This window comes from Massilia terrae (assembly GCF_024753145.1).
GTDB lineage: Bacteria > Pseudomonadota > Gammaproteobacteria > Burkholderiales > Burkholderiaceae_D > Telluria > Telluria terrae.
This window is the reverse complement of sequence record NZ_JANUGU010000006.1, coordinates 56256-286941: the sequence shown is the minus strand read 5'-3', so window position 1 is coordinate 286941 and position 230686 is coordinate 56256. Positions and strand designations below refer to the sequence as shown.

191 protein-coding genes, 3 tRNA genes and 1 pseudogene (2 of these 195 only partly in view) are annotated in these 230686 nt (G+C 65.5%); 90 read left to right on the top strand and 105 right to left on the bottom strand.

The window, feature by feature from the left end:
• The 5 genes from uvrA to NX778_RS17930 all read left to right on the top strand — a co-directional run.
• Nucleotides 1-587, top strand: partial view of an excinuclease ABC subunit UvrA gene (gene uvrA, locus NX778_RS17950; RefSeq protein WP_258813151.1) — the 3' end only. 2263 nt of this gene lie to the left of the window's left edge; 587 of the gene's 2850 nt are visible here — the last part of the coding sequence; its start codon lies off the left edge, out of view; its stop codon occupies nt 585-587.
• A 280-nt stretch (nt 588-867) separates the two neighbouring features.
• A complete protein-coding gene (locus NX778_RS17945; protein WP_258813150.1) occupies nt 868-1074 on the top strand; it encodes a class I lanthipeptide in 207 nt (68 codons plus the stop codon).
• Between the two features lie 104 nt (nt 1075-1178).
• Nucleotides 1179-2381: a lanthionine synthetase LanC family protein gene (locus NX778_RS17940; protein ID WP_258813149.1), complete on the top strand. Its 1203-nt coding sequence runs from the start codon at nt 1179-1181 to the stop codon at nt 2379-2381.
• Nucleotides 2360-5449, top strand: coding sequence for a lantibiotic dehydratase (locus NX778_RS17935; protein ID WP_258813148.1), 3090 nt, complete (start codon nt 2360-2362; stop codon nt 5447-5449). Before NX778_RS17940 ends, NX778_RS17935 begins: the two co-directional genes overlap by 22 nt.
• Nucleotides 5449-6762 carry an HlyD family secretion protein gene (locus tag NX778_RS17930; protein ID WP_258813147.1) on the top strand — a complete coding sequence of 438 codons (1314 nt, stop codon included), beginning with the start codon at nt 5449-5451 and terminating at the stop codon, nt 6760-6762. The genes NX778_RS17935 and NX778_RS17930 overlap by 1 nt, the downstream gene beginning before the upstream one ends.
• A gap of 143 nt (nt 6763-6905) precedes the next feature.
• Here NX778_RS17930 and NX778_RS17925 read toward each other — a convergent pair whose 3' ends face one another.
• Together NX778_RS17925 and NX778_RS17920 are read right to left on the bottom strand one after the other, a co-directional pair.
• The gene (locus tag NX778_RS17925; RefSeq protein WP_258813146.1) at nt 6906-9011 is read right to left on the bottom strand and encodes a peptidase domain-containing ABC transporter; all 2106 of its coding nucleotides are present in this window, start codon (nt 9009-9011) and stop codon (nt 6906-6908) included.
• A gap of 240 nt (nt 9012-9251) precedes the next feature.
• Nucleotides 9252-11117, bottom strand: a complete 1866-nt coding sequence (locus NX778_RS17920; protein ID WP_258813145.1) for a phosphoenolpyruvate carboxykinase (GTP) — start codon at nt 11115-11117, stop codon at nt 9252-9254.
• A gap of 361 nt (nt 11118-11478) precedes the next feature.
• Between NX778_RS17920 and NX778_RS17915 the strand changes: the two genes are divergently transcribed.
• Entirely contained in the window at nt 11479-12468 is a 990-nt protein-coding gene (locus NX778_RS17915; RefSeq protein WP_258813144.1) for a D-2-hydroxyacid dehydrogenase family protein, read from the top strand.
• 139 nt (nt 12469-12607) lie between these two features.
• Here NX778_RS17915 and NX778_RS17910 read toward each other — a convergent pair whose 3' ends face one another.
• Nucleotides 12608-13363, bottom strand: coding sequence for an L-asparaginase (locus NX778_RS17910; RefSeq protein ID WP_258813143.1), 756 nt, complete (start codon nt 13361-13363; stop codon nt 12608-12610).
• Nucleotides 13364-13501: 138 nt separating this feature from the next.
• Here NX778_RS17910 and NX778_RS17905 point away from each other — a divergent pair, with 138 nt between their 5' ends.
• Both NX778_RS17905 and NX778_RS17900 read left to right on the top strand, forming a co-directional pair.
• The gene (locus NX778_RS17905; protein WP_258813142.1) at nt 13502-13987 is read left to right on the top strand and encodes an asparaginase domain-containing protein; all 486 of its coding nucleotides are present in this window, start codon (nt 13502-13504) and stop codon (nt 13985-13987) included.
• Between the two features lie 80 nt (nt 13988-14067).
• The gene (locus tag NX778_RS17900; protein WP_258813141.1) at nt 14068-15660 is read left to right on the top strand and encodes a catalase; all 1593 of its coding nucleotides are present in this window, start codon (nt 14068-14070) and stop codon (nt 15658-15660) included.
• 187 nt (nt 15661-15847) lie between these two features.
• Here NX778_RS17900 and NX778_RS17895 read toward each other — a convergent pair whose 3' ends face one another.
• From NX778_RS17895 to NX778_RS17885, 3 genes are all read right to left on the bottom strand, one after another.
• The gene (locus NX778_RS17895) at nt 15848-16744 is read right to left on the bottom strand and encodes a recombination-associated protein RdgC (protein WP_258813140.1); all 897 of its coding nucleotides are present in this window, start codon (nt 16742-16744) and stop codon (nt 15848-15850) included.
• A gap of 90 nt (nt 16745-16834) precedes the next feature.
• Nucleotides 16835-17950 (bottom strand): DNA polymerase IV, encoded by a 1116-nt coding sequence (dinB, locus tag NX778_RS17890; RefSeq protein WP_258813139.1) that lies wholly within the window; start codon nt 17948-17950, stop codon nt 16835-16837.
• Nucleotides 17951-18149: 199 nt separating this feature from the next.
• Complete coding sequence (locus NX778_RS17885; RefSeq protein ID WP_258813138.1) at nt 18150-19943, bottom strand: S8 family peptidase; 1794 nt, start codon at nt 19941-19943, stop codon at nt 18150-18152.
• Between the two features lie 377 nt (nt 19944-20320).
• Here NX778_RS17885 and NX778_RS17880 point away from each other — a divergent pair, with 377 nt between their 5' ends.
• From NX778_RS17880 to NX778_RS17870, 3 genes are all read left to right on the top strand, one after another.
• The gene (locus NX778_RS17880) at nt 20321-24169 is read left to right on the top strand and encodes a cadherin-like domain-containing protein (protein WP_258813137.1); all 3849 of its coding nucleotides are present in this window, start codon (nt 20321-20323) and stop codon (nt 24167-24169) included.
• A gap of 197 nt (nt 24170-24366) precedes the next feature.
• Nucleotides 24367-24442: transfer RNA gene (locus NX778_RS17875), tRNA-Val, on the top strand.
• Between the two features lie 41 nt (nt 24443-24483).
• Nucleotides 24484-24560, top strand: a tRNA-Asp gene (locus tag NX778_RS17870).
• Between the two features lie 51 nt (nt 24561-24611).
• On the opposite strand, the gene NX778_RS17865 is transcribed toward NX778_RS17870, so the two are convergent.
• Nucleotides 24612-25766, bottom strand: a complete 1155-nt coding sequence (locus NX778_RS17865; RefSeq protein ID WP_258813136.1) for a GGDEF domain-containing protein — start codon at nt 25764-25766, stop codon at nt 24612-24614.
• 245 nt (nt 25767-26011) lie between these two features.
• Here NX778_RS17865 and NX778_RS17860 point away from each other — a divergent pair, with 245 nt between their 5' ends.
• Both NX778_RS17860 and NX778_RS17855 read left to right on the top strand, forming a co-directional pair.
• The gene (locus NX778_RS17860) at nt 26012-26491 is read left to right on the top strand and encodes a cyclic nucleotide-binding domain-containing protein (RefSeq protein ID WP_258813135.1); all 480 of its coding nucleotides are present in this window, start codon (nt 26012-26014) and stop codon (nt 26489-26491) included.
• Nucleotides 26488-27600, top strand: a complete 1113-nt coding sequence (locus tag NX778_RS17855) for an AI-2E family transporter (protein WP_258813134.1) — start codon at nt 26488-26490, stop codon at nt 27598-27600. The genes NX778_RS17860 and NX778_RS17855 overlap by 4 nt, the downstream gene beginning before the upstream one ends.
• A 65-nt stretch (nt 27601-27665) precedes the next feature.
• Here NX778_RS17855 and NX778_RS17850 read toward each other — a convergent pair whose 3' ends face one another.
• The 4 genes from NX778_RS17850 to NX778_RS17835 all read right to left on the bottom strand — a co-directional run bounded on the left by NX778_RS17850 (nt 27666) and on the right by NX778_RS17835 (nt 34814).
• On the bottom strand, nt 27666-29921 hold the full coding sequence (locus tag NX778_RS17850) for a YgiQ family radical SAM protein (protein WP_258813133.1): 2256 nt from the start codon (nt 29919-29921) through the stop codon (nt 27666-27668).
• 84 nt (nt 29922-30005) lie between these two features.
• On the bottom strand, nt 30006-30287 hold the full coding sequence (locus NX778_RS17845) for a DUF4404 family protein (RefSeq protein ID WP_258813132.1): 282 nt from the start codon (nt 30285-30287) through the stop codon (nt 30006-30008).
• A 193-nt stretch (nt 30288-30480) separates the two neighbouring features.
• Nucleotides 30481-32607, bottom strand: a complete 2127-nt coding sequence (locus NX778_RS17840) for a M3 family metallopeptidase (RefSeq protein WP_258813131.1) — start codon at nt 32605-32607, stop codon at nt 30481-30483.
• A gap of 86 nt (nt 32608-32693) precedes the next feature.
• The gene (locus NX778_RS17835; protein WP_258813130.1) at nt 32694-34814 is read right to left on the bottom strand and encodes a M3 family metallopeptidase; all 2121 of its coding nucleotides are present in this window, start codon (nt 34812-34814) and stop codon (nt 32694-32696) included.
• A 236-nt stretch (nt 34815-35050) separates the two neighbouring features.
• On the opposite strand from NX778_RS17835, the gene NX778_RS17830 reads away from it, so the two are divergent.
• From NX778_RS17830 to NX778_RS17815, 4 genes are all read left to right on the top strand, one after another.
• Nucleotides 35051-35929: an alpha/beta hydrolase gene (locus tag NX778_RS17830; protein ID WP_258813129.1), complete on the top strand. Its 879-nt coding sequence runs from the start codon at nt 35051-35053 to the stop codon at nt 35927-35929.
• Between the two features lie 62 nt (nt 35930-35991).
• On the top strand, nt 35992-37011 hold the full coding sequence (locus tag NX778_RS17825; RefSeq protein WP_258813128.1) for a MerR family transcriptional regulator: 1020 nt from the start codon (nt 35992-35994) through the stop codon (nt 37009-37011).
• 56 nt (nt 37012-37067) lie between these two features.
• On the top strand, nt 37068-38078 hold the full coding sequence (locus NX778_RS17820) for a MerR family transcriptional regulator (RefSeq protein WP_258813127.1): 1011 nt from the start codon (nt 37068-37070) through the stop codon (nt 38076-38078).
• Nucleotides 38079-38114: 36 nt separating this feature from the next.
• Entirely contained in the window at nt 38115-39443 is a 1329-nt protein-coding gene (locus NX778_RS17815) for an FAD-dependent oxidoreductase (protein ID WP_258813126.1), read from the top strand.
• An 88-nt stretch (nt 39444-39531) separates the two neighbouring features.
• Here the strand turns inward: NX778_RS17815 and NX778_RS17810 are convergent, their stop codons facing one another.
• The 5 genes from NX778_RS17810 to NX778_RS17790 form a co-directional block, all read right to left on the bottom strand.
• A complete protein-coding gene (locus NX778_RS17810) occupies nt 39532-39735 on the bottom strand; it encodes a SlyX family protein (protein WP_258813125.1) in 204 nt (67 codons plus the stop codon).
• Between the two features lie 28 nt (nt 39736-39763).
• Nucleotides 39764-40720, bottom strand: a complete 957-nt coding sequence (locus tag NX778_RS17805; protein WP_258813124.1) for a GNAT family N-acetyltransferase — start codon at nt 40718-40720, stop codon at nt 39764-39766.
• 533 nt (nt 40721-41253) lie between these two features.
• Nucleotides 41254-43371, bottom strand: coding sequence for a DUF4214 domain-containing protein (locus NX778_RS17800; protein WP_258813123.1), 2118 nt, complete (start codon nt 43369-43371; stop codon nt 41254-41256).
• Between the two features lie 227 nt (nt 43372-43598).
• Nucleotides 43599-45659, bottom strand: a complete 2061-nt coding sequence (locus tag NX778_RS17795; RefSeq protein ID WP_258813122.1) for a UvrD-helicase domain-containing protein — start codon at nt 45657-45659, stop codon at nt 43599-43601.
• An 85-nt stretch (nt 45660-45744) separates the two neighbouring features.
• Nucleotides 45745-46599, bottom strand: a complete 855-nt coding sequence (locus NX778_RS17790) for a hypothetical protein (RefSeq protein ID WP_258813121.1) — start codon at nt 46597-46599, stop codon at nt 45745-45747.
• Between the two features lie 183 nt (nt 46600-46782).
• Here NX778_RS17790 and NX778_RS17785 point away from each other — a divergent pair, with 183 nt between their 5' ends.
• Complete coding sequence (locus tag NX778_RS17785) at nt 46783-47268, top strand: SRPBCC family protein (protein WP_258813120.1); 486 nt, start codon at nt 46783-46785, stop codon at nt 47266-47268.
• Nucleotides 47269-47299: 31 nt separating this feature from the next.
• Here the strand turns inward: NX778_RS17785 and NX778_RS17780 are convergent, their stop codons facing one another.
• From NX778_RS17780 to hemE, 4 genes are all read right to left on the bottom strand, one after another.
• Nucleotides 47300-48739 carry a dihydrolipoyl dehydrogenase gene (locus NX778_RS17780; RefSeq protein ID WP_258813119.1) on the bottom strand — a complete coding sequence of 480 codons (1440 nt, stop codon included), beginning with the start codon at nt 48737-48739 and terminating at the stop codon, nt 47300-47302.
• 76 nt (nt 48740-48815) lie between these two features.
• A complete protein-coding gene (locus NX778_RS17775) occupies nt 48816-49643 on the bottom strand; it encodes an SEL1-like repeat protein (RefSeq protein WP_258813118.1) in 828 nt (275 codons plus the stop codon).
• Between the two features lie 27 nt (nt 49644-49670).
• Nucleotides 49671-51695, bottom strand: coding sequence for a primosomal protein N' (locus NX778_RS17770; protein WP_258813117.1), 2025 nt, complete (start codon nt 51693-51695; stop codon nt 49671-49673).
• A 515-nt stretch (nt 51696-52210) separates the two neighbouring features.
• Nucleotides 52211-53293 carry a uroporphyrinogen decarboxylase gene (hemE, locus tag NX778_RS17765; protein WP_258813116.1) on the bottom strand — a complete coding sequence of 361 codons (1083 nt, stop codon included), beginning with the start codon at nt 53291-53293 and terminating at the stop codon, nt 52211-52213.
• 94 nt (nt 53294-53387) lie between these two features.
• Between hemE and NX778_RS17760 the strand changes: the two genes are divergently transcribed.
• The 5 genes from NX778_RS17760 to NX778_RS17740 all read left to right on the top strand — a co-directional run bounded on the left by NX778_RS17760 (nt 53388) and on the right by NX778_RS17740 (nt 62744).
• The gene (locus NX778_RS17760) at nt 53388-55325 is read left to right on the top strand and encodes a dipeptidyl-peptidase 5 (protein ID WP_258813115.1); all 1938 of its coding nucleotides are present in this window, start codon (nt 53388-53390) and stop codon (nt 55323-55325) included.
• Entirely contained in the window at nt 55322-59443 is a 4122-nt protein-coding gene (locus NX778_RS17755; protein WP_258813114.1) for a DEAD/DEAH box helicase, read from the top strand. Before NX778_RS17760 ends, NX778_RS17755 begins: the two co-directional genes overlap by 4 nt.
• Nucleotides 59440-59910 carry a hypothetical protein gene (locus NX778_RS17750; protein WP_258813113.1) on the top strand — a complete coding sequence of 157 codons (471 nt, stop codon included), beginning with the start codon at nt 59440-59442 and terminating at the stop codon, nt 59908-59910. Before NX778_RS17755 ends, NX778_RS17750 begins: the two co-directional genes overlap by 4 nt.
• A gap of 64 nt (nt 59911-59974) precedes the next feature.
• A complete protein-coding gene (locus NX778_RS17745; protein ID WP_258813112.1) occupies nt 59975-61852 on the top strand; it encodes a DUF885 domain-containing protein in 1878 nt (625 codons plus the stop codon).
• 94 nt (nt 61853-61946) lie between these two features.
• Entirely contained in the window at nt 61947-62744 is a 798-nt protein-coding gene (locus NX778_RS17740) for a CsgG/HfaB family protein (RefSeq protein WP_258813111.1), read from the top strand.
• Nucleotides 62745-62872: 128 nt separating this feature from the next.
• Here the strand turns inward: NX778_RS17740 and tatC are convergent, their stop codons facing one another.
• The 24 genes from tatC to NX778_RS17620 all read right to left on the bottom strand — a co-directional run bounded on the left by tatC (nt 62873) and on the right by NX778_RS17620 (nt 79996).
• Entirely contained in the window at nt 62873-63637 is a 765-nt protein-coding gene (tatC, locus tag NX778_RS17735) for a twin-arginine translocase subunit TatC (RefSeq protein ID WP_258813110.1), read from the bottom strand.
• A complete protein-coding gene (tatB, locus tag NX778_RS17730; RefSeq protein WP_258813109.1) occupies nt 63638-64126 on the bottom strand; it encodes a Sec-independent protein translocase protein TatB in 489 nt (162 codons plus the stop codon).
• Between the two features lie 16 nt (nt 64127-64142).
• Nucleotides 64143-64394, bottom strand: a complete 252-nt coding sequence (tatA, locus tag NX778_RS17725; protein ID WP_258813108.1) for a Sec-independent protein translocase subunit TatA — start codon at nt 64392-64394, stop codon at nt 64143-64145.
• Nucleotides 64395-64484: 90 nt separating this feature from the next.
• Nucleotides 64485-64862, bottom strand: coding sequence for a histidine triad nucleotide-binding protein (locus NX778_RS17720; protein WP_258813107.1), 378 nt, complete (start codon nt 64860-64862; stop codon nt 64485-64487).
• 140 nt (nt 64863-65002) lie between these two features.
• Nucleotides 65003-65341 (bottom strand): phosphoribosyl-ATP diphosphatase, encoded by a 339-nt coding sequence (locus NX778_RS17715; RefSeq protein ID WP_258813106.1) that lies wholly within the window; start codon nt 65339-65341, stop codon nt 65003-65005.
• On the bottom strand, nt 65338-65751 hold the full coding sequence (gene hisI / locus NX778_RS17710; protein WP_258813105.1) for a phosphoribosyl-AMP cyclohydrolase: 414 nt from the start codon (nt 65749-65751) through the stop codon (nt 65338-65340). The genes NX778_RS17715 and hisI overlap by 4 nt, the downstream gene beginning before the upstream one ends.
• An 11-nt stretch (nt 65752-65762) precedes the next feature.
• On the bottom strand, nt 65763-66524 hold the full coding sequence (gene hisF, locus NX778_RS17705) for an imidazole glycerol phosphate synthase subunit HisF (RefSeq protein WP_258813104.1): 762 nt from the start codon (nt 66522-66524) through the stop codon (nt 65763-65765).
• A 48-nt stretch (nt 66525-66572) separates the two neighbouring features.
• A complete protein-coding gene (gene hisA, locus NX778_RS17700) occupies nt 66573-67349 on the bottom strand; it encodes a 1-(5-phosphoribosyl)-5-[(5-phosphoribosylamino)methylideneamino]imidazole-4-carboxamide isomerase (protein ID WP_258813103.1) in 777 nt (258 codons plus the stop codon).
• 31 nt (nt 67350-67380) lie between these two features.
• The gene (gene hisH, locus NX778_RS17695) at nt 67381-68019 is read right to left on the bottom strand and encodes an imidazole glycerol phosphate synthase subunit HisH (RefSeq protein WP_258813102.1); all 639 of its coding nucleotides are present in this window, start codon (nt 68017-68019) and stop codon (nt 67381-67383) included.
• Nucleotides 68020-68038: 19 nt separating this feature from the next.
• On the bottom strand, nt 68039-68629 hold the full coding sequence (hisB, locus tag NX778_RS17690) for an imidazoleglycerol-phosphate dehydratase HisB (RefSeq protein ID WP_258813101.1): 591 nt from the start codon (nt 68627-68629) through the stop codon (nt 68039-68041).
• Nucleotides 68626-69717: a histidinol-phosphate transaminase gene (hisC, locus tag NX778_RS17685; RefSeq protein ID WP_258813100.1), complete on the bottom strand. Its 1092-nt coding sequence runs from the start codon at nt 69715-69717 to the stop codon at nt 68626-68628. The genes hisB and hisC overlap by 4 nt, the downstream gene beginning before the upstream one ends.
• Nucleotides 69714-70541 (bottom strand): DNA-methyltransferase, encoded by an 828-nt coding sequence (locus tag NX778_RS17680; protein WP_258813099.1) that lies wholly within the window; start codon nt 70539-70541, stop codon nt 69714-69716. Before NX778_RS17680 ends, hisC begins: the two co-directional genes overlap by 4 nt.
• Entirely contained in the window at nt 70538-71854 is a 1317-nt protein-coding gene (hisD, locus tag NX778_RS17675) for a histidinol dehydrogenase (protein WP_258813098.1), read from the bottom strand. Before hisD ends, NX778_RS17680 begins: the two co-directional genes overlap by 4 nt.
• 2 nt (nt 71855-71856) lie before the next feature.
• A complete protein-coding gene (hisG, locus tag NX778_RS17670) occupies nt 71857-72525 on the bottom strand; it encodes an ATP phosphoribosyltransferase (protein WP_258813097.1) in 669 nt (222 codons plus the stop codon).
• A 9-nt stretch (nt 72526-72534) separates the two neighbouring features.
• A complete protein-coding gene (murA, locus tag NX778_RS17665; RefSeq protein ID WP_258813096.1) occupies nt 72535-73785 on the bottom strand; it encodes a UDP-N-acetylglucosamine 1-carboxyvinyltransferase in 1251 nt (416 codons plus the stop codon).
• A 2-nt stretch (nt 73786-73787) separates the two neighbouring features.
• The gene (locus tag NX778_RS17660; RefSeq protein WP_258813095.1) at nt 73788-74024 is read right to left on the bottom strand and encodes a BolA family protein; all 237 of its coding nucleotides are present in this window, start codon (nt 74022-74024) and stop codon (nt 73788-73790) included.
• A gap of 21 nt (nt 74025-74045) precedes the next feature.
• Complete coding sequence (locus NX778_RS17655) at nt 74046-74813, bottom strand: ABC transporter permease (RefSeq protein WP_258813094.1); 768 nt, start codon at nt 74811-74813, stop codon at nt 74046-74048.
• Nucleotides 74810-75721: an ABC transporter ATP-binding protein gene (locus tag NX778_RS17650; RefSeq protein WP_258813093.1), complete on the bottom strand. Its 912-nt coding sequence runs from the start codon at nt 75719-75721 to the stop codon at nt 74810-74812. The genes NX778_RS17655 and NX778_RS17650 overlap by 4 nt, the downstream gene beginning before the upstream one ends.
• A 246-nt stretch (nt 75722-75967) precedes the next feature.
• Nucleotides 75968-76243, bottom strand: coding sequence for an STAS domain-containing protein (locus tag NX778_RS17645; RefSeq protein ID WP_258813092.1), 276 nt, complete (start codon nt 76241-76243; stop codon nt 75968-75970).
• A gap of 5 nt (nt 76244-76248) precedes the next feature.
• Nucleotides 76249-76899: an MlaC/ttg2D family ABC transporter substrate-binding protein gene (locus NX778_RS17640; protein ID WP_258813091.1), complete on the bottom strand. Its 651-nt coding sequence runs from the start codon at nt 76897-76899 to the stop codon at nt 76249-76251.
• Nucleotides 76900-76963: 64 nt separating this feature from the next.
• Nucleotides 76964-77890, bottom strand: a complete 927-nt coding sequence (locus NX778_RS17635; protein ID WP_258813090.1) for an MlaA family lipoprotein — start codon at nt 77888-77890, stop codon at nt 76964-76966.
• The gene (gene mlaD / locus NX778_RS17630; RefSeq protein WP_258813089.1) at nt 77887-78366 is read right to left on the bottom strand and encodes an outer membrane lipid asymmetry maintenance protein MlaD; all 480 of its coding nucleotides are present in this window, start codon (nt 78364-78366) and stop codon (nt 77887-77889) included. Before mlaD ends, NX778_RS17635 begins: the two co-directional genes overlap by 4 nt.
• A gap of 47 nt (nt 78367-78413) precedes the next feature.
• Nucleotides 78414-79196 (bottom strand): lipid asymmetry maintenance ABC transporter permease subunit MlaE, encoded by a 783-nt coding sequence (mlaE, locus tag NX778_RS17625; RefSeq protein WP_258813088.1) that lies wholly within the window; start codon nt 79194-79196, stop codon nt 78414-78416.
• Nucleotides 79193-79996 (bottom strand): ABC transporter ATP-binding protein, encoded by an 804-nt coding sequence (locus tag NX778_RS17620; protein ID WP_258813087.1) that lies wholly within the window; start codon nt 79994-79996, stop codon nt 79193-79195. The genes mlaE and NX778_RS17620 overlap by 4 nt, the downstream gene beginning before the upstream one ends.
• 378 nt (nt 79997-80374) lie before the next feature.
• Between NX778_RS17620 and NX778_RS17615 the strand changes: the two genes are divergently transcribed.
• Nucleotides 80375-80662: a hypothetical protein gene (locus NX778_RS17615; protein ID WP_258813086.1), complete on the top strand. Its 288-nt coding sequence runs from the start codon at nt 80375-80377 to the stop codon at nt 80660-80662.
• The gene (locus NX778_RS17610) at nt 80659-80907 is read left to right on the top strand and encodes a hypothetical protein (RefSeq protein WP_258813085.1); all 249 of its coding nucleotides are present in this window, start codon (nt 80659-80661) and stop codon (nt 80905-80907) included. Before NX778_RS17615 ends, NX778_RS17610 begins: the two co-directional genes overlap by 4 nt.
• 49 nt (nt 80908-80956) lie before the next feature.
• Here the strand turns inward: NX778_RS17610 and NX778_RS17605 are convergent, their stop codons facing one another.
• The 6 genes from NX778_RS17605 to NX778_RS17580 all read right to left on the bottom strand — a co-directional run bounded on the left by NX778_RS17605 (nt 80957) and on the right by NX778_RS17580 (nt 93721).
• Entirely contained in the window at nt 80957-82420 is a 1464-nt protein-coding gene (locus NX778_RS17605; protein ID WP_258813084.1) for a glutamate synthase subunit beta, read from the bottom strand.
• A 123-nt stretch (nt 82421-82543) separates the two neighbouring features.
• A complete protein-coding gene (locus tag NX778_RS17600) occupies nt 82544-87250 on the bottom strand; it encodes a glutamate synthase-related protein (RefSeq protein WP_258813083.1) in 4707 nt (1568 codons plus the stop codon).
• 285 nt (nt 87251-87535) lie between these two features.
• On the bottom strand, nt 87536-88249 hold the full coding sequence (locus tag NX778_RS17595; protein WP_258813082.1) for a transposase: 714 nt from the start codon (nt 88247-88249) through the stop codon (nt 87536-87538).
• A 136-nt stretch (nt 88250-88385) separates the two neighbouring features.
• Complete coding sequence (locus NX778_RS17590; RefSeq protein WP_258813081.1) at nt 88386-89066, bottom strand: response regulator transcription factor; 681 nt, start codon at nt 89064-89066, stop codon at nt 88386-88388.
• Between the two features lie 81 nt (nt 89067-89147).
• Complete coding sequence (locus tag NX778_RS17585; RefSeq protein WP_258813080.1) at nt 89148-90215, bottom strand: PAS domain-containing sensor histidine kinase; 1068 nt, start codon at nt 90213-90215, stop codon at nt 89148-89150.
• 395 nt (nt 90216-90610) lie between these two features.
• Complete coding sequence (locus tag NX778_RS17580; protein WP_258813079.1) at nt 90611-93721, bottom strand: DEAD/DEAH box helicase; 3111 nt, start codon at nt 93719-93721, stop codon at nt 90611-90613.
• A gap of 346 nt (nt 93722-94067) precedes the next feature.
• Here NX778_RS17580 and NX778_RS17575 point away from each other — a divergent pair, with 346 nt between their 5' ends.
• The 3 genes from NX778_RS17575 (at nt 94068) to NX778_RS17565 (ending at nt 97585) form a co-directional block, all read left to right on the top strand.
• Nucleotides 94068-96419, top strand: a complete 2352-nt coding sequence (locus NX778_RS17575) for a Tex family protein (RefSeq protein WP_258813078.1) — start codon at nt 94068-94070, stop codon at nt 96417-96419.
• Nucleotides 96420-96678: 259 nt separating this feature from the next.
• Nucleotides 96679-96996, top strand: coding sequence for a Grx4 family monothiol glutaredoxin (gene grxD / locus NX778_RS17570; protein WP_258813077.1), 318 nt, complete (start codon nt 96679-96681; stop codon nt 96994-96996).
• A complete protein-coding gene (locus NX778_RS17565) occupies nt 96983-97585 on the top strand; it encodes a UbiX family flavin prenyltransferase (RefSeq protein ID WP_258813076.1) in 603 nt (200 codons plus the stop codon). Before grxD ends, NX778_RS17565 begins: the two co-directional genes overlap by 14 nt.
• A gap of 10 nt (nt 97586-97595) precedes the next feature.
• On the opposite strand, the gene NX778_RS17560 is transcribed toward NX778_RS17565, so the two are convergent.
• The 3 genes from NX778_RS17560 to NX778_RS17550 form a co-directional block, all read right to left on the bottom strand.
• Nucleotides 97596-97772: a hypothetical protein gene (locus NX778_RS17560; RefSeq protein ID WP_258813194.1), complete on the bottom strand. Its 177-nt coding sequence runs from the start codon at nt 97770-97772 to the stop codon at nt 97596-97598.
• Between the two features lie 121 nt (nt 97773-97893).
• On the bottom strand, nt 97894-98301 hold the full coding sequence (locus NX778_RS17555; RefSeq protein WP_258813075.1) for a hypothetical protein: 408 nt from the start codon (nt 98299-98301) through the stop codon (nt 97894-97896).
• Between the two features lie 271 nt (nt 98302-98572).
• A complete protein-coding gene (locus NX778_RS17550; RefSeq protein ID WP_258813074.1) occupies nt 98573-99625 on the bottom strand; it encodes an MBL fold metallo-hydrolase in 1053 nt (350 codons plus the stop codon).
• Nucleotides 99626-99751: 126 nt separating this feature from the next.
• Between NX778_RS17550 and NX778_RS17545 the strand changes: the two genes are divergently transcribed.
• The 5 genes from NX778_RS17545 (at nt 99752) to NX778_RS17525 (ending at nt 104910) form a co-directional block, all read left to right on the top strand.
• Nucleotides 99752-100159, top strand: a complete 408-nt coding sequence (locus tag NX778_RS17545; protein ID WP_258813073.1) for a MerR family transcriptional regulator — start codon at nt 99752-99754, stop codon at nt 100157-100159.
• A gap of 158 nt (nt 100160-100317) precedes the next feature.
• Nucleotides 100318-101502 carry an isovaleryl-CoA dehydrogenase gene (locus NX778_RS17540; protein WP_258813072.1) on the top strand — a complete coding sequence of 395 codons (1185 nt, stop codon included), beginning with the start codon at nt 100318-100320 and terminating at the stop codon, nt 101500-101502.
• A gap of 206 nt (nt 101503-101708) precedes the next feature.
• On the top strand, nt 101709-102908 hold the full coding sequence (locus NX778_RS17535; RefSeq protein WP_258813071.1) for an acetyl-CoA C-acetyltransferase: 1200 nt from the start codon (nt 101709-101711) through the stop codon (nt 102906-102908).
• A gap of 142 nt (nt 102909-103050) precedes the next feature.
• Nucleotides 103051-103716 carry an SDR family oxidoreductase gene (locus NX778_RS17530; protein WP_258813070.1) on the top strand — a complete coding sequence of 222 codons (666 nt, stop codon included), beginning with the start codon at nt 103051-103053 and terminating at the stop codon, nt 103714-103716.
• A 66-nt stretch (nt 103717-103782) separates the two neighbouring features.
• Entirely contained in the window at nt 103783-104910 is a 1128-nt protein-coding gene (locus NX778_RS17525; RefSeq protein WP_258813069.1) for an acyl-CoA dehydrogenase family protein, read from the top strand.
• Nucleotides 104911-104961: 51 nt separating this feature from the next.
• On the opposite strand, the gene NX778_RS17520 is transcribed toward NX778_RS17525, so the two are convergent.
• The 4 genes from NX778_RS17520 to NX778_RS17505 all read right to left on the bottom strand — a co-directional run bounded on the left by NX778_RS17520 (nt 104962) and on the right by NX778_RS17505 (nt 113764).
• Nucleotides 104962-107496: a M4 family metallopeptidase gene (locus NX778_RS17520; protein ID WP_258813068.1), complete on the bottom strand. Its 2535-nt coding sequence runs from the start codon at nt 107494-107496 to the stop codon at nt 104962-104964.
• A 265-nt stretch (nt 107497-107761) separates the two neighbouring features.
• The gene (locus tag NX778_RS17515; protein ID WP_258813067.1) at nt 107762-108718 is read right to left on the bottom strand and encodes a S66 peptidase family protein; all 957 of its coding nucleotides are present in this window, start codon (nt 108716-108718) and stop codon (nt 107762-107764) included.
• Nucleotides 108719-108926: 208 nt separating this feature from the next.
• Nucleotides 108927-111788, bottom strand: coding sequence for a TonB-dependent receptor (locus NX778_RS17510; protein WP_258813066.1), 2862 nt, complete (start codon nt 111786-111788; stop codon nt 108927-108929).
• Between the two features lie 179 nt (nt 111789-111967).
• Nucleotides 111968-113764, bottom strand: a complete 1797-nt coding sequence (locus NX778_RS17505; protein WP_258813065.1) for an ABC transporter substrate-binding protein — start codon at nt 113762-113764, stop codon at nt 111968-111970.
• A gap of 300 nt (nt 113765-114064) precedes the next feature.
• Between NX778_RS17505 and NX778_RS17500 the strand changes: the two genes are divergently transcribed.
• Complete coding sequence (locus NX778_RS17500; RefSeq protein WP_258813064.1) at nt 114065-115303, top strand: spore maturation protein; 1239 nt, start codon at nt 114065-114067, stop codon at nt 115301-115303.
• 9 nt (nt 115304-115312) lie between these two features.
• On the top strand, nt 115313-116824 hold the full coding sequence (dacB, locus tag NX778_RS17495; RefSeq protein WP_258813063.1) for a D-alanyl-D-alanine carboxypeptidase/D-alanyl-D-alanine endopeptidase: 1512 nt from the start codon (nt 115313-115315) through the stop codon (nt 116822-116824).
• Nucleotides 116825-116902: 78 nt separating this feature from the next.
• Here dacB and NX778_RS17490 read toward each other — a convergent pair whose 3' ends face one another.
• The 11 genes from NX778_RS17490 to NX778_RS17440 form a co-directional block, all read right to left on the bottom strand.
• Nucleotides 116903-117760: a protein phosphatase 2C domain-containing protein gene (locus NX778_RS17490; protein WP_258813062.1), complete on the bottom strand. Its 858-nt coding sequence runs from the start codon at nt 117758-117760 to the stop codon at nt 116903-116905.
• Nucleotides 117761-117868: 108 nt separating this feature from the next.
• Entirely contained in the window at nt 117869-118801 is a 933-nt protein-coding gene (locus tag NX778_RS17485; protein WP_258813061.1) for a RodZ family helix-turn-helix domain-containing protein, read from the bottom strand.
• A 185-nt stretch (nt 118802-118986) separates the two neighbouring features.
• A complete protein-coding gene (locus NX778_RS17480) occupies nt 118987-119598 on the bottom strand; it encodes a M15 family metallopeptidase (RefSeq protein WP_258813060.1) in 612 nt (203 codons plus the stop codon).
• Nucleotides 119595-120500, bottom strand: coding sequence for a LysR family transcriptional regulator (locus NX778_RS17475; protein WP_258813059.1), 906 nt, complete (start codon nt 120498-120500; stop codon nt 119595-119597). The genes NX778_RS17480 and NX778_RS17475 overlap by 4 nt, the downstream gene beginning before the upstream one ends.
• An 82-nt stretch (nt 120501-120582) precedes the next feature.
• Nucleotides 120583-121566 carry an N-acetylmuramoyl-L-alanine amidase gene (locus NX778_RS17470; protein ID WP_258813058.1) on the bottom strand — a complete coding sequence of 328 codons (984 nt, stop codon included), beginning with the start codon at nt 121564-121566 and terminating at the stop codon, nt 120583-120585.
• Nucleotides 121567-121576: 10 nt separating this feature from the next.
• Nucleotides 121577-122521 carry an N-acetylglucosamine kinase gene (locus NX778_RS17465; RefSeq protein WP_258813057.1) on the bottom strand — a complete coding sequence of 315 codons (945 nt, stop codon included), beginning with the start codon at nt 122519-122521 and terminating at the stop codon, nt 121577-121579.
• A 42-nt stretch (nt 122522-122563) separates the two neighbouring features.
• Nucleotides 122564-124165, bottom strand: a complete 1602-nt coding sequence (locus NX778_RS17460; protein ID WP_370661345.1) for a glycoside hydrolase family 10-like protein — start codon at nt 124163-124165, stop codon at nt 122564-122566.
• Nucleotides 124166-124182: 17 nt separating this feature from the next.
• Complete coding sequence (locus NX778_RS17455) at nt 124183-125325, bottom strand: acyltransferase family protein (RefSeq protein WP_258813055.1); 1143 nt, start codon at nt 125323-125325, stop codon at nt 124183-124185.
• A gap of 49 nt (nt 125326-125374) precedes the next feature.
• A complete protein-coding gene (locus NX778_RS17450; protein WP_258813054.1) occupies nt 125375-126637 on the bottom strand; it encodes an MFS transporter in 1263 nt (420 codons plus the stop codon).
• A gap of 40 nt (nt 126638-126677) precedes the next feature.
• Nucleotides 126678-127559 carry an N-acetylmuramic acid 6-phosphate etherase gene (gene murQ / locus NX778_RS17445; RefSeq protein ID WP_258813053.1) on the bottom strand — a complete coding sequence of 294 codons (882 nt, stop codon included), beginning with the start codon at nt 127557-127559 and terminating at the stop codon, nt 126678-126680.
• Between the two features lie 92 nt (nt 127560-127651).
• Nucleotides 127652-128392 carry a GntR family transcriptional regulator gene (locus NX778_RS17440; protein WP_258813052.1) on the bottom strand — a complete coding sequence of 247 codons (741 nt, stop codon included), beginning with the start codon at nt 128390-128392 and terminating at the stop codon, nt 127652-127654.
• Between the two features lie 157 nt (nt 128393-128549).
• Here NX778_RS17440 and NX778_RS17435 point away from each other — a divergent pair, with 157 nt between their 5' ends.
• The 13 genes and pseudogenes from NX778_RS17435 to NX778_RS24660 form a co-directional block, all read left to right on the top strand.
• The gene (locus NX778_RS17435; protein ID WP_258813051.1) at nt 128550-129905 is read left to right on the top strand and encodes a serine hydrolase domain-containing protein; all 1356 of its coding nucleotides are present in this window, start codon (nt 128550-128552) and stop codon (nt 129903-129905) included.
• A 91-nt stretch (nt 129906-129996) separates the two neighbouring features.
• Entirely contained in the window at nt 129997-131250 is a 1254-nt protein-coding gene (locus NX778_RS17430; protein WP_258813050.1) for a D-amino acid dehydrogenase, read from the top strand.
• A gap of 137 nt (nt 131251-131387) precedes the next feature.
• A complete protein-coding gene (locus tag NX778_RS17425) occupies nt 131388-131840 on the top strand; it encodes a YchJ family protein (protein ID WP_258813049.1) in 453 nt (150 codons plus the stop codon).
• A gap of 10 nt (nt 131841-131850) precedes the next feature.
• Complete coding sequence (locus NX778_RS17420) at nt 131851-133473, top strand: carboxyl transferase domain-containing protein (protein ID WP_258813048.1); 1623 nt, start codon at nt 131851-131853, stop codon at nt 133471-133473.
• Nucleotides 133474-133482: 9 nt separating this feature from the next.
• On the top strand, nt 133483-134268 hold the full coding sequence (locus NX778_RS17415; RefSeq protein ID WP_258813047.1) for an enoyl-CoA hydratase/isomerase family protein: 786 nt from the start codon (nt 133483-133485) through the stop codon (nt 134266-134268).
• Nucleotides 134265-135620, top strand: a complete 1356-nt coding sequence (gene bioA / locus NX778_RS17410) for an adenosylmethionine--8-amino-7-oxononanoate transaminase (RefSeq protein ID WP_258813046.1) — start codon at nt 134265-134267, stop codon at nt 135618-135620. Before NX778_RS17415 ends, bioA begins: the two co-directional genes overlap by 4 nt.
• Nucleotides 135621-135622: 2 nt before the next feature.
• Nucleotides 135623-136804 carry an 8-amino-7-oxononanoate synthase gene (gene bioF / locus NX778_RS17405; protein WP_258813045.1) on the top strand — a complete coding sequence of 394 codons (1182 nt, stop codon included), beginning with the start codon at nt 135623-135625 and terminating at the stop codon, nt 136802-136804.
• Between the two features lies 1 nt (nt 136805).
• Entirely contained in the window at nt 136806-137615 is an 810-nt protein-coding gene (gene bioD / locus NX778_RS17400; RefSeq protein WP_258813044.1) for a dethiobiotin synthase, read from the top strand.
• A gap of 16 nt (nt 137616-137631) precedes the next feature.
• Entirely contained in the window at nt 137632-138663 is a 1032-nt protein-coding gene (gene bioB / locus NX778_RS17395; RefSeq protein ID WP_258813043.1) for a biotin synthase BioB, read from the top strand.
• 41 nt (nt 138664-138704) lie between these two features.
• Nucleotides 138705-140744 carry an acetyl/propionyl/methylcrotonyl-CoA carboxylase subunit alpha gene (locus NX778_RS17390; protein ID WP_258813042.1) on the top strand — a complete coding sequence of 680 codons (2040 nt, stop codon included), beginning with the start codon at nt 138705-138707 and terminating at the stop codon, nt 140742-140744.
• A gap of 6 nt (nt 140745-140750) precedes the next feature.
• Entirely contained in the window at nt 140751-141686 is a 936-nt protein-coding gene (locus tag NX778_RS17385; protein ID WP_307728100.1) for a 2-hydroxyacid dehydrogenase, read from the top strand.
• A 1-nt stretch (nt 141687) separates the two neighbouring features.
• Nucleotides 141688-142608, top strand: coding sequence for a hydroxymethylglutaryl-CoA lyase (locus tag NX778_RS17380; RefSeq protein ID WP_258813041.1), 921 nt, complete (start codon nt 141688-141690; stop codon nt 142606-142608).
• A gap of 234 nt (nt 142609-142842) precedes the next feature.
• Nucleotides 142843-143322 (top strand): annotated as a pseudogene (locus NX778_RS24660) (ArnT family glycosyltransferase); the annotation flags it as partial.
• Nucleotides 143323-143682: 360 nt separating this feature from the next.
• Here NX778_RS24660 and NX778_RS17370 read toward each other — a convergent pair.
• The 3 genes from NX778_RS17370 to rsmI form a co-directional block, all read right to left on the bottom strand.
• Nucleotides 143683-143970 (bottom strand): hypothetical protein, encoded by a 288-nt coding sequence (locus NX778_RS17370; RefSeq protein ID WP_258813039.1) that lies wholly within the window; start codon nt 143968-143970, stop codon nt 143683-143685.
• Nucleotides 143971-144228: 258 nt separating this feature from the next.
• Nucleotides 144229-144305 (bottom strand) — tRNA-Pro (locus NX778_RS17365).
• Between the two features lie 84 nt (nt 144306-144389).
• Nucleotides 144390-145295 carry a 16S rRNA (cytidine(1402)-2'-O)-methyltransferase gene (gene rsmI, locus NX778_RS17360; RefSeq protein WP_258813038.1) on the bottom strand — a complete coding sequence of 302 codons (906 nt, stop codon included), beginning with the start codon at nt 145293-145295 and terminating at the stop codon, nt 144390-144392.
• A 174-nt stretch (nt 145296-145469) separates the two neighbouring features.
• On the opposite strand from rsmI, the gene NX778_RS17355 reads away from it, so the two are divergent.
• The 5 genes from NX778_RS17355 to NX778_RS17335 all read left to right on the top strand — a co-directional run bounded on the left by NX778_RS17355 (nt 145470) and on the right by NX778_RS17335 (nt 148640).
• Entirely contained in the window at nt 145470-145826 is a 357-nt protein-coding gene (locus NX778_RS17355) for a YraN family protein (RefSeq protein WP_258813037.1), read from the top strand.
• Nucleotides 145827-145883: 57 nt separating this feature from the next.
• A complete protein-coding gene (locus NX778_RS17350) occupies nt 145884-146477 on the top strand; it encodes a phosphoheptose isomerase (protein ID WP_258813036.1) in 594 nt (197 codons plus the stop codon).
• Nucleotides 146474-147118: a BON domain-containing protein gene (locus tag NX778_RS17345; protein ID WP_258813035.1), complete on the top strand. Its 645-nt coding sequence runs from the start codon at nt 146474-146476 to the stop codon at nt 147116-147118. The genes NX778_RS17350 and NX778_RS17345 overlap by 4 nt, the downstream gene beginning before the upstream one ends.
• Before the next feature lie 72 nt (nt 147119-147190).
• Nucleotides 147191-147715 carry a peroxiredoxin family protein gene (locus tag NX778_RS17340; RefSeq protein WP_258813034.1) on the top strand — a complete coding sequence of 175 codons (525 nt, stop codon included), beginning with the start codon at nt 147191-147193 and terminating at the stop codon, nt 147713-147715.
• 295 nt (nt 147716-148010) lie between these two features.
• Nucleotides 148011-148640, top strand: a complete 630-nt coding sequence (locus NX778_RS17335) for a hypothetical protein (protein ID WP_258813033.1) — start codon at nt 148011-148013, stop codon at nt 148638-148640.
• Here NX778_RS17335 and NX778_RS17330 read toward each other — a convergent pair whose 3' ends face one another.
• Entirely contained in the window at nt 148641-150614 is a 1974-nt protein-coding gene (locus NX778_RS17330; RefSeq protein WP_258813032.1) for a helicase-related protein, read from the bottom strand. It lies immediately after the preceding gene.
• Nucleotides 150615-150746: 132 nt separating this feature from the next.
• Between NX778_RS17330 and NX778_RS17325 the strand changes: the two genes are divergently transcribed.
• Nucleotides 150747-151487, top strand: coding sequence for an SDR family oxidoreductase (locus NX778_RS17325; RefSeq protein ID WP_258813031.1), 741 nt, complete (start codon nt 150747-150749; stop codon nt 151485-151487).
• A 290-nt stretch (nt 151488-151777) separates the two neighbouring features.
• Here the strand turns inward: NX778_RS17325 and rtcA are convergent, their stop codons facing one another.
• The 3 genes from rtcA to NX778_RS17310 are packed head-to-tail and all read right to left on the bottom strand — an operon-like array spanning nt 151778 to nt 154359.
• On the bottom strand, nt 151778-152842 hold the full coding sequence (rtcA, locus tag NX778_RS17320) for an RNA 3'-terminal phosphate cyclase (protein ID WP_258813030.1): 1065 nt from the start codon (nt 152840-152842) through the stop codon (nt 151778-151780).
• Between the two features lie 48 nt (nt 152843-152890).
• Entirely contained in the window at nt 152891-154126 is a 1236-nt protein-coding gene (locus NX778_RS17315; RefSeq protein WP_258813029.1) for an RtcB family protein, read from the bottom strand.
• Between the two features lie 32 nt (nt 154127-154158).
• Nucleotides 154159-154359 carry a hypothetical protein gene (locus NX778_RS17310; protein ID WP_258813028.1) on the bottom strand — a complete coding sequence of 67 codons (201 nt, stop codon included), beginning with the start codon at nt 154357-154359 and terminating at the stop codon, nt 154159-154161.
• 191 nt (nt 154360-154550) lie between these two features.
• Here NX778_RS17310 and rtcR point away from each other — a divergent pair, with 191 nt between their 5' ends.
• Entirely contained in the window at nt 154551-156152 is a 1602-nt protein-coding gene (rtcR, locus tag NX778_RS17305; RefSeq protein ID WP_258813027.1) for an RNA repair transcriptional activator RtcR, read from the top strand.
• Between the two features lie 118 nt (nt 156153-156270).
• On the top strand, nt 156271-156513 hold the full coding sequence (locus tag NX778_RS17300; protein WP_258813026.1) for a hypothetical protein: 243 nt from the start codon (nt 156271-156273) through the stop codon (nt 156511-156513).
• Here NX778_RS17300 and NX778_RS17295 read toward each other — a convergent pair.
• The 7 genes from NX778_RS17295 to NX778_RS17265 all read right to left on the bottom strand — a co-directional run bounded on the left by NX778_RS17295 (nt 156510) and on the right by NX778_RS17265 (nt 163413).
• Nucleotides 156510-157799 (bottom strand): dicarboxylate/amino acid:cation symporter, encoded by a 1290-nt coding sequence (locus tag NX778_RS17295; RefSeq protein WP_258813025.1) that lies wholly within the window; start codon nt 157797-157799, stop codon nt 156510-156512. The two genes, NX778_RS17300 and NX778_RS17295, sit on opposite strands and share 4 nt — an antisense overlap.
• Nucleotides 157800-158089: 290 nt before the next feature.
• Nucleotides 158090-158593 carry a hypothetical protein gene (locus NX778_RS17290; RefSeq protein ID WP_258813024.1) on the bottom strand — a complete coding sequence of 168 codons (504 nt, stop codon included), beginning with the start codon at nt 158591-158593 and terminating at the stop codon, nt 158090-158092.
• A 988-nt stretch (nt 158594-159581) separates the two neighbouring features.
• On the bottom strand, nt 159582-160109 hold the full coding sequence (locus NX778_RS17285) for a hypothetical protein (RefSeq protein ID WP_258813023.1): 528 nt from the start codon (nt 160107-160109) through the stop codon (nt 159582-159584).
• Nucleotides 160106-160762, bottom strand: coding sequence for a DUF6531 domain-containing protein (locus NX778_RS17280; protein WP_258813022.1), 657 nt, complete (start codon nt 160760-160762; stop codon nt 160106-160108). Before NX778_RS17280 ends, NX778_RS17285 begins: the two co-directional genes overlap by 4 nt.
• A 595-nt stretch (nt 160763-161357) precedes the next feature.
• Nucleotides 161358-162353, bottom strand: a complete 996-nt coding sequence (gene lipA / locus NX778_RS17275; RefSeq protein WP_258813021.1) for a lipoyl synthase — start codon at nt 162351-162353, stop codon at nt 161358-161360.
• A 4-nt stretch (nt 162354-162357) separates the two neighbouring features.
• Entirely contained in the window at nt 162358-163068 is a 711-nt protein-coding gene (lipB, locus tag NX778_RS17270; protein WP_258813020.1) for a lipoyl(octanoyl) transferase LipB, read from the bottom strand.
• A 78-nt stretch (nt 163069-163146) separates the two neighbouring features.
• A complete protein-coding gene (locus NX778_RS17265) occupies nt 163147-163413 on the bottom strand; it encodes a DUF493 family protein (protein ID WP_258813019.1) in 267 nt (88 codons plus the stop codon).
• A 118-nt stretch (nt 163414-163531) separates the two neighbouring features.
• Between NX778_RS17265 and NX778_RS17260 the strand changes: the two genes are divergently transcribed.
• Complete coding sequence (locus NX778_RS17260) at nt 163532-164305, top strand: COG4705 family protein (protein WP_258813018.1); 774 nt, start codon at nt 163532-163534, stop codon at nt 164303-164305.
• A 117-nt stretch (nt 164306-164422) separates the two neighbouring features.
• Nucleotides 164423-164908: a hypothetical protein gene (locus NX778_RS17255; RefSeq protein WP_258813017.1), complete on the top strand. Its 486-nt coding sequence runs from the start codon at nt 164423-164425 to the stop codon at nt 164906-164908.
• Between the two features lie 37 nt (nt 164909-164945).
• Here the strand turns inward: NX778_RS17255 and NX778_RS17250 are convergent, their stop codons facing one another.
• From NX778_RS17250 to NX778_RS17230, 5 genes are all read right to left on the bottom strand, one after another.
• Nucleotides 164946-165968, bottom strand: a complete 1023-nt coding sequence (locus NX778_RS17250) for a cyanophycinase (protein WP_258813016.1) — start codon at nt 165966-165968, stop codon at nt 164946-164948.
• A gap of 373 nt (nt 165969-166341) precedes the next feature.
• Nucleotides 166342-168336 carry a DUF6600 domain-containing protein gene (locus NX778_RS17245; RefSeq protein WP_258813015.1) on the bottom strand — a complete coding sequence of 665 codons (1995 nt, stop codon included), beginning with the start codon at nt 168334-168336 and terminating at the stop codon, nt 166342-166344.
• A 124-nt stretch (nt 168337-168460) separates the two neighbouring features.
• The gene (locus NX778_RS17240) at nt 168461-169099 is read right to left on the bottom strand and encodes a LysE family transporter (RefSeq protein ID WP_258813014.1); all 639 of its coding nucleotides are present in this window, start codon (nt 169097-169099) and stop codon (nt 168461-168463) included.
• A 96-nt stretch (nt 169100-169195) separates the two neighbouring features.
• Nucleotides 169196-169480 (bottom strand): HU family DNA-binding protein, encoded by a 285-nt coding sequence (locus tag NX778_RS17235; protein WP_258813013.1) that lies wholly within the window; start codon nt 169478-169480, stop codon nt 169196-169198.
• A 133-nt stretch (nt 169481-169613) separates the two neighbouring features.
• Nucleotides 169614-169835 carry a BrnA antitoxin family protein gene (locus NX778_RS17230; RefSeq protein ID WP_258813012.1) on the bottom strand — a complete coding sequence of 74 codons (222 nt, stop codon included), beginning with the start codon at nt 169833-169835 and terminating at the stop codon, nt 169614-169616.
• 195 nt (nt 169836-170030) lie between these two features.
• On the opposite strand from NX778_RS17230, the gene NX778_RS17225 reads away from it, so the two are divergent.
• The gene (locus NX778_RS17225; RefSeq protein WP_258813011.1) at nt 170031-170960 is read left to right on the top strand and encodes a DUF808 domain-containing protein; all 930 of its coding nucleotides are present in this window, start codon (nt 170031-170033) and stop codon (nt 170958-170960) included.
• A 137-nt stretch (nt 170961-171097) separates the two neighbouring features.
• A complete protein-coding gene (locus tag NX778_RS17220) occupies nt 171098-173593 on the top strand; it encodes a TonB-dependent receptor plug domain-containing protein (protein WP_258813010.1) in 2496 nt (831 codons plus the stop codon).
• 147 nt (nt 173594-173740) lie between these two features.
• Here NX778_RS17220 and NX778_RS17215 read toward each other — a convergent pair whose 3' ends face one another.
• Nucleotides 173741-174691 (bottom strand): helix-turn-helix transcriptional regulator, encoded by a 951-nt coding sequence (locus NX778_RS17215; protein ID WP_258813009.1) that lies wholly within the window; start codon nt 174689-174691, stop codon nt 173741-173743.
• 63 nt (nt 174692-174754) lie between these two features.
• Between NX778_RS17215 and NX778_RS17210 the strand changes: the two genes are divergently transcribed.
• Nucleotides 174755-175552, top strand: coding sequence for an NIPSNAP family protein (locus NX778_RS17210; RefSeq protein WP_258813008.1), 798 nt, complete (start codon nt 174755-174757; stop codon nt 175550-175552).
• Complete coding sequence (locus tag NX778_RS17205; protein ID WP_258813007.1) at nt 175549-176184, top strand: LysE family translocator; 636 nt, start codon at nt 175549-175551, stop codon at nt 176182-176184. Before NX778_RS17210 ends, NX778_RS17205 begins: the two co-directional genes overlap by 4 nt.
• A gap of 26 nt (nt 176185-176210) precedes the next feature.
• Here the strand turns inward: NX778_RS17205 and NX778_RS17200 are convergent, their stop codons facing one another.
• On the bottom strand, nt 176211-176678 hold the full coding sequence (locus NX778_RS17200; RefSeq protein ID WP_258813006.1) for a hypothetical protein: 468 nt from the start codon (nt 176676-176678) through the stop codon (nt 176211-176213).
• A 37-nt stretch (nt 176679-176715) separates the two neighbouring features.
• On the opposite strand from NX778_RS17200, the gene NX778_RS17195 reads away from it, so the two are divergent.
• Both NX778_RS17195 and NX778_RS17190 read left to right on the top strand, forming a co-directional pair.
• A complete protein-coding gene (locus tag NX778_RS17195) occupies nt 176716-177999 on the top strand; it encodes an SDR family oxidoreductase (RefSeq protein ID WP_258813005.1) in 1284 nt (427 codons plus the stop codon).
• Nucleotide 178000: 1 nt separating this feature from the next.
• Nucleotides 178001-178465: a DUF2269 family protein gene (locus tag NX778_RS17190; RefSeq protein ID WP_258813004.1), complete on the top strand. Its 465-nt coding sequence runs from the start codon at nt 178001-178003 to the stop codon at nt 178463-178465.
• Between the two features lies 1 nt (nt 178466).
• On the opposite strand, the gene NX778_RS17185 is transcribed toward NX778_RS17190, so the two are convergent.
• Nucleotides 178467-178949, bottom strand: a complete 483-nt coding sequence (locus NX778_RS17185; protein WP_258813003.1) for an Lrp/AsnC family transcriptional regulator — start codon at nt 178947-178949, stop codon at nt 178467-178469.
• Nucleotides 178950-179123: 174 nt separating this feature from the next.
• On the opposite strand from NX778_RS17185, the gene NX778_RS17180 reads away from it, so the two are divergent.
• The 3 genes from NX778_RS17180 to NX778_RS17170 all read left to right on the top strand — a co-directional run bounded on the left by NX778_RS17180 (nt 179124) and on the right by NX778_RS17170 (nt 183699).
• On the top strand, nt 179124-181925 hold the full coding sequence (locus NX778_RS17180; RefSeq protein WP_258813002.1) for a TonB-dependent receptor: 2802 nt from the start codon (nt 179124-179126) through the stop codon (nt 181923-181925).
• Nucleotides 181926-181993: 68 nt separating this feature from the next.
• The gene (locus tag NX778_RS17175) at nt 181994-182635 is read left to right on the top strand and encodes a cysteine hydrolase family protein (protein WP_258813001.1); all 642 of its coding nucleotides are present in this window, start codon (nt 181994-181996) and stop codon (nt 182633-182635) included.
• Between the two features lie 50 nt (nt 182636-182685).
• On the top strand, nt 182686-183699 hold the full coding sequence (locus NX778_RS17170; protein ID WP_258813000.1) for a zinc-dependent alcohol dehydrogenase family protein: 1014 nt from the start codon (nt 182686-182688) through the stop codon (nt 183697-183699).
• Between the two features lies 1 nt (nt 183700).
• Here the strand turns inward: NX778_RS17170 and NX778_RS17165 are convergent, their stop codons facing one another.
• Entirely contained in the window at nt 183701-184477 is a 777-nt protein-coding gene (locus NX778_RS17165; protein WP_307728099.1) for a glutaminyl-peptide cyclotransferase, read from the bottom strand.
• 411 nt (nt 184478-184888) lie between these two features.
• Here NX778_RS17165 and NX778_RS17160 point away from each other — a divergent pair, with 411 nt between their 5' ends.
• Nucleotides 184889-185965, top strand: a complete 1077-nt coding sequence (locus NX778_RS17160) for an alpha/beta fold hydrolase (RefSeq protein ID WP_258812999.1) — start codon at nt 184889-184891, stop codon at nt 185963-185965.
• Nucleotides 185966-186142: 177 nt separating this feature from the next.
• Here NX778_RS17160 and NX778_RS17155 read toward each other — a convergent pair whose 3' ends face one another.
• The 6 genes from NX778_RS17155 to NX778_RS17130 form a co-directional block, all read right to left on the bottom strand.
• A complete protein-coding gene (locus NX778_RS17155) occupies nt 186143-186475 on the bottom strand; it encodes a YciI family protein (protein WP_258812998.1) in 333 nt (110 codons plus the stop codon).
• 2 nt (nt 186476-186477) lie between these two features.
• Complete coding sequence (locus NX778_RS17150) at nt 186478-186912, bottom strand: VOC family protein (RefSeq protein ID WP_258812997.1); 435 nt, start codon at nt 186910-186912, stop codon at nt 186478-186480.
• A 276-nt stretch (nt 186913-187188) separates the two neighbouring features.
• Nucleotides 187189-188412: an RNA polymerase sigma factor gene (locus tag NX778_RS17145; RefSeq protein ID WP_258812996.1), complete on the bottom strand. Its 1224-nt coding sequence runs from the start codon at nt 188410-188412 to the stop codon at nt 187189-187191.
• A gap of 47 nt (nt 188413-188459) precedes the next feature.
• Entirely contained in the window at nt 188460-189773 is a 1314-nt protein-coding gene (locus NX778_RS17140; RefSeq protein ID WP_258812995.1) for a phenylacetate--CoA ligase family protein, read from the bottom strand.
• A 10-nt stretch (nt 189774-189783) separates the two neighbouring features.
• Nucleotides 189784-190875, bottom strand: a complete 1092-nt coding sequence (locus NX778_RS17135; protein ID WP_258812994.1) for an NAD/NADP octopine/nopaline dehydrogenase family protein — start codon at nt 190873-190875, stop codon at nt 189784-189786.
• Nucleotides 190876-191028: 153 nt separating this feature from the next.
• Complete coding sequence (locus NX778_RS17130; RefSeq protein WP_258812993.1) at nt 191029-191952, bottom strand: LysR family transcriptional regulator; 924 nt, start codon at nt 191950-191952, stop codon at nt 191029-191031.
• A 135-nt stretch (nt 191953-192087) separates the two neighbouring features.
• On the opposite strand from NX778_RS17130, the gene NX778_RS17125 reads away from it, so the two are divergent.
• From NX778_RS17125 to NX778_RS17095, 7 genes are all read left to right on the top strand, one after another.
• A complete protein-coding gene (locus NX778_RS17125) occupies nt 192088-192300 on the top strand; it encodes a hypothetical protein (protein WP_258812992.1) in 213 nt (70 codons plus the stop codon).
• Nucleotides 192297-193154 (top strand): alpha/beta hydrolase, encoded by an 858-nt coding sequence (locus tag NX778_RS17120; protein WP_258812991.1) that lies wholly within the window; start codon nt 192297-192299, stop codon nt 193152-193154. The genes NX778_RS17125 and NX778_RS17120 overlap by 4 nt, the downstream gene beginning before the upstream one ends.
• Nucleotides 193155-193348: 194 nt before the next feature.
• Entirely contained in the window at nt 193349-194548 is a 1200-nt protein-coding gene (locus NX778_RS17115; protein ID WP_258812990.1) for an efflux RND transporter periplasmic adaptor subunit, read from the top strand.
• Nucleotides 194549-194554: 6 nt separating this feature from the next.
• Nucleotides 194555-197731, top strand: coding sequence for an efflux RND transporter permease subunit (locus tag NX778_RS17110; protein ID WP_258812989.1), 3177 nt, complete (start codon nt 194555-194557; stop codon nt 197729-197731).
• Nucleotide 197732: 1 nt separating this feature from the next.
• On the top strand, nt 197733-199232 hold the full coding sequence (locus tag NX778_RS17105) for an efflux transporter outer membrane subunit (protein WP_258812988.1): 1500 nt from the start codon (nt 197733-197735) through the stop codon (nt 199230-199232).
• A 121-nt stretch (nt 199233-199353) separates the two neighbouring features.
• A complete protein-coding gene (locus NX778_RS17100) occupies nt 199354-199587 on the top strand; it encodes a GDCCVxC domain-containing (seleno)protein (protein WP_258812987.1) in 234 nt (77 codons plus the stop codon).
• Nucleotides 199557-200033: an SRPBCC family protein gene (locus tag NX778_RS17095; RefSeq protein ID WP_258812986.1), complete on the top strand. Its 477-nt coding sequence runs from the start codon at nt 199557-199559 to the stop codon at nt 200031-200033. Before NX778_RS17100 ends, NX778_RS17095 begins: the two co-directional genes overlap by 31 nt.
• A gap of 15 nt (nt 200034-200048) precedes the next feature.
• Here the strand turns inward: NX778_RS17095 and NX778_RS17090 are convergent, their stop codons facing one another.
• Entirely contained in the window at nt 200049-200951 is a 903-nt protein-coding gene (locus NX778_RS17090) for a LysR substrate-binding domain-containing protein (protein WP_258812985.1), read from the bottom strand.
• A 110-nt stretch (nt 200952-201061) separates the two neighbouring features.
• On the opposite strand from NX778_RS17090, the gene NX778_RS17085 reads away from it, so the two are divergent.
• The 8 genes from NX778_RS17085 (at nt 201062) to NX778_RS17050 (ending at nt 208640) form a co-directional block, all read left to right on the top strand.
• On the top strand, nt 201062-202234 hold the full coding sequence (locus NX778_RS17085) for an MFS transporter (protein ID WP_258812984.1): 1173 nt from the start codon (nt 201062-201064) through the stop codon (nt 202232-202234).
• 14 nt (nt 202235-202248) lie between these two features.
• Nucleotides 202249-203055, top strand: a complete 807-nt coding sequence (gene dkgB, locus NX778_RS17080; protein ID WP_258812983.1) for a 2,5-didehydrogluconate reductase DkgB — start codon at nt 202249-202251, stop codon at nt 203053-203055.
• Nucleotides 203056-203068: 13 nt separating this feature from the next.
• On the top strand, nt 203069-204046 hold the full coding sequence (locus tag NX778_RS17075; RefSeq protein WP_258812982.1) for a TIGR03571 family LLM class oxidoreductase: 978 nt from the start codon (nt 203069-203071) through the stop codon (nt 204044-204046).
• The gene (locus NX778_RS17070) at nt 204012-204335 is read left to right on the top strand and encodes a phenolic acid decarboxylase (protein WP_258812981.1); all 324 of its coding nucleotides are present in this window, start codon (nt 204012-204014) and stop codon (nt 204333-204335) included. Before NX778_RS17075 ends, NX778_RS17070 begins: the two co-directional genes overlap by 35 nt.
• 76 nt (nt 204336-204411) lie before the next feature.
• The gene (locus NX778_RS17065; protein ID WP_258812980.1) at nt 204412-205656 is read left to right on the top strand and encodes a glycosyltransferase; all 1245 of its coding nucleotides are present in this window, start codon (nt 204412-204414) and stop codon (nt 205654-205656) included.
• 32 nt (nt 205657-205688) lie between these two features.
• Complete coding sequence (locus NX778_RS17060) at nt 205689-206144, top strand: RrF2 family transcriptional regulator (protein WP_258812979.1); 456 nt, start codon at nt 205689-205691, stop codon at nt 206142-206144.
• The gene (locus tag NX778_RS17055) at nt 206134-207030 is read left to right on the top strand and encodes an NAD(P)/FAD-dependent oxidoreductase (RefSeq protein WP_258812978.1); all 897 of its coding nucleotides are present in this window, start codon (nt 206134-206136) and stop codon (nt 207028-207030) included. The genes NX778_RS17060 and NX778_RS17055 overlap by 11 nt, the downstream gene beginning before the upstream one ends.
• 71 nt (nt 207031-207101) lie before the next feature.
• Nucleotides 207102-208640 (top strand): sulfatase family protein, encoded by a 1539-nt coding sequence (locus NX778_RS17050; RefSeq protein WP_258812977.1) that lies wholly within the window; start codon nt 207102-207104, stop codon nt 208638-208640.
• Between the two features lie 160 nt (nt 208641-208800).
• Here NX778_RS17050 and NX778_RS17045 read toward each other — a convergent pair whose 3' ends face one another.
• From NX778_RS17045 to NX778_RS17035, 3 genes are all read right to left on the bottom strand, one after another.
• A complete protein-coding gene (locus NX778_RS17045) occupies nt 208801-211230 on the bottom strand; it encodes a TonB-dependent receptor (RefSeq protein WP_258812976.1) in 2430 nt (809 codons plus the stop codon).
• A gap of 176 nt (nt 211231-211406) precedes the next feature.
• Nucleotides 211407-213782, bottom strand: a complete 2376-nt coding sequence (locus tag NX778_RS17040; RefSeq protein WP_258812975.1) for a GH92 family glycosyl hydrolase — start codon at nt 213780-213782, stop codon at nt 211407-211409.
• A 133-nt stretch (nt 213783-213915) separates the two neighbouring features.
• On the bottom strand, nt 213916-214665 hold the full coding sequence (locus tag NX778_RS17035; protein ID WP_258812974.1) for an SDR family oxidoreductase: 750 nt from the start codon (nt 214663-214665) through the stop codon (nt 213916-213918).
• A 134-nt stretch (nt 214666-214799) separates the two neighbouring features.
• Between NX778_RS17035 and NX778_RS17030 the strand changes: the two genes are divergently transcribed.
• The gene (locus tag NX778_RS17030) at nt 214800-215714 is read left to right on the top strand and encodes a LysR family transcriptional regulator (protein ID WP_258812973.1); all 915 of its coding nucleotides are present in this window, start codon (nt 214800-214802) and stop codon (nt 215712-215714) included.
• A gap of 943 nt (nt 215715-216657) precedes the next feature.
• Here the strand turns inward: NX778_RS17030 and NX778_RS17025 are convergent.
• From NX778_RS17025 to NX778_RS17015, 3 genes are read right to left on the bottom strand one after another with little or no spacing between them, the layout of a single operon-like run.
• On the bottom strand, nt 216658-217431 hold the full coding sequence (locus NX778_RS17025) for an ImmA/IrrE family metallo-endopeptidase (protein ID WP_258812972.1): 774 nt from the start codon (nt 217429-217431) through the stop codon (nt 216658-216660).
• On the bottom strand, nt 217415-217861 hold the full coding sequence (locus tag NX778_RS17020; RefSeq protein ID WP_258812971.1) for a hypothetical protein: 447 nt from the start codon (nt 217859-217861) through the stop codon (nt 217415-217417). Before NX778_RS17020 ends, NX778_RS17025 begins: the two co-directional genes overlap by 17 nt.
• The gene (locus NX778_RS17015) at nt 217848-218462 is read right to left on the bottom strand and encodes a hypothetical protein (RefSeq protein ID WP_258812970.1); all 615 of its coding nucleotides are present in this window, start codon (nt 218460-218462) and stop codon (nt 217848-217850) included. The genes NX778_RS17020 and NX778_RS17015 overlap by 14 nt, the downstream gene beginning before the upstream one ends.
• A 195-nt stretch (nt 218463-218657) precedes the next feature.
• Here NX778_RS17015 and NX778_RS17010 point away from each other — a divergent pair, with 195 nt between their 5' ends.
• Genes NX778_RS17010 through NX778_RS17000 form a run of 3 tightly spaced genes read left to right on the top strand, consistent with a single transcriptional unit; the run spans nt 218658 to nt 221500 of the window.
• Nucleotides 218658-219761 carry a multiubiquitin domain-containing protein gene (locus NX778_RS17010; protein ID WP_258812969.1) on the top strand — a complete coding sequence of 368 codons (1104 nt, stop codon included), beginning with the start codon at nt 218658-218660 and terminating at the stop codon, nt 219759-219761.
• Nucleotides 219758-221155 carry a ThiF family adenylyltransferase gene (locus NX778_RS17005; RefSeq protein WP_258812968.1) on the top strand — a complete coding sequence of 466 codons (1398 nt, stop codon included), beginning with the start codon at nt 219758-219760 and terminating at the stop codon, nt 221153-221155. The genes NX778_RS17010 and NX778_RS17005 overlap by 4 nt, the downstream gene beginning before the upstream one ends.
• A gap of 9 nt (nt 221156-221164) precedes the next feature.
• Nucleotides 221165-221500: a ubiquitination-like system serine protease family protein gene (locus NX778_RS17000; RefSeq protein ID WP_258812967.1), complete on the top strand. Its 336-nt coding sequence runs from the start codon at nt 221165-221167 to the stop codon at nt 221498-221500.
• Nucleotides 221501-221918: 418 nt separating this feature from the next.
• Here NX778_RS17000 and NX778_RS16995 read toward each other — a convergent pair whose 3' ends face one another.
• A complete protein-coding gene (locus NX778_RS16995) occupies nt 221919-223580 on the bottom strand; it encodes an anti-phage dCTP deaminase (RefSeq protein WP_258812966.1) in 1662 nt (553 codons plus the stop codon).
• Nucleotides 223581-224184: 604 nt separating this feature from the next.
• Here NX778_RS16995 and NX778_RS16990 point away from each other — a divergent pair.
• The 3 genes in view from NX778_RS16990 to NX778_RS16980 are tightly spaced (each overlapping or abutting the next) and all read left to right on the top strand, a layout consistent with a single transcriptional unit that may run on beyond the window.
• Nucleotides 224185-225654: a restriction endonuclease-related protein gene (locus NX778_RS16990; protein WP_258812965.1), complete on the top strand. Its 1470-nt coding sequence runs from the start codon at nt 224185-224187 to the stop codon at nt 225652-225654.
• Nucleotides 225651-229112 carry a hypothetical protein gene (locus NX778_RS16985; RefSeq protein ID WP_258812964.1) on the top strand — a complete coding sequence of 1154 codons (3462 nt, stop codon included), beginning with the start codon at nt 225651-225653 and terminating at the stop codon, nt 229110-229112. Before NX778_RS16990 ends, NX778_RS16985 begins: the two co-directional genes overlap by 4 nt.
• Nucleotides 229113-230686, top strand: partial view of an RNaseH domain-containing protein gene (locus NX778_RS16980; RefSeq protein WP_258812963.1) — the 5' portion only. Its footprint extends 1162 nt past the window's final position; only the first 1574 of its 2736 coding nucleotides appear in the window; the start codon lies at nt 229113-229115; the stop codon falls past the right edge of the window.

The following is a 230686-nucleotide window of genomic DNA, read 5'->3' as shown; positions in this document are numbered from 1 at the left end:
TGATCAAGGTCGAGATGCACTTCCTGCCGGACGTGTACGTGCCCTGCGACGTCTGCCACGGCAAGCGCTACAACCGCGAGACGCTCGAAGTGCACTACAAGGGCAAGAACATCACCGAAGTGCTGGACATGACGGTGGAGGACGCGCACGAGTTCTTCAAGGCGGTCCCGGTCATCGCGCGCAAGCTGCACACCCTGCTCGACGTCGGCCTCGGCTACATCAAGCTGGGCCAGAGCGCGACCACGCTGTCGGGCGGCGAGGCGCAGCGCGTCAAGCTGTCGCTGGAACTGTCCAAGCGCGACACCGGCCGCACCCTGTACATCCTGGACGAGCCGACCACCGGCCTGCACTTCGCCGACATCGACCTGCTGCTGAAGGTGATCCACCGCCTGCGCGACCAGGGCAACACGCTGGTCATCATCGAGCACAACCTCGACGTGATCAAGACCGCCGACTGGATCGTCGACCTCGGCCCGGAAGGCGGCGCCGGCGGCGGCACCATCGTCGCCAGCGGCACGCCGGAACAGGTGGCGGCGAACAAGGCCAGCGTCACCGGCAAGTACCTCAAGCCGCTGCTCAAGCAGTAAGCCGCAGCGTCCACGCGACCAGGGCAGGCCCACCACGGCCTGCCTTTTTTTTGGAACAAAGGTGGTGATTTGTAAACGAAAGCTGCAATTTTGTCAACTATTTGTGCAGTCAGTATTCGAGGTCGAGGCGACTTGGGAGACTGCTTATGCGGCTTGCAAGCGAAGTGACATCGTCCTCTCCAGGGAACACTTCTGCTGGATGTTGCTTCTTCTGAAGCTGGGTAAGGACAGCCAACCGGCTGCCCCAATTTGGGCTCATCCTGAAGGGAAGAAGAACAAAATGGCTAAGAAAATCCAACTGCACAAGCAAACGCTGCGCGTCCTCTCCGCCGACGAAATGGAAGCGGTCTCCGGCGGCGCGCTGCCAGCTACCCAGGGCTGCCTTTCGGTGAACTGCATCACCGACGATCCCTCGTCGACCACCACGACAAGCACGACCGCGACCGCGCTGCCGGCCACCCAGGGCTGCCTGTCGGTGAACTGCTGAGCGGCCAACCGAACGCCTGTTGAAGGCGTACCCGGCGGGAATCCCTTCCTGCCTCTGCATGGCGCGGCCTCAAAAGGGCCGCGCCACCGACTGGAGCTACGCGATTGGCACTCCTGGCCCCCATCCGGACTATCCCCGATCCCGCGCATCCGGCCCGGCCCGCCGCGCTCGATCCCGCGCTTGAACGCCTCGAAGCGCGCCTCGCCGACGCGGCGCTCGGCGATCCCCACGAACTGACACTGGCGCGCGGCATGGCCGGCGTGCTGCTGATGGCCACCCGCATGGCGCAGCTGCTGCCGTCGCCGCAACGCCGCACGCGCGTGACGCGGCTGGCCGGCGCAATCGCCGATGCGCTGGGCGATTGCGCGCTGGACGCCGGGCTGTGGTCGGGCGTGGTCGGCGTACTGTACGCGCTGGAGTACGTGCGCGCGGTCGATCCATCACTGCTGGGCGAGCACGAAGACGCCGTACGCGAGTTCGTCACCGACATGGACGAGGTGCTGGCCGGCGCCGCGCACCCGCGCCAGCATTTCGACCTGATCAGCGGGCAATGCGGCATCGGTGCCTACGCGCTGGTGCGCACGGATACCGGCGCCGCGCGCCGCATCTACGCCGCTGCGGAACTGGGCCTGCGCGACAGCGCCGAACGCGACGCCAGCCACTGCGCCTGGCGCGCGCCGGCCGGCGTTCCGGCGCGCCCCGGCTACGATCTCGGCGTCGCCCACGGCGTGCCCGGCGTGATTGGCCTGCTGGCGCACGCGCTGCGGCTCGGCATCGGCACCGGCGACACGGCGCAGCTGCTGGACCAGAGCCTGTGCTGGCTGCGCGCGCACCAAGACCTGTCGTTGCAGCATTCGCGCTTCGCTTCGGTCACCAGCCGCCCGCACGAATCGTCGCGCCTCGCGTGGTGCTACGGTGACCTGGGCATCGCCGCCGTGCTGTCGGTGGCGGCGGGCACCAACGGCGAAGTCGCGCTGGCGAGCTGGTGGCGCGCGCTGGCCGGGCGGCGCGTCGAACAGCCGGCCGCCAGCTGGCAGCTGGCCGACGACGCGCTCTGCCACGGCAGGGCCGGCGTGCTGCACATCCTGGATGGGCTGCTGGCGCACGGACTGGATTCGCTCGCCGCGCGCGACCTCGCCGCCGAACTCGAAGCCGCGCTCGCGCGCTCGGTCGGGGCCGTGCGCAACGTGCAGAACTACGGCCTGCTGGACGGCTGGTCCGGCGTCGTGCTGGCACTGGCCGAATCCTCGCTCGGCCAGCGCGCGCGCGGCCGCCCGTGGAACCTGTGCATGCTCACCCCGGCCTGATCATGGACGCGCCGCGCCCGCTCCAGCATGCCGGCTTCGCGGTGGTGCGCACCCCGGCGCTGCCGATGCAGGAATGGCTGGCGCACGCGGCATCGGCCAGCGGCGAAGGCGATCCCTGGCAGCGCCGCGCCGACAGCGCGCGCGCACTGTTCCGCCGCCCGCTGGTCGCGGAGGCGGTCTACATCGCCAGCCCCAGCTTCCATGCGCGCCTCAAGCGCTGGGACTGGCGCCTGCGCGGCGCGGTCGACCGCAAGATGCTGGCCGCGTTCGAGCGCTACCTGAACCGGATGTGCTTCCGTGCGACGCCGTTCGGCGTGTTCTCGACGGTGAGCTATGCGCCGCTTGAGCATCGCGCCGGGTGGACGCTGGACGACGCGGCGGCGCGCGCGCCAGTCGAGCGCGCGGTCCGCATCGACGGCGAAGCCATGTGCACATTATGCGAAAAATTGCATAATCCGGCGGCCGATCCGGCCCTGCGCTACGCCGTCAACGCCTCGCTGTATCGCGCCGGGGATGGCTTTCGCTTCGTCGACTGGACCCACAGGGGCCGCGCCGACCGCGCCTACCAGATCGGCGAGATCGACAGCCATCCGCTGGTCGACGCGCTGCTCGAACGGATGGGCGAGCGCCGGCTCGATCCTGCCGCCATCGCCGCGCTGGTCGACGAACTGGCGCGTGAAGAGGACATCGACCTGCCCGGGCTGCTCGATGACATGGTCGCGGCCAGGGTGCTGCTGCCGGCGCTGGCGCCGGATCCGCTGAATGCCGCGCCCTCCGCCGCGCTGGCGGCGGCCCTGTCGCAGCATCCTGCGCACACGGGCGACGGCGCGCGGCTGGCGCACCTCGGCGAAGGCCTGCGCGCGATCCCTGCCGAACACGCGCTCGAACACTATATGCACTTCGACCGCGCGATCCGCGACTTCAGCGGCGCCGATCCGCTTGGCCTGTCGCTGCAGGTGGATGCCTTCCGCCGCGATCCCTCGATGGCGGTCGATGCGGCTTTGGTCGACGCCGCCACGCTGGCGCTCGACTGGCTGATGGACCGCTTCAGCGTGCGCCACGGCCCGCTCGACAGCTTCTGCGACGCCTTCGTCCAGCGCTACGGCAACGGCATGGTTCCGCTGATGGAAGCGCTGGATCCCGAATGCGGCGTCGGCTACGGGCACACGGTCATGTCCGACAAGCTGCTGGCCGGGCTGGGCATCGCGGGCCCGGCGCCGCGCGCGCAGGCGGCGCTGTCGCCGCTGGACCGGCACCTGCTGGCCCTGGTCCAGCACGACCCCGCGCTGCTGACCGCGCCCGAAATCCGGATCACACGCGATGACGCGGCCAGCCTGCCACTCACCCGCGAGGGCCACGGCGGCAGCGGCATGGCGATGGTGCTGCACTTTCCGATGATGGGCGGCGAGCGCGCCATCGCGCTCGACGGCATCGATCCGGATGGCGCCATCAACTGGTTCTCGCGCTTCGGCCACGGCGAGGAACGCATCGTGGAAGCGTCGCGCGCCTTCGTCCGCCAGGTCGAGAACGGCGACGGCGACGACGTGCTGCACGCCGAAATCGGCTTCCTGGCGCAGGCGCGCGCCGTCAACCTGTTGTCGCGCACACCGCTGTGGAGCTGGCGCATTAACATCGCCGATCCCGCCATCGAAGGCGGCGCGTGCGAACTGCCGGTGTCGGACCTGATGATCGCCGTGACCGGCAAGGACATCCAACTGTGGTCGCGGCGCTTGCGCAAGCGCGTGATACCGCACCTCACCTCGGCCCACAACGCGGCCGATCCGTTCAACCCGCCCGTGTACCGCTTCCTGTGCGCGCTGCGCTCGCACGGCATGCGCGTGCCGAAGCTGGCATGGGGCGAACTGTTCAAGCAGTTCGACTACCTGCCGCGGCTCCGCTTCGAATCCATCGTGATCGCACCGGCGCGCTGGCGCATCGCGAAAGCATCGTTCCCGGCCTTGCAAGACGGCGCTCCGGCGCTGCGCGCATTGGTGGCCGAACGGCGCGTGCCGCGCCACGTCGAGCTGGTCGAAGGCGACAACCGCCTCGTGCTCGACCTCGACGACCCGATCGACATCCTGCAGCTGCTGCGCGCGACCAAGAAGGGACAGGACCTGCTGCTGGCCGAAGTGCTCGACGATATGGCGGACGCCGATCCGGCCTGGCGCCACGAGCTGGTGGTGCCCCTGTACCGCCCCTCCCCCGCACCGGTACGCCAGCCCGCGTTCGCGCGCGATCTCGAGCAGGTTCCGTTCGCCGAAGCCTTGTACGTGAAGCTGTACGGCGGCCAGGAGACGCTCGACAAATGCGTGCTGCCGGAGCTGGCCGCGTGGGCCGCGCAGCAGCGAAAGCTTGGCGCGGCCAATGACTGGTTCTTCATCCGCTACGCCGATCCCGGCTGGCACCTGCGGCTGCGCGTGTTCCCGCGCGCCGGCCACGATGGCGCGCTGCTGGCGCAGCTGGTACAGCTGGCCGAGCGGCTGCGCGGACGCGGCCGGATCGCGCGCTTCGAGTTCGCTGCCTACGAACGCGAGACGATTCGCTACGGCGGCCGTGAACACATCGGCGCCAGCGAAGCGCTGTTCTGCATCGACAGCGAACTTGCGGCGGCGATCCTGGCAGGCGAGGAGACGGCGCCGCGCTGGCAGGTGGCGCTACTGGCGATCGATGCGCTGCTGCGCGACTTCGGCATGCACCCGTCGCGGAAGCTCGCGCTGGCGGAGAAGCTGGCGGCCGGCTACCGCGACGAATTCAAGCTGGCCAAGTCGCAGCAAGCCGCGCTGGGAGACCTGTACCGGCGCCATGCGCGCGAGATGCTGGCATGCCTGCGGCGTGACGCGCAGGCGCCCGTCTGGTCCCGCGAACTCTGGAACCTGCTCGATGGCGTGTCGGCGCGTCGCAGCGCGCTGGCGGCGCCGCTGCTGGCCGCGGATGCGCAGCTTTCCATCGTATCAAGCCACGTCCACATGCTCTGCAACCGCCTGTTCATGGCGCAGAACCGCGAGTTCGAAGTGGTGGTCTACGATTTCCTCGCGCGCAGCTATCGCGCGCTGGCGGCGATGGAGTGATGATGGAGCAGCAAGCGCTCTTCCGGTCCGAAGTCGTCCAGGCGCGCAGCGCGCAGGCTATTGGTGCGATCCGGCTCGACCAGCCGATTTCCGGCATGTTGATCGTGGCGACTGCACTGGCGCTCGCAGCCGCGCTGGCGCTGTTCATCGCATTCGGCTCGGTGACCAAGAAGGCGCGCGTCGCCGGCCTGGTGGTGCCGGTGGCCGGCAGCGTGGGCATCACCGCGCCAGGCGCGGGCGTGCTGGTGCGCAGCCGGGTCAGCGAAGGCCAATGGGTGAAGGAAGGCGAAGTGCTGTTCGACCTGTCCACCGAAAGGCAGGGCGTCGGCGGCGAGCTGACCGCGCTGGTGGCGCAGCAGCTCGAAGTGCGGCGCCAGGCGCTGGCCGAGGAGCGCCGCCTGCGCATCCAGCAGACCGATGAAAAGCGCCGCGAGCTGGACGAGAAGCTGCGCAACGCCGACACCGAGCGCCACCAGCTCGAACAGGAGCTCGATATCGCGCAGCGCCGCCAGGATCTCGCGCGCGCAAGCCTGAAGCAGTTCGAAACGCTGCAGTCCGGCGGCTTCGTGTCATCCGCGCAGAGCCGGCAGAAGCAGGAAGAGCTGCTGGACGTCGCCTCGCGCCTCGCGAGCCTGCAGCGGACCAGGCTTCAGCTGGAGGCATCCACGCTCAGCCTGCGCGCCGAACGCGACGCGCTCGCGAACAAACTGGCCAGCGACCTCACGCAGATCGACAATGCGCGCGCCGGCGTGGACCAGGAGATCGCGGAGAACTCGGTGCGCCGCACCACCCTCGTCACCGCGCCCAAGGCCGGGACGGTGACGGCGATCGGCTTCCAGGTCGGGCAGTCGGTGAATGCTGCGCAGACCATCGCCACGCTGATTCCAGCGGCCAGACGCGACGCGGCGGCGCCGGAGCTGGAGGCGCAGCTGTTCGTGCCCAGCAAAATGGCGGGCTTCATCGCGGCGGGGCAGGATGTGCTGATCCGCTACAAAGCCTTTCCCTACCAGATGTACGGGCTGCATCCGGGGCGCGTGGTCGACGTCAGCGCCACGCCGTTCACGCCGGGCGAGCTGCCGCCCAATCTCGCCAGCGTGATCGTCGACGACCTGCAGCAGACGGTGCAGGGCTATACCGGGAAGGAGGGGTTGTTCCGGGTGCGCGTGCGGCTGGCGCGGCAGAGCATCGAAACCGAGGGCAAGGCGCGGCCGCTGACGCCGGGAATGGCGCTGGATGCGGATATCGTGGAGGACCGGCGGCGGATCTGGCAGTGGGTGCTGCAGCCGGCGCTGGCGACGGTTGGGCATCTATGAACCAACGCCCTCACCACCAACTTATGAGCCGTCGTCTCCGCGCAGCGGAGACCCATGCCGAGTGCACCGGCCCGCGGCAACAGCGTCACCTGCAAGCGTTCCATGGGTCCTCTCCTTCGCGAGGACGACGATGGTAGTAAGGCTTACGCCGCCACGGTCACCCGCGGCACCTGCTCCATGTCGCTCACGATGACCCCACCCGCCAGCGTCACCACCCGCCGCGCCGCACGTATCGTATCCGGCCGGTGCGCCACCGAGATCCGCGTCAGCTCCAGTCCCGCCAGCGCATGATTGACCTTGCGCTCGTTGGCCAGGTCCAGGTGGCTGGTCGCTTCGTCCAGCGCCAGCACCATCGGCTGCTTGTACAGCGCGCGCGCCAGCAGCACGCGCTGCTTCTGCCCGCCCGACAGGCTGCTGCCCATCTCGCCCACCAGCGTCTGGTACCCCATCGGCATCGCCGCGATCTCCTCGTGCACCGCGGCCAGCCGCGCACACTGCTCCACACGCTCCAGGTCCGGCGCCACGTCGAAGAAGCAGATGTTCTCAAGGATCGACCCGGCCAGCAGCACATCGTCCTGCATCACCGTGCCGATCATCTGCCGGTAGCTGCGCAGCCCCAGCTGGCGCACAGGAATGCCGCCCACCAGCACCTCGCCTTCGACCGGTTCGAGCAAGCCGACCATGATCTTGCACAGCGTGGTCTTGCCGCATCCGCTGCCTCCCGCCAGCGCGACGTTTTCGCCTGCCGGGATCTCCAGGTCCACGCCGTTCAGCACCCACGGCTCCGCATCGCCATACCGGAACTTCACGCCGCGCAGGCTGATGGCGGGCGCGATGCGGCGCAGGTCAGTCTCCATCGGCGGCTCGGCCTCCGCCGGCGTGCCGACGATATCGCCCAGCCGCTCCGCGTGCAGGCCGAGCATCTTCACGTTGACCAGCACGTCGATCACATTGAACAGGCGCGATGAAAATGTCGACGCATAGCTGATGAAGGCCATCAGCATGCCGACCGTGAGCACATTGCGCGTCACCAGCGCGGCGCCGATGTAGAACACGACCAGCGTCTGCGCGCCCGAGATCGCAGTGTTCAGCATGCGGAACACGATGGTCAGCTTCTGCGTGCGGATGTCGCGGTTGTTGACGTCGACCTTGAGGTTCTGCCAGGTCGCGCGGCGCTCGGCTTCGCGGCCGAACAGCTTCAGGGTGCTCATCGCGCGCACGGTTTCGAGGAAGTGCGTGTTCTCCTTCGCCGCCAGCACCAGCCGCTCCTTCGACGCGTCGCGCAGCGGTCCGTAGAACAGCCAGCGCAGCAGCGCATACGCCACCACCGCGAGCACGACCACCAGCGCCAGCGCCTGGCTGTAGACCAGCATCATGCCGAGCGCCAGCACCGCCATCAGGCCATCGAGAACGGTCTCGACGAACAGGCTGGTAAGCGTGCTCTGGATCGAGCCGATGCTGCCGAAGCGCGACACGACGTCGCCGAGGTGGCGCTTTTCGAAGTAGGACATCGGCAGCCGCGTCAGGTGGCTGAACAGGCGCAGCGACCATTGCAGGCTGACCTGCATCCCCCAGCGCATCAGCACCCAGCTGCGCGCGAGGTCGATCGCGGAGCGCGTGACGAGCACCAGCGCGAAGCCGAGCACCAGCACCAGCATCAGCTCCATGTCGCCGCTGACGATCACGTAGTCGAGCGCGAACTGGTTGAACAGCGGCTGCACCAGCGCGAACACTTCGAGCGCGAACGCCAGCGCCAGCACTTGCGCCACCGCGCCGCGCAGGCCCTTGATCTCGCCGGTGAGCTGGCGGATCGACACGCGCCGCGCTTCTTCGCGCACCTCGAATTCTGGCGTGGGCGCGAGTTCGAGCGCGATGCCGGTGAAGGAGCGCGAGAACTCGTCCAGCGTCATCTTCTGCTCGCCCGAGGCCGGGTCGATGATGGTGACCACGGTGCCGCCGCGCCAGCGCGTGCTCACCTTGCGCAGGACGACGAAGTGGTTGAGGTTCCAGTGGACGATGCAGGGCAGTTGCAGTTCGCCCAGGCTGTCGAGGTCAAGCCGCAGGGGCCGCGCCGACAGGTGCAGGGAAGCAGCGTAGCGGATCAGGTTGGGCAGGGTGACGCCCTTGAGGCTGACCGAGAAACGCTGGCGCAGCTCGGACAGCTCGACGTTGTGGCCGTAGTGGCAGGCGATCATCGCCAGGCAGGCCAAACCGCACTCGCTGGATTCCGACTGGAGAATCGTCTTCATGGGCAGCACGGGTTATCGCGATCAGCCCATCATAATCACGGGTTGCAAACTGTGCAATATTGAGCGCAGCGAGTGGCTCGAAAGCCACGCTCTCAAGCGCGGTGCATGAACCAGCAAACCCCGTCGTTCCCGCGTGCGCGGGAAACGACGGACTATCAGGGGTAAGCATTACAGGCGAAAAAAAGCCGCAGCGGACTGCGGCTCTTCTTTTAAACGCGGCCGTCCAGCGGCCGCACTTCATCACTCAGCCAGCGACTTCTCCAGCTTGGCCTTGGTCGCCACCAGCTCCTGCGGCAGGCGGTATGCCAGTTTGTCGAACAGTTCGCTGTGCAGCTTGAGCTCCTCGCGCCACGCGTCCTTGTCGATCGAGGTGATCTGCTTGAACTGGTCCTCGGTGAAGCTGAGGCCATCCCATTTCAGGTCGCCGTAGCGCGGCGTGATGCCGAACATGTTCTCGACCCCGCCGCCCTGGCCGTGGGTGCGGTCCAGGATCCACTTCAGCACGCGCATATTGTCGCCGTAGCCCGGCCACACGAAGCTGCCCTTGTCGTCGGTGCGGAACCAGTTCACGCAGAAGATCTTCGGCAGCGCGGCCGGGTTCTTCGTGGCCACCTTGCGGCCCAGGTCGAGCCAGTGCTGGAAGTACTCGCTCATGTTGTAGCCGATGAAGGGCAGCATCGCGTACGGGTCACGGCGCACCACGCCCATCTGGCCGGCGGCGGCGGCGGTGGTCTCCGAGCCCATGGTCGCGGCCATGTACACGCCCTCGGTCCAGTCGCGCGCCTCGGTCACCAGCGGCACCGTGGTCGAGCGGCGGCCGCCGAAGATGAAGGCGGAGATCGGCACGCCGGCCGGATCGTCCCAGGCCGGGTCGATCACCGGGTTCTGGGTCGCTGCCACGGTGAAGCGCGCGTTCGGGTGCGCGGCCTTGGTGCCCGAGGCCGGGGTCCAGTCGCGGCCCTGCCAGTCGATCAGGTGCGATGGCAGCTCCTTGGTCATGCCTTCCCACCAGACGTCGCCGTCATCGGTCAGCGCGACGTTGGTGAAGATGGTGTCGCGCTGCAGCGATGCCATGCAGTTGTGGTTGGTCTTGTCGTTGGTGCCCGGCGCCACGCCGAAGTAGCCGGCTTCCGGGTTGATCGCGTACAGGCGGCCGTCGGCGCCCGGCTTGATCCAGGCGATGTCGTCGCCGATGGTGGTGACCTTCCAGCCTTCGAAGCCGGCCGGCGGGATCAGCATCGCGAAGTTGGTCTTGCCGCAGGCCGAGGGGAAGGCGGCGGCGACGTAGTTCTTCTCGCCCTGCGGCGATTCCACGCCCAGGATCAGCATGTGCTCGGCCAGCCAGCCGGTGCCGCCAGCCTGCGCTTCCTGGTAACCCATGTTCGAGGCGATACGCAGCGCGAAGCATTTCTTGCCCAGCAGCGCGTTGCCGCCGTAGCCGGAACCGAACGACCAGATCTCGCGGGTTTCCGGATAGTGCACGATGTACTTGGTCGCATTGCATGGCCAGCGCACATCCTGCTGGCCGGCCGCGAGCGGCATGCCGACCGAGTGCACGCAGGGCACGAACTCGCCGTTTTCGCCCAACACGTCGTACACGGCGCGGCCCATGCGGGTCATGATGCGCATGTTGACCACCACGTAGGGCGAGTCGGACAGCTCGACGCCGATGTGGGCGATCGGCGAGCCCAGCGGGCCCATCGAGAACGGGATCACGTACAGCGTGCGGCCGGCCATGCAGCCGTCGAACAGGCCGTTGAGGGTGCGGCGCATCTCGGCCGGGTCGGTCCAGTTGTTGGTCGGGCCGGCCTGCTCGCGGGTGGCGGAGCAGATGAAGGTGCGGTCTTCGACGCGGGCGACGTCGCTCGGGTCGGAGCAGGCGAGGTAGGAATTCGGGCGCTTCTCGGGGTTCAGCTTCGTCATCGTCCCGGCCGCCACCATCTGCTTGCACAGGCGGTCGGCTTCTTCGGCCGAGCCGTCGCACCAGTAGACGCTGTCCGGCTTGGTCAGGGCGGCGATTTCCGCTACCCAATTGACGAGCTTTTGATGCTTGATGTGATCAGGAACGTTCAGTGCGGCGACGCCGCCCATCACGGGCTGGTTCATAGGTCCTCCAATACCAATTAAGAATTCTGTCGTCCCGGTACCTCAGGATCGTCGTGTGCCCGGTGGGCCGCGCCAGGCGGCGGCTCGCTGGCGCTGGGGAAGCCATCAATGGGATGGGTTCGGCAGGTACGGCGGTCATAGCATAGTCTTGTATTTTTTATATTTTTTCAAGACCGGTCGTGCGGGGGGGAAGTGTGTCAACCCTGTAACTTTCCGGCCGATTGTACACCCCTGATTGACCGATTCAAGCTCGTCACAACAAAAATGTAGGAATAATTGTTGACCAATGTAGTGCACTATTCGGAAAACCGGATATCGTGTTAATCTTTTACGAAATCTTGCCTAATTTCAGTTAAAAGTGATGAAGATTGCCATTCTCGATGATTACCAAGATGCCGTACGGCATCTCGACTGCTTCCGTTTATTGGACGGCCACGAGGTCAAAGTGTTCACCAATTCCGCGCGCGGGATCGGCCAGCTGGCGATCCGGCTGGCGTCCTTCGACGCTTTGGTGCTGATCCGCGAGCGCACCACTTTCCCGCGTGCACTGCTCGCCAAGCTGCCGAACCTGAAGCTGATTTCGCAGACCGGCAAGGTCAGCGGCCACGTGGATGTGGTGGCGGCCACCGAGCATGGCATCGCGATCGCGGAAGGGGTTGGCTCGCCGGTGGCGCCGGCCGAGCTGACCTGGGCGCTGGTCATGGCCGCCAGCCGGCGGATCGTCCCCTATGCCAACAATCTCAAGGACGGGCTGTGGCAGACGGCCTCGGTGAACCCGCAGCTCAACGGGCTGGGGCGCACGCTCAAGGGCCGCACCTTGGCGATCTGGAGCTACGGCAAGATCGGCAAGCTGGTGGCGGGCTACGGCAAGGCCTTCGGGATGCGGGTGCTGGTGTGGGGCGGCGAGAAGAGCCGGCAGGCGGCGGTGGCGGATGGCTTCGAAGCCGCGCCGAGCCGTGAGGCTTTCTTTGAACAGGCGGACGTGCTGAGCCTGCACATCAGGCTGGCCGATGCGACACGCGGGCTGGTGACGGCGGAGGACCTGGCGCGGATGAAGCCGGATGCGCTGTTCGTCAACACCAGCCGTGCGGAACTGGTGCAGGAAGGGGCGCTGGAGGCGGCCTTGCGTGCGGGGCGGCCGGGGTGGGCGGCGCTGGATGTGTTCAACGATGAACCGCTGCCGGCGGGGGCGGAGCTGCTGCGCATCCCGACGGTGCTGGCGACGCCGCACCTGGGGTATGTGGAGAAGGACAGCTACGAGATGTATTTCAGGGCGGCGTTCGAGAACGTGGTGAATTTTGCGAGCGGGAAGCCAAGCAATATTCTTAATCCCGAGGCGTTGGAAGCCTAAGCGGTTTGCTGAAGAAATGGGGTTCCCGCCTGCGCGGGAACGACGACCTTACTTTCCGCTTTAACTAAGCTCATTCGTCGTTCCCGGCACTGCCGGAAACGACTTCCCGCGCAGGCGGGAACCCCATTTTGCAAGCAGATCAGCGCAGCTCGGGCTCGCCCGTGAGATTGATGCGACGGGCCGGCATCACATGCGACCGCGTCCACAATCCGGCCCAGCCCGGCGGCCAGCCGATCGCCGGCCCGCTGTAGTGGGGCAAGCCCGCGCGCACCGGCACGATGGGCACAGCAGGATTGTCCCGCACGCCCCCTGCCGTCGCCCGCTGCATATCCAGGCTATACATATACCCCGGCAACAGCAGCTCGCACACGTCCGCGAACCACGCCGTGTGGTCTTCGTCCTTGCCCAGCGCCTGCGCCAGGCCCTGCGGATCGAACTTCGCCAGAGAGTGGATCAGCTCGTCGGTGCTGGCGCCCGGCGTATCGCCCCAGCCCATCACCGGATTGTTGTTGTACTCGGCGCCCGAGCCATACCAGCCCTCGCGCCACGGACGCTGCATCCAGTCGCGCTTGCCGGTGAACAGGTGCCAGCGCCAGTGCAAGCCGGACGGCTTCGGCCACGAATAGAGGTAGAGTTTCTGGTAGCCCGCCTTGTGCAACTCGCGCACCATCGCCATCAGGCGCGCGTGCGGCATGCGGTCCGGCGGAGCGCGGCGGAACAGGATCGGCTCGCCGTCGGCATGCTGCACTTCGTCACTCGACAGGTTCAGGTCAAGCGTGCGCGCTTCGTTGCCGAAGCGGGCCGAGATCCATCCCGTCAGCAGGTTGACGTGCACAATCACGCCATAGCCTTTGTGACGGTGGAAAATCACGGTTCCTGGAGCAACGGCTTTCATTGAATCGTAGGCTTTATGGGTTCGAAGGGAGTGGAGTGTACTCATCTGACCGCAGCGATTCTAGCGCAGACACATGTGGATACACCTCGTTTGCAGCTATCATTAGCCACCTTTTTTTCGACTAGTTTATAAACGATTATGACTTTGCGCATCATTGCCACCGGCGGCACCTTCGACAAGCATTATGACGAAATCAAGGGCAAGCTCGACTTTGCCGAGAGCCACTTGCCACAGGTCATCGCGCGCTCGCGCATGACGATTCCTGTCGCGCTGGAAACCCTGCCCCTGCTCGACTCGCTCGACATGCAGGACGCCGACCGCCAGCGCGTGCTGGCCTCCTGCCAGGCCTCGGCGGAGCGCGCCATCGTCATCATCCACGGCACCGACACCATGCGCGAGACCGCCGGCGTGCTGGGCGCGGCCGCGCTCGACAAGACCATCATCCTGACCGGCGCCATGATCCCCTACGAGATCGCCAATTCGGACGCGCTGTTCAACCTCGGCTTCGCCTGCGGCGTCGCGCAGGCCCTGCCGTCCGGCGTGTACGTGGCCATGAACGGCAAGGTGTTCTCGTGGGATAACGTGACCAAGAACCGCGCCGCCGGCGTGTTCGAGCCGAAGTAAGCGGCTGCGTCAACGTGGCGCTGCCCTTGGCGGCGTCTTCCTATACTCGGCTCTCCAGACGAACCAAGGGGGAGCCCAACATGGAAGACAAGCGCCCGACGCTGACCACCCGGCAAGGTCATCCTGTCCGCGACAACCAGTCGATGCGCACCGTCGGCGAGCGCGGGCCGGCGACGCTCGAGAACTACCAGTTCATCGAAAAGATCACGCACTTCGACCGCGAGCGCGTGCCGGAGCGCGTGGTGCACGCGCGCGGCACCGGCGCCCACGGCTTTTTTGAAGCTTACGGCAACATTGGAAACGAGCCCGCATCCAAGTACACGCGCGCCAAAGTGCTGAACCAGACCGGCGTGCGCACGCCGATGTTCGTGCGCTTCTCCACCGTTATCGGCGGCAAGGATTCGCCCGAGACCGCACGCGACCCGCGCGGCTTCGCGGTCAAGTTCAAGACCGTCGAGGGCAACTGGGATTTGGTGGGCAACAACCTCAAGATCTTCTTCATCCGCGACGCGATCAAGTTCCCGGACATGATCCACGCATTCAAGCCGGACCCGGTCACCAACCGGCAGGAAGCCTGGCGCTTCTACGACTTCGTCAGCAACAGCCCGGAAGCGCTGCACATGGTTACCTGGGTCAAGAGCCCGTGGGGCATCCCCGCCAGCTACCGCGAAATGGAAGGCTCGGGCGTGAACACCTACAAGCTGGTGAACGACCAGGGCGTGGCGCACCTGGTCAAGTTCCACTGGGTGCCCAAGCAAGGCGTGCGCAACCTGACCGCGCGGCAGGCCGCCGAGATCCAGGCGCACGACGTCAGCCATGCCACGCGCGATCTGTATGAAGCGATCGAGCGCGGCGAGTTCCCGGAGTGGGAATTCTGCGTGCAGCTGATGGCGGACGGCGACCATCCCGAGCTCGATTTCGATCCGCTGGACGACACCAAGCTCTGGCCCGAAGACAAGTTCCCGCTGTTGCCGCTGGGCCGCATGGTGCTCGACAAGAATCCGGACAATGTATTTGCGGAGACGGAGCAGTCGGCCTTCGGGACCGGGGTGCTGGTGGATGGCGTCGACTTCTCGGACGACAAGATGCTGCAAGGGCGCACCTTGTCGTATTCGGACACGCAGCGTTACCGCGTTGGCGCCAACTACCTGCAGCTGCCGGTCAACGCACCGCAGCAAGGCGCGCAGCCGCGCACCAACCAGCGCGACGGGCAGATGGCGTTCTACGTCGACACCGGGGGCGAGGACAAGCACATCAACTACGAGCCCAGCCTGGTGGGCGGGCTGAAGGAAGCGGCGCAGCCGGAGCATGATTACCACCAGCACGTCGAAGGCCATCTCGGCCGCTACCAGACCTCGCGCACGGCGGATGACTACCGCCAGGCGGGCGAGCGTTACCGGAGCTTCGAGGACTGGGAGCGGGAGGAGCTGATCAACAATGTCGGTGGCGACCTGAAGTCATGCCCCGAGCCGATCCAGCTGAGGATGGTGTGGCACCTGTGGCACTGCGACGAGGACTACGGGCGGCGCGTGGCGGAGCGCGCGGGGATCGATCTGGAGAAGGCGAAAGCGCTGCCGCCGATGGAGGGCAAGCCGGCGCCGCATCAGGCGCGGCATATGGGTGGGAAATCGGAGGAGCCGGCGACGAGCGAGGAGGTTACTGGAAACCAGTAAGGTTCCCGCCCGCCTTGCTGCGTTTGCTGCCTTCTTGTTTAGCTTCGAAACCGTCGTCCCCGCGGAGGCGGGGACCCATGCTGAGCTTGCAGGCCTGCGGCGTAAAAGCGCGGCCGCGCATACTGTCTATGGGTTCCCGCCTTCGCGGGAACGACGGTTCATACTTTAAGTTGCGCGCAGCGATCTATCAGGCCTTGGCTTCCCCGCCCAATGCCTCAACGACATCGGCCATCAGTTTGGCCAACTCACCCGTCATCAAGGTGATGTCGTTATCGAAGCGCTCGTCATCGCTGTAGGTGACCGACTCGCCTTCCTTGATCACATCCAGCGGCTTCACGCCCTTGATCGCCAGCTGCTCGGTCAGCACGAAGGAGATGCGGTCGTTCCACGTCATCGCCAGGCGCGTGCACTGCTTGCCCGCGGCGATGTGGCGGCGGATATCGTCCGGCTCCAGCGTGTGCTTCACGTAACGCACCGCGGCCTTGCTCTCGCCCGTGGCGCGCAGTTCGGTATCCTGGTCGATCGTGAAGCCGTACGGCGCCTCGTCCGCTTCCAGCCAGCCGGTCATCACCGCCACCGGCGAACGCTGCACGCGCAGCGATTCCAGCGGCATCCGGTCCACCGCCTTCAGCAGCAGCTTGATCACGTCGTCGGCCTTGGTCGGGCTCGCCGCGTCCACCACCAGCCAGCCGTTGACCGGGTCGATCCACACCCACACATTGCTGCGGATCGAGAACGCGCGCGGCAGCAGCTCGTCGGCCACACGCTCCTTCAGTTCCTTCATCGCCTTCTTGCCCGGCGGGAAGCCCTGCTGCTCTTCCAGCTCGGCAGCCTTGGCCTTGGCGACCTGGTTGATCACCGAACCCGGCAGCAGCTTTTTCTCGGTGCCGAGCACCAGCAGCATTTGCTTGTTGACCACATGGACGAGATTGCCATTGCCGCGCGGCGAATCCCAGCCCTGGCGCAGCAGTTCATTGCTGCTGGCGGGAACAAAACCTTGTGGCTTCAGGGCCTCTTCCATTTGCTCGGGAGTGAACGCCCACGGCGCGGGCAGACGGTAGATCTGGAGATTCTTGAACCACATAAGCTTGGATTTCCGTTGTCTCAGTTTTTCAGGGGAACGACATTCTACACGCTGCCGAGGTGCAAGTTCTCACCCGCGGCAGCCGCTTTTTCACACTGTTGCCTCATCGTCAAACAGCCGCAGCTGCTCGACCTGCTCGGCATCGCCCAGCCGCACACCCACGCCCAGCAGGCGAACGGGACGGCTGGCACGCAGCCAGCCGGTCTCCATCAGCCGCGCGTAGGTCGGGATATGTGGCGCGAAGCCGACGCATTCGACCGTGGTCTGCTGGAAGTCCGCGAACTTGATCTTCACGAACAGCTTGTTGACCATTTTTTCAGCACCCGAGCGCTTGATGCGGCCGATCAGTTGCTCGTACAACTCGGGCAGCAGGTCCAGGCAGGCCGACAGGTCCGGCACGTCCGGCGTGTAGGTTTCCTCGGTGCTGATCGACTTGCGCTCGCGCGAGTTGCTGACTTCGCGGAAGTCGATGCCGCGGCACAAGTCGTGCAGGCGCAGGCCGAAGCTGCCGAAGTGATGCTGCAGGTCCTGCACGGTCCAGCTGCGCAGGTCGGCGCAGGTCTGCACGCCGAGATTGTTCAATTTGGCCGCGGTGACCTTGCCCACGCCGAACAGCTTCTTCACCGGAAGCGCCGCGACGAAGGCGTCCACCTCGCCGGGCCGCACCAGGAACAGGCCGTCCGGCTTGTTCCAGTCGCTGGCGATCTTGGCCACGAACTTGTTCGGCGCCACGCCGGCCGAGGCGGTGATGCCGACCGTCTCGAAGATGCGCTGCCGGATCTCCTGCGCGATCAGGGTGGCGCTGCCCTTGCAGTGCGGCGAATCGGTCACGTCGAGGTAGGCCTCGTCCAGCGACAGCGGCTCGACCAGCTCGGTGTAGCTGCGGTAGATCTCCATGATCTGGCGCGAGGCGATCCGGTATTTCTCCATCGCCGGCGGCAGCACCAGCAGTTGCGGGCACAGCTTGATGGCCTGGGCGGTCGCCATGGCGGAATGGATGCCGAACTTGCGCGCCTCGTAGTTGCAGGTCGCGACCACGCCGCGCTGCTCGGGGCGGCCGCCAACCGCGAGCGGGCGGCCGCGCAGCGATGGATCATCGCGCATCTCGACCGACGCATAGAAGCAGTCGCAATCGCAGTGGATGATTTTGCGGGCGCGGTCGGTCACGGGGATGTTGAAATACTGTGAATTCGTACAGTATTCCATGGAAGCGTGGATGATTGCAAGTTTGGCTAAAGCCCGTCGTTCCGGCGAAGGCCGGAACCCATGCTGAGCAAATAGGCCTGCGGCTTCAACGTTTCGGCAACGCACGCTGTCCATGGGTCCCGGCCTGCGCCGGGACGACGGTTTTGCGGCTAACAAAAAAGCGCGGCTGGCGCCGCGCTTTGTGACGTTACTACCTTACTTACCAGCCCAGCTTCAGCGTGTACTTGCCACCGGTCGCCCCAGTCCCACCCGCGTAGTAGTACACCCGCACATACCGCGCCACCGTCGCGCTGCTGCCGTTCGCCAGCGTCACGGCGTCGATCTGCCCGGCGCCGTTCACGCTCTTGCCCAGCAGGGTCCCGTTGGCGTCGTACACATACAGGTCATAGTCCGAGCTCGCATTCGGCGTCAGCGTCGCGGTCAGCGATTTGCCGGCCGGGAGCTGCACCACGAAGTAATCCGTATCCGTGGACGAGCCCATATTGCCGTTGACCGTGGTGCCGCTGGTGCTCACCGGATTCGCGCTCGCCAGCGTGTTGTTCGACTCGGTCTCGTTGATGGTGGGCGCCGTCGGGGTCGTAGTCGTGCCGATCGCCGCCGTCACCGCTGCCGAGGCATCGACGATGCCGGCGCCGCAGCCCGAGCAGGCCGCCGGGAACGGGCGCGCGGTCGCCTTCAGCCTGGCCGCGACGTCGTCCGGCGTCAGGCTCGGGTTCTTCGACAGCATCAGCGCCACCACGCCGGCCACGTGCGGGGTGGCCATCGAGGTGCCCATGTAGTAGGCGTAGGTGTCGCCGGCCGGCGTCGTGGTGCCCGCGTTCAGGGTCGACAGGATGCCGCCGGTGGAATCGCCGCCCGGCGCCGCCACCGTCACGATCGCGCCGTAGTTCGAGTACGAGGCCTTGCCGCCGGCGCGGTTGGTGGCCGCCACCACGATCACGCCCTGGCAGTTGGCCGGGCTGGCATTGCTGGCGTTGACGTTCGAGTTACCGGCCGCCACCACCACCACGCTGCCGCGCGAGCGCGCGCTGTTGATCGCGTTCTGGGTGGTGCTGTCGCAGGCGCCGCTGCCGCCCAGCGACAGGTTCAGCACGCGTGCGCGGTTGGCGTTGTCGGGTACGCCGCTGATGGTGCCGCCCGAAGCCCAGATCATCGCGTCGGCGATGTCCGAGGTGTAGCCGCCGCAGCGGCCGAGCACGCGCGCCGGCACGATCTTCGCGCCATACGCCACGCCCGCCACGCCGACGCCGTTGTTGGTCAGCGCCGCGATGGTGCCGGCCACGTGGGTGCCGTGCCAGCTGGATGGCTGGTCCGACGACGGCACGCCCGTGCCGCAGGAACCGGCCGGGGCCCAGTCGCCCGGGTCGCTGGCATCGCTGTCGCGGCCATTGCCGTCGTTGGCGATCGTGGCGCTGCTGATGAAGTCATAGCCCGGCAGGATCTGGCCGGACAGGTCGGCGTGCGGGCGGTAACCGGTGTCGATCACCGCCACGTTGATGCCGGCGCCGGTCGACTTGTCCCAGGCCGCGGGCAGGCGCAGGCCGCCGGTGGCGTCGTAGTAATCCCACTGGTTGCTGTACTGCGGATCGTTGGGCGTGAACTGGGCCGTCATGATGCGGTCCGGCTCGGCGTACTCGACCGAGGGATCGCCCGCCATCAGGTCGGCCGCCATTGCCTGCGCCTCGTCCAGCGACATCTTGTGGTCCAGCTGCATCACGTGGGCGCCGGTGCCGATGGTGTGCAGCAGCTTCATGGTCTGGCCGAACTGCTGGCCCGCGCGGTCGATCAGGGCCTTGCGCGCCTGGCTGATCGGGGCGGCATGGGCCGCGCCCTTGCCGTTCGGTTCCGAATCCTTGTACTTGATGATCAGGCGATCGGTCTGCGCCACGAAGGGCACGCCGTGCGCCATCTTGGCTTGTTGGGCCTGTGCCAGGCCGGTGAATGCGCCGGCCGCGATCAGGGCCGCCGCACACAGCTTCCAGATTGACTTCATGTAACTCCTTTGCCGAAAGCAAGTGCTTGAAGAAAAGAGCGTGAAGGCTAACCCCAGAAAGCGTTGCGTGCGGGTAAGTAACGGGCTTTTCGGCATGCCTGCAACAGAAAATTTTCCTGCCGTAGCCGCCTGCTAACACGAGCGCGTCCGCGGTCTGGACACGTCATCAATATGTCATACCTGAATGGCAAGATATTCGGTCGCGTAATGAGTTCCTATGCGGCAATTTATATCGGAAAGGCCGCGCACTTATTAGCGAAATAATATTTACCCGCAGTAGATGAGATGCTGCACAATTAATTTTCCCGCGGACAATTTGAAGGCCGAGGATACGGCAGTCCGCTTGACCACCAGCGCAACAACAACAGGGGAACTGCATGTCGAAGACTTTCTACAAGCTGTCCAACGCGGATTTCTATCAGGACTGGAGCAACACCAGCCTGATCTCCACCAGCAACGACTGGAGCGGCGTCGACTCGATCATGGGCTACGCCGGGGTCGGCCTGACCAGCACCACCGGCAAGGATCCGCGCACCATCACCGCCGACAGCACGACCACCACCGGCCAGGTGCTCGCGAACCAGACCAATCCGAACATCACCAACGGCGGCGTGGCCGAATTCCAGCTGGCCGATTCCACCGTCGCCATGCAGGGCTCGGGCGGCTCGCCGGCGCCGAACCTGGTGCTCTACCTGGACGCGTCCGGACGCCAGGACCTGCACTTCTCGGTCGACCTGCGCGACATCGACGGCAGCGCCGACAACTCGGTCCAGCAAGTGAACGTGCAGTACCGCATCGGCGACAGCGGCCCCTGGATCAACCTCGACGGCGGCTATGTGGCCGACGCCTCCACCGGCCCGTCGCAGGCGACCCAGCTGACCCACCTGGAACTGGACCTGCCGCTCGCCGTCAACAACCAGTCGCAGGTCGAGATCCGCATCATGACCACCGACGCCGTCGGCAGCGACGAGTGGATCGGCGTGGACAACATCAAGGTGAGCAGCAAGGCGCTGGCGGCGGACCTGACGCCGCCCGTGCTGTCGTCCAGCACCCCGGCCGACAACGCGATCGGCATCGGCCAGGACGCCAACCTGGTCCTCAACTTCAACGAGCTGGTCAAACTCGGCAGCGGCGCCATCACCATCAGCGACGGCGCCGGCGACACCCGCGTGATCAACGTGACGGACGCGAGCCAGGTCAGCGTGTCCGGCCAGTCCGTGGTCATCAACCCCACCGATGCGCTGCACACCCAGTCCACCTACCACGTCAGCATCGACGCCGGCGCGGTGCTGGACATGTCGGGCAACGCCTGGGGCGGCACCGGCGCCAACCCGATCGACTTCAAGACCATCGCCGACCTCACCCACACCTACGAGATCCAGGGCGCGGGCCATCGCTCGCCGTACGAGAACACGCTGGTCAACACGATGGGCGTGGTGACCGCGATCGACACCACCGGCACCAAGGGCTTCTGGATCCAGGACCCGAACGGCGACGGCAACGACGCCACCTCCGATGCCGTGTTCGTGTTCGCGCCGAACTACATCGACAAGGTGCACGTGGGCGACATGGTCAAGCTGCAGGGCACCGTGGTCGAGTACCAGGGAAGCGACACCAACAACCTGACCATCACCGAAGTCTCCAACCTGAATTCGCTGTCGGTGGTCAGCAGCGGCAACCTGATCGCGCCGACCATCATCGGCGAGGGCGGCCGCCTGCCGCCGACCGAAGCGATCGACAGCGACCACTTCGCGACCTTCAATCCGGACCACGATGGCATCGACTTCTACGAATCGCTGGAAGGCATGGTGGTCACGGTCAAGAACGCGCAGGTGATCGACGACACCTACAAGAACGTGACCTATGTGGTGGCCGACCAGGGCAAGGGCGCGACCGGCATGAACGACCGCGGCGGCATCACCCACAGCGGCACCGACGCCAACCCCGAGCGCATCGACATCTTCACCGACGGCGGCGTGGCCCCGGGCTCCGAGACCACCAGCTTCGAGACCGGCGACCTGCTGGGCGACATCACAGGCGTGATGCACTACTTCGGCGGCAACTACGAAGTGATCCCGACCTCGATCCCGACCGTGAAGGACCGCATCGCGATCAGCGACGAAACCACCACGCTCAAGGGCGATGCCGCGCACCTGACCGTGGGCGCCTACAACATGGCGAACATGGACCCGTTCGACCCGCAGTCCAAGTTCGACGACCTCGGCTACGACGTCGTGCACAGCCTGGGTTCGCCGAACATCCTCGGCGTCGAGGAAGTCCAGGACAGCAACGGCACCGGCACCGGCGTGCTGTCGGCCGACGTCACCATCAACAAGCTGCTCGACGCCATCGTGGCCGCCGGTGGCCCGCGCTACTCGTGGGTCACGATCGACCCGACCAGCGAGAACAGCAACGGCGGCGAATCCAACGGCAACATTCGCAACGTCATCCTGTACAACCCGGACGTGGTCAGCTACGTGGCCGGCTCGGTCAAGCTGCTGAGCGACGTCACCCCGGCCGACGGCGACTCCTTCAAGAACAGCCGCAAGCCGCTGGTCGCGGACTTCCAGTTCCACGGCGAGACCGTCACCTTCGTCAGCGTCCACAACTACTCGCGCCTGGGCAGCGAAGAGATGTACGGCGTCGACCAGCCGGCCATCGTGTCCGGCGACGCGCGCCGCACCGACCAGACGCTGGCGGTGAAGGACTATGTGCAGAAGCTGATGGCGGCCAACCCGGGCGCCAACGTGGTGGTCGGCGGCGACTTCAACGGCATGTACTGGGAAAAGTCGCTGACCCAGCTGGAAGACGGCGGCCAGATGACCAACCTGACCTGGAAGCTCGATCCGAACGACCGCTACAGCAGCACCTTCGAGGGCAACAACGAGCAGATCGACCACATCCTGGTGTCGTCCAAGCTGTACGACGCGGCGCAGTTCGACATCGTGCACGTGAACTCCAACCTGCCCTACGCCACCGCGCCGACCGACCACGATCCGGTGCTGTCGCGCGTGCTGATCAACAGCGCTCCGGTGGCCGGCGCCGACGCCGGCTACGGCACCGACGAAGACGTCAAGCTGGTGGTCGATGCCGCCCACGGCGTGCTGGCCAACGACGCCGACCCGAACGGCGACGCGCTGAGCGCGGTGCTGGTCAACGGCCCGGCGCACGGCACGCTCAAGCTCAACGCCGACGGCTCCTTCGAGTACCTGGCGGCCGCCAACTACAACGGCGCCGACAGCTTCAGCTACCAGGCCAGCGACGGCTTCGGCGGCCTGTCGGCGGTGACCAAGGTCGACCTGTCGGTGGCGCCGGTCAACGATGCGCCGGTCGCGGTGGCCGATGCCGCCGCGGTGCTGGAAAACGGCACGGTCACGATCGAGGTGCTGGCCAACGACAGCGACGTCGACGGCGACGCGCTGGCGATCGTGCTCGGCAGCCTGAAGTCGGCGCTGGGCGCGACGCTGAAGATCGACCACGGCAAGGTGGTGTACGCCGCCGACGCCGAGGTGTTCGACAAGATGGCCACCGGCCAGTCGCTCGAGGACAGCTTCACCTACCGCGCCGACGACGGCCACGGCGGCCTGAGCGCCCCGGTGACGGTCAAGGTCACGGTGACGGAAGCGGGCGATAACCAGGTGGTCTACGGGACCGTCAAGGCCTCCACCTTCGTCGACACGGCGGGCCACGACACCGTCTACTACGCGGGCAATGGCGGCGACGTCGCGCGCGGCCTGGATGGCAGCGACACCCTCATCGGTGGCAACGGCAAGGACGTCCTGTTCGGCGGCGCCGGCGCGGACACGCTGGACGGAGGCAACGCCAACGACATCCTGGTCGGCGGCGCGGGCTACGACATCCTCACCGGTGGCAATGGCCAGGACACCTTCGTGATCACGGCCGATTCCGGCACCGACCTGATCACCGACTTCCACGGCAACCTGGACACCATCGTGGTCGGCTACGCCGGCGCCGAGACCGCGGCCGACGTCAACGCCTTCATCAAGGGCGCCAAGGCGGCGGACGGCTTCAGCTTCGCCGACATCGACCTGGACGGCAACGGTTCGATCGACGCGGTGGCGATCACGGGCGGCGCGCTGAACGGCAACACGGTGCTGCTGGGCGACTGGACGGTGGCGGCGCTGGTGGGACAGGGCTACCTGACGGCCGATCTGCACGTGAAGGGGGGCTGGCTGCAGGCCGGCGCCAGCGGTTCGGTCCTCTAAGCCGAAAAGAGAACGTCGTTCCCGCCTGCGCGCGAACGACGTTCCCTCGCAAATTGCGGTAGCGTCAAAAACACGACAGTTTGCAGTTCCCGCCGTCACTTCCCCATGCTTTTTTCGAAAAACCCTTGCGCGTCCTTCAAGGGATACGCTATGATTCGGCCTCTTCTTCGGACGTGATGACAAACGTCGATGACATCGGGCGCTTAGCTCAGTTGGTAGAGCGGAGCCCTTACAAGGCTTAGGTCGGGAGTTCGAGCCTCTCAGCGCCCACCAGAACGATGTCGGAAAAGCGAGGTACCGATCAGTTTTAAAACGGAGCGGTAGTTCAGTTGGTTAGAATACCGGCCTGTCACGCCGGGGGTCGCGGGTTCGAGCCCCGTCCGCTCCGCCAACATCCGAAAGGGCCCGGTTGCACACCGGGCCCTTTTTCTTTTCCCCTCGCTCACGCGCGCCTGAGTACCGCCGGACCGGTCTCGACGCGGTCACGGCCGCCGCTCTTGGCCGCGTACAGGCCATGGTCGGCGCGCGCCAGCGCCGCCGTCAGCGGCTCGTTGGGTTCGACCACTACCACGCCGATGCTGACCCTCAGGACGTGCTCGGCGCCGCAGCCAAGCACCACCGGCGCCGCGCTCACCGCCCGCCGCAACCGTTCTGCCGCCAACAGCGCGCCGCCCAGGTCGGTGGCGGGCAGCGCCAGCGCGAATTCCTCGCCGCCCAGGCGGCCCATGATGTCGTGTTCGCGCAAGGTCGCACGCGCGGTCGCCGCGAATGCCGTCAGGGCCTCGTCGCCGGCGGCATGGCCGTAGCGGTCGTTGAGCTGCTTGAAGTGGTCGATGTCGAGCATCAGCAGCGCGATGGGCTTGCGCAGGCGCAGCGCCAGCAGGCGCGCGGCCTCGGCGCGCTCGAAGAAGGCGCGGCGGTTGATCAGGCCGGTGAGGAAATCGGTGGTCGCCAGCAGCGCCATCTGCTCGTCGCCCTTCTGCTTGCACAGCAGGAGGAAGCCGACGCTGTTCACGATCATCAACAGGTAGGCCGCCATGCCGGCCACCGCGTGCGCGGGATTGCTGCCCAGTGCGTGCTCAGGGTGCAGCAGGCCCTCCCAACCGCCCAGCGCCATGCACAGCGCGAACAGCGCGTCGTTCACGCCGATCACGCGCTGCAGGAAGCTGGGGCGGCCGGTACGCGCGCGCAGCAGGATGAAGGCGATCGCCGCCGCGAACACGGCCACGAAGGCGCAGGCCAGCCCCATCAGCTGGACGTAGTTCGCCCCCGCCACGGCGGCGCCCGCCAGCGCCAGCAGCGCCACGCCCGCCGCCGGGAGCAGCACGCGCTGCCAGCGGTGGAAGCCGAAGTAGATGCAATAGGCTGCGGCCTCGGCCGCGATGCAGCCAATGCCGCCGGCCGCCGCCACTTCATCGGCCCAGGTGCCCGGCAGGGCCCAGCCGACGAACTGGGTCAGGCCCAGCACCAGCCGCGACCACATCCACAGCCGCAGTGCGCGGTCGGGCCCGCTGCCGCGGACATAGCCGGCCATCAGCAGCGCAAACCCGAGGTTGCCGATGCTGAGGGCAAGAATGATGGTTGGAATGTCGATCACGGGGCACCTGTTAAATTCCGTCCCAGTTCAACGAGACAATAATACTTGAACACTAACAACAATTTCCTAGAAGGAATATATTACATGGATTCAAAGGTTGATGTTGCACAATATTGCATTTGGTAAACACAAACACCCCCCAGCAATGGCGGGATGTTGAAAATCCGGGCCAGAAAGAGCCGCGTTCGCAGCGAATACCGCATAATTGACACAATTCGATACCGCGCCCCCCGGAGTTTCCCTTGATGTTTGGCTTCCTCAAACCGCCGCCCATGTCGCCGCGCCTGCAGCGGCTCAAGAATTCGCCCCTGTTCGGCTCACTCAAGCCGCTCGAGCTGAAGATCGTGGATGGCCTGATGCACGAGCGCCGCTACCTGCCGGATGAGATCGTGTTCGACGAGGGCGAGGAAGGCCAGGCGCTGTATCTGGTCATGAGCGGCCAGGTCGCGATCGTGCGCGATGGCGGCGAAGGCCGGCAGCAAGTGGCGCTGCTGGAGCCGGGCAGCTTTTTCGGCGACATGGCATTGATCGACGACACCCCGCGCAACGCCCAGGCGCGCGCGGTCGACGCCTGCGAGCTGGCGGTGTTCTTCCGCGCCGACTTCCTGGCGCTGATGGAGACCGACGCCGTGATCGGCTACAAGATCGCGCTCGCGCTCGCGCGCCAGCTCGGCCGCCGGCTGCGCCAATGGATGGGCGCCCAGGCCCAGCTCGAAGCGCTATGAGGGGCCCGCAGCGCGCCGGCCCGGTCGCCTGGGCCGGCATCGTCGCCGCCACCTGCCTGCTGCTGGTGGTGCTGCAGCACATGCTGTGGCTGGTGCTGCCCGCGCTGCTGGGCGGCGTGATGTACTACATGCTGCTCGAACCGATGCAGCGCATGGTGCGCGCCGGCGCCAGCCGCAACCTGTCGGCGCTGGTGGTGTGCGGCGTGTTCTTCACGCTGGCGCTGCTGGTGGTCGCCGGGCTGCTGGCCTGGGCCGGCCCGGCCTCGTGGCCGGCCGCCATCGCGCGCTACGTCAACGGCGGCATCGCGTTCGCCCGCAATACCGCGTCCGAACTGGAATCGCGCTCGCCGATCTTCGCCAGCATGCACCTGCGCGCCATCGTCAACCGTTCGATCCGCGCGCTCACCAACGACTTCGCCCAGCACCATCTGGGCACGCTGGTGCTGGCGGTGGTGTCCTGGCTGCCCTCGCTGCTGCTGGCCCCCTTCCTCACCTTCTTCTTCCTGCGCGACGGCGTGCGCTTCAAGCGCTTCCTGGCGCGCGCCGTGCCCAACGCCTACTTCGAACGCACCCTGTGCCTGCTGCACGACGTCGACGGCACCGCGCGCCGCTACTTCGAGGGCCTGATCCGGCTGACCGTGATCGACACCGCGGTGCTGGGGCTGGGCTTGTGGACCATCGGTGTGTCCTCGCCGCTGGTGCTGGGGCTGATCTCGGCGCTGCTGGCATGGGTGCCGTACGTGGGCTCGATCGCCGGCTGCGTGCTGGTGGTGGTGGTGGCCTCGACCGATGCTCCGAGCCAGCCGGTGATCGCGTACAGCGCGGTGGTGGTGTTCGTGCTGGCGCGGCTGCTGGACGACTTCGTGTTCATGCCGCTGACGGTGGGACGCAGCCTGCGCATCCATCCGCTGGTGACGGTGCTGATGCTGTTCGCCGGCGGCGCGCTGGCCGGGGTGGCGGGACTGATGCTGGTGCTGCCGCTGCTGGGCGTGGTGATGCTGGTCGGCGAAACGCTGGCGCGGCTGCTCACCAACCCGCGGCTGCGGGCACGGCACCGCAATGCGCGCGCGCTGAGGCAGAAGATCGCGAGTGCGGATTTGGCGGTTTAAGGTAAGCCGTGCATAAGAGAGATCGTCGTTCCCGCGAAGGCGGGAACGACGTTCGTGGCTGAAGATTACTTGCGCCCCGCCTTCGGCTTGGTCTTGATGGTGTCGAGGATCGACGGCTTCACCTTCGCCGCAGCCGACGGCACCGGCGCCGAACTCACGCTCACGCGCTCACCCTTGCGCTGGCGCGGCGGCGGCGCGGTGCGCACCTTGTCTTGCACCGGAGCGCGCTTGCGTTCCACGCCGGCCGGCATCGCGCTGCCCTCCTTCGGCTGCGCCGGCGGAATCAGGTGCTTCTCGCCGTAGCCGATCAGGTCACCGCGCCCCATCTTCTGCAGCGCCTCGCGCAGCAGCGGCCAGTTCTCCGGATCGTAGTAGCGCAGGAAGGCCTTGTGGATGCGCCGGATCTTGCCGCTGCGCGCCGTCTCCACCACCTCCGAATCCGCATCGATCTTGTGCAGCGGGTTCTTGCGCGTGTGGTACATCGTGGTCGCCATCGCCATTGGCGTCGGCGTGAAGGTCTGCACCTGGTCCAGCTTGAAGTTGTTCTTCTTCAGCCATAGCGCCAGGTTCAGCATGTCTTCGTCGGTGCAGCCCGGGTGCGCCGCGATGAAGTAAGGGATCAGGTACTGCTTCTTGCCGGCCTCGCGCGAGAAGCGGTCGAACATCTCCTTGAACTCGTCATAGGCGCCGATCCCCGGCTTCATCATCTTCGACAGCGTGTTCTGCTCGGTGTGCTCGGGCGCGATCTTCAGCAGGCCGCCGACGTGGTGCGTGACCAGTTCCTTCACGTACTCGGGCGAGCGCACCGCGAGGTCGTAGCGCAGGCCCGACGAAATCTGGATCCGCTTCACGCCCGGGATCGCGCGCGCCTTGCGGTACAGCGAGATCAGCTTGCTGTGATCGGTGCCGAGGTTGTTGCAGATGGTCGGGAACACGCACGACAGGCGGCGGCAGCTCTCCTCGATCTTCTTGTCCTTGCACGACAGCCGGTACATGTTCGCGGTCGGCCCGCCGAGGTCGGAGATGGTGCCGGTGAAGCCCTTGGTCTTGTCGCGCACGTGCTCGATCTCGCGCAGGATCGACGGCTCCGAGCGGCTCTGGATGATGCGCCCTTCGTGCTCGGTGATCGAGCAGAAGGTGCAGCCGCCGAAGCAGCCGCGCATGATGTTGATCGAGAAGCGGATCATCTCCCACGCCGGGATGCGCGCGTTGCCGTAGCTCGGGTGCGGGCCGCGCGCGTACGACAGGTCGTACACGCCGTCCATCTCGTCCATCGCGAGCGGCAGCGGCGGCGGGTTGATCCAGACGTCGCGCTCGCCGTGCGCCTGCACCAGCGCGCGCGCGTTGCCGGGGTTCGATTCGAGGTGCAGCACGCGCGAGGCGTGCGCATACATGACCGGATCGTCCTTCACCACCTCGTAGGACGGCAGGCGCATCACGGTCTTGTTGTGCTTTGCGCGCGCCGCGGCCTGGCGCTCTTCGCGGCTCAATATCTTGATCGGCTTGACTTCCGGCTCGGCCGCCTTGGCGTCGGTCGCGCAGGAGCGGTCCTGCGGGATCTCCTGGTAGGGATTCGGGATCGCATCCACGCGGCCCGGCACGTCGACGCCGGCGGAGGCCTGCACGGTCCAGTCGTCGGCCGGCAGCCAGCCCAGCGGCACCATGAAGGCGGTGCCGCGCAGGTCGCGGATGTCCTTGATGTCTTCGCCGGCGTCCAGGCGCTGGGTCAGCGCGACCAGCGCGCGCTCGGCGTTACCGTACAGGAGCAGGTCGGCCTTCGAATCCGGCAGCACCGAACGGCGCACCTTGTCCGACCAGTAGTCGAAGTGGGCGATGCGGCGCAGCGAGGCCTCGATCGAGCCGACCACGATCGGCACGTCCGGATAAGCTTCGCGCGCGCGCTGGGCGTACACGGTCAGCGCGCGGTCCGGGCGCTTGTTGGGCTCGCCGTTGGGGGTGTACGCGTCCTCCGAACGGATCTTGCGGTCGGCCGTGTAGCGGTTGATCATCGAGTCCATGTTGCCGGCCGTGATGCCGAAGTACAGGCGCGGCTTGCCGAGCGCGCGGAACGGCTCGGCCGAATGCCAGTCCGGCTGGCTGATGATGCCGACCCGGAAGCCCTGCGCTTCCAGCAGGCGGCCGATCAGGGCCATGCCGAAACTCGGATGGTCGATATAGGCGTCGCCGGTGACGAGGATGACGTCGCACTCGTCCCAGCCCAGCTTGGCCATTTCGGCGCGCGACATCGGCAGGAACGGGGCGGCGGCCGCGCGGCTGGAACGCTTGGGGACGGACGCGAAAAGATTGGTCGGGGAGCTCATTGGCCGGCATTTTACCGGAAAACCGTTTCCCCGGCCCTCCCCCGGCCTGAAAAACGGCTTAACTATCAATAACTTGTCGTTTTCTCAGATACCCATATTGGCCAGGATCCGGCCCAGCTCCTGCAGGGTCGGCGCGAGATGCGGATGGCGCACCGCGAACTTGGCCGTCAGCTCCTGGGCGCGCGAGGCCAGGCCGTAGGTGTTGCGGTCGGGGTCGTTGGCCTTCTTGTCGAGCAGGCGCTGGATGTCGCCGTCGAGCTGGCGCAGCAGCATCTCCAGCTCCGAATCGGCGCTGTCGGTCTCGTTCAGGCTGCGGTGCAGCGTCTTCAGGTGGGCTTTGAGGGTGTCTTCATCAAGGTTCGGCATGGCGTTCTCGCTAGGTTGGTGGGCGGCGCGGCAGGCCTGCCGCCCACTCATGACAATGATTTTAAGACAATTACGCCGCTGTGTTGAACACCGTAGGTCAATAATTTCAAGTTGTTGCTGTCGCCCCGATTCAGAACGCGAAAAACCCGCCCGGCTTTGCCAGCGGGGCGGGCTGCTTGTGTCGGACGGGCGATTATTCGCTGGTCAGGCCGCGCCGCTCCAGCAGCGGCTGGATGACCGGATCGCGGCCGCGGAAGGCGCGGTACATGTCCATCGCATCCATCGTGCCACCCTTCGACAGCAGCATCTTGCGGAAGTAGTCGCCGTTCTTGCGCGACAGGCCGCCGTTCTCCTTGAACCACTCGACGGTGTCGGCGTCCAGCTTCTCGGCCCAAAGGTAGCCGTAGTAGCCGGCCGAATACCCGCCCGAAAACACGTGCGAGAAGTAGGTCGTGCGGTAGCGCGGCGGCACCAGCGGGAAGTCTACGCCCGCCTGGTGCAGCGCGTTCGCCTCGAAGCCCAGCACGTCGGCCGGGATCTGGTCGGCGCCCAGCTGGTGCCAGCTCTGGTCCAGCATCGACGCGGCCAGGTACTCGGTGGTGCGGTAGCCTTCATTGAACTTCTGCGAGGCGAACACCTTGTCCAGCAATTCCTTCGGCATCGGCGCGCCGGTCTGGTAGTGCTTGGCGTAGTGCTGCAGGATCTCCGGCCAGGCCATCCACATCTCGTTGACCTGCGACGGGAACTCGACGAAGTCGCGCGGCACGCGGGTGCCGCCGAAGCGCGGATACTTCACCTGCGAGAACATGCCATGCAGCGCGTGGCCGAACTCGTGGAACATGGTGCGCACTTCGTCGTAGGTCAGCAGGGTCGGCTCGCCGGCGGCGGGCTTGGGGATGTTCAGGTGGTTTGCCACCACCGGCGTGGTGCCGAGCAGCGCGTTCTGGTTGACGTAGGCGTTCATCCACGCGCCGCCACGCTTGTTCGAGCGCGCATACGGGTCGTGCATGAAGATCGCGAGGTGCTTGCCGTCGGCGTCGAACACTTCGAACACGCGCACGTCCTGGTTATACACCGGCAGGTCGTGGCGCTCCTTGAAGGTGATGCCGTACTCCTTCTCGGCGGCGTAGAACACACCGTTGACCAGCACGTTGTTGTACTCGAAGTAGGGGCGCAGCTGGTTCTGGTCGAAGGCGTACTTGGCCTGGCGGACCTTGTCGGTGTAGTACTCCCAGTCGTAGGCGGTGGCCGCGAAGCCGCCATGCTCGGTGTCGACCACCTTCTGGATCTCGGCCGCTTCCTTCTTCGCGTTGCGCACCGCCGGCTTGGCGAATTCGGCCAGCAGCTTGTTGACGGCGCCGGTGGTCTTCGCGGTCTGGTCTTCCAGCATGTAGGCAGCGTGGCTCGGGTAGCCCAGCAGCTTGGCGCGTTCGGCGCGCGCCTTGGCCAGCTTCAGCACCACCTCGCGGTTGTCATACTGTCCGCCGTGGCTGCCGCGCGCCAGCGACAACGCCAGCAGCTTCTCGCGCGTGGCGCGGTTGGTCAGCACCGCTTCCGGCGCCTGCTGGGTGGTGTTCACGACCGGGACCACGAACTTGCCGTCCAGGCCGCGCTTCTTCGCCTCGGCGGCGGCGGCGTCGATGGCCTTGTCCGACATGCCGGCCAGCTCTTCGCGCGAATCGACCACCAGCGCCGAGGCGTTGGCTTCCTTCAGCACGTTCTGCGCGAACTGGGTCTGCAGCGACGCGATCTCGCCGTTGTAGGCCTTCAGCTTGGCCTTGTCGGCATCGGACAGCCGGGCGCCGGCGCGCACGAAGTCGGTGTGGTAGCGCTCGATCAGGTATTTGTCTTCGGCGTTCAGGCCCAGCTTGTCGCGCTTGTCGTACAGCGCCTTGACGCGCGCGTACAGCTTGCTGTTCAGGCGGATCGCGTCGCTGTGCGCGGCCAGCTGCGGCGCCAGCTGCTTGTCCAGCGCGTTCATCTCGTCGTTGGTGTTGGTGCCCTGGAGGTTGGAGAACACGCTCTGCACGCGGCTCAGCAGCGCACCGGAACGCTCCATCGCGATGATGGTGTTCTCGAAGCTCGGCGCGGCCTTGTTGTCGGCGATCGCCTCGATCTCCTGCTCGTGGATGCGCATGCCTTCCTTGAACGCCGGACCGTAGTCTTCGTTCTTGATCTTGTCGAAGGCCGGGAACTGGTACGGCAGGGTGCTCGGCTTGGCGAAGGGGTTCGATGCCGGCAGCATATTGGCCGGTTCGGCGTGGGCGAATTGGGCGGCGGCCATGGCGACGGCGGCGATCAGGAGGTGGTTGCGGTTCATTGTCTCTGCTTCCCGTGTGGTTTTGTTGGTCCGCGTGCGCGCGGGTGGCGCGCACGCGGCGATGCAGCCGGCTTGTGGCCGGTCTTTTAGTTGGCGGTCAGGCCGCGGCGCTCAAGCAGGGGCTTGATGTCCGCATCGCGACCGCGGAAGTTGTGGTAGGTCTGCAGCTCGTCCTGCGACGCGCCGCGCGACAGCACCATCTTGCGGTAGTAGTCGCCGTTCTTGCGCAGCAGTCCGCCGTTCTCCCTGAACCATGCCGAGGTGTCGGCCGCCAGCTTTTCACTCCACAGGTAGGCGTAGTAGCCGGCCGAGTAGCCCAGCGAGAAGCTATGCGAGAAGTAGGTCGTGCGGTAGCGCGGCGGCACCGGCGCATAGTCGGCGCCGGCGTCCTTCAGCGCTTGCGCCTCGAAGCCCAGCACGTCGGCGGGAATCTGGCTCGGCGCCAGCTGGTGCCAGCGCTGGTCGAGGATCGCGGCGGCCGTGTACTCGGTGGTGACGAAACCCATGTTGAAGGTCTTGGTCGCCAGCACCTTGTCCAGCAGTTCCTTCGGCATCGGCGCGCCGGTCTGGTAATGCGTGGCGTAGTGCGCCAGCACTTCGGGCCAGCTGGCCCACATCTCGTTCTGCTGCGACGGGTACTCGACGAAATCGCGCGCGGTGTTGGCGCCGCCGAAGGTCGGGTACTTCACGTTGGAGAACATGCTGTGCAGCGCGTGGCCGAACTCGTGGAAGGCGGTGGTGACTTCGTCGAAGGTCAGCAGCGTCGGCTGGCCGGCCGGCGGTTTGGGGATGTTCAGGTGGTTGGCGACCACCGGGAGGTTACCCAGCAGCCTGGATTGCGTGACGTATTCGTTCTCCCACGCGCCACCCTGCTTGTTCGGGCGCGCGTAGTAGTCCATGATGAAGATCGCCAGCTGCTTGCCGTCGGCATCGAACACGTCGAAGGTGCGCACGTCCGGGTCGTACACCGGCAGGTCGTGGCGCTCCTTGAAGCTGATGCCGAATTCCTTGTTGGCCGCGTAGAACACGCCGTTCAGCACGACGTTGTTCAGTTCAAAGTAGGGCTTGAGCTGGCCCTCGTCGAACGCGAACTTCTGCGCGCGCACTTTATCCGTGTAGTAGGCCCAGTCCTGCGGGCCAAGCTGGAAGCCGCCGTGTTCCGCGTCGATCGCCTTCTGCAGCTCGGCCGCCTCGGCGTGCGCGTTGGCCTCGGCCGGCTTGATCACGTCCGCCAGCAGCTTGTTGATCGCCTCCGGATTTTTCGCGGTTTCGGTTTCGACCGAGTAGGCAGCGAAGTTGGGGTAACCGAGCAGCGCGGCCTTTTCGGCGCGCAGCGTCACCAGGCGCAGCACCAGCTCGCGGTTGTCGAATTCGCCGCCGCGGCTGCCGCGCGCCAGCGATGCCGCCAGCAGGCGCTCGCGCACGCTGCGGTTGCTCAGTTCCGCCAGCGCGGCCTGGCCGGTGGTGTTGGACAGCGCCAGCACGAACTTGCCATCCAGGCCGCGCTTCTTCGCCTGCGCGGCGGCGGCGTCGATCTGGGCATCCGACAGGCCGGCCAGTTCGGCGCGGGTGTCCACCACCAGCGCCGACGCATTCGCTTCCTTCAGCGTGTTCTGCGAGAACTTCGACTGCAGCGCGGCGATCTCGCTGTTGTAGGCCTTCAGCTTTTCCTTGTCAGAGGCGGACAGCTTGGCGCCGGCGCGCACGAAGTCGCGGTGGTAGCGCTCCAGCAGGTAGGCCGATTCGGCGTCCAGGTGCAGGCGCGCGCGCTGCTCATACAGGGTCTTCACGCGCTTGAACAGCTTGTCGTTCAGGTAGATCGTGTCGTGGTGCGCGGCCAGCTTGGGCTGGATCTCGCGGTCGATGTCATCCAGCTTGTCGTTGGTGTTCGCGGTCTGCAGGTTCGAGAACGTGGTCGACACGCGCGCCAGCAGCTGGCCCGAGCGCTCCATCGCGACGATGGTATTGTCGAAGGTCGGCGCCTTGGAGTTGGCGGCGATCGCCGCGATCTCGCGCAACTGCCCGCGCATGCCCGCTTCGAAGGCCGGCATGAAATGCTCGTCCTTGATCTTGTCGAAGGCCGGATAGTGGAACGGCAGGGTGCTAGGCTTGGCGAACGGGTTCGAGGAATCGAAGGCAGGGGCGGCGTGTGCTGCGAACGCGAGCGACAGGGTAGCCGCAACGATGAGCAGGTGTGGACGTTTCATGGGATCTTTCGCGACGATTTGACGGCTGCCAGCTTGTGGCTGGGTGCGCGCAAGATCATAGCAGGCTTATTGCTGGGTCTCTACAGCGGCAAGGTATGCATACCAGGTGTATGGACACCGCCGTGCAACATCATTTCCGGCGACCCGGATCGCATAGCCGCGCTGCCGCGCTTGTCGAAAGATAAACGGGCACTGTTCGTGGGCGATAATGGCTGCTCACTTTGGATGGAGACCGCATGACACGATTCACACTGGCCCTGCTCGCGGGCCTTGCATTGTCCGGCCCTGCCCTCGCCAGCCCGCCGCCCTATGTCCTCGACAACACCGAAGTACGCGATGTCAGCGCGCCCGAGCTGCATCGCGATTACCAGATCTTCGTCAGCCTGCCGCCGTCGTATGCGTCATCGAAGCGCAGCTACCCGGTGGTGTTCGTCACCGATGCAAACTACGCGTTCCCGCTGATCCGCAGCATCGCCCGCCGCGTCGGCGACAAGCCGCCCGGGCTGGAGGAGTTCGTGCTGATCGGCCTGTCCTACGCGAAGGGCGACACGCCGACGTTCAGCCGCAACCGCGACTACACCCCGACCGCGCGGGCCGCCAAGGCGCTCAAGTCCGACATGCCGGGACGCGCGCCGGTGTACGGTGAGGGCGACGGCTACCGCCGCTTCCTGGCGAACGAAGTGCTGCCGCTGGTCGCGAAGAACTACCGCGTCGACATGGGGCGCAAGATCTTCATCGGCCACTCGTACGGGTCGCTGCTCGGCCTGGACATCCTGTTCAAGGATCCCGGCATGTTCGAGTACTACGTGCTGGGCAGCCCCTCCCTGTGGTACGAGAACGGCGTGATGCTGGGCCGCGAGAAGGCCTATGCGGCCAGCCATCGCGACCTGAAGGCCCACGTCTTTTTCGCCGTCGGCGGCCTGGAGCGCCCGAGTCGGGCCGCGCCCGACGATGACGACATGGTCGGCGATCTCCAGCACTTCGAGGCGCTGCTCAAGTCGCGCCGCTTTCCCGGCCTGTCGGTGGATGGCCGGGTGTTCGAGGATGAGGACCACCTGACGGTCGCGCCGCGCATCATCACGGCGGGACTCAAGTGGGCGCTGCCGAAAAAGTAGCTTGACCCTCACGTTACGTCAGGCTCCAGTCTGGCGCCAACGCATGAAGAACGGAGCAAACGATGCTGAAAATTGGTGAACTGGCCCAGCGCACCGGGCTGACGGTGCGCACCCTGCACCACTACGACAGCATCGGGCTGCTGCGCCCTTCTGCGCGTTCCGATGCCGGCTACCGCCTCTACAACCGTGACGACGTGGCGCGCCTGCAGCAGATCCAGGCGCTGCGCAAGTTCGGCATGGCGCTGGCCGACATCGGGGCTTACCTGGACAGTCCGGACAGCTCGCCGCTGGCGATCATCGAGCGCCAGCTCGCCTCGCTCGACCAGCAGATCGCCGAAGCGTCGCAGATGCGCCAGCAGCTGCTGCGCGTGCATGCGCAGCTGGCGCAGGGCGAGCAGCCGGAACTGGCCACCTGGCTGACCACACTGGAGCAGATGACCATGTACGACAAATACTTCACGAAGCAGGAACAGGAGCGGCTGCCGCTGCTGCAGGATCCGGGCGCGCCGGCGCAATGGCGCTCGCTGGTCGAAGAAATCCGGCAGGCCATGGACGACGGCCTGCCGCCGCAGGACGAATGCGCCAAGGCGCTCGCCCAGCGCTGGGTCGCGGCGCTGACGCACAACGCGAACGACGACCACTTCCTCGCGTTCAGGCTCTCGCGCATGCACGAGAACGAACCGGAGATGCAGCGCGCGACCGGCGTCACGCCCGAGCTCAAACAGTACGTCGTCGCCGCGATGGGCGAACTGAAGACCGATATCTACCGCAAGCACCTGCCGCCGGAGGTGATCGAACGCATGCAGCGCTACCACCAGGCCCAGGGACGCGCGCGGCTGCCGATGATCGAACAGCTGAAGGGACTGGTGCAGGACGGCGTGTCGCCCGCGGCGCCGGCGGCGCAGGTGCTGGCGCGGCAGTGGCTCGCGTCCTTCCGCGATATGCTGGGCGACGATCCCGCGATCATCGCGCGCTACAAGGCGCTGAGCATGGAAGAACCACTGCTGCGCATGGGCCGTGGCATGACGGACGAGATGATCGCCTTCATCGACGCCGCCATGGATATCGCAAACAAGGCTTGACACTCACGCGACGTGAGGCTCCAGACTGGGTCCACGCTTGAAGAAGGAGAAGACAGATGCTGAAGGTAGGTGAACTTGCGCAGCGTGCCGGGTTGACGGTGCGCACCCTCCACCATTACGACAGCATCGGCCTGCTCCGGCCTTCGGCGCGTTCCGATGGCGGCTACCGCCTGTACGACCGTGACGACGTGGCGCGCCTGCAGCAGATCCAGGCGCTGCGCAAGTTCGGCATGGCGCTGGCCGACATCGGGGCTTACCTGGACAGCGAACGCGCTTCGCCGCTGGCGATCATCGAGCAGCAGCTTGCGATGCTCGACCGCGAGATCGACGAAGCCACGCGCATGCGCGAGCAGCTGCTGCTGGTGCGCGCGCAGCTGGTGAACGGCGAGGCGCCGGAACTGTCCACATGGCTAACCACTTTGGAGCAGATGACCATGTACGACAAATATTTTTCGAAGCAGGATATGGAGCAGCTGCGCGGCTTCGTGTCGGATGCCACGCAGGCGCAATGGGCCGCGCTGGTCGCGGACGTGCAAGCGCTGATGGACCGCGGCGGCGCGCCCGAATCGCCGGAAGCGATCGCCTTGGGCATACGCTGGAGCGAGCTGCTGGAACGCAGCACAGGCGGCAACCTCGACCTCGTCCACAAGCTGGACAATATGCACCAGAGCGAGCCGTCGGTGCAGAGCGCAAGCGGCATCACGCAGGAGCTGCGCGCCTTCATCCTGCGCGCCATGAACGAACACAAGCTGGCCTTGTACGCGAAGTACCTGCCGCCGGACGCCGTGGCCCAGATGCGGCGCCACCAGCAGGGCCGGGCGCGCGAGTGGCTGCCGCTGATCAGCCGGATCAAGGAGCAGATGGCGGCCGACCCGTCGCCGGCGACGCGACAGGCGCGCCAGCTGGCGCGCGAATGGAGCGCGCTGCTGGTCGATATGCTTGGTCCTGATCCGGCCACCATGCCGCTGTTCCGCGAAGCGATCCAGTCCGAACCGGCGCTGCGCCAGGGCCGCGCCATGACCGACGAGATGATCCCCTACCTCATCGCGGCGCGGCAGCAGGGCTGAGCGCGGGCCGGTGCGGCGTGTTAGCATCGCCGCACCATGTCTTCCCCACTTCACGATCGATGCGATGCCATCGTCGCCGGCAGCGGCCCGGGCGGCGCCAGCGTCGCGCGCGAACTGGCGCGGCGCGGCCTGTCGGTGCTGGTCGTCGAACAAGGCAGCGCGGCGCCAGTGGCGGGAACGCTGGGGCAAATGGCGGGGATGGCGGCGGTGCCCGGGCGCGGGGCCTTCTTCCACAGCGACGCGTCGCTGCTGGTAAGCGGGATCACGGCGGGCGGCAGCTCCACGCTCAACTTCGCCACCGCCGCGCCGCCGCCGCTTGGAAAGTTCGCGGCCCACGGCATCGACCTGCAGCCGGCGCTGGACGAGCTGCGCGCCGAGCTGCCGATGGCGCCGCTGCCGGATGCGCTGATCGGCCCGATGGCGCATCGCATGATGGACGCGGCGCAGGCGCTGTCGCTCGACTGGCGCAAGCTGGACAAGATGATCCGTCCGCAAGCCTGCCGCGCCGGCTGCTGGCGCTGCGTCTACGGCTGTCCCTTCGGCGCCAAGTGGACCGCGCGCGATTTCCTGGACGAGGCCTGTCGCGATGGCGCACGGCTGCTGGAGCGCGCGCGGGTCGAGCGTGTGCTGGTGGAGCATGGCCGCGCCGTCGGGGTCGAAGTCATCGTGGACGGTGCCCGCAAACAGATCAAGGCGCCGCTGGTGGTGCTGGCCGGCGGCGGCGTGGGCAGCCCGCGCATCCTGCACCGCTCGGGGCTGGGTCCGCGCTCGGTGCCCTTCTTCAGCGATCCGGTGGTCACGGTGATGGGCGAAGTGGACGGCGTCGATGGCGGGGCCGAAGTGCCGATGGCGGCCGGCATGGCGCTGCCGGAGGAAGGCATCTCGTTCGCCGACCTGACGCTGCCACGGCCGATGTACCAGGCTTTCGCGGCGCAGGTGGGGCGCGTGGACCGGCTGTTCGCGCATAGTCGCACGCTGACCATGATGGTCAAGATTCGCGACGAGACGGGTGGCGGTGTCGGGCCGAGATGGGTCGACAAGCGGCTGCAGGCATCGGACCGGGCGCGCTTCAAGCGCGGGGTGGCGCTGGCACGCGATATCCTGCGCCAGGCTGGCGCGCGCCATATCTTCAAGAGCTGGCATTTCGCGGCGCATCCGGGCGGCGGCGTGCCGATCGGGGCGGGCGTGGACAGCGGCCTTCGCACGTCGACGCCGGGGCTGTATGTGTGCGATGCGTCGGTGATTCCGGGGCCATGGGGCTTGCCGCCGACGCTTACGCTGCTTTGCCTGGGCAAGCGGCTGGGCACCAATCTGGCGTCATCATCAATCCACCGTCGTCCCGGCGAAGGCCGGGACCCATGCTGAGCTTCCGGGCCTGCGGCGTGAAGGTTCGACTATTCGCAGTGTCTATGGGTCCCGGCCTTCGCCGGGACGACGGAATCGAGGGTAACAATCAATAATGCGGCGGCCGCTCGTTGATCGGCTGCTGCCCGGCGTCGCGCATGGTTTGAATGTGCTCGGCCAGCTTCATCACCATGGCCTCGAGCTGGTCGATGTGCCGCCCCTGCTCGTACACGGTGCGGTTCAGGGTTTCGACCAGGTCTTCCTGGTGCGACAGCTTCATCTCGATATCGACCAAACGTTCTTCGTGGCTCACGGCGTTCCCCTGCGATGCAAAGCCGGCATTATGCCTTGCGGCGCGCGCGCCAGGCGTTCACGCGCTTTTTCAGCCGTTTCACACTGCTCGCCAAGTAATCGTACAACTTCCCGTACAAGACATTGCAGGCCAGCACAGCGGGCGTCAGCCCCGCCCGGCGCCAGACCAGCACATGGCCGCGCGTCCTGAGCTCGTGGCTGGAACGGAAATCGCGGTTCGGCGTCCCGTAGCCAAAGTCGGCTTCCGCCAGCGCGTGCGCCGCCATCATTTCCTTCAGCGCCAGGTGCATGGTACTGGTACCGGCCGACAGGTGCTGGTACTTGCCGTCGCTGACGATGTTATGGATCATCCAGCGGCCAATGCCGTTGCTGCCGACGACGACGCCGACCGGCACGCCCGCGCAGCGGATCATGCAGGAGAACAGCAAGCCGCATGCGGCCAGGCGCTCGAACTTGAATTGCGCCGGGAACGCGGCGAATTCGGTCGCCGGCATCAGCGCGCGCAAGGCATCGAACATCGGCGCCACTTGCTCGGGCCGCTCGATCCGGACCACCTCGATCTCGCCCGCTTCCGCAGCCAGCTGGCGCACCTGGCGCTGGATGTTGTAGCGCTTCTTGGAACTGAGCTTCTGCAGATAGGCATCGAAATTTTCCGGCAGCGGGAGCGTGTGGCACTCGCGCCAGCCGTCGAGCACGCTGACGCCCATTCCATCCAGCTGTCCGAATTGCCCGAACAGCTCGGACGGCACGGCCTGCAGCGACAGGCCACGCGCCTCCGGAAAGTGCGCGAACAGGGCCTGCACCACGGCGTCGAGCAGGCCGCGCTGCTCCTGCAGCAGCGGGACGCTGCCGAGCACTTGCACCACCGGTAGCTTCCAGCCCGGCGAGCCCAGCGGACCCATCCGGAATTCGAGGGAATGGCAACGCGGGCGCACCGGCACGATGCCGATCACCTCGCCATCGCCGCGGCACCGGGCGACCAGCAAGGCGCAGGGGTCCGACGTTTCCTTGAGGTAGCGGAAGAAAGCCGGGGACTGGTAAATCTTTTCCGGACTCCGGCTCGCATCGAGCAGGCGATTCCAATCAGCGGACAGGTTTTCTATTTCGCTGTCGTTTTGTACAAATGAAATATCGAAGTCGTTTCCCGTATGGGAATCCAATTCATTCTGCTCTTGTTTTAGCAGAAGTTTGCGGGTAGCGGAATTTCCGTCATCTCGACGGAATACGCCTACAAAAAAGCGGCCAGCATCAATTGAGCGCATGTTTTTCTTTAAAAATCAATAATTTAAGGAACATCGGCATGCAGCCGGCTCACAGGTATTTACGAAAAAATATTATCAGTTTCTAATTTTCCTTCACGCACAATTGGAATTAACAGTTCTTTTTTAAATGCCACATTTCGTAATGAATTAAAAGAAATTCTATTTGCACGATTTAATTGAAGTAAGGAAATAAAAGCTTTGGGCGATAAAAAACCGCAGGCTTTTCGGCCTGCGGTTTCGGGTACAGCCGGGCAAGGTCAGCTACCGGTCCAGGGCGTGTAATCGATACCGTTCTGGATCGAGCCGATGACCTGTGCCTGGTTCTCCGGGCTTTCGCTGAACATCACCATCACATCGGCGCGCGTGGAACTGTGCACGTTGGCGAGCCAGTAGCTCAGGCCGGCCGCGTCCGGATCGCGGTGCAGCACGTGGTGGTAGAGCTGGGTGAGGAAGTACTGGTCGGACGGGTCCGCCATGTAGATGTCGGTCGCCTCCTTGTTTGCCAGCACCAGCGCCGACATCTGGCTCAGTGTCATGCCCTTGTCCATCGCGTTCAGCCAGTAGGCGTAGCCGCCGGGGTCCGGGAGCCGGTCGAAGGCCGCCTGATAGATGCGGTACACCTGGCCGGCATCGCCGTCGATGTCCAGCGCCACCGCCTTGCCGTCGCCGAACTTGAGGCGCTCGACGTTGACGACGGTGTCGCGCCCGAAGGCGCCGGTGTTGTCGACCACCGAGTAGCCATAGGCCTGCTTGGCAACGGTGAAGTTGGCGCGTGCGCCGCCGTAGACCACGGTGTCCATGCCGCCGGCGCCATCGATGCCGTTGTTGTCGGCGGTCGAGGTGAAGGTATTGTTGCCGGCGTCGCCCGTCATGTTGAGCGGGCTGTTGATCGTGAAGTTCATCTTGGACGAAGAACTGGTGGCGTTGTCCGCCGCGTCGAGCGACACCACGCTGACACTGTAGGTCCCGTTCGGCATCACGGTCGACGAGATGTGCCAGTAGCCGTCCGCGCTGACGGTGGCGCGGCCGACCTCGGTCGCATTGTTGACGTTGACGAGGTCGATCGTGGTGCCGGCCTCGCCGCTGCCGCCGTAGCTGACCTCGTTCTTGCCCGCGATCAGGGTCAGGGTGCCGGTCGGGATCACCGGCGGGGTCGCGTCGACGTTGAAGGTCACGTTCGCGCTGTGCGGCGAGATATTGCCGGACGGGTCGGTGGCGGTCGCGAACAGCATGTAGTTCATGCCGTCCTTGAGCGCCGCGGTGGTGATGCTCCACAGTCCGGTCGAGTCGACCACGGTGGAGCCGACCATGGTCGTGCCGATGTAGAGCTTGACGGTCGAGGCGGCCTCGGCCGAACCGGTGACGACGGGCGTGGCGCCCAGCGCATAGCCATTGGCGTTTTTGGTGACGCTGATGGTCGGGGCGGCGGGCGGTGTGGTGTCGCCCGTGACCTGGGCGCGCTGGAAGGTGCCGTCGCTGAAAGTGAGGTTCTGGATGTTGGCCAAGGTTTCACTCCCTTTGAGATTGCCGCCGGTAACCAACATCGCACCATTGGCAAGGGTGGAAAAGCTGTAGCTGCTGCGGGTACCGCTGAACACCACGGTATTGTTGCCGGCGGCGCCGTCGATGAACTCGTTGCCGGCATTGCCGTCGAAGGTGTCGTCGCCATTGGTGCCGGTGTAGTAGCGCGCGCCGCCCACCGAGTTGACGCCGTAGGTGCCGCCCAGGCCGTCGCCGCCGTACAGCCAGTTCAGGGCCGCGATGTCATACTGGCTGTAGGTCTGGTACGGGCCGCCGACCGAGGCGTAGGACATCAAGGTGTTGGACGTGTTGTCCTGCGCCGTGGGCAAGGTGATGCTGCCCTCGAAGGGGTGCTTCAGCCCCATCGCATGGCCCAGTTCGTGCAGCAGCGTTTCGTAGCCCTGGCCGCCCGGTGTCAGGTTGCTGTTCTGGCCGTACCATTCCTTGTCGTCGAGGTAGACCCAGGCATTGGCCGTGTAGCTGGTCAGCTCGTTGGTCTGGACGTTGTAGCCGTAGTTGCTGTTCCAGCTGCACAGGCCGGTGACGGAGCTGTCCGCGATGTCGACGCCGGCAAAGTGGATCTGGGCCGCAGTGCCGTCGGTGGTCTCGACGAACTTGATGCCGGTGATCGCTTGCAATTGCGCGATGGCGACCCGGGTCCAACTCTGCTGGGCCGGCGAAAACGCGACCTGGCCGGTCTGCCCCGGTTCCGTCCCGGTACTGATCGAGAAGCTGTACAGCAGGGTGTCATTGGCGTTGGTCAGGAAGTTCCAGCTAGGTCCTTTATCGAGCAGGGCGTCGATGTAGTTCAGGTTGGACAGGGGGACGTTATTGAGGTCGGAAACGGTTGCCATGCTTATTCGCGCTTGTTTGATTACCGCTTGAAAATAGTTATCAGAAGAATCTCACTTCTGGGCAAGTATTTCCTGTGGATCAGTTGAAGTCAAATAAGATTTTCAATCGTGCGCAACAGTTAATATTTTCTTTAAAACATTGTTTTTAAAGGGAAATATTATTGTCGCGACGACATGGCAGGCAAGGTGTGCGTGCGCACAGACGAGCTAACAGGTGACGGCCCGGATCAGGCTTTCGGCGTGCTCAGCAAGGCCTTGAGATTGGCCAGCCTTTCCTTCGGCGACAGGATTTCGGTTTCCTTCGGCGCGGCATCGCCGACGTCGAGCGCCATTTCCTTGATGAAGCGCGAGGGCTCGCAATGCACCAGCTCGCCGGCGCGTTTGCGCTTCTTGCACCAGGTGATGTGCAGGGTGCGCTGGGCGCGCGTGATGCCGACGTACATCAGGCGCCGCTCTTCCTGGATGCGCGCGGCGATCGATTCCACCGACGCGTCCGGATCGCCCTTGTGCGGCAGGATGCCTTCCTCGCAGCCGACCAGGTAGACGTGCGGGTACTCCAGCCCCTTCGAGGCGTGCAGGGTCGACATGCGCACCGCGTCCGGCTCCTCGTCCTGGCCTTCCAGCATCGACATCAGCGCGACCATCTGGGTCAGTTCGAGCAGGTTCTTTTCCTCGCCGTCGCGGTCGCGCCCGCCGCGGCCGCGGTCCTTCAGCCAGTTGGTGAATTCGAGCACGTTCTGCCACTTGCCCTGGGCCGCGCGGTCGTCGAAGTTCTCGTACAGGTAGTGCTCGTAGTTGATCTCCTTCATCATGTCGTCGAGCACCTCGGCGGCATTGTCGCCGCTGCCCGAGGGACCCGGCCGGCTGGCGCGGTCTTCCAGCGCGTTGATGAAGTGGCAGAACTCGCGCAGCGGGGTCAGCTGGCGGTCGGCCAGCTTGGCTTCGATGCCGCCCTTCAAGGCCGCCTCGAACAGCGAGCAGTTCCACTGCCCGGAGAACTCGCCCAGTTTCTCCAGCGTCTCCTTGCCGACCCCGCGCTTGGGCGTGGTGATGGCGCGGATGAAGGCCGGGTCGTCATCCTGGTTGGCGATCAGGCGCAGGTAGGCGATGACGTCCTTGATCTCGGCCTTGTCGAAGAAACTCTGGCCGCCGGACATGGTGTAGGGGATGCGTTCCTTGCGCAGCGCCTGCTCGATCACGCGGGCCTGGTGGTTGCCGCGGTACAGCACGGCGTAGGCGGACCAGTCGTTCTTGCGCTGGAAACGCTCGGACGAAATCATGATCGCGACCTGGTCCGCCTCCTGCTCGTCGTTCTGCATGCCCAGCACATGGATCGGCTCGCCCAGGCCGTGCTCCGACCACAGCGATTTCTCGAACAGCTTGGGATTGTTGCCGATCACCGCGTTGGCGGCCTGCAGGATGCGCGTGGTGGAGCGGTAGTTCTGCTCCAGCTTGATCACCTGCAGGTCGGGGAAGTCGGTCTGCAAGGTGCGCAGGTTCTCGACCGAGGCGCCGCGCCAGGCGTAGATGGCCTGGTCGTCGTCGCCGACGGCGGTGAACATCGGCTTCTTGCCCAGGCCCGTCACCAGCAGCTTGACCAGCTCGTACTGGCAGGTGTTGGTGTCCTGGTATTCGTCCATCAGCAGGTAGCGCAGGCGACGCTGCCAGCGGTCACGGATCGGCTCGTTGTTGCGGAACAGCTCCACCGGCAGGCGGATCAGGTCGTCGAAGTCGACCGCCTGGTAGGCCTGCAAGGTGGCGAGGTAGCTGCGGTAGACGCGCGCGGCCATCGCCTCGTCCTCGTCCTTGGCCTCGCGGATCGCATCCTCGGGATCGACCAGGCCGTTCTTCCACAGCGAGATCGCGGTCTGGATGCGGCGGATCTCCTGCTTGTCGGTGGTCACCGCGAGGTCGGACACGACGGTGTAGCAATCGTCGCTGTCCATGATCGAGAACTTGTCCTTGAGGCCCACGCCGGCCGCCTCCTGGCGCAGGATCTTCACGCCCAGCGAGTGGAAGGTCGACACCGTCAGCTGCTTGGCCTGCTTGGGCTGCTTGAGCAGCTTGCCGATGCGCTCCTGCATCTCCAGCGCGGCCTTGTTGGTGAAGGTCAGCGCGGCGATGGTGCGCGGATCGTAGCCGCGGTCCTCGATCATGTACGCGATCTTCTGGGTGATCACGCGGGTCTTGCCCGAGCCGGCGCCGGCCAGCACCAGGCAGGGGCCGTCCAGGTAGAGCACGGCTTCGCTTTGCGGTCCGTTCAGGCCGAACTTCGATACGTTGGACATGGGAGACGATGATGAGGCTAAGCCAGCCATTGTAGCGAAGCTTGCGGCCCAACGCTCATCTGGACAAGATGGAAACCTTGTCCGTTCAGCCGAGGAAGCGCGCCGCGTAGTCGCCGTACAAGGCGTCGATATGCGGGGCGTAGCGGTCCAACTCGGTCTGGGTGCCGGGCGATTGCCAGTCGTCCAGCCAGGTCACCGTTTCATTGGCGGCCGCCTGCAAAGCGCCAAACACAGGGCCGTCGCGGCGGTAGTCGAAGGCGGCGCCCCACGGGAAGTCGCGGCGGTAGCCCTTGCGGATGTTACCCAGGCCAAAGTCGATGACGGCTGTCTCGTTGATCACCACGGCCGCATGGCCATCGATCTGGCCCGGCTTGGCCATGCCGGGTGCGCCCAGCTTGAAGTTCGATCCCGGCGCCGAAATATTGACGTGGCAGGACAGGATGCGCGCATCGTGGCCATGTTCGGCCGCGATGCGCTGCACCAGCGACGACATCAGGAAGCAGGCCGAGCCGAAGTTGTGCAGGTAGACCCAGCCCAGGTCGTAGACGCGGTCGTACAGGACCTGCGCAAAATCGGCCAGCTCGGCATCGCTCACCGCCACCACCAGCTGCTTCTGGCGCAGGTCGGAGCGAACGATGAACAGGCGGTCGAACATCTTGCTGTAGGTGTCGAGCAAGTCGAGGAAGGCGGCGGTCGGCTGCGCCAGGCACTTGCCGCCCTCATGGACCAGCGTGACGAGGCCGGCCGCGGCCATCCGGTTCAGCTGCGCCGCCACGTGCTGCTGCGGATAGGGCAAGCCGGCGGCGATGCTGTCGGTGTCGAGCGGCTGCCGCGCGAGCACATCGTTGCCGAACTTGATGAACAAGTCGTAGCCCAACAGGGAATCGGTCAGCGGGACGTGCCCCACCACCCAGTTGCGCACTTCGGCAACACTCTGCAAAACCGGGACAAGACGTTGAGGCTGCATAGTGAAGAAAAAATTCGGGACGGGCCCAAGTGTCGCTCATTCAGGCGCAAATTTGCACCCGGGAAATGTTTCGCATTGTAAGGAAATGTTTCGCGTTCGAGAAGGGCGCGATCGGTTACCATTTGTCCATGCAGGCCGCATGTTGAGATTATTTTTATGAAATTTGAACACCTGATTGAAATTAACGACCCGCTGAACCCGCTGATCGACACCATCTCGCGCGAGCAGCTGTGGCGCGGCCTGGTGCTGCGTGCGGAGAATCCCAAGATGTTCATGCCGCACCTGGACGAATGCACGATCAGTGCACGCGATGCCGGCAGCTTCTCGCGCCGGCTGCGCTTCGGCGAGCTGGTGATCGACGACAAAGTGTCGCTGTCGCCGATGCGCGAAGTGCGCTTCGACGTGCCGGCGCAAGGCGAGATCGCGCAGTCGGTGATGACCATGGCGATCGAGGCGCCGGCGGAGGGCGTGCTGTACGTGCGCTTCTCCTACGACGACGGCCAGCCCGCATCGCAGGACGACGCCAACAAGATGTACGAGGAGTTCAAGAAATCGGCGTACCAGGAAGCGGACATCGACACCGTCCGCGTGCTGCGCGAGCTGGCGGGCGAGGGGAAGCTGGATTCCAGTTACCTGAACTGAACGGTAAAGCGGACTTCAAAGAGAACGTCGTTCAGGTCCCCGGTTCGGAGTCCGCCGGATCCGTATCCCCCGCCCCTTTCGCAATGCTGGCCGCCAGGTCGCGCAGCGCCGTGCGCACGCCCTCTTCCACCACCGGGTGATAGAAGGGCATTTCCAGCATCTGCTCGACCGTCATGCGGTTCTGGACGGCCCACGCCAGCAGGTGCGCCAGGTGTTCGGCGCGCGGCCCGATCATCTCGGCGCCGAGGAAACGCCCGGTGCCGTATTCGCCGTACACCCGCAGCAGCCCGCGGTTCTGCAGCATCACGCGGCTGCGGCCCTGGTTGTCGAACGAGACCTTCCCGATCCCGAACTTCGGCTTGCCCGGCGCGCACAGCGTCTTGTAGCTGGCGCCCAGCGTGGCGATGTTCGGCTCGGTGAACGCGATGGTCAGCGGCACGCGCCGCAGGCCCGGACGCACGTCCGGATAGCGGCCCGCGTTGTCGCCCGCGATCTTGCCCTGGTCCGCCGCTTCCGGCAGCACCGGGCGTTCGTTGTCGGCGTCGCCGGCGATGAAGATATGGCTGGTCCCGCATTGCATGGTCTGCGGATTGAAGTGCGGGATGCCGTCCTCGCGCAGCGCAAGGCCGGTGTGCTCGATGCCGATGCCGTCGACGTTCGGCCGGCGGCCGGTGGCGGCCAGCACATAATCGTAGGGCGCGCTGACCTCCTTGCCGAGCGCGTCGCGCATGGTCAGCACGGCCTGTCCGTCTTCCTCCGTGGCCGACACCACCGAATACTGGAAGCCGAGGTCGATCTCCTCGGCCAGCACGCGCGCGGCTTCGCGCAGCACCTGCGGGTCGGACAGCTGCGCCACGCTGCCGCCACGCGCGAATACCGACACGCGCACGCCCAGCCGCGCCAGCGCCTGGCCCAGTTCGAGCCCGATCACGCCGGTGCCGAGCACCGCGACCGAGGATGGCAGCTCGTCCCAGTAGAACACGTCGTCGCTGCTGATCAAGCGCGAACCCGCGCCGGCCAGGTTGGGCAGGCGCTGCGGCGTGGAACCTGTGGCGATCACGACGCGGCCTGCTTCGACCACGGTATGGTCGCCCACCTGCAGCGTGTGCGGGCCGGTGAAGCGCGCATGGCCGAGCAGCTTGTCCGAGGCCGGGATGCGGTCGACGCCTTCCAGCACGAAGCCGACGAAGCGGTCGCGCTCGCGCTTGACGCGCTCCATCACGGCGCGGCCGTCGATGCGGGTGTCGCCGGGATGCACGCCGAAGCTGGGCGCGGCTTTCAATGCATGCGCCGCCTCGGCCGCCGCGATCAGCAGCTTGCTCGGCATGCAGCCGACCCGCGCGCAAGTGGTGCCGTATTGCGCGCCCTCGATCAGCACGGTGCGCGCGCCATGATGCGTCGCCGCGCGGTAGGCCGACAAGCCGGCGGTACCGGCGCCGATCACGGCAACGTCAACCTTGAGGTTCTTCATCGTGTTCTCCGCAGTGGACTTATGCGGACACGATACCCGTTTTCTGCGCAAGCCGCAGTGCGGGCGGGAAACCTGCCTAGTCCCTCGTGACCTCGAATCGGAACAGGACATCGAACTGCCAGCGCGGATCGATCCCTTGCGGCCGCGGATAGCGTGCCAACGCGCGTTGCGCCACCTCGCTCAGGTTCTCGGCGAAGCTGTTCTTGACGCTCAGGGATTTGCGCTCCGCGAGCATATTCCCATCGACGATGCCGACCAGCTCGAACTCCCTGGTCTGGCCCGCCTTCATTTCGATCCGGCCCACGCCCGGCATGAAGCGCACGACGTAATCGCCGCCCACGGAATACGACAGCGCCCGCGACGGGTAGTGGACCTCGCCCGCGACCGTGGCCACGAGTCCCGCGGCGTAATTGCAGGCCCGCAGCTTGTCCTGCGGCCAGGTCTTGAGCTCGGCGACGAAGCGATCGGGATGGTCGCGGGTATCGGGCGCGGTTTTGCATCCGTGCACCTGCATCGCCGGTTTGGTCCGGGACAGCCACCACAACGCGGCCGCGACGTCCGGGCCACGGTCGGGAGCGGCGAAGCCCGCGGCCAGGCGAAACGCGGCGGCATGTTCGCCACCCTGGTCCGCCAGGGTGTAGAAGTGCATGGCCCGGTCCCAGTCGGGCTTGACGCAGATGCCGTGGTCGAACATGGCGCCCGCCACCAGCTGGACCGGCGCCAGCTTCTCCTCCAGCCCCGCGTTCAGCGGCTTGAGGACACCCGCGCAGTCGCCTTTTTCCAGCAGGTCGCGCACCTCGCCGAGATAGCCGTTGCTGCGGACGCGGTTTTGCGCCGGCGCGTCGTGGGCTCCGAGCACGCACAGCCCGATTGCGAGAGCCAGCTTCCAGTTTGCCTTGTTCATGTTGTTATCGCTTTCGGGACAATGGGTTCAGATGTCGAGCGGATCGACCTCGAGCGACCAGCGCACGCGCGTCTTCACGGCGCGCAGCGCAGCCAGCCAGACCTTCAGGAAGGCCTGCAGCGCCGGGCGCGAACTGGACTCCACCAGCAGCTGCGCGCGGTCGACATTGTGCACGCGGGTCATCGTCATCGGGATCGGATCGTTGATCGTGATCGCCGCGTCGGTCTCCACCAGCGTACGCGCCATATCGAGGAAGGCGATGGCCTCGGCCAGCTCGCGCGCCTCGGCGCGCAGCAAGGCCTGGTACATGAAGGGCGGCAGGAAGGCTTGCTTGCGCTCGGCCAGCAGCCCGCCGGCGAAGCGGTCGTAGTCGTGGCTGGCGACAGCCGCGTACAGCGGATGGCTGGCGTAGCGCGTCTGCAGCAGCACTTCCGATTCGCTGCCGCCGTCGACGCGGCCGGCGCGGCCCGCGCGCCCCGCCACCTGCATCAGCTGCGCGAACAGGCGCTCGCTGGCGCGGTAATCCTGCGAGAACAGCGCGGTGTCCGGATTGAGCACGCCCACCAGCGTCAGCTTCTTGAAGTCGTGGCCCTTGGCGACCATCTGCGTGCCGACCAGGATGTCGACTTCGCCGCGGTGCACGGTGTCGAAGGCGGCTTGCGCGGCGCCCTTGCGGCGCGTGGAATCGGCGTCGATGCGCAGGATGCGGGCCTGCGGGAACATGGCCTGCAGGCCTTCCTCGACGCGCTGGGTGCCGCGTCCAAGCGGCTGCAGGTCGACGTTGCCGCAGTCCGGGCAGGCGCGCGGAATGCGCAGCTCCAGGCTGCAGTGGTGGCAGCGCAGGCGGTGCTCCGGCTTGTGCAGCACCATGGTGGCGCTGCAGCGGCGGCAGTTGCTGATCCAGCCGCAGGCTTCGCAGGTGAGCACGGGCGCATAGCCGCGCCGGTTCAGGAACAGGAGCGACTGCTCGCCGCGCTCCATGCGCTGGCGCAGCGCGGCCAGCAGCTGGCTGGACAGGCCATCCTTCGGCCGGTCACGCTCGGTGTCGACCACGCGCACGCGCGGCAGCACCGCGTCCTTCACGGCGCGCTCGCGCAGCTCGAGCTTGCGGTAGCGGCCGGTCTGCGCGTGGTGCCAGCTCTCCAGCGACGGCGTGGCCGATCCGAGCACGATCGGGATGCCGAGCTGGCGCGCGCGCCACACCGCCAGGTCGCGCGCCGAATAGCGCAGGCCTTCCTGCTGCTTGTACGAAGGGTCGTGCTCCTCGTCGATGACGATCAGCTTCAGGTTCGGCAGCGAGGCCAGGATCGCCAGCCGCGTGCCCAGCACGATGCGCGCCCGCCCCTCGTGCGCCGCGAGCCAGCTGAACATGCGCTCGCCCTCGGACAGGCCGCTGTGCAGCGTGGCCACCAGCAGGCCCGGAAAGCGCGCGCGGATATTCCCTTCCAGCTGCGGCGTGAGGTTGATCTCGGGGACCATGACCAGGATCTGCGCATCCGGCTCGCGCGCCAGCACCTGGGCGCAGGCCTGCAGGTAGACCTCGGTCTTGCCGCTGCCGGTGACCCCGTACAGCAGCTGCGGCGCGAAGCCCTGCGCGCCGCCGATGGCGTCGGCGGCCTGCTGCTGGGCGGGATTCAGCACCGGCATGCCGGCCGGCGCGGGGTCGCTGGCCACATCCAGCCTGGCCAGCTTCTTGATCGCGCGATCGAGCGGCACGGTGGTCGCCACGCGCAGGTTCTTGGGCAGGCCGGGCAGCGCCACTTCGCCGAGCGGGCGCTGGTAGTAGTCGGCGGCGAAGGAGGCCAGCGCCAGCCAGCGCTCCGGCAACGGCGACAGCTGGCTGCGCACCGCGATCGCATCCTTCAGTTTGCCCGCCGGGACATCGGTCTCGCGCTTGACCGCGACGATCAGGCCGACCGCCTCGCGCCGGCCGAAGTCCACCAGCGCCAGCTGGCCGGGCTGCGGCTCCGCGCCGGGCGCGCACGGCCAGCGGTAGTCGAACACACTGTCGAGCGGCGTATCGAGGGCGATTTGTAGGATGCAGTGCGACAAACTAGGCCTTGCGCGCGGACGTTGTGGAAAACTTTGTGGACAATGGAAGCTTGACCTCGGCCGGCGTTTACGTTAGCTCAAGAATGTCTTTGCAATCAAGCAAATGTTTATGAAAATTTTCCTTCATTTTCAATGACTTGCTCATCGGCGACCCCTTGCCAGAATGCATACATACCTTGTCTTAATCACTGTGCATAACGGTGGGTAAATCTCCCGCGGCGCAGCAAGAAGTTCAAGAACTACATGAGAAATCGATGTAAACCCCGGTTAACCAAGGACTTTTTCCGACTTTCATCGCCGCCCTGTTGATAACTTTGTGAACAATGGAAGCGAAACTTTGGGACCCGCTTGCCGCGTCGATTCGCCTGATTCTTAGAGCAAAACTTCTCACAAAAAAATCATAAGAAAATCAACAATTTAGATACACCGTTGCCCCTGAGCAGATTTCCACAATCAAATCTCTTGCAAATGAGCAACGTGTGAACAAGTGTGATTTTGCTGCTGTGCAAATCTGCTCAGGCAGCACGCTGGGCGCGGCTGAAGGCATGCACCGCTTCCACCATGGCGCTGACCGATTCCGGCGGGGTGAACTGCGAGATGCCGTGGCCGAGGTTGAACACGTGGCCGTGGCCCGCGGAGGGCGCGCCGTAGGCGGTGAGTGAGCGCTCGACCTCGGCGCGGATCTGCTCCGGATTGGCGAACAGGATGGCCGGGTCGAGGTTGCCCTGCAGGGCCACGCGCTCGCCCACCTGCGCGCGCGCGCGGCCCAGGTTGACGGTCCAGTCCAGGCCCAGCGCGTCGGCGCCGATGTCGGCCATCTCGTCGAGCCACAGGCCGCCGCCCTTGGTGAATACGATGGCCGGGATGCGCACGCCGTCCTTCTCGCGCTTCAGCTGGCTCACCACCTGGCGCATGTAGCGCAGCGAGAATTCCTGGTAGGCGCCGTCGGCCAGCGCGCCGCCCCAGGAATCGAAGATCATCACGGCCTGCGCGCCGGCGTCGATCTGCGCGTTCAGGTACTGCGCCACGGCCTGCGCGTTGATGTCGAGGACGCGGTGCATCAGGTCCGGGCGCGAGTACAGCATCTGCTTGATGGTGTGGAACTCGCGCGAGCCGCCGCCTTCGACCATGTAGCAGGCCAGCGTCCACGGGCTGCCCGAGAAGCCGATCAGCGGCACGCGGCCATTCAGCTCGGTGCGGATCTGGGTCACGGCCTTGAACACGTAGTCGAGCGATGCCATGTCGGGCACGCGCAGCGCCGCCACTTCTTCCTCGGTGCGCACCACGCGTTCGAACTTGGGGCCCTCGCCATCGGCGAAGTACAGGCCCAGGCCCATCGCGTCCGGCACCGTCAGGATGTCCGAGAACAGGATGGCCGCGTCCAGCGGGTAGCGGTCGATCGGCTGCAGCGTGACTTCGGTGGCGTAATCCGGATTCTTGGCCAGGCCCATGAACGATCCGGCCTGCTGGCGCGTGGCGCGATATTCCGGCAGGTAGCGGCCGGCCTGGCGCATCAGCCACACCGGCGTGTACTCGGTCGGCTGGCGCAGCAGCGCGCGCAGGAAGGTATCGTTCTTGAGCGGGGCGAATTGTGGCATGGCTGGCAATGGAAGGCGTCGGGAAACGGCTATTATCGCATCCTCCGGCCCCCACTTATAATGCAGTTCCCTCCAACCGATTTCCAGCTCTCCGATGACTGCCCCGATCCGCAAACTGGCCGCGCCGTGCGGCACCTGGACTTCCCCGATCTCCGCGCAGGTGGTGGCGGCCGGGGCCTCGCCGCTGTCGCAGGTGATGCTGGACGGCGCCGACGTGTACTGGCTGGCCGGCCGCGCGAGCGAGGCCGGCCGCACCACCCTGCTGCGCCAGCGCGGCGACCAGACGCGCGAGTTGGCGCCGGCGCCCTTCAATGTACGCAGCCGCGTCCATGAGTACGGCGGCGGCGCCTGCGCGGTCGCGCGCGGCACCGTGTGGTTCTCGCACTTCGCCGACAACCGCATCTACCGCATCGACGGCGATGGCGCGCCGCAGCCGATGAGCGCGGGCGGCGACTTGCGCTACGCCGACTTCGTGCCGGACGCGGCGCGCGCACGCCTGGTGGGCGTGCGCGAGGACCACTCGGCCGGCGCGGCCTACCCGGCCAATACGATCTGCGCGATCGGGTTCGACGGCAGCGAGACCGTGCTCGTGGACGGCAACGACTTCTATGCGGCGCCGCGGCTGTCGCCGGATGGGCGCCGGCTGGCCTGGCTGTGCTGGGACCATCCGCGCATGCCGTGGCAGGGCACCGAGCTGTGGCTGGCCGACGTTGCTGATGACGGCACGCTGGTCAACGGCCGCCTGGTGGCGGGCGGCGCCGACGAATCGATCGTGCAGCCGGAATGGTCGCCCGCCGGCGTGCTGCATTTCGTGTCGGACCGCACCGGCTGGTGGAACCTGTACCGCTTCGACGCTGGCGTGGTCGCGCCGCTGTGCCCGCGCGAAGCCGAATTCGGCGGCCCGCACTGGACCTTCGGCGTGTCGATGTACGGATTCCGCTCCGAGCTTGAAATCGTCTGCACCTGCATCGAGGAAGGCGTCAGCAAGCTGGCGCGCCTGTCCACGGCGGACGGTACGCTGCAGCCGCTCGACACGCCCTACCAGGAGATCCGCGAGCTGCGCGTGGCGGGCGACACGGTGGCCCTGCTGGCCGGCGCGCCGACCATCGCGCTGGAACTGGCGCGCATCGACCTCGGCACCGGCCTGCGCACGGTGCTGGCGCGCTCGATCGAGCAGCTGCCCGATACCGGCTACCTGTCGGTCCCGCAGAGCATCCGCTACCCCAGCGCAAACGGCCGTCACGCGTATGCCTTCTACTACCCGCCCTCCAATGCCGACTATGAGCCGGTGGCGGACGAGAAGCCACCGCTGATGGTGATCGGCCACGGCGGCCCGACCGGCATGGCCACCAGCACGCTCAAGCTGGCGACCCAGTTCTGGACCAGCCGCGGCATCGCTGTGCTGGACGTGAACTACGGCGGCAGCACCGGCTTCGGCCGCGCCTACCGCGATGCGCTGGCCGGCCAGTGGGGCGTGGTCGACGTCGAGGACTGCGTGGCCGGCGCGCGCTGGCTGGCGGACCAGGGCCTGGTGGACCGCGAGCGCCTGCTGATCCGCGGCGGCAGCGCCGGCGGCCTCACCACCCTGTGCGCGCTGGCCTTCCACGATGTGTTCAAGGCCGGCGCCAGCTACTACGGCGTGTCCGACCTGGCGGGGCTGGACGCGGACTCGCACAAGTTCGAATCGCACTACAACGAATACCTGATCGCACCCAAGGCCCAGGCCGACGCCGTCTACCGCCAGCGTTCGCCGATCAACCACACGGACAAGCTGAAGCGCCCGATGATCTTCTTCCAGGGCCTGGACGACAAGGTGGTGCCGCCGCCGCAGTCGGAAGTGATGGTGAATGCGCTGCGCGCGCGCGGCGTGCCGGTGGCGTACATCACGCTCGAAGGCGAAGGCCACGGCTTCCGCAAGGCCGACAGCATCGTGCGTACGCTGGAAGCGGAGCTGTACTTCTACCTGCGCGTGTTCGGCATCCCGATCCCGCAAGCGCTGGCGCCGGTCGAGATCGAGAACCTGCCCGCATGACGCTGCGCGAAGCATTCGATGGCTGCAGCGCGCGACAGAAGGACATACTCGCCATCCTCGCGCTGCTCGGCGAACCGCTAGGGCGCAGCCGCCTGGCCACCTTCTTCGCCATGCTGGACGAAAGCGTGACCGGGGTGGCATTGGCGGATGACCTGGCACACCTGCAGCAACTGGGCCTGGTGACGCAGGTGAGCGGACGCGGCGCCGTCATCGCGGCCGACGCCTCCTGGCCCGCGCTCGAACGCGTGTTGAAGGAGCGGCGGCTCAGCGAGCTCTGGGCAATCTACCTTGAAGAGACGCCGCTGCGCATGGACTGGCAGGGCAATCCGGTGCTGCGCAGCTACCGGCAGGGCACGGCGCTCTTGCGGATCGCCTTGCTCGCCGGTGAGGGACCAAAAACCGTCAACTCCCTGCTGGATGCCTGCCTGCGCTGCCACGAGGCGGCTTACCTGCATCCGCTGGTCGAGATCTGCGCGCGGCCATTCGACCCCGGCATCATCGAGCGTATCAACCCGGTGCTGCGCGACGACGTGCTGGCGGTGATCATGAGCCAAGCGCAGCGCGACCCGGACCGTGCGCCCGCGATCCGCGATTACGCGCTCGACCATATGGCCCAGGGCGCGTCGATGGCGCTGCGCGTCGCGCTGGCCGAGCATCTGGTCCTGTGCGGGCGCCTCGATGAAGCGGAAGCGCTGCTGCACGACCTGGACGACTCGGCCGACCTGTTGTTCCGCGCCGTGCTCCTGCTGCTGCGCGACGAGCTGGCGCCGGCGCTCGACACCTTCGACAAGGCGCTCAAGGCGCTGCGCCGCGAGACCGGCAAGCGCAAGGCGATCTTCGAAGGCATCGGCGGCCACCTGTACGTGACGGGACTCCTGCGCAGCAACGATCCCAGGCACCTGAAGGCGGCGGACGCCTACCTCGACATCGCCACCCGCGCGGTGCAGAACCACGATACGGCGGTGTACCAGCAGCTGTCGATGCTGCGCCACGTGCGCGGCGGCACTGCGGATCCGGAGGTGCTGGCCTCGCGCAACTGGGAGACCGCGCTGCAACCGGTGATGTTCCGCGCCCTGCTCCACTACTGGCTCGGCGTGCCGCTCGCGGCCGACCGCCGCGCGCAGCTCGAACAGCATGTGGACAGCGCGAGCCGCGCCGGCTTCGAGTTCATCGCCTCGCAGATCGGCTCCGTGCTCGGCGCCCTCGGCGCGGTGGGGCGCGACAAGGAGGCGATCGCGCTGCGCCAGCGCCACCGCTTCAGCGATATGGTGCTGTGGTTCGAACGCGAGCAGCCGTGGGAGCGCCAGCTCAATGCCCTGATCGGCCTGCAGGCCGAAAAGCCGGCGGCGGAAGCGGAGAAGGAATCGCGCCTGGTCTGGCTGATCGCCTACGACGCCCACCTCGGCGTGCGCGAACTCGAACCGCGCGAGCAGAAGCGTGACGCTCAGGGCAACTGGACGCGCGGCCGCGCCATCGGCCTGAAGCGCCTTGTGGAGGACGCGGCCACCATCGACTTCCTCACCGCGCAGGACCTGCAGGCCGCCTCCGCGATCGGCGGCTACCGCTACTACGGCAGCGGCACGCGCTACGAATTCGACGTTGACAAGGCGCTGGCCGCGCTGGTCGGCCATCCGCTGCTGTTCTGGATGGATGCGCCGGGCACGCGCGTCGAGCTTCTCCCCGGCGAGCCGGAGCTGCTGGTGAAGGCCGGCCACGGCAAGGTGACGATCTCGCTGCAGCCGCCGCTGCGCGAACAGCGCGGCGACGTGGTGGTCACGCGCGAGACGCCGACCCGCCTGCGCGTGGTGCGCATCAAGGACGAGCACCGCCGCATCGCCGCCATCGTCGGCGACGGCCTGGAGGCGCCGCTGGAGGCCGAGCGCAAGGTGCTGGCCGCGATCGGCGCGGTGTCGTCGGTGGTGACGGTGCAATCGGATATCGGCAGCAGTGCCACCGACATCGAGCAGGTGGAGGCCGACCCGCGCCTGCACGTGCATCTGCTGCCCTACCAGCAGGGCCTGCGCATGCAGGTCATGGTACGGCCGCTGCCGGACGCCGGCCCCTACTACCGTCCGGGCGAAGGCGCGGAGAGCGTGATCGCCGACGTGGCCGGCGTGCGTACCGAGGCGCGACGCGACCTGAACGCGGAGCGCGAGGCCGAACGCCAGCTGGTGGCCGCCTGCACCGCGCTGGAACATGCTGAATTCGAACACGGCGAATGGCTGCTGGCCGCGCCCATCCACTGCCTCGAACTGGTGGCGCAGCTGCAGGAGCTCGACGCCGGCAAGTACCTGATCGCCTGGCCGGACGGGCAGTCGTTCAAGGTCGTCAAGCGCGCGGACGGCAAATCGGTGCGCATCAACATCAAGCGCGACAAGGACTGGTTCGCGGCCGATGGCGAGGTGCGCATCGACGAGGACAAGGTGCTCGACCTGCGTACCCTGCTGGAGCGCATGCGCGAAGGCGACGGCCGCTTCATCGCGCTGGGCGAGAACGAATTCCTGGCGCTGTCGGCCGAACTGCACCGGCGCCTGATGGACCTGGCGGCCTTCGGCGACCTGCACGGCAGCGGCGTGCGCGTGCATGCGCTGGCCAGCTTCTCGCTGGAGGAACTGGCGCGCGAAGCCGGCGCCGTGAAGACCGACAAAGCCTGGCGCGATCACCTCAAACGCATGCATGAAAGCGAAGCCTTCGTGCCGCAGTTGCCGAACACGCTGCAGGCGGAGCTGCGCGACTACCAGCTGGAAGGCTTCAACTGGTTGGCGCGCCTTGCGCACTGGGGCGTGGGCGCCTGCCTGGCGGACGACATGGGCCTGGGCAAAACGCTGCAGGCGCTGGCGCTGATCCTGTCGCGCGCACCAAGTGGCCCGACACTGGTGGTGGCGCCGACATCGGTGTGCACCAACTGGATTGCGGAAGCGACCCGCTTCGCACCGACCCTGAGCGTGAAGCTGTTCGGCCCGGGCGAGCGCGCCGCGATGCTGGAACAGGCCGGTCCCTTCGACGTGATCGTGGCCAGCTACGGCCTGCTGCAGCTGGAGGCGCCGCTGTTCGCCAAGGTGCGCTGGCACAGCATCGTGCTGGACGAAGCGCAGGCGATCAAGAACGCGCAGACGCGCCGCTCGCAGGCCGTGATGGCGCTGCAGGGCGAGTTCCGCATGGTCGCCACCGGCACACCGCTGGAGAACCATCTCGGCGAGCTGTGGAACCTGTTCAGGTTCATCAACCCCGGCCTGCTCGGCAGCGCCGACCAGTTCCAGCTGCGCTTCGCCGGCCCGATCGAAAAGGCGCAGGACAAGCGCGCCGAGAGCGCGGCCCGCGCGCGCCTGCGCCGCCTGACCCAGCCCTTCATCCTGCGCCGCACCAAGGCGCAGGTGCTGGCCGAGCTGCCGCCGCGGACCGAGATCGTGCTGCCGGTGCAGCTGTCCGAGCAGGAGACCGCGCTGTACGAATCGCTGCGCCGCGAAGCGCTCGACAAGCTGGCCGCGCTGGAGGCGCCGCAAAGCCAGAAGGCGATCGCGATCCTGGCCGAGATGATGAAGCTGCGCCGCGCCTGCTGCAATCCCGAGCTGGTCGCGCCCGGCCTGGGCATCGACAGCAGCAAGCTGGCCACCTTCGCCCATCTGCTGGAAGGCCTGCTGGAGAACCGCCACAAGGTGCTGGTGTTCAGCCAGTTCGTCGACCATCTCACGCTGATCCGCAAGCACCTCGACGAGCGCGGCGTCGTCTACCAGTACCTCGACGGCGCCACGCCCATGCAGGAGCGCAAACGGCGCGTGGATGCCTTCCAGTCCGGCGCCGGCGACGTGTTCCTGATCAGCCTGAAGGCGGGCGGCGTCGGCATCAACCTGACCGCGGCCGACTACGTGATCCACATGGACCCGTGGTGGAACCCGGCGGTCGAGGACCAGGCGTCGGACCGCGCGCACCGCATGGGCCAGCAGCGGCCGGTGACCATCTACCGGCTGGTCGCGAAACACACGATCGAGGAAGGCATCGTCGAACTGCACCAGCACAAGCGCGAACTGGCGGACAGCCTGCTGGAAGGCAGCGACGCCGCCGCGCGCATGGCGCCGGAAGCCATGCTGGCCATGCTCAAGCAGGGACTGGCATCATGATGAACACGCACGCCGAAGTGCTGGATTTCGTCAGGACGCATGGCGTGGTGCTGGTCTCCGCAAAGGGACCGGCGCCGACACTGGTGGACGCGATCGCCGGCGAAGCGGTCAAGGGCAGCTGGTGGGGCCACCCGCAGGGAAAGCGCATCTTCGCGCTGCTGCAGGCGCTGGCGGACGATGAAGAGGTCATCACCTGCCGCCTCGTCGAAGGCAAGCTGACGCTGGTGCACCGCCGGCTATGGCCTGCACTGGCGGCCGCGGCGCCGCTGCTGGCGCCCGGCCGGCTGGCGCGCGTCACGCAGGAACACACGCCGTCGGGGCGCCACGTGAATCGCGAGACGCCATTCCCGGACTGGCTGCCGGATGATGCCGCCGCTGCGGCGCGCACGCTCGATCCGCAGGCCGCGCTGGCGGCGCTTCTGCCGGAATTTGTTACAAAGCCGGGAGAGCCAAAGCCCGGCGATTGATGCTACTCTGGCGAGCCGTCGAGCAACGGTTCCCCTCGACCTCGATATTTACAGGGCCGAATCAATGATGAAAACGAAAATAGCGCTGGCCGTCCTGTTGGCCAGCGTGGCGCTGGCTCCCGCAAGCGCCAAGTCCAGACCGTCCAAGGCAAAGAGCAGCAAGGTCGCCAAAGGACACCACGCGGCCGCGGCCAGGTCCGCGCGCACCAAGGCGGCGCCGGTGCAGGCCAAGGCCAAACCCGCCCCGGCGCCGGTCGCCGACCGCTGGCAGGACCGCGTGTTCGACAACCTGTCGATGCAGTTCCTGACCGCGCTGTGGCGCATCGACCCGGACGGCGCGATCAGCGTCGGCAAGTTCGACACCGCCGCGCGCATGAGCATCCCGGACCGCGACACGCGCGCCAAGCGCCTCGCCTTCACCGACGAATGGCTCGGCAAGCTGCGCGCGGTGAACGCCGCGCGCCTGTCGGCCAAGCAGCGCACCGACCTCGCGCTCCTGATCAACAAGCTGGAGAACGACCGCTTCGACCTGGCCACGCTGCGCGAATTCGAGTGGAATCCGGCGCAGTACAACATCGCCGAATCGCTCGACCTGATCCTGTCCACCGACTACGCGGCCAAGCCGCAGCGCCTGCGCACCATCCTCAAGCGCCTGGCGAAAGTGCCGGACTATTACAAGGCCGCGCAAGCGTCGCTGGCCAACCCGACCCACGAGCACACCATGCTGGCGCTGGCGCAGGCGCCGGGCACCCTGGTGGTGCTGGCCGACCTCGGCGAGGCCGCGCAGAATGAGCCGAACCTGACGCCGCAGGAAAAGGCGATCTTCGCGCAGCGCGTGTCGAACGCCGGCAGCGCGGTGCTGGGCTGGGTCCAGTACCTGGCGGACCTCGACAAGTCGCCGGAGCAGGCGCAGCACGCGCGCTCCTTCAGGCTGGGCAAGGCGCTGTACGACCAGAAATTCGCGCTGGAGATCCAGTCGACCAGCAGCGCCGAGCAGACCTACCAGAAGGCGCTGGCGGCGCGCGACCAGCTGCTCGCGCGCATGGACACGCTGTCTGACCAGCTGTGGGACAAGACCATGGGCAGCACGCCCAAGCCCGCGGACCGCTACAAGAAGATCGGCATGGTGATCGACAAGCTGTCGGAGCACCACACCAGCAAGGAGAACTTCTTCCCCGAGATCAAACGCCAGATCCCGATGCTGCAGCAGTGGGTGACTTCGCACAAGCTGCTCGACCTCGATCCGAACAAGCCGCTGGAAGTGCGCGAGACGCCGATCTACAAGCGCGGCGTGGCCGGCGCCAGCATCGATGCGCCGGGACCTTATCGACCGCGCGACAAGACCTGGTTCAACGTGACGCCGATGGACGGGCTCTCGAACGCGCAGGCCGAGAGCAGCCTGCGCGAGTACAACGACTGGATGCTGCAAATCCTGAACATGCACGAGGCGATCCCGGGCCACTACGCGCAGCTGGTGTATGCGAACCGCTCGCCATCGCTGGTCAAGTCGCTGTTCGGGAACGGCGCGATGGTCGAGGGCTGGGCGGTGTACGGCGAGCGCATGATGCTCGATGCCGGCTACGGCGACAACGCGCCCGAGATGTGGCTCATGTGGTGCAAGTGGAACCTGCGCAGCGTCACCAACACCATCCTCGACTACAGCGTGCACGTGCTCGGCATGACGCAGGAGCAGGCGATCGACCTGCTGGTGCGCCAGGCCTTCCAGACGCGCCAGGAAGCGGACGAGAAGTGGCGCCGGGTGCAGCTGTCGTCGGTGCAGCTGACCAGCTACTTCAGCGGCTACAACGACATCATGGAACTGCGCGAGAAGCGCAAGCAGGAACTGGGCGATCGCTTCGACCTGAAGAAATTCAACGAGCAGTTCCTGAGCTATGGCAGCGCGCCGGTCAAGGTGATCGCCGAGCTGATGCAAGAAAAATAAGGACGAGCGCCGCCTTTGAGCGGCGACAAATTCCTATCTGCAAGCATCGCTACGATGAGTTGTTCTCCACAACAACTCATCGAAGGGATGCCACATGAAGCCGACCCGCCTCGCCTGTTTCTTCCTTCCCCTCTTGTTCGCCGGCTGCGCGACGACGCCCACCATCGGCGCGTCCGGCGCGAAGACGGTTGCGACCGGCTCGGCCGGAGGCGCCACCGCAGACAACGCCAACAGCCAGCTGGAACGCTGCGACCGGACCCTGGGCACCTTGAGCATCGTCGAGGACGCCAACCAGCCGTGGGTTCGCCAGATGAGCTCGCAATACCGCACGCACAGCACGGTGCCGCTGCTGCGCCTGATGATCCAGCAATCGAACTGCTTCGCGGTGGTCGAGCGCGGCCAGGCGTTCAACAATATGCAGACCGAGCGGGCGCTGATGCAGGACGGCGAGCTGCGCAGCAACAGCAATCTCCACAGGGGCCAGATGGTGGCGGCGGACTACACGATGACGCCGTCGATTACCTTCGACCAGAAAGGCACGGGCGGGCTGGGCGGCAGCTTCCTCGGCGGGATCGGCGCGGTGGCGTCCTACGTGACCGGGTCGATGAAGTCGAACGAAGCGTCCACCATGCTGCTGCTGACGGACAACCGCTCCGGCATCCAGCTGGCGGCCGCCGAAGGCAGCGCGCGCAACTGGGACTTCGGCCTGATGGGCGATTTCTGGAACCACGGACTGGGCAGCGCGAACGGGTTCTCGAACACGCCGCAGGGCAAGTTGCTGGCGGCCTCGTTCATGGATTCGTACAACCAGATGGTGCGGGCGGTGCGCAATTACAAAGCGCAGAGCGTGGCGGGTGGGTTGGGGAATGGTGGGGTGCTCAAGACGAACTAGCAACGTCCAAATCAGCGTCGTCCCCGCGCAGGCGGGGATCCATGCTGAGTTTGCCGGTTAGGCGGCAACGTTTCGACGACGCAAGGTGTCCATGGGTCGCCGCCTTCGCGGGGACGACGTTGTTTGGCTTAAGAGGCCGTTTCTTCCTCTTCCCGCCGCTGCGTCGCCCGCGCGAAGATCGGCGCGACGAACAGGCCCAGCTCGAACAGCAGGCACATCGGCAGCGCCAGCGACAACTGGCTCACCACGTCCGGCGGCGTGACGACGGCGGCGATCACGAAGGCGCCCACGATCGCATACGGCCTGATCGACCGCAGCTTCTCGATGCTGACGATGCCCATGCGCACCAGGATCACCACGACCACCGGCACCTCGAAGGTCGCCCCGAACGCCAGGCACATCGACATGACGAAGTCGAGATAGTTCTCGATGTCCGGCGTGACCGCGATGGAATTTGGTGCGAACGCGGCGATGAAATGGAACACGCGCCCGAACACGAAGAAATAGCAGAAGGCGACGCCGAGGATGAACAGGACCGACGACGAGATGACCAGCGGCAGCACCAGCCGCTTTTCGTGCGCGTACAGCCCGGGCGCGACGAAGGCCCACATCTGGTAGAACACCCACGGCAGGGACAGGATGAAGGCGATCAGCAGCGTCACTTTCATCGGCACCAGGAACGGCGCGATGACGCCGGTCGCGATCATCTTCGAGCCCACCGGCAGCGCCGCGATCATCGGCGCCGCGAGGAAGTCGTAGATGCGCGACGGCCCCGGCCAGAACATCAGGACGGCGCATGCGATGGCGATACCGATCGACGCCTTGACCAGGCGGTCACGCAGCTCGATCAGGTGGGAAATGAAGGTTTCTTCGCCTGCGGCTTGGTCGGTCATCTAGAAAAACGAAGTGTTGGATTTGACGCCCGGGCGATAGCGCCGCACGCGCGCGGCGCCGGACAGCACATGCCCTTTGACGCCGGCGCGGTTCTTGTACCACGCGGGAACGGCCGAGGTGCGCACCAGCTTCTTGCGGCGGAAGTCGCGCGCCTTGCGTTCGAGGTCGGTGACGGTGGCGGACGGGGGCGGCACCGACGGCGTATCGCCGCGCCAGGCCGATTCGACCTCGCTGATGCCGCTGGCCACGCTCTGCTCGACGTCGCTCTTGAACGACGCCGCGCTTTCCTCGACGGTCTTCTGCAGGTTGCGCAGCTCTTCCAGCTCGATTTCGCGGCTGACTTCGGATTTGACGTCGTTCAGGTAACGCTGCGCGCGGCCGTACAGCGTGCCGGCCATGCGCGCCACCTTGGGCAGCTTTTCAGGGCCGATCACGATCAGCGCCACCACACCGATGATGGCGAGCTTGGATAGACCGAGATCGATCATGGAGTGCGCTCAGGAATTACGAGCGCGTCTTTTCGCGGGCTTCGACGTCGATCGTGGACTTGTCGGCAACCTGCTGCGGCGCTTGCTGTTGTTGCTGCTGCTGCTGAGCTTGCTTGGCCGCTTCTTCCTCGTCGCCGCGCATGCCGTCCTTGAAGCCCTTGACGGCCTTGCCCAGGTCGGAACCCATATTGCCCAGCTTCTTGGTGCCGAAGACCAACATCACGATCACCAGCACGACCAGCCAGTGCCAAATACTCATCGAACCCATCATATTCTCCTTGCAGGGTGGAACCACCCATCGATGCGGAAACTAAGCACCAGTATACGCGAAGCGCTGCTCAAGTGGACGGGTTTTCCATCAGGTTCCTAAACCACGCCAAGGACGCGGGCCGCCATAGACGTGCACGTGCAGGTGGTAGACCTCCTGGCCGCCGTTGGGGCCGCAATTGATCAGGGTCTTGTAGCCGCCGCTGCGTTGCCCGTCGGGGCCGACTTTTGCGGCGATGCCATGCTCTTCCGCCAACTTCGGGGCCAGGGCCAGCATTTTGCCGAGCAAGGGCGCGTGGCTGTCAGTACAGTCTGACAAGGTCGCGATGTGTTGCTTGGGGATGATCAGCATGTGCACCGGCGCGGCCGGGTTGATGTCCTTGAAGGCGAGCAAGTCGTCGTCTTCGTAGACGAAGCTGGAAGGGATTTGCTTTGCGGCGATCTTGCAGAAGATGCAGTTGTGATCCATATCGTCTCCGTGCTCTTTTAGTTACCGTCGCTCCCGCGGAGGCGGGAGCCCATGCCGAGTGTACGGTAACGCGGCGCTTTCATCCGCCGGAAACTCAGCATGGGTCCCCGCCTGCGCGGGGATGACGTTGTTTGAGTTCGCTATTCTGCGCGCGACGCCTTTTCTTCGATGCCGGAGACGCCTTCGCGCCGCGCCAGCTCGTCCACCACCTGCTGCGGGGTCAGGCCGAACTGCGCCAGCAGCACCATCGAGTGGAACCACAGGTCGGCGCACTCGTACAGCACCTTGGACGCATCGCCCGATGCGCGCGCATCCTTGGCCGCCATCACGGTCTCGGTGGCTTCCTCGCCGATCTTCTTCAGGATCGCGTCGTCGCCTTTCGAGAACAGCTTGGCGACGTAGGACTTGGCGGGGTCGCCGCCGTTCTCCAGCTTGCGCGATTCGATCACCTGCGCGATGCGGGCCAGCGTAGTGCTCATGGGGTCTTCTTCGTTTTGGTATAAATCGTTTCCGGATCCTGCAGCACCGGCTCGACGGCATGCCACTCCTCGCCCTCGAACTTCTGGAAGAAGCAGGAATGGCGGCCGGTGTGGCAGGCGATGCCGCCGGCCTGCTCGATCTTGAGCAGCACCACGTCGTCGTCGCAGTCGAGGCGGATCTCCAGCACCTTCTGCGTGTGGCCGGACTCTTCGCCCTTGTGCCACAGCTTCTTGCGCGAGCGGCTCCAGTACACGGCCTCGCCCAGCTCCACCGTCCTGGCCAGCGCCTCGCGGTTCATCCACGCGAACATCAGGATGTCGCCGCTCGCCGCTTCCTGCGCGATCACCGGCACCAGGCCGTGCTCGTCCCACTGGATTTTCTTCAGCCACGCGTTGGCAGTCGCAGTCATCGCCGTCATCCTCAGTCCAGACGCATGGGAATGCCGCGCTCGGCCATGAAGCGCTTGGCTTCGCCGACCGTGTGCTGGCCGTAGTGGAAGATGCTGGCGGCGAGCACCGCGTCGGCATGACCTTCGGTGATGCCGTTGGCCAGGTCCGCCAGGCCGCCGACGCCGCCCGAGGCGATCACCGGGATGCCGACCGCGTCGGACACGGCGCGGGTCAGGCCCAGGTCGAAGCCGGAGCGGGTGCCGTCGCGGTCCATGCTGGTCAGCAGCAGCTCGCCGGCGCCCAGCGCTTCGAGCTGGCGCGCCCAGTCCACGACATCGAGGCCGGTCGCGTTGCGGCCGCCGTGGGTGAACACTTCCCACTTGCCGGGCGCGACCTGCTTGGCGTCGATCGCGACCACGATGCACTGCGAGCCGTGCTTCTGCGAGGCGTCGAACACCAGCTGCGGGTTCTGCACCGCCGAGGTGTTCATGCTGACCTTGTCGGCGCCGGCGTTGAGCAGGCGGCGCACGTCCTCGACCTTGCGCACGCCGCCACCGACGGTGAGCGGGATGAACACGGTCGAGGCCACCGCTTCGATGATCGGCAGGATCAGGTCGCGGCCGTCGGACGAGGCGGTGATGTCGAGGAAGGTGATCTCGTCGGCGCCCTGGCCGTCGTAGCGGCGCGCGATTTCGACCGGGTCGCCGGCGTCGCGCAGCTCGACGAAGTTGACGCCCTTGACCACGCGGCCGCCGGTGACGTCCAGGCAGGGGATGATTCGTTTAGCTAGCATGTCTTCTGTCGCCGCCCCGCATGCGCGGGTGCGGCGCTCGGGTATGGTTTAGGCCTCGGTGCCTTCGGTCAGCTGGTCCGCGCGCACCTGCGCGCTGGCCAGGTCGAGCGTGCCTTCGTAGATCGAGCGGCCGCAGATCACGCCCTCGATGCCTTCGTCCTGCACCGCGCACAGGGCTTCGACGTCGGCCACGGTGTGCACGCCGCCGGAAGCGATGATCGGGATCTTGACGGCCTTGGCCAGCTTGACGGTGGCGTCGATGTTCACGCCGCCCATCATGCCGTCGCGGCCGATGTCGGTGTAGACGATCGACTCGACGCCGTAGCCTTCGAACTTGAGCGCCAGGTCGATGACTTCGTGGCCCGACATCTTGCTCCAGCCGTCGGTGGCGACCTTGCCGTCCTTGGCGTCCAGGCCGACGATGATGTGGCCCGGGAAGGCGCCGCAGGCGTCGTGCAGGAAGCCCGGGCTCTTGACCGCCGCGGTGCCGATGATGATGTAGCTGATGCCGTCGTCGAGATAGCGCTCGATGGTGTCGAGGTCGCGGATGCCGCCGCCCAGCTGGACGGGGATCTCGTCGACCTCGTTCTCTTCGGCGAAGTCCTGCACCGCCTTGAGGATGGATTTGACGGCGGCCTCGTTCTTCGGCTTGCCCGCGAAGGCGCCGTTCAGGTCGACCAGGTGCAGGCGGCGCGCGCCTTTCTTCAGCCAGTGCAGGGCCATCTCGGCCGGATCTTCCGAGAATACGGTGGCAAGGTCCATATCGCCCTGTTTCAGGCGAACGCAGTGACCGTCTTTGAGGTCGATGGCGGGAATCAGCAGCATGGTCGTGGACTTTGGGTTGGACAGGTTGGGATCAAGGATTCCAGTGGACGAAATTGCGATACAGGCGCAGGCCGGCGGCCGCGCTCTTCTCGGGGTGGAATTGGGTGGCGACGACGTTGTCGCGCGCGACCGCACAGCAGAACGGCGCACCGTAGTCGGTTTCGCCGATGGTATCAAATGCCTGCTCCGGCACCGCGAAATAGCTGTGCACGAAGTAGAAATAGCTGTTGTCGTCGATGCCTTCCCACAGCGGGTGCCCGCGCACCTGGTGCACGCGGTTCCAGCCCATCTGCGGGACCTTGAAGCGCGAGCCGTCGGGCTGGGTGCGGCCGTCGAGCTGGAAGCGCACCACGCGGCCCGGCAGCAGGCCCAGGCCCGGGGTATTGGCTTCTTCGGAGACGTCGAACAGCATCTGCTCGCCCACGCACACGCCCATCACCGGGCGGCTTTCGGCGGCGCGGCGCAGGGCGTCCTCGACGCCGGACTCGCGCAGGCTGCTCATGCAGTCGCGCATGGCGCCCTGGCCGGGCAGGACGATGCGGTCGGCACTGTCGATGTCGGCGGCGTCGCCCGAGATCCGGACGTCGGCTTCCGGCGCCACGGCGCGCAGCGCCTGCGCCACGGAGCGCAGGTTACCCATGCCGTAGTCGACCACTACTATCTTGTTCATATCTTGAAACCCGCGCCTGTTACAGGCTGCCTTTGGTGGACGGGATGGTGCCGGCGGCGCGCGGATCGAGCTCGGTCGCCATGCGCAGCGCGCGGCCGAAGGCCTTGAACACGGTCTCGCACTGGTGGTGCGCGTTCACGCCGCGCAGGTTATCGATGTGCAGGGTCACGCCGGCGTGGTTGACGAAGCCGCGGAAGAATTCGCCGGTCAGGTCGACGTCGAAGGTGCCGATCATGGCGCGCGTGAACGGGATGTGCATTTCCAGGCCGGGACGGCCGGAAAAGTCGATCACCACGCGCGACAGCGCCTCGTCCAGCGGCACGTAGGAGTGGCCGTAGCGGACGATGCCCTTCTTGTCGCCGACCGCCTTGGCCACCGCCATGCCCAGCGTGATGCCGGTGTCTTCCACCGTGTGGTGGGCGTCGATGTGCAGGTCGCCGACCGCTTCGATCTCGAGGTCGATCAGGCCGTGGCGCGAGATCTGGTCGAGCATGTGGTCGAGGAAGGGCACGCCGGTATTGAGCTTGTTCTTGCCCGTGCCGTCGAGGTTGATCGCGACGCGGATCTGCGTCTCGTTGGTGTTGCGTGTGATTTCAGCGGTGCGGCTCATGATAGGGATGCCTTCAGGGCATTCAGGAATACGGAATTTTCTTCCGGCGTGCTGACGGTGACACGGATGCAGCCGGACAGCAGTTTATGCATTTTACTCAAATTTTTAATCAGGACCCGTCCGGCGCGCAGTTTGGCCGTGACGGCGTCCGGATCGGCCACCCGCACCAGCAGGAAGTTGGCGGCCGACGGGAACACCTCCACACCCGGCAGCGCGGCCAGATCCGTGGCCAATTTGGCACGCTCGGCATTGAGCGCGGCGGCTTGCCGATCGAGCACATCCAGGTGGTCGAGCGCGAACTCGGCGGCGGCCTGGGTCAGCACGTTGATGTTGTAGGGCGGGCGCACCTTGTCGAACTGCTCCAGCAGGGCCGGGGCGGCCGACAGGTAGCCCAGGCGGATGCCGGCCAGGCCCAGCTTGGACAGGGTGCGCATCACCACCATGTTCGGGTACTGCGGCAGCCTGTCCATGAAGCTGGTGCGGGCGAAAGGCTGGTAGGCCTCGTCCACCACCACGATGCCGTGCTCGCCGGCGGCGTCGATGATGCGCACCACCTCGCTTTCGGCGAACAGGTTGCCGGTCGGGTTGTTCGGGTAGGCCAGGAACACCAGCGCCGGGCGGTGCTGCTCGATCGCGGCCAGCATGGCCGGCATGTCGAGCGCGAAATCGTCCCGCAGCGGCACGCCCACGAAGTCCATGCCGGCGAACTGCGCCGAGCGCTTGAACATCACGAAGCTGGGGTCCGGCGCCAGCACGGTGGCGCGGCGGTCCTGGCGGGCGCAGGCCATGGCCAGGATCGAAATGATCTCGTCCGAGCCGTTACCCAGCAGGACGTCGTAGCCGGCCGGGACGCCCAGCCTGGCGCAGATGCGCTGCTTGAGGGCGGCGTAGGAGGCGACCGGGTAGCGGTTGATCAGCACGTCCGCCAGGCGCTGGCCCAGTTCGGCGCGCAGCGCGTCCGGCAGCAGGTAGGGGTTCTCCATCGCGTCCAGCTTGATGTAGCCGCTGGCGTCGGGGACCATGTAGCTCTTCTCGGCGCGCACGTCGGCGCGGATGGTGTTGGCGATCAGTTGGTCGAGAAAGCTCATGCTGTTCCCTCTTCAATCTTGGGCGCGGCTTTGTTCGCGCCCTTGCGTTTCTTGGCGGCCGGCGCCGGTTCGGGCGCCGCCAGCCGGGATTCGATGATGTCGCAGTAGGCCGGGTTCAGCTCGAAGCCGGTGTAATTGCGGCCGGTGCGTTTGGCGGCGAGCGCGGTGGTGCCGCTGCCCATGAATGGATCGAGCACCACGCCGCCGGGCGGGCAGGAGGCTTTCACCATGCGCTCGATGATCTCGAGCGGCTTCTGGGTCGGATGGTCGGCGCGCTCCGGGTGTTCGCGGTGCAGGCGCGAGACGCTCCACACGTCTTTCGGGTTGTAGCCCACTTCCAGCCACTTGGCGCCGACGAAGATCGAGCGCGACCTGGCCTTCTTGGTCTCGGCATCGTACGGAATCCGCACGGCGTCGAGGTCGAAATAGTAATCCTTGCGCTTCACGAAAAAGCCGATCGTGTCATGCACCGACGAGTAGCTGCGGGTGCTGCCGCCCATCGAGGGCACGCGGCGGTCCCAGATGATCTCGTTCATCATGGTCATGCGCTGTTTCAGCATCACGAAGATCTCCGGCGCGAAACGCCAGGTCAGGAAAATATACAGGCTGCCGTTGTCCTTCAGCTTGGGCAGCGCGGCATCGATCCACTGCTGCGTCCAGGCCAGGTAGTCCTCGACGCTTTGCTGGTCCGAGCCGTTGCCGTAGTCCTTGCCGAGATTGTACGGCGGGTCAGTCAGGATCAGGTCGATGGACCCGTCCGGGATGCGCGCCATGCCGGCCAGCGCATCCTCGCGGAACACCCGGTTGACCCAGCCGGCATTCATGCCGAGGGCTTGAGCCGCAGCTCGGCGCTGCGGGCGTGCGCCTGCAGGCCTTCGCCGTATGCCAGTTCGGCGGCGACGCGTCCCAGCGTCTGCGCGCCCGCTTCGCTCACGTTGATGATCGAGGAACGCTTCTGGAAATCGTAGACGCCCAGCGGCGACGAGAAGCGCGCCGTGCGCGAGGTCGGCAGCACGTGGTTCGGGCCGCAGCAGTAGTCGCCCAGCGACTCGGACGAGAAGCGGCCGAGGAACATGGCGCCGGCGTGGCGGATCTTGTCGGCCCACTGCTGCGGATGTTCGGCCGAAATTTCGAGGTGCTCGGCGGCGATGGCGTTGGCGATGGCGCAGGCTTCATCCATGTCGCGCACCTTGACCAGCGCGCCGCGGCCGCCCAGCGAAGCCTCGATGGTCGCGCGGCGCGGCATGTCCGGCAGCAGCTTGTGGATGCTGGCCTCGACCATGGCGATGTATGCGGCGTCGGGGCACAGCAGGATGGCCTGGGCCAGTTCGTCGTGCTCGGCCTGCGAGAACAGGTCCATCGCGACCCAGTCCGGATCGGTGGTCCCGTCGCACAGCACGAGGATTTCGGAAGGGCCGGCGATCATGTCGATGCCGACGGTGCCGAACACGCGGCGCTTGGCGGCGGCGACGTAGGCGTTGCCGGGGCCGACGATCTTGTCGACCGGCGGAATGGTCCCGGTGCCGTAGGCGAGCGCGCCTACTGCCTGGGCGCCGCCGATGGTGATCACGCGCGTCACGCCGGCGATCGCGGCGGCGGCCAGCACCATCTGGTTCTTCACGCCGTCCGGAGTCGGCACCACCATCACGATTTCCTTGACGCCGGCGACCTGCGCCGGAATCGCGTTCATCAGCACCGACGAGGGATAGGCAGCCTTGCCGCCCGGGACGTAGATGCCGACGCGGTCGAGCGGCGTCACGCGCTGGCCCAGCACCGTGCCATCGGCCTCGGTGTAGGTGAATCCGTTCAGCTCCTGCTTCTGGCGCTCGTGGAACACGCGGATGCGTTCGGCCGCGGTGCGCAGCGCGGCGCGCTGGGCTTCCGGCAGCGCGGCCAGCGCGGCCTGCAGCTCTTCCTGCTTCAGGTCGAAGGCGGCGATGCCGGCGGCGCCGACGCGGTCGAACTTGTTGGTGTATTCGAGCACGGCGGCATCGCCGCGCTGCTTCACGTCCGCGAGGATCTTCGCGACCGCGGATTCGATGGCGTCATCGGTTTCGGCTTCGAAGGCCAGCAGGTTCGACAGGATCTGCTGGAAATCCGGCGCGGTGGAATCGAGTTTGCGAATCTGTACTGCCATGTTCAGCCTTTGCTCGACGCGCGCTGAAACGCGTCGAGGATGGGTTGCAGGCGCTCGCGCTTGAGCTTGAGCGCGGCCTGGTTGACCACCAGGCGCGAGGAGATGTCCATGATCTTTTCGACTTCGACCAGGTTGTTGGCGCGCAGCGTGCCGCCGGTCGAGACCACGTCGACGATGGCGTCCGACAGGCCGACCAGGGGCGCCAGCTCCATCGAGCCGTACAGCTTGATCAGGTCGACGTGCACGCCCTTGCTGGCGAAGTGCTGGCGCGCGGTGTTGACGAACTTGGTCGCCACGCGCAGGCGCGCGCCCTGGCGCACCGCGGTCTCGTAGTCGAAGCCGGCGTTGACCGCGACCGACATGCGGCACTCGGCGATGTGCAAATCGATCGGCTGGTACAGGCCCTCGCCGCCGTGCTCCAGCAGCACGTCCTTGCCGGCCACGCCGAAGTCGGCGGCGCCATGCTGGACGTAGGTCGGCACGTCGGTGGCGCGCACGATCAGCACGCGCACGCCGGGGTCGTTGGTGTTGAGGATCAGCTTGCGCGAGGTCTCCGGGTTCTCGGTGACCGTGATGCCCGCCGCCTCCAGCAGCGGCAGCGTGTCGTCGAAAATCCGGCCCTTCGACAGCGCGAGGATGAGCTGGGAACCGTCCGATTCGGTGGTATTCATGTAAACAGTTTATTTAATTCGCACGATGTCGGCGCCCACGGCCGACAGCTTCACTTCCATCTGGTCGTAGCCGCGGTCGAGGTGGTAGATGCGGTCGATCAGGGTGGCGCCTTCGGCCGCCATGCCGGCGATGACCAGCGAAGCCGAGGCGCGCAGGTCGGTCGCCATCACGGGCGCGCCCACCAGGCGGTCGACGCCATTGATGAAGGCGGTGTTGCCCTCGATCGAGATCTGGGCGCCGAGGCGGTTCATCTCCTGCACGTGCATGAAGCGGTTCTCGAAGATGGTCTCGGTGACGCGGCTCGGGCCTTGGGCGATGGTGTTCACCGCCATGAACTGGGCCTGCATGTCGGTCGGGAAGCCGGGGTATTCGGTGGTGCGGAAGGACACCGCCTGCGGCCGCTTGTCCATGCGGGCGCGGATGCTGTTCGCGCCGATCGCCAGCTCGACGCCCATCTCGCGCAGCTTGTCGAGCGCGACGTCGAAGATGTCGGTGCGGGTGCGGGTCAGCAGCACGTCGCCGCCGGTCGCGGCCACCGCGCACAGGAAGGTGGCGGCCTCGATGCGGTCGCTGATGACTTCGTGCGCGGCGCCATGCAGCTCGTCCACGCCCTGGATCACCAGGCGGTCGGTGCCGATGCCCTCGATCTTCGCGCCCATCTTCACCAGCAGGTGCGCGAGGTCGGTCACTTCCGGCTCGCGCGCTGCGTTTTCCAGCACGGTCTCGCCTTCGGCCAGCACCGCCGCCATCAGCAGGTTCTCGGTGCCGGTCACGGTGATCATGTCGGTGTGGATGCGCGCGCCTTTCAGCTTGCTGCACCTGGCGTGGATATAGCCGCCCTCGATCATGATCTCGGCGCCCATCTGGCGCAGGCCCTTGATGTGCTGGTCCACCGGACGCGAACCGATCGCGCAGCCACCCGGCAGCGAGACCTTGGCTTCGCCGAAGCGCGCCAGCAGCGGGCCGAGCACGAGGATCGAGGCACGCATGGTCTTGACCAGCTCATACGGCGCGACCAGGGTGTCGATATTGGCGCCGTTCAGCGTCACGCGCTCGCCGTCCTGCTCCACTTTCAGGCCGGTCTGGGCCAGCAGCTTGAGCATGGTCTTGACGTCGTGCAGGTGCGGCACATTGGTCAGCGCCAGGTCGCCCGCGGTCAGCAGGCCCGCGCACAGGATCGGCAGGGCTGCGTTCTTGGCGCCCGACACCGGGATCTCGCCGTTGAGGCGCTTGCCGCCCACGATCTGCAGTTTGTCCATGCTTATCCCTGGTATTCGGAAGGAGTGAGCGTCTTCATCGACAGCGCGTGGATCTCCTCGCGCATGCGGTCGCCGAGCGCCGCGTACACCAGCTGGTGGCGCTGGATCGGGCGCTTGCCTTCGAAGGCCGGCGAAACGATCACGGCGGTGAAGTGCTGGCCATCGCCCTCCACTTCGAGGTGGGTGCATTCGAGGCCGTTGCTGATGTAGCTATGGATCAGTTCAGGTGTGGTCGCCACGATAAATCCTTGAAAACGTTCTTAGTGGCGCAGCTTGTAGCCACGCCGGAGCATGTTGATGGCGACGGCCGCCAGCACCGCGAAGAAGATTGCGACGATGGCAAGACTCGTCCACGGCGCGACGTCGGACTGGCCGAAGAAGCCGTAACGGAACCCGTCAATCATATAAAAGAACGGATTGAAATGCGAGACTGCCAGCCAGAACGGCGGCAGCTTCTTGATTGAATAGAATACACCGGCGAGGAAGGTGGCCGGCATGATCAGGAAGTTCTGGAACGCGGCCAGCTGGTCGAATTTCTCGGCCCAGATGCCGGCGATGACGCCCATGGTGCCCAGGATCGCCGCGCCCAGCAGCGCGAACACGATGATCCACAGCGGCGCCGTGAACGACAGGTGGGCGAACCAGGCGGTGATCAGGAACACGCCCGCGCCGACCGCGAGGCCGCGCACCACCGAGGCGGCCACGTAGGCCGAGATGATCTCCCAGTGCGACAGCGGCGGCAGCAGGATGAACACCAGGTTGCCGGTGATCTTGGACTGGATCAGCGAGGAGGACGAGTTGGCGAAGGCGTTCTGCAGCACGCTCATCATCACCAGGCCCGGGATCAGGAAGGCGGTGTAGTTGACGCCTTCGAGCATCTGCACGCGGCCTTCGAGCACGTGGCCGAAGATCAGCAGGTAGAGCATGGAGGTGACGATGGGCGCGGCGATGGTCTGGGTGGCGACCTTCCAGAAGCGCAGCATCTCCTTGTAGAACAGGGTGCGGAAACCCACGGACAGCAGGCTCATTGCGCGCTCCCTTCCATGATCTGGATGAAGATGTCTTCGAGGTCGGCCTGTTGCAGCTGCATCTCGTCGACCACGGCGCCGGCTTCGCGCAGGCGCGCGAGGATGCCTTCCACTTCGGCCGGCGAATTCACGCGCAGGCTGTAGCGGCTGCCGTTGGCGGTTTCGTCGTGCGAGACCAGCGCGCGCAGCGATTCCGGCAGCGCGCCGCTCTTCAGGTGCACGATCAGCTGCGAGCCGGACACGCGGCGCAGCAGCCCCTTCATCGAGTCCAGCGCGACCACCTGGCCCAGCTTGAGCATGGCCACGCGCTGGCACATGGCCTCGGCTTCCTCGAGGTAGTGGGTGGTCAGCACCACGGTGTGGCCCTCGCGGTTCAGGCGGGCGATGAACTTCCACAGGGTCTGGCGCAGTTCGACGTCGACGCCGGCGGTGGGCTCGTCGAGCACGATCACGGGCGGCTTGTGGACCAGGGCCTGGGCCACCAGCACGCGCCGCTTCATGCCGCCGGACAGGGCGCGCATGTTGACGTCGGCCTTGTTGGTCAGGTCGAGGTTTTCCATGACCTCGTCGATCCACTTGTCGTTGTTCTTGATGCCGAAGTAGCCCGACTGCAGGCGCAGGGTTTCGCGCACCGTGAAGAAGGGATCGAACACCAGTTCCTGCGGCACCACGCCGAGCTTCTTGCGGGCTGCGCGGAAGTCGGCGACCACGTCATGGCCGTGGATGCGCACGCTGCCCGCGTCGGGGCGGATCAGGCCGGCGACGGTGGAGATCAGGGTGGTCTTGCCGGCGCCATTCGGGCCGAGCAGGCCGAAGAATTCGCCTTCTTCGACGGTGAGCGAGACGCCCTTCAGGGCCTTGAAGCCTTTGTAGCTTTTCTCGACGTTGTCAATCTGGATCGCTGTCATTCTTCTTCGAGACCGCGCCAGTGGTGGCGGGCCGTGCGGGGAAACGACCCATTATAGGGGAAATCGGAAATTGAAGAGCCGGCGGTGCGTTTACCGCAAGCTCAAACAAGGTCGTCTCCGGCACTGCCGAAGCCGACTCCCCGCGCAGGCGGGGATCCATGCCGAGCTTGGCACGCCTGCGGCTTTGACGTTTCGACAACGTACAGTTTCTATGGGTCCCCGCCTGCGCGGGGACGACGGTGCGGCTCAAGCCCCCGGGAGCAGGCTTTCGACGCCATACAGCTTGGCCAGCGCGCACACATTCTTCGGCACGTTGGTAAAGCGCAGCTGCTGCCCGACGCTGTGGGCCTTGCGCTGCCAGGCCAGCATCAGCGCGACGCCGGTCGAATCGGCGGACTTGACGCCGCCGAGGTCGAATACGGTCTCGCCGGCGCCGATCGCCGCATAGCCGTGCTCCAGCGCGGCGTGGCCGGCGCCGAAGGTCAGCGCCTGCAGCGAGAGCATCGGGTTGGCTTCGGCCATGATGCTTACTTCTTCGGCGCCTGCAGCGGCTTGCTGGCCAGCTGCTGGTTGCGGTCCTTCAGCTTCTGGATCAGGCCGTCGATGCCGCTCTTGCTGATCTCGGAAGAGAAGGTGCTCTTGTAGGTCTCGACCAGCCACGCGCCCAGCACGTTGATGTCGAAGATCTTCCAGCCCTGCGGGGTCTTGGTCAGGCGGTAGTTCAGGGTGATCGGCTCGCCGCGGCTCATGTTGACCTGCGAACGCACCTCGACTTCGGTATCCGCCGGGTCGGCGCGGAAGGGCTTGAACTCGACCGTTTCGTTACGGATCTGCGACAGCGCGCCCGAGTAGGTGTACACCAGCAGCGTGCGGAATTCGTCCGACAGCGCCTTCTGCTGCTCCGGGCTGGCCTGGCGCCAGTAGCGGCCGGCGGCCAGCTGGGTCATCTTCTGGGCGTCGACGTAGGGCAGGATCTTGGCGTTGACCAGGTCCATGATCTTGTTGCGGTTGCCGCCCTGGATGTCCTTGTCGGACTTGACCGAGTCGATGACGTCGGTGGCGATGCGCTTGACCAGCACATCGGGCGCTTCGGCGGCCGCCGGCGCCGGCGCTGCCAGCACGGCGCCCGCGAACATGACTGCGGGAACGGTGACGATCAGTTGTGCGATTGGTTTCATAAGCTCTCTTTCTGTCGTTGGTAAGGCCGCCTGCGCGCTGTTCTGCAGGCGGATGGCCCGTTAACTACTTCTGTGCCTTTTCGGATGACGAGGTCTGCTGCTGAGGCGGCGGCACCGGCGCGGCGGCGGGCGCCGGACCGTTGTCATCATCGCCATAGGCTTTCTTCATGTCGACCTTGCCGCTGGGGACGTCGTCGTCCTCGCCGTAGGCTTTCTTCATATCCACTTTGCCGCTGGGAGTGTCCAGGTCCTGCTCTTCGCCCTGGGCATTGCGCTGCTTCTGCAACTGCTTCTCGTGGCGCTCCTGCGAACGCTCGTCGTCATAGATGCGGCTGTTGCGGCGCTGCAGGTAGCCGTCGCGGATGAACTCGTAGCGGTCGAGCGCGGCGTCTTCCAGCAGGTTGGAAGCGTCCAGGATCGAGGCCCGCTGGTCGATGGCGCGCACGCCGGTGCCGACGTTGCGCCAGCGTACCGGATCCTTGTGCGACCAGGGGTCGCCCCACAGGTCGGCCGGCAGGGCGGCGGCGTCGCGGATGGTCGACGGCCCCAGGATCGGCAGCATCAGGTAGGGACCGCTCGGCACGCCCCAGTAACCCAGGGTCTGGCCCAGGTCTTCGCTGTGCTTGCGCAAGCCGGCCGGGGTGGCGATGTCGAGCACGCCAAAGATGCCGAAGGTCGAGTTCAGGGCGAAGCGGGTCAGGTCGTTCAGGCCGTCCTGGCCTTTGGCCTGGGCCAGGTTGTTGAACCCGCTCCAGGCGTCGGCCAGGTTGCCGAAGAAATTGTTCACGCCGACCTGGACGACGCCCGGCACCACGTTCTTGTACGCGGTCGCGGCCGGCTTGAGGGCGGTGCGGTCGAGCGTGTCGTTGAAAGTGAACACGGCGCGGTTGAATTTTTCCAGCGGGTCCTGCGGGTTCTGCGGCGGCGTTGCGCAGCCGGACAGCAACAGGCCCCCGGCCAGTGCGCCGAGTAAGCTGATGCGGGGCTTCATTGCTTCGGCTCCTCCTGCTTGCCCTCGGCCGCCTTGCTGTAGATGAACTGGTTGATCAGGTCTTCCAGCACGGTCGCGGACTGGGTGTGCGAAATCTTGTCGCCGTCGGCCAGGTTGTTGGTGTCGCCGCCCGGCTCGATGCCGACGTATTGCTCGCCCAGCAGGCCCGAGGTCAGGATCTTCAGCGAGCTGTCTTTCGGGAACTTGTACTGCGGCTGCAGGTCGAGGCGCACCGAGGCCTGGAAGGTGTGGTCGTCGAAATTGATGGCGCCCACGCGGCCGACCACCACGCCGGCGCTCTTCACCGGCGCCTGCGGTTTCAGGCCGCCGATATTGTCGAAGCGGCCGGTCACGGAATAAGTCTTGGAGAACGAGATCGTGCTCATGTTGCCGGCCTTCAGGGCCAGGAACAGCAGGGCCGCCGCCCCCAGCAGGACGAACAGGCCGACCCAGACGTCGATGATTTTGCGATGCATAAGTTTTCCTAATTCATGGTGGCTGGCACCCCGCGCCCGCCCTTGTTTTATTTGTTGAACATCAGGGCGGTCAGGATGAAGTCCAGCCACCAGATCAAGAGCGACGAAATCACGACGGTGCGCGTGGTCGCGCGCGCCACGTCGGCGGGCGTCGGCTCGGCCTCGTAGCCCTGGTACAGGGCGGTGAAGGTCACGATGATGCCGAACACAACAGATTTGAGCACGCCGTTCAAAATGTCAGCGCGCACATCGACGCCGGCCTGCATCTGCGACCAGAAGGCGCCCTCGTCCACGCCGATCAGCTTCACGCCGACGATGTAGCCGCCGAAAATGCCGACCGCCGAGAAGATCGCGGCCAGCACCGGCATCGCGATCACACCGCCCCAGAAGCGCGGCGCCAGCACGCGCTGGACCGGGTTAATCGCCATCATTTCCATCGCGGCCAGCTGCTCGCCCGCCTTCATCAGGCCGATCTGGGCGGTCAGCGAGGTGCCGGCGCGGCCGGCGAACAGCAGCGCGGTCACCACCGGACCCAGCTCGCGGGTCAGCGACAGCGCCACCACCGTGCCCAGCTTCTGCTCGGCGCCATAGGTGGACAGCGTGTAATAGCCCTGCAGGCCCAGCACGGCGCCGACCATCAGGCCCGAGATGGTGATGATCAGCATCGAATAGTTGCCGATGAAGTGGACCTGTTCCGATACCAGCGACGGGCGGCGCAGCGCGCCGGGCGAGACGCCCAGCAGGTAGAAGAAGGAACGGGTCGCGTAGCCGAGGCGCTCGATGGACTCGCGGGCGGCGGCGCCGATGCGCTCAAGCAGGTTCATGATCATGCGCGCCCTCCCAGGCCCAGGTCGTCGGCCAGCGACTTGCCGGGATAGTGGAAGGGCACCGGGCCATCCGGTGCTGCGGTGACGAATTGTTTCACGTACGGGTCTTCGGAAGCGCGCATTTCCGCCGGCGTGCCCTCGGCCACGATCTGGCCGGCGGACAGGAAATAGACATAGTCGGCGATCGCGAAGGTCTCGTGGACGTCGTGCGAGACCAGGATCGAGGTCGAGCCGAGGGTGTCGTTGAGGTTGCGGATCAGGTTGGCGGTGACGCCCATCGAGATCGGGTCGAGGCCGGCGAAGGGCTCGTCGTACATGATCAGCTCGGGGTCGAGCGCGATCGCGCGCGCCAGCGCCACGCGGCGCGCCATGCCGCCCGAGATCTCGCTGGGCTTGAGCTTGTGGGCATTGCGCAGGCCGACCGCGTTCAGCTTCATCAGCACCAGGTCGCGGATCAGTTCTTCCGGCAGGTCGGTGTGCTCGCGCAGCGGGAAGGCGACGTTGTCGAACACGGTCAGGTCGGTGAACAGGGCGCCGAACTGGAACAGCATGCCCATCTTGCGGCGCAGCTTGTACAGGCCGTCCGTGTCGAGTGCCTTGACCTCCTGGCCATCGACCTTGAGCGTGCCCTGCTGCTGGCGGATCTGGCCGCCGATCAGGCGCAGCACGGTGGTCTTGCCCGAGCCGGAACCGCCCATCACGGCGATGAGCTTCCCGCGCGGGAAGTCCATGCGCAGATTCTGCAGGATCGGCCGCGTGCCGTAGGCAAAATGAAGGTCGCGGATTTCGACTAGGTTCGACACTTTGGTATTGATTTTTGAGGAATCTCGTATTGTAGTGCAGAAAGGTCAAGCTCTGCTTGCGACAGCCCCGTTTTGGCCACGGAATCGAGGCGATAATACAACATTAATAACCGTAGAGTCAGATAATTGCCGCACGTAAGTGATTGTTTTTCTTGGGATATGCATACCTGACGGAAATACCCAACATTACGGATAGTAACATACATTCGTGTAGGTTTGCAGGGTGTTGCGGTGCGTCAATGTACTCCGTTTTGCGCGAGCGTTTTCGCAAGATCTGAGCCGAATCAGCGGCATGCGGGGAACTCGCATTCGCGCGATTGGCGGAAGCAGGCTTCGTGCTAAGGTGCCTGGCATTGACAGTGAAGACTCGCGACGATCATGGCCGACCTCACTCAGCACGAAGTTGATACAAGGCTGGCCTGTGCATTCGCCAGAATTGAGGCGCGCCTTGCTGAGACAGATTTGAAAGCGACAAGTAATCGTGCGGTCATGCGGGAGCAGTTCAGCGAGGTCAAAGCCGAGATGCGCGCCGAACTTCGCTCACAGTTGGCTGAGATCCGAATCGAAATATATAAAAGTACCGTCGAACTTATCGCTTGGGGATGTTTCCTTGCTATTGCAGTTCTGTTTCTTATCGCCATCTTTATCGCGCACGCGAACGCATGACCGACCAGACCCGAGAAGAAAATGATGCGAAGCTGGCCGCCGTCGAAGCGAGGGGAGAGGTGCGCTCTGCCAACCTCGACATGACAATGAAGACCGGTTTTGCAGAGTTGCGAATCGAAATGGAGCGCCTGCGATCCGAAATGCACCAGTCAATCGCCAATCTCATCAAATGGGGATGCGCCCTGTCATTGGCCATTGTCGGCACAACGGTCGGCCTATTGCACCTTATTGGAAAGGCATCCTGACAAAACAAACGGCCCGCAAAGGGCCGTCTGCTTGTCCGTCACAGGCTGGTCAGCGCGGCAGCACCGACGAGCCCATCAGGAATTCATCGACCGCGCGGGCGCACTGGCGGCCTTCGCGGATCGCCCACACCACCAGCGACTGGCCACGGCGCATGTCGCCGGCCGCGAACACTTTCGGCGCCGAGGTCTGGTAGGCATGGGCGCCGTCGACCGTTGCGCGGGCGTTGCCGCGGGCATCCTTCTGCACGCTGAACGCATCCAGCACCTGCTGCACCGGCGACACGAAGCCCATGGCCAGGAACACCAGGTCGGCCTTGATCTCGAATTCCGAATCCGGCACTTCGCTCATCTTGCCGTCTTTCCATTCGACGCGGCAGCCGATCAGCTTGTCGACCTTGCCGCCCTTGCCTTCGAAGCGCTTGGTGGCGACCGCGAATTCGCGCTCGCAGCCTTCCTCGTGCGAGGACGAGGTGCGCAGCTTGGTCGGCCAGTACGGCCACACCAGCGGCTTGTTCTCCTGCTCCGGCGGCATCGGCATCAGTTCGAACTGGGTGATCGACGCGGCGCCATGGCGGTTCGAGGTGCCGACGCAGTCCGAACCGGTATCGCCGCCGCCGATCACGACCACGTGCTTGCCGGTGGCCTTGATCTGGTCCTTGACCTTGTCGCCGGCATTCACGCGGTTCTGCTGCGGCAGGAAGTCCATCGCGAAATGCACGCCCTTCAGCTCGCGGCCCGGGACCGGCAGGTCACGCGGCTGCTCGGCGCCGCCGGCCAGGATGACGGCGTCGAATTCCTTGTCCAGGTCTTCCGGGAAGATCGTTTCGCGCGCCATGTTCGACACGCTGGCCGGAAAGTCCTTGCCGATCAGGACGCTGGTGCGGAAGGTCACGCCTTCGGCTTCCATCTGCTCGATGCGGCGGTCGATCAGGCCCTTCTCCATCTTGAAGTCGGGGATACCGTAGCGCAGCAGGCCGCCGATGCGGTCGCTCTTCTCGAACACCGTCACGGCATGGCCGACGCGCGCCAGCTGCTGGGCGGCAGCCAGGCCGGCGGGGCCGGAACCGATCACGGCGACCTTCTTGCCGGTCTTTTCGGCGGCCGGCTGCGGCACGATCCAGCCGTGCTCCCAACCGGTGTCGGCGATCTTGCGCTCGATCGACTTGATGCCGACCGCTTCATTGCTGATGTTCAGCGTGCAGGCCGCTTCGCACGGGGCCGGGCAGATGCGGCCGGTGACCTCGGGGAAGTTGTTGGTCGAATGCAGGTTGTCGACCGCCGCACGGTAGTTGCCGTGATAGACCAGGTCGTTCCAGTCGGGGATCTGGTTGTTGACCGGGCAGCCGGTGTTGCAGAACGGGATGCCGCAATCCATGCAGCGCGCGCCCTGCACTTTCGCCTGGGAGTCGGTCAGCGTCAGCACGAACTCCTTGTAGTTCTTGACGCGCTCGGCCGGGTCGAGGTAGTCCTCGTCCTGGCGTTGAAATTCCATGAAGCCTGTGATTTTGCCCACGATTGTTTTCCTTTTCGCTACCTCAACCGTCGTTCCCGCGCACGCGGGAACCCCATTTGACTTTCGTCTCTACGCTGAGGAATGGGATCCCCGCGTTGGCGGGGATGACGTTCACAATTTTTCTTACGCGACTTCCTGCTCGACCGCGTCGTTCGCCTCTTCCATGCTGCTGTTGTGCATCTCTTCCAGCGCGCGCTTGTACTCGGTCGGGAACACCTTCACGAACTTGCTGCGGCTGTTGGCCCAGTCGTCGAGCAAGTTGCGTGCGCGGGTGCTGCCGGTGTACTTGAAGTGGCGTTCGATCAGGCGGCGCAGGATGACTTCGTCGGCCTCGCGCTCGCCGCCGCGGGTCTGGGCGTGCCAGCCGGCGCGGTCCTTCTGCTCCTTCTCGGGCAGCACCGGGACCAGGTCCACCATCGCGGTATTGCACTTGGTGGCGAACTCGTTCTTCGGGTCGTACACGAAGGCCACGCCGCCGGACATGCCCGCCGCGAAGTTGCGGCCGGTCTCGCCCAGCACCACGACGGTGCCGCCGGTCATGTATTCGCAGCCGTGGTCGCCCGTGCCTTCCACCACCGTGGTGGCGCCCGAGTTACGCACCGCGAAACGCTCGCCGACCACGCCGTTGAAGAAGGCTTCGCCGGAGATCGCGCCGTACAGCACGGTGTTGCCGGAGATGATGTTGTCGACCGCCCAGCCGCGGAACTCGGTGTTCGGACGCACGATGATGCGGCCGCCCGACAGGCCCTTGCCGACGTAGTCGTTGCCTTCGCCGACCAGGTCGAGCGTGATGCCGCCCGCCAGGAAGGCCGCGGCCGACTGGCCCGCCGTGCCTTGCAGCTGGATGTGGATGGTGTCTTCCGGCAGGCCGGCGTGGCCGTAGCGCTTGGCGACTTCGCCCGACAGCATGGTGCCGACCGTGCGGTTCACGTTGCGCACCGGCGAGATGAACGAGACGCGCTCGCCCTTCTCCAGCGCGGCCTTGGCTTGCGCGATCAGCTTGTGATCCAGGGCGCGGTCCAGGCCGTGGTCCTGCGCATCGCTGTGGAAGATCTGGTGGCGGTGCTCGCTCTTCGGCTGATAGAAGATGTTCGAGAAGTCCAGGCCCTGTGCCTTCCAGTGGTTGATCGCCTTCGACTTGTCGAGCAGGTCGGCGCGGCCGATCAGTTCATCGTAGCTGCGGATGCCCAGCTGCGCCATCAGCTGGCGCGCTTCTTCGGCGACGAAGAAGAAGTAGTTGACGACGTGTTCCGGCTTGCCCTGGAACTTGGCGCGCAGGACCGGGTCTTGCGTGGCGACGCCGACCGGGCAGGTGTTGAGGTGGCACTTGCGCATCATGATGCAGCCCTCGACCACCAGCGGCGCGGTGGCGAAGCCGATCTCGTCGGCGCCCAGCATGGCGGCGATGACGACGTCGCGGCCGGTCTTCATCTGGCCGTCGGCCTGCACGCGGATGCGGCTGCGCAGGCCGTTGAGCACCAGCGTCTGCTGGGTCTCGGCCAGGCCCAGCTCCCACGGCGTGCCGGCATGCTTCACCGACGACAGCGGCGAGGCGCCGGTGCCGCCGTCATGGCCGGCCACCACGACGTGGTCGGCCTTGGCTTTCGAGACGCCGGCGGCGACGGTGCCGATGCCGACTTCCGACACCAGCTTCACCGAGATCGATGCGGTCGGGTTGACGTTCTTCAGGTCGTGGATCAGCTGCGCCAGGTCCTCGATCGAGTAGATGTCGTGGTGCGGCGGCGGCGAGATCAGGCCGACGCCCGGCACCGAGAAGCGCAGCGAAGCGATGTACTCCGAGACCTTGTGGCCCGGCAGCTGGCCGCCTTCGCCCGGCTTGGCGCCCTGCGCCATCTTGATCTGGATCTGGTCGGCCGAGTTCAGGTACTCGGCGGTGACGCCGAAGCGGCCCGAGGCCACCTGCTTGATCTTCGAGCGCAGCGAATCGCCCTCTTCCAGCGGCAGGTCGACCACCACGCGGTCCTTGCCCAGCACCGATGCCAGCGACTCGCCCTTGCTGATCTTGATGCCCTTGAACTCGTTCAGGTAGCGCAGCGGGTCCTCGCCGCCTTCGCCGGTGTTCGACTTGCCGCCGATGCGGTTCATCGCGATCGCCAGCGTGGCGTGGGCTTCGGTGCTGATCGAACCGAGCGACATCGCGCCGGTGGCGAAGCGCTTGACGATCTCCTTGGCCGGCTCGACTTCCTCCAGCGGGATCGCCTTGGCCGGATCGATCTTGAACTCGAACAGGCCGCGCAGCGTCAGGTGGCGGCGGCTCTGGTCGTTGATGATCTGCGCGTATTCCTTGTAGGTGTTGAAGTTGTTGGCGCGGGTCGAGTGCTGCAGCTTGGCGATCGCGTCCGGGGTCCACATGTGTTCCTCGCCGCGCACGCGGTAGGCGTATTCGCCGCCCACGTCCAGCTGGTTCGCCAGCAGCGGGTCCTTGCCGAAGGCCAGGGTGTGCAGGCGCAGCGCTTCCTCGGCGACGTCGAACAGGCTGATGCCTTCGACGCCCGACGCGGTGCCGCGGAAGTACTTGTTGACCAGTTCCTTGTTCAGGCCCACGGCTTCGAAGATCTGCGCGCCGCAGTAGGACATATAGGTCGAGATGCCCATCTTGGACATCACTTTCATCAGGCCCTTGCCGATCGCCTTGGTGTAGTTGTAGACCGCCTTCTCGCCCGACATTTCGTGCGGCAGGTGGGCGGCCAGGTCGACCAGGGTCTCCAGCGCCAGGTAGGGGTGCACGGCTTCGGCGCCGTAGCCGGCCAGCAGGGCGAAGTGGTGGGTCTCGCGGGCCGAACCGGTTTCGACCACCAGGCCGGTGGAGGCGCGCAGGCCGCGCTGCACCAGGTGCTGGTGGATGGCCGAGGTGGCCAGCAGCGCCGGGATCGCGACCTGGTCGGCGTTGACCTTGCGGTCCGAGACGATCAGGATGTTGTGGCCCGACTTGACCGCGTCCACGGCTTCCGCGCACAGCGAGGCGATCGAGGCTTCGATGCCTTCCTTGCCCCAGCCGACCGGGTAGCAGATGTTCAGCTCATACGATTTGAACTTGCCGCCGGTGTGGGCGCTGATGCCGCGCAGGCGCGCCATGTCTTCGAACGACAGCACCGGCTGCGCGACTTCGAGGCGCATCGGCGGGTTGACGTTGTTGGTGTCCAGCAGGTTGGGGCGCGGGCCGACGAAGGACACCAGCGACATCACCATCGATTCGCGGATCGGGTCGATCGGCGGGTTGGTCACCTGCGCGAACAGCTGCTTGAAGTAGGAATACAGCGGCTTGAGCTTGTTGGACATGACGGCCAGCGGCGAGTCGTTGCCCATCGAGCCGGTGGCTTCCTCGGCCAGCACGGCCATCGGCGCCATCAGGAACTTGAGGTCTTCCTGCGTGTAGCCGAACAGCTGCTGGCGGTCGAGCAGCGAGGCGGCGGCCTTCTCGCCCTGGGCGTGGCCACGCACGGCGTTGTCCGGCAGCTTGACCTCGCCCAGCTTGATGCGCACCGACTTGATCCAGGCCTTGTAGGGCTTGGCGTTGGCGTAGGTGTCCTTCAGTTCCTTGTCGTCGACGATGCGGCCGGCTTCGAGGTCGATGAGGAACATCTTCCCGGGCTGCAGGCGCCACTTCTTGACGATCTTCGATTCGGGGATCGGCAGCACGCCGGATTCCGACGCCATCACCACCAGGTCGTCCTCGGTGACCACGTAGCGCGCCGGGCGCAGGCCGTTGCGGTCGAGGGTGCCGCCGATGTGGCGGCCGTCGGTGAAGGCCATCGCGGCCGGGCCGTCCCACGGCTCCATCATGGCGGCGTGGTATTCGTAGAAGGCGCGGCGGTTCTCGTCCATCAGCGTGTGGTTTTCCCACGCTTCCGGGATCATCATCATCATCGCCTGGGCGATCGGGTATCCGGCCATGACCAGCAGTTCGAGCGCATTGTCGAAGCAGGCGGTGTCGGACTGGCCTTCGTAAATCAGCGGGAACAGCTTGGGCAGGTCCTCGCCCAGCACGGCCGACTTGAGCATGCCTTCGCGGGCGCGGGTCCAGTTGAAGTTGCCCTTGACCGTGTTGATCTCGCCGTTGTGGGCGATCAGGCGGTAGGGGTGGGCCAGCGGCCATTCCGGGAAGGTGTTGGTCGAGAAGCGCTGGTGCACCAGCGCCAGCGCCGAGATGCAGCGCGGATCCTGCAGGTCCTTGTAGTAAAGGCCGACCTGGTCGGCCAGCAGCAGGCCCTTATAGACGATGGTGCGCGCCGACATCGACGGCACGAAGAATTCCTGGCCGTGCAACAGCTTGAGCGCCTGGATCGCGTGGCCGGACGATTTGCGGATCACGTACAGTTTGCGCTCGAGCGCGTCGGTGACCATGATGTCCGGGCCGCGGCCGATGAAGATCTGGCGGATCACCGGCTCCTTGGCGCGCACGGTCGGCGACATCGGCATGGTCTCGTCGACCGGCACGTTGCGCCAGCCGAGGACAACCTGGCCTTCGATGCGCACGGCGCGCTCGATCTCCTGTTCGCAGGCGATGCGCGAGGCGTGCTCCTTCGGCAGGAACACCATGCCGACGCCGTATTCACCCGGCGGCGGCAGTTCGACACCCTGCCTGGCCATTTCGTCGCGGTAGTACTGGTCCGGGATCTGGATCAGGATGCCGGCACCGTCGCCCATCAGCGCATCCGCGCCGACCGCACCCCGGTGGTCCAGGTTCTTCAGGATCAGCAGACCCTGCTCGATAATCGAATGACTCTTGTTGCCCTTGATATGGGCGACGAAACCGACGCCGCAGGCATCGTGTTCGTTGACGGGATCGTACAAACCTTGGGCAATCATGAGCTTCTCCAACAGCTTTTTTGACGGGATGAAGGCCGACGATACTGCAACGCAGCAGGAAGATCAACAAGAACAATTAGGGTCGGAGTGGAATTAATTGACAAGTATTTTCTTTTCAAAATAAATGGGGACACAGTAAATGCGGAAGCAGGAACGTCGCTCCCGCGCAAGCGGGAACCCCCTTTGCTCGCATCATGGCAAGCACCAGCAAAAGCGATGGGCGTGCAAAATGGGCCCCCGCTTTCGCGGCGACGAGATGGAGTATGTTGTTGTATTAACGAGAAATCAGGCTGATTTCGGCGCCGGCGGCAGCGGCTTCTTGAAGGGCCGGCCGCGCTTGGCCGGCAGGATCTGGCGGCTGGTCTTGCGCTCCAGGTCGGCCTTGAAGGCGTCGGTGGCCAGCGGCCACCCTTTCATGACGGCGTCATTGATGCCCTTGAGCTCCGCGTCCGGGATGCCCTGGGCGACGAATTCCGTGTACGCCGCCTCGCGCTGGAACGGCGTATTGCCCAGCGCCCAGTAGAGCGAGTGATCGCTCACTACCGTGTCTACGCGCAGCCCGGCGTGATGCCGGTAGCTGGACCAAGGGTAATCGCCAGGCTCGGCCGCCAGTTGCGACCGCACGGGGTTGAGCTCGATGAAGCGGCTGCAGGCGAGGAAATACTTGTCCGTTTCGACCAGCGAGGTCCGGAACCGCCCCTGGAACAGGCTGCCGCTGCGCTGGTATTTCTGGTTGAACCAAGGCACGTACAAGCGGCCGAGCTTCTGCATCATCAGGGCCAGCCCGGTGTCGTCGCCGGGCGTGGCCAGCAGGTGCAGGTGGGTCGGCATCAGCGCGTAGGCATGGATCGCCACGCTATAGAAGCGGGAAGCCTCCTTCAGCCAGCCGAGCAAGCGCTCATGGTCCTCGTCGTCGCGGAAGATCAGCTGGTTATCGTTGCCGCGATGAAGGACGTGGTGCGGCTGGTGAGGAAGGATGAGTCGGGACTGGCGGGCCATGGTGCGGCAATTGTACACGGTTACGATTCACCATGTCCCCGATTATTTGGCTGCCCGCCGTCAAGACAGACCACCATGTCCCCAATTACGACCAATGACAGACGAGGCGCTCAGCGACCCTGTCCCGAATGATCGATCAGGAGAGCGTGAACCCGGCCGACAGGCTGTAGCCTTCGCCGTAGGCGCTGCGCAGCGGCAGATCCTGGCCCAGTCCGCTGCGCGCTTTCTTGCGCAGGCGATAGACAAGCATGTCGACGCGGCGGCTCGCTTCGGGATCGTCGCCGCCCATGCCGGCCACGATCACCTGGCGCGGCACCGGCCGGGTGTTGATGGTAAGCAGGTGCAGGAAATTGCACTCTTTCTCGGTCAGGTCGATCACCTTGCCCATCAGCTCAAGCTGGCGGGCGCTGACGCGGAGCACCCACTTGCTCGGTGTCGGCGCCGGCTCCTGCGGGCGCACGCGGCGGTCCAGCGCCTCGATGTGCGCGGCCAGTTCCGGGAACTTGATGGGCTTGGTCAGATAATGGTCGGCGCCCAGGCGCAGGCCGAGGATGCGATTGTCGAACGCGACCCGGCCGGTCAACACCAGCAGCCCGATCTCCGGATACAGCTGGCGCATGCGCGGGATGACATTGAATCCGTCCTCGTCGGGCAGGCCAAGGTCGAGCACCACCACCGCGGTCGGCGTCCTCGTCAATGCCGCCCACATGTCGCTGGCGGTTGTTGCTACTGATACTTCGTGGTCGAGCTCTTTCAAAAACTCGGCCATGTCGCCGGCATACTCGCCGTTGTCTTCAACAATCAGGATCTGCGTCATGGTCTGGCCATTGTTTTCGTTATGGTGTGGGCACGTCGCCTACCCCGGCCTATCGGACTGATTATCACTGCTGGGCTCGGTTCAGGCAACAACTTTCCCGCGGTTAATTTGTGTTGGCAACCAGATTTTGAACATGGCGCCGTCCCCTTGCTGGTCGAGCAACTCCAGGGTGCCGCCGTGGACCTCCAAAACGGCGCGCGCCATGTAAAGACCGAGGCCGCTGCCGGGCAAACCGACGGCATTGCTTCCCCGGAAAGTCTTATCGAAAATTCGCAGCGATTCGCCCGGCGGCACACCGGCGCCATGGTCGCGCACGCGAATGTCGATGCCGTTGGCGACGCCGCGGCCGGTCAGTTCGACCCCGCTGCCAGGCGGCGAAAACGCCAGCGCATTGTCGACCAGCACTTTCAAGGCCAGACGCAGGCCTTGCGGATCGCCGCGCAGGCTCGGCGGCAGGCCGTCCAGGTCCAGCTTGACTGGGCGGCCGGCGGCGCGCGCCTGGTCGGCAGCCTCTTCCAGCAAGATGCGGGGATCGACGCCGTTCGGCGCGCGCGCGCGGCCGAGTTCGGCCATGCGTTCGGGCGACAGATACTCGTCGAGCATGCCGATCAGGCGGTCGACCGCGCTGCCGATCTTGCGGTAGCGCTGGCGGACGGCCTCGTCGGCCATGGCGCTGGTCGCTTCCAGGCGCTGGATCGCGCCATCGATCACGGCCAGCGGGGTGCGGAACTCATGGTTGAGCATGCGCGCGAAACGCTGCTGCTCGGCCTGGATGGCGCGCTCGGCGGAGCGGTCGCGGATGACGCCGGCCAGCGCGACGGCGGTGCCGGCCTGGTCCAACACCAGGGTGGAACTCAGCTGCAGTGGAATGCTGGAGCCATCCGGACGTGTGAGCTCGATGTCGCGGATCACGTGCAGGCGGCTGCGATCCCCATCGGCGAAACGTCGCAGGCGCGCGTCCATGCCGGCGCACAGCGCGGCCAGCGGGCCATCGGCGTCGGGGTTCAACAATTGTTGCGAGAGTTCTTGCTCGCCGTAGCCGAGCAGTTGACCAGCGCCAGCAGAAAGATAGGTGAGCGCGCGGTCGCGGCAATCAATGATGAAGGCGGTGTCGCCGGCCAGCTCGGCGATCGCGCGGAACGCTGCCATGTCATCGGGCCGCGCCGGCGCTGGGCTGGGTCGGTCGATGCTGGCACTACCTGTCATTGGTCGCGTCCGATAGTTTTGGTGAGAAAGGAGCTTTCAGTATATGGGCGGATGGTCACTTTGTATAGACATGCTTGTCTTGCCGGGACCGAAAGGACAGATTTACGGGAAAGTGAAGGCGGAGAGCATGCGCCGCGCATAAAAATGCACTGCATGCGTTAATCGTGAGCGTTGCTCTTTGTTCCCGCGGAGGCGGGAACCCCATTTCTTTCGCCGGCCGCTAGGTTTGGATTTGGCGGAGTGCGGGGGAAATGGGGTTCCCGCCTTCGCGGGAAGTCGTTTCCGGCAGTGCCGGAAACGACGTTCTGTCTGAGGCAGGAAGCTGCCGGAAGGAAGGATCAGTCTTCCAGCGGCGCGAAGATGGCTTGCAGGTCTTCCTGCGTTAGCGCCATTTTCTGCGATTCGCCTTCGGCCAGGATGGACTGGGCCAGTTCGGACTTCTTCTGCTGCAACTGCTGGATCTTCTCTTCCAGCGTGCCCTTGGCGATCAGCTTGTAGACGAACACGGGCTTGTCCTGCCCGATGCGCCAGGCACGGTCGGTGGCCTGGTTCTCGGCGGCCGGGTTCCACCACGGGTCGTAGTGGATGACCGTGTCGGCCGCGGTCAGGTTCAGGCCGACGCCGCCCGCCTTGAGGCTGATCAGGAAGATCGGCACCGCGCCCTGCTGGAAGGCCGCCACCTGCGCCGAACGGTCGCGGGTTTCGCCGGTCAGCAGCGCGTAGGGAATGTTGCGCGCATCGAGCTCTTCCTCAATGAGGCCGAGCATGCTGGTGAATTGCGAGAACACGAGGATCTTGCGGCCTTCTTCCAACAAGTCGTCGATCATCTGCATCAGGTCGGTCAGCTTGGCCGACACCGGCTGCTTCTTGGCCGGCAAGGCCTTGACCAGGCGCGGGTCGCAGCAGACCTGGCGCAGCTTCAGCAGCGCTTCCAGGATGACGATCTGGCTGCGCGCCACGCCCTTGCGGTCGATTTCCTCGCGCACCTTCTTGTCCATCGCCAGGCGCACGGTCTCGTACAGGTCGCGCTGGGCGCCGGTGAGTTCGACCTTGCGCACCATCTCGGTCTTTTCCGGCAGTTCCTTGGCGACATTGTCCTTGGTACGGCGCAGCAGGAAGGGACGGATGCGGCGGTTCAGCAAGCCGCGGCGCACCGGGTCGTCCTGGCGCTCGATCGGATGACGGAACTGGGTGTTGAAGGTCTTCTCGTCGCCCAGCAGCCCCGGCAGCAGGAAGTGGAACTGCGACCACAGCTCGCCCAGGTGGTTCTCGAGCGGCGTGCCGGTCAGGCACAGGCGGTGGCGCGCGTCGAGCGAACCGGCCGTTTGCGCGGCCTTCGAACGGGTGTTCTTGATGTAGTGCGACTCGTCGAGGATCACCAGGTGGTAGTGGTGCTCGCGCAGCTTTTCCTCGTCGCGCGGCAGCAAGGCATAGGTGGTGAGCACCAGGTCGGCCTGCTCGATCTGGTCGAACAGTTCCATCCGCTCCTTGCCCTGCAGCAGCAGCACCTTGAGGCCGGGCGTGAAGCGGCTGGCTTCCTCGACCCAGTTGGTCATCAGGCTGGTCGGCGCGATCACCAGTGCCGGGCTGGTCAGGCGACCCGCTTCCTTCTCGGTCAGGATGTGGGCCAGGGTCTGCACCGTCTTGCCCAGGCCCATGTCGTCGGCGAGGATGCCGCCGAGGTCGTACTCACGCAGGAACTGCATCCACGACAAGCCATCCAGCTGGTAGTCGCGCAGGGTGGCGCGCAGGCCCTCCGGCGCGGCGACTTTCTTCACCGAGCCGAAGCTGGCCAGCTTGCGGCCGGTTTCGCGCAGCTGCTCGCCGCCGAACCAGCGCAGCTCCAGGCCACGGGCCAGGTCTTCCAGGCGTGCCGCGTCCAGCGTGGACAGGCGCACCTTGTCTTTGATCTTTTCGTTGAAATAGAGTTCGCCCAGCGTAGCCAGGATGGGCTTGATGCGGCCCCAGGGCAGCGCCACGCGCAGGCCGTCCTTCAGCGTGGCCAGCATCTGGTCGTCCTCGGCGTGGGCGGCCAGCACTTCCGGATTGAAATCGGTCGGCGCGCTGCGGATCAATTGCACCAGCACAGGCAGCAGCGGGACGCGCTTGCCGTTGACGACAATGCCCAGCTCCAGCTCGAACCAGGCCTTGCCGGCTTCTTCCGGCTCGTCGATCTCCGCGTACCAGTCTTCCACCGGCACCACGTCGTAGCGGTAGCGGGGCGACTTCTGCAAATGCCAGCCGGCGTCGATCAGCGCGTCGAGATCGTCCTCGGCGAAACGCAGCCAGTGGGCCTGGCTTTCCAGCTGTTGCGCGCCCACCACGCCGTTCAGCGGCGCCGTGCCCGGCTTGCGGAAGCCCAGCTCCCCCAGCTTGGCCAGCGCGGCGGCTTCGTCGGCCTGGTCGCGCTCGATGACCTCGGTGATTTCGCCGACCTGGCGCACCACGCGCTGGGCCGGGTCGAAGGACACGCGCTGGCCGTCGTAGTCGTAGGACAGCACGGCGAAGTCGTGCCAGCGCTGGCCGTTGATGTCCGGCAGTTGCACCGAGTCGAGCAGCAGCGCGGGCACCGGCTTGACGTCGTTGCGCACGCGCTGGGTGAGCGGCTGCGGCAGCGGCATCAGCTGTTGCAGGCCGTGCGCCAGCAGCAGTTGCGACACGCGCTTTTTATCGGTGCCGCCCAGCGCCGGCGCCTGCGCCACCAGGGCTTGCAGTTCCGCCAGCGAAATCTCGATGCCGCCGCGGTTCAGGTCCAGCGGGCCGCAGGACAGGTTGTCCACGTACCACGGCGGATCGGTCGGCAGCATGTAGTCGATCTGGTCGGCCCCGGGATGGCTGACGCCCTTGCCCGCCGGTTCCACCGACCAGCCGAGCTTGGCAATGCGCCCTTCGTCGCGCCACGCCAGGTTGGCCTGGCGCTGGGGGCCGGCCTGCAGCGGATAGACGAGGCCATTGGCCATGTCCTGCCAGGAATTAGCCCACAGCAACTTTTCTTGCTCCAGCAACATCTGCAACAGGATGGCGCCGACCTTGCCCTTGGGCTCGGTGGCGCTGGTGCCTTGCGAGGAACCGCTGCGCATGGCGATGAAGAAACGGACCAGGTCTTCGTCAACGCCTTCGAGATAGGCCGGCGGCGCCGACAGCAGGGAGAACACTTCGCTCACCGGGCTGGCCGAGGCCACTTCGCCGTTCGGGCGCAGCTTGGCTTTGCAGAGGCAGATGGCAACGTGGCGGCCGCCGCTGGTGGGCGCCATCACGTACACGAATTTGAACTGGACAGCTTTGGGGTCCGTCACTTCGGCGGTCAGCTTGGGGCGCGGATGCGCCGCCGCCTCGACCCGTTGCAGCCAGCTCGTCACGGGCGCGGGCAGTGCCGGCGAGCGCGCGGGAGCGCGGGCGGGGGCTACTGCGTCGCTGGAGCCGTCGCGTTGAAAATCAACTGTGTGCATGGGTCCCTGGAGTCTGTATCAAAAAGTGCAACGAACGCTATTATCCTTCATACGGACGCTTCTGTTTTGTTCGGAATCGCACGTATCCTAGAAAACTTTTTCGTGTGAAATATCACATGGGGGCGACAGGCCAAATCGGCAAGCCCGGCCCGGTTTCACGGACGATTCGACACGCGGCTGTTCAGCCGGTTCGCATGATTTTCGGTTCTCGCGCCGATGTGATCAAGCACAAGCTTTGGTTTTGCCAAGCGGGCAAGCGTTTGCACGACAGCGGCCGCCTGTCAAGACTGGCGCGTCACGGACGAATGCGTATCATTGGCCGCTTCACCACGTTTCGCTTGCACCAATGCTGCCATCCATCGAACAACGTCTTGCCGTCGAACTGTCGGCCAAACCGGCGCAAGTCGCCGCCGCCGTCGCCCTGCTGGACGAAGGCGCCACCGTCCCCTTCATCGCCCGCTACCGCAAGGAAGCCACCGGCGGCCTCGACGACATCCAGCTGCGCCTGCTCGAAGAACGCCTGCGCTACCTGCGCGAACTGGAAGACCGCCGCGCCGCGATCCTTTCCTCGATCACCGAGCAGGGCAAGATGACGCCGGAGCTGCTCGACGCGGTCACTCACGCCGAGGACAAGACGCGCCTCGAAGACCTGTACCTGCCGTACAAGCAGAAGCGCCGCACCAAGGCCCAGATCGCGATCGAAGCCGGGCTCGCGCCGCTGGCCGAGAGCCTGCTGGCCGATCCCGCGCTGAACCCGGAAACGGAAGCGGCCCAGTATCTGCGCGAAGCCTTCACCACGGCGGACGGCGCCAGCAACCCGGGCGTGGCGGACACCAAGGCCGCGCTGGACGGCGCACGCCAGATCCTGATGGAGCGCTTCGCCGAAGACGCGAGCCTGCTGCAGTCGCTGCGCGAATACGTGCAGGACCACGGCGTGGTCGAGTCCAAGGTCGTCGAAGGCAAGCAGGACGAAGGCGAGAAATTCGCCGACTACTTCGATTACTCCGAGCCCTTGGCAAACCTGCCCTCGCACCGCGCGCTGGCGCTGATGCGCGGCCGCCGCGAAGGCATGCTGGACGTGACGCTGCGGCTTGACAGCGAAGCGGAAAAGCCGAAGTGGGACGCGCCGCACAATCCCTGCGAGAGCCGCATCGCCGCGCACTTCGGCATCAGGGGCGCGGGCCGTCCGGCCGACAAATGGCTGCTCGACACCGTGCGCTGGACCTGGCGCGTAAAGAGCTTCATGCACCTGGAGACCGAGCTGATGGGCGCCCTGCGCGAGCGCGCGGAGCTGGATGCGATCGGCGTCTTCGCGCGCAACCTGAAGGACCTGCTGCTGGCCGCGCCGGCCGGCCCGCGCGCGACCATGGGCCTGGACCCGGGCCTGCGCACCGGCGTGAAAGTCGCGGTGGTCGATGCCACCGGCAAGGTGGTCGACACCGCGACCATCTACCCGCACCAGCCGCGCAACGACTGGGACGGCGCGCTGCACGTGCTGGGCGCGCTGGCCGCGAAGCACAATGTGTCGCTGGTCTCGATCGGCAACGGCACCGCATCGCGCGAGACCGACAAGCTGGCGCAGGACCTGATCAAGCTGCGGCCGGAACTGAAGCTGACCAAGATCGTCGTGTCGGAAGCCGGGGCATCGGTGTACTCGGCGTCGGAGTTCGCATCGCGCGAGCTGCCGGAACTGGACGTGTCGCTGCGCGGCGCGGTGTCGATCGCGCGGCGTTTGCAGGACCCGCTGGCGGAGCTGGTGAAGATCGATCCGAAGTCGATCGGCGTCGGCCAGTACCAGCACGACGTATCGCAGACCCAGCTCGCGCGCTCGCTCGATGCGGTGGTCGAGGACTGCGTGAACGCCGTCGGGGTCGACGTGAACACGGCCTCGGCGCCGCTGCTGGCACGCGTGTCGGGCCTGTCGGCGTCGGTTGCGCAAAGCATCGTGGCCTACCGCGACATGAAGGGCGCGTTTGCCTCGCGCGCGGCGCTCAAGAGCGTGCCGCGGCTGGGCGACAAGACCTTCGAACAGGCCGCCGGTTTTCTCCGCATCATGGGCGGCGAGAACCCGCTGGATGCGTCGGCGGTGCACCCGGAATCATATCCGGTGGTCGAGAAGATCCTGGCCGACATCCAGCGCGACATCAAGGGCGTGATCGGCGAGGGCAAGCTGCTCAAGGCGCTGAATCCGGCCAAGTACGCGGACGAGCGCTTCGGCGTGCCGACCGTGACCGACATCCTGAAAGAGCTGGAGAAACCGGGCCGCGACCCGCGGCCCGAATTCACCACCGCCACTTTCAAGGAAGGCGTGGAGGAGATCAGCGACCTGAAGGCCGACATGATCCTGGAAGGCGTGGTGACCAACGTCGCCGCGTTCGGCGCTTTCGTGGACATCGGCGTGCACCAGGACGGGCTGGTGCACATCTCGGCACTGTCGAACAGCTTCGTGAAGGACCCGCACACGGTGGTCAAGGCCGGCCAGGTGGTGAAGGTGAAGGTGCTGGAAGTGGACGTCAAGCGCAAACGCATCGCGCTGACCATGCGGCTGTCGGACAGCGCGCCGCAGCCGGGTTCGCGCCCGGAGCAGCGCGCGGATCGCAACGACGCCAAGCGGCTGGGGCAGCATCAGCGCCAGCAGGAAAAAGCGGCGCCGGCCGGCGGCGCGATGGCGGCGGCTTTCGCCAAGCTGCGGAAGTAGCTAGCAGAAAGCCGTCGTCCCGGCGCAGGCCGGGACCCATGCTGAGTTAGCTCCGCCTTCGGCGTCGAACGCTCTGCGGCGGCGCGAACGGTCTATGGATCCCGGCCTGCGCCGGGATGACGGTTTTTGGGTTAACGAGTGAAACGAGCTAACGCGTGGCTTACAAACGACCCACCCCACCCACCCGCGCACCCGCCCCGGCGTTTTCTTATAAAATGACGCCATTCAAATACACTTTTTAGCCAAGGCAGATCACAACATGAGCGACGTTCAAACCTGGATCAAAGAGACCGTGACCACCTCCCCGGTCGTGCTGTTCATGAAAGGCAGCGCCCAGTTCCCGCAGTGCGGCTTCTCCGGCCGCGCCATCCAGATCCTGAAAGCCTGCGGCGTCGAGAATATCGCCACCGTCAACGTGCTGGAAGATCCGGAAGTTCGCCAGGGCATCAAGGACTACTCGAACTGGCCGACCATCCCGCAGCTCTACGTCAACGGCGAGTTCATCGGCGGTTCGGACATCATGAACGAGATGTATGAGTCGGGCGAACTGCAAGCCCTGCTCAATGGCGGCAAGTAAGACCCAAGCGCGCCGGCTGGTGGTCGCCATCACCGGCGCCACCGGGGCCATCTATGGCGTGCGCCTGCTCCAGCAGCTGGCCGCCACGCCCGGCGTCGAGAGCCACCTCGTGGTGTCCGACGCCGCTTCCCTCACCCTGCACCAGGAAGTCGGCATGCAGCGCCGCGATGTCGAGGCGCTGGCCCATGTCGTGCATCGCAACCGCGACGTCGGCGCCGCCATCGCCAGCGGGTCGTTCCAGACCGACGGCATGGTGATCGCGCCCTGCTCGATGAAGACCCTGGCGTCAGTGGCCCATGGCCTGTCGGACAACCTGGTCGCGCGCGCGGCCGACGTCACGCTCAAGGAGCGCCGCCGGCTGGTCTTGATGGTCAGGGAGACACCGTTCAATCTCGCGCACCTGCGCAATATGACGGCGGTCACGGAAATGGGCGGGATCGTGTTCCCGCCGCTGCCGAGCTTCTACCACCGCCCGGCCAGCATCGACGAGATGGTCGACCACACGATCGCGCGAGTGCTCGATCTGTTCGGGCTCGAGCACGCGCTCGCGCCACGTTGGTCGGGGATGAAGACGGACACCGGGGCCTGAGGCCCGGCGTTCAGCTTTTCTCGACGAGGACCTCGCCGATCGCGCGCTTGAGGTCGCGCGCTTCTTCCAGCATGCGCCGCTGCGCGATCTTCTTGCGCATCACTTCGGCGTGACGCGCGGCCGTCATCGGCGGCGCAGTCATCAGTTCCTTCAGTTGGGCGGTGTTGCTGTAGTTGCTTTTCATCATACGGCTTGCCCTCGATGCTGAACGGTTACGGGTCGGCAGTGACCGCGTAGATTATGCGGCAGTCTGCGCGGTTTGTGCCGATTTCCCGTAAAGATTTTTTTCGCGAGGGCAATGCCCGTACTTACTGCCTCTGGTGGTTCATGCGCACCAGCATGCGGATGAACTCGCGCGCCATTTCGCGGTGGTGGTCATCCAGGCGCTGCAGGTCGGCGATCAGCTTGACGTCGGCCGATTCGAAGCGGGCGCTGGTGTTGCTGGCTTCGCCGGTGGCGGGATCGGTGTCGCCGCCGAAGCGCAGCCAGTCGGCCGGTACGCCCAGCCACTGGGCCAGCATGCGCAGTTTTTCCTGGGTCGGGATCGCTTCGCCAACCAGCCATTTGCGGGCGGCGTGGACCGTGATCGGCCGGCCTTCGAAGCGAATGTTAAATTCGCGGGCCAGGCGCGTGGGGCTATCCGGAGAGTAATGGGCGGTTTTCAGGGCGTGTTGCAGACGTTCGCTGAAGCCTTCCCGTTCATTAGTGGAATTCATGTGCGGCACTATTTCACGTAGCAACCTGAAAGTCAGTCTCAGGAGTACAGAGACTAAGGTTGTCTTGCGCTGTTTTTAAAAGAAAAGAACTTGTGAGAATTGGCTAGAATTTCCAATTGCTTAGAACAATACCTTAAAACGGGGCGCTTAGCATGACACACCGAAAAAAAGTCGGGCAAGGGAGAAGGCCACTTGAACCCGATTGCCGCCGGCGGTGAGACTGTCACCGCGCAACTCCGGCGGCCGTGCGAGAGAAATTCCGTAAGTTGCCCTATGGTAACACGAAACGGACAATACCATCGTTTCCGGTTAAGCGGCGCAAACGACCATCCCGAAACAATTTTTGCAGGTGGGCAAGCGCCTCGCCGAGCGCGAAACTGAGCTGGTGCGCGTCCAGCTGGCGCTTGAACATGACAGGAACAATGTCAACTGCGCTTTGCGGTGCGCGGCAAGCGGCCAGCACTTCCGCCAGGCGCGCGTCGTGGTGGGCGCGCAGCTGGGCGATGCGGGTGTGCAGGCCGCGGAAGGGGCGGCCGTGCGAGGGCAATACCAGCGTGTCTTCCGGCAAGCCGGCGAACTTGCCGAGGGAGTCCAGGTATTGCTGCAGCGGGTTGCCGTCGGGCTCCACGGCGAACACGGAGACATTGGTCGAGATGCGCGGCAGTACCATGTCGCCGGAAATCAGGATCTTCCGCTCCGCGCAATACAGGGCCGCGTGTTCGGGCGAATGGCCAAAGCCGGTAATCACGCGCCAGCTGTGCTTGCCGATATGTATTTCCTGGCCATCCTGCAGGCGGGTGTAGGCTTCCGGCACGGCCGGCACCAGCGACGGGTAATAATTACGCCGGCTGCGCATCTGCTCCAGCATGGCCGGATCACGCAGGCCGTGGCGCTCGAAGTGCGGGATCGCCGAGGGGCCGTCGACGCCCGGCAGCGCGGCCGCCATCATCCGCGCGAACGCGAATTCGGCCGCCGTGGTCCAGAACGGCGCCTCGAAGCGCTCGCACAGCCAGCCGGACAGGCCGACGTGGTCCGGGTGGCAATGGGTGGCGAACACGCGCAGCAGCGGCTGGCCCTGCATCACGCCGGCGAACAGCTGTTCCCACGCGGCGCGGGTCGGATCGGTGCCGGCGCCGCAGTCGACCGCGGCGAAGCCGGCGCGGCCGTCCTGCGCGTCATTCAGCAGCCACAGGTTGATATGGTCGAGCGCGAACGGCAGCGGCATGCGCAGCCAGCGCAGGCCCGGCACGATGGACTCGGCGGCGCCGGCGGCAGGCAGGGTGTCGCCGAAGGGGTAGGCGAGCTGGGACTCCAGGGGATTCATACGGAAACTTTCGTAATCTGAGGGGACGCGCGCTACAATGTGTTTGACGTTGACGTAAACGGAATACGGAACCATTCTCATTCTAAGCGATCCGGAAAATCGCTACTTTTCATGCGGTAGACCTTCATGGCCACATACACCATCGCCGAACTGGCGCGCGAATTCGACATCACGGCACGGGCGATCCGCTTCTACGAGGACCAGGGCCTGCTCAGCCCCACGCGCGAGGGCCAGGGCGGACGCAACCGCGTGTACACGCCGCGCGACCGCACCCGCCTCAAGCTGACCCTGCGCGGCAAGCGGCTGGGACTGACGCTGTCCGAGATCAAGAGCATCATGGACATGTACGAGTCGCCCAAGGATACCGTGGCGCAAATCAACCGCTTCCTCGGCGTGCTGGCCAAGCAGCGCGAGACGCTGGAGCAGCAGCGGGCCGATATCGAGGTCGCGCTGGCGGAGATCGTCGCGCATGAGGAAGAGTGCAGGCAGTTGCTGGGCGAAAGCGGGCAGCGTGGCGGGGCGAAGGCGGCGTGAGTAATCGCTCACTCTCGCGCTATCGCTAGCCACGCCCCGTTGGATAACAATTAAATCAAACAGCCGCAAAACGCAGGCTACTTGACGTTTACGTTAACGTCACTGCTGCGGTATCATGCACTTCTCTGAAAACCCGCCACCGACCACGTGAGGACGACATGCTGCATCTCCCCGGCTTGACCTTTGACCACGGCGAGGACATCGCCGCGCTGCGCGAGGCAGTGCAACAGTTCGCGGCCAGCGAAATCGCGCCGCGCGCGGCCGAAATCGACCGCAGCGACCAGTTCCCGATGGACCTGTGGAAGAAAATGGGCGAGCTGGGCGTGCTCGGCATCACGGTGAGCGAGGAATACGGCGGCGCCGACATGGGCTACCTGGCCCACATCGTCGCGATGGAAGAGATTTCGCGCGCCTCGGCCTCGGTCGGCCTGTCCTACGGCGCACACTCGAACCTGTGCGTCAACCAGATCAAGCGCAACGGCAGCGAAGAACAGAAGCGCAAATACCTGCCCAAGCTGATCTCGGGCGAGCACGTGGGCGCGCTGGCGATGTCCGAACCGAACGCCGGGTCCGACGTGGTCAGCATGAAGCTGCGCGCCGAGCTCAAGGGCGACCGCTACGTGCTGAACGGCACCAAGATGTGGATCACCAACGGCCCCGACGCCGACACCCTCGTCGTCTACGCCAAGACCGACATCGAGGCCGGCCCGCGCGGCATGACCGCCTTCCTGATCGAAAAAGGCTTCAAGGGCTTCTCGATCGCGCAGAAGCTGGACAAGCTGGGCATGCGCGGCTCGCACACCGGCGAGCTGGTGTTCGAAGATTGCGAAGTGCCGGTCGAGAACGTGCTGGGCGGCGTCGGCAAGGGCGTGAACGTGCTGATGTCGGGTCTGGACTTCGAGCGCACCGTGCTGTCCGGCGGCCCGCTGGGCATCATGAGCGCCTGCATGGACGTGGTGGTGCCCTACATCCACGAGCGCAAGCAGTTCGGCCAGGCGATCGGCGAGTTCCAGCTCATGCAGGGCAAGATCGCCGACATGTACTCGACCATGATGGCCTGCCGCGCCTACGTGTACGCGGTCGGCCAGGCCTGCGACCGCGCCGACAACCCGGCCGCCGTGCGCGCGCTGCGCAAGGACGCCGCTGGCGCCATCTTGTACAGCGCCGAGAAGGCGACCTGGATGGCGGGCGAAGCGATCCAGACGCTGGGCGGCAATGGCTATATCAACGAGTATCCGGTCGGTCGCCTGTGGCGCGATGCGAAGCTCTACGAAATCGGCGCCGGCACCAGCGAAATCCGCCGCATGCTGATCGGGCGCGAGTTGTTTGCCGAAACGGCGTAAGCAGAAACACCACCCGCAAACAACGTCGTCCCGGCGAAGGCCGGGACCCATGCTGAGCTTCCAGTCATGCGACCTGCGCAACTTCGGACGCGGTCTATGGGTCCCGGCCTGCGCCGGGACGACAGTTTCGAGTTGGCCTAAAATATTTGCGTAGCCATCCCGCACGCACCCCTACTCTCTTCCGCCACCTCATTGGAGAACTACAAATGAATGATCCAGTCGTTATCGTCGGCGCCGCCCGTACCCCGATGGGCGCGTTCCAGGGCGATTTTTCCTCGAAGACCGCGAGCGATCTCGGCGCTGTGGCGATCCAGGCCGCGGTGGAGCGCGCCGGCGTCAAGCCGGATGCGGTCGAACACGTCTACTTCGGCAACTGCCTGATGGCCGGCCAGGGCCAGGCCCCGGCGCGCCAGGCGCTGCTGAAAGCCGGCCTGCCGATGTCGACCGGCGCCGTGACGCTGTCGAAAATGTGCGGCTCGGCCATGCAAGCCGCGATCTTCGCCCATGACCAGCTGGTCGCCGGCAGCGCCGACATCGTGGTCGCCGGCGGCATGGAGTCGATGACCAACGCACCCTACCTGATCCCGAAGGCGCGCGGCGGCTACCGCATCGGCCACGGCATGATGTTCGACCACATGATGCTGGACGGCCTGGAAGACGCCTACTCGAAGGACGAGAAAACCGGCGGCGGCCGCTCGATGGGCACCTTCGCCGAAGAGTGCGTGGCCAAGTACCAGTTCACCCGCGAAGAGCAGGACAACTTCGCGATCGCTTCGGTCAAGCGCGCCCAGGAAGCCACCGGCGAAGGCTACTTCAAGTGGGAACTGGCGCCCGTCACCGTGTCCTCGCGCGCCGGCGACGTGGTGATCGACAAGGACGAAGGCCCGCTCAAGGCCAAGGTCGACAAGATCCCCTCGCTCAAGCCCGCATTCAAGAAGGACGGCACCGTGACCGCCGCCTCGTCGTCGTCGATCAACGACGGCGCCGCCGCGCTGGTCATGATGCGCGAATCGAAGGCCAAGGAACTGGGCCTGGCGCCGATCGCCCGCATCGTCGGCCACGCCACCTTCGCGCAGGAGCCGAACCTGTTCACCACCGCGCCGATCGGCTCGATGGAGAAGCTGTTCAAGAAGACCGGCTGGAGCGCGAAGGACGTCGACCTGTTCGAGATCAACGAAGCCTTCGCGGCGGTGCCGATGGCGGCGATGCGCGACCTCGGCATCCCGCACGAGAAGGTCAACGTGCACGGCGGCGCCTGCGCGCTGGGCCACCCGATCGGCGCCTCGGGCGCGCGCATCATCGTCACCCTGCTGGGCGCGCTCAAGCGCACCGGCGGCAAGCGCGGCGTGGCATCGCTGTGCATCGGTGGTGGCGAAGCGACGGCGATGGCGATCGAGATGGTTTAAGCCTAGCCGTCGTCCCCGCGCAGGCGGGGACCCATAGACGATGCGACTGGCCGCACCATAAGCAAAGGCCACGCAAACTCAGCATGGGTTCCCGCCTCCGCGGGAACGACGGTAACTATTCTTCCGACAGCTGGAGGTGGCGATGCCCACAGCACTGATCCTCGGCGCCTCACGTGGCATCGGCCACGAGCTGGCCCGCCAGTACAAGCAGGACGCCTGGCGCGTGATCGCCACCGCGCGCAAGCCTGAGGACGTCAACAAGCTTTCCCGGCTGGGCGCCGAAGCGCACCAGCTCGACGTCACCAGCGCCGAATCGATTGCCGGCCTCGGCTGGAAGCTGGACGACGAGAAGATCGACGCCGCCTGGCTGGTGGCCGGCCTGTACGGCCCGCACGAGCGCTTCCCCTCGCAGGACGAATTCGACGCGGTGATGCACACCAACGTGCTGTCCGCGATGCGCCTGATCCCGGTGGTCGCGCCGCTGGTCGCGAACCGGCGCGGCAAGCTGGCGGTGCTGTCCTCGCGCATGGGTTCGATGAGCGGCCGCAGCAGCGCGGGCGGTTCGCTGTACCGCGCCAGCAAGGCCGCGCTGAACTCGGTGCTGGTCGACGCCGCGCTGACCTGGGGCCCGCAGGGCGTGACCTGCGTGAGCTTTCATCCCGGCTGGGTCCGAACCGACATGGGTGGCAGCAGCGCGCCCCTGCCGGTCGAGCAAAGCGTGCGCGAGCTGCGCGCCACCTTGGCCGCCGCGCAACCGTCGGCGAATGGCAGTTTCCTGAACCACGATGGCACGCCGATACCCTGGTAACGTCAATCATCACCACTACCGTCGTTCCCGCGGAATGACGTTCACTTTACTATTGACTGTCCCCACATGATCCTGACCGAAGAACACCAGATGATCCGCGACGCCCTGCGCACGTTTTCGCAGGAGCGCCTGGCCCCGAACGCAGCGCGCTGGGACCGCGAGGAATATTTCCCGAAGGCCGAGCTGAAGGAGCTGGCCCAGCTCGGCGCGTTCGGCGTGGCAGTGCCCGAGCAGTACGGCGGTGCCGGTCTCGACTACGTGGCGCTGGCGCTGGTGCTGGAAGAGATCGCGGCCGGCGACGGCGGCACCTCGACCATCATCTCGGTCAACAACTGCCCGGTCTGCTCGATCGCGATGATGTACGCGAGCGAGGAACAGAAGCAGCAATGGCTGGTCCCGCTGGCCCAGGGCGAGCTGCTGGGCGCGTTCGCGCTGACCGAGCCGCACACCGGCAGCGACGCCGCCGCGCTGCGCACCACCGCCACCCGCGATGGCGACGAGTATGTGCTGAACGGCACCAAGCAGTTCATCACCAGCGGCAAGAACGGCGACGTGGCAATCGTCATGGCCGTAACAAGCAAGGCCGCCGGCAAGAAAGGCATCAGCGCGTTCTGGGTGCCGGTCAACACGCCGGGCTACATCGTGGCCGGCGTCGAGCACAAGATGGGCCAGCATTCCTCGGACACGGCGCAGATCGTGTTCGACAACTGCCGCATCCCGGCCGCCAACCTGATCGGCGAGGAAGGCATGGGCTACAAGATCGCGCTGTCGGGACTGGAAGGCGGCCGCATCGGGATCGCTTCGCAGTCGGTGGGCATGGCGCGCGCCGCGTTCGAAGCGGCGCTGGCCTACGCCAAGGAGCGCGAGAGCTTCGGCAAGCCGCTGTTCGAGCACCAGGCGGTGCAGTTCCGCCTGTCGGAGATGGCGATGCAGATCGAGGCCGCGCGCCAGCTGATCCTGCACGCGGCCTCGATGAAGGACGCCGGCCTGCCCTGCCTGAAGGAAGCGGCGATGGCCAAGCTGTTCGCGTCCGAAATGGCCGAGCGCGTGGTGTCGGCCGCGATGCAGGTGTTCGGCGGCTACGGCTATGTGGCCGACTTCCCGATCGAGCGCATCTACCGCGACGTGCGCGTGTGCCAGATCTATGAAGGCACCAGCGACATCCAGAAGATCCTGATCGCGCGGGCGCTATAAATCAATTTAGAGAACGTCATCGCCGCGCACGCGGGGACGACGGTCAGCTTGCTAACGGATTGCCACACTAACCTTGTCGATACAAAAACCGGTCTGCAAGGCATAGTCCTCGTTCATCGTGAAGGACAGCACGATGTCCTGGCCGCGGAACGCCGACAGGTCGAAGCTGCGCACCTGGTAGCCGGGCCTGGCGTCCAGGTTGCTGTAGGTGGCCAGCGTCGCCAGCACCGTTCCGGCCGCATTCTTCACCTCGACCGCGAGCGTATCGTAGGCGGTCGCCGGCGCGATTTCCGCCGTGTCCACATGCAGCGCAAAACTGAGGCTGGCTGACGCGGCGCCCGCCGGGATGCTGATCGGCTGGCCCAGCGTCTCGGTAGCCGCCCGCCCATTCCCGCCCATGTAGGCAAAGGCCTTGCCCTCGTACGGCGCCTCGCCCGCGCCCTGCCAGCTGCCGACCACCGCGGTGTTCCCGCGCCAGCCCTCCCAGCCCGCTTCGAAACCGCCGTTGAACACCAGCTCGGCCGGTCCACCGGCCGTCACCGTCAGCTGTGCCGGATCGCTGGCGACGGACTGCCCGCGCGCATCCGACAGCAGCACCGAATACAGCGCGCCGTTGTCGCCCGGCTGCGCCACGACACCGAACACGCTGCCGGTCGCGCCCGGCACACTCACGCCGTTGCGGCGCCACTGGTAGGCGTAGGGCGGCGTGCCACCGCCGGGCGCCACCGCGAACCAGGCCGTGGTGCCGGCCGGCGCGGTCACGGGCTGCGGCTGCCACACGATGCCGAAGGCCTGGCCCGCGTTCGGTTCGTCGAGATCCTTGCCGACATTGACCGCCGCATAGGCACGCAGCACGGCGGCCGATTCCGGCCCCGGCCCGTACAGCTCGATCGCGGATGCGTACAGCTTGTTGCGCGCATCCATGTAGTCGGTGGTGGAGGTGAACTTGGTCGTCAGCGCGCGGAACCAGATGCGGTAGGCCTTGTCGTTTCCGATGCCGGTCATGGCGCGCGGCCATTTGTTCAGGTAGGGGCTGAAGGCATCGCTGGCCGGGTCCGCGCTCGATCCCTGCGACAGGAAGTAGAACATGCGGTTGTTGGGCCCGCTGCTGTAGTGCACGTCGAGATTCTGCAGCTGCCAGCTCCAGGCATTCGGGCTGGCGCCGTCCTTGCTCGGCTTGATCATCCAGCGCAGCGGGGCACCGCTGCGGCTGACCTGCTGGCCGATCAACCAGTCGTTGCCGCGCGCCGGGATGGTGGCGCCGCCCGCGCCCGCATTCGCGTAGGCCTCGGTCATCTCGCCGTTGATGTCGGATGCGGATTCATTCAGGCCGCCTGATTCGAAGTGGTAGTCCAGCGCTGCGGTGGCGGCCGTGACGCCGTGCCCCATCTCGTGGCCGATGATGTCGATGGCGCCGAGGTTGTAGAACCGGGCGCCGCCGTCGCCGATGAACATGCAATGGCAGGCGTCGCTGTAGTAGGCGTTGTCATAGCCGTCCCAGGCGTGCACCGCGATGTAGGTCGCCGTGTTGTTGCCGTCCAGCGAAGACCAGCCGAGCACGTTCTTCAGCGTGTCGTAGGTATTCATCATGCCCCACATGGCGTTGACGGCGGCGGTCTGGCCGTTCTCGCCGAGCGTGGGCCAGCCGAGCTGGTAGTCCTGGCCGTCGCCCCAGCTGTTGAAGGTGCGCATGTAGACGTCGCCGGCGGTGCCGGTGTGGGCGGCATCGACCACGGTGTTGACGCCGAACTTGCCGCCGGTGCCGCGCAGCGGGTCCTGCATCCAGTAGCTGCCGTTGGTGTAGGCGGTGCTCAAGCGCACCTGGCCGTTGTACTGGCTGTAGCCGACGCCGGCCACGGTCTGCACCGCATTCCATTGGGCGATCACGTGGCCGTCCCTGGCGCTGACGAGGGTGTCGCGAAACAGCGGGCGGTCCACGCCCATCTCGCGCGTCTTGACCAGGTAGGCAAGCTCGTAGCCGGTGAGCTGTTTGACCACGTCGGCCGCGTTCAGTCCGCCGCTGCGCTTGCCCAGCACGCTGGCGGCGCGCATGCGCTGCTGCACGGGGTAGATGAGCAGCTCGGCGCTGGCGGGCGCGGCCTCGGCGACCACGCGCAGCGGCGCCACACCCTGTGCCGTCCGCACCGCATCCGCCGCCGCGACGCGGGGCGTGACGTCGAACTGGATGAAGCTGCCGGCCAGCAGGGACGATCCCGCGCCCTGGCCGAGGCCGCTGCGCAAGTCCTGCAGCGTCTCGCCGACCACCTTGCCGCCGGCGTCGCTGACGATCACCGATTCCGAACCGAGGATGCGCAGGCCCTTGTAGGTGTGGGCGTAGCGCGTGACCCAGGCGCCGGGGCCGCCGGGATGGCGCGCCGTCAGCCGGTAGCCGTGGTCATTGTCGAGGCCATACTTGAGCCTGGCGCCGTCAAGCGCGATCTTCACCTGCGCCTCCTCCGGCGCGCGCACCGGCGCGGACATCATCGCGCTGGCGGGCGCGCGCAGCGGCATGCGCGTCACCGCCAAGGCGTCGCCGCACAAGGCCAGCGGCGCAAGCGCGGCGTAGAACTTGATGCTTGTCTTCATGTCGTCTCCGTTCCGATTGTTGTCGAGCCGGAGAACGATATGCCTGCTACATGAGCGGGCTTTATGGAACAACAAGTGCGCGTGCTTTAATCACCACACCGGAAAACGTCGTCCCGGCGGAGGCCGGGACCCATGCTGAGTGCGATACGCCTGCGGCGAGTGCCGTTTGTTCGACAGCTCAAGCTGTCTATGGGGCATCAATGCCGGGGGCATCGATGCGCCTTCGCCGGGACGACGGCTTGATGCTAGTGGGATGATGAACCGGTCAGCTGACGGCCGGTTCGAGCAGTGTCAGCGTCTGCGCCTCGGTGTCGAGCGTGGCGCGCACGCCGACCGGGATCGTGAACTGGTTGCGGATGTGGCCGATCGAATAGCCGGTCACCGCCGGGATCTTGAGCGGGTCGAGGTGGATGTCGAAGGTCTGGTCCAGCGTCAGCGACGTCGAGCCCGGCTGCGGCCCGCAGTGATCGCAAATGCCGATCATCATCGCGGCCGCCTTGTCGAAACCGACCGCGAGGTCGAGCTGGGTCATCCAGCGGTCGATGCGGTAGGGCTCCTCGTTCACCTCTTCCAGGTAGAGGATGCTGTTGCGGAAGTCGGCCGCGTAGTCGGTGCCGGCCAGCGCGCTCACCAGCGACAGATTACCGCCGATCAGTGGCCCGGTCGCCACGCCGCCATGCACGGTGCGGATGCCGAAGTGCGGTTCCTCCTTCGCACGCTGGGCGTTCTCGGGCGACATGTGGATGGTGTAGGTCGGCTGCGGGTCGGTCAGCACGGCCATCATGTGCTCGTTCGAGTACGCGCTCGGCGTGGACGAGGCCACCGGGCCGTGGAAGGTCACCACGCCGGCATGGCGCAGGATCGCCAGGTGCAGGGCCGTGATGTCGGAATAGCCGAGCAGGATCTTCGGGTGGTTGCGCACCAGCGCGTAGTCGATGTGCTTGAGCAGCGAGATCGCGCCGGAGCCGCCGCGGATGCACCACAGCGCCTTGACCTCGGGGTCGAGGTACATGCCGTGCAGGTCGGCCAGGCGCATCTGGGGCGAGCCGGCGTAGTTGCCGAACACTTCGCGCAGGTAGCGGCCCAGCTTGACCTTGAAGCCCAGGGCTTCGATGTGCTGGACCGATTTCTGGATCGCGGCATCGCTGGTGTGGCCGGCTGGCGCGATCAGGCCGATGACGTCGCCCTGCTTCAGGCGCGGGGGTTTGATCAGGTGTTTCATGCGGTGCGCTTGCGGATGGGAAGGAGATGGCCGGCGCGCGGCCTGGGAAGGCAGGGATGGCAGCAAGGCTGCCGCTGCGACCAGGGATCCAAAGGTCCGCCGGCTGATGCGTGGACTGGGCATGCTGCTCCCGACAATAAAAAAAGCCCGCGCGGGGCGGAGGCGAGGGGGTCGCCTCCTGGTCGCGCGGGCCGCCAGGCTACTGGAATCAGAAGAACTTGTAGTTGACGTTGAGGGTGAACGAACGGCCACGCGGATCGGCCACACGCGGCTCCCAGCTGCTGCCGGCGCCGGTGTTGCTGTCGTAGGTGACGGCGAACGGCGGATCCTTGTCGAACAGGTTCTTGATGCCGGCCACGATCGTGGTGTTCTTGAACCCGGTGTAGTTCACGCTCAGGTTGAAGATCGAGTACGCCTTCACGCGCGGATCGAAGTTCGGCGGCACCACGAGGCCGTTGGCCACACCCGGCAACTGCTGGTCGGCATAACCCGAACGCCAGATATTCTGCAGCATGCCGCCCCAGTTACCCTGCTTGTAGGTGACGTAGGAGGTCGCTTTCCACTTCAGGCCGAGGTCGCCGGTGAACAGGAAGCGGCCGATCTCGCTCGGACCGTACGGCGAGTCCTTGGTGGCGCGCGACTTCTTCATCAGCAGGTGGGACGCATCGATGCCGGCCGTCCACTGGCCGCCGAAATCGCGGCCGTTGGTGCGGGCGCCCAGCTCCAGGCCGCGGGTGATGCGTTCGCCGGCGTTGACCCAGCGCTGGTCCACCGCCACCAGGGTGCCCGAGGCGTCGCGGATGAACTGGTTCGCGAAGATGTTGTACTGCGCGATCATGGTCGACAGGGCGAAGGTGTCGATCGTGTTCTGCTTGCGGATTTCCCACAGGTCGGCGTTGGCCGAGAAGCGGCTGCCCGGCTCCCACACCACGCCCAGGGTGCCTTCCTTGGCCGTTTCCGGCTGCAGGTCGCTCTTGCCGCCGGTCACGATAATCGGCAGCACCGCGGCGCAAGCCGGGTTGTTCTGGTCAACCTTGCCGCTCGGGCAGGTCTTCGGATCGACCAGGTCCTTGCCGGCGTACTGGGTCTGGGTCACGCCGTTGAACAGCTGGTTGAACGACGGGGCGCGGAAGCCCGTGTTGTACGAACCGCGGAACATGATCGACTGCACCGGCTGGTAGCGGAACGAGTACTTCGGGTTGAAGGTGCCGCCGATGCCCGAGTAGTGGTCTTCGCGGCCGGCGATGGTCAGCTCCAGGTCCTTGGTCACCGGGACCAGCACCTCGAAGTAAGCGGCCTTGATGTCGCGGTGCACCTGGTCCAGCGCGTTCTGGTCGTCGAACGGCGCGTTCAGGATCGCCGGGCGCTGCTGGGCGGCGCGCAGGTCGCCGTTGAACTTGTACTCTTCGCGGCGCAGGTCGACGCCGACCGCGGCCATCATCGCGCCGGCCGGCAGCTTCATCACTTCACCCGACATCTTGGCGTCGAGTTCGGTCAGGGTGGTCTTGCCGCCGTACAGGACGACGCCGGCCGCCGAGGTGCTCTTGATCAGGTCCAGCGCCTGCTGGCTCTGGGTCTGGCCCGGCATCAGGAACGGGTTGATGATGCCGCTACCGAGCGCAGCGTCCAGTGCCGCGGTGAAGTTGTAGCCATTGCCCAGCGTCGATTGCGATTCGCTGTAGGCGCGCTGCAGGCCGGCGCTGTAATCCCAGGTGCCGAAGCGGCCCAGGTTGATCGGGCCCTCGGCGCCCAGCTGCAGGCGGCCAGCCTTGGTTTCGGTGTCGATCTGGCGGTTGCCGCACTCCATGCAGCGCCAGCGGTAGGCGATCGGCAGGCCGTAGTTGGCGGCGATGCTCGGGAATACCTTGACCAGCGCGTTGTAGATCGTGTCGTAGGCGGCGCCCGTCTTCGGATACCAGGCGGTGGCCGGGAAGGTCGAGGACGAGGGCGACAGCTGGTTCGGCGAGAAGCTCTTCGACACGCGCACGTCGGAGCCGACCAGCTCGACGAACAGCTGGTGCTCGCCGGCCTTGAAGGTGGCGCGGGCGATGCCGTTGTCGTTGTGGACCGGCTGCTGCAGCACGGCGGCGCGGCCGGTGTCCCAGGCGCAGCCGTAGGCGGTGGTCGGGTCGTTCCACAGCTTGGCATCATAGGCCTGCATGCCGTCGAAGGTGTTGCAGCCGAGGCCGCCCGGCAGGTTCAGGATGTTGACGCCGTTGTAGACCTGGCCGCTGGCGGCGGTCGGCGCCTTGGTGCCGAACAGGTTGGGGCCGAGGCTGGTCGCGAACACGGTGCCGAACGGGGTGCCGCGGGTGTCCACGGACAGGCCGCGGTTCGGCTGGAAGGTGTTGACGAAGTCACGCTGGTTGCCGCGCAGCGCCTGGTTATAGGTGTGCGAACCGGCCACCAGCACGTTCCAGCCCTGCTCGTCCAGGTCGCCCCAGCCGCCGGTGATGGTGGCGCGGTAGATGTTGCCGCCCGGGTGCTGGTCCTTGTCTTCGAAGACCTGGGCTTCCAGGCCGTGGTAGTTCTTCTTCAGCACGAAGTTGATCACGCCGCCGATCGCGTCGGTGCCGTACACGGCCGATGCGCCGTCCTTCAGCACTTCGATACGCTCGACCGCGGCCATCGGGATCGAGTTCAGGTCGACCGCCGAGCCCTTCATGCCGTGGGTCGCCACGCGGCGGCCATTCAGCAGGACCAGGGTCGAATCGGAGCCCTGGCCGCGCAGGTTGGCGCTTGATGCGCCGTTGTTGCCGCGCTGGGCGCCTGAGGTGACGTCGGCGTTCGAGGCCAGGTTGTCGGAACCGTTGCCGTTGATGTTCAGGACTGCGATCGCTTCTTCGGCGGTGACGATGCCCTGCTCTTCCAGCTGCTTGCGGGTGATGATCTCGACCGGCAGCGCGCCTTCCTTGGCGATGCGCTTGATGCTGGAACCGAGAATTTCAACGCGCTGGATCTTTTGCGGTTGGGTCGTGGTGTCCGCCGGGGTGTCTGCCGTGGTCTGTGCCATGGCGGGCCCCACGGCGCCGATCAGGGCGATCAGATGGGCTAGCTTCTTTAACTTCACGCGTCTCTCCTAAGGGTAGGCAATCGTCTCGCCGAGATATTGTTTTGCGCAATGTCGCTGCATTCGCGCTTTATATGTTTTCAAAAGGTAAGCGCAGTAGATTGCTTGACCAAATGAAAAATCTGGCTAGGAGTATAACTTCGCGTAATGATTTGCTTAGGAGAATCTAGCGAAATGTGTCATTCAGAGTGGGTGGCCCGTCCCCTTTGCGCAACATCGAGATCGAGGTAGCGCCAGTTGGTGAATTCGACCGGGTGACGCTTGTAGTTTTCCAGCCACGGCTGGCGTATATCCGCAGAGAGAACGTGGGTCAACGGGACCCACGGGTTGTACGCGTGGATCAGTTGGTTCATGTCGAAATATAGTTTTTGGCGCTCCGGACCGGGCGGCAGGGTGCGCGATTTTTCGTAACGCTCGTTGTAGGCCGGCAGATTGAATCGCGAATAATTTGCACGGCCGGCGTTGGGGCCATACAACAGTTGGTAGAAATTGTCGGCGTCGGGGAAGTCCGCGACCCAGTTACTCTCGAACATCATGACCTTGCCAAGGCGCGAAGCCTTGATGATTTCCGTCTTCTTGTCGGACTTGAACACCACCCGCAGGCCGACCGAATTCAGGCATTTGCGCCACAGTTCGTCGCGCAGGCGGCCGCTGATGGTCGCTTCGCTGTGCATCACCAGGGTCAGCGGCTTGCCGCCGGGTGCGCGCCTGAAACCGTCAGGGTCGCGCTCGGTATAACCGAATTTGTCGAGCAGGGTATTGGCCAGCGCCGGGTCGTAGGGCACCGGGCTGCGGTAGTTGGGCAGGTAGCCGAGCGCATCCTGCGGCACCGGCGACTGGGCCTTCACCGCCATCCCGCGCTTGAGCAGGGCGATGTCCTCGGCGTTGTTGTAGGACATCGAGATCGCGCGGCGCAGGGCGACCTTGTCCTTGCCGTAGCCGCCGATGACCGGGTCCTCCATGTTCATCCACATGTAATAGGTCTGCATCACGGGGAAGCGGTACAGCTGCATGCCGCGCTTCACCAGGTCGGGCTTGAGCTTGCCGTCCTTCATGACCATGTCGATCATCGATTCCGGCACCTGCTCGAGGTAATCGTATTCGCCGTTCAGGAAGCCGAGCATGCGGCCCTGGAATTCCTCGGCGATCTTGACCTCGACCTTGTCCACGCGCGGCAGGCGCTTGCCTTCGAGGGCGGCGTCGATCGCCTTGTCGGCGGGATCGTTGCCGGGCTCGGCGTGGAATACGGCGCTGGAGTAGGGATTGGCGAGCAGCACGATACGGTCACTGCGCTTCCAGTCGCCGATCATGAAGGGGCCGGTGCCGACAGGATGGTTGCCGGCCTGTCCCGGGTAGGCTTCGATCACTTCGCGCGCGACCACGCCCGAGGCCGGCATCGCGAGGTAGTAGAGGAAATTGTTGTCCGGCTCGGACAGGCGGATGCGCAGGGTGTAGCGGTCCAGCGCCTGCAGGCCGGGAATGCTCGTGTCGTAGCTGAACTTGGTTTTGAGGGCATCGTCGCCCAGCAGCTTGCCGTCGAACAGGTAGGAAAACGGCGACTTCAGGGCCGGGTCGTACAGGCGCTTGATGCTGTAGACGTAATCGGCCGCCGTCATCTCGCGCTTCTTGCCCTTGAACGCGGGGTCGGGCGTGAAGTAGATGCCGGGCCGGATGTGGAAGGTGTAGCTTTTGCCGCCGTCCTCGATGCGCGGCAATTCCGTGACCGTGTTTGGCGCCAGCTTGACCGGGCGCGCCAGGTAGTCGTAGGTCAGCAGCGGGTCGAACAGGTTTTCCAGCAGCGACAGCGAGGACAGGTCGGAGGCCACGGCCGGGTCGAGGCCCGTTTCGCTGGTCGACAGGAACATGTGCAAGACTTTTTCCGGCTGCGCGGGGGCGCTGTCGACGGCGGCGGCAGGGAAGGACAGGCAGGCGAACAGCAGCGCGGCGGCGGCAGCGGTGGGGCGAAGTGTGGTCATGGGGAATCCGGCGCAAAAGGCTTGCGTATCATATGCGCAGCTTTCGCCAGCGGCAATCTATCGGCGCTGCTCATAACTTTTTTGCATGGCGTGGGCGCATTCTTTCATCCTTGAAGAATGCTTCGGGCCTATACTCTCGCTGCACAATCGTGCAGGTCGGCAAGAGTCAGATTCAAATGGGACCCCCGCGTTCGCGAGGGCGACGTGCGCGCTTACAGAATAGCCATCGTCATTCCCGCGCACGCGGGAATCCCATTCCGTGGCACAGCCGCTCCGTCTTCACAAGCGATAGCAGATTACATGGCATTAAATTACATCTGGTCCGGTTTCTTCCTCGTCGGCTTCATCGCGGCATTCGCGCAGTGGCTGTTCCTCGGCGACACCGAGATCTTCAAGAAGATGATCGACGGCACTTTCGATTCCGCGAAGCTGGCCGTGATGGACATCGCACTGCCGCTGGCCGGCGTGATGACCCTGTGGCTGGGCCTGATGAACGTGGGTGAAAAGGCCGGCGCCGTCGGCTTCCTGGCGCGCATCATCTCGCCCTTCTTCTCGCGCATCTTCCCGGAGGTGCCGCGCGACCATCCGGCTACCGGCCACATGGTGATGAACTTTTCCGCCAACCTGCTGGGCCTGGACAATGCGGCCACGCCCTTCGGCCTGAAGGCGATGGAGAGCCTGCAGACGCTGAACCCGAACAAGGAAGAAGCGAGCAATCCGCAGATCATGTTCCTGGTGCTGCACACCTCGGGCCTGACCCTGATTCCGCTGGCCATCATGGCGCAGCGCGCGATTCTCGGCGCGAAGGACCCGTCGGATATCTTCATCCCGTGCATGATCGGCACCTTCATTTCTGCGCTGGCGGGCATCATCGCGGTATCCATCCGCCAGCGCATCAACCTGTTCGACCGCGTGGTCATCGGCTGGCTGGGCGGCATCACGACGGCGATCGGCTTGCTGGTCTGGTACATGACCAACTTCCTGACCAAGCCCGAGATCGAGCTCGGCTCGCGCGTGGCCAGCAACCTGATCCTGCTGCTGATCATCGTGTCCTTCATCGGCGGCGCGCTGCGCAAGAAGGTCAATGTCTACGAGACCTTCATCGAAGGCGCGAAGGGCGGCATCCAGACGTCGATCACGATCATTCCCTACCTGGTCGGCATGCTGGTGGCGATCTCGGTGATCCGCAATTCGGGCGTGCTGGGCTTTATCGTCAGCGGCTTCGACTGGGTGTTGCACCAGCTCGGCTTGCCCACCGATTTCACCCCGGCGCTGCCGACCGCGCTGATGAAGCCGCTGTCCGGCAGCGGCTCGCGCGCCATGATGATCGACGCCATGAAGACCTACGGCCCGGATTCCTTCGTCGGCCGCCTGGCCTGCATCTTCCAGGGCTCGACCGACACGACGTTCTACATCGTCGCGCTGTACTTCGGTTCGGTCGGCATCAAGCGGGCGCGCTACGCGATTTCCGCCGGCCTCATCGCCGACTTCGCCGGCATCGTCGGCGCCATCGGTGTCGCTTATCTCTTCTTCGGTTAAGGATTGCCCATGCTCCGCCGCCTCGCCCTCGCCGCCGCCCTGCTCGCCTCGCTGCCCGCCTACGCCCAGCTGCCCGATACGCTCAACCAGGCGCTCGCCGCCAACGGCATTCCCGCCGATGCGGTCGGCATGCTGGTGCTGCGCGGGAACGAGGTCGTGGTGGCGCACAACGCGAACCAGGCGATGGCGCCGGCCTCGACGATGAAGGTGGTGACCACGATGGTCGGGCTGGAGCAGCTGGGGCCGGTGTTCCGCGGCCGTACCGAGCTGCGCAGCAGCGGCGAAGTCAAGAATGGCGTGCTCAAGGGCGACCTGATTGTGCGCGGCGGCGCCGACATGGACTTGTCGGGCGAGGCGCTGGAGAACCTGCTGCGCGCGCTGCGCTACCAGGGCATCCGCAAGATCGCGGGCGACATCGTGTTCGACCGCGAGCTGTTCAATCCGGCGCGCAGCGACATCGGGCTCGCTCCGTTCGACGAATCGCCGGAGGCGTATTACAACGTGATCCCGGACGCGTTGCTCATCAACAAGAACATGCTGCAGATCGACATGCGCTCGAGCGGCAAGAAGCTGAAGCTGGAGATGCAGCCGGCGCTGGACCGGGTGTCGATCACCTCGGACATGCGGCTGATCGACGGTGACTGCGCGAAATGGGAGGACGGCTGGAAATTGCCGGAGGCGCTGACCGACAAGGCCGGGCGCATCAAGGTGGTACTGCACGGGACTTTCCCGCGCAACTGCATCGCCAGTAACAGCATCAACGTGGTCGACCGGAATGATTATCTGGACCGCCTGCTGCGGCTGAAGTGGAAGCAGCTGGGCGGCACCATCAGCGGGCAGACGGTGGAAGGCCATACGCCAGCCGATGCGGCGCTGCTGGCTTCGCACGTTTCGCGTTCCTTGCCGGAGCTGGTGCGTGACATTAACAAGCCGTCGGACAATACGCTGGCGCGCACCGTGTTCCTGAGCCTGGGCAGCCTGGAGAGCGATCCGGTGCTGGGCAGCCATCCGCTGCCAGCGGTGCAGCAGACCACCTTCGTGCGCTCGGACCAGGCAGTGCGCGGCTGGATGCGCGCGCATCAGATCGACGATACGGGGCTGGTGCTGGAGAACGGCTCGGGACTGTCGCGCATCGAACGGATCACGCCGCGGCAGATGGGCGGCATCCTGGAAGCCGGGCTGTCGAGCAACTGGGCGCCGGAGTTCCAGTCCAGCCTGCCGATCGTCGCGGTTGACGGGACCATGCGCAAGCGTCTCAAGGACAGTCCGGCGGCGAGCCGGGCACGCTTGAAGACCGGCAGCCTGCATGATGTGGCGGCGCTGGCAGGCTATGTGCCGGATGCGAATGGCAAGCTGTGCGTGGTGGTGGGGATGGTGAACACCGATCTGGTGGCGCACGGCAAGGGACGGGCGGTGCTGGATGCGCTGGTGGATTGGGTGGCGCGGTCCGGAGGGCCGGTGCAGCAGCCGGTGGCGGGGAGTCAGCCGGCACAGACGGGAAATCAACAAGTCGCAAAGTGAGCGCAGCAGTTTCGTCCACCAGTGCAGTATGAATCGCCATCCCGGCGCAGGCGTGATGGTTGAGGTGCAAATGAGCTGCTAGGGTTGTTTTGCGAGCCAGGCAATTGCTGAAGCATCATCCGCGCGCTTGATGGAAACGGTCGCGGCGCCGCTTTTTTCGTAGGCGCGCAGTTCGGCCATCATCGCTTCGAGTCCGCGCGCATCGCAGGCGTCGGCCAGCGCCGCATCGTCGTACAGCCCGTACGGATCGACCAGCCGGTAGAAGCCATCCGTCATCATCAATAGCATCGTGCCCGGCTCCACCTCGACGCTGTAGGCGCGCGCATCGAACGGCCCGCGCGGAAACAGGCACAGCGAACCAGGCACGTGCGACAGGTTCTGGGACGCACGTCGCTCGCGCAGCACCGGCAGCAGCCGCAGCAACCTCGTGGCCGGGTCGTCATCATCGCGGCCGGCCAGCTCCCGCACGCGCTGGTGCAGCTCCGCTTCGAAGGGGTTGACGTAGGGATCGGGGTCCACCACGCGCCCGTCCGGCAGGCGCAGCAGGGTCTTGCAGTCGCCCAGGCACCACAGCTGCAGCATGTTCCGCCCGCCTTCGTGCCAGATGCGCACCCAGGTCAGCGCCGCGATCGGCAATGCGTACGGCGGCACCGTGCTGTCGCCGCTACGCCGGTCGTATTCGGTGCGCACCTGCTCGACGGCGCGGACGACCGTGTCCGCCTGCGAGCGGTCAGCCGCGATCGCTGTGCCAAGCGCCAGCGCGAACGCACGCACGAACCACACCACGTCGCCTGCCTCGAGGTCGACATAGTCCTCGTCCGCAAGCGATGTCGCACCGTCCAGGATCACCAGGTCGGTCAGTCCCTCCCCTTCGAAAGTTGCGATCAGGTCTTCGTTATGTTCGCCGCGCCCTGCACTGCTGATTGTCTGGATCATCTTCTTCGCCACGCCGTCAACAAGCCTGCCTCATCAATCGGAGGCAAGCTCATGCGATTCTAAAGCAATCGACGGCGTGGCGCGGATGCTTCGCGTGCGCGGCCTGCGCTACTTGACGTCGGTCTTGTCGACCTTGCTTGCAGTGTCGTCGGTAGCGACCGTTGTCGATGCCGCGCTGCGCGCTTCGCTGGCCGCCGGCGCTGGCGCCGGCGCGGCTACCGGCGTCGCAGGCATCGGCATCGCCGCGGCCGTTGATGCCGGCGCCGGCTGCGGCGTCAAGGGCGCGATGCTGCTGGCGGGATTGGCCACCGGCGTGGCCGCGGTGCTGGCCACGGCGCCCGAGGCGCCACTTGGGCTGTTCACTTTCGTCGCGCTGCCCGCCGCCCCCGGAGTGCCCGTGCTGCCGCTGGCCGGCGCCGCCGTGCCCGGTCCGAACTGCAGCCAGGGCTCGCCGGCCAGCGCCGGCTTGGCCTCCACCAGCGCCACCTGCGCGCCGGTCGAGTCGCGAATCGAGCGCACCACGTCGACCATGGTCTGGTCAGTCCATTTCTCCGGCGTGCCCATCAACCGTCCCGTGACGCGGCGCGGCCACTCCAGCCAGCCGCCCTCCTTCTCGGTGAACACGGCATACATGTCGAGGTGGTAGCCGTTTTTGTACGGGAACAGGCAGGCGATCATGTTCATGTTGTCGCCACCGCTGACCTGCGGCGTGGCCCTGGCGGTCCAGGTGGCGCCTTCGCAGTTCGGCCCGCGCGCGGCGGCGCCCGGCGCGGTGGAGCCCGGATCGGCCAGCTTGAAGCGGCCAGGCTGCTCCTGCAGGTCGCCGCCGACGGACGGCGTGGCCAGCGTGGCGTCAGCGATGTGCCGGCTGATGCCTTCGCTGGCGGCCTTGACCACCGCCGGATTGGCGGGATCGGCCTTGATGTCGAACACGCGGTAGTACTCCACCGTCTTGTCCCGCGACGCGAAGATATTGCCGTCGCCAGTGCTGCAGCCTGCCAGTGCGACGCCCACGGCGAGCGCCATCATCGAGCTTTTCATCACGCACCTCTCTTGTTGTGGAATGGGGAGACCATTGCTGTGCGAGAGGAGTGCGCGGGGCGTCAACCTCTCGGCAGTACGCACCGATTTTCCCGATACGTATCAACCGAAGACTGACAATGCTCAAGCGTGCGCGAGCGATGTGCGCGCGCGCGACAGCTTGGGCGGCAGGCGATGCCGCGTCGCTACAGTACGCGGCGGAAGGTACGGCGGACCAGTTCGCGATCGCCGCAATCGAAGTGCCACCACTCGGTGTTGATGCCGACGAATCCGGCCTGGTTCATGGCCGTGCGCAACAGGCGGCGGTTCGCCACTTGCCGTGCCGTCAGCTTGCCCTCGGCAAGGAAGCCGTCTTCGAGGCGCGGATGGGACAGCTCGGTCATGTCGTCGAAGCCGGTGCCCATGTCGAGTTCGCGGCCCTGCTCGTCGAGGATGGTGATGTCGAGCGCCATGCCGTAGGAATGAATCGAGCCGCGCGCCGGATTGGCCAGGTACATCTGCAGGTCGGTGCCTTCCAACGCCGCCCACAGCTGTTCCTGCACCCGCTGCGGACGCAGCGCGTCCAGCACCAGCGGCGTGCAGCCGGGACGCTCGGCGCGCAGCCACGCCACCACTTTCTCCAGCGCCTGTGCGGCCTGCACGTGCAGCCAGGCGCAGTCGAAGGGCGAGTACAGGTCGCGGCCGACGAAATTGTTGGGGGTGGCGTAGCGCAGGTCGATGGCGATGCCGTCGATGCTGTGCAGGTGGCGGAATTCGGCGCTGCCGGCGATCTCTTCGCTGGCGACGGTGAGCATCATGTACTTCCCTTGTCGAGCAGGGCGCGGGCGGCCGCGCCGATACAGTTGGCCAGTTCGCGCGCGCCGTGCGACAGCGGGGCGTGGCTGGCGGTAAGCAGGTACAGCTGGACCGGCAGCGCCGGTTCCCACACGCGGCACTGCACCTGTTCCGGCGCGGCGGAGGCGGCGGTGAACGGGTCGAGCACGGCGGTGCCGGCGCCGGCTTCGACCAGCGAACGGGCGATCTGGTAGGTCTGCACCACGGTGTGGAACACCGGCTGCACGTCTTGCGCCTCGCACGCCGCCACCACCATTTCGCCGAGCGGGTCGCGGTCGGCCAGGCCGATCAGCTCGCCACTCAGTTCCTGCGGCGAGATCGGTTTGCTCAGCTGGCTTTCGCTCCAGGTGCCGGCCGGTGCCATCACCGTCAGCATGCCCTGCGCGATCGGCTCGGCCACGATGCCGGGATGGCGCGGGTCCTGCAGCGACAGCGCGAGATCGGCTTCGCCCAGGCGCAGGGTGTTGACGATTTCGCTCGTGTGGTGGGTCGACAGTTCGCAGCGGGTGTCGGGGAAATCGCGGCGCCAGCTGGTCATGGCGGTGGGCAGCACGCTGATCGCCACCGTCGGGGTCGACACCAGGCGCACGGTCTCGACCGCACGGCTCTTGAGGCTGGCGGCGAGGCGGCGGATGCCTTGCAGGTCGCGGTTCAGCTTTTCGGTTTCGACGAACAGGCGGTGCGCTTCCGGCTTCGGATACAGCTTGCCGCGCACGCGTTCGAACAGCGGCATGCCCAGCTGCAACTCGGCGTGTTGCAGCACCTTGGTGACGGCAGGTTGCGAAATATGCAGGACCTGGGCGGCTCCGCTGATAGTGCCAACCTGCATGATGGCGTGGAAAACTTCGATATGGCGCAGGCGCATCGCGTGGTCCTTCAATGTAAACAATCCGCGGCAGGCGCGGACTGTTGAAAGGATACAGTCAAACTTGCTGCCGAGCTATAACTCACTGCTGCACCGGAGGCACCGGCGCCACAGGTGTTGCAGGCTGGGCAAGCGGCGCCGCCGGGATCGGTTCGACCGCGGGCGCTGCCGGTGCGGCGGGTGCCGCTGGCGCGGCCGGTACCGCCGGCGCCGGGAAGCTGACCGGGCAGGCGCACATCGCGTTCGGCGTCGGCACCGACGGCTGCACCACCGGCAGCGGCGCCGTTGCCGGCGTGGTCAGCACTTCCAGCCGCGACGCAGTCTCGGCATCCGGGTTGCCGTCGATATTGGATTGGCGGAAGTGCGACTGGAAGGCCGACAGCACATCCTTGGTCTGCTGGTCGAACAGGCAAGTTTCCTTCACGCCGTAGCCGAAGGCGGCCAGCTTGCGCTGGAACCAGGTGATGTCCGGCAGCTGGGTGTCAAACACCGGGCGCACGGCGACGACGCGGTTCTCGTCCGGCCACAGGGCGACGCCGGCGGCGGCCAGCTGCTTCCACGGGAACAGCGGGCCCGGATCCTGCTTGCGGCCCGGCGCGATGTCGCTGTGGCCGATCACGTTTTCCGGCGGCACGTGGTAGCGCGTGGCGATGTCCTTGACCAGCGGGATCAGCGTATCGATCTGGTATTGCGGGAAGGGATAGTACTGGCGGCCGCCGTCCGGCGTCGCGGTCCAGCCCGGGTTGACGATCTCGATGCCGACCGAGCTGGTGTTCAGGTTGGTGTAGCCCTTCCAGCTCGACACGCCGGCATGCCAGGCCATTTCGGTCTCCGGCACCAGGCCGTAGATGACGGTCTGCGGGTCATCGGTCACGAGGTAGTGCGCGCTCACCGCCTGCTGGGTCAGGGCGCGGATCGAAGCTGCCTTGTCGGTCACCGTGTAGTGCAGCACGATGAACTTGACGCGCGGTGACTGCGACTTCGCGTTGTAGGTGTGGTCGATGCGCGGCCCGGTGGCGCAGCCGGTGAGCAGGGCAAGAAGCAAGGCGGCAAGTATGGTTTTCATCGTTCGGCAATCAGGATGGACGGTGTTTCGAATTGGGCAGCGGATCGGCGGCCAGGCGCGCGGCGGCGAAATGGCCCTGGCTGCCCATCAGGGACAGGCTGGTGCCGGACGGCAGCGCATCGCGCATCGACTGCGCGATCAAGGGATGCAGCTCGGCCGCGCGGCCGGCCAGCGCCACCGGGCGCGGGCCGAAGCGCTTGGTGAGGGCCTTGGCCAGGCGCGCGAGTTCGCGTCCGGCTTCTTCCAGGATACGCGCGGCGGCCGGATCTTGTTCGGCGGAGGCGGCGACGGCCAGCGCCAGCTTGCCGACTTCGCCGCGTTCCTGCGCGTAGATGAACTGGCGCGACAGCGACCAGTCGTCACCGCCGATGTAGTCGAACACGGCGCGCGCCAGCGGCGATTCCTGCCAGCAGCCGGGCCGCTCGTCTTCGTTGCGCCACACGCAGCGCAAGGCTTCGCGCGCGATCCAGAAGCCGCCGCCGCCATCGTCCAGCATCACGCCGCGGCCGCCGGCGCGGTGGAATTCGCCGCCCGCGTCGATGAAGGCGCCGATCGAGCCGGTGCCGGCGTAGACCAGGTAGCCTTCGCCGGGCGTGAAGCTGCCGAGGTAGGCGATTTCAATGTCGTTGCACAGCGTGACGGCGCGCGGCGACATGTGCAGCAGTTCGGCCAGCCAGCGCTGCAGCTGTTCGCCGTCGCCGCCGAAGCCGGTGAGGCCGGCGCGCACGCGCACCGGGTGGCCGTGGCGCAGCACGTCGCGCGCCAGTTCGGTGAAGGTGGCGTGCACCGCCTCGCGGCCGGCCGTATTGCTCATCTGCAGGGCCGACAGGCCGCCGACGTGGCCGGACGCGATGATCGAGCCGCCCGGCGCGGCCAGCGCCCAGCGGGTCTGGGTGCCGCCGGCGTCAATGCCGAGGCCGATGCCGCTGTTCAGTTCGAGATCGTGATTCGACATATTAGGGAACGACGGTAATTACTTGCGGATGCGGCGCGACCATCACTTGCCCCACACCTTCACGCGCTCGCTCTCGTTGCCGAGCCGATCCACCGCGCTGACGAACACCGCATTCGGCTCGCCCAGCTTGGCATCATCCGTCACCAGCGCATGTTTCTGCGCGGCCGGCACCACCGAGAAACGCCATTCGCTGCCGTAGCGCGTCCACACGGCGTACAGCGCGTCGCCCTTGCCCGGCGTCATATTCAATTTCAGCAGGCGGCCACCGCGTGCCGCGCTCACCTTCGGCGCGCTTGGGGCCGTGCTGCCCAGCCACGGCGAGGCCGGCACCAGCGCCGGCTGCGCGTACTGGCCCGCCATCAGCTGGTCGTCGAGGCCCTTGCGGTTTTCCATCAGCGCGACCATCGAGAAATGCACGTGGCCACCGGCGCCCGGACGCGAACGCGCGATGTCGATCTGCTGCAGGATGTCCTGCGGCTGGTAATCCCTGCTCGGCGCGCCGATGCGGCTGGTGAACATGCCGGGCCAGATGTGGCGGCCTTGCGTGTTCTGGCCGATCCAGTAGTCGAGCAAGGTGTCGTACGCCTGCGCCGTCTGCGACACCGGCCAGTACAGCTGTGGCGACAGGTAATCGACCCAGCCCTTCTGCAGCCAGGTCTCGGCGTCCGCGTACAGCTTGTCGTACTGCGAGAAGCCCGAGATGGTCGGCGGGCGGCGGTCCGGACGGCCGATGCCGAAGGGACTGATGCCGACCCGTACCCAGCTCTTCTCGTGATGCACTTCCTCGTACATGCCCTCGATCAGGCGGTTGACGTTGTCGCGCCGCCAGGACGGTTTGTCCAGCTTGCCGCCGCCGGCGACGTAGCGCTGCCACGAGGCCTGGTCCGGGAAATCGAGCTCGGCCTTCGCGGCCTTGCCATCGAGTGCGGCGGCGTTGCCGGCCGCGTTCGGCGCCTCGATCGGATAGGGATAGAAGTAATCGTCAATGTGGACGCCGTCGACGTCGTAGCGCTTGACGACGTCGAGCACCACGTCCAGGGTCTGCTTGGATGCCGATTCCTCGCCCGGATCCATCCACAGGAAATTGCCGTACTGCTTCACCGCGGCCGGATTGGTGCGCGAGATGTGGTTCGGCGCGGCCGGCGACTTGGCGATGTTGTGGCGCGCGCGGTAGGGGTTGAACCAGGCGTGCAGCTCGAGCCCGCGCGCGTGCGCCTCGGCGATCCAGAACTTGAGCGGGTCGTACCACGGCTGGGGCGGCTTGCCCTGGGTGCCGGTCAGGTATTCCGACCACGGCTCGATATTCGAGGCGTAGATCGCATCGGCGGACGGGCGCACCTGCAGCACGATCGCGTTCAGGTTCATCGCCTTGGCGCGGTCGAGGATGGCGATGGCCTCGGCCTGCTGCTGCTGGGCCGTCAGGTTTTGCTTGCTCGGCCAGTCGATGTTGGCGACCGTCGACACCCAGGCGGCGCGGAACTCGCGCGGCGCCGGCGGCGGCTGGTCGGCGCCCGCCTGCACGACTGCGCCCGGCACGGTGGCCGTCGGCGGCGTTTTGCAAGCCGTCAGCAAGCCGCCCAGCGCCAGCGCGCTGGCCACTCCCGCAAGCGCGAACGCGCGTCGTTTCAGATTTGTCTGCAACACTGGCTCCCTCTGTTTTTCTAGACTTTCACAAACCACTTCTTGCGCCACATGATCCACGCCAGGCCGAACATGAACAGGTTGAACAGCAGGGCATACAGCAAGGATGTATTGACCGGGCCGATCGGCAAGGCGCGCAGCGGCGCGTACAGCAATTTGCCCAGCGCGGCCTTGCTGCCGTCCGGCTGGTCAAATTTGATGAAGCCGAACATCTTGGCCAGGAACCCTGACAGCGCGAACACGAACAGCGCGTTCATGCCGTAGATGACGAAGGGCTTGCTCCAGCGCGCCGCGGCTTCACGAAGCTGCCGGTGCGGATTCACGTCCAGCAGCCAGTAGAAGGCGCCGAACACGAGCAGCGCCCAGCCCGTCATCAGCAGGCAGTAAGACGGTGTCCACAGGCTCTTGTTGATCGGCATGAGTATGGTATCGGAAATCGCCCCCAGCCACAGGCACAACAGGCCGGCCAGCAGCATCCATACGGTCTGTTCGGTGCGCGGCGTGCTGGTCAGCAGCCAGCGTCCGGCCAGCACGCCGAACAGCTGGCTGCAAATGGCGGGCAGTGTACTGACGAGGCCTTCCGGATCCCAGGTCTTCGATTGCACCCAGGTGTGCTTGCCGAGCACCATGCGGTCGATCCAGGCGCCGAAGTCCTGGCCGGGCTCAAGCACGCCGGCGCCGATGCCGGGGACCGGGACCGCGAGCATCAGCACGCTGTAGATCGTGAACAGGACGGCGATCACGGCCAGCGTCGCGCGCCAGCCGCAGTAGACCACGACCGGGGCCGACACCAGGGTGCAGATGGCGATCCGCTGCAGCACGCCGAGGATGCGGACTTTTTCGAGGTTGAAGTAAGGCAGGTAGTTGAGGAAGAAGCCGATCAGGAAGATCAATGCCGCGCGTTTGGCGAGCTTGGCCAGCAGGCGCGGCTTGTCGGCGCCGGCGGCGGCGCGGCGGCCAAGCGACAGCGCCATCGACACGCCGGTGATGAACAGGAAGAAGGGGAAGATGCAGTCGGTGAAGGTCCAGCCGTTCCACTTGGCGTGTTCGAGCGGCGAATAGAGATTGCCCCAGTCGCCCGGATTGTTCACCAGCACCATGGCGGCGATGGTGAAGCCGCGGAAGGCGTCAAGCGATAGCAAACGGCTGTTTGTCTCTCCCATCCACTGTCCCCGTTTATTTGTCAGCCCTCGTCTCCGCGAAGGCTGTTATTCATTTCTTGCCGAATTCAGGATCGATCTTCACCAGCGCCGCCATGATGAAGGCCGGCACCGTCGACAAGCACGCCCAGATGAAGAAATTGCGATACCCCAGGTAAGCCTGGATGTCCCCGCTGACATAGCCCGGCGCCATCATGCCCAGCGCCATCAGCCCCGTGCAGATCGCGTAGTGCGCCGTCTTGTGCTCGCCTTCCGACACCATGATCATGTACAGCATCATGGCCGTGAAGCCGAAGCCGTAGCCGAACTGCTCGATCGCCAGGCAGGCCGAGATCAGGGCGAAATTCTGCGGCTGCACGCTGGACAGGAACACGAACACCAGGTCCGGCAAGTGCACGCCGAACACCATCAGCCACAGCGAGCGCTTCAGGCCCCGGCGCGAAATCAGCCAGCCGCCGAACAGGCCGCCGATCGTCAGCGCGATGATGCCGACCGTGCCGTAGGCCGCGCCGTACTGTTCGTTGGTGAGCCCCAGCCCGCCCGCCGCCACCGGATCCTTGAGGAAGGGCGCGACCAGCTTGAGGATCTGCGCCTCGCCCAGCCGGAAGGTGAGGATGAAGCCGAGGATCATCCAGATGTCGCGCTTGCCAAAGAAGCTCGCGAAGGTATCGATGAAACCCTGCACCGGATTGCCCGACTTGACCGCGTGGTCGGCGGCCGGCCGCGGCAGGATGAACTGGTGCCAGGCGACCAGCAGGCCGAACACGGCGGCCAGGATCACGAAACAGGTCGACCACGCGAGGCGCACATCGCCCATCGAGCGCGTCAGCACGCCGACCAGCACCACCAGCGGGCCCTGCACCACCAGGTTGGCCAGCCGGTAGAAGGTACTGCGCACGCCGACGAAGGCGGCCTGGTCCTTCTGGCGCATGCCGAGCATGTAGTAGCCGTCGGCCGCGATATCGTGGGTGGCCGAGCTGACCGCCATGATCCACAGCGCCGCCAGCGACAGCATGATGAAGTTGGGCGCATGCAGCGCGCCAGCCAGCGCGCCCAGCGCGACCGCGACCAGCAGTTGCAGCAGCACGGTCCAGCGGCGCTTGGTGCCGAACATGTCGACCACGGGCGACCACAGCGGCTTGATCACCCACGGCAGGTACAGCATGCTGGTGTAGTGCGTGATCTCAGGATTGGACAGGCCCAGGTCCTTGTACATGACGACCGCGAGGGTCATCACGACGGCATACGGAACCGCCTGGTTGAAGTAGACGGAAGGCACCCACAGCCACGGGTTACGGGCTTGCTTATCTTGCATAAGTTGTCGTTGTCCGGGCAGGACCGGGGCGCCGTTCACCTTATGCGGCCAGTGCTGCGCGCACGCTGCCGCGCGATGAATCCAGCAAGGCCCGTGCTTGCTCGACGCTGGTGTTCTTCTTCAAGGCCACGATCGCGACCTTGACGTGGAAACCGCACTGTTCCAGCACCGCGCGCGCGGCGGCCTCGTCGGCGCCGGTGGCGAAACTGGTCAGGCGGATCGCGCGGCGCACGAGCTTGGCATTGGTAGCCTTCAAGTCTACCATCAGGTTGCCATAAACCTTGTTCAAACGCACCATCAAAGCGCTGGAGAAGGTGTTCAGCGCGATCTTCTGCGAGGTGCCGGCCTTCAGGCGGGTGCTGCCGGAGATGACTTCGGCGCCGGTGTCGAGCGTGACGCCGATCTCGGCCTCGCCGGCCACCGGCGCGTTCGGGTTGTTGGCGAAGCCGATGGTCAGCGCGCCGGCCTCGCGCGCGGCGCGCAGCGCGCCCAGCACGTAGGGCGTGCCGCCCGACGCCGCGATCAGCAGCACCACGTCGTTCTTGCCGACGTTGACCGAACGGACGTCGGCCGCACCCTGCGCGACGTCGTCTTCCGCGCCCTCGACCGCGACGAACATCGCCTCGCTGCCGCCGGCCAGCAAGGCCACCGCGCGGCCATGCGGCCAGGAGAAGGTGGGATACAGCTCCACGCTGTCCAGCACGCCGAGGCGGCCCGAGGTGCCGGCGCCGACGTAGACCAGGCGCCCGCCCGCTTCCATGCGCGGCAGCGCGGCGTCGACCGCGGCGGCGATGCTCGGGGCGGCCGCGCGCACGGCGTTGACGGCATTGATCTGGTCATCCACGAGCACGCCCACCAGCTGGCCGGTCGGGTACTGGTCGAGCTCGGCGTGGGCCGCGGACGGATTTTCGGTGTTCAACATAGTCGGGAGGCAGGCAAGGATGGATGAAACCAGTGTAATACCAATTCGGCATCCCCTCCCATGAAAGGATCGGCCTTCATCATTCCGAAAAGTTATGCTGGAGTACGGCGCATTTCCGCGACGAAGTCATAGTAGTCGCTTCGGCAATACGAATGGGTCAGCTCGACCGTCTGGCCGGCTTCCGTGTAGCCGACGCGGGTGATGAACAGCACGGCCTGCCCTTCCGGGATGTCGAGCTGGCTGGCCAGCTGGGCCGGCGCGTTCATGGCGCGGATGTGCTGCAGGGCGCGCACCGGCATGTGCCCGGTCTTGTCCAGGTGCTTGTACAAGGAACCGGACATGTTCTCGGGGTGGGGCAGCACGGTGGCCGGGATCACGCTGACCTCGTAGGCCATCACCACTTCGTCCGCCAGGCGCAGGCGCTCGATGCGGGCTACCCGGCTGCCGGGCGACAGGCCGAGCGAGAGCTGCTGGTCGGTATCGGCCAGCACCACCTCGCGCCGCAGCCAGCGCGAACTGGGCTGGTAGCCGCGCTGCTGCAGCTGCTCCGAAAAGCTGGACAGGTTGGACAGCGGCTGCTCGATGCGCGGCGCGATGTAGTTGCCCGAACCGCGGCGGCGCACCACCAGCCCTTGCTCGACCAGCTGGTCGATTGCCTTGCGCGCCGTGACGCGCGACACGTCCAGCCGCTCGGACAGCACCCGTTCGGACGGCAGCGCCTGGTCGACCTGGTAGCGGCCTTCGCGCACGTCGCGGATCAGCTTGCGCGCCACCTGCATGTACAGGGGCGAGCTGTCGTTGAAATCGATCTGGAAGGCGTCGGCGGTGCTCATGGATAAAAGTGTACGGTCTATGCAAATGCCCTGCAGCAAAGGGACAATGAAATAATCGGCGCCAGCCATGATACGCGGTTATGCGTGCTCGACGGCTATTCATTGGCCCGCGTAGTGACGCCGCCGTATGCTCGGCAAAAAACCACAGGAGGCAGGGATGGTACATCGCAGGGACGCATTGCTCGGACTGGCGCTGCTGGGCGCCATGCAGCCGCTGGCGGCGCTGGCCAAGGGCAAGGGCGACGATTTCGCCCGGCTCGACGCCGAGCTGGCAGCAGTGGTGAACAATCCGGCCTGCGAGCTGGCCAGCCTGTCGGTGGTGGCGGTCCGCAAGGGCAGGATCGCCTACGAGCGCCAGTTCGGGCGCCGCTTTATCAGTAAGGGCAGCGGCAACGGCGCCGCGCCCGACAAGCCGGTCGACCGCCGCACCCTGTTCCGCATCGCCTCGATCTCGAAGACGATGACCATGCTCGGCCTGCTGCGCCTGGTCGAAGCGGGCAAGGTCGACCTCGACGCCGACGTCTCGCGCTACCTCGGCTTCCAACTGCGCAACCCGCACTTCCCGGACCGCGCCATCACGCTGCGCCATCTGGTCACCCACCGCTCCTCGCTGCGCGACGAGGCCGGCTATTCCTGGGGCGTGGACACGGCCCTGAAGGACGTGCTGGCGCCGGGCGCGCGCCTGTACCAGGACGCGACCTGGGCCAGCAACGCCGGCCCGGGCGACTACTTCACTTATTGCAACCTGGGCTGGGGCATCACCGGCACCATCATGGAAGCCGTCACCGGCGAGCGCTTCGACCGGCTGCAGCAGCGGCTGCTGATCCAACCGCTCGGCCTGACCGCCGGCTACAACCCGGCCGAGCTGCCGGGCGACGGCCTGGCCAATCTCGCCACCCTGTACCGCAAGCGCAGCACCGACGACGATGCCAAATGGGATCCGGCCGGGCCGTGGGTGCCGCAGGTGGACGACTACAGCAGCAAGCCGGCGGCGGAACCGGCCGGCCTCGACCATTACGTCCCGGGCGTCAACGCCACGCCTTTCAGCCCGACCGGCGGCATGCGCATCTCGGCGCACGACATGGCGGTGGTCATGCTGGCGCTGATGCATGGCGGCGTCCACGCCGGCAAGCGCATCTGGAAGCAGGCCTCGCTGGACCAGATGTTCACGCGCCAGTGGACCTTCGACGGCCACGGCGGCAACGGCGACTCGCTCGACGGCCTGTTCAACGCCTGGGGCCTGGGCAACGAGCAATGGCCGGACGATCCCGCCACCCGCACCCGCGTGGTCGAAGGCGGCGGCTTCGCGCCGGCCGGCCACCTCGGCGACGCCTACGGGGTGCAGACCCTGTTCATGGCCGACCTCAAGAAAAAGAACGGCATCATCGCGCTGGTCGGCGGCACTTCCACCGATCCGCTCGCCTACAAGGGCCAGTATTCGTCGCTGGCGCGCTTCCAGGAACAGATCCTCACGAGCACCTTCCGCCGCGCCATCCTCATGCAACAGGCATAGTTAGCCGAATCGCAAGCATGAAAAGCGGTTATGCCCGCCCGCGCTACATTCATTGGCCGCGGGCGGGGGCCAGCACCTAAGCTCTTGGGTTATGACGAAGAATACTAATGGTCAAGTTATCGTAATTGGCGGCGGCGTGGTCGGCCTGACCACGGCCTGGTGGCTGCTGGAAGCCGGCTTCGGCGTGACGCTGGTGGAGCGCGGCGCCGACGTCGCGACCGGCGCCAGCTACGCCAACGGCGGCCAGCTCAGCTACCGCTATGTGTCGCCGCTGGCCGATGAAGGCGTGCCGCTGAAGGCGATCAAATGGCTGTTCCAGGAAACCGGCCCGTTGCGCTTCAAGCCCGAGCCCGACCTGCGCCAATGGCGCTGGCTTGCCAGCTTCCTGGCCAACTGCCGCGCCGACCTGAACCGCAAGACCACGGCCAAGCTGCTGGAACTGGGCGAGCTGTCGCGCCGCTCGATGGAGCAGCTCGAGCTGGCCGTGCCGCACGACGCCTTCCAGTGGCGCGAATCGGGCAAGCTGGTGGTCCACCGCAGCAAGGCCTCGTTCGACTCCGCCACCGCCAAGGCCGACGGCTCGGCGCAGGTGTGGAGCGCGGCCGATTGCGCCGCCAATGAACCGGCGCTGGGCGCCGTGGCCAACCAGCTGGCCGGCGGCATCTACAACAGCGGCGAAGCCGTGGCCGACTGCCGCGTGTTCTGCGAAGTACTGGCCGACCGCCTGCGCGAACATCCCAAATTCCGCGGCTTCGTGCACGACGAGGCGATCGGCTTCATCATCGACAATGGCAACGTGACCGCGCTGGAGACCCTGGCCGGCAAGCTGTCGGCCGACGCCTTCGTGCTGGCCGCCGGCATCCAGAGCCGCACGCTGGCCGCATCCGCCGGCATCAAGCTGCCGCTGTATCCGCTCAAGGGCTACAGCCTGACCGCTCCGATCCGCGCCAGCGACGTCGCGCCGGAAATCAGCGTGACCGACTTCGAGCGCAAGGTGCTGTACGCGCGCATCGGCGACAAGCTGCGGGTGGCGGCGATGGTCGACATGGTGGGCGAGGACCTGAGCCTGAACCCGGCGCGGATCGGCAGCCTGACCCGCCAGGTGAAGGAAACCATGCCGACCGCGGCCGACTACAGCCGCATCGAAGCCTGGGCCGGCCTGCGCCCCGCGACCCCGAACAGCGCCCCGATCATCGGCGCGACCAGGTATGGCAAGCTGTGGCTGAACGTGGGACACGGCCCGCTGGGCTTCACCTTCGCCTGCGGCACCGCCTCGCTGCTGGCCGACCTCATGCAGGGCAAGGCGCCGCCGTTCGGGCTGGATGGGTTGACGCTGCGCGCCTGAGTCCGACCGTCAATCCGGCGGGTATTGGATCAGGGCGTGCCGCTCTTGGCGGCCAGACAGCTTTTAGGCCTGAACAATACAAGCCGTCTGGAACGCGCCACTGACCGCGACCAGGAAAATCGCGGATAATTGCCGCCATGTCTAACAAAGCCAAGCCGGCCGCTGCCTGCCCCTGCGGCGGCGCGTCGCTCGCCGCCTGCTGCGGCCCCTACCTCGCAGGGCAAGCCGTCGCCCAGACCGCCGAGGCCCTGATGCGCTCGCGCTACACTGCCTACACCCTCAAGAACGAGGCTTACCTGCAGGCGAGCTGGCACCCGGGCACCCGTCCGGCCGAGCCCGTGACGGACGAGAATGAAAAAATCCAATGGCTGGGACTTGAGGTAAAATCTGCTTTACGTTTACGTCAACGTAAAGCAGACTTGCCTGAAGTACAACCAGACCAGGACACCGTCGAATTCGTGGCCCGCTTCCGGGTCGGCGGGCGCGCCCACCGCCTGCACGAGCTCAGCCGCTTCGTGCGCGAGACCGGGCCCGATGGCATCGCCCGCTGGTTCTATCTGGACGGCAGTTTCCCGAACGAGAACAAGTAGAGGAACGGCAATGCCCCACATCGAGAGCAAACTCAATCCGCGCGGCGAGGATTTCAAGGCCAACGCGCAAGCGATGCAGGCCCTGGTCGACGACCTGCGCGCCAAGGTCGCGCAAGTGGCCAGGGGCGGCGGCGAGGCGGCGTCCGCCAAGCACGTCGCGCGCGGCAAGCTGCTGCCGCGCGACCGGGTCCAGATGCTGCTCGATCCCGGCACGCCCTTCCTCGAGTTCTCCCAGCTGGCCGCGTACGAAATGTATAAGGATAAGGATGGAGTCGGCGCCGCCCCCAGCGCCGGCATCATCACCGGCATCGGCCGCGTCGCCGGCCAGGAATGCGTGATCGTCTGTAACGACGCCACCGTCAAGGGCGGCACCTACTACCCGATGACGGTCAAGAAGCACCTGCGCGCGCAGGAGATCGCGGACCAGAACAAGCTGCCCTGCATCTACCTGGTCGATTCCGGCGGCGCCAACCTGCCCAACCAGGACGACGTGTTCCCCGACCGCGAGCACTTCGGCCGCATCTTCTACAACCAGGCCAACCTGTCCGCCAAGGGCATTCCCCAGATCGCGGTGGTGATGGGTTCCTGCACCGCCGGCGGCGCCTACGTGCCGGCGATGAGCGACGAATCGATCATCGTCAAGGAACAGGGCACCATCTTCCTCGGCGGCCCGCCGCTGGTGAAGGCGGCGACCGGCGAAGTGGTGTCGAGCGAAGACCTCGGCGGCGGCGACGTCCACACCCGCCTGTCCGGCGTGGCCGACCACCTGGCGCAGGACGACCTGCACGCGCTGTCGCTGGCGCGCACCATCGTCTCCAACCTGAACCGGGTCAAGCCGCAGCAGGGCGCGCTGCGCGATTGCGTCGAGCCGAAATACGCGCCGGAAGAACTGTACGGCGTGATCCCGGTCGACACCCGCAAGCCCTTCGACGTGCGCGAAGTGATCGCGCGCGTGGTCGACGGCAGCGAATTCGACGAGTTCAAGGCGCGCTACGGCACCACCCTGGTGTGCGGCTTCGCCCACATCTTCGGCCACAAGGTCGGCATCATCGCCAACAACGGCATCCTGTTCTCGGAGTCGGCGGTCAAGGGCACCCACTTCATCGAGCTGTGCGCCCAGCGCAAGATCCCGCTGGTCTTCCTGCAGAACATCACCGGCTTCATGGTCGGCCGCAAATACGAAAACGAAGGCATCGCCCGCAACGGCGCCAAGATGGTGACCGCGGTGGCGACGGCGGCGGTGCCCAAGTTCACCGTCATCATCGGCGGCAGCTTCGGCGCCGGCAATTACGGCATGTGCGGCCGCGCCTTCTCGCCGCGCTTCCTGTGGATGTGGCCGAACGCGCGCATCTCCGTCATGGGCGGCGACCAGGCGGCGTCGGTGCTGGCCACGGTCAAGCGCGACGGCATCGAGGCCAAGGGCGGACAATGGACGCCGGAGGAAGAAGCCGCGTTCAAGCAGCCGATCAAGGAACAGTACGAGCACCAGGGCCACCCCTACTACGCCAGCGCGCGCCTGTGGGACGACGGCATCATCGACCCGGCCGACACCCGCATGGTGCTGGGCCTGGGCATCTCGGCCGCCCTGAACGCCGAAATCGAAGACACCAAATTCGGCGTCTTCCGCATGTAAGGAGCCGGCATGGACTACCAGACCCTCACCATCTCCATCGCCGGCAAGGTGGCCACCGTCACCCTCGACCGCCCGGACCTGCGCAACGCCTTCAACGAGACCTCGATCGCCGAACTGGCGCAGGCCTTCGACGAGCTGGGGCTGGATGACGAGGTGCGCGCGATCGTGCTGGCCGCGAACGGTCCGGCCTTCTGCGCCGGCGCGGACCTGAACTGGATGAAGAAGATGGCCGGCTACTCGCAGGCCGAGAACGAAGCCGACGCGATGCGCCTGGCCAGCATGCTGCGCACCATCTACTTCTGCCCCAAGCCGGTGGTGGCCAAGGTGCAGGGCGACTGCTACGCCGGCGGCATGGGACTGGTGGCCGCCTGCGACATCGTGGTCGCCAGCGAAGGCGCCAATTTCTGCCTGTCGGAGGTGAAGCTCGGCCTGGTGCCGGCGACGATTTCGCCCTACGTGATCAAGGCGATGGGCGAGCAGGCCGCGCGCCGCTACTTCCTCACCGCCGAGCGTTTCAGCGCACTGGAAGCGAAGCGGATGGGCTTCGCGCATGAAGTGACGGTGCCGGAAGCGCTGGATGCCGCCGTGGCCGCCATCGTCAAGGCGCTATGCAATAACAGTCCGAACGCGGTACGCGAAGCCAAGCGCCTGGTGCGCGAAGTGGCCGGCGTGCCGGTCGACGATGCGATGCTGGCCGATACCGCCGGGCGCATCGCCGCCATCCGCGCCTCCAATGAAGGCCGCGAAGGCGTCGCCTCCTTTCTCGAAAAACGCAAGCCCTCGTGGCTTGCATGAGCAGTGAGATTCAATTGAAGCATGATTCATCCTCCTGGATTGCACGCAGCCTGGCCAGTGTGTGGCACCCGTGCACCCAGATGCAGCACCACGAACAAGTACCGCTGATCGCGGTCAGCCACGGCAAGGGCGCCTGGCTGTACGACCACGAAGGCCGCCGCTACCTGGACGCCATCAGCTCCTGGTGGGTCAACCTTTTCGGCCACGCCAACCCGCGCATCAACGCGGCGCTCAAGGACCAGCTGGACAAGCTGGAACATGCGATGCTGGCCGGCTTCACGCACGAGCCGGTGATCGAGCTGTCCGAGCAGCTGGCCGCGCTGACCGGGCACGCGCTCGGCCACGCCTTCTACGCCTCCGACGGCGCCTCCGCCGTCGAGATCGCGCTGAAGATGAGCTACCACTACTGGCGCAACGCGGGCTTCCCCAACAAGTCCGAATTCGTGTGCCTGCAGGGCAGCTACCACGGCGAGACCGTGGGCGCGCTGGCGGTCACCGACGTCGCGCTGTTCAAGGAAGCCTACGGCCCGATGGTGCGCTCGGCCCACGTGGTGGCTTCGCCGGACGCGCGCAATGCGCACGAAGGCGAGTCGTCGCAGGACGTGGCGCGCCGCGCCGCCGACGACCTGGAGCGCCTGTTCGAGCAACGCGCCGACCGCATCGCCGCCCTGATCGTCGAGCCGCTGGTGCAGGGCGCGGCCGGCATGGCCATGTACGACCGCGTCTACCTGGAGATGGTGCGCGAGCTGTGCAACCGCTACCACGTGCACCTGGTCGCCGACGAGATCGCGGTCGGCTGCGGCCGCACCGGCACCTTCTTCGCCTGCGAGCAGGCCGGCATCTGGCCCGACTTCATCTGCCTGTCCAAGGGCATCAGCGGCGGCTACCTGCCGCTGTCGCTGGTGCTCACCACCGACCGCGTCTACGAAGGCTTCTACAGCGAGGACGTCCGGCGCGGCTTCCTGCACTCGCACTCCTACACCGGCAACCCGCTGGCCTGCCGCGCCGCGCTGGCCACGCTGCAGATCTTCCGCGAGGACGACGTGTTGAACCGCAACCGCGAGCGCGCCACCAAGCTGGTCACGGCGCTGGCGCCGCTGGCCGAGCACGAACGCACCCGCCACTTCCGCCAGCGCGGCATGATCTTTGCGTTTGACGCCGTCGAGCCGGATCCGCAGCGCGCCTCGACCTTCTCGCGCCGCTTCTTCACCGCCGCGACCGAGAACGAGCTGCTGCTGCGCCCGATCGGCCGCAGCGTCTACCTGATGCCTCCCTACGTGCTGGACGACGGGGAGATCGCGCTGCTGGCCGAACGCACCAGGCGCGTGTTCGAACAAGTGATCGCGGGCTGACGATGGACCTGATCGCAAACGTCGAGCGCGAGCTCGCCCAGCTCGAAACGCACAGCCTGACGCGCCGCCGCCGCGTGGCCGAAACCCGCTGCGCGCCGCTGCAGGTGGTCGATGGGCGTCCGATGCTGGCCTTCTGCAGCAACGACTACCTGGGCCTGGCCGCGCATCCGCGCGTGGTCGAAGCGCTGCGCGAAGGCGCGCAGATCTACGGCGCCGGCAGCGGAGCATCGCACCTGGTCAGTGGCCACAGCCGCGCCCACGCGGTGCTGGAGGAGCGTCTCGCGCAGCTGCAGGCGCCCTACGTGGAATCGGCGCAGGCGCTGTACTTCTCGACCGGCTACATGGCCAACCTGGCGGTGCTGACCACGCTCGGCGCCAATGCCGACGCGGCGATCTTTTCGGAAGCGCTGAACCACGCCTCGCTGATCGACGGCGCACGCCTCGCCCGCGCCGGCGTGAGTGTGTTCCCGCATGGCGGCACCGACACGCTCGCAGCGCAGCTGGAGGCCAGCAATGCGGTGACGAAGATCGTGGTCACCGACAGCGTATTCAGCATGGACGGCGATCTCGCGCCGCTGCCGCAGCTGCTGGCACTGTGCGAACGCCACGGCGCCTGGCTGGTGGTCGACGACGCCCACGGCTTCGGCGTGCTGGGCGAGAACGGCCGCGGCGCGCTCGAACATTTCGCGCTGCGTTCGCCCAACCTGGTCTATGTCGGCACGCTGGGCAAGGCGGCCGGCGTGTCGGGGGCCTTCGTCGCCGCCCACCACAGCGTGATCGAGCTGATGGTCCAACGCGCGCGGCCCTACATCTACACCACCGCCGCGCCGCCCGCGCTGGCGCATGCCCTGCTCACCAGTCTTGATATCATTGCGGGTGACGAAGGCAAGGGCCTGCGCGCGCACCTGCAGTCGCTGCTGGCGCAGCTGGACAGCGAGCTGACGCTCGCGCGCTGGCAGCGACTGCCGTCGCAAACCGCGATCCAGCCGATCATCATCGGCGCCAACGACGAAGCGCTGCGCGCCGCCGCCGCCCTTCACGCAAACGGCCTGTGGGTGCCGGCGATCCGCCCGCCCACGGTGGCGCAGGGCACCGCGCGCCTGCGCGTGACGCTGTCGGCCGCGCACACGCATCAAGAAGTCGCGCAGCTTGCCGCCGCGCTGAACGACCTGGAAAGGACGTGACATGAGCTTCAACGAACCCGCACAAGCAGAATCGGCGGTGGTCCCGCCGGCCTCGGCCGAGCCGAAACTTGAGCCGCTGCCGGAGGCGCTGCTGGCCGAGGGCGTGCCCTCGCGCTTCGCCTGTTTCGTCACCGGCACCGACACCGAAATCGGCAAGACATTGATCTCGGCCGCGATCCTGCACAAGCTGGTGAAGGCCGGCGTGCGCGCCTGCGGCATGAAGCCGATCGCCGCCGGCGCCGAAGTGCGCGACGGCTTCCTGCACAACGAGGACGCCGACATGCTGGCCGCCGCCGGCAATGTGCGCCTGCCGCAGCACATCACCACGCCCTACATGTTCCGCGAGCCGGCCGCGCCGCATATCGTCGCCGCGCGCGAAGGCCGCGACATCGACCCGGTCACCATCCTGACCGCCTACGCCGAGATCCTGGCCGCGTCGGACGCCACCGTGGTCGAGGGCGTGGGCGGCTTCCGCGTGCCGCTGGCGGATACCTTCGATACCGCCGACCTCGCGGTCCAGTTCGACCTGCCGGTGATCCTGGTGGTCGGCATGCGCCTCGGGTGCATCAGCCACGCGCTGCTCACCGCCGAGGCGATCATCAAGCGCGGCCTGGTGCTGGCCGGCTGGGTCGCCAACGAAGTCGACCCGAACATGAGCTTCATCGACGAAAACATCCAGGCGCTGGCACAGCGCATCCCGGCGCCGATGCTGGGACGCGTGCCGCAACTGCCCCATCCAACGGCCGCCACGGCGGCCGAATTCATCGATCTGTCGGGCGTGCCGGGCTGGCCGCCGGCACGATCCGCGTAATACCAAAGGAATCTTCATGTCGCAAACCCAAGCCGTTTCCCTGCACCGCCCGGTCGCCATCAAGCAGCCGGAGAACGCCACCTGGCCGGTGGCCGACGTGCTCGCGCTGTTCGAGCTGCCGCTGCCGGAACTGATGTACCGCGCCCAGACCCTGCACCGCGCCCACTGGCCGGAAGGCGACGTCGAACTGGCCACGCTGCTGTCGATCAAGACCGGCGGCTGCGAGGAAGACTGCGGCTACTGCCCGCAGGCCGCGCGCTACGACACCGGCGTCGAGGCCAAGAAGATCCTCGACCTCGACACCGTGCTCGATGCCGCCAAAAGCGCGAAGGCCAACGGCGCGACCCGCTTCTGCATGGGCGCCGCCTGGCGCAGCCCGAAAGAGCGCGACATGGAAAAGGTCGAGGCGATGGTGCGCTCGGTGAAGGCGCTGGGCCTGGAAACCTGCGCCACGCTGGGCATGCTGGAAGAAGGCCAGGCCGAACAGCTCAAGGCCGCGGGCCTGGACTACTACAACCACAACATCGACACCTCGCCCGACTTCTACGAGGACGTGATCTCGACCCGCCAGTACCAGGACCGCCTGGATACGCTGGGCCGCGTGCGCCAGGCCGGCCTGAAGGTCTGCTGCGGCGGCATCGTCGGCATGGGCGAGACGCGCGAGCAGCGCGCCGGCCTGATCTCGCAGCTGGCCAACCTGAACCCGTACCCGGAATCGGTGCCGATCAACCACCTGGTGCAGGTCGAGGGCACGCCGCTGCACGGCCTGCCGCCGCTGGATCCGCTGGAATTCGTGCGCACCATCGCGGTCGCGCGCATCACCATGCCGGAAGCGCGCGTGCGCCTGTCGGCCGGCCGCCGCGAACTGGGCGAAGCCGTGCAAGCGATGTGCTTCATGGCCGGCGCCAACTCGATCTTCTACGGCGACAAGCTGCTCACCACCGACAACCCGGAAGCGGAAGACGACCGCGTGCTGCTGGCCAAGCTGGGCCTGTCGACGCGCGCCGCCACGCTGGATTCGGCGCCGAAGGAAGCCTGCGGCTGCTGATGCCGGCTCGACCGACAAACCAATAAACAACGAGACGACGCATGTTCAACAAAATCCTCATCGCCAACCGTGGCGAAATCGCCTGCCGCGTGGCCGCGACCGCGCGCCGCATGGGCATCCGCACCGTCGCCGTCTACTCGGAGGCCGACGCGGGCTCGAAACACGTGGCGGTGTGCGATGAGGCGGTGCTGATCGGGCCGGCGCCGGTCAAGGAAAGCTATCTGTGCGGCGACCGCATCATCGCCGCCGCCAAGGCCACCGGCGCGCAGGCGATCCATCCGGGCTATGGCTTCCTGTCGGAGAACGCGGAGTTTGCGGAGGCGGTCGAAGCGGCCGGCCTGGTGTTCATCGGGCCGCCGGCCAGTTCGATGCGCGCGATGGGATCCAAGTCCGCCGCCAAGCAGCTGATGGAAGGCGCCAACGTGCCGCTGGTTCCGGGCTACCACGGCGACGAGCAGGACAGCGCCTTCCTGCACCAGCAGGCCGACCGCATCGGCTACCCGGTGCTGCTCAAGGCCAGCGCCGGCGGCGGCGGCAAGGGCATGCGCGTGATCGAGCGCTCCGAAGATTTCGAGGCCGCGCTGGCATCCTGCAAGCGCGAGGCGATCAGCTCCTTCGGCGACGACAAGGTGCTGGCCGAGAAGTACCTGATCCGTCCGCGCCACATCGAGATCCAGGTGTTCGCCGACAAGCACGGCAACTGCGTCTACCTGCACGAGCGCGACTGCTCGGTGCAGCGCCGCCACCAGAAGGTGCTGGAGGAAGCGCCGGCGCCGGGCATGACCGGGGAACGCCGCCGCGCGATGGGCGAAGCCGCCGTCGCCGCTGCGCGCGCGGTGGGCTACGTGGGTGCGGGCACGGTGGAATTCATCGCCAACCAGGACGGCAGCTTCTACTTCATGGAGATGAACACCCGCCTGCAGGTGGAGCATCCGGTGACCGAGATGATCACCGGGACCGACCTGGTGGAGTGGCAGCTGCGCGTGGCCGCCGGCCAGCCGCTGCCGAAGCAGCAAAGCGAACTGGCGATCAACGGCCATGCGATCGAGGCACGGGTGTATGCGGAAAATCCGGAGAAGGGCTTCCTGCCTTCCATCGGCACGCTGCGCCACCTGTCGACCCCGGACGCGGTCGAATTCGAACTGGGCGGCTCGCCCGGCCAGCCGGCCGCGGTGCGCATCGATTCCGGCGTGCGCGAAGGCGACCAGATCTCGCCCTTCTATGACCCGATGATCGCCAAGCTGATCGTCTGGGGCGCGGACCGCACGCAGGCGCTGGCGCGCATGGCGCAGGCGCTGTCGGAGTTCCAGATCGTCGGCCTGGCCACCAACGTCGCCTTCCTCAAGCGGCTGGTGGAGAGCCCGGCGTTCTCCAACGCGGACCTGGACACGGGCCTCATCGAGCGCAACGCAGGCGTGCTGTTCCCGCCGGCGCAAGCGGCGCCAGCCACCGCGCTGGCGCTGGCGGCGCTGGCCCTGGTCGAAGCCGAAAAGGACCAGTCCTCGCGCGCCGACGCCAACCCGGCCGACCCGTGGGGCCATGCGCGCGGCTGGCGCATGAACGGCGCCTGCCAGCGCCAGCTCTCCTTCGCCGACGACTACGCGGCAGGCACGGACGCCAAGGCTTACCGGGTCAGGCTGGCCTACCACGACTGGGGCTGGAACCTCGACGCCAACGGCGTGTCCGAGCGCCTGGAACTGGTGAAGCGCGATGGCGCCGAACTGTCGATCCGCCTCGGCGCCACCGCCGCGCACGGCAGCGTGTGGCGCGACGGCGACCTGTTCCACGTGTTCACCGCCGGCCGCCATTACACGCTCGCCTACAACGACCCGATGGCCCACGCGGGCGAGCACGAAGCCGGCGGCGGACGCCTGACCGCGCCGATGCCGGGCAAGGTGGTGGCGGTGATGATCGCCAACGGCGCCGAAGTGAAGAAGGGCCAGCCGCTGGTCATCATCGAAGCGATGAAAATGGAGCATACGATTGCCGCGCCAGGCGACGGCGTGGTCGAGGAAGTGCTCTACCAGGTCGGCGACCAGGTGACGGACGGCGCGCCGCTGCTGGCCTTCAAGGCTGCTTGAGGAATCATGATGCGCATCCTGGTGTACCGCGGCGACGGCCGCATCGAACAATGGCTGGATGAACTCGGACAGGCGCTGCCGCAGGCCGCGATCGTCGGCTGGAAGGATGGCGAGCCGCGTCCCGCCGCCTGCGACTACGCGGTGATCTGGGCGCCTTCGCCGGCGCTGCTGGAACAGCTGGCGCGGGTGAAGGCCGTGTTCCTGATGGGCGCCGGGGTCGATGCGATCCTGAAGCATGGCGACGCGCTGCCCGCCGCGCCGATCATCCGCGTCGGCGACGCCGGCATGGCGGACCAGATGGCCGAATACGTGCTGTACGGCGTGCTGCGCTACTTCCGCCAGATGCCGCAATATGAGGCGTTCGAGCGCGAACATAGCTGGCGTCCGCTGCCGCATCCCGACCGCGACAGCTTCACGGTCGGCGTCATGGGCACCGGCAAACTCGGCATGCGCGTGGTCGGGGCGCTGCGCCATTTCGGCTTCCCGGTGCGCATCTGGAGCCGCAGCGCCAGGGAGGTAGCGGGCGTCGAATGCTTCGCCGGCAAGGACCAGCTGGACGAGTTCCTGCGCGGGACGCGCGCGCTGGCCTGCCTGCTGCCACTGACGCCGGAGACCACCGGCCTGTTCGACCGCGAACGCCTGTCCCGCCTGCCGCAGGGCGCGTTCATCATCAACGTGTCGCGCGGCGCCATCTTCGTCGAGGACGATTTGCTGTCGCTGGTCCGGGAAGATCACATCGCCGGCGCGCTGCTGGACGTGTTCGAGGAAGAGCCCCTGGACGCCGGCCATCCGTTCTGGGACGAGCCGCGCGTGACCGTCACGCCGCACATCTCGGGCCGCACCATCGTGCGCGAAACCGTGCGCCAGATCGTTCGCAAGATCGCCGCCCTCGAACAGGGCCAACCCGTCGACGATGTGGTCGACCGCAACCGGGGATATTGAGATGAACAGCCAAGCCAGCCTGCCGCGCAAGGTCAAGATCGTCGAAGTCGGACCGCGCGACGGCCTGCAGAACGAGAAGGAAAACGTGCCGGCCGACGTGAAGGTCGAACTGGTCGACCGCCTGTCGCGCGCCGGCTTCGTCAACGTGGAAGCGGCCGCCTTCGTGTCGCCGAAATGGGTGCCGCAGATGGCGACCGGGGCCGAGGTCATGACCCGCATCGCGCGCCGTCCCGGCACCATCTATTCCGTGCTGACGCCGAATATGCAGGGCTTCGAGGCGGCGCTGGCGGCCAAGGCGGACGAAGTGGTGATCTTCGGCGCCGCGTCCGAGGCTTTCTCGCAGAAGAACATCAACTGCTCGATCGCGGAATCGATCGCGCGCTTCGAACCGGTTGCGAAAGCGGCCAAGGCCAGCGGCGTGCGCCTGCGCGGCAGCATCAGCACCGCCTTCGGCTGCCCCTACCAGGGCGAGGTGCCGCTGGACGCCGTGGCCGACGTGGTGGCCCGCATGCGCGACCTGGGCTGCGACGAGATCGACATCGCGGACACCATCGGCGTGTCCACCCCGCGCAAGACGCAGGCGGTGATGCTGCGCGCGGCGCAGGAGTTTCCGCTGGAGCGCTTGTCCGGCCATTTCCACGACACCTACGGGCAGGCTCTGGCCAATATCTACGCGAGCATGGAAGTGGGCATCGCGATTTTCCACTCGTCGGTGTCGGGCCTGGGCGGCTGCCCGTATGCCAAGGGCGCGACCGGCAATGTCGCGACCGAGGATGTGCTGTACCTGATGAACGGGCTGGGGATCGAGACCGGGGTCGACCTCGACCAGGTGGTGGATGCGGGACTGTTCATCTCGCAGCATCTTGGGCGAAAAAGCGTCAGCCGCGCCGGCAACGCGATCGCGGCCAAACGTACTAGTTGACAGTAGTAACGTCGTCCTTCGCGGGGACGACGTTCGTTTGATGCGCCTCTAACGCGCGCGCCGGCCGCGCCGCTAGGCTGGCGTCTCTCCTTAAACGGAAAGACGCCCGTGACCGCGATCGCCGAACCCATCGCCGGCAACAAGCAGCGCACCCGCCCGGCCTTCCTGGCCGCGCTCGGCGTCTACTTCTTCCTCCAGATCCTGATCCGCGTCTGGCAAGGCGGCGCCGCCGAGATGGATGAGGCCGAGCAGGTCTTCTACGCCCAGCATCTCCGGCCCGGCTACGAAAACCAGCCTCCCCTGTACACCTGGCTGCAGGCGCTCGCCTTCCAGCTCGCCGGCGTCAACCACTTCGCGCTCGCGGTCACCAAGAACCTGCTCATGTTCGCGCTGTACGCCAGCGTGTACCAGTCCGCGCGCCTGCTGATCGGCCGTACCGGCGCGGCGGCGGTATCGGCCTCGCTCGCCATGATCGTCACGCTCGGCTGGGAAGCCCAGATCGACCGCACGCATTCGATCCTGGCCACCGCGGTCGCCGCGGCTTCCCTGTGGTGCTACCTCGCGCTGCTGCGCGCCCCGGGCCCGCGCCTGCGCGTGCTGCTGGGCCTGCTGTTCGGCCTCGGCATGCTATCCAAGTACAACTTCCTGCTCTTCGTGCTTGGGCTCACCGGCGCCAGCCTGCTGGTGCCGGAACACCGGCGCATCATCTGGACCAGGGACGTGTGGATGACGCCGCTCGTGGGCCTGCTGATCATGCTTCCCCACGCGGTCTGGTTCGCCGGACAGGCCGATACAGCCACCACCGACACCTTGCGCAAGATGCACGAGGGCGGATCGCCCATGGCCTATGGCGCCAATGTGATGCTGGGCCTGCGGCACTTCGGCCTGAGCATCCTGTCCTTCATCACCCCGCTGTGGGTGCTGCTGGCCTGCGCCTGGACGGCGCGCAAACGGGGCAGTCCGCGGCTGGCATCAGCCGACGCGCGGTTCTTCTTCTGGCTGTATGCCTGCGGGCTCGGCGCCATCGCGGCCCTGGTGCTCGGCGGAGAACTCGTGCATGTCCAGAGCCGCTGGCTACAGCCGCTGCTGTTTTCCTTCCCGCTGGCCTTCTTCGTGTTTTTCCCGCCGGTGTCCGCGGCGGTCTATCGCAGGATGCTCGCAACGATGGCCGCCTTCGCCGCGCTCCTCGTCACCGCGCTGGCGTTTCGGCCGCAGCTGCAGGCCGCGCTCGGGCGCGACCCGAGGATCCTGCAACCGTTTCCCGAACTCGCGGCCGCTATCCGGCAACGCTTCCCCGGCGTCGAGGCCTTCGCCGTGCAAGACCGCTTCGTCGGCGGCAATATGCGATTGCAATTTCCCCAAGTTCCCGTCGTGCTGATGCGCGATGCCTGCGCACTGTCGGGCGAGCTGCTGCTGTTATCGGGCGACGGTATGGACGACGTTGCGCGCACACCGATGCCGGCCTGCGCGAATATGCGTGTGATCGGGAAGGGAAAGATCGGCGCGCGTTCCGGCGGCCGTCCGGGCGAACAGCTGGAGTTCGACTACCTGTGGATCAGCATCGCGCCAGGGCCGGAAACGAAAAAGCCGGCGCGGATGGCGTCGGCTTTCGAGAAACTGTGGTCGGAGTACAAGGATTCGAACCTTGGACCCTCTGGTCCCAAACCAGATGCGCTACCGGGCTGCGCTACACTCCGACGAGGACGAGCATGATACCTGCTGGCGCCAGATCGGTCAAGGCTGGCCGGCGAAACGCCGCGCGGCAGTGCGCTGCCGGCGTCTTATTCATCCTTCAACTGCAGGGCGCGGTCGTACAGCGCATTCTTTTTCAGGCCCGTGATCTGTGCCGCCAGGCTCGCCGCCTGCTTCACGCTGCATTCGGCCAACAGGATCCGCAAGATCCGGTCCGCATCGGCGTCGGCGGCATCGTCGCGCGCGGGCGCGCCCTCAACCAGCACGACGAATTCGCCGCGCTCGCGGTTGGTATCGCCCTTCAGCCAGGCCGTCGCCTCGCCCAGCGTGCAGCGGTGCACTTCCTCGAACAGCTTGGTCAGTTCGCGCGCGAACACCACCTGCCGCGCCGGCTCGAAGGCATGGGCCAGCGCCTGCACGCATTCATCGATGCGGTGCGGCGCTTCGTAGAACACCAGCGTGGCCGGCACCTGCGCCAGTTCGGCCAGCGCCGTTTCGCGCTGCTTCGGCTTGGCCGGCAGGAAGCCGACGAAATAGAAGCGGTCATTGACCAGCCCCGCCGCCGACAGCGCCGTCACCGCGGCGGAGGCGCCCGGCAGCGGCAGCACCCGGTAGCCGGCCTTGCGCACCGCGTCGACGATGCGCGCGCCCGGATCCGACACCGCCGGTGTGCCTGCATCCGATACCAGCGCCACCCGTGCGCCGCCGGCCAGGCGCTCGACCAGGCGCTCGGCCACCTCGCGCTCATTATGCTGGTGTGCCGCCAGCAACGGCCTGTTGATGCCGAAGCGGCCCAGCAGCGCGCCGGTCTTGCGCGTGTCCTCGCATGCGACCACGTCTGCCAGCGCCAGCAGGTGCAGCGCGCGCAAGGTGATGTCGGTGACATTGCCGATCGGCGTGGCCACCACGTACAGGGTCCCGGTGGGATAGGACTGCTGGGCGGCCTCGTGGATCACAGGGAGGTTGGCGATCTGGCTGGACTGGGTGTCACTCATGTCGGGATTCGGATGCTGGTCAAACGGCTCGGGCGCCGGCGCGCCAGGTGCATGCCGGCGCCGCTGGACGGCTGGGCGCAGCCATGCGGCGCGCCCGCCGGATTGTGCGCGCCGCCGCAGCCTAGCACAAGTGCCCTTGCCACATTGCCATCGCCGGCCGGGCCGGACCGCTAGATGCTGCCCGGCCTGTCGGCCAAGCAGGAGCAAGGCCAGCGCTGGGAACAGCTGGCGCAGGCCTGGCTCGCCCGCCACGGCCTGCGCCCGGTCGCCGCCAACTTCCGTTGCCAGGGCGGCGAAATCGACCTGATCATGCGGGACGGCGCCACGCTCGTGTTCGTCGAGGTGCGCCAGCGCGCCGATACCCGCCACGGCGGCGCCCTGGCCAGCATCAGTCCGGCCAAGGTCCGGCGGCTGCAGCGCGCGGCCACCGTGTACCTGATGCGCTTCGCCCACACCCCGCCCTGCCGCTTCGACGTGGTGGCCATCGATGGCAAAAAACGCGCATGGCTGCGCAATGCCATTGAAATGTAAGCAATTTTTTCTGTGCTTGCCTGTCTTCAGCACCGCACTGCACTATAATTTCCGGTCATGAATACTCAACGCATCCTCGCTCACTTCCAGGAAAGCGCCGAGCTGAAGCTCAATTCCGCCGCCGCCCTGACCCAACCGATTTCGCAGGCCGTCGAACTGATGTTCGCCGCCCTGTCCAACGGCAACAAGATTCTCGCCTGCGGCAATGGCGGCTCGGCAGCTGACTGCCAGCACTTTGCCGCCGAGCTGGTCGGCCGTTTCGAGCGCGAGCGCTTCCCGCTGCCCGCACTGGCCTTGACCACCGACACGTCGATCCTGACCGCCGTCGGCAATGATTACAGCTACAAGGATGTGTTCTCGAAGCAGGTGCAGGCCTTCGGCCAGGCCGGCGACATCCTGCTGGCCATTTCCACCTCCGGCAATTCGGCCAATGTGCTGGCGGCGGCGGAAGCGGCGCTCGAACGCGAGATGCGCATCGTGGCGCTGACCGGCAAGGATGGCGGCCAGCTGGCCAAGATGCTCACCGATGCGGACGTGCACATCAACGTGCCGCACAGCCGCACCGCACGCATCCAGGAAGTGCACCTGGTCACGATTCACTGCATTTGCGACGGCATCGATGTCGCGCTATTCGGAGGAGATGAAGAATGATGAAGGCCCGTTTGTCGAGCACGCTCACGAAAGCGATCCTGTGCGCCGCGCTGGCGACGTCGCTGACCGGCTGCGTCGAAATGATGGTCGGCAGCGCCGTGGTCGGCGCGGTCGCCACCGCCGACCGCCGCACCCTGGGTGCGCAGACCGAGGACAAGGCGATCACCGTCAAAGGCGAAGTGAAGGTCGCCAAGGTTGTCGGCGACGCCGGCCACGTCAACGTCACCAGTTACAACCGCAAGGTGCTGCTGACCGGCGAAGTACGCGACGAAGCCATGAAGTCCCAGGTCGAGCGCGAAGTGCGCGCCATCGACAACGTGGTCAACGTCATCAACGAACTCGAGATCGCCGGCCCGTCCAGCTACACCTCGCGCTCCAGCGACGCCCTGATCACCACCAAGATCAAGGCCAGCCTGGTCGACAAGAAGACCGTCTCGGCGGTGTCGTTCAAGGTCGTCACCGAGCGCGGCAACGTCTACCTGATGGGTATCGTCACCCCGCGCGAAGGCAATGTGGCCTCGCAAGTGGCCGAAGGCGTGTCTGGCGTGCAACGCGTGGTCAAGATGTTCGAATACATCAGCGAAGAAGACCTGAAGGCGATGCAGCCGCAGACCGCGCAGGCCTCCACCACCGCCCAGTAAAAACGAGGTCAAGGACGGCGCCGGGCGGCGGGGCTATAATGGCCCTGTTGCCCGCCTCACCAAGATGACATCATGAACGCTCCGGCTTCGAAACGCTCCTGGATCAACTGGGCCGCCATCGGCGCGGCCGTCCTCATCATTGGCGGCATCGGCTACCAGACGCTCACCAAGAGCGTGAAGGCGCCGGACGTCACCTTCATCAGCATCGACGGCCAGAAGATCAGCAGCGCCGACCTGCGCGGCAAGGTCGTGATGGTGAATTTCTGGGCAACCTCGTGCGCGACCTGCGTCAAGGAAATGCCCGCGATGGTGGATACGTACAACAAGTTCAAGGGCCAGGGCCTGCAGTTTGTCGCGGTGGCGATGAGCTATGACCGTCCGGACTACGTGCTCAATTACACGCAAACGCGCCAGCTGCCCTTCAAGGTGGCGCTCGATTCGGGCGGCGACCTGGCCAAGCAGTTCGGCGATGTCGCCATGACCCCGACTACCTTCGTAATCGGCAAGGACGGCGAAATCCTCAAGCGCTACGTGGGCGAGCCCGAGTTCCCGGCCTTGCACCAGCTGCTGCAGAAGGCGCTGACGGCCAAGGGCTGAGCAGCCGAAGGCGCACGGCGTCAGCTTTCCAACTTACCTCCCCAACGTCGTCCCCGCGCAGGCTGGACCCATGCTGAGTTTGCGGACGTCCGGCATTTGTTCGTAGACGCGAACGGTCTATGGGTCCCCGCCTGCGCGGGGACGACGTGCCAAGTCAAACAAAAGAAAAGCGGGCCGCCGGGGTATCCCCGCCACAGCACGCCTGACCTAGCTCAAACCCACCGCATTTGATTCGTCCAAGCTTGACGCATTCCCAGACACCCCTTGCGCGCCCGTGCTCGGGCCAGGAGGCGTGATGCACAAATCCTTGCGCAGCCCGCTGATCGCAGCCCAGCTGATGGCGCTGGCCGCCTGCTCCAGCACGCGGCCCGAGCCCGCCGCGCCGGTGGTGATCCACTACCAGCACGTGGCCAACGCCCACGAGGTCCATTTCGCCAGCCCGCTCGCGCTGGCGCCGCACCCCGCCGCGTGGGTGCTCCCGCGCCTGCGCCAGGGATTCTGGGCCATCTTCGTCTTGTGCAGCATGAACGTGCGCAGCGACCTGCGGCGCTTCTATTACGACGTCAACGATTTCCGCATCGACTATCCCGGCCGCGACGATGGCCCGCTGCGTCCCTTCAGCCTGCGCTTCGACGACAAGCCGGACCTCAACACCCCGGGCGACACGCCCGCCCTGTCCGGCGCCATCGCCGGCGAGCTGCAGCATGGTCCCGCGCAGCAAACCTTCGGCCCCGGCGCCTATCCCGCGCTCAACTACCGCATCGCGCTGTTCATCCCGCGCGGCCTCGACGACTACGCTGGCGACCAGCTCGCCCTGCGCTACCGCGGCCAGCGCGTGCTCCTGCTCGGCAACGGCTACCCGCCCTTCGATATCCCTGTGGTCGGCGGCAACGGCGCCGGCGTCGCCTCGCACTGCCTGCCCTGACTAACGGCGTCCGCGCTTGTCGTGCCGCTTGCGCGCCGCCGCGTTCTGCTGCTGCAGCAGCGAATCGACCCGCTCCGATGCTTCGCGCGCCAGCTCCTGCGCCAGCTCGATGCTGGGGAAGTACTCCGGCAGCCGGTAACCCAGCCAGGCGTAGGCCGAATACATGCGACAGGTATCCTCCACCTCCTGCAGGTTCTGCCAGAACAGCGATTCCGGATGCGGCTGCAGCGGACTCGCCTTCTTCTTCGCCAGCGACAGCGACCAGTGCTCCCACGCGCTCTGCAGCACCGGCACGCGGGTCGATACCGGCACCAGCGACAGCGTGAATTTCTCCGCCACCGACAGCGGCAGCGAATCCAGCCATTCCGCGCGTTCGTTCTGCTCCTCGGTAATCTTCGGGAAGAAAAAGCCGTCCGGCACATCGATGTTGTGCACGAAACGACGCAGCAGCTTGACCAGCGAATTCTCCCCGGTCACCGCCGCGATGCGATGCAATTGCTCCAGCGACGGCGCCACCGCGAAGCCGGTGGCCGGCACCGGCGGCACCTTCTCCTTCAGCAGGGCGCGCATGATCTCGTGCGTGTCGTCGTCATAACCGGCCACGAAGCCTTCCTCGTGCACGCCGAAACGCCCGGCGCGGCCAGCGATCTGCTTGGCCAGCGCCGCCGAAATCTCTTCCTCCTCGACACCGTTGTACTTGACGGCCGTGGTCATGACGATCCGCTGGATCGGCAGGTTCAGCCCCATCGCCAGCGCGTCGGTGCCCACCACCACGTCGGCCTGCCCCTCGCGAAAGCGCGCCGCCTGCGCCCGTCGCACCTCGGGCGACAGATTGCCGTACACGGTCGCCACCGACAAGCCCAGCTCGGTGATCATGTCGCGCCACATCAGCACCTCGCGCCGCGAGAACGCGATGATGGCGTCGCCGCGCCGCACATTGCGCAGCTTGCGCACCGCGCCCGCCTCCATCGACAGCGGCGCCTTGCGCTTGAGCACGTGCACCTCCAGCTCGCATTCCAGCCGCGCCGCCAGCGCCTCGATCGCGCGCCGCGCTTCCGGCGCTCCGACCAGGTACACGACCTGGGCCGGTGCGCCACACACCGCCGCCGTCCACGCCGCACCGCGGTCGCGGTCCGACAGCATCTGGATCTCGTCGATCACCGCCACCTCGACCGCCGTGCGGGTGTCCAGCATTTCGACCGTGCTGGCCACGTGGGTCGCGCCCTCGGCAATGCGGCGCTCCTCGCCCGTCACCAGGCTGACCTTCAGTTCCTTGCCATGCGGACGCGCGTCCAGCAGGCGCTCATAGTTCTCCAGCGCCAGCAAGCGCAAGGGCGCCAGGTAGACCCCGCTGGCCGCGTTCGCCAGCGCCTCCATTGCCTTGTGCGTCTTGCCGGAATTCGTCGGCCCCAGCAGCGCGATGAAGCGGCGCTGCATCTTGCTCGCCACTTCGAAGCTATCGGGATACTCGGCCAGGTTGATGCTTTCCTTGGTGCGCGCCGCGTGCCGCTCCTCCTGCTCGCGTTCGATCGCGTGCGTGACGCGCTGCCCGATGCGGTCGAACACATACTCGGCCGGCTCGGAGGTTTCCAGCTCATCCAGCACATGCAGGAACAGCATCGGATCGAAACCGAACTCGTCGGCTTGCTCGGCGATCTCGGCGACGAACTCCTCGGCCTGCTGCTGCAGCTCCGCGACATCGCGCGCGCCGGCCCGTTCCTCGACCAGCTGGCGGCGCGCGGTCAAATCCAGCTTGCGCCACTTGCTCGGCTTGGCCAGCACGCCGCGGCTCGGCACCAGCCTGTACGGCACGCGCAGGCCCTCGTAGCGCACCTCGCCGCGCACGCGCACGAACACCCGGCCTTCCATCTTGACCAGCTCCATGCCGCGCGCCGCCAGGTCGAGCTCCTGTACAAGCAGCGCATCGTCGCCGTGGGTGCTGTCCTGTTCTTCTTGATTGCGTGAATCAGCCATCTTGCCTTGATACGAATAGATTGCCTGCACTATATCCGCTCGCGAGCCCCGCACGGTAGCCCGCACATGCATACTTTTGAACTCCTGCAAAGTTGCCGGTACGATATCGCCAAACACACACGAGGATCGCGCATGCAAAAAGTATTGATCGTTACCGGCGCCAGCCGCGGCATCGGCGCCGCTGTTGCGCGGCAAGCAGCGGCGGCAGGTTACGCAGTCGCCGTCAACTTCGTACGTGACAAGAGCGCCGCCGACGCCCTCGTCGCTGCCATCCGCGCGGCAGGCGGCACAGCGCTTGCCGTCCAGGCCGATGTCGGCGACGAGGCCGAGGTGCAAGGCATGTTCGCCACCGTCGAGGAGCAACTTGGCCCGCTGGCGGCGCTGGTGAACAACGCCGCCATCACCGGGCCGCTGCGCGACTTCATCAGCACCGATCCGGCCACCATCGAAGCCGTGTTCCGCACCAATGTCTACGGCACCATGCATTGCTGCCGCGCCGCGATTCATTCGTTCCGGCGCACCGGCGCCAAGGGCGTGATCGTCAACGTCTCCTCCGTCGCCGTCTCGACCGGCAGTCCCCAGGAATGGGTGCACTACGCCGCCAGCAAGGGCGCGGTCGATTCGTTCACCCTGGGCTTGAGCCGGGAGCTGGCAGCGGAAGGCATCCGGGTCTGCGGCGTCGCGCCCGGCATCACGCAGACCGACCTGCACGCCACGGCCGGCGCGCCCGGCCGCGCGGAGCGGTACGCGCAAAAAGTCCCGCTGCAACGACCGGCGACGCCGGAAGAAATTGCCGCGCCGATTGTCTGGTTACTGTCCCCGGCCGCGTCGTACTTCACCGGCACCACGCTGCGCTGCGCCGGTGGAATCTGATTCACTTGCTATGGGATGGTCTTCGTCTATAGCCAGCAAGTTGTACGCAATCTCCTATCAACGGTAACGGGGGCTTCCTTCCGCGGACCGACCCGACCAGGCAGTAAGGCGTCGACCGGGAAAGCAGGCATGAGGTCTTCCCCGCCTTCCCGCGAACACTTCACGCAATGCACGTTTTGCCCCCTGGGGTCAGGTCGTCCAAAGAATCAAGAATGTCCTTAGGAACTTATGCAACTGGAATTTTGATCAATTGGACGACCTGACCCCGGGGCGCTTTCGTCCACCGCGTCTTACTTCACCGGCACCGCGCTGCGCTGCGCCGGCGGTTTGTAGGCAGAAGCGGCTTCGACCAAGCAGGTATGCACGCCGCCTTGCTCTCCGAACTCGAAGCGCACCGGCAGGAAGCGCTCGATGACTTGGGCATTGGTCCTCGCGTGCAAGGAGATTGATGCCGTCGTGTAGCGCCCGCCGCCGGCCAGCGCCATTGGCAGCATCAGCTGGTCGGCCAGGTGCTCGCCCACCGCGCCCTCTGACGCCAGGTAGCGCCGCACGTCCTTGACCACGGCGCGCGCCACGGCATCGGAAGGGATGGATTTTTCGCCGATCGCGGTGAACACTTCCGTCACGTGCTCGTGCTCCAGCGTGATCAGCAGCGCGTTGCCCGGCCCCTGCTCGCCCGGCAGGCCACGTTCGCGCAACTGCGAGCCTTCCCACCCCATCGCGGCGCCGACACTGTCCAGCTCGCGCCTGGCGACATTCGCCGAGATGCCTGCGACAAAGCTCTCCGCATAGGCCGCCACCCGCGCGCCGCGCGCCATCCACTCGAACGGACGCAAGACGCCGCAGGGCTGGACCATGGCCGTGATCGCGCCGCCGCCCGCCGGATAGAAGCCGAAGCGGTGCAGTTCGAAACCGACCGCCGCGCCCATGTCCGCCAGCGCACGCGCATAGGCACGCTGCAGGAACTGCGCCGGCGGCGCCATCGGATTGTGCGTGCCGCCGGCCACCCGCACGGTCGAAGGCCGGTCCGCGAACAGCAAGGCCGGGACCAGCGTTTGCAAGACCAGCGTACAGCTCCCCGCCGTGCCGATGGCGAAGCGGTAGTCGCCGCCACGGATGGCTCCGGGCGAAAAGCTCAGCTGGAGCGAGCCGACGTGCGCGCCCTCGGCCTGCGCGCCGCACACCTCGGCAGCCGCTTGCACGGCCACCAAATGTTGGCGCATCAGCCCCGGCTTGGAACGGTTCGCGCGAATGTCCCGGATGCGAAAAGCCTGTCCAGTCAGCACCGACAGGGTCAGCGCCGAACGCAGGATCTGGCCGCCGCCCTCTCCCGCGGCGCCATTTAGTTCAATCATGTTCTTTTCTTTCTTTTTGCCGCCTGCGTGAGCGGCTGATTGCAAAACTCAGCCTTTCACGCAGACGATCTGTTTCAAGGTATGCACAACTTCCACCAGGTCGCGCTGCGCCTCCATCACCGCATCGATGTCCTTGTACGCCATCGGGATCTCGTCGATCACATCGGCATCCTTGCGGCACTCCACCCCTTCGGTCGCCTTGACCTGGTCGGCCACGGTGAAGCGGCGCTTGGCCTCGTTGCGACTCATGGTGCGGCCGGCGCCGTGGCTGCAGCTGTTGAAGCTTTCCGGGTTTCCCTTTCCGCGCACGATGTAGCTCTTGGCCCCCATCGACCCCGGAATGATCCCCAGCTCGCCCTCGCGCGCCGACACCGCTCCCTTGCGGGTGACGAGCACGTCCTTGCCGAAGTGGTGTTCCTTCTGCACATAGTTGTGGTGGCAATTCACCGCTTCCACGTGCGTCTCGAAGGGCTTGGTGATCACCGTGCGGACCGCCGCGATCAGGTTCTGCATCATCACCTCGCGGTTCAGGCGCGCAAACTGCTGCGCCCAGCCGACCGCCTCGACATAATCGTCGTAGTGCTGCGTTCCTTCCGGCAGGTAGGCCAGGTCATCGTCCGGCAGGTTGATGAAGTGCGTGCGCATGTCCTTCTTCGCCAGCTCGATGAACCAGGACCCGATCGCGTTCCCCACCCCGCGCGACCCCGAGTGCAGCATGAACCAGACGAACCCCACCTCGTCGAGGCAGATTTCGATGAAGTGGTTCCCCGTTCCCAGCGTCCCCAGGTGCTTGTAGTTGTTAGTGTTCCTCAGCTTCGGGGTCTTGTCGCAGATTGCGTCGAATCCATCCTTCAATTGCAGCCAGGCGGCGTCGACCGCTTGCGGCGGCGTGTCCCACGAACCCTTGTCGCGGCCTTTGAAACCACGCGTTTTCGGCGACATCCCGTGCGGGACCGAGCGCTCGATGGCCGAGCGCAGCGGGCCCAGGTTGTCGGGCAAGTCATTGGCGGTCAGCGTGGTTTTGGCAGCCATCATCCCGCAGCCGATATCGACACCCACGGCCGCCGGGATGATCGCCCCCAGCGTCGGAATCACGCTCCCGATGGTCGATCCCTTCCCCAGGTGCACGTCCGGCATCGCGGCGATGTGCTTGTAGATGAACGGCATCTTCGCCGTATTCGACAGCTGCTTCCTGGCCTCGTCCTCGACCGGCACCCCGTGCGTCCACATCTTCACCGGACGTCCGCCTTCGACCGCAATCACGTCAAAAGTCTCGTGTTTCATTTGCTTGTTCTCTCATTAAATTCCAAGAATTGTTAAAGCTTGCCGACTAGGATAGACAGGACGCTCTGCCAGACCTGTTCGGCCTGGGCCGACGTGACCGCATCCAACGAAACCATTACCTGGACAGTCGAATGGCGAGAAATCGGCGTGACAGCACTTTGTCGAATTGTAGTCACACTGCCATTCGTTCTTTGCCCCACACCTGCACTTCCCACGCTGATGGTCCAGCCCATGGCGTTCTCCTTGATTGTTTGGTACCCCTCCTATTGCAATGGCCGTGCCAGCCCGCTCATCCGCCATATGTTTTTCAGATAAGTGCTTGATAATTTTATGTTTTATTTCTAATACGCAAGATTGAACCGGAATGTGTTCGATCGGAAACGCGGTGTGCTAAATTATCTGTTTAGATAAACATTTATTCAAAATGAAGAAGAAGCGCAGCGTGGTGATCGGCTTCGTCGGCAGCCAGCTCGACAGCGGCAGCGGCGCCAACCGTTGGGAAAAGTGGCGCCCGACCGTGGCCCTGACCCAGCACGAAGAAGTGGTCATCGACCGCATCGAGCTGCTGTTCAATGGCCGCCACGGCGACCTGGCGGAACAGGTCAGGCGCGACATCGCCTCGGTGTCGCCTGAGACCGAAGTGAATCCCCGCCGCGTGCACATCGAGGACCCGTGGGACTTCGAACAGGTCTACGCGACCCTGTTCGACTTCGCGCGCAGCTATCCCTTCGATCCGGATAACGAGGAGTACTGGATCCACATCACCACCGGCACCCACGTGGTCCAGATCTGCATGTTCCTGATGACCGAGGCGCGCTACTTCCCCGGCCGCCTGCTGCAGACCGCCCCGCCGCGCCGCCAGACCGCGGGCGATCCCGGCTCCTTCACGCTGATCGACCTCGACCTGTCGAAGTATGACCAGATCGCCCAGCGCTTCACGCGCGAGCAGGAAGAAGGCGTGGCCTTCCTCAAGTCCGGCATCGCCACCCGCAACGCCCGTTTCAACGCGATGATCGACGAGATCGAGCGCGTGGCCATCAAGTCGAAGGCGCCGATGTTGCTGATGGGGCCGACCGGCGCCGGCAAGTCCTTCCTGGCGCGCCGCATCTACCAGTTGCGCCGGGCGCGGCACCAGATCGACGGCAAGTTCGTCGACATCAACTGCGCCACGCTGCAGGGCGACGGCGCGGGCTCGACCTTGTTCGGCCACGTCAAGGGCGCCTTCACCGGCGCCGCCTCGGACCGTCCCGGCCTGCTGCGCAGCGCGCACAAGGGCCTGCTGTTCCTCGACGAGATCGGCGAGCTCGGCCTGGACGAGCAGGCCATGCTGCTCAAGGCCATCGAAGAGAAGCGCTTCCACCCGGTGGGCTCGGACAACGAAGTGCAAAGCGATTTCCTGCTGATCGCCGGCACCAACCGTGACCTGTCGAAGGAAGTGGTCGCCGGCCGCTTCCGCGAAGACCTGTTCGCGCGGATCAACCTGTGGACCTACGAGCTGCCCGGCCTGACGGCGCGCCCCGAAGACATCGATCCCAACATCGATTACCTGCTGGCCCAGTTCGGCGCCGAGAATGCGCAGGTGGTGCGCCTGAACAAGGAGGCGCGCAAGCGCTACATGGATTTCGCGATGTCCGCGGAAGCGCGCTGGGCGGGCAATTTCCGCGACCTGTCGGCCTCGGTGCAGCGCATGGCGACGCTGGCCGAGGCGGGCCGCATCACGGATGTGATCGTGCAGGAAGAAGTCGCGCGGCTGCGGCGCCTGTGGCAGCACTATGCCAATGACGAGGCGGGCGATCTCGATCTGGAAGGCATTCTCGGCAAACAAGCCGCCGAACTGGACCTGTTCGATGCCGTCCAGCTCGGCGCGGTCATCGAAGTGTGCCGGAAATCGACAACACTGTCGGACGCCGGCCGCAAGCTGTTCGCCGTCTCACGGAGCGCCAAGGAACGGCCCAACGACGCCGACCGCCTGAAGAAATACCTGGCGCGCTTTGGCCTCAGCTGGGACGAGCTGCGCGGTTCTTAAGATTTGTAAGGAGCAAACGTCTTCACGCCAAAGGAGTAGGCTAAAACTAAAGCTGAACCAGCTTCCAATTTCGAGCGCCCCCGCCCGTTTGCATTACCAGCACGAAATGGAGGATGACATGAAGACCTACCAGGCTTTGCTGATCGCCAGTGTCTCCGCACTGGCCCTCTCGGCGTGCAGCCACATCGACCTGAGCGACCACAGCAGCGGTTCGTCCATGAGCAAGGGCGACACCGCCAGCGGCGACGAAGCCGCCGGACGCTCCTCGATCAACGAGAACATGGCCACCGGCACTCCGGCGAACGGCGAAGTCAATCGCAACAACAGGAACGAGGATTCGTTGCCGACGAATCAGCGCTAGGCTGGGCCGCTGGCGCCATAGACCGCTGTGTCCAGCTCGCCTTCGAGGCGGGCCACGGTGGTTGCGACCGCCAGATTTGCGCTGGCGCTGGCGACCGTGCGTGTCATGTCCAGCAGGCGGTCGAAGGGCAACACGAAGCCGACTACCAGCGCAGTCTGGTCAACGCCCGTACCCACCGCGGCAAGCACGGCAGCCAGCATGAACAGGGAAGCGGACGGCACCGGCGCGGTGCCGAAAGCCGCCAGCGTCGCCGTCAGCAGCACGATCAGGTAGCTGGCGGGCGCGATCTCGACGCCCAGCGCCTGCAGGCTGAACATGCTGAGCAGGCCCACGTACATCGCGGTCCCGTCCTTGCCGATCGCCGCGCCCAGCGGCAACACGGTCATGAACACCGGCTTGTTGATGCCGAGCTTGTCCTGCGCCACCCGCATCGCCACCGGCAGCGTGGCCGAGCTGGACGCGGTCGAGAACGCCACCATCAGGGCGTCCGGAATGGCGCGGAAAAAGGGCTGGACCTCAAGCCGCGCCACCAGCCGGATCAGCACGCCATGCACCAGCAGCACCTGCAAGGCCGAGCCGATCACCACGCACAGCGCCAGCCAGCCGACGTTGACGAACACTGCCGTGCCATTGGCCGCGATCGAGTTGGCGATCAGGGCGAACACGCCGAACGGGGTGGCTTCCATCACGATGGTGACGACGCGCAGCATCACGGCCGAGGCCGATTGAAAGAAGTCGGCCAGCGGGCGCCCCGCCGCGCCGGCGGTGATGGTGCCGGCGCCGAGCAGGATGGCGACGAATATAAGCGCCAGCATGTCGCCCTTGGCCAGCGCCTCGACGATATTCAGCGGCACGATGCCGATCAGCTGTTCGCCTACCGATTTGCTCGCGCCCAGCGCCTTGGGGATGGCGCCGCCGAGGTTGGCGCCGACGCCGGGATGCAGCAGCGCGCCGACCGCCATGCCAAGCGAAACCGCGACCACGGTGGTGCACAGGAACAGGCCGATGGTGCGCCCGCCCAGCGAACCCAGGCGCTTCGGATCGCCGAGCGAAGTCACGCCCGCCGTGATCGTCACGAACACGATGGGTGCGACCAGCATCTTGATCAGGCGGACGAAAATCTCGCCGAGAAAACCGACCTGCGGCGCGTATGAAGGCCAGACCAGGCCGACCACGACACCGAGCGCCAGGCCGCCCAGCACGCGCTTCCAGAGGGGGATGGCAAACCAGCCGCGGAGCATTGATTTACGTGCGCCCGGCTGGGCAGCGGCGGGAATGTTGGGCATCGTCATCCTGTCGATTGTCCGCAACGTAATGTTGCGCTACAAACATTCTGGACGATGCAAGGTGGCAGCGTCAATCACGCTGCCCGCCCCTTGGGCAAATCAGGCGCCTTCGACTGTGAACGGTCAGAAGATAATGAGACAACTGGACCGTTTTGACGCATATTCGACTAGAAGTTAGCGAGACAAAACTGAATAATTCTTGAGACAAGTTCTCACCAGCGAGGCTCATTCGCCCGCGGCGCGGGACTCCTCACCTGTGCTTAGAACCACTCCGGCCCGGGGCGGATCACTCATTTGCGATATGTAACAACGCGCGGCCCCCACTCTCTCTTTGCAACGTCATAGAGGCGGCGCTCTACCCATTCTCTACAATAATTTAGGCCAATCACCACTTGCTGGTTTTCATCGACGTACACATCTGACATCCCTTCAACGGGATAACGCTCTGGCGGGTTCCCACCTTCTGCAAGCTCGACAACCCCCGGTGACTTAATTTGGTGGTCCACCCCTCCATCCGGATTGATAACGACCGCGTTGTCCGGAGATGGTAAGTCCGAAGTCCCAACGACGACCACAAGCAGGTCGGTAAGCGGATCAAGTGCAGCCCATCCATATTTCGGGCGGAACTCGTGGGTAGTGCCAGCATATTCCCATACTATTGCTCGGTTGCGGGCATCACTGACAGCACGAGCTCTAGCAGTCTCGCCGGTAAGTGGATTGTCAGGGTGTGACAATTCGACTGGCGCGTCAGTCCCAGATGCGCTCACATAGCGGAGATTGGTAAATCTGATCATCACAATTCAATCCTCTGTAGGCTGACATGGCGGGCAACTGGCTGGGAAAGTACCCATTTTGAGGCTGCGACAAATGGGCATGCGAGCTCACACCGAGACTTCTCGACGAAACTCGGGAGGAGGAGTGAGGATAGTTCGGTAACACACATCAACCGGACGGGACAGGTGAGTCAGGACTAACTTCTAGTCGTTCACACACGCTGTCCGCCCTTGGGCAAATCAGGCGCCTACGACTGTGAACGGTCAGAAGATAATGAGACAACTGGACCGTTTTGACGCATATTCGACTAGAAGTTAGCGAGACAAAACCGTGTAATTCTTGAGACAAGTTCTCACCAGCGAGGCTCACTCGCCCGCCGGCGCGGGCCGGTTTTCATGACCTTGTCCCAGTAAAAGAAGTTGACTTATTTTTGTACACACCAACGCGTTCTTCCCACCTCCTAGTTTTCACGTTGTAGTGTCTCGATTCGACCCATTCGTAACGGAAGTTCATTCCAATAATTATCCGACCGCTCTGAACGTGAACTGAATCCAGGCATTCAACCGGGTAACGGCCCTGTTGTGAATGCGGCGGCGCAATCTCCACAAATTCCGGTGGGCTGATCTGATGATTTATTGTGCCGTCCGAATTGATCACTACAGCATTTTTCGGTCGTTGGTAGGAACGATCACTATAGTGCACGGTGACCATAAGCAAATCGGTGACCGGATCGAGCGCGGCGCTCACCACGTAATCAAACTGAATCTCAACCGCATCATCCCCGTGGTCCCAACAAATTCGACTCACTCTTGATTGTCGAACGGCCCTTGCAATGGGACTCTTATACCAATCTGGCCCATATGGATTATTCAGGGTGTGAAGGAGCAAGGGGGGCTTCGTCGCCTGCAGCACTGACGCATCGAAGATGGGGAAAATTGCTCACGGCTCTTCGGTTGTCCCAACGGTTAAAAGCGGTACTATCGCGATGATCTGTCGAGCACGCTGGACCTACCGACGGTAAATTTGGTCACGCTCTAACCATTGTTGCCTGGCCGGATCGTAGTATCTGCGTTCAATCCACTCGTATCTGAAATCCATGCCAATCAACACACGGTTGTCGTTCAACAGAACCTCAGTCATTGCCTCAACTGGGTAGCGTACCGATCTCGGTGCTTGTCCAGGGAGTTGCTCGATAACTTGTTCAACGACCTCCGGCGGGGTAATCACATGGTCTAGGTCACTGTTAGCTCGAAAAGCGGCTGCATTCGACGGCCGGCGAAATTGGGTATCGCCAAAGCCAAGGACAACGATCAGCAAATCCGAAGATGGGTCAATCACCGCGATCGCAGGCGACTTAAAATGGAGCTGTTTGGCTCCATGATCTTTCGTTCTCCATCGAATCGTCCCGAGATCTCCCATTAGCACAGATTTTGCCAAACTCGAATGCCCAAAATATGGGTTATCGGTAGCCGATGGGTCCACTGGGGCAGAACGGCCATCGCGGTTGACGTAGACGACATCGTAAAAATTGCTCATAGTTGGGCCGGGTTCGGTGAGGGCTCTAAAAAATCTCGCCAATTCAGAACTTTATCTAACAAAAGCTGATACTGCTCCGCGCCGCCGGCATAACTGTCGTATGGCGGCTTGCGCGAAGTGAGCGCGCCAGCAGAACCTTTACGGATGGGAATCGGAGCCTTAACTGTGTACTCTTGAAGGACGCAACAGTTACTTCCTGGTTCTTTGAATTCTTCAAGCAAGGCAAGCTTCTTTCTAGCTTCAGCCAGGCTCGTAAACCGCTCGGGGGGTCGCCCATCCGCCCGGCCGAGTCGCCCAATCACACCGTTCCAGTTTGCCGGCGCGCTGTAGGCACTGTTGTAGTGGCGAACGATCTCGAGGCCGAGAATGCCGGGAAGCGCGGGCATATCGTCCTCGCGCTGGTACTTGTTGCCGGTGACGACATTGATGGGATTCCCGACGCCGAGGTTCGTACCGCTGCTTGCGCCCAGGCTCGCCACTGAATTGACCGAACAGCTATTGGCCTCGCCGCCTGGGGAAGGACTGCAACTTTGGGCGCTGGCCGGGTCGATGAGCAGCACCGAGCCAAGGATGACGATGAATGCGAGTGACCGCCGCAAAGCGGCTGCCGGACAGGATTGATAACCCGACATACGCTCTGCGCTTCCGCTCATAGCGTTCCTCCCACGATCCATTGCTTCGGTTTCTTGGAAGAATGTTGCTATTGAGCGGCTCGGGTATTGATCCAGGACAGACCGAACGGTGCTGTAGCGTTGTGGAAGAAGACTGTGCGCGGACTGGACTAGCGTGATGGAATCTTAAGCCCGCTCGATCATATGCACCCTGGGTGCAGAGGTGCGCCATGGCCCGGATGAATGGAAGGCCCCGGGCGGCGCCTTCTATGCGCGTCAAATTCAAGTCCAGCTGCGATTTGAACGCTACCGCAGGCTGGCCGTGCTACCTGGACCTGAGCGGATCAGTTCAGTTCCAGACCATCTTCTGGCGAACCCGGGATAGGCTGACATGACGGGCAACTGGCTGGGAAAGTACCCATTTTAGCTGCCCCAGTTCGCCGAACTGGCAAGGCGGTGATGGACCGACGCTTACGTTGAGGCTGCGACAAATGGGCATGCGGGCTCACACCGAGACTTCTCGACGAAACTCGGGAGGAGGAGTGAGGATAGTTCGGTAACACACATCAACCGGACGGGACAGGTGAGTCAGGACTAACTTCTAGTCGTTCACACACGCTGTCCGCCCTTGGGCAAATCAGGCGCCTTCGACGCCCGCGTTATGCGCCTGCTGGTCCGCGTGGTACGACGAACGCACCATCGCGCCCACGGCGGCGTGCACGAAGCCCATCTCGTAGGCTTTCTCTTCGAACATCTTGAACGTATCCGGGTGCACGTAGCGGCGCACCGGCAGGTGCGAGTTCGACGGCGCCAGGTACTGGCCGATGGTCAGCATGTCGATGTCGTGCTCGCGCATGTCGCGCATGACCTCGAGGATTTCCTCGTCGGTCTCGCCCAGGCCCACCATCAGGCCCGACTTGGTCACGGCCGACGGGTACATTTTCTTGAAGTCGCGCAGCAGTTCCAGCGAGTGCTTGTAGTCGGCGCCCGGGCGCGCTTCCTTGTACAGGCGCGGCACGGTTTCCAGGTTGTGGTTCATCACGTCCGGTAGGCCGTCGGCGAAGATCTTCAGCGCTTTTTCCAGGCGGCCGCGGAAGTCCGGCACCAGCACTTCGATCTTGGTGTGCGGCGACAGCTCGCGGGTCTTGGTGATGCAGTTGACGAAGTGGCCGGCGCCGCCGTCGCGCAGGTCGTCGCGGTCGACCGAGGTGATCACCACGTAGGACAGGCGCAGCGCGGCGATGGTCTTGGCCAGGTTGCCGGGCTCGTTCTCGTCCAGCGGGTCCGGACGGCCGTGGCCGACGTCGCAGAACGGGCAGCGGCGGGTGCACTTGTCGCCCATGATCATGAAGGTCGCGGTGCCCTTGCCGAAGCATTCGCCGATGTTCGGGCAGCTGGCTTCCTCGCAAACCGTCACCAGGTTGTTGGCGCGCAGGATGTCCTTGATCTCGTAGAAGCGCGACGAACGGGTGGCTGCCTTCACGCGGATCCAGTCCGGCTTCTTCAGGCGCTCGGTCTCTTCGACCGGGACGATCTTGATCGGGATGCGCGCGGTCTTGCTGGCGCCCTTCTGCTTTTCGCTCGGGTTGTAGGCTGCGGGGGTAGCGATGCCGGTATCGGTGGAGGAAGTCATGGGGTCAGGCCCGCACGGGGCTGTCGATCGGTTGTTCGGATTGTTGTTCTGGCCGCGGATCGGCAGCCAGGTGGCGCACCAGCGCCTGGGCCAGCGCCTTCTGGACGTCGGCCAGCGGCGCTTCCACGCCCATCGTGTGCATGTCGACCGTGGCCAGGCCCGAATAACCGCACGGGTTGATCCACGAGAACGGGGACAGGTCCATCGCGACGTTCAGCGACACGCCATGGTAGGTGCAGCCGTTGCCGCGCACCTTGAGGCCGAGCGCGGCGATCTTGGCGCCCTTGCGCGCGCCGCTCGCGATGTAGATGCCGGGTGCGCCGGCAATGCGTTCACCGTCGAGATTATACGCCGCCAGCACGTCGATCACCGCCTGCTCAATGCGCTGCACGAACTGGCGCGCGTACAGCTTGCCGGCCGGCTTCTGGCGGCGCAGGTCCATCAGCAGGTAGATCACCACCTGGCCCGGGCCGTGGTAGGTGACTTCGCCGCCGCGGTCGGTCTGCACCACCGGAATGTCGTGCGGCGACAGCACGTGCGCGCGGTCGGCGCCCAGGCCCAGCGTGTAGACCGGCGGGTGCTCGACGATCCACAGCTCGTCCGCGTCGCCCGGCTGGCGGGCGTCGGTGAACGCGCGCATAGCGGCAAACGTCGGCTCGTAGTCGGCGCGGCCCAGCTCGCGGATCACCGGGCTGGCGGGGCGGGTTGCTGGCATGGGAATGTCGGTGGGGAAATGAAATAGCCCCGTCATTATAAGCCAGCCCCGCAATCCCCGCCTTGAAGCAGGCCGGTTTTACAGCACCATCTTGACCATCGGGTGCTTCGACAGGGCCCGATAGATGTCGTCCAGCTGCTCGCGGCTGGTGGCGCGCACGATCACGGTCAGGCCGGTGTAATTGCCCTTGGCCGAGGGGCGCGCGGTCATCTTGCCTTCGTGGAAAGTCGGGTCCAGCTCGACAATCACCTTGCCGATGGTGGGGGCGAATTCGTCGTGCGCGTGCCCCATCACCTTGATCGGGAAGTCGCTCGGGTATTCGATGAGGGATTCTTTCGGGTCCATGCTGGTTCCTGTCTAAAAGTTCATTTTAGCTAATGTGGGGACGAAAACCAGCCACGCAAGCGCGCTCGCCGCGGCCGCCCTTCGGGCATAATTGCCCCTTCCTATACCCGGAGGCAATATGGATCAGGATAATCGCCACACGCTCGGCAAGGTCGCGCAGGTCACGCTGCTGTTCTGGATCGCCAAGATCGCCGCCACCACGCTGGGCGAAACGGCGGGCGACGCGGTCACCATGTCGATGAAGCTGGGCTACCTGGTCGGCACCGTGATCTTTGCCGCGCTGTTCCTGGCGGCGGTGGCGGCGCAGATTGCGGCGCGGCGCTTTCGTCCCGCCCTGTTCTGGCTGGTGATCATCGCCACCACCACGGTCGGCACCACGCTGGCCGATTTCTGCGACCGCTCGCTCGGCATCGGCTACGCCGGCGGCTCGACCATCCTGGTGCTGCTGCTGGCCGGCTCGCTGGCATGGTGGCGGCTGGCGCTGGGCTCGGTGTCGATCGAACGCATCGACACGCGCAAGGCCGAAATTTTCTACTGGATGACGATCCTGTTCTCGCAGACGCTGGGCACGGCGCTGGGCGACTGGTTCTCCGATCCCGAAACGGGACTCGGCCTGGGCTACCAGGGCGGCGCGCTGGCGTTCGGCGCGGCGCTGGCCGTGGTCGGCGGGCTGTACTTCTGGACCAGGGTGTCGCGCACGGCGCTGTTCTGGGCCGCCTTCATCCTCACCCGCCCGCTCGGCGCCACCGTCGGCGACTTCCTCGACAAGCCGATCACCAGCGGCGGCCTGGCGCTCAGCCGCTACTCGGCCTCGGCCTGGCTGGCGGCGGCGATCGTCGCCTACATCCTGCTCATTCCCCAGCGCGCCGAGCGGCTGGCGCCGGCGGACTGAGCGGCAATCTTTGCTTACAATCCTTACACCTTTCGTGGTCGGCCCGGACGGAAGAGCGCACGTTATTGGCTCAAGCGACGCAAATCGTGCATCGCCCCACATCCAGGAGATAGAACCATGAAAACCACCGTCATGCTCGTCGCAGGCCTCTTGTCCGTCATCGGCGCCAGCGCTTACGCACAAAATAACCCGGTCGGCCAGGTGAGGGCGGACAACGCGGCGATCCGGCACGACACGCGCGACATCAAGGCGGACCGTCGCGATATTCGCCAGGACAACGCGGCGATTGCATTGGAAAAGCGCGATGCCGCCCACGACCGGACCGCGGTCAAGATGGAAAAGCGCGACGCGCGCATCGACCAGCGGCGTGAAGACGCGCTGGTGGCGCGGGGCGACCTGAAGGATGCGCGCAAGCTCGATCACGCGCGCCGGCACGAAATGAAGGAAGCGAAAATCGCCGCGCGCGACGCCCGCCACGACCGCAAGGAAATCGCGGCCGAACGGAGCGACCGTGCACACGACAGGGCCGCCCTGGCCGGCGAACGGGCCGAACGCAAGGCCGAAGTCGCCAAGCGCAACCAGGACGCTGCGCAAATCCACTGAAGCGTTGGCAAGTCCCGTGAGGCAAACTCACGGGGAATCAATACACCGCGCCCCCTGCCTGGGTCGATACCAGGTCGCCCTTCACCGCCGAGACTGAATAGTTGACGGTGGAGCCGTAGCCGGCCCAGTTGTTCAGGTCAAAGCTGCCCGTCCCCGAGAGCCGCTGGACACCGAGATTCAGGTAGGTCAGCGGCGTCTTGGGCGCACACACCTGTGGCAGGCCTACCGTCTGCAGGAAATACGCGGACCCGGCGCCGACCCGCGTCGCCTGGCCGTTCTCGACCAGCAGCGCGGTCTCGACATCGATGCCGACGCCGCGCGCCATGCTGGTCCAGCCGTCGTTCACCACGCGCGCCAGGAAGGTCACCAGCCGTCCCATGCGGTCGCGGGCGTCGAGGTGCGAATCCGTGAGCGCCCGGCTCAGCGGCGGAAGCGCCAGGAAATCGCGGTCCAGCGTGATGTTCTTGTTGAAGGGATCGGCCAGGGCGTCGGCGGAGGTCACCGACTGGTTCAGGCCGGAATAGATGAACTGCCCGAGCACAGCGAGGCCGGCGCTGGTGCCGCCGAGTGGAATGTTGCGGTTGGCTAGGTCTTGCAAGGCGGCCGACAGCGGCGTGTCCTTCCAGAACCGGATGTAGTCGCTCTGGTCGCCGCCGGCAATGAACAGCGCTTCCGCGCCACGCACCCGTTGCAGCACGAAGGGATCGCTGGCCGCCTCGCGGCTCGGCACGATGATGGTCTCGACCGAGCGCACCCCGCCCATCGCGTAGATGTAGGGATTGTAGGCATCGGTGCCGGTGGCGCGGATGACCACGAAGTTGCCGCCGCCGCCCTTCTTGATCATCCACTTGAAGGCGTCGTCGACGTCCGGGCCGCCGCCCATCAGCACCAGCGCGGGCAAAGGCGGACGCGCCAGCACGACGTCGGTCGTGTCGCCGACAGCAAAATACTTGTAGGGCTTTTCCGCATGGGCCGGCGGCGCGAAGCAAAGGCCGAGGGCAAGCATGCCGGTCCAGCAAGCGCTGGCAAAGAGCCGGCGCACGCGCGTGAATGATGTCATGGGATTTCCTTCCGTCGTGTGATGGCCGGGCTCGGCAGAATTGTTGAGCCCGCTATTGAAGATACAACACACGCGGCGCTGCATCGCGGCGCACGCACAACACTATTGATCACGACGGTCCTGTTCGCGCGATTGCCCAAAAAAAAGGCCGGCGACGAAGCCGGCCTAAACTATTCCATCATGGAGTAGCGGGACAATCGAAACCCGGAGAGAGAACGCAAGGAGGTAGGGGGCATTGCGCCGCCGTACCGCTGCTGCGTTGCGCATCGCTGCGCTTTCGATGTTGCCACTGTATCCAAGCGCCTTCCCGGCTGCCATCGGCTTGAGACGAATTGCACTTTTGGCCGCCTGGAATGCGTATTGACGCGACAGACTACCTCTGGTCCTGCCTCTTTTGATCCTCGTGCGGCTCGCTGCGAGGGGCCGGCGCGGGACGCTCGGCCTGCATCACCGGCCGCGGCGCCGGCATCGGCTGGAAGTGCTGGACCACCGGCGGCGGCGCCTGCATCGGCTGCTGGCGCGGAATCACCGGCGGCGGGGCCGGGATCGGCTGCACCGGCTGCGACAGCTGCACCGGCTGCGGGGCCGGCGCCGGCATCTGCACCTGCTCGCGGCGGCGTTCGAAGCGTTCGCCCGGCGTCGCGGCGCCCATCTGGCGGCGCTCTTCCTCGAAACGCTGGCGGCGCTCGTCGTCGAAACGCTGGCGGCGCTCCTGCCATTGCTGCGGCGCCGGCTGGACCGGGGCCGCGGCCGGCGCCGGCTGCGGTACGGCCACCGGCGGCGCGCCCAGCACCGCCTGCGGGCGCTGCTCGTCGCGACGGTCGCGCCACTGCTGCGGGGACGGCTGGGCCGGCGCGGCCTGCTGCGGAGCGCTCATCACCGGCGCCTGCGGGCGGCCTTCCTCGGCACGGCGGTCATGCCATTGCTGCGGGACCGGCTGCGCGGGTGCGGCCTGTTGCGGCATCGGACGACGGCCCTCCTCGCCGCGGAACTGCGGCTGCGGGGCCGGCACACCCTGCTGCGGCGCGCGCGGCAGCGACGGCGCGGTCAGCACCTGGGTCGGCTGCTGCCCGTTCTGCCAGCGATGCTCGAAGCCGCCGCGCTCGTCGCGCCGCCCGTCGCGGTCGCGCACAAAGGCCGGGGCCGCGGGCGGCGCGGCGTTCTGCAGCTGGCGCGTGATCCCCGGCGGCAGGCCGGTCGAATGCGGCACGTTGGCGACCTGTACCCGGCCGCGCTGGCTGAACTGGTCCTGCGGCACCACGGTCAGGCCGCGCCGTTCCTCGTCGCGGCGGCGCGGATCGGGCCGCACGTCGACATTCAGGCGGCGCAGGCGCTCGTCCGACATACGGAACGAGGGCACGAAACGGTCATGCGGCGTCAGCGGATACCAGCCGCGCCCCGGCATCGGCCGGTTGTGGCGGTCGAAGCGCCAGCTGTCGCCGCCGACCCAGCCCACCAGCGCCGGCGACCACACCGGATGGCGCTCGCGGTGTCCCGGCACCCAGCACCAGCGCTCGCGCACGAACAGCCAGCGGCCGTAGTGGAAGGGCGCGTAGCCCCACGGGGCGTTGTCGACCCAGGTCCAGCCCCAGGGATCGATCCAGACCCAGCTGCCGTCGCTGTACGGCGTCCAGCCGGCCGCCACCGTCGGGAACCACAGCGCACCGTATTCCGGATCGGTCTGCCAGTTGCCGTAGCGGTCGAGGTCGGTGTAGCCGGTCATGTCCGGACTCACGTAGCGGGTGGCGATGGCGGCGTCGTCGATGCGGTCGCGCGCCAGCGACCAGTCGTCGAATTCGTCGCGGCCGGCGGCAAAGGTGCGCACGTCGTCGTCGCGCAGGTCGGCGCGCTTGCCGGTGCGCAGGACCAGGCTGGCGCCGCCGCCTTCGACCCGGGCCATGCCCTCGATCACGGTGACGCTGCTGGTGTCGGCCATGCGTTCGGCGTCGACCCGGATCCGGCCCGGCTCCTGCAGCGTGACGCGGCCTTCCGGCGTGCTCAGCTCGAAGCCGGCCAGCATGCCCGGATCGATGATGCGGATGTTGGCGCTGCCGTAGTGCAGGCGCAGGCGCAGGCTGCCTTCGTCCAGCTGCAGCACTTCCAGCGAGCTGTCGCCGTCGAGCCGGATGAAGGCGCCGCCGGCCTGCAGCTCGGTGCGCGCGCCGCGCGCGGTGGTGACCAGCGAGCCGGCGGTCACCGGCCAGTTGAGCTGGGCGGGCATCGACTCGCCCCCTTCCATGCTGATGCCGACCGGCCCCTGGGCCAGCGCGACCCGCCCGGCCAGCGACGGGATATCGTCCGCCAGCGCGGACACGGAGGCGCCGGCAAACGCCAGTGCCAAGAGGGTTTTCAGCAATCGGGTGCGCATCGCATCGGCTCCAGGAAGGAATGCGGGACGAAGCCCCGCACGGTGATTACAGCGCAAGCGTCCTTACAGCGAAACGTGAGTTACAGAAAGTTGCAAAGGATCGCCTACCGTTACGCGGGCCTGCTCAGGCATGGTGGCCGCGCTTGACGAAGAACAGCAGGGCGCCCACCACCATCAGCACGCCGCCGAAGAAACGGTTCTGCAGCTTGACCGCGTGCGGATCGCGGAAGAAGCGCTGCATCGACGAGGCCAGGAAGGCGTAGCCATGCATCACGATGGTATCGATGGTCATCATGGTCAGGCCCAAAATCACCAGCTGCGGCAGCAGGGCCGCGTCCTTGTCGATGAAGCCGGGCAGCACGGCGACCATGAAGATGATGCCCTTGGGATTGGTGGCGTTGGTCAGGAAGCCGGTCAGCACGCGCTTGCCGAACGAGGGATGGGCCGCCATGCCTTCGGTCGACACGGCGCTGGCGTGGGCCTGCGAGCGCCACTGCGACAGGCCGAGCCAGATCAGGTACAGCGCGCCGATGGTCTTGACCACCGCGAACGCCAGTTCGGATGCCAGCAGCAGCGAGCCGACCCCGGCGCCGGCGATGGCGAACACCAGCAGCAGCCCCAGCTGCAGGCCGAGCACGGTGCCGCTGGCCTTCCTCACGCCGTACGCCAGACCGTGCGACATCGATAGCACTGCGCCGGAGCCTGGAGAGATGGCGATCAGCGTACCGGCAATGACAAAAGCGATCCAGGTGGTGAAACTCATGGGGTAAGGCGGGGGGAAAACAAGGCGGGGTGGAACAAGGCGTGGCGCGCAGCCGCCGGCGGGCGCCGGGCTGCGGCCATGCCAGCGAAGAGAGAATTACTTCTTCTTCGGATTGACGGCGGCCTTCAGGGTCGCGCCGGCAGCAAACTTCGGGGTCTTCGACGCTGCGATCTTGATCACTTCGCCGGTCGACGGGTTGCGGCCTTTACGGGCAGCGCGCTTGCTGACCGAGAAAGTGCCGAAGCCGGTGATACCGACGGTCTCGCCCTTTTTCAGGCGCTCGGTGATGATCTCGATGACGGTGTTCACTGCGGTATTGGCAGCGGCGCCGGACATCTCAGTACGTTTCGCAAATTCTGCGATCAGTTCGCCTTTTTTCATAAGTCCCTCCAGGGTTAAAAGAGCCCGAAGATTAGCATAAATATTTCTGCATGTAATCTTTTAAGCAGCATCGACCTGGAAGGAAGCCCCGCTGTGACAGGTTCGCGACGTTTTCGCGGGGCCGCGGTCGTGCTTACGCGAGGGCTGCCGGGACCACCGGATTGTGCAGGCCGCTGCGCAGCGCGGCGTTGATCAGGGTCTGGTAGCCGGTGCCGCAGCGCTCGGACAGGGCGCGGAATTCCTTGAGCACCTCGTCGTCCAGATAGATGGTGATACGGGTCTTGCGCTTCGGCGGGCGCACGCGGCGCGGTTGGATGGCGGCGGTGATCTGCTGGATCTGCTGGTCTGCGTTCATGTCATCTCCTTCGTAGACAATGCTGCACCTCGGCAGCGTTGGAGCTTGAACAATACATACCAGCGTCCGCCAAGGGCAGCGCCGCGCGACGAGATGCATAAAACGCCGCCTGAAATGCAGAAAAACGTGGGCGGACGCGGCCGGCGCACGGCCCGGCTCGTTTAAGATGATGCAATTACTATAACGGAGAACCGCATGGCCACTGGCAGCCTGCTGGCATTGATCGACGATATCGCAAGCGTCCTCGACGACGTGGCACTGATGAGCAAGCTGGCGGCCAAGAAGACCGCCGGCGTGCTTGGCGACGACCTCGCCCTCAACGCCCAGCAGGTCGCCGGCGTGCGCGCCGAGCGCGAGCTGCCGGTGGTGTGGGCGGTGGCCGTCGGCTCGCTACGCAACAAGGCGATCCTGGTGCCGGCCGCGCTGGCGATCTCGGCCTTCATCCCCTGGGCCGTGACCCCGCTGCTGATGGTGGGCGGCGCCTTCCTGTGCTACGAAGGCGTCGAGAAGCTGGCCCACAAATTCCTGCACGGCGCGGACGAGGACGCCGCCCACGAGGCCGCGCTGGCGGCCGCGCTGGCCGCGGGCGAGCAGGACCTGTTCGCGCTGGAACGCGACAAGATCAAGGGCGCGGTGCGCACCGACTTCATCCTGTCGGCCGAAATCATCGTGATCGCGCTCGGCACCGTGGCCCACGCGCCTTTCATGCAGCAGGTGGCGGTGCTGGCCGCGGTGGCGGTGCTGATGACGGTCGGGGTGTACGGCGTGGTGGCGGGCATCGTCAAGCTGGACGACGCCGGCCTCTACCTGAGCCGGCGCGCCGGCGCCGCCACCCAGGCCCTGGGACGGCTGCTGCTGGCCGCGGCCCCGCGCCTGATGAAGGCGCTGTCGGTGCTCGGCACGGTCGCCATGTTCATGGTCGGCGGCGGCATCCTCGGGCATGCGCTGGCGCCGCTGCACCACCTGGCCGAGGCGGCCGCGGCGGCGCTGGCGGACATCCCCGGCGCCGGCCGGCTGCTGGCCGCGGCCGCCCCGACCGTCATCGACGCGCTGGCCGGCGTCGCCACCGGCGCCCTGGTGCTGGCGGCCGTCAGTCTGGTGCGGCGCTGGCTGCCGGGGCGCTGAGCTGTTGTAAATCCTCACAATTCTTCACATCGGCAATGTTTATGCATTGACACGCCCTGCCGTGCGACCCAGTATCGATAACGTGCCCGCGAATACGGAAAACGCATAAGGGCACACATCAACCAAGGGAAAAACGCATGCAGAAAAATACCAAGATGCAGAAACAAGCGATGGCGCTCGCCATTGCCGCGCTGTTCGCAGCCGACGGCGCATGGGCCCAGGAAACCTCCACCACCACCACGGCCGAACCGGCTGTCGTGGTCGTCACCGGCACCCGCGTTGCCAACCGCAGCGTGCTCGACACCACCGCCCCGGTGGATGTCATCTCGGCCGATACGCTGAAGAATGCCGGCTCCACCGAACTGAACCAAGCCCTGTCGGTCGCCCTGCCCTCGCTGAACTTTCCGCGCCCGGCACTGACCGACGGCACCGACACGATCCGCCCCGCCACCCTGCGCGGCATGGCCCCGGACCAGACCCTGGTGCTGATCAACTCCAAGCGCCGCCACGCCTCCTCGCTGGTGAACCTGAACGGCTCGATCGGGCGCGGCTCGGCGGCGGTGGACATGAACACCATCCCGACCGCGATCGTGAAGAGCGTCGAGGTGCTGCGCGACGGCGCCGCGGCCCAGTATGGCTCGGACGCGATCTCCGGCGTGGTCAACATCCGCCTGCGCACCGACCGCACGGGCGGCGAAGGCACCGTCACCTACGGCGGCTACCTGACCCGCTACGACCTGAAGAACGACGCCGCGCCGGCCGGCGGCACCTGGACCGCGCCCAACTCGCGCAAGCGCACCGACGGCCAGACCGCCACCGTCAGCGCCTGGAAAGGCCTGCCATGGGGCGACAGCGGCTACATCACCATCGCCGCCGAGTACAAGGACCAGGCCCACACCGAGCGCAGCGGCTACGACATGCGCCAGCAGTACCCGAAGGTCAACGGCGCCTTCGATCCGCGCGAGCTGACCGTGAACCGCTTCGACGCCTGGTACGGCGACCCGGAGATCAAGCAGTCGACCTTCTTCGCCAACGCCGGCAACAACCTCGAGGGCGGGGTCAAGATCTACGGCTGGGCCAGCTACCAGGACCGCAACTCGCGCTCGGCCGGCTTCTTCCGCCCCGCCCAGGACAGCCGCAACGTGCCTTCGATCTACCCGAACGGCTTCCTGCCGATCATCGCGCCGAATGTGCAGGACTACAGCGCGCTGGGCGGGGTGAGTTGGTCGGCGGGCCAGTGGGACATGGACGCTTCGCTCGGCTATGGCCGCAACACCATGTCCTTCGAGATCCAGAACACGCTGAACGCCTCGATCGGCCCGACCAGCAAGACCGTGTTCGACGCCGGCGGTTTCTCGTATGACCAGACGGTGCTCAACCTGACCGGGGTGCGCAGCATCGACATGGCCAGCCTGGCCTCGCCGCTGAACGTGGCGGTGGGCGCCGAGGCGCGCCGCGAGACCTACAGCCTGTCGGCCGGAGAACCGGACTCCTACCGCTACGGCGGCGTGGTGCTCCCGAACGGCTCCCCGGCGGCGCCGGGCTCGCAGGTGTTCCCGGGCTTCCGTCCGGCCAACGCCGTGAACTCGGCCCGCACCGCGGTCGGCGCCTTCGTCGACCTCGAAGCCAACCTGACCAAGGAATTCCTCGGTTCGGTGGCGGTCCGCGGCGAGCACTACTCGGACTTCGGCAACAACCTGTCGGGCAAGCTGGCCGGCCGCTACGACTTCTCGAAGGCGTTCGCGCTGCGCGGCTCGGTGCAGAACGGTTTCCGCGCGCCGTCGCCGCAGCAGCAGAACTTCACCGCCACCTCGACCAACTTCATCAACGGCGTGCCGTTCGAGATCACCACCTTCCGGCCGACCGACCCGGTCGCGGTGGCGCTCGGCGCCAAGCCGCTGAAGGCCGAGAAGTCGGTGAACTTCTCCTTCGGCACGGTGTTCCGCATCGACAACGTCAGCCTGACGGTGGACGCCTACCGGGTCCGGGTCAAGGACCGCATCATCCTGTCGGAGAACCTGACCCAGGCCAATGTGCGCGACTACCTGACCAAGCAGGGCTTCATCGGCATCGGCGGCGGGCGCTTCTTCATCAACGGCGTGGACACCCGCACCCAGGGCGTGGACGCGGTGCTGAACGTGCCGTACAACGCCGGCGCCAGCGGCAAGTTCGACTTCACCCTGGCCGGTTCGGTGAACAAGACCGACGTGACCAAGGTGCCGACCTCGGTGCAGCTGGCCGCGCTGTCGCCGTCGCCCTCGCTGTTCGACCGGGTCAACGTGCTGACGCTGGAAAAAGGCCAGCCGAAGAACAAGCTGACCGCGAGCATGAACTGGTCGCTGGGTGCGGTCGGTGCGACGCTGCGTGCGACCCGTTACGGCGAAGTGCTGTCGCCGGGCACCACGGCGGCCTTCGACTGGACGATTGCGCCGAAGACGGTGGTCGACCTGGAAGCGCGCTACACCTGGAACAAGAAGCTGACCTTCGCGCTGGGGGCCGACAACCTGTTCAACGCGTATCCGGAGACCTTGCCGGTGTTCCTCAACACCACCAGCAACACGCCGTTCCCGAACTTCGGACCGTACGGCCACAACGGCCGCTACGTGTACGGCCGCGCGAACTACGCGTTCTGATGGAAAACGGCATACACGGTTTATTTAATTAGCCTTAAACCGTCGCCCCGGCGCAGGCCGGGGCCCATGCCGAGTGTGCGGGTCAGCGGCGCAAGCTGCTGGCCCGTTTTCTTTTGCACGTCGTCCCCGCGCGGGCGGGAACCCCATTTAGCTCGCAGCCAGTTTCAGCAAGCGTTCCCCACAAACCCGCACCGCATCCCGCAGCGCCTCCGGACTCCGAATCTCAACTCCAAACGGCAAGCTCGCCAACTGCCGTGCAAACCAGTCCAGGTCATCCGACTGGTTATGCAGCAGCACCCCGCCCTCGACCTGCTCGAACACGCCCACCGCCGCAAACAGATGCGCCCGCGCCGTCCGCAGGTCGGTCTTGAGCAGCACCTGCACCGCAAACGCCCGCGGCAGGCGCGCCACCGATTCGCCCAGATAGTGCAGCGCATCGAACTCCTGCGGCCGCGCGAACGACCGGTCCACCGCCGCCACCTGCACGATCCGGTCCAAGCGGAACGAACGCAGCGCCTCGCGCAGCCGGCACCAGCCGACCGCATACCAGCTGCCGCCGTAATACGCCAGCCCGTAGCAATCGAATTCGCGCGTCGTTTCCTCGCCGGCCGGCGTCCGGTAGCGCAGCCGGGCCCGCCGCCACGCCTGGGCACAGCCGCTCAGCACGCCCAGCACCTCGTGGTCCGCCGCCCCGCCCGGCCGCGACAGGTCCAGCTGCACCGTCTGCCCGATCGCGCGCACCCGGCGCGTGAGGGCATCCGGCATCATCCGCTCCAGCTTGGCCTGGGCGCTGGCCGCCGCCGGCGCGGCCTGCCCCAGCCCGAGCCCGCGCGCGGCCACCAGCCCGACCGACAGCGCCAGCGCCTCGTCGTTGGTGAACATCATCGGCGGCAGCTTGAATCCCGGCATCAGCGCATAGCCGCCAAACCTCCCGCGCTCGGCCGTGACCGGGATGCCCATGCCTTCCAGCGTCGCGATGTAGCGCCGCACCGTGCGCAGCTCGACCCCGAGGCGCGAGGCGAGCTCGGCCCCGCTGATGCGCGGCTGGGCCTGCAGCAGTTCGAGCACGGCGAGAAGTCGGGTAGTGGGCTGGTGCATGCGCGCAAGGATAGCGTCGATTCAGGACCAATTATGTCCTATTTCGGTTTTAGCCTTGTGCTGATGAAAACACTCTTCCTCTCCCTGGCCCTCCTCGGCAGCCTGGCCACTGCCGCTCCCGCCCCCGGTGACCAGTACACGGTGATCGAATTGCGACGCTACCAGGTCAAGCCCGAGCGACGCGCGGACTTCGTGACTTATTTCGACACCCTGTTCCCTGAAGCCTTCCAGCAGCTGGGCGCCCTCGCGCTCGGCCAGTTCACCGAGCCGGACGTGCCCGACCGCTACACCTGGCTGCGCGCCTTCCACGACCTGGACGCGCGCGCCATCGTCAACGGCAGCTTCTACTACGGCCCGGTGTGGAAGGAACACCGCCAGCAGCTCAACGACCTGATCATCGACAACGACGACGTGCTGCTGTTGCGTCCGCTCGATGCGGCGCACGCGGTGCCGGTGCTGGCGGCGGTCGACCCGGTGCGCGAAGCGGCCGGCACGCACGGCATCGTGGTGGCCCAGCTGTTCCCGGTGAAGCCCGGCAGCGTGGAGCGCTTCACGAAACTGGCCGCGCCCGCCTTCGACGCCTACCGCGCCGCCGGGGCGCGCGATGCCGGCGTGCTGGTCACGCTGGACGTGAAGAACAATTTCCCGCAGCTGCCGGTGCGCAGCGACGGTCCGTTTGTCGTGTGGCTCGGCATTCTTCCCGACCGCGAAGACGCCGACAACACGCTGCGCCCGATCGCGGCGCGCGCCGCCGCCAGCCTGGCCGAAGGCGACTTGCTGCGCGGCCAGCCGCAACTGCTGGTCCTGAAGCCAACGCCGCGCTCGCGCCTGCGCTGGCTCGACGGGAAGACGGCGCGATGAGCCACGGCGCCCAGCTCTGGCTGTACTTCGCGGTCGTGTTCGGCGTGGTCGTGCTGCCCGGCCTGGACATGGCCTTCGTGCTGGCCAGCGCGCTGGTCGGCGGACGGCGCGCCGGGCTGGCGGCGGTCGCCGGCATCATGGCCGGCGGGGTCTGCCACATGGCGATGGGCGCGCTGGGCGTGGCGATCGTGCTCAAGCTGTTCCCCGCGCTGTTCAACCTGCTGTTACTGGCCGGCGCGCTCTACGTCGGCTGGATCGGCTGGAGCCTCGCGCGCACCCGCGCCGGCGCACCGCTCGACCTGCGCACGGCGCGGCGCTCGACCCGCATGACCTTCGCGCAGGCCATGCTGACCAGCCTGATGAATCCGAAAGCCTATGTCTTCATGCTGGCCATCTTCCCGCAATTCATCCGTCCCGACCAGGGCCCGGTGCTGTTGCAGGCCGGCGCACTGGCCATCATCACCGCGCTGACCCAGGCCGGCGTGTATGGCGCCGTGGCCCTGTTGTCCGAACGCGCCGGCGTCTGGCTGAACGGCAATCCCGACAAAGCCGCCGTGGCCGCGCGCCTGGTCGGCGGCGTGCTGATGCTGTCGGCCGTCGCGGTCGGCGTGCAAGGCTGGCAGCTCGCGTAAATCGCGATTTTTTCGCCTGGCTTACACTAGCTGCGGCGGCACAGCATCGCGCCGGCGGCAAGGCCGAGCCCGAAGGCGCCGTAGACCAGCGCCAGCGCCTGCCGCGACAGGCGTTGTTCAAAGCCGGGCCTGAGCCGCTGCGGCGTCATCTCGTAATCGACGAAACACGCCACCCCGGCGGCCGCGGTGCCGATGGCCAGCGTGGTCGCGCTGTCGCGCCGGTCGAGCAGGTCGCCACAGGCCCGCTCGAACAGCACGGCCCAGAACGTGGCGCTGGCATGGTGGATGGTGTAGCCGGTCAGCGTGTAGCGCAGCGAAGGCGTATCGTGCGTCGCGGCCTGGTCGCCCCAGTACCAGTGGCTGATCGCATTGGTCGGGGCGAAATGGCTGTTGCACTCGCGCTTGCCCAGCAGCGCCAGCGCGGCCGTCGACAGGAGGCTGGAAGTGGCGCCGGATACCAGGCCGCGCTGCACGGCGGTTTTCCATGTTTCCATCGTCGTCCTCGTGCGATCGCCAGTGAAAGGGACATGCATGCGGGTACTGCTGACGGGCGCGAGCGGCTTCATCGGACAGCACTTGGTGCAGGCCCTGCTGGCGGAAGGCCACCGCGTCGTGTGCGCGGTCCGCACGCCGCCAGCCGGCACCGATCCCCGGGTCAGCCATATCCATGCGGACTTTGCCAAGGATACCGACAAATCCGTCTGGCTGGCGCGCCTGGACGGCATCGAGGCGGTGATCAACACGGTCGGGATCTTCCGCGAATCCGGCGCGCAGACCTTCGAACGCCTGCACAGCGAAACGCCGCGCGCCCTGTTCGCCGCCTGCGCCGAATCGGAGGACGTGCGCGTGGTGATCCAGTTTTCCGCCCTCGGCGCCGACCGCGACGCCAGCACCCGCTACCACCAGTCCAAATGCGAGGCCGACGAGTTCCTCGCCACGCTGCCGCTGCGCGCCTACATCGTGCAGCCCTCGCTGGTCTATGGCAGGGACGGCGCCAGCGCGCGCGCCTTCCGCATGCTGGCCAGCATGCCGTTCATCCTGCGCTTCGGCCGCGCGCCGCAGCTGGTGCAGCCGATCCACATCGACGACCTGGTCGCCGCCGTCACCGGCCTGCTGCGGCACCGGATGCCGCCCTCCGGCGCACCGCTGCAGCGGGTGCCGCTGGTGGGGCCGCAAGCCCTGCCCTTCACCGATTACCTGGCCGCCTTGCGTGCGGCAATGGGCATGGGCAAGCTGCGCGTGCTGCCGCTGCCGGACGGCCTCGCGCACCTGCTGGCGCGGCTCGGCGGCCTGCTGCCGGGCGCCCTGCTCGATGCCGACGCCCTGCGCATGCTCGACCGCGGCAACACCGCCGATCCGGCCCTGGCCACGATGCTGATCGGCCATCCGCCACGGCCGGTGAGCGCCTTCATCACCGATCCCGCCGCCGACCGCCTGCGCGCCCGGCTGGACTGGCTGCTGCCGCCGCTGCGCTGGTCGATTGCGGCGGTGTGGATCATCACCGCCATCGTCTCCTTCGGCCTGTATCCACATGCGGCGAGTTACGAGCTGCTGGCGCGCACCGGCATCCCGGAAGGGCTACGGCCGCTGATGCTGTACGGCGCCGCCGGCTGCGACCTGCTGCTCGGCCTTGGCATCCTGCTGCTGGCGCGCCGCCGCTGGCTGTGGCTGCTGCAACTGGCGCTGATCGGCTTTTACACGGTGGTGATCGCGCTGCGCCTGCCGGAATTCCTGCTGCACCCCTACGGTCCGCTCAGCAAGAACCTGCCGCTACTGGCCGCGATCTGGCTGCTGTACCAACTGGAAGAGGAATGAAATGGATTACCTGGTGGTGAAATGGCTGCACGTGCTGTCCTCGACCTTCCTGTTCGGGACCGGCATCGGCTCGGCCTGGTACATGCTGTTTGCCAGCATCAGCCGCGACGTTCGCGCGATCGCGGTGGTCAGCCGTTATGTGGTCGTGGCCGACTGGCTGTTCACCGCCACCACCATCATCGCCCAGCCGACCACCGGCTTCTACATGATCCACCTGGCCGGCTACCCGCTGAGTAGCCGCTGGATCGCCTGGTCGCTGGTGCTGTACGGGGTCGCGGCGGCCTGCTGGATTCCCGTCGTCTGGCTGCAGATGCGCCTGCGCGACCTGGCCTGCGAAGCCGCCGGCACCCATAACGAGCTGCCGCCGGTCTACTGGAAGCTGTTTCGCGCCTGGATCATCCTCGGCGTACCGGCCTTCTTTGCCTTCGTGGCGATTTTCTGGCTGATGGTGGTCAAGCCGACCTGAGCTACATCGCCGGCAGCGGCGGATTGCTGGTCGACTTCACCTCGCGCAGCACGAAGGAGGTGTAGATCTCCTTCACGTAGGGCAGGCTGTTGATGTTGGCCTCGGCGAACACGCCGTAGGCCGCCAGGTCTTCGGCCACCACGGTCAGCTGGTGGTCGTAGCGGCCCGATACCCGGTAGCACGACAGCACCTGGGGGATGCCCGCCACCGCCCGCTCGAAGGCCTGCACATGCTTGGCCCCCTTCAGATCCAGCGACACATGCACCAGCGCGGTCACCTGGTAGCCCAGCCGCCCCGGGTCGACCTTGGCCTGGTAGCCGGTGATCACGCCCTGCTCTTCCAGCCGCTTGACCCGCCGCCAGCACGGCGAGGTGGTCAGCGCCACGCGCTCGGCCAGCTCGGCGCTCGACAGCCGGGCGTCCTCCTGCAGCGCCTCCAGGATCTTGCGGTCGGTGCGATCCAATCTGACCTTTGGTGCGTTCATTGCGTCCTTCCGGATTTGGCGAAATGACTATTGCAGAGATACGTATTTTTCCGTTGAAAATGTAGCAAATTTTTGCTTCAGCTGGTCGATATAATCGATTGTGTTGCCAGAAACAAACAAGTGTTTTCCCTTTTCCCCCAGCAAAGGAGCAGTTGCAACATGTCGCACCCAACAATGAGAATAAAGCGTTCGGTCATCGCCGTTTCCGCGGCCCTGGCGCCGATGCTGGCCCTCCCCGGCCACGCCTTCGGCCAGGCCCAGGACCCCGACAGCAATGCCAGGATGGAGCGGGTGGTGGTCACCGGTTCGTCGATCGCCCGGATCGACGGCGAAACCGCGCTGCCGGTCCAGATCCTCAAGCGCGAGGAGATCGAACGCACCGGTGCGACATCGACCGAAGAACTGGTCAAGCAACTGAGTTCGCTGTCGAGCCAGGGTAGCTCGACCACCGTGGCCAACTCGGCCGGCTACGGCGGCGGCAGCATCGCCACGGTGTCGCTGCGCGGCCTGGGCGGCGCGCGCACGCTGGTGCTGGTCAATGGCCGCCGCGTGGCCGTGTATGGCGGCGGCTCGGCCGGTTCGGCCGGCTCCTCGGTGGATGTCAACAGCATCCCGCTGTCGGCCATCGAGCGGGTCGAGGTGCTCAAGGACGGCGCCTCGGCCGTGTACGGTTCGGATGCGATTGCCGGGGTGGTCAACTTCATCCTGCGCAAAGACTACCAGGGCGTGGAAGCAAGCGCTAACTACGGCCAGACCAGCGACCACCGCGCGCGCGACCGCAAGGCGACCATCTTCGCCGGGTTCGGCAACATGGCCGAACAGGGCTGGAACCTGACCGGCAGCATCAACCTGCAGAAGACCGATCCGCTGATGGGCATCGACCGCCCCTACGCGCGCCGCCTGAACGTGGCCGAGAACAACGACGTCACCTCGTCGATCGCCTTCCCCGCCAACGTCGTGCTGAACAACAAGGGCCTGCTGGGCAACCCGGCGCTGCCGAACTGCGCGCCGGTGTCGGTGCAGTCGCCGTTCTCGTCTTCCCGCTGCACCTTCGACAACAGCCTGTTCGTGTCGCTGCAGCCGAAATTCGAGAAGGCCAGCTTCATGGCCAACGGCCACCTGCGCCTGTCGGGCGAGGCCGAAGCCTACTTCGAGTCCGGCTTCACCAAGAACAAGATCACCTCCACCACCCAGCAGGTGCCGCTGGCCTACAACGCCGTCACCACCGCCACCAACCCCTATGTGCCGGCGTTCCAGGCCCTGATCGCCCAGTACCCGGGCATGACTGCCAAGTACGGCAGCAACATCGGCCGCGGCGGCTTCATCCTGATCCCGAGCAGCCCCTACTACCCGACCGCCTTCGCCGCCGCCAACGGCCTGACCGGCCTGCCCCTGCTGCTGAACTACCGCGACGTCGCCAACGGCCAGCGCAACACCCTCGACGTGTCGGAAAACGCACGCTTCGTGGCCGGCGTGCGCGGCAGCCTGGCGGGCTGGGACATGGACTCGGCCTTCCTCTACAGCCAGAGCAAGGTGCACGAGGAACTGCTGTCCGGCTACGCGCAGTATTCGAAAGTGCTGCCGATCCTGAACAGCGGCGTGATCAACCCCTTCGGCGACACCACCGACCAGACCGCGCTGAGCAAGGTCCGGGCCGCCGAATTCCGCGGCACCAGCTACTCGTCCAAGACCTCGACCACCTCGATCGACGCCAAAGGTTCGCGCGAGATCTTCAACCTGCCGGCCGGCGCGGTCGGCCTGGCCCTCGGCGCCGAGCTGCGCCGCGAAGAGTTCAACTACGATCCCTCGGTGGCGATCCAGACCGGCGACATCGCCGGCCTGGGCGGCAACGCCTTCCCGGTGACCGGCGCGCGCAACGTCGGCTCGGTGTACGCCGAGAGCAGCATCCCGATCCTGAAGCACCTCGACGCCGACGTGGCGGTGCGCTACGACAACTACCAGGGCGTGGGCCACACGGTCAATCCGAAAGCCTCGATCCGCTGGCAGCCGGTGCAGTCGCTGCTGCTGCGCTCGGCCGTCGGCCGCGGCTTCCGCGCGCCCTCGCTGACCGACCTGTACACGCCGCAGGCCACCGGCATCACCGGCAACGGCTCGCGCGACTACCTGCGCTGCCCGAACCTGGCCACCGGCGCCCCGCGCGACTGCAACTTCCAGTTCACCACCATCACCGGCGGCAACCCCAACCTGAAGCCGGAGAAGTCGACCTCGATCACGGCCGGCATCATGTGGGAGCCGGTGAAGAACGCCTCGATCAGCCTGGACGCCTTCCGCATCAACCTGAAGGATGCGATCGTCGTGGGCGGCCTGTCGGCCAACTACTTCCTCGCGAATGCCGCGCGCACCCAGCAGTACGCCCAGTTCATCAACCGCGGCGCGCCGGACGGCAATGCGGCCGGGGTCGGCCCGATCGACTCGATCGTCCAGACCAACGCCAACCTGTTCAAGACCCAGGTGGCCGGCGTCGACGTCGATGCGATGTACCGCCTGCGCCTGGACGACCGCAACCGCATGAGCTTCCGCCTGTCCGGCACCTACATGAACAAGTACGACGTGCAGGGTCCGGACGGCAGCTACACCAGCTCGCTCGACCAGGCCCTGAACGCGTCCGGCGGCGTGGTGCTGCGCTGGAAGCACAATGCCAGCATGACCTGGGAGCACGGCCCGTTCGCCCTGACCCTGCTGCAGAACTACCAGAAGGGCTATACCGACGTGCTGGCCAACCTCGCGCCCACCGGCTCGACCCCGCGCAAGGTCGACGCCTACCAGACCTTCGACATGCAGCTGGCCTACAGCGGCGTGAAAGACACCAGGCTGGCGTTCGGCGTGAAGAACCTGGCGAACCGCAATCCGCCGTACACCAACCTGACCTCGAACTTCCTGGGCGGTTACGACGTGAGCTACGGCGATCCGCGCGGCCGCTACATCTACGTCACCGCGACCTACGCGTACACGTAACAATTTCGCTTGCGTCGGCCCGGCATGCGCGAGTGTGCCGGGTTTTTCTTACATCGCTGGAGAACAGAATGGACCAAGCCCGCCGCGCCCTGATCGTGATCGACGTCCAGAACGAGTACACGACCGGCAGGCTGCCGATCGAATACCCGGACCTGGGCACCTCGCTCGCCAATATCGGCGCCGCCATGGATGCGGCGCAGCGCCACCAGGTGCCGGTGGTGCTGGTGCAAGAAACCGCCCCGCGCGGCTCGCCGGCCTTCGCCAAGGGCAGCCATGGCTGGCAGCTGCACGACCAGGTCGCCTACCGCCAGCACGACCATTACGTCGAAAAGAGCCTGCCCAGCGCCTTCGCCGGCACCGACCTGATGGAGTGGATCGGCGCCCGCGGCATCGACACGGTGACGCTGGCCGGCTACATGACCCACAACGGCATCGCCTCGACCGCCTTCGCCGCCCTGCACGCCGGGCTTGCCGTCGAGGTGCTGGAAGACGCCACCGGCTCGGTGCCCTACTCGAACTGGGCCGGCAGCGCCAGCGCGCGCCAGATCCACGAGACCTTCATGATCGTGCTGCAGTCGCGCTTCGCGGCCGTGCTGCCGAGCGCCGAATGGGTGCGCCTGCTGGCCAGCGGCGGCAGGCCGGAACGCGACTCGATCGTCGGCTCCCACCAGCGCGCCCGCAACGCCTGCCTGTCGGGCGCTGCCGCCTGAAGAGCGCGGGTAGAATCGGCAGCACGCGGCAACCGATGGAGGATTTCGCGATGCTGGCATACCAACTACTTCCCGGAGAGGGCATCGAGGGCCTGCGCTGTGTCGTGATGCCCGAACGCCCGCTGTCCTTGTGCGAGGTGCGGGTCAAGGTGCATGCCGTCGCGCTCAATCACCGCGACCTGACCGTCGCCGCCGGCAATTACCTGGTGGCGGTCGACGATCCCATCATCCCCTGCTCCGACGGCGCCGGCGAGGTGGTCGAAGCGGGCCACGGCGTCACCCGCTTCCGGGTTGGCGACCGGGTCATCGCCTCCTTCTTCCCGCACTGGCACGACGGCGTCACCTCGCAGGACAAAATCCGCCACGCGCTCGGCGGCGACGTCGACGGCATGCTGGCGCAGGAGGTCATCCTCGACGAGAACGCGCTGGTGCACATCCCGCCGTCGATGGACTATGTGGATGCCGCCACCCTGCCCTGCGCCGGCGTCACCGCGTGGAACGCGATCTTCGTGTCCAGCCACACCCGGCCCGGCGACAGCGTGCTGCTGCTCGGCACCGGCGGCGTGTCCGTGCTGGGCCTGCAGATGGCGCGGGCGGCCGGCCTGCGCGCCATCGTCACCTCGTCCAGCGACGAAAAGCTGCGCCGCACGCGCGAGCTCGGCGCGCATCACACCATCAACTACCGCCACACGCCGGACTGGCACGAGGAAGTGCTGAAGGCGACCGGCGGCCTGGGCGCCAATGTGGTGGTGGAAGTGGGCGGCAAGGGCACCGTCAACCGTTCAGTGTCGGCGGTGGCGATGGGCGGCACGGTGGCCATCATCGGCGGCGTCAGCGGCTTCGGCGGCGAGGTCAACCCGGCCACGCTGGTGTCCAGCGCCAAGCGGCTGGTCGGCATCTACGTGGGCAGCCGCACCATGCTCGAAGACGTGGTGCGCTTCGTCAGCGCGGCGCACATCGAACCGGTGGTCGACCGCGTGTTCCCCTTCCACCAGGCGCAGGACGCCTACAGCTATATGGAATCAGGCTCGCACTTCGGCAAGGTGGTCATCGCGGTGCACTAGCTCAGCGGTTTTCCAGCTTGACCAGCTCGATCTCGAACAGCTTGGGCCACAGCTTGCCGGTCACGAACAGGCGGTGGTGCTTGCTGTCGAAGGCGATCCCGTTGAGCACCGCGTCGACCGAATCGGTGCCGCGCTGGGCGGGCGGCAGCAGGCCGCTGAGGTCGATCCAGCCGACCACGTTGCCATTGGCCGGGTCGATGCGGGCGATGATGTCGGTGCCCCAGACGTTGGCGAAAATCTGGCCATCCACCACTTCCAGCTCGTTCAGGCGGTCGATCGGCTTGCCGTCGGCGGTGACCTGGATGCGGCGCTTTTCGTCGAAGGTTTTGGGATCGAGCACGCGGATGGCGTTGCTGCCGTCGCTCATGTAGAGCTGCTGGGCGTCGCTCGCCAGGCCCCAGCCTTCGCCCTGGTAATTGAAGCGGCGCTTGAGCGCGAAGCTCTTCTGGTCGTACACGAAGCCGACGTGCGAGGTCCAGGTCAGGCCGACGATCTCGTTGCCGACCGGGGCCGAGCCTTCGCCGAAGAACTCGCTGGCGATATCCTTTTTCTGCAGCACCTTGCCGGTCGTAAGCTCAACCTTGCGCAGCGAGGAGCGGCCCTGCAGGCCGGTGGTCTCGTAGAGGTAGCCGTCCTTGAAGAACAAACCCTGGGTGAACGCCTGCGGATCGTGCGGGTAGGTGTTCTTCACCATGTACCGGTACACGGGAATGGCGGCCTGCGCCGTCCCGGCTGCAATCAGCGAGAAGGCGAGGGCCAGGCTGGCAAACTTCTTCAATATGTTCTCCTGTCGAAGGTCGCCGGATTGCGGGGCCGGCGCCAGCCGAAACGCTATCACATCGGGCGGGGACACGGGTAATGACGGCCGCGTAATGATTTCCCCGGAGAAATAAAACGCTGCGAAGGGCCGGGTTTCGTAAATACCGTGCGGCAGCTTGGAATTAATCGTATAAATCGTTTATACGATATAAAATATTTATATAGAATAAACCGTATTCATCAATATTTTTGATTAATTTTTGACCACGGGAAACTGCTTAAAAAAATGGCGCCAGACTCCTGTTTTTATCGCTTTTGGGTAATCCGCGGTGCCGTTTGATCCTCGCCAAGCCGATTGCAGAACGCCGTTGGATTTGGACCACGCCCGGCGTAGAGTGGCTCGTTTCCCGAACCCCTCCCATCCGCTCCCATGAACGCCTCGACCCTGCACGCCACCAATCCATTCAGCGTAATGGCCCTCAAGCAAATGGACCGCATGCGCCAGGCCCGCGGCAAGATGCTCGACCGGCTCGGCTTTGGCCCGCAAGAAACGCCCTACACCGTGCTGCACACCGAGCCCGGCCTGCGGCTGCGCAAGTACGAGCAGGCGCCGGAGGAGGGCCGCGCCGTGCTGCTGGTTCCCGCGCCGATCAAGCGCGCCTACATCTGGGACCTGCTGCCCCAGGTCAGCGTCGTGCGGCGCTGGATGGAACGGGGCTACAAGGTCTACCTGGCGGAGTGGCTGCCCGAAACCGGGCCGGATTTCGGGCTGGACGAGTATGGAAACCGCATGCTCGCCGCCTGCCGGCAGGCCATTCGCGAGGACAGCGGCGAGCAGCTGCTCACGCTGGCGGGCCATTCGCTGGGCGGCGTCCTGGCCGCCATCTACGGCTGCGCGCGGCCGGAGGAGGTGAGGGCGGTCGTGCTGCTGGAGTCGCCGCTGCATTTCCGGCACGACCTTGGCTGCTTCGCCCAAATGGTGCACGCCACGCCGGACGCGCGCGCGATCGCGGCGGCCTACAGCGAGGTGCCGGGCGCCTTCCTCAATGCTGTCAGCGCCATGGCCGCGCCGCACGCCTTCCAGATGGAGCGCATGCTGGACCGGGTGCTATCGATGGGCAATCCGGAGGCAATGGCCGTCCACATGCGGGTCGAGCGCTGGACGCACGATGAATTCCCGCTGCCGGGCAAGCTGTTCACGGACGTGGTGGAGTCGCTGTACCGGCATGACGAGCTCATGCGGGGCAAGCTGGCGATCGGCGGGCGCGAGATCGGACCGCAGATGCTGACCGCGCCGCTGCTGGCGGTGGCCGATCCGCGCAGCACCGTGATTCCGCTGCATTCGATGCAGGCGTTTTACGAGGCGGCGGGCAGTGCGGGCAAGCGGATGTTGCATTACGAAGGCGATATCGGCGTGGGCTTGCAGCACGTGGGCGTGCTGGTAGGGAAGAGCGCGCACGAAAAGATCTGGCCGGAGATTTTTGCTTGGTTGGAAACGGTCGGCTGAACATACCGCACGCCTTAAGCAAACCAATGTGTTAGCAGAGAAACCGTCGTTCCCGGCACTGCCGGAAACGACTTCCGGCGCAGGCCGGAACCCATAGACACGCCGCGTAGTCGAACACTCAGCATGGGCCCCGGCCTGCGCCGGGGCGACGGTTTTCAGGCTAGCGGTGAATACCGCTCAGACTTCCAACTGTCTCACCGGCCGCACCTCCACGCTGCCGTACTTGGCCGGCGGAATTCCACTGGCAATGCGGATTGCCTCGTTCAGATCCGCCGCGTCGACCAGATAGAAGCCCGCCAGCTGCTCCTTGGTCTCGGCGAATGGCCCGTCGTACAGCGCCACCTGGCCATTGCGCACCCGCACCGTGGTCGCGGTCTCGACGGGATGCAGGGGCTCGGCCGCCAGCATCCGCTGGCTGTCCGCCAGCTGCTGCGCATATTCCGCGCAGTCCGCGTCGCGGCAGGCGTTCCAGTGTTCCTTGTCGAGATAAACGAGGCAAAGGTATTTCATCGTCAGACCACCGGCTTGAGCGCGCCGTTCACCGACCAGCTGACGCCGTACTTGTCGAGACACATGCCGGCGGCCTGCGCCCAGAACATGTCGCCCATCGGCATGGTGACCTTGCCGCCCTCCGACAGATCGCGAAATACCTTTTGCGCCTGCTCGACCGTGTCGTAGCTGATGGTCATCGACACGCCCTTGACGCCTTCGTACGGTATGCTCGGCGGGCAATCGCCTGCAAACAGCATACCGCCGCCTTCGAGCATCAGGCGGGCGTGGGCGACCAGCCGGGCGCGCGCGGGATCCATGGCGGGCGCGTCGGACGGGCAGGGCATGTCGGAAAAGCGCACCATCGGCGCCAGCTGGCCGGCGAGCACTTTCTCGTAGAACTGCATCGCCTCCTCGCAATTGCCATTGAACGAGAGGTAAGGAATCGGTTGCAGCATCACAGTCTCCTTTCAGGTTGATCGGGTTGGCCAGGTGGCCGTCCTGCTTACTGGTCGAACGGCGCGGCGCGTTTTCGACAGCGCCCGCAAAAAATTCGCTTCTGCCTACGCTAAGTGTGAAATAAAAACCGTCGTTCCCGCGCAGGCGGGAACCCCATGCTGAGTTTCCTGTCACGTTCCATCACCATAGCCGCGTTGGCGCAAACTCAGTATGGATTCCCGCCTCCGCGGGAACGACGAGCCCAAGTTCGCACTTACGCAGACAGCCCAAATTTCTTACTCCTCCATCCGCGCCAGCCGCTGGCGCAGGAAGCGGCGCTCCGGCTCCTGTTTGGCCAGCGCCAGCGCCGCCTCCCAGGCCTCGCGTGCCTGCACTTTGTCGCCCAGGCGGCTGTACAGCTCAGCCCTGGCGGCCCAAGCCAGGTGATAGCGCCGCAGCGCTTCATCCGCCAGCAGCGGCTCGATCAGCGCCAGTCCCGCCGCCGGGCCGTCGCGCATGGCCACCGCTACCGCGCGGTTCAGCGCGATGACCGGCGCCGGCTCGCGCCGCAGCAGCGCGTCGTACAGGCCGACGATCTCGTTCCAGTCGGTGTCCCGCGCCGCCGCCGCCTCGGCATGCACGGCTGCAATGGCCGCCTGCAGCGTGTAGGTGCCGAAGCGGCGCGAGAGCAGGGCGCGCCGCACCAGCCCGCAACCCTCGTCGATCAGCGCGCGGTCCCACTGGCCGCGGTCCTGCTCGTCCAGCGGCACAAGGTCGCCCGCCGCGTCCACCCGCGCGGCGCGGCGCGATTCCTGCAACAGCATCAGCGCCAACAGCCCGCTCACTTCCGGCTCCGGCAACAGTTCGTGCAACAGACGCCCAAGCCGCAAGGCCTCCGTTGACAAGTCCGGCCGCAGCACATTGTCGCCGGACGAGGCCGAGTAACCTTCGTTGAACACCAGGTAAATCACCCGCAGCACGCCCGGCAGCCGCGCCGGCAGCTCGTCCGGCCCCGGCACCTGGTAGGGGATGCGCGCATCGCGGATCTTGCCCTTGGCGCGCACGATGCGCTGGGCCAGCGTAGGCGCCGGCACCAGGCAGGCGCTGGCGACTTGCTCGGTGCTCAGCCCGCACACCTCGCGCAGGGTCAGCGCAATCCTTGCCTCCTCGGACAGGCTGGGGTGGCAGCAGGTGAAGATCAGCCGCAGCCGGTCATCTTCCAGCTCTTCGCCCGGTTCCGTGCATGCGTTATCGTCCGCGACATTGTCCAGCGCCTCGTCCCACGGCGTGAAGCGCTTCTGCCGGCGCAGCTGGTCGATGGCGCGGAAACGCCCAGCCGATACCAGCCACGCCACCGGATTGGCCGGCAGCCCCTCGCGCGGCCAATGTTCGGCCGCCGCGAGGAAGGCGTCGTGCAGGGCCTCCTCGGCCAGGTCGAAGTTGCCGAGCAGGCGAACAAGGGTCGCGAACACGCGGCGCGCATCACTACGGTAGACCTGGTCCAGGGTGGCGGAGTTCATGGCCGCCAAGTCTAACCGAACCGTATCCCGATGGCGTCAAATAGCGGTCATGCGACCGCGCTGGTGCACAAGTCGTTGATGACCAGCTTGCGCTTGCCGTTGGCCGCCAGCGGGATGTCGCTTTCCTCGACCAGCGAAATGTCGAAGAAGCCGCCCCAGCGCCGCAGCTGCGCGCCCAGGATGAAGTCGCGCTGCTCCGGCGTCAGGCTGCCGTGGCGCGGCACCACCACCAGGGTGATCTCGCCGGCGCGCTGCTGGCGCACCTGGTACAGGCGCACGAAGTCCCAGGTGGCTTCGTCGATGACGATGGCCAGCCCCGGGATGTGCTTGCCATTGCGGTCGACCAGGAATTCCTGTCCGCGGCCATCGATTGCGGCACAGCGGCCGTGCGCATCGATGGCGCCGTAATCGCCGGTGCGGTAGCGGATCAGCGGCATCACGTCGTTCCACAGCGAAGTACCGACGATCTCCGCGCGCTCGTCCTCCACGCGGTTCTCGTTCCAGCCGTACAGGGGCTGGAACACATAATCCGACAGGCCGGCTTCGCCATAGCTCGCGAACGCCAGGTTGGTCCGCTCCGACAGCCCGTAGTTGAGCGAAATCGGACTGCCGAACAGGCGCCGGATCGACGCCAGCTGGGCCGGCATCGCCGGTTCCGAAGCCAACAGCACCGCCCGCACCTTCACGTCCAGTTCGCCCGGCTGCAGCAGTTCGGCCAGCGCCGTCGCCGAGCTCGGGTAGGCGTGCACGAACTCCGGCTGGAAGCGGTTGATCGCCTCGCGGATCGCAGCCTTGTGCTGCTCGTGCACGTGATAGGGCGACAGCATGAGCCGGTTGCCGACCCCCCGGGTCGGGCCTTCGTGCGCGAGGCGGCGGGCGTCCGCGCCGATGCGCAGGATGCGCGACTTGTCGAAGGAAAAGCCCAGCTTGCCCCATTCATGGGTGAAGAAGGCTTTCTCGATGTCGGCCAGGCGCTTGCTGCGCCACATGCCGATGCCTTGCCCGGACGAGCCGCCGCTGGTCGCGTACATCAGCTTGTGCGGGTCGAGCCGGCTGTCGAGGAAGTCGCGCTGCTGCGCCATGACTTCTTCCTTGGTGAGATAGGGAAAGCGCTCCAGCAGCTCGTGCACCGGCTCGTGCTGGACTTCGGCCATGCTCAGCCGGATGTGGCGCTGGTACCAGGGCACATAGTCGAGCGCATGCACGAGGATGGCGCGCAAGCGCCGCCGGGCCTGCTCGGCCACCGTCACGCCTTGCTGTGCGAGCAGGGCGCGGACGTAGAAGAAATCACGGTGGTACAGCACGCGCGCCGGCAGGTACGGGCGCCAGGCGTAGTAGCGAGCGGTAAGCCAGCTTTGCATGGGCGCCCCCTTACGCGTTGATCAGCTCATGGAACTGTTGGCGCGACACGTGGCCCAGGCCCAGCTGTTCCAGCGTGCGCGCCTCGGCCGCGAAATCGCGGTCCAGCAAGCCGCTCGCGATGACGATCAGGGCATCGGCCACCGGCGTCGGCACCTCCACCAGGCGCCCGATCGAGGACATCAGCGCCAGCCCCATCGGCACGTCTTCGGTGATGAAGCGCGTGTCCATGCTGGCCGGCCCTTTCGGTCCACCTTCCTGCGCATAGCGGCGAAAGACCGACAGCGAGGGCTGCGACAGGTCTTCCTCGTTGCGGAACTTGCATTCGTCGAAGTAGGGCGAGGGCTTGCCGCCGCAGGCCGCGATCACGGCATTCTTTTCGGCATCGAGCCGCGCCAGCAGCCGCAGCACGGACGGTGTGAAGGCCTCGCGGTACATCCAGAATTCGCCCTGCGAATGCTCGATGCGGCTGGCCGACAGCAGGGTGCCGATGGTGTGCACGATCAGGTTGGGATTGTGCATGGCCGATTCGACGATATTGCTGCGCAGGGCGACATAGGTGGGGAACAACCTGGCCGCCAGCGCCAACCCTTCATCCGAGCGCGAGCGCGGCACGAAGGCCAGCGCGTTGCGCGTATTGCGGAACAGCACGTTGACCACCCCCGGCTCGACCAGCCGCGCATCGTAGGGCAGGCTTTCCCCTTCGGCCAGGATGAAGCCGGCCCTCTGCTGCCACGGCAGGAAATAGCAGGAGCCCATATAGCCCGGCGCCAGCAGCACCAGCTGGCGCTCGTCCAGATACGGGCCGATCAGGTCCGCGATCTGCTTGTGGCAACTGGTCTGGGTGGTGACGATGACCGCGTCGGGCCGCACCGCGAACGCCTCGCCGACGTCGCGGGTCGCCAGCGCCAGCTGGGCCGTGAAAGTCTTGCCGCCCTGCGGGTTGCTGATGACCGTCACGGTCGGCGAATCGCACAGGCGATCGAAGTTTGCGTCGTGCAGCGAGTGCGAGGTCTTCAGCAGCACGACACGGTGCCCATCCAGCGCCAGGATCGAACCCAGCGCGCAACCGGCATTGCCGGCCCCAACCATCAACACATTCATCCAGATCCTCCGTCTGCCACGCGTCATGCGTGCTGCAAAAAACCGGCATGCGGATCCCGAACGGATCAGCGCATACGGCAGGGCCCAGTCTACTTAAAAAGCTGAAAACACCGCGCTACGGATGGGATGATGCGTGCGGAACACGACTGTTGCTTAGCGTGGCACCGCGCCCATGTGCATGTAGGGATGGCGCGCAAACAGATCCGCCACCCACTCCACGAACACCCGCACCTTGGCCGACAGGTGGCGGTTCTGCGGGTAGACCACGTTGACCGGCAGCGGGTCGCTGGTCCAGTCCGGCAGCACCTGGACCATCTTGCCCGCCGCCACGTGCTCCATCATCAGGTAGTCCGTCATCTGCACCACGCCCAGCCCCGCCAGCCCGGCCCGGATGTAGGCGTTCGAATCGTTGAAGGCGATGCCCCCGCGCGGCGGCAGGATGATCTGCTCGTCGCCACGCCTGAAATCCCAGTCGTAGGATTTGCCGGTCTTGTGCGAGAAAAAGTTCACGCAGCGATGCTGCCGCAGGTCGTGCGGATGCTGCGGCGTGCCGTGCTTTTGCAGGTAGGACGGCGCCGCCGCGGTGACGAAATTGAGCACGCCGACCCGCCGCGCGATCAGGCTGCTGTCCGCCAGCGCGCCGCCGCGCACGGCGCAATCGACGCCTTCCTCCACCAGCTCGACCGGCCGGTCGGTGCTGCCCAGTTCCAGCTCGATGTCCGGGTAGCGCTCGAAAAACTCGGGCAGGGCGGGCACCAGGATCTGGCTCGACAGCCCGGTCGGCGCATCGACCCGCAGCCGTCCGCTGGGCGACAGGCGCGTGCGCGACAGCGCTTCCTCGGCATCGCGCACATCGGACAGGATGCGCACGCAGCGCTCGTAATAGGCCGCGCCATCCGTGGTCACGGTGACATTGCGCGTGGTCCGGTACAGCAGCTTGGCCGCGAGTGCCGCCTCCAAGCCCTGCACCAGGGTCGACACCGTCGCCTTGGGCAGCTGCAAGCTGTCGGCCGCGCGCGTGAAGCTCCCGGCGTCCACCACCTGCACAAATACCTCCATTGCCTGCAACTTGTTCATCTCTGACCTGCTTTCTGCGCGGATTGTTCAGAAATCTGAATAATCAATTCGTTTTTGCACTATTTATCTGATTCTAGGCGAAGTCTATGATGTGCGTACGGTTGCAATAGAAGCCGTCGGAAAAAGGAGCTGGCCATGAAAAGTCATCTGGATGCGCTGTTCGCTGTACTCGGGCTGGTCCTGGGTGTCGCGGCCATGGCCGCGACCGTGGCGACCGGCCAGTACGGGCAGGCGGCCGGCGCCGAAGCGCGCGGGATCGATGCCCTGCTTCGTGTGGTCGAACGTTCGCACTACAATGCACCCCAGGCGCCGGCGTCCCTGCTGGCCATCAATGAGGTGATTCGATGAGCGAAATGGACCAGGATCTCGCCAACCCGGCGCTGCAGGTGCAGCCGCTGCAGGTGGCTGGCGCGGAGGGCACGCTGGACGCGCGCCTCTACAAGGCCAGCCCCGACGGCAAGCGCGACGTCCTGATCGTGTTCTTCCACGGCGGCGGCTTCGTCGATGGCGACCTCGACCAGCCGGACGACTTCCTGCGCCACCTCGCGGTGGACAGCGGTTGCCCGGTGGTGCTGTCGTCGAGCTACACCAAGGCCACCGTCAAGCCCTTCCCGGCCGCCGCCGAAGACGCGCATGCGGTGCTGGTGTGGGCCAGGAAGCACAAGGCCAAGCTGGGCTGGACCGGCAAGCGCCTGCTGGTGGCCGGCATCGAGGCGGGCGCCAACCTGGCCGCGGTGTCCTCGCTGATGGCGCGCGACCGCGGCGGCCCCGTCATCGCCGGGCAGATCCTGGTGATGCCGATGCTGGACCCGGGCCTGACCACCTGCTCGATGCGCGAGATGCCAACCTGCAGCGACAAGGCCAGGCTGTACAACGAATGCGCCGCCGCCTACCGCGGCTACCTGCCGCAGCCGTCCGACCGCAGCCATCCCTACGCGTCGCCGCTGCTGTCGAGCCGCCTGCGCAACCTGCCGCCGGCCCTGATCCTGACGGTCGAGGACGACCCGCTGCGCGACGAGGCCGAAGCCTACGGCGCCAAGCTGGTCCACTACGGCGTGCCGGCCACGGTGCGGCGCATGCCGGCGGCCCGATTGCAGGAACCGAATGCGCGCAACGAATGTGCCTGCCAGGTGCATGCGCTGAGCGAAATTGCCAACTTCATTGCCGGGCTCGACAAGGACGAGCCGCCCTCCAGCTGTTAAAGCTTCGATGGTTTGACCTTGCCATCATAGGAAGCCCCAAGCTGCTCTTCTAGCAGTACCGCTTCGTATTCATTGACTGATCCGTCAGGCGCCATTCGACGCGCCCTGGCCCCCTTTTTTTCCCAACATTCCGCATGGAACTCGGGAAGGACCGTTTTCAACCCTAATAAACGTCAACATGGAGAAAAACTGACATGAAAACGCAAATCACCCTGAGGACCGCCGCGCGTCCCATCGTGCTGGCACTGGGCGCCGCCGGTATCGCCATCGCCATGGCAGGCTGCTCCGACGCGACCGGCAAGGCCGCGGAAGCGCCGCCCGTCATGGCCGGCCCGCCGGTCTCGACCGCGACCGTGCTGCAACGCGCGGTGGCCGAGACCCAGGAATTCTCCGGCCGCCTGGAAGCCATCGACCGGGTCGAGATCCGTCCGCGCGTATCCGGCTACATCACGTCGGTGCAATTCCAGCCCGGCGCCGAGGTGAAGAAGGGCCAGGTCCTGTTCGTGATCGACCCGCGTCCCTACCAGGCCGAAGCCGACCGCGCCGAAGCGGCCGCCCGCTCGGCGCGCGCCAAGGCCGAACTGGCCCGCCTCGAACTGAACCGCGCCGAACGCCTGCTGGCCGACAAGGCCATCGCCCAGCGTGAATACGACGAGCGCTCGGCCGGCCAGAAGCAGCTGGATGCCGACGCCCGCGCCGCCGAAGCCCAGGCCGACGCCGCGCGCCTGAACCTGTCCTACACCCGGGTCACGGCGCCGATCGCGGGCCGCGTCTCGAAGGCCGAGATCACCCTGGGCAACCTGGTCGACGCCTCCAGCATGCTGACCTCGGTCGTGTCGCTGGACAAGGTCTACGCCAGCTTCGACGGCGACGAGGAAACCTACCTGCGCGTCGCGGCCAAGGCCCACGCCGGCGACCCGGTGGCGGTCAAGGCCGGCCTCGCCAACGAGGAAGGCTTCCCGCACGAAGGCCGCCTGGAATTCGTCGACAACCAGCTCGACAGCCGGACCGCCAGCGTGCGCATGCGCGCCGAGTTCGACAACCGCGACCGCAGCATGGCGCCCGGCCTGTTCGCCCGCGTCCAGCTGGGCGGCGGCGAGCCCCGCAAGGCCCTGCTGATCGCCGATCGCGCCATCGGCACCGACCAGGACCGCAAGTTCGTGTTCGTGGTCGGCAAGGACGGCAAGGCCGAATACCGCGCGCTGCAGCTGGGCCCGGTCGTCGACGGCCTGCGCGTGGTGCGCGGCGGCCTGCAGCCGGGCGAACGGATCGTCATCAGCGGCCTGCAGCGGGTCCGCCCCGGCGCCCCGGTCACTGCCCAGGATGTCCCGATGACCGCCAGCGCCACCCCGGCCACCAAACTGGCCGCCGCCAGCGCCGCACGCAAGGAGTAAGCACCCATGAATATTTCCCGCTTTTTTGTCGACAAGCCGATCTTCGCGGCGGTGCTGTCGGTGCTGGTGTTCGTCGCCGGCCTGATCGCCCTGTTCGAGCTGCCGGTGTCGGAATACCCGGACGTGGTCCCGCCCTCGGTGGTGGTGCGCGCCCAGTATCCCGGCGCCAACCCGAAAGTGATCGCCGAAACCGTCGCCACCCCGCTCGAGGAGCAGATCAATGGCGTCGAGGACATGCTCTACATGAGCTCGCAGAACACCTCGGACGGCGCGCTGATGCTGACCGTGACCTTCAAGGTCGGCACCAATGTCGAGCAGGCCGAGACCGCGGTGCAGAACCGTGTGCAGCGCGCCCTGCCGCGCCTGCCGGAAGAGGTGCGCCAGATCGGCGTCACCACGGTGAAGAGCTCGCCCAACCTGACCATGGTGGTGCACCTGAACTCGCCGGATGGCCGCTACAACGACCTCTACCTGCGCAACTACGCGGTGCTGAACATCAAGGACCAGCTGGCCCGCATCAAGGGCGTCGGCCAGGTCCAGCTGTTCGGCTCGGGTGACTACGCGATGCGGGTCTGGCTCGATCCTCAGAAAGTGGCGGCGCGCAACCTGACCGCGGGCGACATCGTCGACGCCATCCGCGAGCAGAACGTGCAGGTCGCGGCCGGCGTGGTCGGCCAGGGGCCGTCCAAGGATGCCGAATTCCAGCTGACCGTGAACACCCAGGGCCGCCTGCAATCGGTCGACGAGTTCGGCAACATCGTCGTCAAGACCAATGCCGACGGCGCGACCACCCTGCTGAAGGACGTGGCGCGGCTGGAGCTCGGTTCCAACGACTACGCCTTGCGCTCGCTGCTGGACAACAAATCGGCGGTCGCGATCCCGATCTTCGAGGCGCCCAATGCCAACGCGCTGCAGCTGTCGGCCGACGTGCGCGCCAAGATGGCCGAGCTGTCGAAAGACTTCCCGCAAGGCGTCGAGTACAAGATCGTGTACGACCCGACCCAGTTCGTGCGCGAGTCGATCCGCTCGGTGATCCACACCCTGCTCGAAGCCGTGCTGCTGGTGGCGCTGGTGGTGATCGTGTTCCTGCAGACCTGGCGCGCTTCGGTGATCCCGCTGCTGGCGGTGCCGGTGTCGGTGGTCGGCACCTTCGCCGTGATGCTGGGCTTCGGCTTCTCGATCAACACCCTGTCGCTGTTCGGCCTGGTGCTGGCGATCGGCATCGTGGTGGACGACGCCATCGTGGTGGTGGAGAACGTCGAGCGCAATATCGAGAACGGCCTGGCCCCGCGCGAAGCGACGATCCAGGCGATGAAGGAAGTGTCCGGCCCGATCATCGCGATCGCGCTGGTGCTGTGCGCCGTGTTCGTGCCGATCGCGTTCGTGTCCGGCCTGACCGGCCAGTTCTACCGCCAGTTCGCGCTGACCATCGCCATTTCGACCGTGATCTCGGCCTTCAGTTCGCTGACCCTGGCCCCGGCCCTGGCCGCCGTCCTGCTGCAGAAGCACGATGCGCCCAAGGACCGCCTGACGCGCATCATGGACGCCGTGTTCGGCCGCTTCTTCGGCGCCTTCAACCGCTTCTTCGGCCGCGCCTCGCACGGCTATGAAGGCGGGGTGCGCTCGGTGTTGCGCCGCAAGAGCGCCGCGCTCGGCGTGTATGCGCTGCTGGGCCTGGCCGCGGTGTTCATGTTCAAGGCCGTGCCGCCGGGCTTCGTGCCGCAGCAGGACAAGGCCTACCTGATCGGCTTCGCGCAGCTGCCGGACGCCGCCTCGCTGGACCGCACCGACGCCGTGATCCGCAAGATGTCGGCGATCGCCAAGGACATCCCGGGCGTGGAATCGTCGGTGGCCTTCCCGGGCCTGTCGATCAACGGCTTCACCAACGCGCCCAATGCCGGCATCGTGTTCACCACGCTCAAACCCTTCGACCAGCGCCACGGCAAGGACCAGAGCGCGGACGCGATCGCGGCCGAGATCAACAAGCGCATGGGCGCCATCGACGACGCCTTCGTGCTGGTGCTGTCGCCGCCGCCGGTGTCGGGGCTGGGCACCACGGGCGGTTTCAAGATGATGATCGAGGACCGCGGCAACCTCGGCTACGACGCGCTGTACAAGGCGGTGCAGGCGGTGCAGGCCAAGGCCGCCACCGACAAGCGCCTGCAGGGCGTGTTCTCGGGCTACCAGATCAACGTGCCGCAGCTGTTCGCGGACGTCGACCGGGTCAAGGCCAAGCAGCTGGGCGTGCCGCTGGCGGAGATCAACCAGACGCTGCAGATCAACCTCGGCTCGCTGTACGTGAACGACTTCAACCAGTTCGGCCGCACCTACCAGGTCCGCGTGCAGGCTGATGCGCCGTTCCGTTCGCAGCGCGAGCAGATCGCCCAGCTGAAAGTACGCAACAACAAGGGCGAGATGATCCCGCTGTCGTCGATCATGCAGGTCAAGGACAGCTACGGCCCGGACCGCGTACAGCGCTACAACGCTTACGTCGCCGCCGAGCTGAACGGCGGCCCGGCGCCGGGCGTGTCGTCCGGCCAGGCCCAGGCCGCGATGGAAGAAATCGTCAAGGAAGTGCTGCCCAAGGGGATCAGCTACGAGTGGACCGACCTGACCTACCAGGACATCTTGTCCGGCAACACGATGATCTACGTGTTCCCGCTGTGCGTGCTGCTGGTGTTCCTGGTGCTGGCCGCGCAATACGAGAGCTGGACCCTGCCGCTGGCCGTGATCCTGATCGTGCCGATGTCGATCCTGTGCGCCCTGACCGGCGTGAAACTGACCGGTGGCGACAACAACATCTTCACCCAGATCGCACTGTTCGTGCTGGTCGGGCTGGCCTCGAAGAACGCGATCCTGATCGTGGAATTCGCGGTCGACCTGGAGCAGCAGGGCCGCAGCATCGTCGCCGCCGCGCTGGAGGCTTGCCGCCTGCGCCTGCGTCCGATCCTGATGACCTCGATCGCATTCATCATGGGCGTGCTGCCGCTGGTGTTCTCGCACGGGGCCGGCGCCGAGATGCGCCATGCGATGGGCGTGGCCGTGTTCGCGGGCATGCTCGGCGTGACCTTCTTCGGCCTGTTCCTCACGCCCGTGTTCTACGTGCTGCTGCGCACGCTGGCCCAGCGCCTGTCGCGCAAGGCGCCGGCAGCGCAGCCGGCCGCACTGGAAGGAGTCAAATAACATGAACTTCAAGACAATCATTGCCCGCGGCGCCACGCCGCTGCTGGCAGCCCTGCTGCTGACCGCCTGCGCCGCCCCGGCCTTCCACCAGCCGCAGGTCGAGACCCCGGCCGCGTTCAAGGAAAACACCGTGCAGCGCGCGGCCGACGGCAGCACCTGGACCGTGGCCCGGGCCGCGGAAGCGCAGCCGCGCGGCGAGTGGTGGCGCGCCTTCCACGATCCGGACCTGGATGCGCTGGTGGCCGAGGCCACCGCGCACAACCAGGGCCTGGCGGCCGCGGCGGCGCGGGTACGGCAAGCGCGCGCCATCGCCGGCATCGCCGAAGCAGACCGCATCCCGCAAGTGGGCGTCGGCCTCGGCGCCCAGCGCGCCCGGCAATCGCCGCTGGAGGCGGGACTGGCGCCCGGTACGCCGGTCAACGCCGGCACCGCTTACAAGGCCCAGCTGACGGCCAGCTACGAGGTCGACCTGTTCGGCCGCGTGTCATCGAATGTCGCCGCCGCGCGCGGCGATGCGGCGGCGGTCGAAGCGACCCAGCGCTCGGTGCTGCTGTCCCTGCAGGCCGACGTGGCGCAGTTGTATTTCCGCCTGCGTTCGCTGGACGCCGAAATGGAAACGGTCCAGCGCACCGTCGCGCTGCGCGAGGAAAGCGTGCGCGTGACCAGCCGCCGCTTCGAACTGGGCGACCTGGGCGAATTTGACCTGTCGCGGGCGAAGACCGAGCTGTCCAGCGCCCGCGCCGAGGCGATCGGCCTGCAGCGCCAGCGCGCCAATGCGGAACATGCGCTGGCGGTGCTGGTGGGCGCGCCGGCGGCCCTGTTCCAGGCGCCGTCGCGGCCGCTGGACCAGGCCTTCGCCCTGCCGGCGATCCCGGCCGGGCTGCCGTCCGCGCTGCTGGAGCGGCGCCCGGACATCGCCAGCGCCCAGAAGACGATGGAAGCGGCGAACGCCCGCATCGGCGTGGCGCGCTCGGCCATGTTCCCGGCCCTCGATATCACGGCGGGCGCGGGTGGCGTGGCCGGCACGGTCGGCGAGGTGTTCAAGTGGAGCAGCCGGTCCTGGCTGCTGGGCGCGGCGCTGGGCATGCCGCTGCTGGACGGCGGCCGCAACCGGGCCGGCGTGGTGCGCAGCGAAGCGGCGCTGGACGAGGCCGTGGCCAACTGGCGCCAGACGGTGCTGAACGCGTTCGCGGAAGTCGAGGACAACCTGTCCGGGTTGCGCGTGCTGGCCGGGCAGGGCGCCGAGATCGACGCGGCGGTCGTGTCGGCGCGCCGCTCGGCCGAGCTGGCGCAGAAGCTGTACGACGCCGGCCGCGGCAGCTACCTCGAGTTGCTCGATGCGCAGCGCAACCTCGCGACTGTCGAGCGCACCGCGGTGCAGCTGCGCGGCGAACGGGCGCTCACCACCGTCGGCCTGATCCGGGCGCTGGGCGGCGGCTGGGATGCGCCGGCGCGCAGCGACACGGCGCAGGCCAACGGGAAGGCGCAAGCGAAAGCGTAAGGACGTCTCAGGCGTTGCCGGTTACCGATTCGCGGCAGGGCCCTTGGCGGCGGCAGATGTTTTGCCGCCGCTTTTTTTGCGCTTTACACTACACTGTCTGCTTTCAGGACGAGCGCAACACATGACAAGCCCCACTCTCGAATCCGTATTGACATGTCCGGTCTGCAAGCACGCGGCCACCGAAACCATGCCGACCGAGGCCTGCCAGTGGTTTTACGAATGCGCCAACTGCCACACGGTGCTACGTCCCCGCCAAGGCGATTGCTGCGTGTTCTGCTCCTACGGTACGGTCCCGTGTCCGCCGGTGCAACAGACCGGCAGCGCGTGCTGCTCCCGCAAGCCGGCCGGCGCCTGACCATGAGCGTCGACGTGCTGACTGAAACCGTGATCGCACGGCCGCGCAGCGAAGTCGCCGCCTATGCCTCGGATCCCGACAACGCGCCTGCCTGGTACGTGAACATCAAATCGGTCGAGTGGCAATCGGACCGGCCCCTGCGCATCGGTTCCTGCATCGCCTTCATCGCGCATTTCCTCGGGAAGCGACTGGCCTACACCTATGAAATCGTCGAGTTCGTTCCGGGCGAGCGCCTGCGGATGCGCACGGCACAGGGCCCGTTCCCGATGGAGACCATCTACACCTGGGAGTCCACCGGCGACAACGCGACCCGCATGCGCTTGCGTAACCGCGGCGAACCGCGCGGCTTCTCGAAGCTGATGACGCCGCTGATGTCCTTCGCCATGCGGCGCGCGAACCGCGCCGACCTTGCCCGTCTCAAGGCGCTGCTGGAACGGCGGGCCTGACACCGCCCCCTGGCATCAGCCCTCGAAGGGCCGCTTGCCCAGCACCTCCACCACATAATCCACGAAGCAAGTGATGCGCGCGGCCAGCGCGGTGTTGCGGTAGTAGACCGCGTTGACCGGCTGGCGCACGTCCACCGTTTGCTCCGGGAACAACTGCACCAGTGAACCGCTGCGGCGGTCCTCGCGCGTCATGAAATCCGACAGGCAGACGATGCCCAGTCCCGCCAGCGCCATCTGGCGCAGCGTCTCGCCGCTGGACGAGGCGATGGTCGGGCGGATGTGCGTGGTGCTGCCGTCGGCCTCGTGCAGCGGCCAGTCGTTCAGCGACTCGGGCTGGGTGAAGCCGAGCAGCACGTGCTGCCCAAGCTCGGCCGGCTCGGCCGGTGTGCCGTGGCGCTTGAGGTAGGCCGGGCTGGCCAGCACCCGCACGCGGCTGGTGCCGACGTGGCGCGCGTGCAAGGTCGAATCCTTCAGCACGCCGATGCGAAACGCGACGTCGGTGCGCTTTTCGATCAGGTCGGTGATGCCTTCGTTCGAGTTCAGCTCCAGCTCCACCTCCGGAAAGCGGACGCGGAAGCCGTCGATCAGCGGCACCAGCACATGCAGCATGAAGGGCGTGGCGGCGTCGACCCGCAGGCGCCCGGCGGGACGCATGCGCCGGGCCGCCATCTGCTCCTCGGCGGCGTCGACGGAATCCAGGATGGCGCGCGCATGCGCCAGGAAAGTGCCGCCTTCCTCGGTCAGCTCCAGCCGCCGCGTGGTCCGGCGCAGCAGGGTGGTCTGCAGCTTTTCCTCCAGCCGGCCCAGCGCGCGGCTGGTGGCCGAAATGGTCAGCCCGAGCAGTTCGGACGCGGCGGTGAGCGAACCCGTGTCCACCACGGCCACGAAGGCCTGCAATTCATCAAGGGTGGTCTTCATTATTGCATTGGGATCAAAAGTCTTTGGCGGATACCTATCTTAATCCGCAAATATAAACCAAGGACAATGGAATCCATCGAAAAACCGGATTCCTTCAAGGAGAAGCTTCAATGAAATCCTCCGCTGCTTTATGGGCCTTGGCCATCGGCGCGTTTGCCATCGGCACCACCGAATTTACCCCCATGGGCCTGCTGCCGGTGATCGCCGACGGCGTCAAGGTCAGCATTCCGACCGCCGGCATGCTGGTGTCGGCCTATGCGGTCGGCGTGATGGCCGGCGCGCCAGTGATGACCTTGCTGTTCAGCCGCTTCGGCAAGCGCGCGGCCCTGATGTCGCTGATGCTCATCTTCACCGCCGGCAACCTGCTGTCGGCCTTCGCGCCCAGCTACACGACCTTGCTGCTGTCGCGTCTCATCACCAGCCTCAACCACGGCGCCTTCTTCGGCATCGGCGCGGTGGTGGCGGCCAGCGTCGTGCCGAAAGAGAAACAGGCCAGCGCCATCGCCGCGATGTTCATGGGCCTAACCGTGGCCAATATCGGCGGCGTGCCGGCGGCGACCTGGATCGGCCAGCAGCTGGGCTGGCGCCTGGCCTTCGGCGGCACCGCCATGCTGGGCCTGATCACCATCGCCGCGTTGTGGCTGGCCCTGCCCAAGGGCGAGCCGGGCGCGCGGCCGGACGTGCGCCGCGAGTTGCAGGTGCTGACGCGCCGCGAAGTGCTGCTGGCCATGGGCACCACCGTGCTGGGCTCGGGCGCCATGTTTGCGCTGTACACCTACGTGGCGCCGATGCTGGCCGACATCACCCACGCCAGCCCGGGCTTCGTCGCCTTCGCGCTGGTGCTGATCGGCATTGGCTTCACGATCGGTAACAGCCTCGGCGGCCGGCTGGCGGACTGGTCGCTGGATGGCGCCACCAAGCTGATCCTTGGCGCACTGGCCCTCGTCATGGTCCTGCTGCCGCTGCTGCTGACCAGCCATGTCGGCGCGGCCATCGGCATGGTGGTCTGGGGCGCCGCCGCCTTCGGCATCGTGCCGCCGGTACAGATGCGCGTGATGCAGGCAGCGGCCCAGGCGCCAGGCTTGGCCTCGTCGGTCAACGTCGGCGCCTTCAACCTCGGCAATGCGGTCGGCGCGGCCCTCGGCGGCTTCGTGATCGGCCAGGGGCTGGGCTATGCCGCCGTGCCGCTGGTCGGCGCGGCGCTGGCCGCCGGCGGCCTGGGCCTGGTCTGGCTCGGCAACGCCGGCCGCCAGCGGGTCACAGCTTGCTCTTCTTCCATCTAACCAAGGAGTTTTTCATGCGTAACATCCCTTCTTTTGGCGTCGGCACCTTCCGCCTGAGCGGCCAGACCGTCATCGATTCAGTGCGTAACGCGCTGGACCTGGGCTATCGCGCCGTCGACACGGCCCAGATTTACGGCAACGAGGCGGAAGTCGGCCAGGCCGTCGCCGACAGCGGCGTGAAGCGCTCCGAGCTGTTCCTGACCACCAAGATCTGGACCGCGAACTACGCCAGGTCGCAGCTGGTGCCCAGCCTGCGCGACAGCCTGGAGAAACTGCGCACGGACTACGTGGACCTGCTGCTGATCCATTGGCCGGCGCCCGGCAACGGCGTCGAGCTGCCCGAGTACATGGAAGCGCTGGCCGAAGCCAGGCAGCTGGGCCTGGCGCGCCAGATCGGCATCTCGAACTTCAACATCGAGCTGACCAAACAGGCGATCGCCGTGGTCGGCAAGGACGAGATCGCCACCAACCAGATCGAGCTGAGCCCCTACCTGCAGGGCCGCAAGCTGACCGCCTTCCTCAAGGAGCAGGGCATCGCCGTGACCTCGTACATGACGCTGGCTTACGGCAAGGTGCTGAAGGACCCGGTGCTGGCGACAATCGCCGACAAGCACCAGGCCACGGTGGCGCAAGTGGCGCTGGCCTGGGCGCTGCAGCTGGGCTATTCGGTGATTCCGTCCTCGACCCGGCGCGAGAACCTGGCCAGCAACCTGCTGGCGCGCGCGCTGAAGCTGGATGCCGAGGACATGGCCCTGATCGCCGCCCTGGACCGCAACGGCCGCGAAGTCAGCCCCGAGGGCCTGGCCCCGGTGTGGGACTAAGGGGGAGCCTGCCATGAACGCTTCGCTGGCTCGCCTGAGCGCCGGAGGCTTCAGCATCGGCATCGAGGCCCCGCTCGACAATGACTGGACGCCGGCCGCCGAGCAGGCACGGCGCCAGTCGGCCCGCCTGCCCGGCGAGCCCGACCTGCGCCGCCACGCCGAACTGGCGCAGCTGGCAGACCGGCTCGGCTTTCGCGCGCTGTGGGTGCGCGACGTGCCGGTGTACGACCCGTCCTTCGGCGATGCGGCCCAGGTGTTCGAGGTGTTTTCCTACCTCGGCTTCCTGGCCGGCATCACGCGCGACATCCTGCTCGGCACGGCCGCCGTGGTGCTGCCGATCCGCGAGCCGCTGCTCACGCTGAAATCGGCGGCGACGGTGCAGCGCCTGAGCGGCAACCGCCTGCTGATGGGCGTGGCCAGTGGCGACCGGCCGGTGGAATATCCCCTGTTCGGCCGCGATTTCGAGGGCCGCGGCGCGAACTTCCGCGAGCAGGTGGCGCTGCTGCTCTATGGCGCGCAATCCGGGCTGCCTTCGGGCTTGAGCGTGCTGCCGCGGATGGATGCGCCGCTGCCGCTGCTGGTCGCGGGGCTGGCCCAGCAGAGCCCGGCTTGGGTGGGCGAGCACATGGACGGTTGCCTCGCCTATCCGGGCACGCCGGCCGACCATCTGCGCCGCGTCGCCGCCTGGCGCGCGGTGGCTGGTGCCAAGCCCTACGCCAGCTTCATCCACCTCGACCTGGCCGAGCGCGCCGACGAGCCGATACAGCGCTGGCGCTTCGGCTTTCGCGGCGGCCGCAACGCGCTGATCGACGAACTGCATGCCTTGCGCGCCGCCGGCGTCGATCATGTCGGCTTGCATTTCCGGCGCAACCAGCGTCCGCTTGACGACACCTTCCATGAAATCGCGGAGCACGTGCTGCCGCTTTTCCATGCAACATCCACACTGGAGCAATCTGATGAACACCCAGAAACCGCTGTTTGCGGGGCGTAGTTTCCGCGTCGATTACGACGGCCTGTCGGCGCATAACATCTATTCCGAAGATGGCGAAACGATCCAGTACGCCATCGTCGCCGGTCCCTACGCGGGCGCGCACGGCGAGGCGCGCATCCAGTGGCACCTGGTGAGCGAGGGCATCTACGCGATCTCGTGGCAGGAGGCCGATGGCGCGACCGTCGTGCATATCGATGATTTCATCCGAGGGCGCTCGCAGGCCTTCTTCACGGCGGCCGACCTGGGCTTCCACCGGATGCACGGACCGCTGTCACAGCTGCAGGCCTGAGCGCACGTCGCTTTTGTTCAATACCTGAGCCAATCAGGAACTTAAGCTGATCCTTTTGATCAAAAGGACCAGCAACATGCTTCCAGTTTGCGCGCCACACCGCGCTGTCGTCTGCGCTGCCGGCAGCGGCGGGGACGTCATCCCGTTCATCGAAATCGCCCGCACCCTGGCGGCGCGCGGCGTGGAAACGACCCTGCTCGGCCCGGCCCGCTACCGCGCGCTGCTGGGCGATCCGGCGGTCAGCTATCGCAGCATCGGCGGCGACGATGTGTTCGACGATGTGTTCAACCGGCCAGAGGTGTGGACGGCGCGGCATGGCTTGTCGGAATCGTGGCGCTACTACGCGGAGGCGGCTCGCACCGGACTCACGCAGTTGCGGCAGGGATGGAACCCGGCGGACACGGTGCTGGTCAGCTCCTCGTTTGCGGCCGCGGCGCGGCTGGCCGAGGAGCTGGACGGTTTCCGCAACCTGACGGTGCACCTGTCGCCGTCGATCGTCTGGTCGGCCCGGCGGCCGCCGCGCTGGCCGGCCGCCAGCATTCCCCCGGCCTGGCCTTATCCGGTGCGGCGGATGGCGATGTCGGCGGCGGAATGGGCTTTCGTCGATCCCGTCATCAAGCGCGCCCTCAATCCCTTGCGGCAGGCGCGCGGCCTGGCGCCGGTGTCGCGGATCTTCTCGCGCTGGGTGCACGGGGGCCAGGTCGCCTATGCATTTCCGCGGTGGTTTGCGGAGCCAGCAAGCGACTGGCCGCAGGGCCGGTTCGCGGGCTTCGTGATGCCGGCGGCGGCGCGGGGTGGATTGCCGCCCGAGCTGGCGCGTTTCACCGCCGCTGGCCAATCCATCGCGGTCATCACCGCCGGCACCGCCGTGGCCGAGCGGCCGCAATGGGTCAAGCGCGCCTGCGAGGCGGCCGTCGCGGAACTCTACCGTGTCGTGCTGGTCTCGCACGATCCCGCTCCCATCGCCCATCCCGACGTGCTGAGCTTGCCGTATGTGCCCTTCGACCAGCTGCTGCCGCGCGCCGGACTGCTGATCCATCACGGCGGCATCGGCACCATGGCGCAGGCGCTTGCTGCCGGCGTGGCCCAGCTGATGGTGCCGGTGACGCATGACCAGCCGGACAATGCCCAGAGGCTCCAGTCGCTGGGCGCGGGCCTGCAGGTCAAGCCGCACGCCAATGTCCAGGAATTCCGCCACGCGATCCGCCAGGTGCGGTCACCGGCGACCGCGGACGCGCTGTGGCAGCTGCGCGGGAAGATGAAGCTGGAGGGCGGCGCCGCCGCAATCGCGGAGATGGCGCTGGCCGCTGATCCAGCTTGACAGGCAAGCGTTTACGTAACATCATAAGTTACATGAAACGCGATAGCCGGCTCTCTTCTGTTCTCCACGCGCTCCTCCACATGGCGGAGCATGATGGTTTGATGACGTCCGACGAGCTTGCGCTCTGCCTCGGCACCAACCCGGTGGTAGTCCGCCGCACCATGGGCTTGCTGCGCGACGCCGGCATCGTCAGCGCCGTGCGCGGCCATGCGGGCGGCTGGCAGATCGCGGTGGACCTCGGGACGATCACCTTGCGCCAGCTGCACGAGGTGCTGGGCGAACCGGCAGTGTTCGCCATCGGCAACCGCAGCGAGGAGACCGAATGCCGGGTCGAACAAGCGGTCAATGCCGCGCTGGCTGACGCGTTTGCGGAAGCGGAAGCCCTGCTGCTGCAGCGGTTCCAAAACATCACCCTTGCCGAGCTGGCTGCCGATTTCAAGCGGCGGCCCGCGGCGCGCCATTCAAAAGGAGGCAAGCATGCAATATGACGTGATCGTCATCGGGGGCAGCTACGCCGGGATGGCGGCGGCCCTCCAGCTGGTGCGGGCACGCAGGAAAGTGCTCGTGATCGACGGCGGCCAACGGCGCAACCGGTTCGCCAGCCATTCGCATGGTTTCCTCGGGCAGGATGGCGTCGCGCCGGGCGAGATCGCGCGGGCCGCGCGCGCGCAGCTCGAAGCGTACCCGACGCTGACCTGGCACGATGGGATCGCTGAAACGGCCAGCGGGGTGCGGGATGAATTCGTGGTGCGCACGGCTAACGGTGAAAGCCATTCCGGCCGTCGCCTGCTGTTTGCCACCGGCGTCAAGGACGACCTGCCTGCCATCCCGGGGCTGGCCGAGCGTTGGGGAAAGGCGGTCTTCCACTGCCCGTATTGCCACGGCTACGAACTCGACCAGGGCCGGATCGGCGTGATCGGCACCGGCCCGGCTTCAGTCCACCAGGCCGAAATGCTGACGGAGTGGGGCGACGTGACTTTCCTCACCAATGGCGTCGTCGAGCTCGATGCGGCCACGCGGCGGGCATTGCGGGACCGCGGCGTCACCATCGAGGAAGGCAGGATAGCCAGGCTCGACGGAGCAGCCGACGCCGTGATGGCCGACGGCCGCCGTCTTGCCTTCGCGGGCTTCTTCACGGCGCCGCGCTGCACGCCGTCCACTTCGCTGGCCGACAGCATGGGCTGCGAGACCGAAGAAACCCCGATGGGCATCCAGCTCCGGACCGATGCCACAAAGGAAACGTCGGTCAAGGGCGCTTACGCCTGCGGTGACGTCGGGCGCGCCCCGCATTCGGTGTCGCTGGCGGTCGGTGACGGCGCGTGGGCCGGCGTGAACGTGCACCGGTCGCTGATCTGGCCTGACGGCGGGCGATGAAAATGGCTTGATCGGGCAAAGCGGAGGTGGTAACGTTAACAAGACGAACTCCACTCCGACAGGCTCCCCTCATGACCAACCCGCGACGTCAATTCCTTCAACAACTGGCGGCGGGCGCGGCCCTGGCCGGCGTCGCGGATGCTCCGCATGCCGCGGATGCTCCACGGCGCCCGCTCAACCTGCTGCTGGTCTTCCCCGACGAAATGCGCGCCCAGGCGCAACAATTCATGGGCATGGATCCGGTCCTGACCCCGCGCATCGACCGCTTCGCCCGCGAAGCCGTGGTGATGCGCCAGGCCGTGTCCAATTACCCGCTGTGCACGCCGGCCCGCGCCATGATGATGACCGGGCAGTATCCCATCCATAACGGCATGACGGGCAACTGCCATGACTACGGCGCCCTGGTCGGCATCGACCTGTCGCGCTATGCGCACTGCTGGTCGGATGTGCTCAAGGCCCGGGGCTATGCCACCGGCTACGTCGGCAAATGGCATCTGGATGCGCCGCATGCGCCGTACGTCGACAGTTACAACAACCCGGTGCACGGCGTGAAATGGAATGAATGGACGCCGCCGGAGCGCCGCCACGGCTTCGACTTCTGGCATGCCTACGGCACCTTCGACCGTCACCTGACGCCGATGTACTGGACCAATGAGAGTACCCGCGACACCCCCATCCACGTGAATCAATGGGGGCCGGAACATGAAGCCGAGGTGGCGATCCGCTTCCTGCGCAATGAAGGCGGCAAGATGCGCGACGCCGCCAAGCCGTTCGCCCTGGTGGTGTCGATGAACCCGCCGCATTCGCCCTACAACCAGGTGCCGCAGCGTTACCTGGACCTGTACACAGGACGAAGCAAGCGCGAGCTCAACCCCAAGGCCAATGTCGACTGGAACAAGGCGTATGAAAGCGGCCTGGGACCGGATCATGCGCAAGCCTATTTCGCCATGGTCAGTGGCGTGGACGAGCAGTTCGGCCGTATTCTCGACGCGCTGGATGCCAGCGGCGAGCGCGACAATACGCTGGTGGTGTTCTGTTCCGACCATGGCTGCTGCCTGGGCGCGCACGGAGAGCCGACCAAGAATAATCCCTACGAGGAGTCGATGCGGATTCCCATGATGTTCCGGCTGCCCGGCGCCCTCGCGCCGCGTACGGACGACGCGCTGATGTCGCTGCCGGACCTGTACCCGACCATGCTGGGCCTGCTTGGACTGGGCCAGCAGGTGCCGGCCACGGTGGAGGGCGATGACCTGTCGGCACGGGTGCGCACCGGCAAGGGCAGTACGGCCACGTCGCAGTTGTACCTGGCCGTGCCATACGGCGGCAATGCCTTCGGCAAACGCGGCGTGCGCACCGAGCGCTACACGCTGGTGGTGGAGCGGCGCGACAAGCAGGCTTTGCGCCACCGCTTGTTCGACAACCAGCGCGATCCGTTGCAGATGCAGGACATCGCGGGCGAGAATCCGGCGCTGGTCGACGACCTGGTCAAGCGCGAACTGGAGCCGTGGCTGGAACGCACCGGCGATCCGTGGCGACCAGCGCCCTTCGATACGACGGGGCGCGCGGGTTCGGACTTCCGGCCTGCAGTCAAGCCGGGTAGCGACAGCTGATCCATCCACTGGCAACCGCAGCCTGTCACGAAAGCGATACCGTCGTTCCCGCGCAGGCGGGAACGACGTTTGCACTTACTCCACAGCTAACGCAGACAGCATAAAAAAGGCCCGGCGATAAAGCCGGGCCAACACTGCGAACAGAAATTGCTGCTTGCGATCAGAAGCTGGCGTCCAGACGCAGGCCCAGGTAGCGGGATGCATCACGTGCCGGGATCCAGGTCTTCGCCTGCACCGCTTTGCCGCCCGGCAGGCCCCAGCCGGTGGTGCTGTTGGCGTTCGCGACCGTGATGCCATTCCCCATGCCGACCGCGTACGACTTGTCCAACAGGTTGTTGATGAAGAAGGTGAGGCGATAACGGTCACGCTTGTCGTGCAGGCCGGCGCTCAGGTTCAGGATGCCGTAGGCCGACTGGATCGTGTCCGGGTCCTGGTTCAGGCTGAACTGGGTCGCGCTCTGCCAGCGGTAGGCGCCGTTGACGAAGGCATCGAAACTGCGGCCTGCCAGCGGGATGTCGTACTGCATGCCGACATTGGCCTTGACCTTGGGTGCGTTCGGCAGGGTCTTGCCGGCCAGGTTCTGCACGGGCGTGGTGCCGTAGGTCGGGTTGGCCGCGCAGTCGCCGCCCGGAACCGAGGCGCCAGCGGCATTGATCACGTTGTAGCAAGGACCGTTGTCGAATTCCTTGATGGTCGCCTGGGTGTAGGCAAAGCTGCCGTTGAACTGCAGTTCGCGCGTCACGCGGATGCCGCCGTCCAGCTCCACACCGCGCGTGCGCAGCTTGCCGATGCTGTGCAGCATGGTGGTATAGATGCCGGTGACCGGATCGATGAAGCCGGCCGATTGCTGGAAACCCTTGTAGTCAGTGTTGAACAGGGCCACGTTCAGCATGGCGCGGTTGTTCAGCAGCGACATCTTGGCACCCAGCTCGAAGTTGTGTGCAGTCTCCGCCGGCACCGGGCTGTTCCTGGCCGTGTTGGCGTTGAAGCTGCTGGTCAGGTCGTAGGCGACGCCTTTGTGCCCGGTCGAGAACATCGCGTAGGTCATGATGTCCGGGTTGATGCGGTGTTCCACGCCCAGCTTGCCGGTCTTGTCGACATTGCTGTTGCTGCCGTTGAAGAACTGGGTCAGGACCTGGCCGGCGCCGGGCGCGGCGTATTTGTTGAAGTTGTAGCCGGTGCCTTCGTGGTTCAGGCGCAGGCCGGCGATCAGGCTGGTGCTGGGGACGATGTCATACGATGCCTGGCCGAATGCGGCGCTGCTGATATTCCAGGCCTGCGCCTTGTAGAAGGCCGAATAGCTGGTCTCGGGCAGGCGGTGCAGCTGGCGCTCCAGCCAGTTGTCGCCCCACCACAGGCCGGCCACGTACTTCAGGCGCCCGGTGTTGGGCGAGGTCAGGCGCAGTTCCTCGGTGGCGGCGCGGGTGTTGAAGAAGCCTTGCTGGTACAGGCCGCCCGGCTGGCCGGCCAGCGAGCCGTTGACGCCTTTCAGGTACTGCAGCACGTTGCCGTCGGTGCCGTCGCCATCATTGGTGTCGTCCATGTGATAGGTGGTGTACGACGTGATGGAGGCCAGGGTATGGCCGGCCAGCAGCGAATCCGGCCCGAATTCGTACTGCGCCTTGAACGCGGCGCCGCCATCATGGAAGACACCGCCCACCGCGTAATCGTTGCGGAGCGAGCGGTTGCCCGGCGCGATATTGATGCCTTGCAGGAGCGACGAGGCCGGCAAGTTGGGGTTGCCCACGTACAGGGCGCCCGGCGTCAGGTAGGTCAGCACCGATTGGCAGCACGGCGCCGCCGTCTCGCTGTAGTGCGGCGAGAAGGTCAGGGTCAGGTTATCGGTCGGATACCAGTCGAACTTGGCGTTGAAGCTCTTGCCGCGCGAACCGTTGATCTTGCCGCCGCTGGTCAGGTTGTTGACGTTGCCGGCGTAGTCGGTCTTGCTGGCCGACAGGCGCATGCGGAATTCGTCCGTCACCGCGCCGGACAGCGAAGCGCCGACGCGCCATTCGCGATCGTTGGTCGACTGCGCGCTGACCAAGGTCTTTAGCGGGCCGCCGGAGGTCTTGGTGGTGATATTCAGCGCACCGGCGATCGAGCTCTTGCCGAACAGCGTGCTTTGCGGGCCTTTCAGCACCTCGACCCTGGCCACGTCGGCCAGGTCCTTGAAGGCATCGGCCTGGATGGCGACCGGCACGTCATCGACGATCACCGACACGTCGGTCTCCACGCCGACACCCAGCGAGTAGGTGCCAATGCCGCGCATGTTCAGGGTGTTGTTGCCGGGCTGGTTGCCGTAGGTGATGGTCAGCGCCGGCGCCAGCGCCGGCAGGTCGTCCATGCCGCGCACGTTGGCTTTTTGCAGGGTCGATTCGTTCAGCACCGTAATCGCCGCCGGGACATCCTGCAGGTTCTGGGCGCGTTTGTTCGCGGTCACCACCACCGTTTCGAGCTGCGCGTTGTCTTTTTTCGCGCCATCGTCGGCCGCGTGGGTGAAAGCCGGCAAGCTTGCCCCGACCAAGGCCAGGGCCGCGGCAATTGGGCGCAAGGCACACGGTGGATAGATCTGTTGGGGTCTGTAAAACATGTTGTGCTCCTACTCCTCTGAGGCGTGCTGTACACGCTCTATTAATCTAAAGGTAACGTTACCACGTTTCAGCCAAAAAAAACGCCGGAGATCGACGACAACACATTCCAGCCTTGGTTAAGGTAACGTTATCACTTCATCTTGTGCATGTAAAGTAGGGTTGTGAATGTACAACGCTATTGCAGGCGGCCCAACGACATCGAAGGCGGGGCCTGCCGCGGGTCAGCGCCCCAGGCCTTGTTCGGCTCGGGGCCCATCGTGAATTCCAGTTTGCCGCCGTTCGCGACGTCGGCGTGGCTGATCCACGGCCTGGTCCACGGCTTGCCGTTGAGCGTCGCTGACTGGATGTAGATATTCCGGGGCGAGTTGTTGCGGGCGACGATGTCGAACACCTTGCCGCTGCCCAGGTGCAGGCGGACCTGGTCGAAGATCGGGCTGCCCAGGATGTAGTCCGGGCTGGACGGATCGACAGGATAGAAACCCATCGCGCTGAGGACGTACCAGGACGAGGTCGAGCCCTGGTCGTCCATGCCGGGGTAGGCGTAGCCGCTGGCATCGCTGCCATACAGCTCGTCAAGGATGCGGCGTACCAGCGCCTGCGTTTTCCAAGGCTGGCCGCTCCACGCATACAGGTAAGCGGCCTGCTGGTCCGGCTGGTTGCCCTGCACGTACTGTCCGAGCATGCCGGTGCAGTCGCGGCAAATCCCCTTGGCCGTGTAGGGCGTCGAGAAGAATGCGTCGAGCTTGGCGTTGAAGGCGGCGCGTCCGCCGAGCAGGCCGACCAGGCCTTGCACGTCGTGCGGCACCAGCCACAGCGTGGACCAGCCCGAAGCCTCCTTCATCATGAAGTTGTAGTAGGGCTCGCCGGGATCGAAGGGAGAAATCCACTTGCCGTCCGCAGTGCGGCCGCGCATGAAGCCCACCGAGGCATCGAATACATTGCGGTAGTTGGCGGCGCGACGCCGGAACATCTGCGCGTCGTCCGTCTTGCCGAGCCGGCGCGCCATATCGGACAGCGCATAGTCATCCCAGGCGTATTCGAGCGTCTTGGCGACGCCGGCATTGCCGTCCGCATAGGGCGGGCTTGGATTTCCCGGCGGGACGATGTCGGAGATCCAGCCGTACTGTATGTACTCGGCCAGGTGGCCGCGCGGCCCTTTGGGATCGGTCGCGTTCTTGCGCAGGTACGCATAGGCGGCTGCGTAATCGAACGGGATGCCGCGCTGCATCGCGCCGTCGTACATGAGCACCGCGTGGTCGCCATGGAAGGAGGTGTTCATGTAGCCGCGCTCGCGGGCCATATCCAGTTCGGAGCGCATGATGTCCTGCACGACCTGTGGTTCGAGCAGCATCAGCAGCGCGATCTGGTTGCGGCCGGTATCCCAGAAAGGCACCGGGGCGTAGTGGTCGTAATCAGCGACGGAGGCATGGCCTTCGGCGCCGGTGACCTGCTCGCCCTTGCGTGCCATCAGGCGCGGGCTGGCGAAGGAGTGGTACAGCGTGGAATAAAACAGCATGCGCTGCTTCGGTGTCCCGCCGCTGACTTCGACACAGCCGAGCAGCTGCGCCCAGGTGTCGCGCGCCTGCTTGTGCACGCGCTCGAAATTAAAGTCGGGAACCTCGCTGCGCAGGCGCTGCTCGGCTTGCTCGGCGCTGTAGCCGTGGGCGACCTTTACCAGCACCTGTTCGCCGGCCCGGGTGGCGAAGGTGAGGTAGGCGCCCGCGTAGTTACCGGCCACCGTGCGCCGGCCGGCCTCGACGTCCTTGTCGCCGAGCCCGAACCAGGGCTTGTCGACGTTCGCATGGAAGGTGCCGAAGCTGGTGAACGGGCGCGAGAACTCCGCGACGAACCACGGGCCGTCCGAATCGCGCTCCGAGCCTTTGCGCGTGGCGACGCCGCGAATCTTGCGGTCGCCGACCACCTCCACATTGCCGCCCGGCCGGCGCAGGTTGATGATGACGTTGGAGCGCTGGCTCGCCGGAAAGGTGAAGCGCATCAGGCTGGCCGACTGCGTCGCCGTCAGTTCCACCTTGGTGTTGAAGGTGGCGAGGTCGACGGCGTAATAGCCGGGCGACGCTTTCTCGGTCGCCTTGTCGTAATAGGACTGCGAATAATGCGGTGGCACGGTCCAGCCGCCCACGACGGGCATGATCATCGGTGCGGCGCGGCCGCCATAGGTCGAGCCGCCGCCGGTGAAGCCGATCATCGTCGGGCTGGCGTAGGCGTAGGAAGCGGGAACGCCGGTGGGATAGGTGAGATCGACGTTGACATTGACCGGCGCGGCCTCGGTCAGGCTTTGCGGGAGGCTCGCGCCCGGCGACGTCAGGCCGGAATACAGCGGCTCGCCCGGTGGCGGCGCGTTGCCGATCAATTTCTGCTGGTCTAAGGGTGCGGTGCCGACCAAGGGGTTGGCGGCGTCGATGGCGGGGGTTGCCGGTGCGCGTTGGGCGAGCGCGACCCCGATGCCAAAGGGCAGGAATGCCGCCAGTGCGGCGGCTCGGACAATACGCCATGAAGCGCGGCGGCGAAAATATGGGAGTGAATCGTCCAAGGCCCCTCCACAGATATATTTGCTTTCCGCGAGCTCGCGGGTGCTTCAAGCAATTTATCCAAGGAGAGGGGGATGGCTCAACAAGTTCCCAAATTTCCGCTCCAGTTTATTTTGGCTTTAGTAAACAGCCCTCTCAGACCTGGGCCATCCCGCCGTCCACGAACAGTTCGATGCCGTTGATAAAGCTGGCCGCATCGGATGCCAGGAAGGCGACCGACTTGCCGATCTCACGCGGCTCGCCGAGACGGCCAAGGGGGACCTGCGACGCCAGGTAATCGAACAGGCCCTGGCGTCCCTCGTCCGGCACCAGGCCGCCGAGACCGGGCGTACGGATCGGGCCAGGGCTGACGACGTTGACACGAATGCCGCGATCCTTCAGGTCGAGCGCCCATGAGCGGGCGAAATTGCGCACCGCGGCCTTGCTGGCGCTGTAGACGCTGAAGTTGGCGGTGCCCTGCACGGAGGTGGTCGATGCGGTCAGGATCACCGAGGCGCCGTCGGCCAGCAGCGGCAAGGCCTTCTGTACGGTGAACAGCGTGCCGCGGACATTGGTGCCGAAGACGCGGTCGAAATGCTCCTCGGTGATGGCGCCGAGCGGCATCATGTCGCCGCCGCCGGCATTGGCGAACAGGATGTCGAGCCGGCCGGCGCGCCGGGCAATTTCCGCGTACACCTTGTCGAGGTCTGCCAGCACCGAGGCGTCGGCGCGCAGGCCGGTGGCGGCCGGGCCGATGGTATCGACCGCCGCGTCCAGCTCGGCCTGGCGGCGGCCGGTGATGAAGACGCGCGCGCCCTGCTCGGCCAGTTCTTGCGCCGTGGCCAGGCCGATGCCGCTGGTGCCGCCGGTGACGAGTGCGATTTTTCCATCCAGTTGCTTGCTCATGATGTGCTCCTTTGAAGGTGTGGTGAGTGAGGCGATGGATGCACTTTAGCGCCGCCGCATTCTTAGAAAAACTAGGTAGAATGAAAATGATTATTCACATTAGTGGATAATCGAACGGACTTTGGAGCGGTGAAATGGATCAGCTGGTGGCGATACGGGTGTTTGCGCGCGTGGTGGAAGCCGGTTCATTTACCCGCGCCGCGGATTCGCTCGCCATGCCGAACGCCACCGTAAGCAAGCTCGTCCAGGAGCTGGAAGCGCATCTCGGCGTGCGTTTGCTGCAGCGGACGACGCGGCGCCTGACGGTGACGCCGGAGGGCCGCGAATACTACGAGAAGTCGGCGCGGATCGTGCGCGACCTGGAGGACATCGACACCTCCTTCAACGCCGCGCGCGGCACGCCGCGTGGACAGCTGCGCATCGACATTGGCGGCTCCACGGCGCGCGATGTGCTGATACCGGCATTGCCCGGCTTCGTCGCGCGCTTTCCCGATATCAGGCTCGACCTTGGCGTATCGGACCGCCAGGTGAACCTGATCAGCGATAACGTCGATTGCGTGATCCGCGGCGGCGCGCTGGACAGTTCATCGCTGGTTGGGCGCCAGATCGGATTGGCGCCGATGGTCACTTGCGCCACGCCAGCGTACTTGAAGCGGTTCGGTGTTCCGCGGTATCCGGAAGAATTGAAGAACGGTCACCGGCTGGTGAGTTATGTATCCGCGCAGAATAGCCGGGCGGTACCCTTCGTGTTCGCGCGGGACGGAGAAAGGCGCGAGATCAAGGTCGAGCACAGCCTCGGCGTCAACGAGAGCAATGCGCACCTGGCAGCGGGGCTTGCCGGCCTCGGCATCATCCAGACGTTCGCCTACGCGGCTGCGCCGGCCCTGAAGGAAGGGATGTTGTCAGAGATCCTGCAAGACTGGCTGCCGCCCGCCTATCCCTTCCACGTCGTGTACCCGCACAACCGGCACGTGACGCAACGGCTGCGGGTATTCATCGACTGGCTGGTGGAAGCGATCCCGCCACGGCTCGCCGCCGTGGCCGCCTGATGTCGACAAATAATTAAGTTTGCCACAACCACGTCTTACAAATCAGTCGCTTGCGCGATTGCCTCTCGACCTCATCCAAAAACAAAGTTTGCCGCATGCCCGCGATTTTTCGATGTTAATCCACGCTATGCAACAATAAAGTTTGCCACAACAATGAGGCATGGCAACACGTGAGATGCCCTCGCGCTTCGAGGACATCATCCCGCGCTCACAGGTGCGCCTTTGGATGCGGCTGTGAACCAGCCTTACCGCAATGAGCTGCAACCGCCCTTTAACACCTAACAATATCTGCGACAGCGGAGTAACCTCAACAAGCCGTGGCTGGCGATCCGAGCACGACTGCTGTCGCCTCGACGCGGCCATAGGAGGTAGATGAAAGAGGAGCGTTCAACGATCCGGGAACAGACCCGAGCGCGTCGGTCCGAAGCGTACAACGTCTAATTGTTATGCGCTTCTAATTCCCGCACGTATGAGTCCCATAGCAGAACACACTCTGTCGCAAGTTCTAAGGCATCGAACGAGTCGGCGTCGCTCAGGATTGTGTACCTGCACTTCATCACTTCTCCACCGCCGTTGCCGGTAAGCCAAGTGGAACTACGTCGTTCTTTGCTTACGATGTGCGGCTGGCTTTCAGAACGCATAGAACGAGTCAATTTACAGTGTTTCGATCCGTTCGCTAAGTCGGCGCAAATTCTTAACGCGCGGTGACTGGCTATGTAGGAGTCGACCTTCCGTGCCGTGATACCACGCTTGTTGAGATGAACGATCCAATCTCTTACGTGATAGCAGTGTATGAAGAATGAGATGACATCGTCATCGTAGGCTTCTTTATCATGGCCCGATGAAGAAAAGATACCCGAATAAATCGCCTCTATCCGCTTGTGGTATCTCATTGTTCTTTCAAGTTGCTCCAATGTCTAACTTCCCTACGGATTTTGATCCGCTAAAGCCGCACTATTGTCAGGATCTCGTCGGCAGACAACTTCACGGACTGGACCCTTACGTCGGGCAAATTCCAAGTCTTCTCTCCTGTCAGCCAACGCGTTGCCGGCTCCTTTTGGTCCCGGGTCTTCTCGCCTGGTGAGCCCTGATACAGCAGGTCCATCGATGGACTATCGTGGTGTACCTGAGACGCGGGATAAATATAGTGGGGCCATTGGGAGTTATACAGGTACCAACGTCGACGGGTGCGGGAATAGACCATCACAGCAACGGGTTTCTGTGCAAGTCGCATCAGCCGGATACTGGTCGCTTCTCGGCTCGCGCGGAACTCTTGTGCGACCTCCAGCACCGTGTTCATTGAACTGTCTTTGTCGGCGACCCGCGGCCCCACAAGGTAGGGGGGCAAGATCAGGTCGGCAGCAAACAGGTTGGCCTGGGCCTCGCTAGTCTTCGCTTCCTGGTTGTTCGGAGCGAGATCCGCCTTCGAGCACAAGTTCATCCGACCGCTGTGCTTGTCGCGCTCCCAGTGACCGAGTTCATGGCCAATTGAAAATCGCTGGCGCTGCTCGCTGCTCGCGGAAGATACAGTGATAATGCCCGCTGTCGGGGTTGCGACTAAACGCGCGTCCGCTCCTTGCAGCCTGCGCTTCTTGATAATGATTCCTCGATCGGCGGCGATTGCATCCAAGTCGATCTCGTCGGGAGTGTCGATGCCATAGCACCATAGTAATCGTTCGCCTGGAGAAAGCAGTGTTTCATCAATCTTCAGCGTCATCGCTAAGAACTCCAAGCTCGAGCAGGTCCTCATAAAGTGTTTCTAGATCGCTTTCGGATTGCACCGTGCCATTCCGATAGGCCAGCAAGAGTTTCTTGTATTGGGGCTTGGTGCTCAATGCATCAATTCTTGAGCGGATCACTTCGAGGGGTGGCAAGGCACGTGGCCTTCGCTCGGGTCTCGCTCGCGGAACTAACGGTTGTCCAGAGGCTGCTTTGCTGCGCAGTTCTTGCAATCTTCCCTTTCGTGCAGCGCGTAGCTTCGCGTCGATCATATCCTTGTACTGTTGCGCTACCCCTTCAGGATCCCGACCAGAAGCGAGCAATGCCTCGTTTACTTCGTCGCGCGTTGGCGCCGGCTGCTGAAGGATCTCCGCACGCCAGGCTGAGCGCAAGGCTTCCGCCATTGAGCGCTTCTTATCTGTGGTCATGGTTTTCCCTTTTCGCCTTTAGTTTTGCTACCCCGCGGTCGAGCCGCTTGCGCGCGGCCACATATTGTTTATCGCTGAGGTTGCAGTGCGCTTTAATCTTGGAACCGATCAAACCTTGTTCCATTGCCCCAAGGATGAAGAAAACCTCTTCATCATCACTGAAGTGTGCATAAAGGGCATCGTAATCGCGAAGCAACGCTTCCCGCTCCTCTTGTGCGAGCAGCGTGTCCTCCACGCTGTTTTTAGGAAGAGGCGAGACCGCACTCAGAAACTCGTCGTCCGATACGTCTACGTCGCCGACCAGGGCGGACACGTTGGCGATCGTCCGAGCGTGATGCCCGGTGCGGTCGTTATTCGACAAGCTGGCCATGGTATTGCGGACGAACTCAACGAATGACATCTTGGCCGGATCCCACTTGCGGCGACCGTCCAACGCGCGTTCAATTGCTTCGTCAAAAAGCGCCATCCCATCAGCATAGACAGTACCAAAAGCTAACTTGTTAGCCCAGTAGTCGATCAGCCGGAGCTCATCGCGCGATAAGGTGGCGACCGCTTCGAAAATCTCGTCCTGACTGGCATGTGTGTCACTAGAGTCGTTCAAAACCGCACCTTTCGAAATTTTTTTAACTCTCCTGCTTCTACATGGTCTGAGTCATCTCAAAATTCGGACATGACTTCTGTGCCACCGCGCTATGCGGTCAAGTTGTCCAAATTTCTTGCCTGCTCAGACTGTGTAGGTGGGACAGGTAGCAGCTGTTGCCCCCTGACGGCCACTCGAATTTCACAGGAAGGCAAGATGAATCATAGCAACTATATTGACATTCAGGTAAAACGCAACCCGAGCAATCCGGACAATGTTCTCGTGATCGCAAACGGCAACACGACGACCCTACACGACGTGACGCCAACCGGGCGCCAAGTGCTGATGGGCGCGAACTGCCATCCGCCGCTCGACTTTCAGCTCCTGCAGTGGAAGTCGGACGGTCAGCTGGAGGAGATCGGTCCCGATGAACTGATGACGTTGGACGAGGCCGAGACGCATTGTTTCGCGCTCGAGACGGACCGCCTGTTCTACTTTGTCCTCAACGACATGAAGTACCCGTGGGCCGGCGACGTGCCCGAAGCGATCTTGCGCCGGCTTGCTAAGGCGCACCAGCAAGACCAGGTTTGGCAGGAGCGCCGCGGGGAAGCGGACATGCTGGTGCCTGTCGGGCAGGCTGTCAGCCTCGTCGCCGATGGGGTGGAGCGCTTCTATACGAAGGCTCAGACCTGGAAGCTCGACGTTCAAAATGTCGAGATTACCTCGACAACCCCGACCATTACGGTGCGCCACGCGCTGGAGCTCGCGAAAATCAATCCGGATCTTCCTTGGATCTTCATTCTGAAGGTCGAGGGCAAGTCGAAAGAACAGGTCGAGCTCGATACGGTGATCGACTTGCGTACACCTGGCATCGAACGACTGCGCGTGCGCCCGAAAGTGATCAACAATGGCGAGGGTCCGGGTCAGCGCCGGCAGTTCACTTTGCTACCCAAAGATGAGCAGTTCCTGGCGACGCTCCCGTATCGCTGGGAGACCGTGCTCGATCAAGCGCGTCGCTGGCTCCTCCTTCATGATTTCGAAGTGCCCGCGGGCTACCAGCTGGCCAGCGTTACGCTTGCCATCGAAATCCCGGCGCTCTATCCGAGCGCCGAGCTGGACATGTTTTACTGCTCGCCTGCGCTTGCGCTTGCCAGCGGGACCGCAATCCCCCAAACCGAGGTCCGCGAGGTCATTCTGGGCGAATCCTTCCAGCGTTGGTCGCGCCACCGCGACAATTCCGTCTGGTCGCCGGCCGATGATTCAGTCATCACTCACCTGGCGCTGGTGGAAGAGTCAATGTTGCGCGAGGTGGCAGCGTGATCGCGCGCAGCAGCCTCGTTCTCACCGCCCCGCAGCACGCGTCTCTCAAGCGGCATCTCTTTCCCGGCGACGGGAAGGAGGCCGCGGCCGTGCTGTTGTGCACGCGGGTAGAAGCAGCCGGCATAAAGCTGCTTGTGCGTGACTTCATTCTGGTGCCGTATGCGGCCTGTGAGCGCGAGTCCAACTTCCTTACATGGTCGGGCGACTACCTCGAGAATGCCTTGGACCTGGCAGACGAAGATGACCTATCGATCGTTTTGCTCCATTCGCATCCATGTGGTCTGTTCGAGTTCTCGCTCGCGGACGACCGCTCCGATGCCCAGGTCATGCCTGCAGTGTTCGCTGGCCGTTCCAAGCGTCACATTGGCGAGTCGTGTCACGGTAGCGCTATCATGGTCGAGCACGGGGCCATTCGTGCTCGCTTGTACGATGTCAATCATCGCTTTAGCCCGGTCGACTTGGTCGCCGTCTACGGTGATGACCTACACTACTTCTGGAACCCCGACCGCTATCCTCCCCTCGCAGTTCGGCGCCCCCTGGCATTTTCGGATGCCATGCGCACGGAACTTAGCCGGTTGTCGGCTTGTGTCGTGGGCGTGTCCGGTACAGGGAGCATCGTGGCTGAACAGCTGGCCCGGATCGGTTTTGGAAATATCATGCTGGTCGACTTTGACCGTATCGAGCTCAAAAACTTAAATCGAATCCTCAACTCATCCATCGCGGATGCGGAAGCAAGGCGGCTCAAGGTCGAGGTCATCGCGGAGGCGATCCTGCGCTACCGTTGCGATGTTCGAGTCACGTCGATCCCGAGCGGCATTGGCTGCGCCGACGCGATCAAGGCAGCCGCCGGCGCCGATGTTCTCTTTTCCTGTGTCGACAGCGATGGAGGGCGTCAGATCTGTGACCTTATGTCAAGCGCATTCCTCCAGCCGCTCTTTGATGTTGGTGTGACGATTCCAGTCCAGACAACAGGAGCCGGACCCTCAATTCTGGATGTCGTGGGCCGCGTGGACTATGTGTGGCCTGGCGGGAGCACACTGGGCGATCGGAAGGTCTTCACTCCCGCCTCGCTCGCAGCCGAGTACCTGGCGCGCGCGGACGTTGCGTCCCATTCGGCCCGGGTGAAAGAAGGGTACATGCCTGGGTCGCTCGAGGAGGCACCCTCAGTAATCTCGCTAAACATGCGGGCGGCCAGCGCTTGCGTCATGGAGTTTATCGCTCGGGCCTATCCATTCCGCCATGACCCGAATGTGCAGCGTGCGCGGACAGTTTTTAGTCTTGCGGCCTGCGAAGAGGAGTATTCGAGCGAAGACGGGTTCTCGAAAACCGCGAACGACGGCCTGGCGCGCGGCTTTAAGCGACCCCTGCTGGGGCTCCCCATACTGGAGGACTAGGAGCGCGCGATGTGGAAATGGTTACTGAGGCTCGTCGTTTGGTTCATCGAGCTATTTGCGCCTGATCGCAAGATCGTTCTGCGCGAGGGCGACACCCTGCCGCAGCCGTTGCCGTTGAGGGACCTTGTGCTCTTGAAAGACGATGGCGAAGACTGGTCGGTCGGACTCCGATGTCCGTGCGGATGCGGTGACACAATCGAGCTGCTCCTTCTGCCCGGTGTTGAACCACGGTGGGACATCAGGATTGATGAACGCGGACGACCGACCTTATCACCGTCCGTGTGGAAGTCGACCGGCTGCAAATCGCATTTCTGGGTACACGATGGCCGGATTGTCTGGACTTGATGTGCTAACTTAGGCGGTCTATCGCCTCAGGGGCGCTCAAGCGACAACAACCAGTCGAGTTACGTGAGATAGACTCGAGTCACCAGGAAAGACTGCGCCCCCAAGCGATCGCTTGAGATAGGAATTGCTGGCGTTCCCTGATGTCGGACAAGCCAAACTCGTTGCCTGACACGACAGGTGAGTGGACAAGGACTAGTTTTGGTCCGTTTGACTTCGCAGCTGGCGGAGCAGCAACGCGGACTGCTGCCAGTCCAACCGATTCGACGTGAACCGTCTGCACCGTCTCCCCAGGCTGAGCAAAACTGAAATCAAGTTCGAGTTGGGTTGGCATTTTGAAGTAAGGACGGGAGCTGAGCGGAAGATTAAGTTACCAAAAACGTCCCGTCAAGAATTGCATTTGTCAAGTGGCGCGCGTACATCAATCCGGCTGCGGTACCACAGCCAGTGGTGCCGGGTTGCGTATGCCAGCGTTGAGTCGTTCTACTACTTTCGTTTCGAAATCAAAGTAGTTGTCCAGATATTCGCTCACGCTCTTAGGCGCTTCCCTGGGCATGATCTTGATCACGTCCCCTGATCCGTCTTTACGGCGAGTCATATGGAAAAAGTTTAAATACTGCCGCGGTGTCACACCTTCGAAATGAATGAACTTCACACTGTGCAGTGGGTCTTCTTTACGCTTCAGACCCTCTGAGTCGTCGTCTTCGCTTTCGAACGTGATCGCGTCATCGTGCAGTTTTTTTGCGAGGCTCTTTTCGTAAGGTTCAATGTAATAAACCTTTCGAATCCCTGCCGCCACAATGTGGCGAGCGCAGCTGTGACAGGGAAACGTTGTCGTGTATAGACTACCGCCCGCGATACCATTAGTACCCAAGCGAGCTAACGCGATAAGTGCGTCCATTTCCGCGTGAACCGCGCGTGAAAATTCGGTCAGGTCATCAATATGTGACGCCCTGTAGACAGCAGTTAATGCGTTTTCCAATTCTTCATCTGGGATCAGCTTGTTTCCGCTAGAGTCTTTCAGATCACGCAAAGATTGCCGAATGTCGGATTTATGAGAGCGCTTTTCTCGGTCGTTAAAGCAGACTTGTTCTTCACGATGTACGCATCGACGATCGTGCGGGCCATCTTCTGACGTGTAAAGGCCTCCAGATGCTTTCGGGACGTCATTGCACCCTGTTGAAACGACTTTGCCGTTGGAATCCGTAACGGCCGCGCCCACCTGTCGTGATAGGCAAGCGGACTTGAGCCCAGCTGAATAGGCAGCATACATTCCATACTCTTGGCTTGTCGGAGTTATTCCGTTTTCCCCGTGGAGCAGCCCGATAAAACGGCGTAGTTTCCGCTGCAATGACAGAGTCGTGCCCGCATCTGTGCTAACGAAAAAATCAGCCAGCTTTAAGGCTTTGTCCAATTGCTGGCCGTTGTCGCTTTCTTGCTTGCGGTCGCGCTCCATAAGATCCGAAAGTTCAGAGGGATCAGCGCGCAGATCGGATTGCAGCCGTGACCGCCGGCGTTCAGCAACGCTAATGACTCCAACGAGGTGAAAGAGCTTTCGATAGACGGTCCGAAGCATGAGAACTTCGTCTGGATGTTTGATCTGATCGATAAGGTACGCGGTTCGCGGCGGCACATAGTCGCGGGGATCGCCGGTATAGTCCTGTGCCTTCATCTGCTCGCGACGTCGAAGATAAAGCTCTTCGATTGCAAATTCTGCTAGCCGACTGGTACTTAAGGTGCGAAGTAAATTGCCCCCATCTTGCAATCGCATGGTTTTGGCGACCAGACGGGACTTCTTGGCGTAAATCGTTGGGTCGACTTGAATGGTGCCTTTGGCAATATGGGCTTCGATGATGTTGCTCAGTTTGATCACATGAACTTCATATCCGATGCCTTCTAAAGTCGCACGTGCTTCACTGACCACTAATCCTGTACCGCAACCAATCGGACCTGCAAAAGCAAGGACGAGTTCTTTCGAATGCCTCCCTTCTAGAATCTTTCGGAGGTCGGTATTAGAGCTCTGATTGTCGTTTGCTTTCCCTGGGGCTTGGGCGCGAGAGCTGTTCGTGGCGGCAGAGTTCATAAATATATTTGAAATGACATTTCACCAACAATACTGCTGAAATTATCTTTACGCAACCATATCCGGTCGAGCTCGCGCTGTATGCCTAATCGCCCGACGTATAGGGTCGAGCCCGCTGCATCATCGATGCCGACCATTCATCCATCATGGCCTGCCGAGTCTTTGGTCATGCGCCGCGATTACGAGGTCCATCGAGGCACTGGAATTGGCGTTTACGCGACGCCGACCTAGTGCTCTTTCTTGACGGGGTGCTGGCTTTGGCTGCTAAGCCGCCCCATCGCTTCCCCCAGAAGCCCGTGAAGGCCGCCGTGAGGGAGCAGGTTATCGGGACCTAGCGTTCGGGGCCGACTTTTGGCGCAGGCGGCGTCCATCTTGAGATTCAGTAGCGGTGATGGGACTGGGGTCGGACTAGCTGATAAAAGACCCCATGGGTGACCCCCCAGTTCACTGTCGCGCGTCCATTTCGGACAAGGCCTTGAAAATGAGGAGGTCGCGCATCATTGGAGGGCTGCGCTTTTGATGCAATGACCTGCGGAAATCACGCTGCTTACTTTCGGTATGAAGTATTATATGATACCTAGGTACGATACCATATCATACTCACATGCGACTTCCCGAGGCCCTGCAGTTCGAGCGTGAATGGCGTGGTTCTATGGATGAGCTCGTGCGAAAAGCGACCCAGCTTTCGTTGAACTTCCCTATAGATAACGACGTATATCTGCCCGAGTCCACGCGAACTGTTGTCATGAGTTACCGCGCGCGGGGTATCCTTCCACCTGCGGACCGTAAGCGATTCACTTGGGACCATCTGGTGCGCCTGCTCGCTGCCCGCTACCTGGTTACGCAAGGGTGGAAGCGGGAGGATGTCGCCGAGCGGTTCAAGGAGCATTCGACCGACTACTTGGCCAAGCATCTGCCCGAGCTTGCCACATCCGCAGTCCAGGCCAAGCCCAGGATCGATGCGACCGAACTTCAGCGAGTCGAGATGGCTACGATTGCCGTCCAGCTACTCGCCGCCGGCATCGTCGAGCAGTTTGGCCATGCCAAGCGCGGGGCCGTGTTGGTCCAGGACGACTCGATGAGCCAGCGGCTAACGCAGGCCATGCTGCTCTTGGCAGCACTGTTTTTGCAGGAAGGCCAAGATAACCCACTTGGCTCGGTGCATCAGCTACTAGCTCTCTCCCGCTCGCCGCTTACCAGTGCGACGTTTGGCCTTGCAGTGTTTGACTATCGCGACTTTCCTTACGCCGGTTTGTTGCTTCTCGATCCCGACCGCCGTATTCCGACGTTGGATTGTGCCGAACTGGCCCGGCAATCGTCGTCTGAGCTGGACCTTCGCGAGCAGCTCGCCTTCGATGCCTTGCGCAGCGCAAGCGAGCAGCTAGTCGGTCGTCAAGATGAAGCGTACGCGGACCTACGGCTCTGGATCACGGAGCACCCCGTTACGACCACGGCTCAATTGCGTGATTTCGTGCGAGAGACCAACCTGCAGGCAGCTCTCGGCTTCCTACTCAGCTGTTACGAACCTGTTGGCCCCCGTCACCTCATCCATGGGCAACTACACCTCTGTTCCGCATGCGGCGTGCCGATGCGGCGCTCCCCAAGCGTCGAATCCTTGGTCGCCTGCACCATCGTCCAATGTTCACGGTTCGATAAGCCCGTCGAAAGCATCGCCCACCCTACCGGGCCGGAGACCCTGATCGCCCGTCCGCACGTTCTTCTGTACTGGGTGGCGCCCGGCCTGGATGAAGTAGCACTGTACCGGAAGGCGCAAAAGTTTGGGCTATCGCCGCGCCCCTACCCAGACCGCGACGCATGCGACATTAGCCTGGACGGTGGCGCGGTGGGGGTGGACGTCAAGAGCTATGCAAACCCGTTCGTGCTGGCGGCCGCTCTTACCGCCAACGTAGGAGGTCTTGCGAGCTATCCGACGCGAATCATCGCCATCAACGACCAGGCCCTCGCGCGCTTTCACGGCTACCTGGACATCGTCCGGCAACGCTACAGCGGCCCATTGCCCCTGCGCTTTATGTCCGTGCACGAGCTGATGAAATCACTGGAGAGTCCCTTTTGAACCCGCAACGACTAGCCGAACTCGGCCTGGAGCGTCTGGACCTGCTGTGCGCCTTTTTGCACTACGAGTTGGGCGAAACCTCGCTGGCAAATGCTCCGGTCGTTCTGATGGGGTACCGCTCCGTCGGCCGCATTCCGCTCTTTGCGGGCCGTCAGGTCGCGCTGCAGAATCTACGCCGCTGCTGTAGTGGGTTGGGAACGGTGGCCTCGATCCGGGCCGCAGTGGTGCGGTACAACGACAAGGTGGAAGCGGGAGCAAGCCGCGGGGCGCGGTTTGTGATCAGCGAAAAGACCCTCGATTTCAAGCCGGTGTACGACCTCATAAGTGACGCGCTGCGCACCGCGGTGCGTGAACTGCACCAGCCGGACGAGCCCAGGGGGCACGGGTATGCATTGGCGAGGACGCACGACTCGGCGTACCTGCGGATCGCCCATGACGGAGAAGAGCGGCGCTACGCTATTGAAGGCTTGCCCAAAGAGCTGCCGACACCGGCAAAACACCGTGCACGGACGGGCACGCGGACCGCGGCACTGTCGATCCCATGGGCCGATTTGCTTCAGGAAGCCGAGCAGATGGATGAGATTGACCGAAAGCTCGCGGTCAAGCGCAGCGGTAACTGGGCTGCGCGCATGCAGGACATCCGTCTGACTGCGCCGGGAGTGGATGGGAAACTGTTGACGGAGGATGACATCACCCTTGCCGGCATCAAGCACCTCATCGGGTTGCCTGGGGCCGGAAAGACGACATTGCTGGTGTGCCTTTTGCGCTACCTTGGTACGCGTCACATCAAGACGGCCGTCTTCTTCCCGTCCATTGAGGTGTGCCGCCAATATCTGGAAGACCTGCAGCGCTATGGAGTCAACGTAGGTCTCTTGGTCGGTCAGAGCGCCGACACCAAGGAGCGGCATGCATTCAAGCTAGGCGAGTCGCTGGCCACCGGAGACCCGCTGCGCGGCTTCGGGCGCAGCACGCCTTCGGCGCCGCTGTTCGAAGGAGTGTGTGCACTGCCACGCCTGACGAACGCCCCAGCGGAAGTATTTTCAATTGACGACCAGTATTGCCGCGACGTACTGCAAGCTCCCGAGGGATTGCCTGGTGCGAAGCTCACGCCTCACTTGTGCCCGGCTTGGTCTGTGTGCTCGCGCAATCGGGCCGCGCGTTCGCTACCCAATGCAGACGTCTGGCTGGGGCACATCAGGTCAGCCGATACGCGGGTGCCAGTCCACACGAGCGATTTCGACGAACGCTATTTCGAGCTGATTGCACGCGAATTTGATGCGGTCATCTTCGACGAGGCCGACAGCGCGCAACAGGCACTGGACATGATGGGAGTGTCGCAACTTAAGCTCTCCGGATACCGCTATTCGTTCCACGAAAGCCTCCAGAACGTCTCGCTGCGCATGATCGCCGCGGGGGCGAATGCGCGCTTGCGCGACCAGTCGTACGCCCAGTTTGCGATTGAATGCGCGGAGTTCGAAAAACTGAACGTGACGCTCATGTCGGCGATCCACCGTCTGGATGAAAAGCTGAGAAGGACACTTTCCGGACTGCTGTTGACGCCGCTTAGGGTGATCGGGGACTGGCTCACGCCGACGCGGCAAACGGCGCTAAACCCGGACGCCGCCTACAAGGACGCGCAGGCGCGCGCCAAGGAGGCGCTCAGCTTCGTTTGGGAGGATGCGGCCATTTCCGCCTTCCAGGCCCGACGCAGCGAGGCGCGCGCCCGCGAGCGCAACACTGACAAGTGGCGTCGCATCGCTGACGCACTCCAGCGTCCTATGCAGGAAGTCGCCAACGATGCCGACTCCCTACAAGCGGCGCTGGCCATGTGGCTCAATGCCGGGTCGCAAGCGGATCGCATTGAACAGGAAAATGCGATCGAGGGAACGCTTGGCCCGTACCTGCGCTCCGTTGACAGCGCGCGGCGAACCTTGCTGGTACGTCTGCTTATCGCAGTGACCTTCACCGTCCTTTGCTACCGGCGCTTGTCGTACCGGCTGAACGAATTGTCACGTGAAGGCGTCATCGATGCCATCCGGCTGGATGAGCGTTGTTCCGAGCATTTGCTGACAGCGTGTCCGGATAACTTGCTCGGCAGCTTGTCCGGGGTGCGCTTTTTCGTGGGCGACAGGGCTGACGCTAAACCGGGAGATGAAGAAGGCGTCCAGCTACAGTATGTGGTCTTCTCGGGCGCGCCCCGCGCGTTCATGTACCGTTTGCATGAGTGGAACACATTCCATGACACCCACGCCCACGCCCACGCCCACGCTCCCGCGGTCCTGCTGACAAGCGCGACGAGTTTTATGCCGGCGAGCCCGGCATTTCATATCGATGTGACACCGTCCTACTTACTGCGCCGGCAGGCGCCTTACGTGAGCGCGTCGGCCTCGTACTATGCATTTCGGCCGATTCCCGATCCTGATGTGCCCGACCAGGCCCCGCTGCGCTACAGCGGGGTGCGCGCTGAAGCTGTACGTATGGCGAACCTGCGCAAGATGGTCTCGGCTTTGCTGGAAGGCGGCCCGATCCAATCACGGGTAGCCACCGACTGCGCGCAGTTCGATGTGCGGCACGGAATCCGCCGCAAGGCCGCGTTCGTCGTCAATAGCTATGACCATTGTGTCGCGCTCAAACGCTTCATTGACCAAAAGTTTGCACACTGGGGCGAGCGCACCGTCGCCGTGGTCAAGGAAATCCCGGACGACGAGGTCGCCCGTGGTTTTGTCACCGCGAGCATGGTCGAAGCGTTGGGAGACGAAGATGACTGGGACCTGCTCATTTTCCCGTTGGGGGCGTTAGGCCGCGGGACCAACATCGTCTTCTCAAGCGGCCCCAGGCAGCGCGACGCCACCATCGGAACTCTCTATTTCCTTACCCGGCCGCACCCGTCGCCGGACGACCTTGGATTTCTGGTCAGTATGGGAGCACGTGCGACCATGCGATTTGATGCCGCCGAGCTGGGCGGTATTGACCGGCTCGACGATTGTGCAGACGAACTGCGGCGCGCCCGCGGTGGTTTGTACCGCGACGTGGGCCATCTGCTCCGCCATCCGCTGTATGCCCGCTCGCTCCGGCGGGATCTTTTCACGCCCTTTACCGCCAATGTGGCGGTGCCACTCCTGCAAACCATTGGGCGGGCGATGCGCAACGGCTGTCCGGCGCAATGCTTTTTCGTCGACCGCGCTTGGGCGGAAAACTCCGGCACTGGAGGGACGGACAATGACAGCACCAGTATGCTGGTGCAATTGCGGACCATCCTCGAAGAAGGGTGCCAGAGCGCCGATCCGCAAGAGGCGCTCCTGTTCCGGGAACTGTATGGTCCATTCCTGGAGCCGTTTCAGCAGATGGCCGGCCTCAGTACCGGGGCGAACTCGCGCGGGCCGGACGAGGACGAAGCAGGCCTGGCCGATGTAAGTCCACTGTGGGCGGCTGAAAGCCCAGTCAACGAGGAACACTAAATGGCGATCCTATTCGAACACACCCCGATGGCGCTCCGGTACGAAGGCGCTGCGTCCACCTACGCGGTGAGCTTATGCAGCATCGGCTGGACAGATGAGGCATGGCAGGTCTTGCGCCTTGTGGGGGAACGGGCAAGTGCGCACGTGAAAACACAAGGCATGGGTGGGTTTGTGCATCTCCCGTTTGTCACGCTTTGGACACGGCTGCAGCTGGCGCAACCAGGATGGATTTCGCTCGCACGCGACCTGGGCACAAAACAGCTCACCTTCAGCCCGGCCGCGCCACGCCCTTTTGGCTATCTGGATGAAGAAAACGTTGATGTGGACCGGCTGACCGACACGGCCGCGCGCTGGATCGATGGCCCGTTGACGCATTTCGTCCAGAAGTTCGGGGTTCCCATCACAAGCATCGAAAGGCTGCGCGAGCTGACGCAGTCTTCGCGTCTTTTCAGCCAGGAGCATTCTTCGGTCCAGCTCTTTCCATGGGGCGCGCTAGCAAGCGATCAGCTTGCCTACGCCGTGGCACCCGGCGAGATCGCGACACTCCTGGCGGGCAAGGAAATTTTCCCGGGTCTCGGTCCAGTCGCTCGCGTCGTGGGCGCCCCGGCGAACAGCGCCGAACTGATGACGGCCCCCGTGGCGGCCGCGGGAGGATTATTCAGCTTAGTGTGCCAATTGTCGTTGCAAACCTTGCCTGGCGCGCAGGAACCTGCCGTACATCTAGGCTTCACCCGTCGGCGGTGGGCCAGTTCGCTAGACAAGAACCCGTTCAAGGCCAAGCGCATCGGCGGGTACGTGTTCTCCGACCAGCGTGCACACATGGCGTTCCGATTCGATCTGGACTTTGAACGGGAAGGCGGCTGGACTGCCGATGCGGCGTACCAAGAACTTGAGCTCGCCCTGAATCTGCATCCCGGGTACGGCGATGCGCGTATCGTGGACTATCCCCAGCATGGGGGCACCAAGGTATTGGTCATGCACAGTGACGGACTCGCCGTAGACAGGGCGTCCCGGCTGCATGCGGGCGTTCCGGTGGCCGACCAACTGGCCGCTTACCGACGGATCTTGGAAATCCTTTCACCCGCCGGGTTCGGTGCGTACAAAGGCTTCGCTGAGGTCGAAGGGGGCGCCAAAGGAGCGGAGCGTATTGAAGTGTTGCGCGCGTCAATGATCTTGCATCAGCTTCTCGAAGAGTCGGATCACGAAGCGGCGCACGAGGAGGACCTGGATGACACGGTGGACCGCCGCGTGCTCGCGCTCACGAATCGTTCGTTGTCCGAATGGTTCGGGCGGGATCGGCCGGCTTTGGACAAGCGCTATACGTCGTTGGCCGGGGTGGTGTCACAACTCGTCCGCGAGAGCGGCATTGATGCCGGTGAGCGCCGCACCCTGTGTGTCCTGGTGCAGTCGCCGCACGAAAAGCCATGGGTGGAAGCAGTCGTCAAGGTGATGCTCGGGGACTCCGTCAAGTTGGTGGTGGGCGAGATCCCGGCCGGTGTGCACGGGCCGCGCCGTCAGCTGTCACCAAAAAAGACGTCGGAAGCCGAACGTATCCGTGAGCGCTCGGAGATCTG

Coding starts and splice junctions, on each gene's coding strand:
- NX778_RS17945 (WP_258813150.1), top strand. CDS start 868: ATGGCTAAGAAAATCCAACTGCACAAGCAAACGCTGCGCGTCCTCTCC.
- NX778_RS17930 (WP_258813147.1), top strand. CDS start 5,449: ATGATGGAGCAGCAAGCGCTCTTCCGGTCCGAAGTCGTCCAGGCGCGC.
- NX778_RS17925 (WP_258813146.1), bottom strand. CDS start 9,011: ATGAAGACGATTCTCCAGTCGGAATCCAGCGAGTGCGGTTTGGCCTGC.
- NX778_RS17920 (WP_258813145.1), bottom strand. CDS start 11,117: ATGAACCAGCCCGTGATGGGCGGCGTCGCCGCACTGAACGTTCCTGAT.
- NX778_RS17915 (WP_258813144.1), top strand. CDS start 11,479: ATGAAGATTGCCATTCTCGATGATTACCAAGATGCCGTACGGCATCTC.
- NX778_RS17910 (WP_258813143.1), bottom strand. CDS start 13,363: ATGAAAGCCGTTGCTCCAGGAACCGTGATTTTCCACCGTCACAAAGGC.
- NX778_RS17905 (WP_258813142.1), top strand. CDS start 13,502: ATGACTTTGCGCATCATTGCCACCGGCGGCACCTTCGACAAGCATTAT.
- NX778_RS17900 (WP_258813141.1), top strand. CDS start 14,068: ATGGAAGACAAGCGCCCGACGCTGACCACCCGGCAAGGTCATCCTGTC.
- NX778_RS17895 (WP_258813140.1), bottom strand. CDS start 16,744: ATGTGGTTCAAGAATCTCCAGATCTACCGTCTGCCCGCGCCGTGGGCG.
- dinB (WP_258813139.1), bottom strand. CDS start 17,950: ATGGAATACTGTACGAATTCACAGTATTTCAACATCCCCGTGACCGAC.
- NX778_RS17885 (WP_258813138.1), bottom strand. CDS start 19,943: ATGAAGTCAATCTGGAAGCTGTGTGCGGCGGCCCTGATCGCGGCCGGC.
- NX778_RS17880 (WP_258813137.1), top strand. CDS start 20,321: ATGTCGAAGACTTTCTACAAGCTGTCCAACGCGGATTTCTATCAGGAC.
- NX778_RS17860 (WP_258813135.1), top strand. CDS start 26,012: ATGTTTGGCTTCCTCAAACCGCCGCCCATGTCGCCGCGCCTGCAGCGG.
- NX778_RS17855 (WP_258813134.1), top strand. CDS start 26,488: ATGAGGGGCCCGCAGCGCGCCGGCCCGGTCGCCTGGGCCGGCATCGTC.
- NX778_RS17850 (WP_258813133.1), bottom strand. CDS start 29,921: ATGAGCTCCCCGACCAATCTTTTCGCGTCCGTCCCCAAGCGTTCCAGC.
- NX778_RS17845 (WP_258813132.1), bottom strand. CDS start 30,287: ATGCCGAACCTTGATGAAGACACCCTCAAAGCCCACCTGAAGACGCTG.
- NX778_RS17840 (WP_258813131.1), bottom strand. CDS start 32,607: ATGAACCGCAACCACCTCCTGATCGCCGCCGTCGCCATGGCCGCCGCC.
- NX778_RS17835 (WP_258813130.1), bottom strand. CDS start 34,814: ATGAAACGTCCACACCTGCTCATCGTTGCGGCTACCCTGTCGCTCGCG.
- NX778_RS17830 (WP_258813129.1), top strand. CDS start 35,051: ATGACACGATTCACACTGGCCCTGCTCGCGGGCCTTGCATTGTCCGGC.
- NX778_RS17825 (WP_258813128.1), top strand. CDS start 35,992: ATGCTGAAAATTGGTGAACTGGCCCAGCGCACCGGGCTGACGGTGCGC.
- NX778_RS17820 (WP_258813127.1), top strand. CDS start 37,068: ATGCTGAAGGTAGGTGAACTTGCGCAGCGTGCCGGGTTGACGGTGCGC.
- NX778_RS17815 (WP_258813126.1), top strand. CDS start 38,115: ATGTCTTCCCCACTTCACGATCGATGCGATGCCATCGTCGCCGGCAGC.
- NX778_RS17800 (WP_258813123.1), bottom strand. CDS start 43,371: ATGGCAACCGTTTCCGACCTCAATAACGTCCCCCTGTCCAACCTGAAC.
- NX778_RS17795 (WP_258813122.1), bottom strand. CDS start 45,659: ATGTCCAACGTATCGAAGTTCGGCCTGAACGGACCGCAAAGCGAAGCC.
- NX778_RS17785 (WP_258813120.1), top strand. CDS start 46,783: ATGAAATTTGAACACCTGATTGAAATTAACGACCCGCTGAACCCGCTG.
- NX778_RS17780 (WP_258813119.1), bottom strand. CDS start 48,739: ATGAAGAACCTCAAGGTTGACGTTGCCGTGATCGGCGCCGGTACCGCC.
- NX778_RS17775 (WP_258813118.1), bottom strand. CDS start 49,643: ATGAACAAGGCAAACTGGAAGCTGGCTCTCGCAATCGGGCTGTGCGTG.
- hemE (WP_258813116.1), bottom strand. CDS start 53,293: ATGCCACAATTCGCCCCGCTCAAGAACGATACCTTCCTGCGCGCGCTG.
- NX778_RS17760 (WP_258813115.1), top strand. CDS start 53,388: ATGACTGCCCCGATCCGCAAACTGGCCGCGCCGTGCGGCACCTGGACT.
- NX778_RS17755 (WP_258813114.1), top strand. CDS start 55,322: ATGACGCTGCGCGAAGCATTCGATGGCTGCAGCGCGCGACAGAAGGAC.
- NX778_RS17750 (WP_258813113.1), top strand. CDS start 59,440: ATGATGAACACGCACGCCGAAGTGCTGGATTTCGTCAGGACGCATGGC.
- NX778_RS17745 (WP_258813112.1), top strand. CDS start 59,975: ATGATGAAAACGAAAATAGCGCTGGCCGTCCTGTTGGCCAGCGTGGCG.
- NX778_RS17740 (WP_258813111.1), top strand. CDS start 61,947: ATGAAGCCGACCCGCCTCGCCTGTTTCTTCCTTCCCCTCTTGTTCGCC.
- tatC (WP_258813110.1), bottom strand. CDS start 63,637: ATGACCGACCAAGCCGCAGGCGAAGAAACCTTCATTTCCCACCTGATC.
- tatB (WP_258813109.1), bottom strand. CDS start 64,126: ATGATCGATCTCGGTCTATCCAAGCTCGCCATCATCGGTGTGGTGGCG.
- tatA (WP_258813108.1), bottom strand. CDS start 64,394: ATGGGTTCGATGAGTATTTGGCACTGGCTGGTCGTGCTGGTGATCGTG.
- NX778_RS17720 (WP_258813107.1), bottom strand. CDS start 64,862: ATGGATCACAACTGCATCTTCTGCAAGATCGCCGCAAAGCAAATCCCT.
- NX778_RS17715 (WP_258813106.1), bottom strand. CDS start 65,341: ATGAGCACTACGCTGGCCCGCATCGCGCAGGTGATCGAATCGCGCAAG.
- hisI (WP_258813105.1), bottom strand. CDS start 65,751: ATGACTGCGACTGCCAACGCGTGGCTGAAGAAAATCCAGTGGGACGAG.
- hisF (WP_258813104.1), bottom strand. CDS start 66,524: ATGCTAGCTAAACGAATCATCCCCTGCCTGGACGTCACCGGCGGCCGC.
- hisA (WP_258813103.1), bottom strand. CDS start 67,349: ATGCTGCTGATTCCCGCCATCGACCTCAAAGACGGTCACTGCGTTCGC.
- hisH (WP_258813102.1), bottom strand. CDS start 68,019: ATGAACAAGATAGTAGTGGTCGACTACGGCATGGGTAACCTGCGCTCC.
- hisB (WP_258813101.1), bottom strand. CDS start 68,629: ATGAGCCGCACCGCTGAAATCACACGCAACACCAACGAGACGCAGATC.
- hisC (WP_258813100.1), bottom strand. CDS start 69,717: ATGAGCTTTCTCGACCAACTGATCGCCAACACCATCCGCGCCGACGTG.
- NX778_RS17680 (WP_258813099.1), bottom strand. CDS start 70,541: ATGAATGCCGGCTGGGTCAACCGGGTGTTCCGCGAGGATGCGCTGGCC.
- hisD (WP_258813098.1), bottom strand. CDS start 71,854: ATGGCAGTACAGATTCGCAAACTCGATTCCACCGCGCCGGATTTCCAG.
- hisG (WP_258813097.1), bottom strand. CDS start 72,525: ATGAATACCACCGAATCGGACGGTTCCCAGCTCATCCTCGCGCTGTCG.
- murA (WP_258813096.1), bottom strand. CDS start 73,785: ATGGACAAACTGCAGATCGTGGGCGGCAAGCGCCTCAACGGCGAGATC.
- NX778_RS17655 (WP_258813094.1), bottom strand. CDS start 74,813: ATGAGCCTGCTGTCCGTGGGTTTCCGCACCCTGTTCTACAAGGAGATG.
- NX778_RS17650 (WP_258813093.1), bottom strand. CDS start 75,721: ATGACAGCGATCCAGATTGACAACGTCGAGAAAAGCTACAAAGGCTTC.
- NX778_RS17645 (WP_258813092.1), bottom strand. CDS start 76,243: ATGGCCGAAGCCAACCCGATGCTCTCGCTGCAGGCGCTGACCTTCGGC.
- NX778_RS17640 (WP_258813091.1), bottom strand. CDS start 76,899: ATGAAACCAATCGCACAACTGATCGTCACCGTTCCCGCAGTCATGTTC.
- NX778_RS17635 (WP_258813090.1), bottom strand. CDS start 77,890: ATGAAGCCCCGCATCAGCTTACTCGGCGCACTGGCCGGGGGCCTGTTG.
- mlaD (WP_258813089.1), bottom strand. CDS start 78,366: ATGCATCGCAAAATCATCGACGTCTGGGTCGGCCTGTTCGTCCTGCTG.
- mlaE (WP_258813088.1), bottom strand. CDS start 79,196: ATGATCATGAACCTGCTTGAGCGCATCGGCGCCGCCGCCCGCGAGTCC.
- NX778_RS17615 (WP_258813086.1), top strand. CDS start 80,375: ATGGCCGACCTCACTCAGCACGAAGTTGATACAAGGCTGGCCTGTGCA.
- NX778_RS17610 (WP_258813085.1), top strand. CDS start 80,659: ATGACCGACCAGACCCGAGAAGAAAATGATGCGAAGCTGGCCGCCGTC.
- NX778_RS17600 (WP_258813083.1), bottom strand. CDS start 87,250: ATGATTGCCCAAGGTTTGTACGATCCCGTCAACGAACACGATGCCTGC.
- NX778_RS17595 (WP_258813082.1), bottom strand. CDS start 88,249: ATGGCCCGCCAGTCCCGACTCATCCTTCCTCACCAGCCGCACCACGTC.
- NX778_RS17590 (WP_258813081.1), bottom strand. CDS start 89,066: ATGACGCAGATCCTGATTGTTGAAGACAACGGCGAGTATGCCGGCGAC.
- NX778_RS17585 (WP_258813080.1), bottom strand. CDS start 90,215: ATGGCAGCGTTCCGCGCGATCGCCGAGCTGGCCGGCGACACCGCCTTC.
- NX778_RS17580 (WP_258813079.1), bottom strand. CDS start 93,721: ATGCACACAGTTGATTTTCAACGCGACGGCTCCAGCGACGCAGTAGCC.
- NX778_RS17575 (WP_258813078.1), top strand. CDS start 94,068: ATGCTGCCATCCATCGAACAACGTCTTGCCGTCGAACTGTCGGCCAAA.
- grxD (WP_258813077.1), top strand. CDS start 96,679: ATGAGCGACGTTCAAACCTGGATCAAAGAGACCGTGACCACCTCCCCG.
- NX778_RS17565 (WP_258813076.1), top strand. CDS start 96,983: ATGGCGGCAAGTAAGACCCAAGCGCGCCGGCTGGTGGTCGCCATCACC.
- NX778_RS17560 (WP_258813194.1), bottom strand. CDS start 97,772: ATGATGAAAAGCAACTACAGCAACACCGCCCAACTGAAGGAACTGATG.
- NX778_RS17555 (WP_258813075.1), bottom strand. CDS start 98,301: ATGAATTCCACTAATGAACGGGAAGGCTTCAGCGAACGTCTGCAACAC.
- NX778_RS17550 (WP_258813074.1), bottom strand. CDS start 99,625: ATGAATCCCCTGGAGTCCCAGCTCGCCTACCCCTTCGGCGACACCCTG.
- NX778_RS17545 (WP_258813073.1), top strand. CDS start 99,752: ATGGCCACATACACCATCGCCGAACTGGCGCGCGAATTCGACATCACG.
- NX778_RS17540 (WP_258813072.1), top strand. CDS start 100,318: ATGCTGCATCTCCCCGGCTTGACCTTTGACCACGGCGAGGACATCGCC.
- NX778_RS17535 (WP_258813071.1), top strand. CDS start 101,709: ATGAATGATCCAGTCGTTATCGTCGGCGCCGCCCGTACCCCGATGGGC.
- NX778_RS17530 (WP_258813070.1), top strand. CDS start 103,051: ATGCCCACAGCACTGATCCTCGGCGCCTCACGTGGCATCGGCCACGAG.
- NX778_RS17525 (WP_258813069.1), top strand. CDS start 103,783: ATGATCCTGACCGAAGAACACCAGATGATCCGCGACGCCCTGCGCACG.
- NX778_RS17520 (WP_258813068.1), bottom strand. CDS start 107,496: ATGAAGACAAGCATCAAGTTCTACGCCGCGCTTGCGCCGCTGGCCTTG.
- NX778_RS17515 (WP_258813067.1), bottom strand. CDS start 108,718: ATGAAACACCTGATCAAACCCCCGCGCCTGAAGCAGGGCGACGTCATC.
- NX778_RS17505 (WP_258813065.1), bottom strand. CDS start 113,764: ATGACCACACTTCGCCCCACCGCTGCCGCCGCCGCGCTGCTGTTCGCC.
- NX778_RS17500 (WP_258813064.1), top strand. CDS start 114,065: ATGGCATTAAATTACATCTGGTCCGGTTTCTTCCTCGTCGGCTTCATC.
- dacB (WP_258813063.1), top strand. CDS start 115,313: ATGCTCCGCCGCCTCGCCCTCGCCGCCGCCCTGCTCGCCTCGCTGCCC.
- NX778_RS17490 (WP_258813062.1), bottom strand. CDS start 117,760: ATGATCCAGACAATCAGCAGTGCAGGGCGCGGCGAACATAACGAAGAC.
- NX778_RS17485 (WP_258813061.1), bottom strand. CDS start 118,801: ATGAAAAGCTCGATGATGGCGCTCGCCGTGGGCGTCGCACTGGCAGGC.
- NX778_RS17480 (WP_258813060.1), bottom strand. CDS start 119,598: ATGATGCTCACCGTCGCCAGCGAAGAGATCGCCGGCAGCGCCGAATTC.
- NX778_RS17475 (WP_258813059.1), bottom strand. CDS start 120,500: ATGCGCCTGCGCCATATCGAAGTTTTCCACGCCATCATGCAGGTTGGC.
- NX778_RS17470 (WP_258813058.1), bottom strand. CDS start 121,566: ATGAAAACCATACTTGCCGCCTTGCTTCTTGCCCTGCTCACCGGCTGC.
- NX778_RS17465 (WP_258813057.1), bottom strand. CDS start 122,521: ATGTCGAATCACGATCTCGAACTGAACAGCGGCATCGGCCTCGGCATT.
- NX778_RS17455 (WP_258813055.1), bottom strand. CDS start 125,325: ATGGGAGAGACAAACAGCCGTTTGCTATCGCTTGACGCCTTCCGCGGC.
- NX778_RS17450 (WP_258813054.1), bottom strand. CDS start 126,637: ATGCAAGATAAGCAAGCCCGTAACCCGTGGCTGTGGGTGCCTTCCGTC.
- murQ (WP_258813053.1), bottom strand. CDS start 127,559: ATGTTGAACACCGAAAATCCGTCCGCGGCCCACGCCGAGCTCGACCAG.
- NX778_RS17440 (WP_258813052.1), bottom strand. CDS start 128,392: ATGAGCACCGCCGACGCCTTCCAGATCGATTTCAACGACAGCTCGCCC.
- NX778_RS17435 (WP_258813051.1), top strand. CDS start 128,550: ATGGTACATCGCAGGGACGCATTGCTCGGACTGGCGCTGCTGGGCGCC.
- NX778_RS17430 (WP_258813050.1), top strand. CDS start 129,997: ATGACGAAGAATACTAATGGTCAAGTTATCGTAATTGGCGGCGGCGTG.
- NX778_RS17425 (WP_258813049.1), top strand. CDS start 131,388: ATGTCTAACAAAGCCAAGCCGGCCGCTGCCTGCCCCTGCGGCGGCGCG.
- NX778_RS17420 (WP_258813048.1), top strand. CDS start 131,851: ATGCCCCACATCGAGAGCAAACTCAATCCGCGCGGCGAGGATTTCAAG.
- NX778_RS17415 (WP_258813047.1), top strand. CDS start 133,483: ATGGACTACCAGACCCTCACCATCTCCATCGCCGGCAAGGTGGCCACC.
- bioA (WP_258813046.1), top strand. CDS start 134,265: ATGAGCAGTGAGATTCAATTGAAGCATGATTCATCCTCCTGGATTGCA.
- bioF (WP_258813045.1), top strand. CDS start 135,623: ATGGACCTGATCGCAAACGTCGAGCGCGAGCTCGCCCAGCTCGAAACG.
- bioD (WP_258813044.1), top strand. CDS start 136,806: ATGAGCTTCAACGAACCCGCACAAGCAGAATCGGCGGTGGTCCCGCCG.
- bioB (WP_258813043.1), top strand. CDS start 137,632: ATGTCGCAAACCCAAGCCGTTTCCCTGCACCGCCCGGTCGCCATCAAG.
- NX778_RS17390 (WP_258813042.1), top strand. CDS start 138,705: ATGTTCAACAAAATCCTCATCGCCAACCGTGGCGAAATCGCCTGCCGC.
- NX778_RS17385 (WP_307728100.1), top strand. CDS start 140,751: ATGATGCGCATCCTGGTGTACCGCGGCGACGGCCGCATCGAACAATGG.
- NX778_RS17380 (WP_258813041.1), top strand. CDS start 141,688: ATGAACAGCCAAGCCAGCCTGCCGCGCAAGGTCAAGATCGTCGAAGTC.
- rsmI (WP_258813038.1), bottom strand. CDS start 145,295: ATGAGTGACACCCAGTCCAGCCAGATCGCCAACCTCCCTGTGATCCAC.
- NX778_RS17355 (WP_258813037.1), top strand. CDS start 145,470: ATGCTGCCCGGCCTGTCGGCCAAGCAGGAGCAAGGCCAGCGCTGGGAA.
- NX778_RS17350 (WP_258813036.1), top strand. CDS start 145,884: ATGAATACTCAACGCATCCTCGCTCACTTCCAGGAAAGCGCCGAGCTG.
- NX778_RS17345 (WP_258813035.1), top strand. CDS start 146,474: ATGATGAAGGCCCGTTTGTCGAGCACGCTCACGAAAGCGATCCTGTGC.
- NX778_RS17340 (WP_258813034.1), top strand. CDS start 147,191: ATGAACGCTCCGGCTTCGAAACGCTCCTGGATCAACTGGGCCGCCATC.
- NX778_RS17335 (WP_258813033.1), top strand. CDS start 148,011: ATGCACAAATCCTTGCGCAGCCCGCTGATCGCAGCCCAGCTGATGGCG.
- NX778_RS17330 (WP_258813032.1), bottom strand. CDS start 150,614: ATGGCTGATTCACGCAATCAAGAAGAACAGGACAGCACCCACGGCGAC.
- NX778_RS17325 (WP_258813031.1), top strand. CDS start 150,747: ATGCAAAAAGTATTGATCGTTACCGGCGCCAGCCGCGGCATCGGCGCC.
- rtcA (WP_258813030.1), bottom strand. CDS start 152,842: ATGATTGAACTAAATGGCGCCGCGGGAGAGGGCGGCGGCCAGATCCTG.
- NX778_RS17315 (WP_258813029.1), bottom strand. CDS start 154,126: ATGAAACACGAGACTTTTGACGTGATTGCGGTCGAAGGCGGACGTCCG.
- NX778_RS17310 (WP_258813028.1), bottom strand. CDS start 154,359: ATGGGCTGGACCATCAGCGTGGGAAGTGCAGGTGTGGGGCAAAGAACG.
- rtcR (WP_258813027.1), top strand. CDS start 154,551: ATGAAGAAGAAGCGCAGCGTGGTGATCGGCTTCGTCGGCAGCCAGCTC.
- NX778_RS17300 (WP_258813026.1), top strand. CDS start 156,271: ATGAAGACCTACCAGGCTTTGCTGATCGCCAGTGTCTCCGCACTGGCC.
- NX778_RS17295 (WP_258813025.1), bottom strand. CDS start 157,799: ATGCCCAACATTCCCGCCGCTGCCCAGCCGGGCGCACGTAAATCAATG.
- NX778_RS17290 (WP_258813024.1), bottom strand. CDS start 158,593: ATGATCAGATTTACCAATCTCCGCTATGTGAGCGCATCTGGGACTGAC.
- NX778_RS17285 (WP_258813023.1), bottom strand. CDS start 160,109: ATGAGCAATTTTTACGATGTCGTCTACGTCAACCGCGATGGCCGTTCT.
- NX778_RS17280 (WP_258813022.1), bottom strand. CDS start 160,762: ATGAGCGGAAGCGCAGAGCGTATGTCGGGTTATCAATCCTGTCCGGCA.
- lipA (WP_258813021.1), bottom strand. CDS start 162,353: ATGACTTCCTCCACCGATACCGGCATCGCTACCCCCGCAGCCTACAAC.
- lipB (WP_258813020.1), bottom strand. CDS start 163,068: ATGCCAGCAACCCGCCCCGCCAGCCCGGTGATCCGCGAGCTGGGCCGC.
- NX778_RS17265 (WP_258813019.1), bottom strand. CDS start 163,413: ATGGACCCGAAAGAATCCCTCATCGAATACCCGAGCGACTTCCCGATC.
- NX778_RS17260 (WP_258813018.1), top strand. CDS start 163,532: ATGGATCAGGATAATCGCCACACGCTCGGCAAGGTCGCGCAGGTCACG.
- NX778_RS17255 (WP_258813017.1), top strand. CDS start 164,423: ATGAAAACCACCGTCATGCTCGTCGCAGGCCTCTTGTCCGTCATCGGC.
- NX778_RS17250 (WP_258813016.1), bottom strand. CDS start 165,968: ATGACATCATTCACGCGCGTGCGCCGGCTCTTTGCCAGCGCTTGCTGG.
- NX778_RS17245 (WP_258813015.1), bottom strand. CDS start 168,336: ATGCGCACCCGATTGCTGAAAACCCTCTTGGCACTGGCGTTTGCCGGC.
- NX778_RS17240 (WP_258813014.1), bottom strand. CDS start 169,099: ATGAGTTTCACCACCTGGATCGCTTTTGTCATTGCCGGTACGCTGATC.
- NX778_RS17235 (WP_258813013.1), bottom strand. CDS start 169,480: ATGAAAAAAGGCGAACTGATCGCAGAATTTGCGAAACGTACTGAGATG.
- NX778_RS17230 (WP_258813012.1), bottom strand. CDS start 169,835: ATGAACGCAGACCAGCAGATCCAGCAGATCACCGCCGCCATCCAACCG.
- NX778_RS17225 (WP_258813011.1), top strand. CDS start 170,031: ATGGCCACTGGCAGCCTGCTGGCATTGATCGACGATATCGCAAGCGTC.
- NX778_RS17220 (WP_258813010.1), top strand. CDS start 171,098: ATGCAGAAAAATACCAAGATGCAGAAACAAGCGATGGCGCTCGCCATT.
- NX778_RS17215 (WP_258813009.1), bottom strand. CDS start 174,691: ATGCACCAGCCCACTACCCGACTTCTCGCCGTGCTCGAACTGCTGCAG.
- NX778_RS17210 (WP_258813008.1), top strand. CDS start 174,755: ATGAAAACACTCTTCCTCTCCCTGGCCCTCCTCGGCAGCCTGGCCACT.
- NX778_RS17205 (WP_258813007.1), top strand. CDS start 175,549: ATGAGCCACGGCGCCCAGCTCTGGCTGTACTTCGCGGTCGTGTTCGGC.
- NX778_RS17200 (WP_258813006.1), bottom strand. CDS start 176,678: ATGGAAACATGGAAAACCGCCGTGCAGCGCGGCCTGGTATCCGGCGCC.
- NX778_RS17195 (WP_258813005.1), top strand. CDS start 176,716: ATGCGGGTACTGCTGACGGGCGCGAGCGGCTTCATCGGACAGCACTTG.
- NX778_RS17190 (WP_258813004.1), top strand. CDS start 178,001: ATGGATTACCTGGTGGTGAAATGGCTGCACGTGCTGTCCTCGACCTTC.
- NX778_RS17185 (WP_258813003.1), bottom strand. CDS start 178,949: ATGAACGCACCAAAGGTCAGATTGGATCGCACCGACCGCAAGATCCTG.
- NX778_RS17180 (WP_258813002.1), top strand. CDS start 179,124: ATGAGAATAAAGCGTTCGGTCATCGCCGTTTCCGCGGCCCTGGCGCCG.
- NX778_RS17175 (WP_258813001.1), top strand. CDS start 181,994: ATGGACCAAGCCCGCCGCGCCCTGATCGTGATCGACGTCCAGAACGAG.
- NX778_RS17170 (WP_258813000.1), top strand. CDS start 182,686: ATGCTGGCATACCAACTACTTCCCGGAGAGGGCATCGAGGGCCTGCGC.
- NX778_RS17160 (WP_258812999.1), top strand. CDS start 184,889: ATGAACGCCTCGACCCTGCACGCCACCAATCCATTCAGCGTAATGGCC.
- NX778_RS17155 (WP_258812998.1), bottom strand. CDS start 186,475: ATGAAATACCTTTGCCTCGTTTATCTCGACAAGGAACACTGGAACGCC.
- NX778_RS17150 (WP_258812997.1), bottom strand. CDS start 186,912: ATGCTGCAACCGATTCCTTACCTCTCGTTCAATGGCAATTGCGAGGAG.
- NX778_RS17145 (WP_258812996.1), bottom strand. CDS start 188,412: ATGAACTCCGCCACCCTGGACCAGGTCTACCGTAGTGATGCGCGCCGC.
- NX778_RS17140 (WP_258812995.1), bottom strand. CDS start 189,773: ATGCAAAGCTGGCTTACCGCTCGCTACTACGCCTGGCGCCCGTACCTG.
- NX778_RS17135 (WP_258812994.1), bottom strand. CDS start 190,875: ATGAATGTGTTGATGGTTGGGGCCGGCAATGCCGGTTGCGCGCTGGGT.
- NX778_RS17130 (WP_258812993.1), bottom strand. CDS start 191,952: ATGAACAAGTTGCAGGCAATGGAGGTATTTGTGCAGGTGGTGGACGCC.
- NX778_RS17125 (WP_258812992.1), top strand. CDS start 192,088: ATGAAAAGTCATCTGGATGCGCTGTTCGCTGTACTCGGGCTGGTCCTG.
- NX778_RS17120 (WP_258812991.1), top strand. CDS start 192,297: ATGAGCGAAATGGACCAGGATCTCGCCAACCCGGCGCTGCAGGTGCAG.
- NX778_RS17115 (WP_258812990.1), top strand. CDS start 193,349: ATGAAAACGCAAATCACCCTGAGGACCGCCGCGCGTCCCATCGTGCTG.
- NX778_RS17110 (WP_258812989.1), top strand. CDS start 194,555: ATGAATATTTCCCGCTTTTTTGTCGACAAGCCGATCTTCGCGGCGGTG.
- NX778_RS17105 (WP_258812988.1), top strand. CDS start 197,733: ATGAACTTCAAGACAATCATTGCCCGCGGCGCCACGCCGCTGCTGGCA.
- NX778_RS17100 (WP_258812987.1), top strand. CDS start 199,354: ATGACAAGCCCCACTCTCGAATCCGTATTGACATGTCCGGTCTGCAAG.
- NX778_RS17090 (WP_258812985.1), bottom strand. CDS start 200,951: ATGAAGACCACCCTTGATGAATTGCAGGCCTTCGTGGCCGTGGTGGAC.
- NX778_RS17085 (WP_258812984.1), top strand. CDS start 201,062: ATGAAATCCTCCGCTGCTTTATGGGCCTTGGCCATCGGCGCGTTTGCC.
- dkgB (WP_258812983.1), top strand. CDS start 202,249: ATGCGTAACATCCCTTCTTTTGGCGTCGGCACCTTCCGCCTGAGCGGC.
- NX778_RS17075 (WP_258812982.1), top strand. CDS start 203,069: ATGAACGCTTCGCTGGCTCGCCTGAGCGCCGGAGGCTTCAGCATCGGC.
- NX778_RS17070 (WP_258812981.1), top strand. CDS start 204,012: ATGAACACCCAGAAACCGCTGTTTGCGGGGCGTAGTTTCCGCGTCGAT.
- NX778_RS17065 (WP_258812980.1), top strand. CDS start 204,412: ATGCTTCCAGTTTGCGCGCCACACCGCGCTGTCGTCTGCGCTGCCGGC.
- NX778_RS17060 (WP_258812979.1), top strand. CDS start 205,689: ATGAAACGCGATAGCCGGCTCTCTTCTGTTCTCCACGCGCTCCTCCAC.
- NX778_RS17055 (WP_258812978.1), top strand. CDS start 206,134: ATGCAATATGACGTGATCGTCATCGGGGGCAGCTACGCCGGGATGGCG.
- NX778_RS17050 (WP_258812977.1), top strand. CDS start 207,102: ATGACCAACCCGCGACGTCAATTCCTTCAACAACTGGCGGCGGGCGCG.
- NX778_RS17045 (WP_258812976.1), bottom strand. CDS start 211,230: ATGTTTTACAGACCCCAACAGATCTATCCACCGTGTGCCTTGCGCCCA.
- NX778_RS17035 (WP_258812974.1), bottom strand. CDS start 214,665: ATGAGCAAGCAACTGGATGGAAAAATCGCACTCGTCACCGGCGGCACC.
- NX778_RS17030 (WP_258812973.1), top strand. CDS start 214,800: ATGGATCAGCTGGTGGCGATACGGGTGTTTGCGCGCGTGGTGGAAGCC.
- NX778_RS17025 (WP_258812972.1), bottom strand. CDS start 217,431: ATGACGCTGAAGATTGATGAAACACTGCTTTCTCCAGGCGAACGATTA.
- NX778_RS17020 (WP_258812971.1), bottom strand. CDS start 217,861: ATGACCACAGATAAGAAGCGCTCAATGGCGGAAGCCTTGCGCTCAGCC.
- NX778_RS17010 (WP_258812969.1), top strand. CDS start 218,658: ATGAATCATAGCAACTATATTGACATTCAGGTAAAACGCAACCCGAGC.
- NX778_RS17000 (WP_258812967.1), top strand. CDS start 221,165: ATGTGGAAATGGTTACTGAGGCTCGTCGTTTGGTTCATCGAGCTATTT.
- NX778_RS16995 (WP_258812966.1), bottom strand. CDS start 223,580: ATGAACTCTGCCGCCACGAACAGCTCTCGCGCCCAAGCCCCAGGGAAA.
- NX778_RS16990 (WP_258812965.1), top strand. CDS start 224,185: ATGCGACTTCCCGAGGCCCTGCAGTTCGAGCGTGAATGGCGTGGTTCT.